Here is a 221950-nt window from a genome sequence, read left to right on the forward strand (position 1 = left end):
ACCCGGCGCGCTTCATGCTGGTCGCCGCCGCCAACCCCTGCAAATGCGGTTACCTGCCCGATCCGGAGCGCGCCTGCGCCAAGGTGCCAATGTGCGGCGAAGACTATCTTGGCCGCATTTCCGGCCCCTTGATGGACCGGTTCGACCTTCGCCTCGATATGCCACCCGTGCAGTTTCAAGACCTCGACCTGCCACCGTCCGGCGATGATTCCGCAACCGTCGCCGCGCGCGTCGCTGCCGCCCGGACGCTACAATCGCAACGCTATGACGGCACGGGGCAACGGGTGAATGCTCAAATCGAAGGGCGCCTTCTCGAAGAGGTCGCGACGCCCGATACTGAGGGGCGTGAGATTTTGCAAAAGGCCGCCGAACGGCTCGGCCTGTCCGCGCGCGGCTATCACCGCGTCCTGCGCGTGGCCCGCACCATCGCGGACCTTGCGGGCGATCCTGACATTCGCCGCCCCCATCTCACCGAAGCCTTGAGCTATCGTGTGGTATCCGGCCTGCTCAATTGAGCGCCGTAATAAAGCCCGCCGTCTCTTCAATCGCCTGGCGCGCCTCCGGAAACATCCCGTCGAACATTTGCCAGACATGCGGCGCGCCCGGTGTCAGGTGAAAAGTCACCTCTGCCCCTGCGCCCCGAAGATGATCCGCCATCCGTGCGCTGTCATCGCGCAGAATTTCGCAATCGGACGCCTGAAGCAGGACCGGAGGGCAGTCAGGAAAAGGCGCAAAAAGGGGCGAGACAGTGGGACACCGCGGATCACTGTCGCCCAGAATCATCTGCGTCAAATGCGGCGCGCGCTCTGCCGGGAAGAAATGATCCAGCTCAGCATTCTCCGTGATCGATGGGCTTGAGAGCGTCAGATCCGTGAAGGGCGACCAGCCGAAGGCACCTGCGGGCGGGGTTCCCCTTTGGCAAAGCTCCGACAACAGCGTGAGCGCCAGCCCGCCCCCGGCACTGTCGCCGCCAATCACGATGTCTTTCGGTGCAAATCCCGAATTCATCAGCGCCTGCCAGACGGATTGCGCATCTTCGAAGGCGGCGGGCAAAGGATGCTCCGGTGCCAACCTGTAGGCCGGAAGAAACACAGGACGGCCAGCGCATTTTGCCAAACGCCATGCGAGGCGCTTATGCGTTTGAGGGCTTCCGGCAATATAGCCGCCCCCGTGAAAAAACAGGATCACGCGCTGATCGTCACTTCCCGGTGGCTTGATCCACATCCCCGGCAAGCCCAGCGCATCGCGATGAACCTCCGTATCCGGCGGCACGAAAATGGCGGCTTTCGCCGCCAGATCGGCCCCTTCTCGCAGAGGCACAGGATTTTGCGCATGGGTGAATGCGGTTTTCACGATGGGACGCAGCGCACCCGCAAACAACCGCATTCTCAAACTCATGCTATCTCCTCAGGCGCGCTTCGCCTCGATCGCTTTCCAAATGATCTCTGCGGTGTTTGTTCCATCGAAGCGTTCAAGCTCCTGAATGCCGGTCGGCGAGGTCACGTTAATCTCGGTCAGATAATCACCGATCACGTCGATCCCCACGAAAATCTGGCCCTTTTCTTTGAGAAGCGGCCCGATCTTGGCACAAATCTCCAGATCGCGTTCGGTCAGCCCGACCTTCTCGGGACGCCCGCCGACATGCATATTCGAGCGGGTTTCCCCCGCCTGCGGCACACGGTTGATCGCGCCCACCGGTTCGCCATCCACGAGGATCACACGTTTGTCGCCATTGGACACATCCGGCAGGAATTTCTGCACGATCATCGGTTCGGTCGACATCGAGGTAAAGAGTTCGTGCAGCGAGGACAGGTTGCGGTCATTCGGGTCGAGCCGGAACACCCCGGCCCCGCCGTTGCCGTAAAGCGGCTTGAGAATGATGTCGCCATGCTTGGCCTTGAACACCTTGATCGTCTCCAGATCGCGAGCGATGGCCGTCGGCGGCGTCAGGTCCGGGAAGCGCAGAACGAGAAGTTTCTCAGGATAGTTGCGCACCCAGAACGGATCATTGACCACCAAAGTGCCCGGCGTCAGCAGCTCGAGCAAATGCGTTGTGGTGATGTACCCCATGTCAAATGGCGGATCTTGGCGCAGCCAAACCACGTCATAGTCGGACAGGTCCACCTCGATCATGTCACCGAGACTGTAGTGATCCCCCTCTACGCGGCGCACCTCGACCGGCCAACCGCGCGCGGTGACGCGGCCTTCCTGAAAGGCCAGATGCTCCGGCGTATAGTAGAAAAGCTCATGCCCACGTTTTTGGGCCTCTTCCATAATGCGAAAAGTGCTGTCGGCGTTGATATTGATCGGACCGATCGGGTCCATCTGGATCGCGACTTTCAAGGGCGCAACTGTCGAAGGCAAGGGCTCATCTCCCGGAACTGATTTCCCTTTAGATGGACCAGCCCGGCGTCGCATTCAATGACTATGTCCTGTGCGCAAGGTCACATACACCTCTCACATCAGCGCATTCTCGAGACATTCGACCTCACCAGCCCCGTTTACGAGAGCAACATCAATCCGCATCGGCGTCAGCAAACCTTTCGGCAAACGCCCGATATAATCTTCCGCGCTGGCGCAGAGCCGCGCGATTTGCCGCGCCCCAAGCGATGCCCCAGCACGCGCATGAGTTTTCGACGCTTTCACTTCGACAAAGACGATTTCATCATTTTTTCGAAAGATGAGGTCGATTTCGCCACCGGCACCGCGCCAGCGACGCTCAAGAAGGTAATGACCGCGACGATCATATTCACGCGCAACACTTTCCTCCGCAGAGAGACCAAACATATAGGCCAACTGGCCGCGCAGTTTGCGCGGGGCGTCGACCTCATCATGCATCAAATCAAACGGCATGTTCACTCCTTACCAAACGCGCTCAGTTCCTAACCCGACCACAAACATTTACCTACCAAGGCCTCACTTGCTGCCGGACATCACTTGCCGGACATCGCGAGTGCCATTTGGTACACATCGCGCTTTTTCAGCCCGTGCTTGGCCGCCACCTCATGCGCAGCATCCTTGAGCGACAGACGTTCCAGCGCCTCCGCCAACTCCGCCTCAAGATCCGCCTCGGACACCTCATGCGCCTCCGCCCGCCCAACGAGCATCACAATTTCCCCCTTCACAGGCGCGTCGCGCAGGCTTTCCTCCAACTCCCGAAGCGTGCCTTTGCGCACCTCCTCGAATTTCTTCGTCAACTCCCGACACATGGCCGCCGGACGCGTCTCTCCCAAGGTCTCGCACAATTCTCCTAACGTTCGGTGAATCCGTTTCGGGCTTTCATAAAAACCGAGTGTCGCAGGCACCTCTGCAAAGGAGGCAAAGAATTTTAGACGCGCGCCTTGGGACGACGGAGGAAATCCGGCGAACAGAAAGCGGTCGGACGGCAGGCCGGAAATCGTCAGCGCCGCGACCATGGCAGACGGCCCCGGCGCAGAGGTCACGGGGATGCCTTTCTCAAGGGCCTCACGGCACAGAGCAAAGCCCGGATCCGCCACCAGAGGCGTGCCGGCCTCGGAGGCATAGGCAACGGATTTCCCCTGCTCCATCAGAGAGATAATGCCGGGCCGGGCCTGCGCGCCATTGTGATCATGATAGGCGATGACATGGCGTCCATTCAAAGGAATGCCGTGAATTTCCATAAGTTTACGCAGGCTGCGCGTGTCCTCGGCCGCGAGAACATCGGCGGAGGCGAGAAGATCGAGCGCTCGCAGCGTGATATCGCGCGCGTTCCCGATGGGTGTGGCGAGAAAATAAAGTCCGGCGGGAAGCTGCTTGGCTTGGTAAATCAATGGTCTCTCGGGTCTTTGCGGCGTTTACTCTTTTGAACGTGTCGCATAGGCTGCCCACAAATTTGCGTGGCCCTCGTGTCGCGTTCGTGTTTGCCGTCAGGAGTGAGGTTTCCCCCATGTTCGCCGTTCTGCGCGCCGCCCGCAAGTCGCTCGCCACTTTTGCTGTTGGCCTGTCCCTTATTGGGCTTGCCGCCTGTGATCCGGGCGCTTTCCCGGTCGGTGGCGGACCAACGATCAACACTTCGAAGCCGGTGCCCGTTGCCCTCCTCGTGCCCTACGAATCGTCCAGCGCCGGGGATGTCGCTTTGGCAACCTCGCTCGAAAACGCCGCGCGTCTGGCGATGGCCGATCTTGATGGCGTGACGATTGATCTGCGCGTCTATCCGACCGCTGGTCAGGCGGAACGCGCGTCTGCGGCCGCGACGCAGGCCGTGAGAGACGGTGCGAAAATCATTCTCGGCCCGGTCTATGGCGGCTCCGCCAAGCTCGCGGGCATTCCGGCGGCCAATGCCGGGATCAACGTGCTGTCCTTCTCGAACAACCCCGACATTGCGGGCGGCAACGTCTTTATCCTCGGGCCGACCTTCCAGAACACGGCAAACCGTCTGGTGTCCTACGCCCGCGCCAATGGCAAAGGCCGGATCATGGTCGTGAACGGCAACAGCCCGGCGGAGAATGCGGGAGCCGCAGCGATCAAGACCGCGATTGCCCGCCAAGGCGCGACTTTGGCTGCCGAAGAAAGCTTTGAGCTCAGCCAGCAAGGCGTTATTCAGGCCATCCGCCCAATCGCCTCTGAGGCCCGCAGCTCCGGCGCAAATGCCGTGTTCTTCACCTCCGGCAATGATGGCGCGATGCCGCTTCTGGCGCAGATGCTGCCGGAAAACGGGCTGAAGTCACCTGATCCGCAATACATCGGCCTGCAACGCTGGAATGTGCCCACATCGGCTTTGAGCCTTCCGGGGCTGCAAGACAGCTGGTTCGCGATCCCGGACCAACAGCTGACCGCGAATTTCTCCGGCCATTACAGCGCGACCTATGGCCAGCCGCCCCATGCTCTGGCCGGGCTCGCCTATGACGGCATCGCCGCAATCGGCGCCCTGGTTCAGGCGGGTGATCAAAACGCGCTGACCGCTCAGGGCCTGACCCGTAGCTCCGGCTTTGTCGGCGTCAACGGCATCTTCCGCCTGCTCGCCAATGGCACCAACGAACGCGGCCTCTCCGTCGCGACCATTCAAAACAATCAGGTAATCGAGATTGACCCTGCACCAAGAGCCTTCGGCGGCGCCGGATCCTAAATCCACGGCGCTCGCCAGTTTTCTACCCAGCCCACCGGGCACATTGATCTGTGCCGAAGACGCAATTTTCAACGTGACCGACGTGGCCGCGCAGCTTGAGGCGGCGTGGCAGGAAGCGGCAGATCCCGCCGCCCTGCGCAAGGGCACAGTCAGCGTTCTGAACGATGCGCAACACCGTGGGCGCGACGCCATCGCAAGCGCCATGGCGGAAGCGCCGCGCAACGCCCGCCCGGCTCTGCGGGCCTATGCCTGGCTCACCGATTGCCTTGTCACCACGGTCTTGTTCACCGCGATGACCAAGCTGCATCCGAACCCGAACCCGTCCGAAGGCGAACGGATCGCTGTGCTGGCGGTCGGCGGGTATGGACGTGGAGAGATGTCGCCCCACTCGGACGTGGACCTTCTGTTCCTCGCCCCGCATAAGATCACCGGCTGGATCGAGAGCGTGGTGGAGAGCATGCTCTACATGTTCTGGGATTTGCACCTGAAGGTCGGCCATTCCACCCGGACGATCCGCGATTGTATCCGGCTGGGCAAAGACGATTTCACCATCCGCACGGCGATGCTTGAACTGCGGTTCTTGTCCGGAAACCGCAAGCTCGCCACAGAATTGCACCAGCACCTGCGCGACGAATTGTTCCGCAACACCGCCCGCGAATTTATCGAAGCCAAACTCGAAGAACGCGCAACGCGTCACCGCAAACAGGGCGGTCAACGCTACGTGGTGGAACCCAATATCAAAGAGGGCAAAGGCGGGCTGCGCGACCTGCACACGCTGTTTTGGATCGCGAAATACGTCCACGGGGTCCGCAATGCCGCCGATCTCGTAAAAGCCGGTGTCTTCACGCCTGAAGAGTTCCGCCAATTCGAAGAGGCGGAAACCTTCCTCCACGCTGCCCGCAACGCGCTGCACCTGATCGCCGGGCGCCCGATGGACCAGCTGACCTTTGATATGCAGGTCGAGGTGGCCGAGCGTCTGGGCTATATCGATCACTCGGGTCGCCCTGCCGTCGAACATTTCATGCAGGATTACTTCCGTCATGCCACCCGCGTGGGGGAGCTGACCCGGATTTTCCTGACCTCCCTGGAAGCCCAGCACGTCAAACAAGAACCGGCGCTGCAACGCCTGTTCAAACGCCGTCGCAAGATCAGCGATCAATACGAACTGGTACACAACCGGCTAAACGTGAACGACCGGAAGGCCTTCCTCTCCGACAAGCTCAACCTCCTGCGGATTTTCGAAGAAGCTCTGCGCACCGGCTATTTTCTTCATCCCGATGCGATGCGGCTGATCTCGGCCAATCTCAACATGTTCGACAATGAAATGCGCGAGTCGCCGGAAGCGCGCCGCATTTTCCTCGATCTTCTGCTCAAACACGGCAACCCAGAACGGGCTCTGCGCCGGATGAACGAACTTGGGGTGCTGGGCGCCTTCGTGCCGGAATTTCAGTACATCGTCGCGATGATGCAGTTCAACATGTACCACAGCTACACGGTGGACGAGCACACGATTCAGGTGATTTCCAACCTCGCGGAGATTGAGCGTGGCGAATTGGAAGACGCGCTTCCGGTCTCCACACGCATCCTGAAAAACGGCGTGAACCGCAAGGTACTCTATGTTGCGATGTTGCTCCACGACATCGGCAAAGGCCGCAAGGAAGACCATTCGGTCATTGGTGCGCAGATCGCGCGCAAGGTTGCGCCGCGCCTCGGCCTCAAGCCCGCAGAATGCGAAACCGTCGAATGGCTGGTGCGCTATCACCTTTTGATGTCCGACATTGCCCAGAAACGTGACATCGGTGATCCGCGCACGGTCCGCGATTTTGCCAAAGCGGTGAAGACCCGCGAGCGGCTCGATCTTCTGACGGTTCTGACGGTTTGCGACATACGCGGCGTGGGGCCGGGCGTCTGGAACAACTGGAAAGCCACCCTGATCCGCAACCTGCATTCGCAGACGGCCTATGCGCTTGAACATGGACTCGAAGAAATCAACCGCGATGCTCGCGAAGGCGAGGCCAAGAAAGAACTGCGCTCGCGCCTCACCGACTGGAGCGCCGCCGAGAAGCGCACGGAAACTCAGCGCCATTACAGCACCTATTGGCAAGGTCTGCCCTTTGCGGCGCACGAGATTTTCGCGCATCTGCTGCGGGACATTAAGCCGGACGAAATCCGCATCGACTTGCACCAAGACGAGGATCGCGATGCGACCCGTGCCTGTTTCGCACTTGCCGATCACCACGGTATTTTCTCTCGTCTCGCAGGGGCTTTGGCTCTGGTCGGGGCCAACGTCGTGGACGCGCGGACCTTCACCTCGAAAGACGGCTATGCCACCGCCGTGTTCTGGATTCAGGACAATGACGGCAATCCTTTCGAAACCGCCCGCCTCCCCCGTCTGCGCCAGATGATCGACAAGATCTTGCGCGGCGAGGTTCTCGCCCGTGAGGCCCTCAAATCCCGCGACAAGATCAAAAAGCGCGAAAGCAAATTCGATGTGCCGACCTCGATCACCTTCGACAACGAGGGCTCGGAAATTTTCACCATCATCGAGGTGGACACCCGCGATCGTCCGGGGCTGCTCTACGATCTGACGCGCGTGCTGGCCGAGAGCAACATTTCCATCGTCTCCGCCCAGATCGCCACCTACGGGGTGCAGGTCGTCGACTCCTTCTATGTGAAAGACATGTTCGGGATGAAACTCCATGCAGAGACCAAGCGTCAGGCGCTTGAGAAAAAACTGCGCGAGGCGATTGTGACCGGCGCGAAACGGGCGCATTCGGGATGAAACCGATCCGCCTCATTCGAGGTTTTGTCACAGTTGGCGGCTGGACTTTGATGAGCCGAATCCTCGGCTTTGTGCGCGACGCTTTGATCGCCGCCTATCTCGGGGCCGGGCCTGCGGCAGAAGCATTCGTTGTGGCTTTCTCGCTGCCGAACATGTTCCGCCGTTTCTTCGCCGAAGGCACGCTCAACGTCGCCTTCGTGCCGCTCTTCGCCAAGAAAGTCGAAGCCGAAGAGGATGCGAAACGCTTTGCCGAGGACACTCTGTCGGCCCTCGCCACGGCGTTGATCGCCCTCACGCTGATCGCAACGCTGTTCATGCCCGCTTTGGTGACCGCCATGGCCGCAGGGTTCATTGGCGACGCTCGGTTCGACATGGCTGTCGACTTCGGCCGCATTGCCTTCCCCTATGTGCTGTTCATCTCGCTGGGGGCTTTGTTCTCCGGCATTTTGAACGCCACCGGACGTTTCGCCGCCGCCGCCGCCGCCCCCGTGTTGCTCAACGTCATTCTGTCTGCGGCCATGATTGGTGCGGCGAAACTCGGGCTGCCGGTGGACCGCGCCCTGATCTGGGCCGTGCCCATCGCCGGGATCGCACAGCTCGCCGTGGTCTGGCGCGCTGCCGCGAAAATCGGCTTCAACCTGCGCCCCCGTCTGCCGCGCCTGACGCCGGAACTCAAACGCCTCCTGATCCTTGCCGGTCCCGCCGCGCTCGCAGGTGGCGTCGTTCAGATCAACCTTCTCGTCGGTCGTCAGGTCGCCTCTTTCTCGCAAGACGGTGCGCTTCAGTATCTCAACCTCGCCGACCGTCTGTATCAACTCCCGCTCGGTGTCGTCGCCATCGCCATAGGGATTGTGCTCCTGCCCGATCTCTCCCGGCGCTTGCAGGCCGGGGACCACGAGGGCGCACGCCACGCCTACAACCGTGCCTTTGAATTTGCGCTTCTCTTGACCGTGCCCGCCGCAGTCGCGCTGATCGTCATTCCAGAACCGCTGATTTCCTTCCTGTTCCAGCGTGGCGCCTTCACGCCTGAGGATGCCCACAAGACCGCACTCGCGGTCATGATCTATGGCCTCGGCCTGCCCGCCTTTGTGATGCAGAAAGTGTTGCAACCGCTGTATTTCGCCCGCGAGGACACTCGCAGCCCGTTCCGCTTTGCGCTCTATGCCATGGTGATCAACGCCGTGGCGGCCATCGGCCTGTCCTTCATCATCGGCTATCTCGCCGCCGCCGTCGCGACCACCGGCGCCGCATGGGGCATGGTCGCACTCTTGTGGTTCGGCAAAAAGTCGATGGGCGACGAGGTACATGCGGATGCCCGCCTTATCAAACGCGCGCCGCGCATTCTGATCGCCTCGCTCTTGATGGGCGCGGTGCTTTGGGCCGGAGAACTTGTGCTGTCACCAGTGTTCGAGCTGTCGCGCGGATTGGGCACGTTGATGCTCGTGGCGCTCGGCATCGTCGGTTATTTCGGCATCGCGCATGTGATCGGCGCGGTCCGGATTGCGGAGTTGAAAGGCTCTGTCCGACGCGGCGGTTAACCCAGAGTTCCGGCATTGCAGCCCCATCCCAAGCGCAAAAACGCGTTCAGGGCAATTCAATTCCCCTGAACACAAATCTCAACGCTGGCGCAACCGGGTCACGATGCGCCCGAACGCCCCCGGAACCAAAAGCGCGGCCATCGCAAACCCCGCAACAAAGCCGGCCAAGTCGGCGACCCAATCGGGCGAACCGCCGAACAACACCGCGAACACAAGTTGAATGCCCATCAGGAAACCGATCAGCGTGAAGGCCCGCACCCGGTTCTGCTGCATCGCGCCGAGGCCGAGCCAAAGAATGAACGTATACGCGCCGATGAAGCCGTAGGCCGCAGGATAGGCCCCGACCAGAGGCCGATCCACGGTCAGAAACAGCCCGTAGGCGAGAGAGCCAGCCAAGGTGGACACCACAAAGATCACCAGCACCGCAACATTGCCGAAGGTCTCCCCCACCATCTTGCCCAGCGCGAGGATGAACACGACGACCATCAGCGCATGGGTGATCGAGAAATGCACAAAGGCGTAGGTGAAGAACCGCGCCACATGTTCCAGCGGCCATGTGTTATAGGCCCGCATCTGTTCGAACACGGCGTCATAGAACCCGAAGTCCTGAATCGCATAGTTGCGCCAACCGATCGCGTCATGCCCGCCGATCAGGCCCAGCGCGCCGATCTGAAACACCAATTCGATACCGCCAAGCACCAAGGCAATCGCCACAACCATGGGCGGCAATGCGTTAAACGGCCCTTCCGGACGGGAATAATCATGATCATCAGACATTGAACGGGCCTTTCCTTGACGCTCTCGCCCCGCATAGGTAAGCCACGATCACCTATTATTCCAGTGACGGAGTTCCAGATGGACAAGCCTGCCTTCACCCCCCGCGTTTTCTCGGGGATCAAGCCTTCGGGCGGGCTCACCCTCGGCAATTACCTCGGCGCGATCAAACGCTTCGTGGATATGCAGGGCGGTGAGTTCGAAACCATCTATTGCGTGGCGGATATGCACGCGATCACCGTCTGGCAAGACCCCGAAGAACTGCGTCAGGCAACCCGTGAAGTAACCGCAGGCTTTCTGGCCGCCGGAATCAACCCCGAACGGTCCATTCTGTTCAACCAGTCCCGCGTTTCGGCCCATACGGAGCTCGGCTGGCTGTTCAACTGTGTCGCCCGTGTCGGCTGGATGAACCGCATGACCCAGTTTAAGGACAAAGCAGGCAAGAACGCCGAGAACGTCTCTCTCGGCCTCTACGCCTACCCGTCCCTGATGGCCGCAGACATCCTTCTGTACCATGCCACCCATGTCCCCGTGGGCGAGGACCAGAAGCAGCACGTCGAACTGACCCGCGACATCGCCAACAAGTTCAACCACGACTACAAGGTCGACTTCTTCCCGGAAACCATTCCGGTGATCGAAGGCCCGGCGATGCGCGTGATGAACCTTCGCGACGGCACGAAAAAAATGTCCAAATCGGGCGAAAGCGATATGGAACGCGTCAACATGACCGATGACGCCGACACCATCGCCAAAAAGTTCAAAAAGGCCAAAACCGACCCCGAGCCGCTGCCCGAGGAAATGGAAGGTCTCGCGGACCGTCCCGAAGCCCGCAACCTCGTCAACATCTACGCAGGTCTTGCCAACATGACCGGCGAAGAGGTGCTCGCGGAATATGGCGGTCAGGGCTGGGGCGCTTTCAAACCCGCGCTTGCCGAGCTGGCCGTTGAAAAACTCGCACCGATCTCATCGGAAATGGCCCGCCTGATGAACGATCCGGCCGAGATCGATCGCATCCTCGCCAAAGGCGCGGAGAAAGCGAAAGTGATCGCCGATCCGATCCTCGACAAGACCTTCGATATTATGGGCTTCGTGCGCTAAGCGCGAAACGCATTCGTATCAAACACAAAGGGCGCCCGATTGCGGCGCCCTTTCTCATGTCCTCTTTGTATGTCCTTTGTGCCGGAAATACTCAGATCAGCTTGACCTGCGTGCCCACGGCAACCCGGTCGTACAGGTCGATGATCTGTTCGTTGTAAAGACCAATACAGCCATCGGACGACCGCCGCCCGATCTTGCGCGTGTCATGGGTGCCGTGGATGCGGTAATACTGCCACGACAGGTACAGCGCCCTTACGCCCAGCGGGTTCTGCGGCCCGGCAGGCACTGTGACCGGAAGGCTCGGATCACGCTCGCGCATCGAGGGTGTCGGGGTCCAGGTCGGGTTCTTCACCTTCTTGATCACCGAAGTGTAGCCACGTTTCGTCAGCTCGCTCGAGATCGGCACAGAGGTCGGGTAAAGCTTGTAGTCTTCGTCCGCACTCCAATAATGCAGCGCCCGGCTCACCGTGTCGGCCACGATCGCGCCCTGCCCCAAGGCGTCGAAGTGATCGCGCCAGTTGATCGTGCGAAAGCTTGAGATGTTGTGCCGCGACAGCTCAGGATTTTTCATATCCTCCGGCAGGGTCAGACCGATTTCCTCGGCAGATGCGCCGCGCGCGAGAAAGGGCGTGGCGAGGGTCATGGCCGCGAAACGGCTCAGGAACTGGCGTCTCTTCAATGTCATACCGACAGGCTCCGTGTGCTTGATATGCAGATGCGTCGCGACAGGGCGCGCATTGATTGAGCGCATGAAACCGCGCCAGCGCGCTCAGCTCAAATCACGAACAGGTTAACGCCCCGGCCCCTCACCGAAACGCAGCAGCAATGTCACATAAGGGTTTCATTCCTCCCCTACCAAAGAGACACGGGACATCAGAATCAGGCTCGTCCCCGCCAAAGCGCTTGCCCTTACGCGCGCGATGTCCCCGGCTGATCGTTTGTCCCCAACGGATCAGAACCATTATGCCCCCGGCCCCCACGGCCGGGGGTTTTCTGATCGATGCCAGATGTTTCGCCGCAGGGCAGAAATGCGCGCACGCCTTGCGTCCGACGTCCGGCTCGGTCATCATCGCGACAGTCCGGCACGCACGTGTCCAATTCAGAGGCCAGAATGCGCAAGTTTCTCGTCATCCTTGATGACAGTCGCGAATGTCTCAACGCCATGCGTTTCGCCGCCATGCGCGCTGCAAAAACTGGTGCAGGCGTCACCATCCTGTCGATCATCCCTCCGGAAGAGTTCAACCACTGGATCGGTGTCGCCGATCTGATGCGCGAAGAGACCCGTGAACGAATCGTCGCCCATTACGAGGTTTTCGCCAAATGGATGCGTGATCGTCAGAACGTCGATCCGGAGCTTGTGATCCGCGAAGGCGAAGCCGTGCATGAAATTCTCGCCCAGATCAAAGAAGATCCCTCAATCGGAGTTCTTGTCCTTGGTGCGGGTACGGAAAAACACGGTCCGGGGCCGCTGGTCACAGCCATGTCGAAGCAAGCCGGCTTCCTGCCAATCCCGATGACCTTGGTCCCCGGCGAAATGTCCAAGGAACGGCTTGAGGCGGTCACCTGATGCCCATGCCCGAGAGCTATCACCATTCCGAGACAGAATTCCGGTCCTTTCTTGAGGATGCAAACGCCCGCATGGGGCATGTGATGGACAGTGACGACATGACCTACACTGCCGTGGACGGGGTGTTGCAATGTTTCCGCCGCCGCCTGACCCCGCCACAGGTGATTGCCTTCGGCGATGTTCTCCCCTCAACGCTTCGCGCCATGCTGGTCTACAACTGGCGGGTCGATGCGGTCCCTCTGCCCTTTGGCACACGCGCGGAGATGATCCGGGAAGTGCACGCGGTGCGCAAGAACCACAACATCACGCCCCTGAACGTGATCGAGGCCACGGCCTATGCGCTCTGGCGGCATTGCAATCACCACGATCTCGAACGCGTTCTGGCGCAGATCGGACCGGAGGCCGTCGCCTATTGGCTTGTCCCCGGCCTTTCTCCGGCAGAGCTTGAGCAGAAGATGATTTGAGGCGGTTACGCCTTGACATTTCACCTTAGAATGGTTCTAAATGTTGACTTTCGGCGCCGAAGGGCGCATATCCGACCTGTCCACTAAGGAATACGCGCCATGTTCATTCAGACCGAATCCACGCCGAACCCCGCCACGTTGAAGTTCCTGCCCGGCCAGAGTGTTCTGGAAACCGGCACCGCCGACTTCAAAACCGCCGAAGCTGCCGCAGGCTCGCCGCTTGCCTCCCGCATCTTCAAGGTCGGTAATGTCACCGGCGTTTTCTTCGGCTCTGACTTCGTGACCGTCACCAAGGACGAGTCGACGGACTGGGATCACGTCAAACCTGCGATCCTCGGCGCGATCATGGAGCATTTCCAATCCGGCGATCCGGTGATGGAAGGTGAAAACACCGCGCCTGCCGGTCACGCCGATCATGACGGCCCGGACAGCGACATCGTCACGCAGATCAAAGAGCTGCTCGATACCCGCGTGCGTCCGGCCGTGGCTCAGGATGGCGGCGACATCACCTTCCACGGGTTTGATCGCGGCATCGTCTACCTGCACATGCAGGGCGCCTGCGCAGGCTGCCCGTCCTCGACGCTCACGTTGAAAATGGGCATTGAGAACCTGCTGCGTCACTACATCCCCGAAGTGCTTGAAGTCCGCCCGGTCGCAGCCTAAGCGCTGCACAGGTGGCTGACACCTTGAGTTCCAATGAACTGGCCGCGCTCCACGCGGCCTGTTTCACCACGCCTCGCCCGTGGTCTGCGGCGGAATTCTCCGACTTGCTCGCTGCAAATAACGTCTTTCTGGTGACCGGCGAAGGCCCCTCCTTTGCTCTAGGGCGCGCACTTGCCGGAGAGGCCGAACTTCTCACCCTCGCGGTCGCCCCCGAGGCTCGTGGCCGCAAGTTCGGACGCCTTGCCCTTCAGACTTACGAAGCCGAAGCCCTCTCCCGCGGGGCAGAGGATGCCTTCCTAGAAGTCGCCAGCACCAACAATATCGCGATTTCACTCTATCTCTCGGAAGGCTATCGCGAATCCGGGCGCCGGAAAAACTATTACAGCGCCCCTGACGGAACCAAGATCGATGCTCTGGTGTTCACAAAGCGCATAAAACAGTCGTAACCCAACGTCACACTGTGCGCTCAGACGTAATCCCTCCCGGAACAACGACCGAATGGTCAAATTTGGTAAAATGTGTATTGACCCCCGGACGGGGACGCGCCCTAATCCGGTCCAAGGCGCGCGCTCGGTGCGCTCACATGGGGTGTGACGTGATCGCCAGCGCAATTGTGTTAAGCGCTGCACGGGACACCCCCAATACAAGTACCTTAACGGGAGATTACCATGACCCTGATGAAAAGCTTTCTCGGCGCAGCGGCGACTCTGGCGCTTACCTCCGGTGCCGCTCTCGCCGACCCGGCGATCATCTTCGACCTTGGCGGCAAATTCGACAAATCCTTCAACGAAAGCTCCTACAATGGTGCTGAACGCTGGAAAGAGGAAACCGGCGGTTCCTACCGCGATGTCGAATTGCAATCCGACGCCCAGCGTGAGCAGGCCCTGCGCCGCTTTGCTGAAAACGGCTTCAACCCGATCGTAATGGCTGGTTTCTCCTTCTCGACTGCCCTCGAAACCGTAGCGCCCGATTTCCCGGACACGAATTTCGTGATCATCGACGGCGTGGCCGACCAACCGAATGTGCGTTCCGTGGTGTTCAAGGAAGAGGAAGGCTCCTACCTCGTCGGCATCGCTGCTGCCTACGCCGCAAAAGGCGACACCGTCTCCTTCGTGGGCGGCATGGACATCCCGCTGATCTCCAAATTCGCCTGTGGCTACGCTCAGGGCTTCAAGTCCGTGAAACCCGAAGGCAACGTCATCGTCAACATGACCGGCACCACCCCGGCAGCTTGGAACGACCCGGTGAAAGGCGGCGAATTGACCCGCGCTCAGAAAGCGGCTGGTTCCGAAGTTGTGTTCGCAGCGGCTGGCGGCACCGGTCTCGGCGTTCTGCAAACTGCAGCCGACGAAGACATGCTCGCCATCGGCGTGGACAGCAACCAAAACTACCTGCAGCCGGGCCACGTTCTGACCTCCATGGTCAAACGCGTGGACAACGCAGTCTATGATGCCTTCACGCAGGGCGAAGACCTCGAAACCGGCCTCTTTGTGATGGGCCTCGCCAATGACGGCGTGGCCGCTGCCATCGACGAATACAACGAAGCTCTGATCACCCCGGAAATGAAAGCCGCGCTGGACGACGCCACTGCGAAAATCATCTCCGGCGAAGTCGTCGTGCACGACTACATGACCGACGAAACCTGCCCGGCTTACTAAGGCGGGCCTCGCATGAGCGTTCAGAACGAGGCGGGGCGGCAGGAGACTGTCGCCCCCACCGCATCCGCCCCCGCCATTGAATTGCGCGGGATTTCCAAAGCTTTTGGCCCAGTGCAGGCCAATAAGGACATTTCCATCTCTGTTGCCAAGGGCTCGATCCATGGCATCATCGGCGAGAATGGCGCCGGCAAATCCACGCTGATGTCGATCCTCTACGGCTTTTACAAAGCCGATGCGGGTCAGGTTCTCATCAACGGGAAAGAAGTCCAGATCACCGACAGTCAGGCCGCGATTGCTGCGGGTATCGGCATGGTCTTCCAGCATTTCAAGCTGGTGGAGAACTTCACCGTCCTTGAAAACGTAATCCTCGGCGCCGAAGACGGCGGGCTGTTGAAGCCGTCGCTCGCCAAGGCCCGCAAGCTGTTGAAACAGCTCTCTGACGAATATGAATTGTCCGTCGATCCGGACGCCTTGATCGAAGACCTCTCCGTGGGCCACCAGCAGCGGGTCGAGATTCTCAAGGCGCTCTACCGTCAGGCGGACATCCTGATCCTCGACGAGCCCACCGGCGTGCTGACGCCTGCGGAGGCCGATCACCTGTTCCGCATTCTGGAAGGGCTGAAGGAACAGGGCAAAACCATAATCATGATCACGCATAAACTGCGTGAAATCATGGAGATCACCGACACGGTGTCCGTCATGCGCCGCGGAGAGATGACCGCGACCGTGAAGACCGCGGAGACCTCCCCCGAAGACCTGGCCGAGTTGATGGTCGGACGCAAGGTCTTGCTGCGCGTCGACAAAAAACCAGCCACGCCCGGTGCGCCTGTCGTCGAAATCGAAAACCTCGAAGTCGTGGACGAACAAGGTGTTCGCCGCGTCAAAGGCATCGACTTGACGGTGCATCAAGGCGAAATTCTTGGCATTTGCGGCGTCGCGGGCAACGGCCAGACCGAACTTCTCGAAGTGCTCGGCGGCTATATGAACGGCACCGGCAAGATCCTGATGAACGGTCAGGAGATTGACCTGTCCGGCAAACACTCGAACGGCCAGACCCGACGCGCACGCGGCATCGCCCATGTGCCCGAAGATCGTCACGACGAAGGTCTGATCCTTGAGTTCCAAGCTTGGGAAAACATGGTGTTCGGCTATCACCACGCGCCGGAACACCAAAAGAACGCCCTGCTGATGGACAATGCCGGAATCAAGGCGATGACCCAGACCAGCATGGACAAGTTCGACGTGCGCCCGCCGAACCCGAAGCTGGAGGCGAAATCCTTCTCCGGCGGCAACCAGCAGAAAATCGTGCTGGCCCGCGAGATCGAGCGCAACCCGGACCTGTTGCTGGTCGGCCAACCGACCCGCGGCGTCGACATCGGCGCCATCGAATTCATTCACCAACAGATCGTGGCGCTCCGCGATCAGGGCAAAGCGATCCTTCTGGTTTCCGTGGAGCTTGATGAAATCCTGTCGCTCTCCGACCGGATCATCGTCATGTTCGACGGTCAGATCATGGGCGAGCGCATGCCCACAGACACGAACGAGGGTGAGCTTGGCCTGTTGATGGCCGGGATCACCGAGAAGACGGCGGAGGCAAAACAATGAGCAAAATGCCGAAATGGGCGGATGCCGTCCTCATTCCGCTGATCTCCATCCTGATCGCATTTTTCTTTTCCGGCGTCGTGATCTGGGCCATCGGCAAAGACCCGGTGGTCGCGATCAAGACCATGGTGCAGGGCGCATTCGGTTCGACCCAAGGGATCGGCTACACGCTGTACTACGCGACGAACTTTATCTTCACCGGCCTTGCCGTCGCCGTCGCCTACCACGCGCGGCTGTTCAACATCGGCGGCGAAGGTCAGGCCACTCTGGGCGGTCTGGGCGTCACACTGGTCTGTCTCGCCGTGCCGTGGCCGCATTGGGCGCTTGCCCTGCCTGCGGCCATGATCGGTGGCGCACTCTTCGGCGCAGCCTGGGCCTTTATCCCCGCCTGGCTACAAGCCAAACGCGGCAGTCATATCGTGATCACCACAATCATGTTCAACTATATCGGCGCGGCTCTGTTGGGCTATGTCCTGTTGAACATCCTGAAGGTTCCCGGCTCCATGCTGACGGAAAGCGCGCGTTTTCCGGCTGGCGCGCACCTGCCGACCTTCCATGAAATGCTGGCCCCCTTCGGCATCGAGTTCAACAAAAACGCGCCAGCGAACATGTCGTTCCTCGTCGCCATTCTCGCCTCCATCGCGTTCTATATCCTGATCTGGAAAACCCGGCTCGGCTATGAAATCCGCGCCTACGGGCAATCGGAAACCGCGGCGAAATACGCAGGGATCAACCCGGCGCGCATCGTGATAATCGCCATGCTGATCTCCGGCGCGCTCGCGGGCCTCATGGCGATCAACAACGTCATGGGCGAGGCTGAACGTCTCATCGACAACGCGGTCGAAGGCGCGGGCTTTATCGGGATCGCCGTGGCACTCATGGGCCGCAACCACCCGATCGGCATCTTCCTCGCCTCGATCCTGTTTGGCTTCCTGTACCAAGGCGGTGCGGAACTGGCCTTCTGGGAATCCATCCCGCGCGAGTTGGTCGTCGTCATTCAGGCGCTCGTGATCATGTTCACCGGGGCGCTCGACAATATGGTCCGGGTTCCGCTTGAAAAGCTGTTCCTGACCTTCAGCAAAAAGAAGGAGGCGTAAGATGGATTATCTCACAGTCATCCAGATTCTCGATAGCTCCGTCCGCCTCGCGACGCCTCTGCTTCTCACCTGTCTCGCAGGTCTGTTCTCCGAACGTGCGGGCGTCGTTGACATCGGCCTTGAGGGCAAGCTGCTCATTGCAGCCTTCCTCTCCGGTGCCGCCGCCGCCGTCACGGGGTCGATCTGGATCGGGCTTCTCGCCGGCGTTGCGGGTTCTCTGGCCTTCTCCATGATCCACGGGCTTGCCTCGATCACTTTCAAAGGCGACCAGCTGATCTCCGGCGTGGCGCTCAACTTCCTCGCTGCGGGCCTCACTGTCGTTGTGGGGCAAAGCTGGTTCCAGCTCGGCGGGCGCACGCCCTCTTTGTCCGGCAACGGACGGTTCGAGGGCTGGGATCTGCCCTTTGCCGATGCCATGGCGAAAATCCCGGTGATCGGCCCGGCCTATGACGAGCTCATCTCCGGCCATACCACGCTGACCTATCTGGCGCTTTTGGCCGTACCTTTGTCCTGGTGGGTGCTCTACCGCTCCCGCTTCGGGCTGCGTCTGCGCGCCGTGGGCGAGAACCCCAGCGCCGTCGACACTGCCGGGATTTCGGTCGTGCGCCTGCGCTACGCCGCGCTGGTGATCGCGGGTGTGCTTTGTGGCCTTGCGGGCACCTACCTCGCCTCTCTGGCGGCGGGTTTCGTCAAGGACATGTCTGCGGGCCGGGGCTACATCGCCCTCGCCGCGCTGATCTTCGCGAAATGGCGCCCTTGGTACGCGCTTTGGGCGACGCTGCTGTTCGGCCTTCTGGAGGCCATCGGCAACCGCTACCAGTCCATCGCTCTCGGCGACATCGTGATTCCGGTGCAGTTCATGCAAGCCCTGCCCTACATCCTGACCGTGATCATCCTCGCCGGTTTCGTCGGCAAGGCGATCCCGCCACGCGCCAGCGGCCAGTCCTATGTGAAAGAACGCTGAAACCACATTTCAGCACGTGTGAAAACGGGCCTTCGGGCCCGTTTTTTATACCCGCATCGTGGCTCAGTATTTGACCAAACTGGCAATTCATTGCATTGCTGAATAAAGACGACGCGAAAGCACAGCTCCATGCAGATTTTCCTCCCCATCGCAGAAGTCTCCGTCAATGCCTTCGCCCTCTTGGGGCTCGGTGGCATCGTCGGTGTCCTATCCGGCATGTTCGGTGTCGGTGGCGGATTTCTGATCACGCCTCTGCTGTTCTTCATCGGCATTCCGCCCGCTGTCGCCGTCGCCACCTCCGCCAATCAGATCGTCGCCTCCTCGGTCTCCGGCGTACTTGCGCATTTCAAACGCAAGACCGTTGATCTCAAGATGGGCTTCGTCCTTCTGATCGGAGGCCTCGTCGGCTCCGCCATCGGCATCCAGATCTTCAACATGCTCAAGGCCATGGGGCAGGTCGATCTGCTCGTGACGCTCTGTTACGTCGTCTTCCTCGGCATCATCGGCTTTCTCATGCTGATCGAGTCGCTCAAAGCGATGCAACGCGCCAAAGGGCGTCCCGGCGGACGGCCAATGCGCAAGAAACACCTTTGGGTTCACACCCTGCCCTTCAAGATGAAGTTCCGCGCCTCCGGCCTCTACATCTCCGCCATTCCCCCGATCGCCGTGGGCGTTATGGTCGGGATGCTTGGCGCTGTGATGGGCGTGGGCGGCGGTTTCATCATGGTGCCCGCGATGATCTACATCCTCGGCATGCCGACCAAGGTCGTGATCGGCACGTCGCTGTTCCAGATCATCTTCACAGCAGGCTTCACTACACTTTTGCACGCCTATACGAACCACACGGTCGATATTCTCCTGGCATTCCTGCTGTTGGTGGGCGGCGTCATCGGGGCGCAAATCGGCACCCAGATCGGGCTCAAACTCAAGGCGGAGCAGCTCCGTATTGCGCTCGCCCTACTGGTTCTCGCGGTCTGCCTCAAGCTCGGGATCGATCTGCTGATCACCCCCAAAGAACTCTACTCGCTGGGGGCATGATGAACCGGATTGTCGCCCTTCTTGGCCTTTGCCTCGCCTTCCTGCCCCTAAGCTTCATCGCAAGCCCCGCGCAGGCTGAAAAGGTCGTGGCCGCACTCAGTCAGACCCGCGTGTCGGTGAACGCCAATTTCGATGGTTCTGAGATTCTGGTGTTCGGCGCTGTCAAACGTGACAAGCCCATCCCCGAGGATAGCCCTTTAGACGTGGTCATCACCGTGTCCGGGCCGGAAAAAGTCGAAACCATCCGCCGCAAGGATCGCCGGTTCGGCATCTGGATCAATGTCGAGGCACAGGTGATCGGTCATACCCCGACCTTCTACACCGTCGCCTCCACCCGTCCGCTCGCAGATATTCTACCGCCGCTGACCGACAGCCTTTGGAAAATCACCGCCGACAAACGCATCCTACCCGCCCTGCGCGGCAACCCGTCGCGTGAAGCCCTGATCCGTCTTCGGGAGAAAGACGACCTCTATCGCACCCGCGAAGGCGAGGTCATGCTCACCGCAGATACGCTCTTCGACACGTCAATCGCTCTACCCTCGAACATCGTCGAAGGCGAATACACGACGCGGATTTTCCTCGTCCGGGATGGGGAAGTGATCGACAGTTACGGCACCTCAATTGATGTCCAAAAGGTCGGGATCGAGCGCTGGCTCTACAACCTCGCCTATTCGCAGGCCCTGATCTACGGCATCATGGCCTTGGCGATTGCCGCGATCTCCGGCTGGGGCGCGTCTGAGATTTTCCGTCTGATCCGCCGCTGAAGCGGCACGTCTTTAAAGCCTTTCCCCAAAGCCCATATCCGCTTGCGGCTCAAGCTTAAGCGGCGCGGCGGTTTTGGCCGTCAAATCGGCCACAGTCAGCGGCCCCGACGGTTTCGCCAACATGGAGCGCGTCACCCAAAGCAGACGCTTTTCCGCACGGGTGATCGCCACGTAAGCCAGACGTTTCCAAAGCGGGATGCCCGCCTCCATGCGCCCTGCCCGTGCCGCAGCATAGAGATCAGGCGCAAAAACCTGGACGTTTTCCCACTGGCTGCCCTGCGCCTTGTGGATCGTCACAGCCGCCCCGTGCAAGAAGGTCGCCCCCATACGCGCGGCGTAGGGAATGAACGGCTCTTCTTCATCCGGGAATTCAATCTTCACAATGGACGCGGCAGACATGTTCGGGTCTTCGGCCCCCATCACATGCAACCGCGAAAAGCCCGGCTTGCGCCCCGGTCCGAGATAGACCACCTGCGCGCCTTTGATCAGGCCGCGCGCCTCAAGATCAAGGCGCTTTTTGCGGTGCTTCATCGGCAGTTCGATACCATCGCAAATCAACGGCTCGCCGGGCAAAAGCGCGTCTTCCGGAGCGTCGAACACTTTGCGAAACGCCTGAATAAGCCGGATGCGGGTCGCATTGCGCCAGACAAGGACCGGCGAGCGCGCCATCAGATCGCTTTCCACACGCTGCGCATAGACCACGCGATCATCGCGCTGTGCGGCCTCTTGGATCATGCGTTCAAACTGCTCGAACCCAAGCTCTGGATCGGCCAGCGCATGGGCGAGATCAAGGATCGGGTTGTCCGCCTCTTGCCGGTGAATACGGTGCAACACGTGTTGCTGGCTCTCCGGAAGGGTCTCAAACACCATTTCCCCGGACTGGTTCACCGGCGCGAGCTGGGCCGGATCGCCAAAGAGCACGAGCGTCGGAAAAATCTCCTGAAGGTCGTCGAATTGCCGCTTGTCGAGCATTGAGCTTTCATCGACGAAGCCGATGTCGAGCGGGTCTTCGCGCCGCTTCCAGCCAGTGATGAAATCCGACCCGCGCAGACCCGCCGCCGCGAGCGCACCGGGAATGGATTTGTTGTTCTGGTAGAACGCATAGGCGCGGTCCAAGGCCTCATCCGTCAGACCCTCGATATTGAGCCCTTCGATATCCGGACGATTGCCATTGCCCGCCAGCCATTCCGCAATCGCCTCATATTCCGGGTCATAGACCGGCGTATAGAGTATGCGGTGAATTGTCGTGGCAGGGACGCCCCTGTTGCGCAGAACAGAGGCCGCCTTGTTCGTCGGCGCGAGAATGGCCAGCGTACGGCGATCCTTGCGCTTTTTCCCCTCCCAGTCGCCGGAGACAATATCGACCCCGGCGGCATCAAGAGCCTTGTATAGCTCCGACAACAAAAGTGTTTTGCCGGAACCCGCTTTGCCGATCACAGCGCAGGGCGGCGGTGTCGCCGTGCCCTGCGGCAGGACCATTCCATCCTCCAGATCAACCCCAACACGCGCGAGCATCGCGGCAATGGCGTCAAAGGCTTCGGCCTGATCTGTGGAGAAGGTAAGCGTCATGAAGGGGACCATACTGGTCCCCCGCATGGGACGCCAGAGCGATCAGGCGATCGCGCGCTGTTCCTCCACATAGGTGGGGGCGAAGGCGTCATGAAACCAGCGCTTCGAGGTCTCGCGGTCAATGCCTGCTTTGTCGAGCGTCGGCGCAAACACGTCTTCATGCATTTCCCAAAGACCAACGCCCACAGCTTCGCGGCCTTCGCCCGAACGACCGAGCACTTCAGGCTTGAGCCCCATCAGGCTATAGATTCGCTCCATCCGCGGGTCGAACACACCGACGAAATGTTTGAGATGGAACTCGTCCATGATCTCGCCAGCACCAAGCGTCAGCGCAGCGGTGACCTGACGATCCGCGCCCGGCGCGAGGCAGAAACGGGTGCATTCCCAGATAAACGGGCTTTCGATCCGCACACCTTCGGTGAGGAACAGGAAGTGATCGTTGACCATGGTATCACCCGTGGTCGGCAGGAAGCGCATCGACCCGCCGTGGGTGCCATCAGCCTTCTCCCAGATGACGTAAAGCGGGTTGATATCATCATACTCATCACGCTCTTCGCCAGCGGCGTTCACATGAACATCCCAGCCCAAGCGACGTTTGAACTGGTCGGCGCGGTCACGGAACATCGTGTCGCGGAGAAGCGGGAAATGGCAGAGGTCTTGACCGTAAATATAGCGCAGCATGGGAAACTTTCTCCTGTCTTAGTCAACTGAGTTGGACGATATTATCCAAGTGTTAACCATATCCTACCAATGCGTCGCGCAGAGTCCGCGCGCGCATTCAGACAGTCTTCAAGTGCAAATTTTATGCAAAAAAGTCGTGCAACCCTACGTCAAGGTGGGTCTAAACGATGATCAACCCAAGGGAGAGCGCCCTTGCCACCGCATGAGTCGTGTTCATCGCACCAAGTTTATGGCGCGCTGATTCGATATAGACCCGAAGCGTGTGCTCCGAGATTCCCATTTCCGACGCGGCCTGTGCCCGGTTAAGGCCCTTGGCGATCAAGCGGATCGCGGTCGTTTCGCGTGGCGACAAAGCAGGACCACTCGGCACTTCATCAGGCGCATCGAAGGACAGAGCCTTCTTGTTGAACTCATGCGCCACGATCATCAGGTCACGACCATAGCGCGCAATGAACCGTTCCCATTGTTCATCCGTGGCATTGTCATTGAGGTTCAACAGGGCGAACTGACCATTGGGCCCACGCAGAGGGACAGTGTAGCCCTGATTTCCAACCCCGTGCGCGATCGCATCCATAAAAAAGGATTTGGCAGCCTTTGAAGACCAATCGAGCTGTTTCCAATCGACGGGTGTGAAGCGTTGGAAACATCCGAACAAGACGGGATCCATGCGCAGGTAATCTTTTTCAAGATAACGATCGACCCATTCGGAAGAATACGTGCCCGCACCAAAGCGCTCCCCCACACTGTTTACCCAGTGGTAAACAACATGAGTGATCTTCAGAAGATCCCGCAACTTAACGGTTGCTTCCTGGAATCCTTCATACGTCTCAACTTGCTGGATAACCTCCAGAAAGTCTTGCAACTCCGTCGCCATGCACTCCAGCCTGTTCCGACACTTTGGCCGTATTCTTCTTGGACAGCTCAGCGGCAACAACAATAGAGGCATCAGCAAGCTGCTCCGCGCTTGCTTTTAGCCCGTTCTGCTCCGCGAACGCCCGCAGATCTGTGAGTACATCAAGTATCCAATCGTTGCGCATGTAAACCCTCTTTTGACGTTCGCGTGTTTGCATTTTCGACTTTATGCAGCGCTTTTGCATTCTGACATTCGCGGTTTCGCACTCCCCAAAAATAGTGAGGGTTAGAAATGTAAACGATTGAAACAAAATATATCATTGCTTTTCATAATATTAACACCAGAGGAACGACGTCCATATTCTTCAGAAGGTTCGATTCTCGCACCGCAAACCATAACAACCTAAAGTTGTGTCGATACAACACTCTTACAAAAAAAATCCCGCCCTTGGAAACCAAGGGCGGGAAGAAATCTCGATTTTGGTCTGCTTGGGCTTATGACCCGGCTTCGAGCACGTCCTGAAGCGTGTGAAGGCCGATTTTAGGGGCCTGAACAAGCACTGCCATGTTGCCGGGCTTATGCTGATTCTTGAGCATCTTCATATGCGCGGCCGGGATCTCCTCATAGGAGAAGACCTCCGACATGCACGGATCGATCTTTTCTTCGATCACCAAACGGTTCGCTGCAGCCGCTTGTTTCAGATGCGCGAAATGCGAGCCCTGCAAACGCTTCTGGTGCATCCAGATATAGCGCACATCAAAGGTACAGTTGAACCCGGTGGTCCCCGCACAGATCACGACCATGCCGCCCTTTTTACAAACGAAGGAAGACACCGGGAACGTCGCCTCGCCGGGGTGCTCGAACACCATATCGACATTGTTGCCCTTGCCGGTGATGTCCCAGATCGCCTTGCCGAACCGGCGCGCCTCTTTGAACCACGCGGCATATTCCGGCGTGTTCACTGTCGGCAATTGCCCCCAGCAATCGAAATCCTTGCGATTGATCACGCCTTTGGCCCCGAGGCTCATGACGAAATCGCGCTTATCCTCACCGGAAATCACCCCGATCGCATGCGCCCCTGCCGCTTTCGCAAGCTGGATGGCGAACGAGCCGAGACCACCCGAGGCCCCCCAGACCAGAACCGTCTGACCGGGTTTCAGATCATGCGGCGCGTGACCGAAAAGCATCCGGTAGGCCGTCGCCAGCGTCAGCGTGTAGCAGGCGCTTTCTTCCCAGCTCAGATGCTTCGGACGCGGTAGAAGCTGCTGCGCTTGAACACGGGTGAACTGCGCGAAGGAGCCATCCGGAGTCTCATAGCCCCAGATCCGTTGAGACGTGGAGAACATCGGGTCGCCGCCGTTGCACTCCTCATCATCGCCATCGTCCTGATTACAATGGATGACAACCTCGTCGCCGACCTTCCAATTCTTCACCCGGTCCCCGACCGCCCAGACGATACCCGAAGCGTCAGATCCGGCGATATGGTACTCGGCGCCGTGGCCGTCGAAAGGCGAGATCGGCACGCCAAGCCCGGCCCAGATACCGTTGTAGTTCACGCCCGCAGCCATCACGAGAACGAGCACTTCATGGCTATCGAGTTTCGGCGTATCCACGACCTCGTTCTTGAAAGAGGTTTCCGGCTCGCCATGACGTTCACGCCGGATCGCCCAAGCGTACATCTTTTTCGGCACATAGCCCATCGGCGGGATTTCCCCGATCTCGTAGAGCTCTTTCTCTTCGGCCTCGTAGGCCGGCTGGTTGGTATCGAGCGCCATGCGACTTCCTCCAATGCTTCTCCCAAGCCTCTCGGATCACACCTTTGATGGCCCGGAGACATCCTCCCGGTGCCGCGATGCAGAATCGCGGCTCTCTGTCATGGTGATACGCGCCATTGGGTAATTATGCAATGCCAGTACAATCATTTTTGTAATTATCTAACCGAGCAAATGCAGAATAATGCGATTAATGCTTATAAATCAACGAATTTAGGCAACACATGGGGAAGAAATATCCTTACGTCACGCCTAAAAATATGTAATTTTCATGCTCTGCCGCGTCGCGGCGAATTGACATTGGCACATTATTCCACACATAAAACACTCCGAGAAATATTGTTACTCTACGCAGATGGGAGGTTTGCGATGACCGACACGGCACAAGAGGTGAAAAAAGATCGCCCGTGGCTCTTTCGCACCTACGCGGGGCATTCCACGGCGAAGGCCTCCAATGCGCTCTACCGCACCAACCTGTCCAAGGGGCAGACCGGCCTCTCCGTGGCCTTCGACCTGCCGACGCAGACGGGCTATGACAGCGATCATGAGCTCTCAAAAGGCGAGGTCGGCAAGGTCGGCGTGCCCGTCGCGCATCTGGGCGACATGCGGATGCTGTTCAATGAGATCCCGCTGGAGCAAATGAACACGTCCATGACGATCAACGCCACCGCGCCTTGGCTCTTGGCGCTTTATATCGCGGTCGCGGAAGAACAAGGCGCGGATATTTCCAAGCTTCAGGGCACGGTTCAGAACGACATCATCAAAGAATACCTGTCGCGCGGCACCTATGTCTGCCCCCCGCGCCCGTCTTTGCGGATGATCACAGATGTGGCCGCCTACACGCGCGAGCATCTGCCGAAATGGAACCCGATGAACGTCTGTTCCTACCACCTGCAAGAGGCCGGTGCGACGCCGGAACAGGAATTGGCCTTTGCGCTCGCCACTGCCATCGCCGTGCTGGACGACCTAAAAGAGAAAGTGCCCGCCGAGGCCTTCCCCAATATGGTCGGGCGCATTTCGTTTTTCGTGAACGCGGGCATCCGTTTTGTCACCGAGATGTGCAAGATGCGCGCCTTTGTCGAGCTGTGGGACGAGATCACCCGCGAGCGTTATGGCGTCGAAGACCCGAAATTCCGTCGCTTCCGCTACGGGGTGCAGGTCAACTCGCTTGGCCTGACCGAGCAGCAGCCGGAGAACAATGTCTATCGTATCCTGATCGAAATGCTGGCCGTGACCCTGTCGAAAAACGCCCGCGCCCGTGCGGTGCAGTTGCCTGCCTGGAACGAGGCGCTTGGCCTCCCGCGCCCGTTCGATCAGCAATGGTCGCTCAGGATGCAACAGATTTTCGCCTATGAGACCGACCTTCTGGAATACGAAGACCTGTTCGACAACAACCCCGCCGTGGAGCGCAAGGTTGCAGCGTTGAAAGACGGCGCACGGGCCGAGCTTGAGACGCTCGACGGCATGGGCGGCGCGATCGAGGCGATCGAATACATGAAATCGCGTCTCGTGGAGGCCAATGCCGAACGTATCGCGAAGATTGAAGCGGGCGAGACCATCGTCGTGGGCGTTAACAAATGGACCACGGGAGAGCCCTCCCCGCTGACTGCGGGCGATGGCGGCATCATGAAGGCCGACCCAGAGGCCGAGGCCGATCAGATCGCGCGCCTCACCGCCTGGCGCGAAGCCCGCGATGAGCAGGCCGTACAGTCCGCGCTCAAAGAATTGCGCGAAGCAGCGGCCAGCGGCATCAACGTCATGCCCGCCTCGATCAAGGCCGCGAAAGCGGGTGCGACGACCGGCGAATGGGGCGACGTGGTACGGGCCGCTTTCGGGCAGTACCGCGGCCCCACGGGCGTTTCTGCCAATCCTTCGAACCGGACTGAGGGGCTGGATGAAATCCGCGAAGAGGTCGCCCGCGTGTCGGCCTCCCTCGGGCGCAAGCTCAAGTTCCTTGTCGGCAAGCCCGGCCTCGACGGCCATTCCAACGGCGCCGAACAGATCGCCGCCCGCGCGCGCGACTGCGGCATGGAAATCGCCTATGAAGGCATCCGCCTGACGCCCGCCGAGATCGTTGCTGCTGCCAAAGCGGATGATGCACATGTGGTAGGTCTCTCGATCCTTTCCGGCTCGCACATTCCACTGCTCGAAGACTTAATGCGCCAAATGAAGGACGCAGGGCTCAGCCACATCCCTGTCGTCGCAGGCGGCATCATCCCGGAAGAGGATGCAGAGCACCTGCGCGCCATCGGCGTGGCCCGTGTCTACACGCCGAAGGATTTCGAGCTGAACCGCATCATGTTCGACATCGTGGCGCTGGTCGATCCGGCGTCAAAAGCTGCAGAGTAGGGTTTTATCCGCCACAATCGCGGATATAGTCGGGGCAATCCATCATACACGAGGTGCCCCGATGCCAACCCCCCATATTGCAGCAGCCAAAGGCGATATTGCCGAAACCGTCTTGATGCCGGGCGATCCCTACCGCGCCAAATGGGCTGCGGAGACCTATCTCGAAGACATCAAACTGGTCAACGAAGTGCGCGGCATGCTCGGTTTCACGGGCTTTTACAAAGGCAACCGCGTCACCATCCACGGCTCCGGCATGGGCATGCCGTCGATCTCGATCTACGCCAATGAGCTGATCACCGAATATGGGGCCAAGACCCTGATCCGCATCGGCTCCTGCGGCGCGATGCAAGAGCACATCAAGGTGCGCGATGTCATCATCGCCATGACCGCCACCACCATGGGCTCGACCCCCTCCGCAGGCTTCTTCAAAGAGATCAACTACGCGCCCTGTGCCGACTATGGCCTTCTGGAAGCCGCCGTCGCCAGCGCGCGCAAGAAGGACACAGGCGTCCATGTCGGCAATATCTATTCGTCTGACGTGTTCTACGCGGAACGCCCCGACCTTGATGAGGCGATGATCCGTCACGGCATTTTGGGCGTCGAAATGGAAGCCGCAGAGCTTTACACCGTCGCCGCCCGTCACGGCGCACGCGCGCTTGGCGTTATGACCGTCTCTGACCACCTGCTGACCCATGAGGCCCTGCCCTCCGATCAGCGCGAAAAAAGCTTTGGCGATATGGTCGAGATTGCGCTTGAGGCGGCCTTCGCCTGAGGCTGGATTTTCTGCGTTTGCGACCTATCTGCAAAGGGCCGCGAGACTGCGGCCCTTTGCATGACATCACATAAATAAGGACAGTCGCCATGAGCATGCCCAAAAGACAGCTTGGCGCCAATGGCCCGATGGTCGGAGCAATCGGCTTTGGCTGTATGAGCTTCGCCGGGTTCTTCGGCGAAACCGATGACGAAACCTCGCTCGAAACCCTCGCAGCGGTCCAAGCCGCCGGGATCGACTTCTGGGACACCGCGAACCTTTATGGCCTCGGCCGTTCCGAGCGGATCGTCGGCCAATACCTCAAGGAAAGCGGAGCGGATGTGACGCTAGCCACCAAAGCGGGCATCGTCCCCGGCCCACCGCGCAGCTTCAACAATGAAGAAGATTACATTCGTTCCGAACTTGAAAGCTCCCTCAAGAAACTGAACCGCGACAAGGTGGAGCTGTATTACATCCACCGCCGCCAGCAGGAACTGCCTGTCGAGACGCTCGCCGAAACCATGGGCAAGCTCATCGAAGAGGGGCTGATCGACGCCTGGGGCCTGTCCGAAGTCGCCCCCTCGACGATCCGCCGCGCGCATAAGGTCGTCCCTGTGGGCGCGGTGCAGAACGAATATTCGCTCTGGACCCGGCAGCCGGAACTGGGCGTAATCCAGACCTGCGAAGAGTTGGGGATCGCCTTTATTCCCTTCTCTCCCGTTGCGCGTGGCGCTCTGGGTGTCTCCGATCTTGACCCGAGCCGTTTCGATGATGCGGATTTCCGCAAATCCAACCCGCGCTTCATGGGGCAGAACTGGCTTGAAAATATGGAGTACATCCGCGCCTTCCGTGCCTTTGCCGAGAAGAAGGGCGTTTCCACCCCGGCGCTCGCGCTCGCATGGGTTCTGCATCAGGGCGATCACCTGATCCCGATCCCCGGCACGCGCACCAAGGAACACCTGTCCGACTGGGCCGATGCGGGCGAGATCGGATTGTCCGAAGATGATCTCTGGGAAATCGAGCAAATCCTGCCCGCAGGTTGGGCGGCGGGCGATCGCTATTCCGACGTGCAGATGGTCGGTGTTGAACGCTACTGCTGAAAAAAACAAAAGCCCCGCGTCTTGCGGGGCTTTTCCTTTACGACATTGCGCTAAGGCTCATTCGTAATAGGCGTACATCTGGTCGAGAACGTCGAGTTTGCGCGGAGCAACCTGTTCGCCGGTGTTCACAGCCGGGGTGGACGGGGCGTAATATTCCAGCCATTCGGAGACTTTCATCGTGGTCTCTTTCGCAGCGGCGTTTTGCAGTTTCGCGTCATGCAGGGTCATGCGTATATCTCCATAAGGGGCACCGGACCCTTGGCGGGCCCTTTCTTGCCCCCTAACTAAGCTGCGCTCTGCCGTCTGAGACCCCCCAAATGTCTCATAGTTGTCATGCGCATGCTGCAATGCAGCACAAAACACATAACTTTCGCGACCTTAGCCCTCTCTTTTTGCGCCGCAATACCGTGGCTCGCCTGCATCTGTTTGCGTTTCAGCCCCACAAACGGGGCATTTCCACGCCACAGCCTGCTCCGTCCGCCCCACCTGACGCCACCGGCACGCGCCCGTTTTATCGCTCCGCATGAGATACATGCCGAGGTAAAGCGCGGCGATAATCAGAGGGATGAGGAAGAGCATATCACGTTCACAGTTTCAGGCTTTGCATAAGAAAAATGCCGCGCGTGCCCTCTATAATGTTAAGAGTGTCGCGCCGTGGCTTCGGCATTGTGCACGCCAAAATTCTCCATTGGCAGGGTGTAATCCTTCTGCATAAAAGCGACAAGCTTCTCGGGCTTATCCTCGGAAATGTGATATTCGCAAAACTTCGCCTCGGGGCGAGCTGCGAAGAAAGCACGCATCCGTTCCTCGAACTTCGGCTTATAGTCTTCCCAGTGACGCTCCAGAACGGCTTGCTCCTGCCCCATCGCGCGCAGCGCCCGGTCAATGAACGGCCCAAAGACATTCGATTGATGCCGCACGCGGGATTTGATCCAGCTTTCGGTCGATCGTGTATTCAAGATGAAATACGCATCGGGGTAAGCCTCATAAAGCTTATCGAAAAAGTAATTCGCCTCGAAAAAGTAGTCATCCCGCACATTCGAAAATTCGGAATAACAATCGAAATCCTCAAGCGTTTCCAATGGAGGGCGTCCACAGGTGACATTCGAGATCACCACATTGGCGAGATACCGTCCCGGAACTTTTTCCTTGGCAATGACACCCCAGTGAAAGGACCGATAGCCCGACAGCTTGAACCACTGATGCAGAGCTGTTGTGGCGGTTTTGTTGAAACCGAGGATAAAGACTTTGGGGCGGCGGGACGTTCGGGCCATGAGCGTTCGGAGAGTTCCTTAGTGAGAAAGCGACTGACAGGCGCGCCGCTGTTGCGCGCACTGGCCTGTACTTAATCGAGCGCTCCGCGGAGTACCAGTGCGCGCGAGCGGTCGCTCCCCCCCTTTCACAAAGTCCCAGCCTTAAACAGAACCCCCATGGCTGCCATCGTAGCCATTTTGCGAGGGGGACACCCAACCGCCGAGCGCACCCGGTTTCGGAGCAAAAATTTCGACCAGAAGCGGGTAGCATTTCGCCTCATCCGAAGAATGCACTGTCGAACAATCCCCTCCGGGACAGGCGGACAAAGCCCCTAGAAGGTCGATCTCAGCGAAGAATTCGAGATAGTCGCCGGGGCGAACGGGGCTTGCTTTCATGAAATACTGACCCGTGTCCCACGTGAACCCGGTGCACATGAACACGTTCAGCACATCATGGACATGAGGCTCGGCCTCAGCCGGGGACACGCCAAGCTCAGCAGCCAAAGCGCGTGTCAGATTCGAATGACAGCAGTGGTGATATTGCCCGCCGGATAGAAGCTGATGCGTGTAGGGATCGCAGCGCGTGCCGATCACATCATGCACCGAGCCGCCGAATTCGTCCTTCCCGTACCACGCAAGCGTATCATGGATGATGGTCGCCATTGGGCGCAGATGCGGGAAACTGCTCCACATCCGCATGCCGGAACTCAGATGCGTGCCATGAAGTGCGCGTGTCTTTCCGGAATAAAACCGCTCCGACAAATCCGCAGCGTTCCAAAGATTGAAATCCCCGACCTGCGGGCCCTCAATGCTTTTGATCCGGAAGAACTGCCCGGCCTCGACCCGAAACGTCGCGGCCTCGCGCGGCTCGACGATCACTGCGCCAATCTTCTCCGCGCCTTCCCGTGCTCGTTGATACAGTCCCAAATCGGGCTGCGGCAATGTCTCGACGGGGTAGCAAATGACGGGCTCAACGGCACGACGCGCCTGAGCATCCTCAGGCGCGTCGCAAAACTCTTGTCCAGACACTGTCGTGACGTCGCTACACATCAGTGCGCGCGTTCGAGCATCATTTTCTTGATATGCGCGATGGCGGCCGCCGGGTTCAGACCTTTCGGGCAGGTTTTCGCACAGTTCATGATGGTGTGGCAGCGGTAGAGCTTGAAGCTGTCTTCAAGGTAATCGAGACGCTCGCCCGTGGCTTCATCGCGCGAGTCGATGATCCAGCGGTAGGCGTGCAGCAGGGCTGCCGGTCCAAGATACTCATCGCCGTTCCACCAGTAGCTCGGGCAGGAGGTCGAGCAGCTGGCGCACATCACGCATTCATAGAGACCATCGAGTTTCTTCCGGTCTTCAATGGACTGACGCCATTCTTTTTCCGGACGGTTGGTCTTGGTCTCAAGCCACGGCATGATCGAGGCGTGCTGCGCATAGAAGTGGGTCAGATCGGGGATAAGATCCTTCACCACCGGCATGTGCGGCAGCGGGAAGATGCGCACATCGCCTTTGATCTCGTCGAGACCGTAGATACAGGCCAGCGTGTTGATCCCGTCGATGTTCATCGCACAAGAGCCACAGATGCCCTCACGGCAGGAACGGCGGAAGGTCAGCGTCGGATCGATCTCGTTCTTGATCTTGATCAGCGCGTCGAGAACCATCGGACCGCATTTGTCCATGTCGAGGAAATAGGTATCCACCGACGGGTTCTTCTCGTCATCGGGGCTCCAGCGATAAATCTGGAACTTGCGGACATTGGTCGCGCCCTCAGGCTTCGGCCAGGTCTTGCCCGTCACGATCTTGGAATTCTTGGGAAGGTTAAATTGAACCATCGTTTTTTCTCCTAACCGAGCAGGCCACTCAGACCGTTCTGAGCAATGCATTTGAGAGTTTCAGGCTCGCTGGCGATTTCCGTCACCGTGGCCACTGTGCTGGAATCGACCCCGACGACAGCCGCCTTGGCGAGGCTCACCAGCTGCGACGTGTCGGCATTGTCCATCACGCAATCCACGTAGAGATCGGCATCAACCCCAGGATATTTGGAGTTGATGACCGTTTTTACGACACCCTTTGCAGCCACGCGGGTCGTATCCTCCACCAAAGGAGAATTCTCCACGCAGCCGCTCAGGATCAAAGCGGCAAGGGTTGCAAAAGCGACCCCTCGCATCAGTACACCCGTTTCTTCGGCGCGATTTTCTTGAGCGGGATACCGCCCTCGGCTTCCGGCGTCAGAGGATCGATGTGAACCGGACGGAAGGTCAGGTCTACATTGTTCTCTTCAACGTGCATGATCGAGTGCTTGCGCCATTCCTTGTCGTCACGCTCCGGGTAATCCTCGTGAGCATGCGCACCGCGGCTTTCCTTACGTGCTTCTGCGCCGACGATGGTCGCCAGAGCATTCGGCATAAGGTTGGTCAGTTCCAGCGTCTCCATGAGATCGGAGTTCCAGACCAGCGAGCGGTCGGTCACGGCCACATCGCCCATTTTGCCAGCGATGGCTTTGACCTTCTCGACACCTTCGGCCAGCGTCTTGTCGGTGCGGAACACAGCGGCATCGGCCTGCATGGTTTTCTGCAGTTCGAGGCGCAGTTCCGCCGTGGCAACGCCGCCTTTGGCGTAACGCAGCTTGTCGAAACGATCGAACGCCTTGTCGATGGACGCTTGGTTGAGCACCGGGTTCGGCGCATCTGCATCCACAACCTGACCGGCACGAATGGCGGCCGCACGACCAAAGACCACAAGGTCGATGAGCGAGTTGGAACCGAGACGGTTTGCACCGTGCACGGAGGCGGAGCCAGCTTCACCAACAGCCATCAGGCCCGGCACGATTGCATCCGGGTTGTCGGCGGTCGGGTTGATGACCTCACCGTGGTAGTTGGTCGGAATACCGCCCATGTTGTAGTGCACCGTCGGCAGAACCGGAATCGGCTCTTTCGTGACGTCCACACCCGCGAAGATTTTCGCGGATTCGGAAATGCCCGGCAGACGCTCGGCCAGAGCTTCCGGCGGAAGGTGGCTGAGGTTGAGGTGGATGTGGTCACCCTCGGCGCCCACACCGCGACCTTCGCGGATTTCCATCGTCATGCAGCGCGAGACCACGTCACGGGACGCAAGGTCTTTATAGGTCGGCGCATAGCGTTCCATGAAGCGCTCGCCTTCGGAGTTGGTCAGATAACCACCCTCGCCGCGCGCCCCCTCGGTGATCAGACAGCCGGAGCCGTAGATACCGGTCGGGTGGAACTGAACGAATTCCATATCCTGAAGCGCCAGACCCGCACGGGCCACCATACCGCCACCATCACCGGTGCAGGTGTGAGCAGACGTCGCGGAGAAATAAGCGCGGCCATAACCGCCGGTCGCCAGAACAACCATCTTCGCGTTGAAGACATGCATGGTGCCGTCGTCGAGTTTCCAGCACACCACACCTTGGCACTGCCCGTCTTCGGACATGATCAGGTCGATCGCGAAATACTCGATGTAGAACTCGGCTTTCTCTTTCACGGACTGGCCGTAAAGCGTGTGCAGGATCGCGTGACCGGTCCGGTCAGCGGCGGCACAGGTCCGCTGCACGGGCGGGCCTTCACCGAATTCGGTGGTGTGGCCGCCGAACGGACGCTGGTAGATTTTACCTTCTTCGGTCCGGGAGAACGGCACACCGTAGTGTTCCAGTTCGTACACCGCCTTGGGCGCTTCGCGGGCGAGATATTCCATCGCGTCCGAATCGCCGAGCCAGTCGGAACCCTTCACGGTGTCGTACATGTGCCACTGCCAGTTGTCCGGGCCCATGTTGGAGAGCGAAGCCGCGATACCGCCTTGCGCAGCCACGGTGTGCGAACGGGTCGGGAAGACCTTGGTCACACAGGCCGTGCGCAGACCTTGCTCGGCCATGCCCAGCGTCGCGCGCAGACCAGAACCACCGGCGCCAACGACGACAACGTCGTATTCGTGGGTTTCATATTCATATGCTGCTGTCATTGTCTTTATTCCTTGCCGCACATCACTGAATGGCGAGTTTCAAAAGGGCGAAGAGGCCGGCGGCCATCAGCGCGTAGCAAAAGCCCGCCACGGCGATCAGCGTCAGCTTGCGCTTGATGCCCCCGATGTAATCCTCGACGGCCTCGTCAACCTCGGTTTTCAAGTGGATGATGCCACCCACGAGGCACAGCGCCGTGATGATCGCGATGCAGGGGCTGCTGTAGAAGTCCAGCACCTCTTCGAAAGAATGCCCCACGGCGTAGCCAAAGGTGAAGATGAACAGCGGCACGAGGATGACCAGAGAGATCGAGGTCGCAATGGTCAGCCAGTGATGCTCAGCGCCGGTCCCGCCGGAACCAAGCCCAGTTGCGCGTTTGCGGTCAGTCAGAAAATTCATGGCCTGCCCCTCAGAAAATCAGAAATACAAGAGCGGTCAGCACGGTCAGAGCGGTTGCACCGATGAACATGCCCCACCCCATTTTCTCGGACGTCGGCACGTCAAGGCAGTAACCGAAGTCCCAGATCACGTGACGAACACGGCCCAGCATGTGGTACCAGATCGCCCATGCTGCGGCGAGCATGACGATGTTACCAACCCAGCTGCCGTAGAGACCGTTGAAAAAGTTGAAGGCCGTCTCGGAGCTGGCAGCTGCGAGGAACCAGCAAATCACCAGGAAAACGGAGCCGAGAGATGCAATGCCAGTAATACGGACCATGATCGAGGAGATCGACGTCATCTGCGGTCGATAATACGGTCCGATCATGAAGGGAGAGAGCGGCCGATTGCCGCGGTTCACATCAGCCATGGTGGCGTCCTTTCACGAATGATGCTGTAAGCTGGCCCCGTAATACTCCTTTCTCGCCCTGAGTCACCACCCAGCCGCAAATTGATAGCGCTAACAAAAGCTCTTTTCGGTTAATATTTACACACAAATTAGATTTGTGATCACGTATTTCGTCGCGTGATCACAAATTTAGCGCTATCACTTTTTCTGAGGGTTTTCATAGGTTTTATGCAAAAAAATGACCGCTGATTGCAACAAAAAGGGCGCGCAAATACGGCACGCCCCAAATATGCGATCACAAATGCACAGGCTTGATCTCGATTACTGAGGAACCAGCGCCCAGTAATCGAGATCAAGCAAGACATCCGGGTGATACTTGCCTTCTTCTGTCTTATACGCGAACTCCGGCGCACCATGTTTATAGGCGACCAGCCGCAGCCGGAGCGCCCCGACGCCGGGCGCATCGGTCTCGGCCTTGTCCAGCACTTCGCTATAGGCTCGGACCGTATCCCCGGAGAAACACGGGTTCGCATGCGCGCCACCATTCAGCCCGACGATCATCTGCGCATTCGCCAAGCCATTGAAAGACAAAGCCCGCGCCAACGAAATCACATGGCCGCCGTAAATGAGCCGTTTGCCGTCCGGGCGATTGGTGGCATCGAAATGCACTTTGGCCGTGTTCTGCCAAAGCCGCGTCGCCATCATGTGCTCGGCTTCCTCAATGGTCACCCCATCAACATGGTCGATCTTCTCGCCGATCTCGTAATCGCCAAACCGATGCGGCTCCCCGGCCAGCGTGTCATTATACTGAAGGAAATCCAGCCCCTCAGGGACCACCAGATCCGCAGGCGCCACGACCTTTGCCAGATCCGGTATCACCGTCTCCGGCGCGGGCGCATCCAGATCGCCTTTGCGCACCATCACCCAACGCACATATTCCAACACCGGCTCATCCCATTGGTTGAGCCCCCGCGTGCGCACCCAGACAACGCCGGATTTGCCATTGGAGTTCTGCTTGAGCCCGATCACCTCGGAAACCGAGCGCAAGGTGTCGCCCGGATAGACCGGTTTGAGCCAGCGCCCCTCGGCATAGCCAAGGTTCGCGACCGCGTTGAGGGAAATATCCGGAACGGTTTTGCCAAAGACCATATGGAACGCGATCAAATCGTCGATCGGGCTTTTCTCAAGCCCGCAGCTTTCAGCAAACTCATCCGAGGAATAAAGCGCATGACGCGCCGGATAGAGCGCATGATACAGCGCCCGCTCGCCTCCCGACACGGTGCGCGGCACGGCGTGCTCAATCACTTGCCCGACTTTATAATCCTCGAAGAAACGTCCCCGATTGGTTTTCACCCTATAGTCCTCCCACTATAATTGCCCAAGCTTGACCTCAGGCGAATACTCCCCCTCGGCCTCTTTTGTGACCGCCTGTGCGCAGCGCATCTTTCCCGTCGCCGCGTCAAAGGCGTAGCTCGGCGATCCGTAAAGCGCCCAGCCCTTGTTCAAGGCCTCTGTCACCTTGTGACAAAAGGCCGATGTGTCTTCCTCGGTCAGCAGCCTGTAAGCTTTCATCTCTCAACTCCTCATCCCGGAAACGGGTTGTACCCCAGCCAGATGTGAATCCCCGCGATCAGCGCAAAGAACACCGGCGTGAGGATTACCATGCGAATGTCCCCCTTGCGCGTTCCCATTGAATAAGGCTCCGGCGTTGGCTCAGCCCGATTGATCAGCGCCATCTCGGCAAAAGCCCAGAGGATCATACCGCCGAACAACACCAGAGAGGCTGCGTCCGAGTTGACCAGCAAATGCGCCACGCCCCAGACAATCACGCTTGTCAGCATCGGATGCCGCAACCATCCCCGCGCCCGGCTTTTGGAATGTCCGAGACCGAAGAGAATGACCGCAATCAACATCAATAGATTGTTCACATGCCGCAGATAGGGCGGCAGTGCATAAAGATCGTAAGTCTCGCTTATCCGAAACCCCACCACCATCAAAACGAGCCCGATCAGATTGCCCGTCGCGACAAGCGCAGGCCCCTTTTTATCCCCGAGCGCAGCACGCGCCTCGGGGAAGAGGCGTTTGAAAAGGTGAGATCCGCACCAGATGAGCAGGCCGAGACCGAGGATGAGGAGAGGCATGATTTACTCCATGGCTAAAATCGCATCATGTTTCGCGAGCGTCGCCCGCGCCGTCACAATATGCAGATTCTCCACGATTTTCCCATCCACAACGGCGACACCTTCGCCCTTGGCCTCCGCCTCTTCAAAGGCCGCGATCTGGCGTTTGGCGAGGTCAATCTCCGCCTCAGAGGGCGCAAAGGATGCATTCGCGATCTCAAGCTGCGCCGGGTGGATCAGGGTTTTGCCGTCAAACCCCATATCACGCCCCTGCTCACATTCGGCCTTGAGACCCTCTTCATCCTTGAACGCATTATAGACACCATCAAGCGCGACGATCCCATAGGCCCGCGCCGCGATCAGACAGAGATGCAAGCCGCCCATCATCGGCAGACGGTCCGCGCGAAACCGCGTGTTCAACTCTTTCGCCAGATCGTTGGTGCCCATGACGAAGCCCGCCATCCGCGGATGCGCCGCGATCTCGGCGGCGTTCAGCATCCCTTTGGGCGTTTCCATCATGGCCCAGAGCGGCACATCGGGAATGGCGCGCGCCAAATCTTCGACCATCTCGGCGCTCTCGACCTTCGGCAACAGGATGCCGTCGATATCAACGCCCACAAAGGCCGCGACATCATCGCGCCCCCATTCGGTGTCGAACCCGTTCACCCGGATGATCTTCGCACGGTTGCCATAACCGCCCGCTTTCATCGCCTCGACCAGCATCCCCCGCGCCTTGACCTTTTCATCGGGCGCGACCGCATCTTCAAGATCGAACAGGATCGCGTCGCAGGCCAGCCCCTTGGCCTTTTCCAAGGCCCGCTCTTTCGAGCCGGGAATATAAAGGGCTGACCGATATGGACGCGTATTGGCCTCAGACATTGATTCTTCTCCTCCGCAATATTATTGCGCAAGAGGCCACAAAAACGCACCAATCCGCAAGGGTAAAATTTCCGCAGCGCAGAATTACGCGCCGTGACGCGGCATCAAGGCGCTTGCGCTTGCAGGAGAATAGAGCACCTACCCCGCCAAGGCGTCCCAGATCAACTTGCCGCCAGTGATCACCAAGAACACATAGGCCATCCCGAAAAACAGCTTTTCCGGCACTTTGCGATGCGCCCAGACCCCCAAGAGAACGCCGACCACAGCGACAGGCACCAAGGTGAGATCCGCCGTCAGGGACTCGCGGGTGAAAATGCCGACAAAAATATAAGGGATGACCTTCATCGCGTTCACCGCCCAGAAGGTCAGAACCGAGGTCGCCTGATAAGTCGTTTTGTCCATCCGCTTCGACAGCATATAAACGGCAGCGGGCGGACCGCCGGCGTGGCTGATGAAGCTCGTGAGCCCCGTCACAGCGCCCCAAAACAGCCCCGCGCCGCGCCCCAATTCCCGTTTCGGAGGCTTGATCAAACGGGCCGATTTGGCCAGCTGCCAAGCGACGAACCCCAGAGCGACGACACCTATCAAAAATTTGAATACGCGCGGATCGGCCACGCCGTAAACCAGCGCTCCGATCACCACACCGGGTACGGCCCCGAGGATCAGAACCCCCGCGATCCGCAGATCCCACTTGCCCCAAAACATCTTAACGGCGGTCACATCCATGACCATCAAAAGCGGCAACATCAGGCCAACTGCTTGCCCCGGAGTGAGAATCAAGGCCAGAACAGGCGTTGCCGCAAAGGCCGCTGCAGAGCCGAAACCGCCCTTGGACATACCTGCAAATATGACCGCCGGGACAGCAAACAGGAAAAAATGCAGGTCTAAAGTCATCGGTTGTCCTTACGTGAAGCGGCGAAGTTTCCCGCAGAAATACAAGGAGGTTAGCGATAACTCCAGCCCAACATGGTCAAGATGCCGCACCGCAGACTTGCGCGAGCCGCACCAAAGAGCTACCCATGCCGCAATCTCACAACCAACTGGAGACAGATCAATGGCCCGACCCAAGATTGCCCTTATCGGCGCTGGTCAAATCGGCGGCACGCTCGCTCACCTTGCAGCCCTGAAAGAACTCGGCGACGTCGTTCTCTTCGACATCGCAGAAGGCACCCCCCAAGGTAAAGCTCTCGACATCGCAGAATCCGGTCCGGCCGAAGGCTTCGACGCGACGCTGAAAGGCACCACGGATTACGCCGACATCGCTGGCGCAGACGTCTGCATCGTCACCGCCGGTGTTCCGCGCAAACCGGGCATGTCCCGTGACGATCTGCTGGGCATCAACCTCAAGGTCATGAAATCCGTCGGCGAAGGCATCAAGGAAAACGCTCCTGATGCCTTTGTTATTTGTATCACCAACCCGCTCGACGCGATGGTTTGGGCGCTGCAGCAATACTCCGGTCTCCCGGCCGAGAAAGTCTGCGGCATGGCTGGCGTGCTCGACTCCGCTCGCTTCCGTCACTTCCTCTCCGTCGAATTCGGCGTGTCCATGAAAGACGTCACCGCCTTCGTTCTCGGCGGCCACGGCGACACCATGGTTCCCTCCGTGCGTTACTCCACCGTTGGCGGCATCCCGCTCCCGGATCTGGTGGAAATGGGCTGGACCACGCAAGAGAAACTCGACGCGATCCTGCAACGCACCCGTGACGGCGGTGCCGAAATCGTTGGCCTGCTGAAAACCGGCTCCGCGTTCTACGCTCCGGCAACCTCCGCCATCGAGATGGCCGAAGCCTACCTGAAAGACCAAAAACGCGTTCTGCCCTGCGCCGCTTACTGCAACGGCGAGATCGGCGTGGACGGCATGTACGTTGGCGTTCCGACCGTGATCGGCGCTGGCGGCATCGAAAAAGTCATCGACATCAAGCTCAACAAAGAAGAGCAAGTGATGTTCGACAAATCCGTGGACGCTGTGAAAGGCCTCGTCGAAGCTTGTAAAGGCATCGACGGCAACCTCGCCTAATCCGATCCCGGTTTTAAGACATTCGAACCCGCGCTTTCGAGCGCGGGTTTTTCTTTGCCCGAAGCGCAACAGACCTAACCTTCAGACATGAAAAAACCGGGCCAAAGCCCGGTTTCTCCGCATCTCGCCTTCTGAAACCTCAGAAGTTGTAGCTCACACCAAAGTTCAGCGCGTTGGTGATGATGTCTGTTTTCAGATTGCCGCCGCCATCGAGATCGGCATCAACTTGGCTGTAGGTGCCTTTGTATTCGGTGAACAGATCCCAACGATCGTTCAGCTCATAGCTGGCACCGAGGACAAGTGCGACGCTCGGACCCGCAAGCTGATATTCGATCGTATCGGTGTTCGCGGTCACGACTTCAACGTGCGGGATCACAACACCGACCGACGCGCTCGCATAGGGGGTGAAGTTGTTCCACAGCCCCGGCCAGCGCCAGATCGGACCCACCGTCAGGTTGTTCAAACCGTCGGTGAATTCCAGCGTCGAGAAGCCGTTCGCCGCTTTGTCATCTTCATCGGCGTAAACCTTGGTGTGGTTAAAATCGGCGATCCAGCCGAAGTTGTCCCGCACCCAGTAGGTGCCGCGGATACCGTAATAGGGCGGCATCTCAAAGCTTTTGCCTTCCCAGCCGGTGGTGAAGTCAAACGTGTCGACCCCGTCGTTGCCCTTCACACTGCTGTGCGGTGCGGTCTGATAGCCGCCGTAAATCGACAGGCTGAATTCGCCTGCTTGCGCTGCGGAAGCCAGTGCGACACACGCGGCCCCTGCCAGCGCGACTTGTCCGAGAATCTTCATCATCTCACCTCAGTCATTAAATTCTATCTCTGCTCTACACCCGGAAGGCTTCCAAAAGCGAGCTTTTGAATTCTATTCGCCCGTAACTGTCACCGGCAAATCACATTCACATTTTGTTGAATGTTTTCATATAATCCCACCCAGCACCGAAAAGCTAGGCCCGCCTGGCCCGAGAGAAATACGTTCTGACAAAATGCCCGGCAGATTTTGGAGACAAACGAGAGGCCCCGAAACGCACACAGTTCCCATAGCAAACCCCACCCACTGGCACCTGACTTTCCAGAACATTCACAGACTGGCAATGGCGCGACGATGGGCGGCAACGGCAAATCCTTAAAAGACGACATAAACGAAAGCGACTCAGGGCATGGGGATTCGAAATTCAACATTTGTGATCACACTAAACTTTGCTGTGATCACAAACGCGCAAAACATCGGCCTTTTCCCGCCCGGCATTCAAAAAAACATTTATCTGGCCCGCGTCAGAATGTCATACACGGCACCAATAGAACCAGGGAGAGGACATCTCTAATGAACATCCACGAGTATCAGGCGAAAGCCCTTCTCAAGGAGTATGGCGCACCGGTTTCCGGCGGTCGCGCCATCACCCGTGCAGAAGACGCCAAATCCGCGGCTGGCGAACTTGACGGCCCGCTGTGGGTCGTCAAAGCCCAGATCCACGCAGGTGGCCGCGGCAAAGGCAAATTCAAAGAGGCCGAAGCCGGTGAAAAAGGCGGCGTGCGTCTGGCAAAATCCGTTGAGGAAGCAGCGGAAGAAGCCAAGAAGATGCTGGGCAAGACCCTTGTGACCCACCAGACCGGCCCGGCTGGTAAACAGGTTAACCGCATCTATTTCGAAGATGGCTCCGACATCGAAAAAGAGCTGTACCTCGCTCTGCTCGTGGATCGTCAGACCTCCCGCGTGTCCTTCGTTTCCTCCACCGAGGGCGGCATGGACATCGAGGAAGTGGCGGCAAGCACCCCCGAGAAAATCCTGTCCTTCTCCGTCGATCCGGCCACCGGCTACCAGCCGTACCACGGCCGCCGCATCGCCTTCTCCCTCGGCCTCGAAGGCGCGCAGGTGAAGCAATGCGTGAAGCTGATGGGCGATCTCTACCGTGCTTTCATCGAGAAAGACATGGAGATGCTGGAAATCAACCCGCTGATCGTGATGACCGACGGCAACCTCAAAGTGCTCGACGCCAAGCTCGGCTTTGACGGCAACGCTCTCTACCGTCACCCGGATATCGTCGAACTGCGCGACGAGACCGAAGAAGACAGCAAAGAGCTCGAAGCCTCCAAGTTCGACCTGAACTACATCGCGCTCGACGGTGAGATCGGCTGCATGGTGAACGGCGCGGGTCTCGCGATGGCCACCATGGACATCATCAAACTCTACGGCGCAGAACCGGCCAACTTCCTCGACGTGGGCGGCGGTGCGACCAAAGAGAAAGTGACCGAAGCGTTCAAAATCATCACCTCGGACGCCAACGTCAAAGGCATCCTCGTGAACATTTTCGGCGGCATCATGCGCTGTGACATCATCGCCGAAGGCGTGATCGCAGCCGTGAAAGAAGTGGGCCTGCAGGTTCCGCTCGTGGTTCGTCTCGAAGGCACCAACGTGGAACTCGGCAAAGAGATCATTCAGAACTCCGGTCTGAACGTGATCGCCGCCGACGACCTGAAAGATGGCGCCCAGAAAATCGTTAAGGCAGTGAAAGGCTAAGTCACATGGCAATTCTCGTTGATGAAAACACCAAGGTGATCTGCCAGGGCTTCACCGGCTCGCAAGGCACCTTCCACTCTGAACAAGCCATCGCTTACGGCACCAAAATGGTTGGCGGCGTGACTCCGGGTAAAGGTGGCAACACCCACCTCGACCTGCCGGTCTTCAACTCCGTGCACGAAGCCAAGCACGTCACCGAGGCCAACGCCTCCGTGATCTACGTGCCGCCGCCGTTCGCAGCCGACTCGATCCTCGAAGCGATCGACGCCGAGATGGAACTCATCATCTGCATCACCGAGGGCATTCCGGTGCTCGACATGATGAAGGTGAAGCGCGCGCTGATGGACTCCAAGTCCCGCCTGATCGGCCCGAACTGCCCGGGTGTCATCACCCCGGACGCCTGCAAGATCGGCATCATGCCGGGTCACATCCACAAACGTGGGTCCGTGGGCGTGGTTTCCCGCTCCGGTACGCTGACCTATGAAGCCGTGAAACAGACGTCTGATATGGGCCTCGGCCAGTCCACCGCTGTGGGCATCGGCGGCGACCCGATCAAAGGCACTGAACACATCGACGTGCTCGACATGTTCCTCGACGATCCGGAAACCCAATCTATCATCATGATTGGTGAAATTGGTGGCTCCGCTGAAGAGGAAGCCGCCGAGTTCCTCGCCGAGCAGAAGAAAAAAGGCCGCTGGAAGCCGGTCGCTGGCTTCATCGCCGGGCGCACCGCCCCTCCGGGCCGCCGCATGGGCCACGCTGGCGCGATCGTCGCTGGCGGTAAAGGCGACGCGGAATCCAAGATCGAAGCGATGAAATCCGCTGGGATCATTGTTGCTGACAGCCCCGCCACGCTCGGCGAGGCCGTACAGGCGGCGATTGCCAAGGGCTAAGCGCTCCCAGGCACCGCAAGGTGCCGCGATTTGACAACACCGCCTGCGCCCCTTGAAAAAAGGGCGCAGGCACACGCACTTAAAGGCGACGCGTCCCTGCCGTTAAACGGGCTCGCACCTCAGACAAGGTCAAGACGATGAACGACCAATCCCCGAATGACATCTTCCATGCCTCCTCCTTCATGCAGGGGCATAACGCGGAATACCTCGAGCAGGTTTACGCGAATTACGTCCAAGACCCCGCGTCCGTCGACGCGTCCTGGGCGGAATTCTTCCAATCCCTTGGAGATGCCGCAACTGATGTCACCGCGGAAGCCGCCGGCCCGTCTTGGGCCCGTATGGATTGGCCCCCGGTCCCGAACGACGACCTGACCCACGCACTGGACGGACAATGGGCCGAACCGGTCGCCGCTGAGAAAAAGATCAAAGAGAAAGCCGCCGAGAAAGGCGTTGCTGTCTCCGAGGATGCCGTGAAACGCGCCGTGCTCGACTCGGTTCGCGCGATCATGATCATTCGCGCCTACCGTATCCGCGGCCACCTCATCGCCGATCTCGACCCGCTGAAAATGCGCGACGAAGCTCCGCACCCGGAACTGGACCCGCGCACCTACGGCTTTACAGAAGCCGATATGGATCGCCCGATCTTTATCGACAACGTGCTCGGCATGACCCACGCGTCGATGCGCCAGATTCTCGACGTGCTCAAACGCACCTATTGCGGCACTTTCGCGCTGCAATACATGCACATCTCCAACCCGGAAGAAGCGGGCTGGCTGAAAGAGCGCATCGAAGGTTTCGGCAAGGAAATCCAGTTCACCAAGAACGGCCGCCGCGCCATTCTCAACAAACTGGTCGAGGCCGAGGGCTTCGAGAAATTCCTCCATGTGAAATACATGGGCACCAAGCGTTTCGGCCTCGATGGTGGTGAAGCGCTGATCCCCGCGATGGAACAGATCATCAAACGCGGCGGCAACCTTGGCGCGAAAGAAATCGTCATCGGCATGCCGCACCGTGGTCGTCTCTCGGTTTTGGCAAACGTGCTGTCGAAACCCTACCGCGCAATCTTCAACGAATTCCAGGGCGGCTCGTTCAAGCCCGATGACGTCGATGGTTCCGGCGATGTGAAATATCACCTCGGCGCCTCGTCTGATCGTGAATTCGATGGCAACAAAGTCCACCTGTCACTGACCGCCAACCCGTCCCACCTCGAAGCGGTGAACCCGGTCGTACTCGGCAAGGCCCGCGCCAAAACCGACCAGAACAACGACCCGTCCCGCACCACCGTCATCCCCGTGCTGCTGCACGGCGACGCGGCCTTTGCGGGTCAGGGTGTCGTGGCGGAATGTTTCGGCCTTTCGGGCCTTCGCGGTCACCGCACCGGCGGCACGATCCACATCGTGGTGAACAACCAGATCGGCTTCACCACCGCGCCGCACTTCTCGCGCTCGTCCCCGTATCCGACGGACATCGCGCTGATGGTCGAAGCCCCGATCTTCCACGTGAACGGCGACGATCCGGAAGCCGTGGTCCACGCCGCAAAAGTGGCCACCGAGTTCCGTCAGAAGTTCCACAAGGACGTGGTCATCGACATCTTCTGCTACCGTCGCTTCGGTCACAACGAAGGTGACGAGCCGATGTTCACCAACCCGCAGATGTACACCAACATCAAGCGCCACAAGACCACGTTGCAGCTCTACACCGAACGTCTCGTCGCTGACGGCCTCATCCCCGAGGGCGAGATCGAGGATATGAAAGCTGCGTTCCAAGCGCTGCTGAACGAAGAGTTCGAAGCCGGCAAAACCTTCAAACCGAACAAGGCCGACTGGCTCGACGGTCGTTGGTCGCATCTCGACAAAGAGGGCGAAGAGTACCAGCGTGGCCAGACCGCCATCTCGGAAGAGACCATGGCTCAGGTCGGTCGCTCCCTGACCTCCGCGCCGGACGACTTCAATCTCCACAAAACCGTGGGCCGTCAGCTTGAGAACAAAGCACAGATGTTCGAAACGGGCGAAGGCTTTGACTGGGCCACCGGCGAAGCGCTGGCCTTTGGCTCGCTGCTTGCAGAAGGCTACCCGGTGCGTCTGGCGGGTCAGGACAGCACCCGCGGCACCTTCTCCCAGCGTCACTCCGGCCTGATCGATCAGAAGTCTGAAGACCGCTACTACCCGCTCAACCACATCCGTGAGGGTCAGGCGCATTACGAGGTCATCGACTCGATGCTCTCTGAATACGCCGTGCTCGGGTTCGAATATGGCTACTCGCTGGCCGAACCGAACGCGCTGACGCTCTGGGAAGCCCAGTTCGGCGACTTCGCCAACGGCGCGCAGATCATGTTCGACCAGTTCATCTCCTCGGGTGAACGCAAATGGCTGCGGATGTCCGGCCTCGTGATGCTTCTGCCGCACGGGTTCGAAGGTCAGGGTCCGGAACACTCCTCCGCCCGTCTCGAACGCTTCCTGCAAATGTCCGCCGAGGACAACTGGATCGTTGCCAACTGTACGACGCCTGCGAACTACTTCCACATCCTGCGTCGCCAGCTGCACCGCTCCTATCGGAAACCGCTTGTTCTGATGACGCCGAAATCGCTTTTGCGTCACAAGCTGGCGACCTCTGTTGCGGCCGACTTCACCGAGGGATCCTCCTTCCACCGCATTCTTTGGGATGACGCCGACGCCAACTTTGGCACCGCGAAATCCGATCTGAAACTGAAAGCGGACAAGGATATCAAACGCGTCGTGATCTGCTCCGGTAAAGTCTACTACGACCTTCTCGAAGCCCGTGACGCCGCCGGTAAGGATGACACCTACATCCTGCGCCTCGAACAGTTCTATCCGTTCCCGGCGCTGTCGATGGTCAAAGAACTCGAGCGCTTCAAACAGGCGGAAATCGTCTGGTGTCAGGAAGAGCCCAAGAACCAAGGCGGCTGGACCTTCGTCGAGCCGAACATCGAGTGGGTTCTCACCCGCATCAAAGCGAAACACACACGCCCGGTCTACGCCGGACGCGCTGCATCGGCCTCGCCCGCCACGGGTCTGGCCTCTCAACACAAAGCACAACAGCAAGCGCTCGTGAATGATGCGCTCAATATCGAAGGGTAATCACATGTCCGTTGAAGTCCGCGTCCCAACCCTAGGTGAATCCGTCACCGAGGCCACCGTCGCCACCTGGTTCAAGAAACCGGGCGACACCGTGGCCGTTGACGAGATGCTCTGCGAGCTGGAAACCGACAAAGTCACCGTCGAAGTCCCCTCTCCCTCCGCTGGCGTGCTGGGTGAAATCGTTGCTGCCGAAGGCGAAACCGTTGGCGTTGATGCGCTGCTCGCCACCCTTTCTGAGGAAGGCAACGCTGGTCCGGAAGAAGTCGCTCCGCGTCATCATTCCGAGATGATGGAAGCCAAACCGGCCGCTGCTGGTGCCGCCTCCACCGTCGACGTGATGGTTCCGACCCTCGGCGAATCCGTGTCTGAAGCCACCGTCGCCACCTGGTTCAAAGCCGTGGGTGACACGGTGGCCGCCGACGAAATGCTTTGCGAGCTGGAAACCGACAAGGTCTCCGTCGAAGTGCCCGCCCCTGCCGCTGGCACCCTGACCGCGATCATCGCTGCCGAAGGCGACACCGTCTCCGCTGGCGGCAAACTGGCTGAACTGTCCTCCGGCGCAGGCGCTGTTGCCGCCGCTCCGGCTGCTGCTCCGGCCCCGGCTGCTGCCGCTGGTGGCAAAGACGTTGAAAACGCCCCCTCCGCCAACAAACTGATGGCAGAAAAAGGCATCGACCCGTCTGCTGTTTCCGGCACCGGCAAAGATGGCCGCATCATGAAAGAAGACGTGCTGAACGCGCTCAACAAACCGGCTGCCGCTCCGGCACCGGCCGCAGCTCCGGCTGCTCCGCGCGCCGCCGCTGATGTCGCCCGCGAAGAGCGCGTGAAAATGACGAAACTGCGTCAGACCATCGCGAAACGCCTCAAAGAATCGCAGAACACCGCCGCCATGCTCACCACCTACAACGAGGTGGACATGACCGAGGTGATGGCGCTCCGCAAAGAGTACAAAGACCTCTTCGAGAAGAAACACGGCGTGCGCCTCGGCTTCATGTCCTTCTTCACCAAGGCCTGTGTGCACGCTCTGAAAGAAGTGCCGGAAGTCAACGCTGAGATCGACGGCACGGACATCATCTACAAGAACTACGTCAACATGGGCGTCGCCGCTGGCACCCCGCAGGGCCTCGTCGTTCCGGTCATCCGTGACGCCGACAGCATGTCCTTCGCCGAGATCGAAAAAGCGATCTCTGAAAAAGGCCGCAAAGCCCGTGACGGCAAGCTCTCCATGGCGGAAATGCAGGGCGGCACCTTCACCATCTCCAACGGTGGTGTTTACGGCTCCCTGATGTCCTCCCCGATCCTGAACCCCCCGCAATCCGGTATCCTCGGCATGCACAAAATCCAGGATCGTCCGATGGCCATCAACGGTCAGGTCGTCATCCGTCCGATGATGTACCTCGCCCTGTCCTATGACCACCGGATCGTGGACGGCAAAGGCGCCGTGACCTTCCTCGTGCGCGTCAAAGAAGCGCTCGAAGATCCGCGCCGTCTGCTGATGGATCTGTAAGACAAAGTTTTATGCCTCGGGCAGATTGACCTTTGCCCGAGGCCATTTCCGAAGCAGCAATGGTACCTTGATGAGCTACAGCCCTGAACCAGATCCCCGCGAAGAGCTCCCGAAGCTCACAGCATTCGCAGATCGGGTAGCCGCGTTCTACAAGAACAAGCCCATCAAGTTTTGGGGATTATTGTGGCTCCTCAGTGTGATCGTTGTCTCTCTCAAGTTGATGATGGGCGGCCTCAATGGCCTCGACCATTTCATGGCATCTAGAAACAAAGCTCTGCTCGCCTATGCATTGGTTGGCTGGATATATCCGCTCTTTCTGTTCGTGAGAGCGAGATCAAAATGACTCCCCTCCTCACCCTCCCCGCCCTCGCAGGCCCCTTGCACATCACCCCACCCGTGATGCCGCATCCTGCTTGGCATCGTGAGGCCCCCACGCGATGACACTCATCCGACAAACACTTTGGGCCCAACTGGCCCTGCGCGGCATCTGGTTCCCGATGCTGGTCGGTTTCATCTCCATGGGACGCGCGCCTGTTCTTCCTCTTCTTCTGCTGCTGGTGGACACCGCCCTGCTGGCCGGGGTGCTCTTTGCGCTCCGCCGTCCGGCGATCTGGGCGATGCTGCTCACTGGTGCCCTCAGCCTCCTGCATTACATCCACGCAATCTCCGGCGGGCTTGCCCTGTCGAACGCGCTCGGCCTTTTCGACGGCGTTCTCGCCTGTGTCGTGATCGCCGCCCTCGCCCTGCGCCCCCGCCACCACGGAGCCACTGCATGACCCCGGAACTCGCCGCCCTTGCCGTCACCGCCTTCATCCACCTCGCCGCCGTGGCGTGGTCTCAAAAGGCGCTGGAAAAAGACATCGGGCGTAAGGGCAACACCGGCACGCGCGAAGGGCTGGATGAGAAGCTCTCCGAGCACACCAAACGCCTGCGCCGCGCCCTTGCGAACCATACCGAAAACATCGGCCTGTTCATCATCGCCGTGGTGCTGGTGCAGCTGACCGAGAGCAATTCGGTCTTCACCGCGATCTGCGCATGGCTCTACGTGGCGATGCGCGCGCTCTACCTGCCTGCCTATGCCTTTGGTTGGGTGCCGTGGCGCTCGCTGATTTTCACCGGCGGCCTCCTCTTCACCTTTGCCATGATCGTTGCGAGTTTCTTCTGATGACGTTTGAGTTGGCCCTCCTCGCCCTCGCAGGCCTTTTGCACATCGCGCAATTCGTGGTGGCCTCCTACATGGCGAATGTCGATCTGGGGCCGGGCTACACCACAAGCCCCCGCGATCACGCCCCCTCGCGCGATATGCGCCCCACGACGGGCCGGATGCTGCGCGCCTATGACAATCACATCGAGATGTTCCCCTTCTTCGCCGCGGGCGTGTTCCTGATCCACCTGACGGATCAGTCGAGTGCTGTGACCATAGCGGCATCCTCGCTCTATCTCATCGCACGGGTGCTTTACGTGCCCGCCTATGCCTTCGGCTGGAAACCGTGGAGGTCCTACATCTGGATGATCGCCATGGCGTGCTGCGCCGCCCTGTTTATCGCCGCGCTCGTATGAGCGCTTAACCAAAAATGCCCGACGGAAGTCCGACGCAAGTCCGACAGAAGTCCGACACCTGAAAACGACTATAAAGACCAAGGAGAAGACCATGGCATCTTATGACGTCATCATCATCGGCGCAGGCCCCGGCGGCTACGTGTCCGCCATCCGTTGCGCGCAACTCGGCCTGAAAACCGCCGTTGTCGAAGGCCGCGAAACGCTCGGCGGTACCTGCCTCAATGTCGGCTGTATCCCCTCGAAAGCACTGCTGCACGCCTCGCACCTGCTGCACGAAGCAGAACACAACTTCGCGGACATGGGCCTCAAAGGGAAATCCCCGTCCGTCGATTGGGATCAGATGAAGAAATACAAGGACGACGTCATCGGCCAAAACACCGGCGGCATCGAATTCCTGTTCAAAAAGAACAAGATCGACTGGATCAAAGGCTGGGCCTCCATCCCGGCGGCTGGCAAGGTGAAAGTCGGTGAAGAGGTCCATGAGGCCAAAAACATCATCGTCGCCTCCGGTTCCGTTCCGACCGCCCTTCCGGGTGTCGAAGTGGACAATGACAAAGGCATCGTCGTGGATTCCACGGGCGCTCTGGCCCTGCCGAAGATCCCGAAGAAAATGGTCGTCATTGGCGCAGGCGTGATCGGTCTGGAGCTTGGCTCCGTCTACGCCCGTCTCGGCGCGGAAGTGACCGTTGTCGAATACATGGACTTCATCACTCCGGGCATGGATGGCGAAGTGCAACGTCAGTTCCAGAAAATTCTCGGCAAACAAGGCTTTAACTTCATCCTCGGCGCCGCCGTTTCGGGTGTTGAAGCTGCGAAAACCAAGGCCAAAGTGAACTACAAACTGAAGAAAGACGACTCTGAGCACACGCTCGACGCGGACGTCGTTCTGGTCGCCACCGGCCGCAAACCCTTCACCGATGGTCTGGGTCTTGCCGAGCTGGGCGTCGAGTTCACCCCGCGCGGTCAGATCAAAACCGACGCGCATTGGGCCACCAACGTACCGGGCATCTATGCCATCGGCGACGCCATCGTCGGCCCGATGCTCGCGCACAAAGCCGAAGACGAGGGCATGGCCGTCGCAGAGGTGCTTGCGGGCAAACATGGCCACGTCAACTACGACGTGATCCCGGGCGTGATCTACACCACGCCGGAAGTCGCTTCTGTCGGCAAAACCGAGCAGCAGCTCAAGGAAGAAGGCCGTGCGTTCAAAGCCGGTAAATTCTCCTTCATGGGCAACGCCCGCGCGAAAGCCGTGCATCAGGGTGAAGGCTTCGTGAAACTGCTGGTCGACAAAGACACCGACCGCGTTCTCGGCTGCCACATCATCGGTCCGGGCGCTGGCGATCTGATCCACGAGATCTGTGTGGCGATGGAATTCGGCGCCTCCGCGCAAGACATCGCCCTGACCTGCCACGCCCACCCGACCTTCTCCGAAGCGGTGCGCGAAGCGGCCCTGGCCTGCGGCGACGGCGCAATCCACGCCTGATCGGGCGACTTATAAACGTTAGAAAAAGGCGTCTTCGGACGCCTTTTTTATTCTGAAACCCACATTTATCGTCACAGTCTCGCCGCAACCTAAGGCTAAGTTTCAAGGGTCTTTTATGTATAGCAACGAGTTATGAAACAGCATTTAACGATCTTTCTTTCGCTATTTTGCTTCTTGGTCGGCGCTCCCCGCGCCGCAGATGCACGTTATCACGACACGGACATATGGCGGATCGGCGACAGGTTGATCTATGTGCAGGAACTCCGCACAACCGCGCACGAATTTCAGGGAACCTCACTCTGTGTGCTCGCGGAATATGACGCCTTCGTCTTTGTGCCGATGTTCCTGACACCGAAAGCCTATGTGCTCAGCCAAAATCAGTGTGAAGGCGACACATACACAGCGCTGAGCAAAGAAAGCTTTGAGAGCTTCCAGACGTCCGGCTGGATTTCACCCGGATTGTCCGAGACTGCCAAACTGCCACTCAAAACCGCTTTGTGGGGTCACATGGGCCTCATCTGGATCGTTTTCGCGATCGCCGCTGCACTTATTGCGCAACAGGTCAACAAGCCGCGTCGAATGACCTTCAAGGCGGCTTCGACCCAATCCGAGCATCTGATCGTCAACATGCTGGCAGCCATGAGTGCTGTCGCGGTCAGCGATGGGAAAATTGATGATCGGGAGTCTTACAATATCTCCGCCTATATCAATTCGATCACGGGGCGATATGTCGACATCGAGCATGTACGCAAGCTGTTACAGGACACGCAGCAATGGGGCCCGGACATGGACACAATCGGTGTTGGCCTGCGCGGCAAAGAGAACATGCTGGTGCTGGACGCCGTGCTGAGCACGATGGTCATTGATCGAGACATCGACGAGCAAGAGCATGCCATTGCATTGCAGATCGCAGAAAAACTCGGGCTCTCGCGCGGAGACTTCATGCTCGCCCTAGAGCGCACGAAAAGAGATTACGCCCTGTCTTGAGGCAGCTTACCCCTTCGCCGCCTCTTCCAACCGCTTGGCGTGCTCTTTCCGCAGTTCCTTGCGCAGTTCCGCCGCGCGCCAACGCTGCTTGTCGGTCTCCGTTTCCGGCGTAAAGTGCGGCACGGTCGCGGATTTGCCTTCGTCGTCCACAGCCACCATCGTGAAGTAGCAGGAGTTGGTGTGACGCACGGTCTGGGTGCGGATGTTCTCCGCCTCGACGCGAATGCCGATCTCCATCGAGGTGCGGCCGACGTAATTCACCGTGGCGCGGCAATGGACCAACTCACCGACGTGGATCGGTTGTTTGAACATCACCTGATCGACGGAGAGCGTCACCGCGTACTGGCCCGAATAGCGAGACGCACAGGAAAACGCGACAAGGTCCAACAGGCGCAGCAGCGCGCCGCCGTGCACTTTCCCCGAAAAGTTCGCCAGATCCGGCGTCATCATTTCGGTCATTTCCAGATAGCGTGTCATCGCTGTCTCCTTGTCTGTTCCATGCGGCATAACACTCTGCAGTGCAGGAAAGTCAAGCCGATGAGGCACGCAAGGCTCTAAAGTGAGAAAGGATCACCATCGCTGGTGATCCTTTCTCTCCGGTCCTTCATCGGGGGGGGGGGGTGACTGGGACCGGATCACCCGAACAGAACGCAAAGCCTTCTGCCCGCCACATGTCAGTCGCTTCCCGAACCATCCGCAGCTTGCGAAAATCCGGCACGGCAAATCTCGGCGGCCGGTTAATCCGACCTCCGTTCATCCACTCTACTGTTGATGTAGATTGGGCATCTACGACCTCGTTACATGCGTTTCAAAAACACAAACGGCGCAGCGGAGAATTTCCGTCGCATCTTTTATTAAAAAATTCACTTTTTTCATTCGGGTCGAAAATCAGAGCTCAACAGGGCGAGAGCCGACCGGAAAGCCGCCCCTCAGACCGCCAGAAGCCGAAGCCCTTTCGTGACGTCAGAGCGCACAGCAAGCCGCAAGCCCGGCTCATCCCCGGCCCGCAAAGCCGCAACGATCAAACGGTGGTTCTGCGGCACTTCCGTCCGGTTCAACCGCGAATAAAGCGCCCGCATGGTCGGTCCGAGCTGTAGCCAGACGGTTTCCGTCAAAGCCAGCATCGCCGGAGCCTGTGCCCGTAGGTAGAGCGTGCGGTGAAACTCAAGATTGGTGCGGATGTAACCTACATCATCATGTTTCGCGACCGCCTCTGCAATCGCGCTGTTGATGGTCTGCAAACGATCGATCAACGCGATATGCGCGCGCGGCAGTGCGCGGGACGCCAGTTCCGGCTCGATCAACGCCCGGATCGATGCAAGCTCCTCAATACGCTCGTTCGACAGTTCCGGCGTGGTCACGCGCCCCGACGCCGACAGGTTCAACCCGCCATCCGCCACAAGCCGCCGTACCGCCTCTCGCGCCGGTGTCATCGACACATCGAACATCTTGCCAATCCCGCGCAGCGTCAGCGGTTCTCCGGGCCGAAATTCTCCATGCATGATACGGGTGCGCAAGGCGCGATAGACGCGATCATGGGCTGCGGAGGGGTGGTCGTTTTGGCGGGGTGATGGATGGATCATGCGCGCAATGTGATCACAGTTTGTCCCAAGGTCAATCCGTCTCGGACAGCCCCGGTTCAAAACGCCAAGCATGGAGCTTTTCGCCCTCCGTGCGGAGCCAACTGCGATAGGTCGCATGCTCCGGACAGACCCGCGCCACATGGGCCCAGAATCGGTCCGAATGGTTCATCTCCAACCGATGCGCCATCTCATGTGCCGCGACGTAATCCAACACAGCGGGCGGCGCCATGACGAGACGCCAAGAATACATCAGATTGCCCTCAGACGTGCAGGAGCCCCAGCGCGAACGCGGATCGCGCAATGTGATCCGGCCATAGCTGGTTCCCAGCGCCTTGGCATAGCGATCAGAGGCTTCGCGCAACCGCATCTGCGCCTCCAGCTTCAAAAAAGCCCGCACCCGCGCTGTCACCGTCTCCGCCTGTCCCGGCACTTCAAGTGCGTCACCATTGAGCAAGGCGCGGCGGCCCTTGCCCGGAACAATCTCGACCTCCCGACCAAGAAACGGGAAATATGCCCCGAAACCAGGCACCTGCTCCGGGCTGCGCTGATCAAGATGTTTTCGGATCCAAGCTTCCTTTTCATGAAGGAAGGCGAGCGCTTCCCGCTCGGGCAACCGGGTCGGCATAGACAGCGTCACCCGCCCATCCAGACGAGAGACTCGCAGCGACAGGCGGCGTGCACGGGTAGACCTGCGTAGGGTGACGCAGACCGTCGGCTCGCCTTGCAATCGGATCACGCTCATTCCTGCCCTTTCCCTGCTTTCCCCTGCCATACCCCGCGTCAGCGCCGCAGACCACCGTCTTTACGCGATTTTGAGGGAAAAGCCTTTGACACCTCTCTCCCGATATGGCATGGCCCGCAAAATCTCCACAATGGATCAGTGATTAACGAAAGGGATTCATCATGCCCAAAGAGGAATGGGGTATCAAACGCGTTTGCCCCACCACCGGCAAACGGTTCTATGACCTGAACCGCGACCCGATCGTGTCCCCCTACACCGGTGAAATCGTGACGTTCGACGCGAACAACAAATCCCGCGTCGCAATCGCCGAGAAACCGCAGCCGACGAACGAAGACGAAATCGACACCGATGACGATCTGCTGGTCGAAGACGACGCAGATATGGATATCGATGACGATCTGCTCGATGACGACGACGATGACGACAACGTCTCGCTCGACGACATCGCCGATGTCGCGGCTGACGACGACGACAATTAATCGTCGCAAAGACGGCCTGAAAATTTTCTAGCATTTTTTTCAGGCCCGTCATTTTTTCGCTTGCAACCCTGAGCGAGACAAAATAGGAAGCGCGGGCGGACGGGAAACGCCCACCCGCACAGTCGCTGGACCGGCGCAAAACTGGTCAACGGGGCCTTAGCTCAGCTGGGAGAGCGCCTGCATGGCATGCAGGAGGTCAGCGGTTCGATCCCGCTAGGCTCCACCAAATCTTCTCGTGAAAACACAGGTTTGGTTTGCATTTCTCGTAGAAGAAATTGCTCCTGCGGCCCATACTGGCGCTGCCATCTCTTCACAATCACACGCTTCCGTGATCCACGCCCATTTCGCGTTATCGCCCCCCGCCCTCAGCACGCGCACGGCCAGATAACGCTCGAAGGCGCTCCATTCCGCGCGCACAGAACACCAAGACAAAACCCTAAAGCGTTTCGACTTTAACTTGATCTATCACATAAAGTCGAAACGCCCGCTCCGCTTGGACGTTGCACCGCGTTTCTGCTCAAACCCTGATTCAGGTTTAAGTCGAAACGCTTTATCAAAGTGCTTACGGATTTGTGCCGCGAATCCTCCCTCGCCCTTCAAGGGCCTCTCCGGCAGCAAAGACACAAGCAACCGTGCTCCGACCAAGTTCCGAGCGAAACGAATTTCCACAGCAAACGACGTGATAAATGCCTCGCCACAGCAGAAGCTGGCACATCTCAGCGAATGCATCCCGGGAATCGCGGGGAGGTATTTGCCAAACCGTCAAATTGGGTCACAAACCTGACGATCAGGTCGTTTTCCATCTGACATTCAACGAGGAGGATAGTGGCGCGCTGGGGAGGATTCGAACCCCCGACCCCTTGATTCGTAGTCAAGTACTCTATCCAACTGAGCTACCAGCGCGCGGGGTAGGGGCGATTTACAGAGAGTCTTCGAGGGGCGCAAGAGGTCATCGTCATTTTTTTGAAAAACTTTTCTCTCTTACGTCTCGCGAGCAGTTTTCCCCTCATCAGAAGCCATCAAAGAGAAGCCTTTCGGCAAATGGATTTCAAAGGCCGTCCCGGCCTCATCCGTACGCTTCAGCAACAACCGACCGCCATGCCCTCGCACCAGCTCGGCGGAAATCGCCAACCCAAGACCAAAGCCGCCTTTGCGCGTGCCGCCCTGGAAGGGCTGGAACAGGTATTCCCGCGCCTTCGGCGGAAGGCCCGGCCCGGTGTCCGTGACAGAGAGCACCCATTCTTCTTCGTCTTCGCGCGCGGCCACAGAAATCTCGCCACAAGCGCCCGTGGCCATGATCGCCTGACGCGCGTTGCGCACGAGGTTGGACAGCACACGGTACATCTGTTCATGATCGGCACGGACAACCATGGTCGCGGGGATATCTTCGGAGAAGGAGAGGTCGAATTCGCCAATCGCAAGACGCTCGCCCTCAATCACCTCTCCCACCAGCTCCGCCAGACGCACACCGGTCAGGGTCGGCGCGGGCTCTTCGGCTTTCCCGAAGGCCAGAGTGGTTTCACAGAGGTTTACCGCGCGCTGGATCGAGTTCACCAGTTTCGGTGCCGAGCGCGTCACTGAGGGGTCTTGCGACATTTCAAGCCGGTCGGTGAAAAGCTGCGCCGTCGTCAGGATGTTGCGCAGGTCGTGGGACACTTTCGCGACCGCGCCGCCCAACTGCGCAAGACGCTCTTTCTGGCGCAGGGAGGCGGTGAGTTCGGTTTCCATAGCCTTAAGAGCCGCTTCCGCTTCGCGCAGTTCGGCGACTTTCGCATTCGGCTCGATGATCCGACGTGTGTCTTCCGGGGCCTGCGCATAGGAGGTCATCGCATCGACCACGCGTTTGATCGGCCGCACAAGCAAGGCGCGCACCGCGAGAAACAACAGACCCGCGGTCAGGAAAGAGATCACCGCAGAGAGCAACAGAATGCGCAGGCCATAGTCGAGCATCGCCACACGCAAAGGCGCGGTGGGCAAGGTCACCTCGATCAACAGGCCGGCCTGTTTCACCGGATCGCCGATCACGCGAATTACCCGCTCTTCGGGATCGAACAGGGTGACCATCGCATCGCGGATCAGCTCAAGCCCACCCGCATCGCGCAGATCATAGGTGGCGTGGATTTGTTCGGGGATGGGAGAGGACAACACCAATTGCCGGATCTCATTGCGGCGCAACACGACGTTGTAGACCCCGGCATTGGCCAGAAGCTCGTCTTCAAGGTCCATATCGAGACTGTCATTGGCCAAAAGCGCCAAGGAGGCGATCTGCGCCCGCTCCAGACGCGACAAAAGGAAGTCCTCACGGAAACGCGCCACGGAGGGCACGAAGATCATGATTTCTGCGGCCATCACGAAGATGATCGTCAGCATCAAGAAACGCCCTGTCAGCGTGTTGAGGAATCGGGGCAGTCTCATCGCACCTCTGTCTGGCCTATGGCACAAGCTTCTGAATCGCCTTCACGACCCATTTGACCTTTCGATTGTCGAAAAGTCTCGGGGTAAAATAGGCACTTACCGCGCGTTTGTTAAGCTCAGCCAGTGTGGGATATGGCGCAACCATCCCTGCAAGGGCGCTCATCTTAAGGTTTGCGGAGATCGCAAGCGACCAAAAGGCGATCAATTCCCCCGCATCCGGGCCAACAATCGTCGCCCCCACGGGACGGCCCTTGACCACCATCACCTTGATGAAACCATCGCCGGCACGTCCCGTCGCGATGGCCCGATCATTGCCAGCGACTTCGGCGCGGACGACTTCGAGCTTGTCGGCGTAAAGCGCGCGCGCGGCGGCTTCCGTCAGCCCAACCTGGGCCAATTCCGGATCGGTATAGGTCGCGTGTGGGATATGATCCTCGCGCAGCTTCGCTGGCAGACCAAACAGAAGCCCCCGAATGGCAACGCCCGCCTGATAGCCCGCCACATGGGTAAAACGGGGATGATCGGAGAGCACATCGCCCAGCGCATAAATTCGCCGGTTGGAAGTCCGCAGGGTCAGCTCGGTTCGGATACCGTCCTTGCCGCAGCCCACGCCCGCCTGTTCCAGCCCCAAGGCTTCGACATTGGCCCGCCGCCCCGTGGCAACAAGAAGATGCGTGCCATGAAGGGGTTGTCCATCGGACAAGGTTAGCATCAGATCGCCCCCCTGCCCCGACACCTGCGTCACCTTGGTCTCCTCAAGCAAGCGCACACCTTCTTTTTGCAACGCGCGCTTTACTTGCTCCGCCGCCCCGACATCCTCCCGCGCCAAACAGCGCGCCGCTTCGACAACCGTGACATCGGCCCCAAGTCGCCGGAAAGCCTGCGCCATTTCCATCCCGATGGGGCCACCGCCGAGAATCATCAGATGCTCTGGGCATTCCTTTAGCTCCCAAACCGTCTCGTTTGTCAGGAAGGGAACCTCTCCCAGCCCTTCAATTGGCGACACAAAGGGCCGCGAGCCGGTCGCGATCACAAAGCGGCGCGCTGTGATCCGATAGCCCCCGGCTTCGAGCCACTTGGGCGAGATAAAGCGCGCCTCCGCCCGGATCACCATGCAGCCGAGGCGCTCGAAACGCTCCTGACTGTCATGAGGGGCAATGGTTGCGATGGTTTCGCGCACATGGGCCATGGCCTCATCAAAGGACATCCCTCGCGCCGCGCCAGAAAGGAGAGCTTTGGAAGGCACACAGCCCGTATTCAGGCAATCGCCCCCCATTTCCCCCTTCTCGACAAGGACAACTCGCGCGCCCATCTGAACCGCACCAGCAGCCACGGACAATCCGCCGGAGCCCGCTCCGATGACGCAAATGTCGGTTCTGATCTTTTTCATATCGCCTCGTTGCCCGTCTGCTGTCGCCAAGCTTTCCACAGAACCGGCAAGAGTGCGAGCAGACAAAGCCCGAGAAGCGGCAAGAGAATATAGGGTTCGAAAATCACGCCAAGGTCCGGCGCCTCCCCGCGTTCGAACACATCCCCCAGTCCGGCACCGACAGAGGTATAGACCAAAGCACCGGGAATAATGCCCAGCGCGGTGGAGATCACGAACCGATAGAACGGCACGCCGAGCAGCGCGGGAATGAGGTTGCCGACAAAAAACGGCACCACGGGGAGAAACCGGATCAAAAAGAGCATCGACCACTGATTGTCGTCGATGCCTTGTTTGATGCGATGAATTTGTCCATCCGAACCATCGATCTTGGCCGCCAGCCAAGCCCCCAGCCCCCAACGCGCCGCAAGAAACAAAAGAGACGCGCCAAGTACAGCGGCGGTCATATTAAAGAGCACACCGGGGAACAGTCCGAAGAGAAAGCCTCCCGTCAGTGTCGAAATCGTTGCGCCCGGAAGGGAGAGAGAGACAATCGCCGTGTAAATCGTAATAAAGACCAACACGGAGAAGACGGGGTGACGCTCTGTGTAGGCCAGAAGATGCGCGCGATTCTCTGACAGGGCCTCAAAGCTCAGATGATCCCGGAACAGCATGGCCAAACACAGCGCCACGCCCGCAAGCAGACCCAGAGCGAGCACATGCCGCTTACCGCCTTGATCCCGCCGCCGTTCCAATGATCTGCCTTTCCCCGTTGATATGGTTGCAGAAGCATGCGCAATCGCGCATGACAGCACCAGCCCTTTGCCCTGCGCCTCACGCCTCAGTGATGATCTGTCAGAGCTTTCGGGTCATGAGCGGCAATTTGTTACAGAATCCCGCCTCATGAGAATTGACAACAGCCCAAGAGCCTCCTATTGGCAGGGCTTCGAACGATTACTCGCCTTCGAATCCCTTTGCCATGTCGCAAGACGGCTTTGAGATTTGGGCCCCAACGCAACCGATGGAGATGGCGCGATGAAACGCACCTATCAACCGAGCAACCTCGTCCGCAAGCGCCGCCACGGCTTCCGTGCGCGTATGGCCACCAAAGCCGGCCGCAAGGTTCTGAACGCTCGCCGCGCTCGCGGCCGCAAGTCCCTGTCCGCGTAATCCACGCTCAGGGACGGCCTTTTTAGGCAAAGCTGATGACACCGCCGGACGCACCCCAAGCAATGGCCAAGGCCGGAGCCCACGGGTCGCAACCGGCGGTTTTGTCATGCCCGGATGACGCCTCATCCGAAGCGGCCAGCATGGACACTCTGCGCAAGCGCAGTGATTTCCTGAAAGCCGCTCGCGCCCGCCGCCAAGGCACCGGCAGTTTCCTTTTGCAGGGCCGCAAACGCGGCGACGGTGAACCCGCAAGCGGGATTCGCGTCGGCTACACCTGCTCCAAGAAAGTCGGCAATGCCGTCGCCCGCAATCACGCCAAACGGCGCTTGCGCGAAGCCGCGCGTCTTTTGATCCCGGAACTGGGTCAGGATGGCTGGGACTATGTCCTTATCGGTAAGAAAAGCGACACAAGCGCGCGGCCCTTTGATCTCCTGCTGAAAGACCTCAGATATGCTCTGAGGAAAATTCATGGAGACAAATCATGACCCCGCTCGCCTTTGTCATTTCCCTGCCCGTGCGCGCCTATCGCAAGGTGTTTTCACCGATCGTCGGGCACAACTGCCGTTATCAGCCGACTTGCTCGGCCTATGCAATGGAAGCGCTGGAGAAACACGGCGCGTTGAAGGGCACATGGCTGGCGATCCGGCGCATCGGGCGCTGCCACCCGCTTGGCGGCATGGGCTATGATCCCGTGCCCGAGCCTAAATCCAAACATAAACACACCACCGGGGAATCGCCCGATGCTTGACGATCTCGACGACATCCACCCGCTGTTCCACGGCGCGCCCTCCACCACGGAGTTCAAGAAACTGCGCAAGCGGATCATCCGCAATGTGCGCGAGGCGATTGAGCAATACGGCATGGTGGAACGTGGCGCGAAATGGCTTGTCTGCCTGTCGGGCGGCAAGGACAGCTACACCATGCTCGCCGCTCTCTATGAGTTGAAATGGCGCGGCATGTTGCCGGTGGAACTGGTTGCCTGCAATCTCGATCAGGGCCAGCCGGGCTTTCCCGCGACCGTCCTGCCCGAGTTTCTGGAAAAGATGCAGGTGCCGCACCGGATCGAGTATCAGGACACCTATTCCATCGTGATGGACAAGGTTCCCCAAGGCCGTACCTTTTGCGCGCTCTGCTCGCGTCTGCGGCGCGGCAACCTGTACCGGATCGCCCGCGAGGAAGGCTGCTCCGCCGTCGTTCTCGGCCACCACCGCGATGACATTCTCGAAACTTTCTTCATGAACCTCTTCCACGGCGGACGCCTTGCGACCATGCCGCCGAAACTGGTGAATGAAGAAGGCGATTTGTTCCTCTACCGTCCCCTCGCACATGTTGCCGAAGAGGATTGCGAGAAATTCGCCCGCGCGATGAATTATCCGATCATCCCCTGCGATCTTTGCGGCTCGCAAGACGGATTACAGCGCCAGCAGGTCAAACAAATCCTAGACGGTTGGGAAAAGAACAGCCCCGGCCGCCGTCAGGTCATGTTCAAGGCCCTGACCAATATTCGCCCGTCGCATATGATGGACCCGAAACTCTTTGATTTCCTTGGGCTTGCCTTGTCGGAACGCGGCGAGACACCGGAAAACGAAGACAATTCGATGGAAATTCCGAAGCTGCGTTAACGAACCGGCCACTTTCTTGCTCCATCCTCCCGGAAGTCGCGGGCCCAGCGGGCCCATATCGCAACCAGGGGATGCAAAATGCCGAATGCCATCGCAGACAAGCTTCATCGCCTGCGTGATGCCCTGACGGGGCCACAGACACTCGCGTTTATTCCCGCGCTGAGCCTTGGGGCCTATTGGTTCGGAGGCGAAGAATTTCTGATCCTCTGCGCCCTGCTCCTCCCGGCCTTGGCCGCGATTTTGAGCATGGGTTCTGTGAGGCAACGCCACGCCTACCCCGGGCGCGATGGCGTAACAGGCCTGCCGTTGCGCAAAACCTTGATCGAAATGCTGGACAGTTTTCTGAACGAGAGAGAGGCCACCGGACGCACCACGGCCTGTCTCGTGGTGGAAATCGATGACTTCCAGAACCTGAGTAAGACGTTGGGGACCAACGCCAGCGAAGAAATTTTGATCAGCGCCGCACGCAGGGTTCAAAGCGCCCTTCGCGATCTCGATATCGTGGCCCGCCTCAATGGCGCACAATTCGCGATTGCCCTGGCGCCGATCCGAAACGCCGATCTGGAGACCCTCATTCAACTGTCGTCCCGCATTCAGGCAGCGCTGTCGGAACCTTTCTCGATCAACGCCCAGAAACTTTTCACGACGGCTTCCATCGGCTTCTGCCTCCCCTGCCGCGCCCCCGCCGCATCCGGTCAGGCTTTTCTGGACGCCGCTGAAATCGCCGTCGCCAATGCGCGCCATAGCGGGCCGGGGTCGATACGCTGCTATTCATCGACACTCACTCCGCACACCTTGGAACGCGGCGCGATCAATGCCGACGTCGGAGATGCGCTGGAGAACGGGCAAATTCTACCGTGGTTTCAGCCGCAGATTTCGACGGATACCGGCGAAGTCTCTGGCATGGAGGCCCTCTCCCGTTGGGAGCATCCTGAGAAGGGCGCGCTCGCGCCAGATCAGTTCATGTCGGACATCGAGGAGCTTGGCCTGCTTGAACGTCTCAGCGAGGTGATCCTCTATCATGCCTTGATGGCGCTCAAGTCCTGGGATCGCGCTGGATTTCACATTCCCGCCGTCTCGGTCAACTTCTCTCCCACCGATTTGGCGAATCCGAAATTCGTGGAGAGAATCCGCTGGGAGCTCGACCGCTTCGAAGTGCCCGCCTCCCGCCTCACGATCGAAATCCTCGAAAGCGTCATCTCGTCCTCAGACAATGATACGATCATCCGTAACATATCCGCTCTGAGGGAAATGGGCTGCGGGATTGATCTCGATGACTATGGGACAGGCCATGCCTCCATCGCCAACATCCGGCGCTTTGCGGTGAACCGGATCAAGATTGACCGTTCATATGTTTCACGCTGCGATCTGGACCGGGAGCAGCAAAACATGTTGGCCGCAATCCTGACGATGGCGGAGCGACTGGGGCTAAAGACCTTGGCCGAAGGCGTCGAAACGGGCGGGGAACATGCCATGCTCGCCCAACTCGGGTGTACAGATGTTCAGGGCTTCTCGATCTCGCGCCCACTTCCGGTCGAGCAGGCGCTCGAATGGATGGAAAAGCACAAATGCAAACTCGCAGAGACTCCACGGATCGGGCGACACGCCAGTTGATCACTTTCCGGCCTTTTCCAAGAGAAAAAGCCAAAACCGCTTGACCTCGGGCCTTCTGAGAGGTTGAACCTCCCGGGACTGAATTCCAAAATCGGGCGGCCCCATGGACGATCAAAACAAGAACCTGATTCTTGCCATTGTGCTGAGCGGCATTGTGCTGCTTGGCTGGACCATTCTTTTTCCGACACCGGAAACGACGACTGAGCCGACTGCGGCTGTGACCGAAACGACGGCCACGACGCAAGCTGATGCTTCCGGCGTCGCTGTGGCTCCACCCTCAGCAGCGAATACTGCGGCAAGCACCGGCAGCGAGACCATTGAAAAGGTCGAAGACGCGCCGCGCGTGACCATCGAGACCCCCCGCGTCTTGGGCTCGATTTCTTTGGTTGGCGGCCGGATCGATGATCTGTCGCTCAAAGACTACAAAGTCGAAATTGACAGCGACGAAGATGTCACCCTGCTTGAACCTGTTGGCGCAGAGGCCCCCTATTACGCCACCTATGGCTGGGCTCCGGGCGGCTCCCTGACCATCGACGACGTGCCGGGCGCCAACACGCTCTGGACCGTGGAAGATGGCTCTACCCTGACCCCGGAAACCCCGGTCACGCTGTCTTGGGACAATGGCAACGGTCTGATCTTCCATCGTAAAATTGAGATCGACGAGAACTACCTGTTCACCATCACCCAGTCGATTGAAAACACTTCTGACGCCACCGCGCGCCTCTTTGCCTATGGCGTTGTCGCGCGTCACGGCACGCCCGAGGTTTCCAAGTATTTCGTGCTTCACGAAGGACTCGTCCGCCTCTCCGACAAGGAGCTTGATGAAGAGAAATACAAGGACATCGCCGACTTCGATTTCGACGCCCGTGAATCCGGCCAAGCCTCGATCATTCAGGTTCAGGAAAACGGCTGGACTGGTTTCACCGATAAAAACTGGATGACCACGCTGGTGCCTGCACCGGGTCAGAGCTTTACCTCCGTCGCGAAATACGTTGGCAACGCCGACATCTATCAGGTCGAAACCCGCATGCCGACGGTAGATGTGGCCGCCGGTGCGACCTACGCCTCCACCTCCTACCTTTTCGCCGGTGCGAAAGAATGGGAGACGATCAAACACTATCAAGACGACATGGGCTTTTACCACTTCGTCGATTCGATTGACTGGGGCTGGTTCTGGTTCTTCACCAAGCCGATCTTCCGCATCCTGCACGCTCTGCACGGCCTGATTGGCAACATGGGTTGGTCGATCATCGTTCTGACGCTGATCATCAAGGGCATCATGTTCCCGCTGGCGTACAAATCCTACGTCTCCATGGCCCGGATGAAAGAGCTTCAGCCGGAAATGGAAAAACTCAAAGCTGCTGCTGGCGATGACCGTGAAAAGCTTCAGCGCGGCATGATGGAGCTCTACAAGACGAACAAGGTGAACCCGGCCTCCGGCTGTCTGCCGATCCTGCTGCAGATTCCCGTGTTCTTCTCGCTCTACAAGGTGATTTTCGTCACCATCGAACTGCGCCACGCGCCGTGGGTCGGTTGGATCCGCGACCTCTCCGCGCCGGACCCCAGCTCGATCCTGAACCTCTTCGGCCTTCTGCCCTATGCAGCTCCGGACCACACCTCGATGCTCGGCTTCCTCTCGCTCGGCATCCTGCCGATCCTGCTCGGGATTTCCATGTGGCTGCAACAGAAACTGAACCCGGCCCCGACCGACGCGTCCCAAGCCATGATCATGGCGTGGATGCCCTGGGTCTTCATGTTCATGCTCGGCAACTTCGCCTCGGGTCTGGTGCTTTACTGGATCGCGAACAACACGATCACTTTCACTCAGCAATACCTGATCATGTGGAGCCACGGTCACCGTCCCGATGTGTTCGGCAATGTCCTGCGCTCGCTGAGGATCAAGAAAAAGGACGCCTGATTAGGCGATAATCTCCGATGGATTTACACTTTCCCATCGCTGAACCAGATGCGGCGGCCCTCGAAAAGGGCCGCTTGCTGTTTGCGGGCGAGACAGAATTTCTCAAAGGCGTCGTCGCCATGGATGGCATGCCGCCCGATGACCGGCTTGAGGTCTGCTTTGCAGGCCGTTCCAACGTCGGCAAATCGAGCCTGATCAACGCCCTGACCGGACGCAAGGCACTGGCACGGGCCTCGAACACGCCGGGCCGGACGCAGGAGATCAACTTCTTCACCTGCGCGGACAGCCACTACCTCGTCGACCTTCCAGGCTACGGCTTCGCCAAAGCCCCGGTGAAAACCGTCGAGAAATGGCAACGCCTGCTCAAAGCCTACCTCTCTGGCCGCGCCACGTTGCGCCGGGCCTTCGTCCTGATCGACAGCCGCCACGGCGTCAAAGAGGTCGATGAGGAGATCATGACCCTCCTGGACAGATCCGCCGTCCCCTTTCAAGCTGTCCTGACCAAAGCCGACAAGGTGAAGGAAAAGGAACGGGAGAAAGTGATCGCGCAGGTCCGTGAGAAAGTTTCCAAACACCCCGCCGCCTACCCGGAGATGATCGTCACCTCCTCGGAAAAGGGTTGGGGCGTTGACGTCTTGCGCGCGGTGATCGCGACGCTCGTCTGAGCCCGCTTGGCCTGCACGCTGGAACCTTGTATTGAGGGACAAACCTCATCTGGAAATCCAAACATGAAGAAGCAAGACATGAACAGAGACTGGATCGCCACCGCCCGCACTCTTTCCGAAGCGCTGCCCTATTTGCAGCGATACGAGGGTGCCACCGTGGTGATCAAGCTCGGCGGTCACGCGATGGGTTCGGACGAAGCCATGGAAAGCTTTGCCCGTGACGTGGTGCTGATGCAGCAGGTCGGCGTGAAGCCCGTCATCGTTCATGGCGGCGGCCCGATGATCAACAAGCTGCTCGACCAGCTTGGGATTGAAAGCACTTTCGTGAACGGCAAGCGCGTGACCGACAAGGCAACGGTCGAGGTCGTCGAAATGGTGCTGTCGGGACTTGTGAACAAGCGCATCGTGCAAGCGATCAACGGCCAAGGCGGCCGCGCGGTCGGCATTTCTGGCAAGGACGCCAATCTCATGGTCTGCGAGCAGACCGATCCGGCCCTCGGCTTTGTCGGCACTCCGGTGTCGATGAACCCGGCGATTATTCAAGAACTCGGTGATGAAAACCTGATCCCGGTGATCGCCCCCGTCGGCGCGGGGCAGAATGGCGAGACGTTCAACGTCAATGGCGACACCGCCGCGGGTGCCATCGCCGGTGCGCTGCATGCCGACCGGCTTTTGCTTTTGACCGATGTGTCCGGTGTGAAGGATGAGACCGGTGCGGTTCTGACGTCCCTGAACTCCAAACAAATCAAAGACCTGACCAAATCCGGCGTGATCGCGGGGGGCATGATCCCGAAAACCCAGACCGCGCTCGATGCGCTCAAGGACGGGGTGCGGGCTGTGGTCATTCTGGATGGCCGCGCACCGAATGCTTGCCTGTTGGAGCTTTACACCGAACACGGCGCTGGCTCGCTGATCCGCGACACGCAACCGCGCATTAATCCGACCAAGAAAAAGGCCTGATGCCCCGTCGCCTCATCCTCATACGTCACGCGAAATCGAGCTGGGGCGATCCGCTCCAAGAGGATATCGACCGCCCTTTGAACGAACGCGGTCAGCGCAACGCGATGAGTATGGGGCATTGGCTGAAAGAGCACGGATATTTTCCTGATCAGGCCTTGGTCTCCGTCGCGGCGCGGACGCAGCAGACCTATGAGCGTGTCTGCCATGGTCTCGGCATGACGCCGGAAACACAGGTGCATGACGCACTTTATCTTGCATCAGATAGCTGCCTGCTGCGCGCATTGCATCGGGCAACGGGACAGACCGTGCTCCTGATCGCGCATAATCCGGGGATTGGAGAGTTCGCACATCGTTTTGCAAAAGTGGCGCCGGATCATCCGCAGTTCCTGCAATATCCGACCTGCGCCACGACCGTGTTTGAGCTTGGCTGCGCGGATTGGAAAGATGCCCGTTATGGCGACAACACGGTGCTCAATTTCGCTGTGCCGAGAGAGATCGAGGCGGGGCAACACTAAGCCCGCCGAGCTTCCAGATATGCAAAAGGGCGCCCGTGAAGGCGCCCTTTGTCGTCTTATAGAAACCGATCAGTGACCAAGAATCTGGCTCAGGAAGAGCTTCGTCCGTTCCGATTTCGGATTGTTGAAGAACTCTTCCGGTTCGTTCTGTTCCACGATCTGGCCCTGATCCATGAAGATCACGCGGTTCGCCACTTCGCGGGCAAAGCCCATCTCGTGGGTCACGCAGAGCATGGTCATGCCCTCTTCAGCCAGTTCGATCATGGTGTCGAGTACCTCTTTGATCATCTCCGGATCGAGCGCCGAGGTCGGTTCATCGAACAGCATGATGCGCGGCTTCATGCAGAGCGAGCGGGCGATGGCCACACGCTGTTGCTGGCCGCCCGAAAGCATACCGGGGTATTTGTGAGCCTGATCCGGGATTTTCACCTTTTCGAGGAAATGCATCGCCGTTTCTTCGGCTTCGCGTTTGGGGATCTTGCGGACCCACATCGGCGCGAGGGTACAGTTCTCAAGGATCGTGAGATGCGGGAAGAGGTTGAAGTGCTGGAAGCACATGCCCACTTCCGAGCGGATCTTGTCGATGTTCTTGAGATCAGAGGTCAGCTCGGTCCCATCGACTATGATCTTGCCCTGCTGGTGCTCTTCGAGACGGTTGATGCACCGGATCATGGTGGATTTCCCGGAGCCAGACGGCCCCGCGATGACGATCCGCTCGCCACGGTTCACGGTCAGGTTGATGTCACGGAGAACGTGAAATTCTCCGTACCATTTGTTCATATTCGTGATCTGAATGGCCACCTCGTCGGAGACGGTCATGTTGGAACGATCAATCGCACGTTCTACAGCTTGAGACATGAGTGGTCTCCTTTCTTAACGATGGTCGGTGCGGAGCTTACGCTCCAGCCACTGAGAGTAGCGGGACATGGCGAAACAGCAGATCCAGAAGACGCCGCCGATGAAGATGAACAACTCCCAATAGATGCCGTTCCATGCCGCGTTGGCGCGAATGGCGTTGGAGAGGCCCAGCATGTCATAGATGCCGATGAACATCACAAGGGTGGTGTCTTTGAACAGACCGATGAAGGTGTTGACGATGCCCGGAATAGAGATTTTCAGAGCCTGCGGCATGATGATCAGGCGCTGCGCCTTCCAGTAATCGAGACCGAGCGCGTCGGCTGCTTCATACTGGCCTTTCGGCAGAGCGGCGAGACCGCCACGGATCACCTCGGCCATGTAAGCCGACGAGAACAGCGTCACCATGATGATCACACGCAGCGTCAAATCGAACGTCGTGCCCGGGGGCAGGAAGTAGTTCAACAGAAGCGAAGCAGTGAACAGCAGGGTGATCAACGGCACGCCGCGGATGAACTCGATGAACCCCACACAGATGGTTTTCACGATAAACAGGTCCGACTGACGGCCAAGCGCGAGAACGATACCGATGGGCAGCGACAGAGCAATGCCGGAGATACCGATGATCACACAGATCATGAAGCCCCCGAGGTCACGGCTTTGTACCTCTTCGAGATGCCCAATCGGCATGACGGAGTTGAGGCCATCGACCACGGACGGGCCGATGAAGAGCCACCAGACAATCGCCACAACGACGGCCGCGATTGCGGACAGCGCCATGGAACCGAAACGGTCCACAAGTTTGAACGCCACGCCGCCAAGCACAAAGCCCAGAGCAACGGAGACAACGCCCCAGATCGTACCGCCCCAGACCAGCCAGACGAGCAGGAAGGGGAAGGCCATCGTGAGGTACAGCATCTTGCGCGGAACCTTGTCGAACAGCACCGGCGCCAGAGAGGCCAGCATCAGGACGAAAGCAAGATTGGCGCGCCAGTATTCCGTCTCCGGGTAGAACCCGTAGAGCAGTTGGTTCCAGCGCTCATGGATCACCGCCCAACAGGCGTGATGGGTGTTCCCATATGTCTCGTTCAGAATCGTCCGACACTGATCGAGCGAGTCTGCGTTCCAGACACCGCCGAACACCCATGGAAGGGTCGCGGCGAGCACTTTGTAGATCACGAAGATCGAAATCAGTGTCAGGATCGTGTTGAACCAGCCGGAAAACAGATTCTCGCGGAGCCAACGGGTGAAACCCACTTGAGAACGCGGGGCCGGTTGCTGGTCCAGCATTTTCTTGCGGACGTAAGCGAGGGATTTGGTCGTGCTCATCTCAACGCTCCTTCAGCTTCACGGATTTGTTGTAGAAATTCATGCCCGAAGAGATGAACAAGCTGACGATCAGATAGATCAGCATCATCAAGAGCATGCATTCCAACTCGCGCCCGGTGGTGTTGAGCGTGGTGCCGCCCAGCGTCGAGCGAAGGTCCATATAGCCCACGGCGAGCGCGAGCGAGGAGTTCTTCGTGAGGTTCAGGTATTGCGAGATCAGCGGCGGAATGATGACACGCAGCGCCTGCGGCAGGATCACGAGATTCATCGTCCAGGACGGGCGCAGACCCAGCGCAAACGCGGCCTCGGATTGGCCTTTGGAAATCGCGAGGATACCCGAACGGACGATCTCGGCGATGAAGGAACCCGTGTAGAAACTCAGCGCCAACCAAAGCGCAAGCATCGAGTTGCGCATGTGTAGACCGCCGGAGAAGTTGAAGCCTTTGAGTTCCGGGTAGGACAGGCTGATCGGACGCCCCATGATGAAATAGATCAGAACGGTCGGCACGATCAGAATGCCGAGCTTGATCCAGAAATTCGGAAGGTGCTGACCGGTTTCTTCAAAGTGACGGTTCGACCATTTGCCGAAAGCCCAGATGCCGAGAAGCGACAGCAGGAAGGCGATAATGACGACGCCGGAGCCATTGCCCCAGACCGGGCTCGGGATATAGGTGCCGCGGTTCGTGACGGCGACACTGTCCCAGAGCCACATCGACGCGTCCGGGGTTTCACCGCGGAACGCTTTCGGAGCCGGCAAAGCCTCGGACAGAACCGCCATGAAGGCGAGAATCCAGAGCAGGACCGGGATGTTGCGGAAGCTCTCGACATAAACCGTCATGATCTTGGCCGTCAGCCAGTTTTTGGAGAGGCGCAAAACCCCCGCGATGACGCCAATGATGGTCGCGAGGATACAGCCCAGAAAGGCAATCAAAAGCGTGTTGAGCAGCCCCACCAGCGTGGCCCGCCAGTGCGGGTCGTCTGAAGTGTAGGGAATGATTTGTTGATTGATGTCATAGGCCGCACGATTGAACAGGAACCCGAAGTCGATGTCCTTGCCCAGGGCCGAAAGGTTGATGATCGTGTTGCGAATGAGAAAGGCCGCGATCAACATGAACGCCAGCATCGCGATGACCTGAATGGTGATCGAACGATAGCGCGTGTCATAGATCAGCTGGCTGAGCCGAAAACCTTGGTCTTGCGGCGGATCTGATAGTGTCGTCATGAGAGACGGTCCCCTGTTTCGATATAGCCCTACCCTCGCCCGGGCGTTCCCCGTTCGTGGAAATGGTCTTCTTGAAATGAGCAGAGCTGAAAAGGCAAAGGGCGCGGATTAGACCGCGCCCTTCCCTTTAGATGGTCTTAGCGGAACGGCGGCGAGTAGATCAGGCCGCCTTCAGTCCACTGAGCGTTCAGGCCACGAGCCAGACCCACCGGAGTGTTCTCACCGATGTTTTTCTCGAAGCTTTCGCCATAGTTGCCAACTTGGGTCAGGATATTCAGAGCCCAGTCGTTTTCGAGGCCGAGCATCGCGCCCAGTTCGCCTTCAACACCCAGAAGACGGTTGATTTCCGGGTTGTCCGTGCCTTTCGCCAGTTCAGCGGCGTTGGCGGAGGTCACGCCGTATTCTTCGGCAGCGATCATCGCATTGAGCGACCAGCGCACAACGTCGCCCCAGTTATCATCGCCATGACGCACGAGCGGGCCGAGCGGCTCTTTGGAGATGATTTCCGGCAGGACCACGTAGCCTTCCGGGTTCTCGAAGGACGCGCGGGATGCGGCCAGAGCGGAGGCATCGGTGGTGTACACGTCACAGGCACCGGCAAGGAACTGCGTCTGAGCTTCGGTGAAGCTTTCAACCGGAACCGGTTCGTATTCCATGTTGTTCACACGGAAGTAGTCGGCAAGGTTGAGCTCGGTGGTGGTCCCGGTTTCGATACAGACGGTTGCGCCGCCCAGCTCTTTCGCGGAGGACACGCCGAGATCTTTCGGCACCATGAAGCCCTGACCGTCGTAGTAGTTCACGCCGACGAAGGTGTTTTTCAGGTCAACGTCACGGGAGAACGTCCAGGTGGTGTTGCGGGCCAGCATGTCGACTTCGCCAGAAGCGAGCGCGGTGAAGCGCACAGCCGACGTCAGCGGGGTGTATTCAACAGCTTCGGAGTCGCCGAAGACGGCGGCAGCGACAGCGCGGCACACGTCAACGTCGAAACCGACGAACTTGCCGCTGGCGTCCGGAGCAGCAAATCCCGGAGTGCCCGGGTTCACACCACATTTCAGCACACCGCGCTCTTTCACGGCGGCGAGCGTGGAGGAATCCTGAGCCATCGCAGTACCGGCAGCCAGACCTGCCAGCGTCAGCGCGCCAAGAAATACGGATTTTTTCATTTTTACCTCTTCCTGATATTGCGCCTTTGGCAGGCGCTTGTACCGGCCCTCCCTGTGGACCGGGGGCGATATCGAAATGAGCAAATGCCCTTTCAATGAGCTTAGTTTGGAAGGATTCATTCAAAAACGTCAAGACCGGGATCACAAATATGCATAACCCTTGCATATTTGATCAAATCAAGAGCAAGTTTGCGTGACGATTGTGCTTTGAGGCTTGCAAGCGCCGCTTAATTGACCACGCGGTAAAACAGCGCTGCCTGAAGGAAACTCTGACGTTTCACCTCATTGGCCTCCGCAGCCTCTTCATCCGCGCCCCATTGCTCAATTTGAAACACTTCATCGACGCGAGACAGCGCCCAAGCCTCGTCTGCCGTCAGGCGCCCTTCGATGACCGCAAAGCCAAGGATCAGCGACCCGGAAAGCGCTACGAGATCGTGGAACGCGGCCAATTCGAACGGCGTCAGCTCATGCGTTCTGCGACGCAATGCTTCAAGCGCTTCGGGCGTTTGTGGCGCGTGCATCACCCCTGCGCGCGGCTCAAGGCGCGCTGCGAGAGCAGTTTCGGCCCACTCAAGCAGAGGATCCCAGCCTTCTTCCTGACGTGTCACCAATTCGCGCGGATGCTCGGCACGGTAGCACAACAGATCGCTGTCGCCGTAATCGGCCAGCATGTCGGCCACTTCCGCCTTCTGAACGGCCACCTTGTCGAGCGCCGCATTGGCTCCGCGCGTGGCGGGCATGGTGTTCGGGTCGATCGCGCCCTCTTGCGCGTCCCATTCGGCGGCGATCAGCTCGGCGAGCGCACGGGTCGGCACGATCAGAGGCGCTTTCGCAGGCGTGCGCACGGGGCGTCCATCGAGATGAACCGTGAAGCCGCCCTCGGCCTCCGCCACGCTGGTGTCTTTCCAAAAGCGTTTTGCCGCCCATTCCGCCATGTTCAGTCCTTCCAAATCGTCTCAAGCGCGCCGGGCAATTGATCGAACCGGTCGAGCACAAGGCTTGCCCCCGCCCCGCTCAGCGCCGTGCGCCCATGGTAGCCCCAACTCACGCCGATCCCTTTGCAGCGCGCCGCGCGGGCCATTTCCATGTCATAAGTTGTATCCCCGATGACCACCGCATCTTCCGCAGATACGCCGGTTTCCATGAGACAGGTCATCACCATGGACGGGTGCGGTTTCGACGGGTGGTCGTCGGCGCTTTGCGTCGTGACGAAAAGATCGGAAAACCCCCATACCTCCATCAAGGCCGTCAGACCGCGACGGCTTTTGCCCGTTGCAATCGCCAGATAGATGTCATCCCGCGCCCCGAGAGCCCGCACAACCTCTTCCGCCCCCGGATAAAGAGGCGAGGCGGCGGCACCCTGTGCCAGCCGATGGGTCTGGAACGCACTTTTATAGGCGTCCATCATTTCACCGAGTACAGCGTCATCGACGGTCGGCGCAAGCTCCCGCATCGCAAGCGGCAAGGACAGCCCGACAATCGACAGGATCGTATCGCGGTGCGGCACAGTGAGACCTGCCGCCTCGAAAGCCGCCGTCATCGACAGGATGATATGCGCTTGGCTATCGACCAGCGTTCCGTCCACGTCGAAAATGACAAGCTTCATCCACGAAGCTCCTCAAACGGATCTTCCGCCGCAAGGTCTTCGGTCCAGCCGAAGGTGTCCCAGCTGTGTTTCATATGCTCCGGCAGAGGCGCGGTCACGGTGATGAGTTTCTTGGTCACCGGATGCTCGAACCGCAGCGTCCGCGCATGCAGGTGCAGTTTTTTCGAGATAATCCCGCCCAATTGCGCGCCCCAGCCATCGCCGAGGTTTTCCTGACCAGAGCCACCGTATTTGCCATCGCCAATGATCGGATGCCCGATCTCAGCCATATGCGCACGCAGCTGGTGGGTGCGTCCGGTGATCGGCTCCATCGCGACCCAACTTGCACGCGCGCCGACCCGGTACAGCGTTGCATAGAGCGTCTGCGCGCGTTTGGCGCCCGGCGTCGCATCGATGTCACGCGGATGGACGGCGATCATCTTTTCGCCTTCACCACTTTTCCCGCGACCCGGAGCTTTCACCAGACCGTATTTGATCTCGCCAAGGTAGGGCGTCGGCACACCGGCCACGAGCGCCCAGTAAATCTTGCGGGTGTTCTTATGGCGGAACGCTTCGGTCAGCTTGGAGGCAATCGCGGGTGTCCGCGCCAGCACCAAAACGCCCGAGGTGTCCTTGTCGAGCCGGTGCACGAGGCGCGGCTTTTCCGGGAACTCGCCCTGAAGTGCGACCGACAGACCATCCACATGGCGGGTTTGTTTCGAACCGCCCTGCGTCGGCAGACCAGCGGGCTTGTTGATCACGATAAGGTATTCGTCCTGATAGATCACCGCATCGCGCATCATCTGCGCATCGGCTTTCGAGACCTTATCTGTATCGCGCTGCGGCTTCGGTGCATTTTCATCGGGCAGCGGCGGCACGCGGACTTCCATCCCCGGTGCGACTCGCGTGTTCGATTTCACACGCGCGCCATCAACCCTGATCTCGCCTTTACGGCACATCTTCTCGATGTTGCCCTGCGTCACCTGCGGGAACATTTTGCGGAACCAACGATCAAGCCGCTGTTCCGGCTGATCGTCGCCAATGGTGATCATCTGTACCCGGCTCATGCGTAAAAACTCCGTGCGGCGTAGAGACCAATGGCGATGCCTCCCAAGGCAAGCACCAGTGTGCCAAAGACGTAAAACGCCCCCAGACCATAGTCCCCGCGTTCTATGATCGTCATCGCGTCCAGCGAGAAGGCCGAATAGGTAGTGAAACCGCCGAGCATGCCGGTCATCAAAAGCGGTGCAAAGCGGTTGCCGTTTTCATGGGCCAGCGTGACCACGATCACGCCCATCAGAAAAGAGCCGAGGAAGTTCACGAACATCGTGTTCCACGGAAAGCTCTTTCCCATAATGTGCGTCATCGCGAGGCCGGAGAGATACCGCCCCGACGCGCCGATTGCGCCGCCCAATGCGACCTGGATCAATGGTGCCATATCGTCCTCATGTGTTGACGGTGTTCCTGTGGCGACAGGGCCTGAATGTCAACCGTCGCGTTGTTTGCGCAGCTTGTCGAAATAGCTCACCCGCTTGGCCAAATCGCGTTCAAACCCGCGCTCAACAGGTTTGTAGAACTGGGTTCTCGGCAGCGTGTCGGGGAAATAGTTCTGGCCGGAGAAGGCATCTTCGGCGTCATGGTCATAGGCATAGCCGTCGCCATAGCCCTGCTCCGACATGAGCTTTGTCGGGGCGTTCAAGATGTGTTTCGGCGGCGGTTCTGAACCGGTTTTGCGCGCTGCGGCACGGGCGGCCTTGAACCCGGTGTAAACCGCGTTCGATTTCGGCGCGAGGGCGAGATAGACCACGCATTGCGCCAGAGCGAGTTCGCCCTCCGGGGAGCCAAGACGCTCGTAGGTTTCCCACGCATGAAGCGCGACGGTGTGCGACTGCGGATCGGCGAGCTGGATGTCCTCCACCGCCATGCGCAACATGCGGCGCGCCAGATAGCGCGGATCTTCGCCGCCTTCCAGCATCCGCGACAACCAATAGAGCGCCGCATCCGGGTCCGATCCTCGCACGGATTTGTGCAACGCGGAGATCAGGTTGTAATGCTCATCGCCCTTCTTGTCGTATTTCGATGCCCGGCGCATGAGACGCTTGCCAAGGCTTTCGGGATCAAGGTCGCCATCCACCTTCCAGGCAGCGATCTGTTCAATCAGGTTGAGCAGCGTGCGCCCGTCCCCGTCCGCCATCTCATAGAGCGCAAAGCGAGCCATCTCATTGAGCGGCAAAGTCTTTCCCAGCTCTCGTTCCGCTCGCTCCGTCAGTTGTGCCAAATCTTCATGCGTCAGTCGCGTCAGAACCATGACCTGCGAGCGCGAAAGAACAGCGGCATTGAGTTCGAAAGACGGGTTCTCCGTGGTCGCGCCCACGAGCAGGATCGTGCCGTCCTCCATATGAGGCAGAAAACTGTCCTGTTGCGCTTTGTTGAAACGGTGGATCTCGTCGACGAACAGAAGCGTCCCCTGCCCGTTGGTTCGACGCATCTTTGCCGCTTCAAAAACTTTGCGCAGTTCCGGCACGCCGGAGAAGATCGCCGAGATTTGCACGAAGTGCAGGTCCGTCTCATTCGCCAAGAGCCGCGCGATCGTGGTTTTCCCGACGCCCGGCGGCCCCCAGAAAATGATTGACGACAGCGCCCCCGATGCCAGCATGACACCCAGAGGAGCTTCCGGCCCGATCACCTGTTGCTGGCCAATAACCTCAGACAGCTTTTGCGGTCGCAGCCGGTCCGCGAGCGGGCGCGGCGCGGCGCTATGCGCTCCGGGGGTGTCTGACGAAGTGTCATCTGAGGAAAAGAGGTCTGCCATGCCCCGAGATTACGCTGCCGGATCGAGACGTGAAAGAGGGAACGAGACCAAAATGACTGCGTTCTGCCCCGTCATACGGCCTCTCGCTACGGGCAGATTATCTCGAATTGCATTTCGTCAGCATTCGCCCTGCAGCTCAAAGCAGCAGAAGTACAAGCATCATCACAGAAGCTTAATTTCTTTGGCTTTCTGAATCGCTTCCGAGGTCGTCCGCGCCATGAGACGTTCGCGCGCTGAAACGAGACGCGCCTTGAGCGCGCTTTCCGAAATCCCAAGCTTGGCCGCCGCAGCCGCATGACGATCACCGCTCGCGATGCATTTGAGCGCCTGAATTTGCGCAGTCGTCAGATCCGTCTGCGGCTCAGAGATTTCATGCAAGGTCCGCACGATCGTCCCGATCTTTGCGATTTCCTTATCCGTAAACTCTCGGTCACTTCTTGCACAGCCAACGATACTCCGTGACTGGACTGCACCACAGGATACGGCTACGCCATAGTTCAGGCCGCATTGGGCCGCCTGACGCCAAATGTTGAACGGGTCGGGGAGTTCGATCTCGCTCCACCGAGTTGTGCCTTCACGGCTCAACCCCCAAGCGATCATCGGGTCTCTCAGCGCATAAGCATTTGCGGAATAATGTTCGAGCCACTTCGGATCGTAGGTCGACTCAGTCACAAGAGGCGACGCGAAACGAATATGCAGCACGGCGGAATAGCCGGCTGGCGAAGCAAGGCGCAGCTGAGCAAATAATCTATTTAGTTCTGTTGTATCAGACATGAGCACAAAGACATTCTATTTACGACAAATAACGACAACAACCTTAAGGCGACTGCATTCTCAATAGCTAAACTAAAGAGTCATTTTTGCAAAGAAAAAATGGGGAAAACAGTAAATTCACGGATCACGAATGCATGAGAACCAATTGATGCTTTGGCAGGGGCGTTGCGACGACACAACAAAAAAAGCCCCACCATCCGGCGGGGCTTTAAAATTCAGCGCTTAGAAGATCTTAGTCTTCTTCGGCGTAAGCAGCTTCTTCAGCTTCGAGGCGGGCACGGTCAGCAGCACCTTTGGCGGCCGGATCGCGGTCCACGAGCTCGATGATCGCCATCGGAGCCATGTCGCCGTAACGGAAACCGGCTTTCAGAACGCGGGTGTAACCACCGGCGCGCTCAGCGTAGCGCGGGCCGAGAACTTCGAAAAGTTTCGCGACGTCTTTGTCTTGTTTCAGCTGAGCGGCAGCCTGACGACGGGCGTGAAGATCGCCACGTTTGCCCAGCGTGATCAGCTTGTCCATGATGCGCTTAAGCTCTTTGGCTTTCGGCAGCGTGGTTTTGATTTGTTCGTGCTCAATGAGCGAGCCAGCCATGTTGGAGAACATCGCTTTGCGGTGTTCGTGGGTCCGGTTCAGGCGGCGGTAACCTTTAGCATGACGCATTTTGTATCTCCTTTAGCGTGTTTTGCTTTGTCTGGCAGCCGATGCGTGTCAGCCGCTCTCCTTGGGGCACTTGCCCAGACTTTCCCCTCATAAGGAGGGCATTTGTGGGAGAGGCCCGAAAGCCCCTCCCGAAGCTCTTAGAACTGGTCTTCGAATTTCTTCGCCAGATCTTCGATGTTCTCAGGCGGCCACTCTTCGACATCCATGCCAAGGTGCAAGCCCATACCGGACAGAACCTCTTTGATCTCGTTGAGCGACTTGCGGCCGAAGTTCGGGGTGCGGAGCATCTCGGCTTCGGTTTTCTGGATCAGGTCGCCGATGTAAACGATGTTGTCGTTCTTCAGGCAGTTTGCCGAACGCACGGACAGTTCCAACTCGTCCACTTTCTTCAGCAGAAGCGGGTTGAACTCGAGGCCATCGTCTTCTTCTTGGCGACCAGCCGATTCCGGCTCGTCGAAGTTCACGAAGATCGACAGCTGATCCTGAAGGATGCGTGCAGCGAAGGCCACAGCGTCTTCCGGGGTCACGGAACCGTCGGTTTCGATTTTCATCGTCAGTTTGTCATAGTCGAGCACCTGACCTTCACGGGTCGGTTGCACGTCGTAGGACACTTTCTTGACCGGCGAGTAGATCGCATCGACCGGGATCAGGCCGATCGGCGCATCTTCCGGTTTGTTCTTGTCGGCAGAGACATAGCCTTTGCCGGTGTTGACCGTCAGCTCCATGAACAGATCGGCGCCATCGTCGAGGTGGCAGATCACGTGGTCCTTGTTCAGAACTTCAATGCCTGCAGACTCGGAAATGTCACCAGCGGTCACGACCATCGGACCTTTCGCGGAGATCGAGAGGCGCTTCGGCCCTTCGACTTCCATGCGCAGGGACACGCCTTTGAGGTTCAGGATGACGTCGGTGACGTCTTCACGCACGCCCGCGACCGAGGAGAACTCGTGCAGGACGTTGTCGATCTGAACGGAGGTGATGGCCGCGCCTTGCAGCGACGACATCAGCACGCGACGCAGCGCGTTACCCAGCGTCAGACCGAAGCCGCGCTCAAGCGGTTCGGCAACGATGGTCGCTTGACGTGCCGGTTCATTGCCCGGTTTCACTTCAAGCTGTTGCGGTTTAATGAGCTCGGCCCAATTCTTGTGGATCATGCTAGTGCCTCCATTCTTGTTCTCCCACCCATGTCCTTAAATGGAAGAACGCCCGAGGGGTCTCTCAAACGCATAAACGGACCGCGGGCAGGAAGCCCGCGATCCATAAATCGTGATGTCGATTACACGCGGCGGCGCTTCGGCGGGCGGCAGCCGTTGTGTGCGATCGGGGTCACGTCACGGATGGACGTGATGTTGAAGCCGATTGCGGCCAGCGCGCGGAGCGCGGACTCGCGGCCAGAGCCGGGGCCCTGAACTTCGACTTCGAGGGTTTTCACACCGTGATCCTGGGCTTTTTTGCCAGCATCTTCCGCAGCCATCTGAGCGGCGTACGGGGTGGATTTCCGGGAGCCTTTGAAGCCCATGGTGCCAGCAGACGACCAGGAGATCGCATTGCCTTGCACGTCGGAGATCAGGATTTTGGTGTTGTTGAAGGTGGAGTTCACGTGAGCAACGCCAGCGGCGATGTTCTTGGAAGCCTTCTTCTTAGTCGTACGACGGGTATCGCGTGCCATGATTCAGATCTCCCCTTACTTCTTCTTACCAGCGATGGCCTTTGCCGGGCCTTTGCGGGTGCGAGCGTTGGTGTGGGTGCGCTGACCGCGAACCGGAAGGTTACGGCGGTGACGCAGGCCGCGGTAGCAGCCGAGGTCCATGAGACGCTTGATGTTCATCTGCGTTTCACGACGAAGGTCACCTTCGACGGTGTAGTTCGCGTCGATATGTTCGCGGATGGCGAGCACTTCGGCGTCGGACAGCTCGTTCACACGACGTGTGAGGTCGATGCCAACGGCTTCGCAGATAGCTTTGGCGGAAGTGTCGCCAATGCCGGTGATGTAGGTGAGCGCGATCGGAACGCGCTTGGCGGTCGGGATGTTGACGCCGGCGATACGTGCCACGTTTCTTTTCCTTTCGTTGCGGTTCCGTAACCCCGGAACCTTTTTTCACAACGGAGGCTCGCTGGTCGAAAACCGGCGAGCCGCAGCTGAATTCGATGAGTGATTGTCATTGGGAGCGACCCGTTGACGAATCTTTTACCCGTTAGGGATGGGTTGCCATAGATGCGAATCGCCGGAGGGTCAAGACCTTCCGGCGCATCACCTGCCTTATGCCAGCGCTTTCGCGATATCGGCGGCCACTTCGTCCATGGACTGAAGGCCGTCGACAGACTTCAGCTCACCTTTGGCATAATAGTAGCCGATCAGCGGAGAGGTCTTTTTGTAGTATTCCATCAAGCGGATCTTGACGCTTTCCTCGTTATCGTCGGCGCGCACGGCCTCGCCAGCGGCGGCGGCTTCCTTGGCGCGATTAACGATACGGGCAACGAGGGTCTCGTCATCGACCTCAAGCTGCACCACGGCATCGAGCGTCGCACCCTTTTCCGCCAGCAGCGCTGCAAGTGCGTCCGCTTGGCCCAGAGTGCGCGGGAAACCGTCGAAGATGAAGCCCCCTTCGGAGCCTTTCTCCAATTGCTCGGCAATCAGACCAATTACGATTTCGTCGGTCACAAGCTGACCGGCGTCCATAATGGCCGCGACCTTCTTGCCCATGTCCGTGCCGGAAGTCCGTGCTGCGCGCAGCATGTCCCCGGTGGAAAGTTGCACCATGCCTCGCTCCTCCACGAGACGTTTGGCTTGAGTGCCTTTGCCCGCGCCCGGCGGTCCAAGCAGAATAATATTCATCGTCTTGCTGTCCCTCTTTTGCTGCGTTTCCTCCCGCGCAGCTGAGATTTCTCGATCAACCCCTCATACTGGTGCGCCAGAAGATGGGATTGGACTTGCTGGATCGTGTCCATCGTCACCGATACCACAATCAACACGGATGTGCCGCCAAAGTAAAAGGGAATGGCGAACTGGCTCCGCAGGATCTCCGGCAGCAAACAGACTGCGGCGAGATATGCGGACCCGATGACCAAGAGACGGGCCACGATGTAATCGAGGTGCTCCTCGGTCTTCTTCCCCGGACGGATGCCGGGAATGAACCCGTTCTGGTTCTTCAGGTTCTTGGCGACGTCTTCGGATTTGAACGCGACGTTGGCGGTGTAGAAGTAGGCGAAGAAAACGATCATCGCCGTGAAGAACAGAAGGTAAAGCGGTTGACCCGGGCCGAAGTAGGCCAAGATCGTGGACATCACCGGACCAACGTCGGACTGACCGGAGAAGGTGGCGATTGTTGTCGGCAGCAGCAAGAGGGACGAGGCGAAGATCGCCGGGATAACACCCGCCGGGTTCACCTTGATCGGGAGGTGGCTGGACTGCGCGTCATAGATTTTCATGCCTTGCTGGCGGCGCGGATACTGGATGTGCACTTTGCGCAGCGCACGTTCCATGAACACGACGAAAGCAATCACGGCCGCGACCATCACGATCACGATCAGTGTGGCGAACGGAGAGATCGCACCGGAACGACCGGACGCAAAGAACTGGGCCAGAGCACCCGGAATCTCGGCGACGATGCCGACGAAGATGATCAGGGAGATACCGTTGCCGATGCCGCGGTTGGTGATCTGCTCACCGAGCCACATCAGGAACATGGTGCCGCCCACGAGAGTGATCACAACGCCCGCACGGAAATACCAGCCCGGATCATGGGCGAGGTTCCCGGCCTCAAGAGAGGCGGCGAGACCGTAAGCCTGGAACAGCGCCAGAGCCACCGTGCCGAAACGGGTGTATTGGTTGATCTTCTTGCGGCCCGCTTCACCCTCTTTCTTGAGGTTTTCAAGCGAGGGAACCATCGAGGTCAGAAGCTGGACGATAATGGAGGCGGAGATGTAGGGCATGATGCCGAGGGCGAAAATACCCATCCGGCCAAGTGCACCACCGGTGAACATCGACAGGATGCCCCCGAGGCCAGAGGCCGCCTGTTCCATGAAGTCTTTAAGCGCGTTGCCGTCGATCCCCGGAACCGGGATGAAAGTCCCGAGACGGTAGACGATCAACAGACCGATGGTGAAAAGAATACGCTGGCGAAGCTCCTTGGCCTTCCCGAAGGTGCCCCAGTCGAGGTTCGCCGCCATTTGTTCTGCTGCGGATGCCATATGGTCTCTCTATTCACGTCAGCGCCGCCCGTCCGGCTTTCCGGGGGGCGGCGCTTGGAAAACTCAGGTCTTGATGTAAGGGTCTCAGGCCCTTGTCACAAGCCTTATTCGGCTGCCGCGTCGGCCTTCACGGCCACGGTGAGCGAACCGCCCGCTTTTTCGACAGCTTCGACAGCGGATTTGGAGGCGCCGGTCACGGTGATGGTGAGTTTGGATTTCACTTCACCTTTGGCCAGAACGCGGATGCCGTCGAGTTGACGACGCACCAGACCGGAGGCCACGAGGGTCTCTTCGGTGATGTTGGCCGCGTCAAGCTTGCCAGCTTCGATGAATTTCTCGATCAGGCCGAGGTTCACAACAGCGTATTTCTTCGCGTTCGGCTTGGTGAAGCCGCGTTTCGGAAGACGCTGGTAGAGGGGCATCTGGCCGCCTTCGTAGCCGTTGATGGCAACGCCGGAACGGGATTTCTGACCTTTGATACCACGGCCACCCATTTTACCTTTGCCGGAACCCGGACCACGGCCAACGCGGGTGCGGGATTTGGTTGCGCCGGGATTGTCGCGCAGTTCGTGCAGTTTCATGTCGCTTCTCCTTGCCGGATGTGCCCTCCAGCGACGGAGCGGGCAAACACGGCATACATGTGTTGATTCTGATGGACACGGTTGTCCACTGCGCGCGTATAGACGTTTGACGCCTGTGGATCAAGCGTTTGCGCCATATAGTTTCTCAGCTTTACGGCGTCCCGCGCTGGGGCAAAAACCAAAACACCCCGCAGTCTCCTGCGGGGTGTTTGTTTTGTCCAGAGATGTCACGACAGCGTCGCGCCTGCCTCAGTCTGCGGTGGCGCGCAGGTATTCTTTCCAAGTCGGAACAGGGCCGGCATGCCAATGCGCGCGCAAGGCGCACAGGGCGTTGGAAAAAAGACGGAGCGGGTTCAGGAAGGAGGCGGCGGATTGCATGTCGGTTCCTCTCATCGGACGTGGATATTTAGCTTAGAGACGAGCAGCGGTTTCGCGAGCGATGTCGAGAATGTCAGAGCGGCCGAGACCGATGTCGTTCAGTTCGTGATCGGAGAGCGCGTTCAGCTGGTTGTAGGTCTTGGTGAACGCACGGTGGCGCGCCTGAACGTCGCGAAGACGGGCGAAAAGGGAGCGCGGGGAGAAGCCGAAGCCCGTTGCGTTAGCGTCAGCAGTAAAGTGTGCCATTTGTTCTTGTCCTTTATTGAACAGGGCCGGAATGCCCCGGAATATTTGATCTCTTGTGGAGTGCCGCTCATGTAGGGGGAGTCCGGACACATGACATCCCCCTGTTTGTGCCTACCCGCTATGCACAGAATGCAAGCAGTTTTAAAACTGATCATTTTTCAGGCATGTCGATTAAAGGTCGTGGTAAGACGCACAGCATTTCAGCCGTTATGCCCGAAATGCGACTGCCTCCAACGCTCTCCCGTGGCTGAGACTTCGAACACGGCGAGATCATAGGCCGGGATTCCCGCCATAAAAACGGAAATCCAGTCCTGAAAGGCTTTGGTCAGCAGCGTCATGGGATGGTCCTTTCTCCTAAAGGGCCCCGATTCTCTCCACGAGGCAGAGGAAGGGGCGACAGAGAAAGGCTCGCGCGAAAGCTTTAACGCTCAGCAAAACCAATACGGCTTTAAATGAGCATTTCGCGCCATTTGTACCGCACAAAAGAAAACGCCCCACCAAAACGGCAGGGCGTTGAAATCTTAGCGTCGAGGCTTGCGCCCCGGAGGCACTTAGCCGCGCTCTTCGACGATCTCGACGAGGTGCGGGATGGATGCAACCATGCCACGGATGGAAGGGGTATCTTCCAGTTCGCGGGTTTTGTGCATCTTGTTCAGGCCGAGACCCACGAGGGTCTGACGCTGTTTGGCGGGACGACGGATCGGGGAACCGATCTGTTTCACAACGATGGTTTTAGCCATGGGTCAGTCTCCTTACGCGTCTGCTTCAGCAGTTTCAGCAGCCGGCGCTTCATCCTTGCGGAGAATGTCGGCGACTTTTTTGCCACGACGTTGAGCCACGGAACGCGGGGAGGCTTCTTTGGTGAGGCCGTTCAGCGTTGCACGGATCATGTTGTACGGGTTCTGGGAGCCAATGGATTTGGCAACCACATCCTGAACGCCGAGCATTTCGAACACGGCACGCATCGGACCACCGGCGATGATACCAGTACCTTGCGGTGCAGTGCGCATGACGACTTTACCAGCGCCGTGACGACCGTTCACGTCGTGGTGCAGGGTGCGGCCTTCTTTGAGCGGCACGCGGATCATTTGGCGCTTGGCTTGCTCGGTGGCTTTGCGGATGGCCTCAGGGACCTCTTTCGCTTTACCTTTGCCGAAGCCGACGCGGCCTTTTTGGTCACCAACAACCACGAGAGCAGCAAAGCCGAAACGCTTACCACCTTTCACGGTTTTGGACACACGGTTGATCGCAACAAGACGATCGGCGAATTCCGGAGTCTCATCGCGTTCGCGACGGTCCCGGCGGTTTTCACGTTCTGCCATAGAACTTTCCTTTGAACAGGTGGCGCGTTTTGGAAATGCGCCGTTTAACTCGATCCCGGTGGCAATCCCGACATGCGGGGCCCCGGATCATCGGGGGGGCGTTACCGCCCCCCGCAAGTCTTAGAACTTCAGACCACCTTCACGCGCAGCGTCGGCCAGAGCCTTCACTTTGCCGTGGAAGAGGAAGCCACCACGGTCGAAGTAGCACTCTTCGACACCGGCTTTCTTCGCGCGCTCTGCAATCGCAGCACCAACTTTGGCTGCGGCGTCGACGTTGTTCTTGCCAACTACGCCCAGATCCTTCTCGAGGGAGGATGCGGAGGCGAGGGTTTTGCCTTGAACGTCGTCGATCAGCTGAGCGCTGATGTTCTTGTTCGAACGATGGATCGACAGGCGAAGCTTGCCGACATTGTTCTTGCGAAGTTTGTTCCGAACGCGCAGGCGGCGTTTCAGAAACAGGGTCCGTTTGCTGTTTGCCATATCTAGCGTCCTTACTTCTTCTTGCCTTCCTTACGGAAGATATACTCGTCTTTGTACTTGATGCCTTTGCCTTTGTAGGGCTCCGGAGCACGCCATTCGCGGATATTGGCCGCGACTTGGCCGACGAGTTGCGGGTCGGTACCCTCGACGGTGATTTCGGTCGGTTTCGCAGCCGTCACGGTGATGCCGGCGGGAACCTCGAAGTTCACCTCGTGGGAGTAACCCAGGTTGAGTTTAAGCGTGTTGCCCTGCATTTGAGCACGATAACCAACACCGTTGATCTCCAGCTCTTTTTTGAAGCCGGTGGTCACGCCGGTCACGAGGTTCGCGACCATGGTGCGGGACATGCCCCATTGCTGGCGGGCACGCTTGGATTTACCACGGGGGGTGACGGTGACGGTGTTGTCTTCGACAGCGAGGGTCACATCGTCCGTGGCGGTGAAGGAGTGAGTGCCTTTCGGGCCCTTCACTTCGATGGTCTGGCCAGACACAGAGGCGGAAACGCCGCTGGGCAGGTCGACCGGTTTCTTACCAATACGAGACATCGAAAGACCTCCTTAGAAGACGGTGCAAAGCACTTCGCCACCAACATTGTTGGCACGAGCGTTTGCGTCCGACATCACACCCTTCGGGGTGGAGACAATCGACACACCGAGGCCCTGACGGACCGACGGGATGTCCTTGACACCGAGGTACACGCGACGGCCGGGGGTCGAAACCCGCTTCAGTTCGCGAATAACCGGGGTGCCTTCGAAGTATTTCAGGCTGATTTCGAGGGTCGGGTGACCGTTCGCATCAGTGCCTTTTTCGTAGCCGCGGATGTAACCCTCGTCGAGCAGCACGTCCAGGACCCAGCCGCGCAGCTTGGAAGCCGGGGTGGAGACGGTGGATTTGCCGCGCAGTTGCGAGTTGCGGATGCGGGTGAGCATATCGCCGATAGGATCGTTCATAATGTTCCCTCCTTACCAGCTCGATTTCACCAGACCGGGGATCTGGCCAAAGGAGCCCAGTTCCCGCAGCATGATCCGGGAGACCTTCAGCTTACGGTAGTAAGCGTGCGGACGGCCGGTCAGCTGACAACGGTTGTGCAGACGGGTAGCCGAGCTGTTGCGCGGCAGTTCAGCAAGCTTCAGGGAAGCGCGGAAACGCTCTTCCATCGGCTTATCCTGGTCATAGATGACCTCTTTGAGAGCAGCGCGCTTGGAGGCGTATTTCGCCACCAGCTTCTCGCGCTTGCGCTCGCGTGCGATCATGGATTTCTTTGCCATGTTCTCTAACTCCTCGCGCGATTAGCTGTTGAAGGGCATGTTGAAAGCTTTCAACAGGCTCTTTGCTTCTGCGTCCGTCGCCGCGGTGGTCGCGATGACGATGTCCATGCCCCAGACCTCATCGACTTTGTCGAAGTTGATCTCAGGGAACACGATGTGCTCTTTGATGCCCATGGCGTAGTTGCCACGGCCGTCGAAGGATTTGCCGGACACGCCGCGGAAGTCGCGGATGCGGGGCATAGCAATCGTGATCAGACGATCGAGGAATTCGTACATACGGTCGCCACGCAGGGTGACTTTCGCACCGAGCGGCATATCTTCACGAACGCGGAAACCAGCGATGGATTTCTTGGCTTTCGTGACGAGCGCTTTTTGACCGGCGATCGCGGAAAGATCTTCCTGAGCGGATTTCGCTTTTTTGGAGTCTTTCACAGCTTCCGCACCGCAGCCGATGTTCAGGACGATTTTGTCCAGACGCGGGATCTGCATGTCGTTTTTGTAGCCGAACTCTTCTTTCAGAGCTGCGCGGATGGACTCCTTGTACGCAGCCTTCAGACGCGGGGTGTAATCGGTGGTGTCGAGCATCAGATCACGTCTCCCGTGGTTTTGGCGTAACGCACCTTTTTGTCGCCTTCAAATTTGAAGCCGACGCGGGTGGCTTTGCCGTTGACGTCCAGAAGCGCGAGGTTGGACAGGTCGATCGGCATAGCAACCGGCTTGCGGCCGCCCTGATCACCTTGGGTCGCGCGGGTGTGACGGATGGCGACGTTCACGCCTTCCACGATGGCTTTGCCTTTGGCGGGCAGCACAGAGGAGATCTCACCCTGTTTGCCTTTGTCCTTACCGGCAAGCACGACGACCTTGTCGCCTTTTTTCAGCTTAGCAGCCATTACAGCACCTCCGGCGCGAGGGACACGATTTTCATCATGCCTTTGGCGCGCAACTCGCGAACCACCGGCCCGAAGATACGGGTGCCGACCGGCTCGTTGTTGTTGTTGAGGATGACGGCGGCGTTGCGATCAAAACGGATCGCGGTGCCGTCTTCGCGACGGACTTCCTTAGCGGTGCGAACGACGACGGCCTTACGGACGTCCCCTTTTTTCACACGGCCACGCGGAATCGCTTCCTTGACCGACACCACGATGATGTCGCCCACGGAGGCGTAACGACGGTGGGAACCGCCGAGGACCTTGATGCACTGAACACGGCGAGCGCCGGAGTTGTCAGCGACATCCAGATTGGTCTGCATCTGGATCATTTGGTTTCTCCCGACCTTTGGGGCGATCTGCAGTGATCGGTGCCCCCAGGGTTTCGATTAAGCTGGGAGGAGGCTTGTTCAATCAGAGATTAAACGAGCACTTCCCAACGCTTGGTTTTCGACTTCGGCGCACATTCCACGATGCGGACGGTATCACCGACGTTGAATTGGTTGTTCTCATCGTGAGCCCGGTATTTTTTGGACTTACGGATGGTCTTCTTCAGAACCGGGTGCTTGAAACGACGTTCAACGGACACGGTCACGGTCTGTTCGTTCTGGTTCGAGGTGACAACACCTTGCAGAATACGTTTGGGCATAGGTCTAGCTCCTCTTACTCAGCCGCTTTGGCTTTTTCGTTCAGAATGGTCTTCACAAGAGCGGCCGAGCGGCGCGCTTTGCGGATCTGAGCGGTGTTTTCGAGCTGACCCGTGGCCTGCTGGAAGCGCAGGTTGAAGGATTCTTTTTTCAGATTGGCAAGCTCAGTCTTGAGCTCATCCGGCGTTTTCGCACGCAATTCCTGGGCGTTCATAGTTCGCCTCTCCTTGGTTCCTGTTAGCACCGGAAAGCGCCCGATGAGGGGTAACTTTCGGTCCGGTGGGTTATGTCAAAACACACGAATCCCCTGAAAGGGAATCTGCGAGATGCCGCTCTATAAGGGTGTGGGGGCTTGGAGGCAAGGGAAAGCTCAGCATTTGCCCGAGTTTTTTGGGGAAACATCGCCCCGTCTCTCTGGTGCGCGATCAGGCCAGATATTGCTCCAGCCGCTCCGGGATTTCCCGCAGCACCGGATAGAGCCGCCGATCAAGTTCGCGCGCGGTCGCCTGATACTCCTCGCCGAGAGCTTCGTCTACAGCATCCAGCCGCTCGATCTCTTCATAGACCTCTATGAACGCCTCGATCTCGCGCGCCGCCTCGGATAGTCCGAGCGGCTTCAATGCCGGCAGCAGCTCGCGCAGCTTGTCAGGCTCCATATTCCCGATCCCCGCATCGATCCCGTCATTCACGAGATAGAGATACAGGGTATAGGCCTGAAAGCAGACACCCGCCCGCTCTGGCAGATCGGCATTCGGATCTTGGCGCAGGATTTCGTAGACCTGTTGATGGACCTGTACATGCAGCGGCGTCTTGTTGGCCTTGCGGACGAGCCTCCATGCGGCCCAAAGGACCATCAGGGCACCAAACGCAAAGAGCGCAGTATATAAGGCAAGGGTTAGGGTCATGACATCCGAACTGCTTCGACGGGAAACTTCAAGACACTGGCTGCCAGCGTCACTTTTTCTCAGGTTTACCCCCTGAGAGCGGGCTGCGGCAACGATGTTTCTGGTCTATAAGGGCGCAAATCAATGAACTCTCACAGTGAGTCTGGATCATGGCCGACATCGAATCCCTTTTCGTCACCCGTCTTTACAAAGCGAAACTCAACGAATTCTCCCCGGAGATTGATCAGGACGAGCTGTTCGACAGCTGCTACGCCATTGCCGAGGATGACGAGGCGGGCCAAGCTTGGTGCGATGAGAAGGGCTATCCGGGTTACACCTCCTACGCCTCTTTGACCGACCTGCCGTGGCGCTTCCCGATCTTCAAAGACATCGTCGAAAGCCTCGACAAACACGTCGCGAAATTTGCCGAAGATCTGCAATTCGATCTGGGCGAGCGTCCGCTGGTGCTTGAAGATCTGTGGATCAACATCCTGCCGGAAGGCGGATATCACTCCGCGCACATCCACCCGCATTCGGTGATTTCCGGCACGACCTATGTCGCCATGCCCGACGGCGCGTCCAGCCTGCGTCTCGAAGATCCGCGCCACGCGATGATGATGGCCTCCCCCGCCCGCAAGAAAGACGCGCGTCGCGAGATGCAGAACTTCATCTACATGGCGCCGGAAGCGGGCGACATCATGCTCTGGGAAAGCTGGCTGCGCCACGAGGTGATGATGAACCAAAGCGAGTTCGACCGGGTGTCGGTGAGCTTTAATTATAAGTGGGGTGAGTAACGGTTCGCGCCCCGGCGCGACAAACGCTCCGGGGGAGCGTTTGAGTTACGAACGGGCGGAGCCCTCAGCGCCGATCCAAAGCCCGCTCAATGCGTTCCAAACGTCCAAGCACGTCGTCTCGGTAACTGTCCGTGGCGGCGTGTTCTTCTTCGGCATGGGCGTCCTGCATCGTCGAGACGATGAGACCGACAACAAGGTTCATCACAGCAAAAGCCGTGATCAGGATAAACGGCACAAAGAAGAGCCAGGCCTGCGGATGCACCTCCATCACCGGGCGCACGACGCCCATCGACCAGCTCTCCAGCGTCATGACCTGAAACAGCGTGTAGAGCGAGCTGCCGAGCGTCCCGAACCATTCCGGGAAGGTCGGGCCATAGAGTTTCGTCGCGATCACCGAGCCGATGTAAAAGATGATCCCGGTGAGCAGGAATACAGAGGCCATGCCCGGCAGCGCCATGATAAAGGCCTCGACCACCCGCCGCAGGCTCGGCAGCACCGACACAACCCGCAGCAAACGCAGGATGCGCAACGCCCGGAGCACCGACAGCCCGGCCCCGACCGGCGACAGGGAAATTCCGACGATGGCGAAGTCAAAGAGGTTCCAGCCATTGCGGAAGAACCGCAGCCCCCGTGCGTAGATTTTGGCAACCAGTTCCACCACGAAGATGCTGAGACAGATCATGTCGAGTGTCTCGATCAGCGCACCGGCCCGCGCCATGATCCGGTCCGAGGTTTCGAACCCGAGAATGACCGCGTTGAACAGGATCACCCCCATGATCACATTTCGGACGATGGGACGGTCGAGTAGGTCGGAAATCTGTGCGCGCATTTGGGCCTCTATCGGTCTCTTTGTGCCTAGAGATAGGAAGCCCCCCTGCGCTGTTCCACCCCCTGCCCGCCACTCTTTGCATATGCAGCAAAGAAAGCGCTCGGCTTTCCGTTGGGCGCGAGGGAATTGAAGACAGCGACACCATAGCCACTTGATTTTGCAGATGCGGCATGGCCTCTTCGAAACAGGAGGCCCCCATGCGTTTCTCCGTGCGCCACGAAACCCTGTATCGGTATTCTTCTCACGTCCGTTTGGGCGACCAAACCCTGCGCCTCCGGCCCTATAACGTGCTGCTGCATGATCATCGCTACGAGGTCACGCCAGAGCCATCCGCCCGCGAAGATCATCTCTCTGATTTTGGCACCCCCGTCACGCGCCTGAGCTTTAACACGCCCACCGATGAGCTACGGATCATCAGCCGCTTCTGCTGCGACACGCGCCCACCACCCGAGGCCTCTGACTTGCCGCTCTTGCCGTGGAGCTTCCAGCGCATGGAACCCTATCTCGGAACAGGCGAAGAGGAGAGCGTGAGCGCCTTTGCGCGGCGACGTCTCTCAGAAAGCGGCGCGCCCCTGCCCTTTCTCTACCGCCTGACCGAAGACCTCTATGCCCGCACCCGGCGCCACATCCGCCCGGTGGGCTATGCGCAATCTGCCGGGGAAACGCTGGCAAGCGCCAGCGGGGCCTGCCGTGATCTCGCCGTGCTGTTCATCTCGGCTTGTCGCAGCCTCGGCATGCCCGCCCGTTTTGTGTCAGGCTATCAGGCCAAGGCGGAAAGCGTAGATGGAAAGCGCCATCTCCATGCCTGGCCGGAAGTCTATTTGCCCGGCGTGGGATGGAAGGGCTTTGACCCGACCCACGGGATTGCCGTGTCCGACGGCCACGTCGCCCTCTCCGCCGCGCCGGATCAGGCCGGCACCATGCCACTAGAGGGTGGGTTTTGGGGCGATGGGGTGACGTCTGAGCTGACGTTCAAGCTGGAGATCGAGGCTGGGTGATCCCCGCGACCAGCATCTCCTATGACATGAAAAAACCCCGCCGATTTCTCAGCGGGGATTTCTCTATTCTCAACCGGGGTGTGCTCTCATTGCTTTTCTGTGAAAAGCAACTGCCGCACACTGGTCAGAAAACGCATGCGCGTTTTCGACCTCTTACCAGTCTTCCTTCACAACCGTACGGGTTTTGATCGGGAGTTTCATCGCAGCGAGGCGCAGAGCTTCGCGAGCAACGTCTTCCGACACGCCGTCCAGTTCGAACATCATCCGACCCGGTTTGACTTTGCAGACCCAACGGTCCACGGAGCCTTTACCTTTACCCATACGAACTTCGACGGGTTTCGCGGTCACCGGGGTGTCCGGGAAGATGCGGATCCATACGCGACCCTGACGCTTCATGTGACGCGTCATGGCACGACGGGCAGCTTCGATCTGACGTGCGGTGATGCGCTCAGGCTCGACAGCTTTGAGGCCGAAGGTGCCGAAGCTCAGATCGGAACCGCCTTTTGCCTCGCCGTGAATCCGGCCTTTGTGCATTTTGCGGAATTTTGTACGCTTAGGCTGAAGCATTGATCAGACCCTCCTTAGCGACGGCCGCCGCGGTCACCGCGAGGTGCCGGACCGGCTTGGGCTTCTTCGGCGCGACGGTCACGAGCCTGCGGGTCGTGTTCCATGATCTCGCCTTTGAAGATCCAGGTTTTGATGCCGATGATGCCGTAGGCAGTCGACGCTTCAGCGTGTGCGTAGTCGATGTCCGCACGCAGGGTGTGAAGCGGCACGCGGCCTTCGCGGTACCATTCGGTACGAGCGATTTCAGCACCGCCGAGACGACCGGCAACGTTGACGCGGATGCCGAGGGCACCCATGCGCATCGCGTTTTGCACGGAGCGTTTCATAGCGCGACGGAAGGACACACGGCGCTCGAGCTGCTGAGCGATGGACTCGGCAACCAGTTGCGCGTCCAGCTCGGGCTTGCGCACTTCAACGATGTTGAGGTGCAGCTCGGAGTCGGTCATCGCGGCAACTTTTTTGCGGAGCGTCTCGATGTCCGCACCTTTTTTGCCGATGATCACGCCCGGACGAGCGGTGTGAATGGTCACACGGCATTTTTTGTGCGGGCGCTCGATGATGACGCGCGACACACCAGCCTGCTTGCATTCTTCCTTGATGAAATCACGGATTTTCAGGTCTTCGAGAAGAAGATCGCCGTAATCTTTCGTGTCAGCGTACCAGCGGCTATCCCAGGTGCGGTTGACCTGGAGACGCATGCCAATCGGGTTAACCTTATGACCCATTAGTTTTGCTCCTCAACTTGACGCACCTTGATGGTGATTTCCGCGAACGGCTTCATGATCTTGCCAAAACGACCACGGGCACGCGGGCGACCGCGTTTCATGGTGAGGTTTTTGCCAACCCATGCTTCAGCGACGATGAGCTCATCGACGTCGAGGCCGTGGTTGTTCTCGGCGTTGGCGATCGCGGACTGAAGGCATTTCTTCACGTCGATTGCGATACGCTTGTTGGAGAAAGTCAGGTCGGTGAGGGCCTTGTCGACTTTCTTGCCGCGGATCATCTGAGCCACGAGGTTCAGTTTTTGCGGGGAAACGCGAAGCATTTTGGTTTTTGCCATTGCTTCATTGTCAGCCACGCGACGGGGATTTGCTACCTTACCCATGACTTATTTCCGTTTCGCTTTTTTGTCAGCGGCGTGACCGTAATAGGTGCGAGTCGGTGCGTATTCACCGAACTTCTGACCGATCATGTCTTCCGAGACGTTGACGGGGATGTGCTTCTTGCCGTTGTAGACGCCGAACGTCAGACCAACGAACTGAGGCAGGATGGTGGAACGGCGGGACCAGATCTTGATGACCTCGTTGCGACCGCTCTCGCGAGCTTTTTCAGCCTTCTTGAGGACGTAAGCGTCCACAAACGGGCCTTTCCAGACAGAACGTGCCATATCTTAGCGACCCTTCTTCTTGGCGTGACGCGAACGAATGATAAGCTTGTCCGTGCCTTTGTTTTTACGCGTTTTCGCGCCTTTGGTCGGTTTGCCCCACGGGGTCACCGGGTGACGACCACCAGAGGTACGACCTTCACCACCACCGTGCGGGTGGTCGATCGGGTTCATGACAACACCGCGGACAGACGGACGAATGCCTTTATGGCGGTTACGACCGGCCTTACCGATGTTCTGGTTGGAGTTGTCGGGGTTCGACACGGCGCCAACGGTGCACATGCATTCCTGACGGACGAGACGCAGCTCGCCGGAAGAAAGGCGGATCTGTGCGTAGCCACCGTCACGACCAACGAACTGAGCGTAGGTGCCTGCAGCGCGGGCGATCTGGCCGCCTTTGCCCGGTTTCAGCTCGACGTTGTGCACGATGGTACCGATCGGCAGACCGGAGAACGGCATAGCGTTGCCCGGCTTCACGTCAGCCTTGGCAGAAGCGATAACTTTGTCGCCAACAGCCAGACGCTGCGGAGCCAGGATGTAAGCCTGTTCGCCGTCTTCGTATTTGATGAGCGCGATAAACGCGGTGCGGTTCGGGTCATATTCGATCCGTTCCACGGTTGCAGTGACGTCAAACTTGGTGCGTTTGAAGTCAACGATGCGATAGAGACGCTTTGCCCCGCCGCCTTTGCGGCGCATCGTGATCCGTCCGGTGTTGTTCCGGCCGCCATTCTTGGTCAAACCCTCGGTGAGAGATTTGACCGGGCGCCCTTTCCAAAGCTCCGAACGGTCGATCAGAACCAGCCCACGCTGGCCAGGCGTCGTCGGTTTATACGACTTGAGTGCCATAGTTTCTGTCTTCCGTTTGCTTTGGGTCATCTCATGTAGCCAGCTTGGCTACGACCCGTTTTCGTCTAAGGCCGGGGTCCTTACGGTCCTCGTCCCACACAAATCACGGGCCCCAAGAACGAATCCGGGGCCGTGAGATGGGCGGGGTATAGTGGGTGTTGGGGTGGGAGTCTAGTGCGGAGTGGAAATAATCCACTCTGGGTGGGATTTGAGCGCGAGCGCCTGCCCGTGGGGTGGCGCATTATGTTCTGATCGGCGCACTTTATCCCAGCCAAGCTACTCCATGATCTAAGTGTTGCACGAAGATGGCAAAAGCGCCAGCCCTCTGGGACGGGCAGGCGCTCGCGCGGCGGCTACGCCTTGATTCCGCGCGGTTGCGCACAGGAGATGGCTCGCACAAAAAGCCCCCCGGCTCTCACCGAGGGGCTTCTTCATTTCTTCCGACGTAAGCGGGTGCTTACAGACCGGTGGACACGTCGATCGAGTTACCCTCTTCGAGCGTCACATAGGCTTTTTTGACGTCTTTACGCTTGCCCGGCTGACCGCGGAAACGCTTGGTCTTACCTTTGGTGACAACCGTGTTGACCGCTTTCACCTTCACACCAAAAAGCTCTTCGATAGCTTTTTTGATCTGCGGTTTGTTGGAGTCGATGGCGACTTCAAAAACAACAGCACCGTTTTCAGAAGCCAGGGTGGCTTTCTCGGTGATGATCGGCTTGCGGATCACGTCGTAGAGTTCAGCTTTGTTGGTCATTTCAGGCGAGCCTCCAGAGCTTCGACACCTGCTTTCGTGATCACGAGCGTGTCACGTTTCAGGATGTCATAGACGTTGGCGCCAATGGTCGGCAGCACGTCGACGCCAGCGAGGTTCGCAGCCGCAGCCTTGAAGTTCGCATCAACGTCAGCACCGTCGATCACCAGAACGCGTTTCCAGCCCTGTTCCTTGACCGCTTTGGCGAGCAGAGCGGTTTTGGCTTCGGCGAGTTTGGCGTCTTCGATAATCACGAGGTTACCGGAGGCCGCTTTCGCGGACAGCGCGTGCTTCAGGCCGAGCTTACGGAATTTCTTCGTAAGATCGTGGCCGTGGGAACGCGGGGTCGGGCCTTTGTAGATACCACCTTTGCGGAAGATCGGTGCCTTGCGGGAACCGTGACGAGCGCCGCCGGTGCCTTTTTGGCGATAGATCTTTTTGGTGGAGTAGGACACTTCCGAGCGGGTCTTGACCTTGTGGGTGCCCTGCTGCGCGTTGTTACGCTGCCAGCGCACAACACGGTGCAGGATGTCCGCACGCGGTTCGAGACCGAAGAGAGCCTCGTCGAGGTCCAGTTTGATCACGTTAAAAGTCATGCTTCACCTCCTTCTGCGGGAGCTTCGGCAACGGGAGCCTCAGCGGCAGCGGATTTCAGAGCAGCCGGGAGCGGAAGATCAGCCGGAGCTGCTTTCTTCACGGCGTCTTTGATGGTGACCCAACCGCCTTTGGAGCCCGGAACGGCGCCTTTGACCATGATCAGGCCACGGTCGGCGTCGGTGCGAACGACTTGGAGGTTTTGGGTGGTGACACGGGCAGCACCCATGTGACCGGCCATCTTTTTCCCTTTGAACACGCGGCCCGGGTCTTGACACTGACCGGTGGAACCGTGGGAACGGTGGGAGATGGACACACCGTGGGAGGCGCGCAGACCGCCGAAGTTGTGGCGTTTCATGGCACCGGCAAAACCTTTACCGATGGAGGTGCCGGAAACGTCAACGAACTGACCTTCGAGGTAGTGGTCAGCGGAGATTTCCGCGCCCACTTCGATCAGCTTGTCTTCGTCCACGCGGAACTCAGCCACTTTGCGCTTCGGAGCGACATTGGCCGCCGCGAAGTGACCGCGCATGGCTTGCGAGGTGCGTTTTGCTTTTGCGGAGCCAGCGCCGAGCTGAACGGCGGTGTAGCCGTCTTTCTCGGTGGTGCGCTGTGCAACCACTTGCAGATTGTCGAGTTGGAGAACGGTGACAGGGATCTGTTTGCCGTCTTCCATGAAAAGGCGGGTCATGCCGACCTTTTTCGCGATAACGCCAGAGCGCAACATCTCTATTGCCCTCCTTAAACTTTGATCTCGACATCCACGCCAGCGGCGAGGTCGAGCTTCATCAGCGCGTCCACGGTCTGGGGGGTCGGATCAACGATGTCGAGAAGACGCTTGTGCGTGCGGATCTCGAACTGATCGCGGGATTTTTTGTCAACGTGAGGACCACGGAGAACCGTGAACTTCTCAATCTTGTTCGGCAGCGGGATCGGGCCACGGACTTGAGCGCCGGTGCGCTTCGCCGTGTTGACGATTTCCTGGGTCGACGCATCGAGCACGCGGAAATCAAATGCCTTCAGCCGAATACGGATGTTCTGGCCTTGCATAGCATTGCCTTTCTTAGGCTTATTGAGGTTGAGAGGAAGACGCCCGCTCATCGGGCACCCTCGTCGAACCTTATGAAGCGGGAACTCTGGTCCAGAGCGAATCCCTCTTCATGCGTTCTCTGGGCAGAGAACTCGCGCCCAATACAAGAGCGCGCATATCAAAGCAACAGAAAATACATTTTTTTCCATTATTCATGGGGATTTCTGTATTTTTTCGCCTCTACAAAAAAGCCTCTCCCGTCGGAAGCCCTTCCTATTCTCAGATCAGCGCGTCGGCCTCGGGTTCTCATTGCCTTTGCAAGCAAAGCCAACTGCCACCCGACGCTTGCACCGTCGCTTGGCTGCATCGACCTGATCACGCCTTTGCAAAAGAAAAGGCCCCGCCGAAGCGGAGCCTTCCCTTTTTCAACCATTCGCTAAAGCGAATTAGGCTTAAGCAAGGATCTTGGACACAACGCCCGAACCAACGGTGCGGCCGCCTTCGCGGATCGCGAAGCGGAGGCCTTCTTCCATGGCGATCGGAGCGATCAGCTCAGCGGAGAGCTTCAGGTTGTCGCCCGGCATCACCATCTCGGTGCCTTCCGGCAGGATGCAGGTCCCGGTCACGTCGGTGGTGCGGAAGTAGAACTGCGGACGGTAGTTCGCGAAGAACGGCGTGTGACGGCCACCTTCTTCTTTGGTGAGGATGTAGACCTCAGCCTCGAATTTGGTGTGCGGGTTCACAGAGCCCGGCTTACACAGAACCTGACCACGCTCAACGCCGTCACGGTCCACACCGCGCAGCAGCGCGCCGATGTTGTCGCCAGCTTCACCGCGATCAAGCAGCTTGCGGAACATTTCAACACCGGTACAGGTGGTTTTCTTGGTGTCGGTGATGCCAACGATTTCGATCTCGTCGCCCACGTTGATCACACCACGTTCCACACGGCCGGTCACAACCGTACCACGGCCGGAGATCGAGAACACGTCTTCGATCGGCATCAGGAACGGCTGGTCGATCGCACGCTCGGGTTCCGGGATGTACGCGTCAACAGCGGCCATCAGTTCTTTGATCTTGTTCTCGCCGATTTCCGGATCGCGGCCTTCCATAGCGGCCAGAGCCGAACCTGCGATGATCGGAATATCGTCGCCCGGGAAGTCGTATTCGGACAGAAGTTCGCGAACTTCCATTTCGACGAGTTCGAGAAGCTCTTCGTCGTCAACCTGATCAACTTTGTTCAGGAACACGACCAGAGCCGGAACGCCAACCTGACGGGCGAGCAGGATGTGCTCACGGGTCTGCGGCATCGGGCCGTCAGCCGCGTTCACAACCAGGATACCGCCGTCCATCTGCGCCGCACCGGTGATCATGTTTTTCACGTAGTCAGCGTGACCGGGGCAGTCAACGTGGGCGTAGTGACGGTTCTCGGTCTCGTACTCAACGTGTGCCGTCGAGATCGTGATACCGCGAGCTTTCTCTTCCGGCGCGCCGTCAATCTGGTCGTAGGCTTTGAAGTCACCAAAGTATTTGGTGATCGCTGCCGTCAGAGTGGTTTTACCGTGGTCGACGTGACCGATCGTACCGATGTTCACGTGCGGTTTGGAACGCTCAAACTTTTCCTTAGCCATTATGGCCTCCTGTGTAATTCAGTCCGGGGATCGGAGCACCCGATCCCCAAGTGTTGGGCTGAGGCGACGCTTACGCGTATTTCGCCTGGATTTCTTCCGAGATGTTGCTCGGCACCGGTTCGTAGTGGTCGAACTGCATCGTGAACTGCGCGCGGCCCGAGGACATGGAGCGCAGGGTGTTGATGTAGCCGAACATGTTGGCGAGCGGCACGAACGCGTTGATCGCCACGGCGACGCCACGCGGTTCCTGACCGGTCACCTGACCACGACGGGAGGTGAGGTCGCCAATGATACCACCGGTGTATTCTTCCGGGGTGATCACTTCGACTTTCATCATCGGCTCGAGCAGTTTCGCGCCGGCTTTCTTCATCCCTTCACGCATACACATACGGGAAGCGATTTCGAAGGCGAGGACGGAGGAGTCAACATCGTGGAACTTACCGTCGATGAGCGCGACTTTGAAGTCGATCACCGGGAAGCCCGCGAGCGGACCGGAGTCCATCACCGAGTTGATGCCTTTTTCGACACCCGGGATGTATTCCTTCGGAACAGCACCACCAACGATACGGGATTCGAAGGAGTAACCTTCGCCCGGCTCTGTCGGGGTGATGATGAGTTTGACCTCAGCGAACTGACCCGAACCACCCGACTGTTTCTTGTGGGTGTAGGTGTGCTCGACCTCGTGAGAAATGGTCTCACGATAAGCCACCTGCGGTGCACCGATGTTGGCTTCAACCTTGAATTCGCGCTTCAGACGATCGACGAGAATGTCGAGGTGAAGTTCGCCCATGCCCTTCATGATGGTCTGACCGGACTCGAGGTCGGTTTCGACGCGGAAGGACGGGTCTTCGGCTGCCAGACGGGCGAGACCTTGAGACATTTTCTCTTGGTCGCCTTTGGTTTTCGGCTCAACCGCGATCTCGATCACCGGATCCGGGAAGGTCATGGTTTCGAGAACCACCGGAGCTTTGACGTCGCAGAGCGTGTCACCCGTGGTGGTGTCTTTCAGACCGGCCAGAGCGATGATGTCGCCAGCGAACGCTTCTTCGATCTCCTCACGGTTGTTGGAGTGCATCATCATCATACGACCGATGCGCTCTTTCTTACCTTTGGTGGAGTTGAGAACCGTATCGCCTTTGTTCATCACGCCGGAGTAGATCCGGGTGAAGGTCAGCGAACCCACGAACGGGTCGTTCATGATTTTGAACGCGAGGCCGGAGAAGGGCATGTCGTCGTCCGCACGGCGGGCGATGTTACGCTCTTCGGTTTCGTCACCCGGTTTAAAGCCCATGTAATCGACAACGTCGAGCGGGCTCGGCAGGTAGTCGATCACAGCATTGAGCAGCGGCTGAACACCTTTGTTTTTGAACGCGGAACCACCCAGAACCGGAACGAAGTGAAGACCCAGAGTACCTTTGCGCAGAAGAGCGCGCAGGGTCGGAACGTCAGGCTCGTTGCCTTCGAGGTATTCCATCATGGCGTCGTCGTCTTGCTCGACGGCCGCTTCGACCATCTTGCCGCGCCATTCGTCAGCCATGTCCTTGAGGGAGTCACGGATGTCGGTCTGGATCCAGGACGCACCAAGGTCTTCACCCTGCCACAGCCATTCTTTCATGGTCACCAGGTCGACGAGGCCTTCGAGCTCGTTCTCGGCGCCGATCGGGATACCGACCGGAACAGCACGGGAACCGGTGCGGTCTTCAATCATGCGAACGCAGTTGAAGAAGTCAGCACCGATTTTGTCCATTTTGTTGACGAAAACGATACGCGGAACCTTGTAGCGGTCAGCCTGACGCCACACGGTTTCGGTTTGCGGCTCAACACCAGCGTTGGCGTCGAGAACAGCAACGGCGCCGTCGAGAACGGCGAGCGAACGTTCCACCTCGATGGTGAAGTCCACGTGACCGGGAGTGTCGATGATGTTCAGACGGTGCTTCGGCGTGTCAGCGGTCTCACCATCTTCAGTACGTTCCCAGAACGTGGTCGTTGCAGCGGACGTGATCGTGATGCCACGTTCCTGCTCCTGCTCCATCCAGTCCATGGTGGCTGCACCGTCGTGCACCTCACCGATGTTGTGGGATTTACCGGTGTAGAAGAGGATGCGCTCGGAACAGGTGGTTTTACCTGCATCGATGTGCGCCATGATACCAAAGTTGCGGTATCGGTCGAGGGGATATTCGCGTGCCATGGGGCTCGTGTCCTTCGGGTTTGATTACCAGCGGTAATGGCTGAACGCTTTGTTCGCGTCGGCCATTTTGTGGGTGTCTTCGCGCTTTTTCACAGCAGCGCCACGGCCATTTACCGCGTCGAGCAGCTCACCGGCAAGACGTTCTTCCATGGTGTTCTCGTTACGAGCACGGGAAGCGTTGATCAGCCAACGGATGGCGAGAGCTTCGCGGCGCTCGGTACGCACTTCGACGGGCACCTGATAGGTGGCACCACCGACGCGGCGGGAACGAACTTCGACAGCCGGTTTCACGTTGTCGAGGGCTTCGTGGAACACTTCCACCGGAGCTTTTTTGAGTTTCGACTCAACGCGATCCAGCGCGTTGTAGACGATTTTCTCTGCGACCGACTTTTTGCCGTCGATCATCAGGTTGTTCATGAATTTGGTCAGCACGCGATCGCCATACTTGGCGTCGGGCAGGACTTCGCGCTTCTCAGCGGCGTGACGACGAGACATTCTATGATCTCCTTACTTCGGACGCTTCGCGCCGTATTTGGAACGACGTTGCTTACGATCTTTCACACCTTGGGTATCCAGCACACCGCGGAGGATGTGGTAACGGACACCCGGAAGGTCTTTTACACGGCCGCCGCGGATCAGAACCACAGAGTGTTCCTGAAGGTTGTGGCTTTCACCGGGGATGTAAGAGATGACCTCGAAACCGTTGGTCAGGCGAACCTTCGCAACCTTACGCATAGCGGAGTTCGGTTTCTTCGGGGTGGTGGTGTAGACGCGCGTGCAAACGCCACGCTTCTGGGGGCATTGTTCCAAGTGCTGCGACTTGGAAACCTTACGTTTGGGCTGACGCGGCTTGCGGATCAGCTGCTGAATCGTCGGCATAGGGCTCTTTCCCGTTCCTAGATTTGTGTGAACCTCGGCTTTCACCGGGGCGATTACGATGTTGCTGTGTCACACGCGTCCGCATAACACGAAAACCCGCAATCGTTCCCATTCCGAGGCGAACGACGCGGTGAGTTCCCAGAGGATGAAGGCCTCAAAGTGGCCGACATCTTGATCACTACGATTTGAGATACGGCAAGACAGGGACGTCCCCTGAGCCGGATGGAGCGCGGTATAGGTAGAGTCGATCAGCTTGTCAACAGTTGCGGGCCGTCTCGCCCCTCTGGTGCGGCTTTCGCACTCAGGCCCTGCGACGTTTCAGGCGCGCCTCGCGCAGCACGGTGTAAATCCCCGTGGCCGCAATGGTCCCGGCCCCGGCAAGAGCAAGCAGATTCGGCCATTCTCCAAAGGCGAACAGCCCGATCACCAGCGCCCAGATCAGTGCGGTGTAGCGGAACGGCGAGATAAAGGACATCTCCCCCACACGCATCACGGCCACCGAGAGCACATAACCTGCAAGCACACAGGCTGCAGACCCGAAAAGTTGCACCGAGGTCTTGAGCGTCATCGGCACCCAGTCGATCCCAAGCGACAACAGCCCTGTTACAATACCCACCGCCACAACAGCGCCGAAGGTCACCGTCGAATTGGGTACGCTTTCATGCATCTTGCGCACAATGATATCGCGCAGGGTAACACACATCATCGCTGCGACTGCCCAAAGGCCATAGGCGCTAAAGCCCTCCGTCCCCGGTTGCACGATCATCAGCACGCCGAAGAACCCGATGAAAATCGCAACAAGTCGCCGCCAGCCCAAAGGATCACGAAACAACAGCCACCCCGCGATGGTAATGGACAGCGGCAAGGTCTGCATGATCGCCGTCGCATTCGCCAGCGGCACATGTTTGAGCGCCGTCAGGAAACACATCGCAGCCCCGACTTCCGCGAGGGAGCGCAGCAAGACCAGCCCCCAATCACGGCGCGACAGGTCAAACCGCACCGGCCCGATAATCGGCGTCAGCACCAGGTAGAGCATCGCAAGGTTCAGCACCGCCCGCAGGAACAGCGCTTGGAACAGCGGCACTTCGATGAGCACGCCCTTCATGAAGCTGTCATTGGTGGTGAAGGCCGCCATGGAGAGCGACATGAGCACGGCACCACGGGTATTGTCCGGCAAGCGTGAGAGCATCGTCATCATAGGGCGTCCTTTCCCATCCCCGCTATCATCGCGCGGGGGATCTGGGAAGAGGGCATGTGTCGGCTTACCCCTCAGGCAGGGCCATGCATCGTGAACCGGAGGTTCAGGGACAGATGAACAGAAATGGGCGAGCGTCTCGTCGTCACGACCATACGCCGGAGTTGCTGCAAGCCTTGGACACTGCGGGTGTCATTACGGCTGTTTCCTACACGCTCAAACTCATGTCCGAGCACCCCCGCATCCGAGCTGCGGATTGGGTGTTCAACATTGACGTGGATGAATTTCTCGTCGTGCATGTCGGCGACGGATCGCTTGATGCGCTTCTGGCGCAATTCAACATGAAAGAGCCCCATGCGATTGGCGTGCACTGGTGCTGCTTTGGGGATGGCGGGCAAGGATCGCGATGAGGTGGCTCGGTTCTCTACGAGCTAACCCGCCTGCCCGGCCCCATCCCAATGAGCCGGACAGATTAACAAAACAAAAGGCCCTGCGTTTCCGCAGGGCCTTTCGCATTTCTATCCGGTCGAATTACTCGTCGGAGCTTTCCGGGGTATCGACGAAGAGCGTGTCTTCCGCCTCGTCGCCCATCACATCCATGACCGGGGCCGCGAGTTGTGCAGCGGCTTCTGCCTCTGCACGGGCTTCCTCGATCACCACGTTGTCGCGCTCGGCGGCAATGCGGCGGACGCGCTGGGTGGCGCCACCGGTACCGGCCGGGATCAGGCGACCCACGATGATGTTCTCTTTGAGGCCGACAAGCTTGTCGCGTTTGCCCTGAACGGACGCCTCGGTGAGAACACGGGTGGTCTCTTGGAAGGACGCTGCGGAGATGAAGGAGCGCGTTTGCAGCGAGGCCTTGGTGATCCCGAGAAGGATCGGCTGACCTTTTGCAGAACGTCCGCCTTTGCTTTCCGCTTTCGCGTTGGCTTCGTCGAACTCGACCTTATCGACCGCTTCGCCTTTGAGCAGAGTGGTGTCCCCGGAGTCGAGGATTTCCCATTTCTGCAGCATCTGACGCACGATGACTTCGATGTGCTTATCGTTGATCTTCACGCCTTGCAGACGATAGACCTCCTGCACCTCGTTGATCATGTAGTCGGCGAGAGCCTCGACGCCCATGATGGCGAGAATGTCGTGCGGAGCCGGGTTACCGTCCATGATGTACTCACCCTTCTGGATGAAGTCGCCTTCAGCCACCGGGATGTGCTTGCCTTTCGGCACCATGTATTCAACGGCTTCCTTGGTCTCATCCGACGGTTCGATCGAGATGCGGCGCTTGTTCTTGTAGTCCTTGCCGAAGCGCACGTAACCATCGATTTCGGCGATGATCGCGTGGTCTTTCGGGCGACGGGCTTCGAACAGTTCGGCCACACGCGGCAGACCACCGGTGATGTCCTTGGTTTTCGCACCTTCACGCGGGATACGCGCAACAACGTCACCAGCCTGAATGTCCTGACCGTCCTCGATGGAGAGAATGGCGTCCACAGACATCAGGTATTTCACCGGGTTGCCCGCTTCGTTGCGCATCACTTCGCCGTCTTCGTCGAGGATCATGATCTCCGGTTTCAGATCGCCGCCGCGCGGCACAGAGCGCCAGTCGGACACGATCTTCTGGGTCATGCCGGTCGCATCGTCGGTCACGTCGCGGACCGAGAGGCCCGAGATGAGGTCGACGAATTTCGCTTTACCGGTTTTCTCCGCGATGATCGGCAGAGTGTACGGGTCCCATTCGAACAGTTTCTCGCCACGACCGATGGTCTGACCGTCGGTGACAAAGACCTTGGTGCCGTAGCCGAGCTTGTAGGAGGCACGCTCCACACCGTTCTCGTCAACGATCGCAAGTTTCATGTTGCGGCCCATGACGATCTGCTCGCCGTGCTTGTTCTCAAGCAGGTTCGCATCACGGAACTCGATTTTGCCTTCCTGGTTGGCTTCCTGGAAGGACTGTTGACCACCCTGAGCAACGCCGCCGATGTGGAAGGTCCGCATCGTCAGCTGCGTGCCCGGTTCACCGATGGACTGAGCCGCGATGATGCCGACGGCTTCACCTTGGTTCACCATGGTGCCGCGCGCAAGGTCACGACCATAACATGCCGCACAGACGCCCTCTTCGGCCTCACAGGTCAGCGGGCTGCGGATGCGCATGGACGCAACACCTGCCGCCTCGATGGCGTCGGCTTTGCGTTCGTCGATCAGCTCGTTCTTGGACACGAGCACCTCATCGGTGCCCGGACGCAGAACGTCATCGGCGGACACACGGCCAAGGATACGCTCTGCCAGCGTTGCCACGACCTCACCGTCGTTGACAGCGGCTTCCGCCGTCACCGCACGATCGGTGCCACAATCGACTTCACGCACGATGCAGTCCTGTGCCACGTCAACAAGACGACGGGTCAGGTAACCGGAGTTCGCCGTTTTAAGCGCCGTATCCGACAGACCTTTCCGCGCACCGTGGGTCGAGTTGAAGTACTCGAGCACCGACAGACCTTCTTTAAAGTTCGAGATAATCGGCGTTTCGATAATCTCGCCCGAAGGTTTCGCCATCAGGCCGCGCATACCGCCCAGCTGTTTCATCTGCGTCACGGAACCACGCGCACCGGAGTGAGCCATCATGTAAACCGAGTTCGGTTCCTGTTCGGCACCGGCCTCGTCGTACTTCGGCGCGGAGATGGTGTTCATCATCGCCTCGGTGACTTTGTCGTTACATTTGGCCCAGGCGTCGACGACTTTGTTGTACTTCTCGCCCTGAGTGATCAGGCCGTCCATGTACTGTTGTTCAAAGTCTTTCACCTGATCGCGGGTGCCATCGACGATGGTCCACTTGTTGTCCGGGATCACCATGTCGTCCTTGCCGAAGGAAATACCGGCTTTGAACGCTTCTTTGAAGCCGAGGGACATGATCTGGTCACAGAAGATCACCGACTCTTTCTGACCGCAGTAACGGTAGACGGTGTCGATGACGCGCTGCACGTCTTTCTTCCGCAGAAGGCGGTTCACGAGAGAGAACGGCGCTTTTGCGTTCAGCGGCAGCAGGGTACCGAGACGCAGACGACCCGGGGTCGTTTCGTGACGTTCCCAAACTTCCTGACCATGCTCGTCGATCTGCTTGATCCGCGCGGTGATTTTGGCGTGCAGGTGCACTTCGCCGGCGGTCAGGGCGTATTCGACTTCTTCGATGTCGGAGAAGACCATGCCTTCGCCCTTCATGCCATCACGCTGCATGGTGATGTAATAAAGGCCGAGGATCATATCCTGCGACGGCACGATGATCGGCGCGCCGTTGGCGGGCGACAGCACGTTGTTCGTGGACATCATCAGGACGCGGGCTTCGAGCTGAGCTTCGAGCGACAGCGGCACGTGAACAGCCATCTGGTCCCCGTCGAAGTCGGCGTTAAAGGCCGAACACACGAGCGGGTGCAGCTGGATCGCTTTACCTTCGATCAGCGTGGGTTCGAACGCTTGGATGCCGAGACGGTGAAGCGTCGGAGCGCGGTTGAGGAACACCGGGTGTTCGCGGATCACCTCATCGAGGATGTCCCAAACTTCCGGACGTTCTTTTTCAACCAGCTTCTTCGCCTGTTTCACGGTCGAAGACAGACCTTTAGCTTCAAGACGCGAGTAGATGAACGGCTTGAACAGTTCGAGCGCCATCTTCTTCGGCAGACCACATTGGTGCAGCTTCAGCTCCGGACCGGTCACGATGACCGAACGACCGGAGAAGTCGACGCGTTTACCCAAAAGGTTCTGACGGAAACGACCCTGTTTCCCTTTCAGCATGTCGGAGAGCGACTTCAGCGGGCGTTTGTTCGCACCGGTGATGACGCGGCCACGACGGCCGTTGTCGAACAGAGCATCGACGGATTCTTGCAGCATCCGCTTTTCGTTGCGGACGATGATGTCCGGCGCTCGCAGCTCGATCAGGCGTTTCAGACGGTTGTTCCGGTTGATCACGCGGCGATAGAGATCGTTGAGGTCAGAGGTCGCGAAACGGCCACCGTCCAGCGGCACCAGAGGGCGCAGCTCAGGCGGGATCACCGGGATCACGGTCATGATCATCCATTCCGGACGGTTGCCGGATTCGAGGAAGGACTCGACGATTTTCAGACGTTTGATGATTTTCTTCGGCTTCAGCTCGCCCGTCGCTTCCTTGAGGTCTTCACGCAGCTGTTCTGCGGTGGCCTCCAGATCGATGTTGGAGAGCATCTTACGGATCGCTTCGGCACCGATGTCGGCCTCGAATGCGTCCATACCGTAGAGGTCTTGCGCGTCCATGTACTCTTCTTCGGTCATCATCTGACCATAGGAGAGGTCCGTCAGACCCGGCTCGATCACCACGTAGTTTTCGAAATACAGCACGCGTTCCAGATCGCGCAGCGTCATGTCGAGCATGAGGCCGATCCGGCTCGGCAGCGATTTCAGGAACCAGATGTGCGCGACAGGAGCGGCCAGTTCGATGTGGCCCATGCGCTCGCGACGCACTTTCTGGAGGGTGACTTCAACACCACATTTTTCGCAGACAACGCCGCGATATTTCATGCGCTTATATTTGCCGCAGAGACATTCGTAGTCTTTGATCGGACCAAAGATCCGCGCACAGAACAGACCGTCACGCTCCGGCTTGAAAGTCCGGTAGTTGATGGTCTCGGGCTTTTTGATCTCACCGTAGGACCACGACAGGATACGTTCCGGGGACGCGAGGGAGACCTTGATCTCGTCAAACGTCGACGGCTGTGCCAGCGGGTTGAACGGGTTGGTTGTGAGTTCCTGGTTCATCTTGTGAGTTCCTCAGATTGTCTCGGAAAGGGAGGGAGGGTAAGGGCCGGAGCCCTTACTCCTCACCCTCCGAGTCCAGGAGTTCCATGTTGAGGCCGAGGCCGCGGACTTCTTTGACAAGCACGTTGAAGGATTCCGGCACGCCGGCTTCAAAGTTGTCTTCGCCCTTGACGATCGACTCGTAGACCTTGGCACGACCGGCCACGTCATCCGATTTGACGGTGAGCATCTCTTGCAGCGTGTAGGCGGCGCCATACGCTTCGAGAGCCCAGACTTCCATCTCCCCGAAACGCTGACCACCGAACTGCGCCTTACCACCGAGCGGCTGCTGGGTGACGAGGGAGTACGGCCCGGTCGAACGCGCGTGGATTTTGTCGTCGACGAGGTGGTGAAGTTTCAGCATGTACTTCTTACCAACCGTCACCTTACGAGCGAACTGCTCACCGGTACGACCGTCGAACAGGACGGACTGACCGGAGGTGTCGAAACCGGCACGGCGCAGAGCGTCGTTGATGTCGGCCTCTTTCGCACCGTCGAAGACCGGGGTCGCGATCGGCACACCGTTGACGATGTTCGACGCAGCTTCGATGAGAAGATCGTCGTCCATGCCAGCGATGCCTTCTTCGAAGACTTCTTCGCCATAGACGAATTTCATCGCATCGCGGACCGGGGTCATGTCGCCAGAACGACGGTATTCAGACAGCGCGTCATCCACCTGAATCCCGAGACCGCGTGCGGCCCAACCCATGTGAATTTCGAGAATCTGACCGACGTTCATCCGCGACGGCACGCCGAGCGGGTTGAGACAGAAGTCGACGGGGGTACCATCGGCGAGGAACGGCATGTCTTCCATCGGAACGACGCGCGACACCACACCTTTGTTCCCGTGACGACCGGCCATCTTGTCGCCCGGCTGAAGCTTGCGCTTCACGGCGATGAAGACTTTGACCATTTTCATCACGCCCGGCGGCAGGTCGTCGCCACGACGGACTTTCTCGACCTTGTCCTCGAAACGGTGCTCAAGCGCACGTTTCTGAGCCTCGTACTGAGCGTTCAGAGCCTCGACGATGGTGGCATCGTCCTCGTCTTCGAGCGCCAGCTGCCACCATTGACCTTTGCTCAGTTGGCCGAGCAGGTCTTCGTCCACGGTCACGCCGGTTTTGACGCCTTTCGGGCCTTTGGCGATGACTTTGCCCATGATCAGGTCTTTCAGACGCGCATAAATGTTGCGGTCCAGAATGGTCATCTCGTCGTCGCGGTCACGGGCCAGACGTTCGATTTCCTCACGTTCGATTTGCAGCGAACGCTCGTCTTTCTCAACGCCATGACGGTTGAAGACGCGAACTTCCACAACGGTCCCGAAGTCACCCGGTTTCACGCGCAGCGAGGTGTCGCGTACGTCGGAAGCTTTCTCACCGAAGATGGCGCGGAGAAGTTTTTCTTCCGGCGTCATCGGGCTTTCGCCCTTCGGTGTGATCTTACCGACGAGGATGTCGCCCGGCTCAACGTGAGCACCAATGTAGACGATACCGGCTTCGTCAAGGTTGCGCAGAGCTTCCTCACCGACGTTCGGGATGTCGCGGGTGATCTCTTCCGGCCCGAGCTTCGTGTCGCGAGCGGCGACTTCGAATTCCTCGATGTGAACCGAGGTAAAGACGTCGTCACGCGCAATGCGCTCGGAGATCAGGATGGAGTCTTCGTAGTTGTAACCGTTCCACGGCATGAAGGCGACGATGATGTTCTTACCGAGCGCCAGTTCACCCATATCTGTGGACGGACCATCAGCAATCACTTCGCCCTTCTCGACCCGTTGCCCCACGTTCACCAGCGGACGCTGGTTGATGCAGGTGTTCTGGTTCGAACGCTGGAATTTGCGCAGACGATAGATGTCCACGCCAGCGTCGCCGAGTTCAAGGTCGGACGTTGCGCGGATCACGATACGGGTTGCGTCAACCTGGTCGATGATACCGGCACGTTTCGCCTGAATAGCAGCGCCGGAGTCGATTGCGACTTTGCCTTCCATCCCGGTGCCGACGAGCGGCGCCTCGGCGCGCAGAAGCGGCACGGCCTGACGTTGCATGTTCGCGCCCATAAGTGCGCGGTTGGCGTCGTCGTTCTCCAAGAACGGGATGAGCGAGGCACCGACGGAGACCAGCTGTTTCGGCGACACGTCGATCAGGTCGACATTGAGCGGCGGGTTCAGCGCGTGTTCACCGGACTGACGGGTGGACACGAGGTCATTGGTGAAACGACCCTCTTCATCGAGATCGGCGTTGGCCTGAGCCACGGTGTGACGCATCTCTTCGGTCGCGGACATGTATTGAACATCATCCGTCACCTGACCCTCAATCACCTTGCGGTACGGGGTTTCGATGAAGCCGTATTTGTTCACGCGGGCGAAAGTGGCCAGCGAGTTGATCAGACCGATGTTCGGACCTTCCGGCGTTTCAATCGGGCACATACGACCGTAGTGGGTCACGTGAACGTCGCGGACCTCAAAGCCCGCACGTTCACGGGTCAGACCGCCCGGCCCAAGCGCCGAAAGACGACGCTTGTGCGTCACTTCGGAGAGCGGGTTGGTTTGGTCCATGAACTGCGACAGCTGCGAGGAGCCGAAGAATTCGCGCACTGCGGCGGCGGCCGGTTTCGCGTTGATCAGATCCTGCGGCATAACCGTGTCGATCTCGACGGAGGACATCCGCTCTTTGATCGCACGTTCCATACGCAGAAGGCCGACGCGGTATTGGTTTTCCATCAGCTCGCCAACGGAACGCACACGACGGTTGCCGAGGTGGTCGATGTCGTCCACGTCGCCATGGCCGTCACGCAGCTCCACGAGACCTTTGATACAGGAAATGATGTCGTCACGACGCAGGGTACGCTGGGTGTCCGGCGCATCCAGATCGAGACGCATGTTCATTTTCACGCGGCCCACGGCGGAGAGGTCGTAGCGCTCGCTGTCGAAGAACAGGCTATCGAACAGGGTCGAAGCGGCTTCAACGGTCGGCGGTTCACCCGGACGCATGACGCGGTAGATGTCCATGAGCGCGGTTTCGCGGTTCATGTTCTTGTCGGCTTCCATCGTGTTACGGATGTACGGGCCGACGTTCACGCCATCGATGTCGAGAACCGGAATGTCGGTGATGCCAGCATCCAGAAGCTCCTTGAGGGAGCCGCCGATGACGTCGCCATCTTTATCCATTTCGAGGGTCAGCTCATCGCCAGCCTCAACATAGATCGCACCGTTTTCTTCGTTGATGATGTCTTTCGCGACGAACTTGCCCACGATGTGATCGAACGGCACGAGAAGCTCGGTGATGGACCCTTCGTCGATGATCTTCTTCACCGCGCGCGGTGTCATCTTGTCGCCAGCTTTGCAGATCACTTCACCGGTGGCTGCGTCCACGAGGTCATAAGACGGGCGCGTGCCGCGGACACGCTCGGGGAAGAACTTGGTCACCCAACCTTTGTTCTTTTCGAGCTTGAAGTCGACGGTGTTGTAATAGGCGTCACAGATGCCTTCCTGATCGAGACCCAGCGCGTAGAGCAGCGTGGTCACCGGCAGTTTGCGGCGACGGTCGATACGGGCATAGACGATGTCCTTGGCGTCGAATTCGAAATCGAGCCAGGAGCCACGGTACGGAATGATCCGGCAAGCGAAGAGCAGCTTACCAGAGGAGTGGGTTTTGCCTTTGTCGTGGTCAAAGAACACACCCGGCGAACGGTGCATCTGGGACACGATCACGCGCTCGGTGCCGTTCACGACAAAGGTGCCGTTCGGCGTCATCAAGGGCATATCGCCCATGAACACGTCTTGTTCTTTGATGTCTTTGACGGATTTCGCGCCCGTGTCTTCGTCCACATCGAACACGATGAGGCGGAGCGTGACTTTCAGCGGAGCGCTGTAGGTCATGTCGCGCTGCATGCACTCTTCGACGTCGTACTTCGGCGCTTCAAGCTCGTAGCGCACGAATTCGAGCACGGAGGTCTCGTTGAAATCCTTGATCGGGAAGACCGACTGGAACACACCTTTGATACCTTCGCCGTCGAGCGGCTCGGTGGCGTCACCGGATTTCAGGAAGAGTTCGTAAGAAGATTTCTGAACCTCGATGAGGTTCGGCATTTCTAGGACTTCACGGATTTTGCCGTAAGAGCGGCGGAGCCGTTTCTGGCCGAGGAAGGACGATGCCATAAGCGTCTAAACCTTTCGAATTTTCGCAAGCGACAATCACCGTTGGGTGCCGGAGACTGTGCCCTGACGAAACAGAGGGGTTCGATCTATTCCTGCCCCCGACCCAAAGGGGGCTCCCGATCACTGAACCTCTCCTGAGAAAAAGCCCTTTCTGCGACAATGACGCAAAGGCCCTTTCTAAGACAGGTTAAGCTGGACCCGAGAAATCTCGGGTCCAGCTCATGATTTTCGTGGCCCGAGGGCCAGCGGCGATTAGGCCAGCTCGACGGTCGCGCCAGCTGCTTCCAGCTTGGACTTGACTTCTTCGGCTTCAGCTTTGTCGACGCCTTCTTTGATTTTGCCGCCAGCTTCAACGAGCTCTTTGGCTTCTTTGAGGCCCAGGCCGGTGATGCCGCGGACTTCTTTGATGACGTTGATTTTGGAAGCGCCAGCGTCTTTGAGAACGACGTCAAATTCGGTCTTCTCTTCAGCAGCCGCACCAGCGTCGCCAGCCGGGCCAGCAACCATCACAGCGCCGCCAGCAGCGGGCTCGATGCCGTATTCGTCTTTGAGGATTTCTTTCAGCTCTTGAGCTTCGAGAAGGGTGAGACCAACGATCTCTTCTGCAAGTTTCTTCAGATCAGCCATTGTACTGTTTCCGTTCGTTTAAGTGTGTTCCAACATGGTGCTTATGCAGCCCACGCAGGTTCATTAGGATGCTCAGGCAGCCTTTTCCTCGATGGTGGAAAGGATGCCCGCGATGTTCGAAGCGGGTGCGCCAATTGCGCCGGCGATGTTGGAAGCCGGTGCGCCAATGCAGCTTGCGATCTGAGCCAGAAGCTCTTCGCGCGAGGGCATTTTGGACACACGGGTCACACCGTCGGTGTCAAGACCTTCACCACCCATTGCGCCGCCGAGAATCTGCAGTTTCTCGTTGTCTTTGGCGTAATCGACGACCACTTTCGCAGCTGCGACAGGGTCCTCGGAATAGGCGAGAACAGTCATGCCATTGAGAAGATCGCTGATCGGTTCGTTCGGCGTTCCTTCAAGGGCGATTTTGGCGAGCCGGTTCTTGGCAACGCGAACTGCACCACCTGCATCACGCATTTTCGCGCGCAGGTCCTGCATTTCAGCAACCGTAAGACCTGCGTAGTGTGCAACGACGACCACGCCAGAGCTTTCAAAGATCTGACCGAGTTCCTCGATCACCTTTTCTTTTTGTGCTCTATCCACAGTTTTACTCCAAGTATGGGAGGGTCACCCCTCCCGGCTCAATTCTACCTCAGCCATATGGCGTCGGCTCGAAGTCCGTATACGGGGCTGCGCCAAAGTCGCCCGAGGAAGCCTCGGGGAACTTATCGTCTTTCCCGTCTCAGGCAGGAATTATGTGAAACAGATTTCCCACACCCACCGTCTTGGACGAAACGCAAAACAGCGCACGACGAATCGCACGCTGGGATGCAAGATGGTGTTTAGAGGGGATTAATGGATAGCGCAAGGGTTTGCGTTCTCCGCAAACAAACACCTAGAGCATTCTCTCCGCAAACAACCGCTTTGCCGGAGCGTCAAGGGCGTCTTCGATCATGATCAAAGCGCCCTGCTCTTTCAAACGCGCCAGTTTCGCCGCATCCGCACGAAAGAATGCGTCATAGATTTCAGTCAGAGCCGCATCGCGCTCAGACGTCTCCAAGGCTGCCTGTATGTGCTCCTTAATCGCGGGCGCAAAGCCCCAGCTGTCCATCCGCCAAGCGATTTTGTCTTTCCAGACGGCCTCATCCTCCCCCAAAAGATGGATCAGCATCGCATCCTTGCTGGCAGGCACGAGGCGTTCGCGGAAGGCCTCACCATCCCGAGGCTTCGGCCAATGCTGACGGAGCTTCTGAACATCAAGCCCCGCTCGAATGATGGATTTGCCCTCTGGATGCCCGACCATTCCACGCCGAAACCGGGCAAAATATTTCGCCTCTTCGCCATGCACCGTTTCCAGTGCATCTTTATCCATACGCGCCCGCAGACAGAGACTGTCTTCATCCTCTTGCAGAACCTTTTCAACCGGCCCAATGCGAACATAATCGACATCTTCAGGCTGTGCGGCCAAAAAGCCATCCATACCCTGATCTATATAAAGCAGCTCGTCCGCATCGACATTGAGCAACCAATCTTGCTCAGTGTTGCGATAGATATGTGTGAGGGCGGCGTTCTGTCTACGTGTAAAACGGGCTCCGGGACGCACCCCGATCCGCTCCTTCCAAAACGCCTCCGTGCATGGCAAGCACTCAACGCGTGGCAAATCTTGCAGGAGCTCTATCGCGGGATCATTCGGGTCATCGAACAAAAGCGTGACGCGATCCGCCCCCATATCGAGATACCAAGCCACGAACCGAAGCGTAACCTTGAGATCTTCTTTCAAGATACAGGCGACCTGCCACGTCTCTCGCATTGTGTTCCGCCTCGCATGACTTTTCCGCGACAGTAGCATAGCCGCCCCGGCTGTAAAGTTTTGTCAATCGCCTCACCGCCACATCCGTCAGCGCATAGCAAAAGGCGCCCCAAACGGAGCGCCTTTCAAATCTTAACCTAAGTGTGAAACTTAGTTGCCGGTCGCGGAGTCCAGCGAGATGGTCACGCCCGGGCCCATGGTGGAGGACACGGAGACCTTCTGCATGTAAGCGCCTTTGGCACCGGTCGGCTTGGCTTTTTGAACGGCATCCACGAAAGCGCGGATGTTTTCAGCCAGCTTGTCAGCGTCAAAAGAAGCTTTGCCAACACCAGCGTGCACAACACCGGCTTTTTCAGCCTTGAACTGCACTTCGCCGCCTTTGGCAGCTTCAACAGCCGCTTTGACGTCCATGGTCACGGTGCCAACCTTCGGGTTCGGCATCAGGTTGCGCGGGCCGAGGATTTTACCGAGACGGCCAACGATCGGCATCATGTCCGGGGTCGCAATGCAGCGATCGAACTCGATGGTGCCGCCCTGAATGGTTTCCATCAGGTCTTCTGCGCCCACGATGTCAGCGCCAGCAGCGGTTGCTTCGTCAGCTTTCGGGCCACGAGCAAACACGGCAACGCGGACGGTTTTACCCGTGCCGTTCGGCAGGGACACAACGCCGCGGACCATCTGGTCAGCGTGGCGCGGGTCAACACCGAGGTTCAGCGCGATTTCGATGGTCTCGTCGAATTTGGCGGTCGCGTTGGCTTTGATCAGCGCAACAGCTTCCTCAACGGAGACGTTATCTTTGCCTGCGAAAGCTTCACGGGCAGCAGCGGTACGTTTGCCAAGTTTCGCCATCACTTCACCTCGATGCCCATGGATTTCGCGGAGCCGACGATGATCTGCATTGCGCCTTCGATGTCGTTGGCGTTCAGATCTTTCATCTTCGCTTCAGCAATCTCGCGCACTTGTGCGAGAGTCACGGTTGCAACGACCTCACGGCCCGGGAGGGTCGCGCCTTTCGGACGGTTACGCTTACCAACCGGCTTCAAGCCAGCAGCCTTCTTGAGGTAGTAAGAAGCCGGCGGCGTCTTGATGTCCATCGAGAAGGATTTGTCGGAGTAGTAGGTGATCACGGTCGGGCACGGCGCACCGGCTTCCATATCCTGCGTCTTGGCGTTGAACGCCTTACAGAATTCCATGATGTTGATACCACGCTGACCGAGCGCCGGACCCACGGGCGGGGACGGGTTCGCTTGACCGGCGGGCACTTGCAGTTTCATCGTGCCTGCGAGTTTCTTAGCCATTGGCTTTCCTTTCAACTGCCGCAAAACGCGTTTTGCGGCGACTAAGTTGCGTGGTCGGGCTCAAGACGCGCGCGCCTCTTACCTCCCACGAGTGATGTCCAAGCCTGAAAGCTCAGACGCTCTCTCAGACCGTCTTGTTGACCTGAGTGAATTCCAGTTCGACCGGGGTGGCCCGGCCAAAGATCGAGACGGAAACCTTGAGGCGCTGATTGGTCTCGTCGACTTCCTCGACCATGCCGTCGAAGCCCTCGAAAGCGCCCTCGGCAACAGAAACCTGCTCGCCGACCTCAAAGGTGATCGTGGAGCGCGGCGCTTCCGCATTTTCCTCGACGCGACCGAGGATCGCCTCGACTTCGCTGTCACGCATCGGCATCGGCTTGCCGAAAGAACCGAGGAAACCCGTCACGCGGTTGATCGAGTTGATCAGGTGATAGCCCTGATCGGTCATGTCCATGCGGACAAGCACATAGCCCGGCATGAAACGACGCTCGGTCGTCACCTTTTTGCCCCGGCGCACTTCGATGACCTCTTCGGTCGGCACCAGCACTTCTTCGATCTGATCCTCAAGGCCCTTTTCTTCCACGGCCGTTTTGATCGCTTCGGCGACTTTTTTCTCGAAGTTCGAGAGAACGCTCACCGAATACCAACGCTTCGCCATGGTGCCTTTGCCTTTTCCTTTGCCCCGGCTTTCGCCAGGTCTTGTTAATTCCCTATCGCGCCCCAGAAGCGCGGCTCCCCGAAACAATAAAGCGGCGCGCAACTCGAATCGCTGCACGCCCGTCCCACAAGAGTGCGCTCGCTCTATACGTTCACGGACATAAGTTCAACCCTTTAGGGCTTCGGCAACCGCCCCGAACCCCGTCGGCAAGCCATCCTGCGATTCGAGATTTTTCGTTGCGAGATATTCCGCAATCCCCACATCCCCTTTCCGCTCGCTCCAGTCTCGCAGCGTACTGCGCTCGCCGGTATATTCGAAGAACGGCACACCATAGCCGCAGGAGCTTTGCGTCTCCTCAATCGACATCACGACAATCTGCCGGCTGCCGGGCAAATCCTTGCCGTTAAAATAGTTCTTCAAAAACGTATCGAACTCTTCCGTGCCCTTCAGGATCGAACGCCCTGTGCCGAAAAAGCGGATGATCATGGGTTGCTCTTCAAAAGAGCAGAACATCATGGTCATACGTCCATCCGCCAGCAAATGCGCTGCCGTCTCTGCGCCCGAGCCGGTCATGTCGAGATACATCGCCTCGTTAGGCCCGGTGATCCGCAGCGTGTCGGCGGTCGGGCGTGGAGACACGTTCACACGCGCTCCTTCTGCGGCGGTTGCCACAAAGAAAATCCTCTGACGCTCGACGATGCGGCGCAGAGGATCGGTGATGGTTTTGAAAAATTTTGCCATGGCGGGTCTCCTCTGAGACCCGCTTATACCGCAAAAGAGGTCAGCCGAACATGTTCAGGAAGTTGGTCAAACCGGTGCGGATCAGCAGATCGACAAGGAAAAAGAAGGTCGCGGTCAGCGCGGCCATGATGAACACCATCAAGGTGGTCAGCATCACTTCGCGACGCGTCGGCCAGACAATCTTCGACGCCTCGGCGCGCACCTGCTGGATGAACTGAAGCGGATTGGTTTTCGTGGCCATCTTTTCGTCCTGAACCTCTGATTACCCGGCGCAGATACGCGAGCGGAACGGCAATTTCAAGCCTGCTGGCCTGACCTTCTCACTTATTCGCGCAAATGCCGGTGGAAAATGGCAGGGGCAGCAGGGTTCGAACCCGCGACCTACGGTTTTGGAGACCGTCGCTCTACCAGCTGAGCTATACCCCTAAGGCCGAGGCACGAGATAGACAAGCCGTGCGCGCTTTGCAAGCCCGTTTTGTGGCTTTTCCTCTCTACCTCACCCGCCTCAGAACAAAAGCACCAGCGTCAGCCCCAGCGTCGAGACGAAAATCCAAGCCACAGCGCCCAAGAGCAGCGGGCGTCCGCCTTTCTGGCGCAGCTTGGCGACATGGGTTTCCAAGCCCATACCGGCCAGCGCCATCGTCAGAAAGAAAGCCGTAACATGGGACAGCGCATGGGTGGCTGCCTGAGGCACATCGATCAAGGAATTGAGGATCACCACCGCGATGAAGCCGAAAACAAACCACGGCATCGGTGCCCGGCCACCCGAAACGCCCTCGCGGCGCTGTGCCAAAGCACCGAGCGAGAGAATCAGTGGCGCCAGCATCAGCACCCGGCTCAGCTTCGCAATGGTCCCGGCCTGCCCTGCCGCATCGCCATGGGTAAAGGCCGCGCCCATCACCTGCGCCACCTCATGCACCGTCGCCCCGACCCAAAGGCCATAGCTTTCGGGCGCCAAGGCCAGAGCCCCACCCAAAACCGGCATGATCAACATCGACAACGTCCCGAACACGGTCACACAGGCGATGGCATAGGCGACATCCTCGTCCTCGCCGCGCGTCACCGTATTGACCGCAATCACAGCGGAGGCCCCGCAAACCGATGTCCCTGCGGCGATCAACTCTCCAAGTTTGCGATCCACTCCCAATACGCGCGCCATCGTCTTCGTGAAAATGAAGGTCGAGGTCAGAACCGCGGCCACGATCAGAATGCCATGCAAACCGATGCCTTCCAGCTGCCCCAGTGTGAGCTGGAACCCCATGAGCACGATGCCCGTGCGCAGCACTTTTTTGACCGACAGGCTCACCCCCGGCCCGAGCGCCGGTGCAAATCCCAAAGCATTCCGCAAGATGATCCCAGCCACCATCGCCAGCACCATCGGGCTGAGATAGGGCACACCGATCCAACGCCGCGCCAACATCGCAAGAGCGGCCAGTGCGCCGGTGGCGATCAGCCCCGGAGCATAGTGCCGCAGCGGCTCGATCCAATTGGATGTTGCGACAATCTCGCTCGCGTCTGTCATCGGCTTGCTCCTGAAAACAATTTCTTGCCGCTGGTATGCGCCGACGCTTTTCACAAATCTAAATGATTATTCTTGTCATTTTGTTCGATTTTATAAATGTATTATCCATGACCCTCGAACAGCTCCGCATTTTCCTCGCCGTCGCCGAACGATGCCATGTGACACAGGCCGCCGCCGCGCTGAGCCTGACGCAATCGGCCGTCTCTGCCGCGATCTCCGCGTTGGAGTCCCAACATGGCGTGAAGCTCTTTGACCGCGTTGGGCGTGGGATTGTGCTGACCGAAGAAGGTCGGCTGTTCATGCCCATGGCCCGCCGCGTGCTGACCGAGGCGCAAAGCGCGCAGACCGCGCTGGATGATCTCGCCGCAGAGCCACGCGGCACATTGCGGGTCTTCGCCAGCCAAACCGTCGCGAGCTATTGGCTCCCGCCACGGCTGATGGCGCTCCATGCGCGCCACGCCGGACTGGAGATCGCGCTCACCGTCGGCAACACGGCGCAGGCCGCAAAAGCTGTAAGCGAAGGCGCGGCGGATGTGGGTTTTGTTGAGGGCACTCTGCCCCCAAGCGCGTTGCACCATCAGGTCGTCGCCCGCGATGAACTGCTCCTCGCGATGCGAGACACCCATCCTCTGGCGGGGCGGGCCACCTACACCCCAGCGGATTACAAAGGGTTTATCTGGGTGCTCCGTGAGGAAGGCTCGGGGACGCGTTCAGAGAGTGAGGCGCACCTGCGCAATATGCACCTCACGCCCGCTGATCTCGATATCGCTTTGGAGCTGCCCTCGAATGAAGCAGTTCTCGCCGCGATCTCCGCCAGTGATGCGGTGAGCCTCGTCTCCCGCCGCGCCCTTCGGCAATCCGCGCTCACGCATATCATCGGCAAGGACATCACTTGGGCGCCCGCTCCGCTCCGCCCTTTTGCCTTGATCACGCACCCTGAACGTCACCGCACCCGCGCAACCGCCGCGCTTTTGGCCGTCATTGCGGATATGCGCAGCGAGGCCGAGTAAGCCACTCCTCACGTCGCAAGGATGCGCGACACCATAAAACGGATATCATCAAAGACGCTACCCTTGGCCCCAAGTCGGTTGATGCCGTCCGCACAGGCGATCACAAGCCCGGCAAGGTGATCCGCATCTTCGGCCCTGTCCTTTGCAAGGATATCAGCGAATTGCGCACGCAAATCCCGCTCGAATCGTTCGAATGCATCATTCGCGAGGTGCTTGGGCGCGGTGATCAGATCCGCCGCATGGGGTGAGTCGCCGAGCATCTCCTCAAGCACGCGGTATTTACCGTTGAGCCCAGCCGCGATTTTTTCCGCAGCAGTGCCCTCTGTCGCAAGCCCCGAAGAGACCGCCTCACGAAGCTTGCCCACAGCGTCACTTACGACACCCGCAAAAACCTCGTCCTTGCTTTTAAAGCGTCCGTAAAGCGTTGGCTTTGCAACAGAAGCCGCTTTCGCGATCGCCTCCATCGACGTGCCGCGCAACCCCTTTTCCAAAAACAGCGCGATGGCGGCCGCCAGAATACGGGCCGTGGTCGGATCGTCCTGCACTGTGCTCTGCGACTGTTGCGTCATCCCATGCTCCGTCACAGTCAAACCATCTCGGCTTGACTTTACGATATGAACGATTATCGTTCATATCGTTCACTTCACTTTCTTCTCAAGCGAGACCCAAATGACCGATACCGTCCTTCTCACCGGCGTCACCGGCTTCCTCGGAGGCCACTTGGCGCTCGATTTGCTCAATTCGGGCTATCATGTTCGCGGAAGCCTCCGCAATCCCGCCCGCGCCGACAAGACCCGCGCCGCTCTGGCACGCGCGGGAGCCGACACCTCACGCCTCAGCTTCGTTCAGCTTGATCTGATGGACGACAGCGGATGGGCAGAGGCCGCGAAAGGCGCACGCTTCATGATCCATTCCGCATCGCCCTTCGTGACAACCATGCCGAAAGACCCCCAAGAGCTTATCCGCCCTGCCGTCGCCGGCACCGAACGCGCGCTGCGCGCAGCCCTAGGCGCAGGGCTTGAACGTGTTGTTCTCACCTCGTCGATCATCACGATGAATTACGGGCTCAACAAAGATCGCCCGAACTTCATCACCGAGGGCCAATGGTCCAACCCCGAGGGCGGGCGGCTCACCGCCTACGGGCAATCCAAGGTCTATGCCGAGCGCCGCGCTTGGGAGATTGCCAAGGCCGAGACCCTGTCGCTCGCGACGGTGCAGCCGGGGTTCATCACAGGGCCTCTGATCGACGATGATCCGGGTGTCTCCGGCGCAGTGCTGTTGCGGATGCTCAAGGGGGGCTTCCCGATGTCCCCCAACCTGCACCTCAACATCGCCGACGCCCGCGATCTGGCGCGCATCCATGTCGCAGCACTGACCGCGCCGGGGTCCGATGGCAAACGTCATCCGGCAGGGTTTGATCCAATGTCCATCCGTGAGATCGCCGAAACCGTCGCCCGCGCCCACCCTGAACTGCGTTCCAAACTGCCGCTGCGGAATGCGCCGGATTGGTTGGTCCGGGTCATGGGGTTATTCGACGGCGACATCCGCGCCAATCTCAATGAGCTGAGCTATCGCCCGCGCTTCGATACCATTCGGGCCGAAGCATTGATGGGACGCAAGGCAATCGCGTCGCCACAATCGATCCTCGACATGTCTCAGTCGCTCATTGAACGCGGCCTCGTCGCCTCTGCCGGCACACGAGCCGCAGCTTGAGTGCAGCACCCTCGTCCGAAAAAGGGCCGCACTTTCGTGAGGTCCTTTCCATTCTCAGATCAGCGCGTCGGCCTCGGGTTCTCATTGCCTTTGCAAGCAAAGCCAACTGCCACCCGACGCTTGCACCGTCGCTTGGCTGCATCGACCTGATCACGCCTTTGCAAAAGAAAAGGCCCCGCCGAAGCGGAGCCTTCCCTTTTCCAACCATTCGCTAAAGCGAATTAGGCTTAAGCAAGGATCTTGGACACAACGCCCGAACCAACGGTGCGGCCGCCTTCGCGGATCGCGAAGCGGAGGCCTTCTTCCATGGCGATCGGAGCGATCAGCTCAGCGGAGAGCTTCAGGTTGTCGCCCGGCATCACCATCTCGGTGCCTTCCGGCAGGATGCAGGTCCCGGTCACGTCGGTGGTGCGGAAGTAGAACTGCGGACGGTAGTTCGCGAAGAACGGCGTGTGACGGCCACCTTCTTCTTTGGTGAGGATGTAGACCTCAGCCTCGAATTTGGTGTGCGGGTTCACAGAGCCCGGCTTACACAGAACCTGACCACGCTCAACGCCGTCACGGTCCACACCGCGCAGCAGCGCGCCGATGTTGTCGCCAGCTTCACCGCGATCAAGCAGCTTGCGGAACATTTCAACACCGGTACAGGTGGTTTTCTTGGTGTCGGTGATGCCAACGATTTCGATCTCGTCGCCCACGTTGATCACACCACGTTCCACACGGCCGGTCACAACCGTACCACGGCCGGAGATCGAGAACACGTCTTCGATCGGCATCAGGAACGGCTGGTCGATCGCACGCTCGGGTTCCGGGATGTACGCGTCAACAGCGGCCATCAGTTCTTTGATCTTGTTCTCGCCGATTTCCGGATCGCGGCCTTCCATAGCGGCCAGAGCCGAACCTGCGATGATCGGAATATCGTCGCCCGGGAAGTCGTATTCGGACAGAAGTTCGCGAACTTCCATTTCGACGAGTTCGAGAAGCTCTTCGTCGTCAACCTGATCAACTTTGTTCAGGAACACGACCAGAGCCGGAACGCCAACCTGACGGGCGAGCAGGATGTGCTCACGGGTCTGCGGCATCGGGCCGTCAGCCGCGTTCACAACCAGGATACCGCCGTCCATCTGCGCCGCACCGGTGATCATGTTTTTCACGTAGTCAGCGTGACCGGGGCAGTCAACGTGGGCGTAGTGACGGTTCTCGGTCTCGTACTCAACGTGTGCCGTCGAGATCGTGATACCGCGAGCTTTCTCTTCCGGCGCGCCGTCAATCTGGTCGTAGGCTTTGAAGTCACCAAAGTATTTGGTGATCGCTGCCGTCAGAGTGGTTTTACCGTGGTCGACGTGACCGATCGTACCGATGTTCACGTGCGGTTTGGAACGCTCAAACTTTTCCTTAGCCATATCGAGGCGCCTCTTGGTTGGAAGGGCCGGTCATCTGGCCCGAAATTAACATCGCGGGCTAGGTAGTGGCTTCGGACGGGAAAATCAAGCGTCAGTTGCTATTTGCGGCCTCTGCAGCAGCATCTGGTGCAAGAACGTCAAGCGCCGCCTGCGCCTCCTCCGCATCCGAGCTTTCCGCCTCGATGGGTTCGATGCCGAACCACTGGCCGTTTTCCTGCAACCAGCGCTCGACTTTAAGTGCCGCATTTCGGCTCAAAATCTCGAGTTGTTCCTCTTTCGTCCGCGTCAGACCAGAGCCGATCACGGTCTCTCCCGACAGGCTTTCAAACACAGTCAAAAGCTTGGGTTTTTCGGTCAGTTTCTGAGCCTGCGAATCGTCCCAGACGTTGACAGACAGCACCAGAACGGACTTCGGCGTGAAAAGAACCGGAATGCCCGGCGCCGCAAGCCCGTAGGCATCGACCTTGATTCCGATGTGATAGAGTTTATCGCCATCATAGCGGCCAAGGCGGGCCTGCATCGCCGCTTTCAACGCTGTTTCGATTTCCTCCTCCGACTCGGTCCGAGAGAACGGCGCTTTCGTAGCGTCTTTCGCGATCACGACGTTATGGCCGAAGGAAAAATCACCGAGGTTCACCAAAGGCGTCTCTTCCGTCACCTCCTTGGCATCCCCGCAAGCGGTCAGGGCAAGAAGCGTGAGGCCAAGAAAAGCACGACGGGCGATGTGAAACACGGGACAGATCCTCCAGATGGTCGAAGCAAAGTGGTAACGGCAAAGCCGTCAGGGCGCAATGTTGTTGCTTTTGCGCTTGGTATCCTTGGCCGTGTCGCCGCAGATCGTCTGGAGCGCATGCCAAGCAAGAGGCGACAAAAACGGCTTGTCGCTGGCTGCGAACCCTTCGGCAGCCTCTTCGGCGCGAGCCACCCGGTCACCAAGTTTCGGGTGAGACGCCAGATGCGACGCGAGCCCTTCGCTGTCGCCATATTCTTCCTTGAGACGCTCGAACAACGGGGCAAGCGCCCCCGGAGAGACTCCCGCCTTGGGCAAAAGCGCATGGGCATAGGCATCGGCGGCACTTTCCGCGCCTTGGGAATATTGCGCGTTGACCAGTTGATTGACGCCCAAAAGCACCACCGTGCCGCCCGCAAAATCGCCGAACACCAGTGAAAGCACCCCGAAGGTGCCGACAGAGCGCAGCGCATGGCGGGTCGGGTCACGATGGGCGACATGGCCCATCTCATGGGCGATGACGGCGGCGACCTCTTCCGGTGTCTCGGCCGCGTCAATCAGGCCGCGCATGACGACGATACGCCCGCCGGGCAGAGCAAAGGCGTTGATCATGTCGTGATCGAGCACCGTCAGCTCCACAGCCGCGCGGTCGAGATCAGACACCGCAAGCAATTTGCGCTCCATCTGCTCAAGCGCCATGACACCGTTCGGCTCGGAACATTCATTCACCGGCAGAACCGCGCCGAGACTGTCACGTACCTGCTGATAGGTCTTATCGCCCAGCGCACGTTCGCCCTCCACCGGAAGGCCCGCCGCAAGCTGATCTGCGATCAAAGGGATCAACATGAACACGATCACCCCGACAGAGGCCACCGCGCCAGCGATCAACGCCGCCAACCGCCCCTTGCCGCTCACCGGCGCTTTCCGGGTGAGGTTCGGAGCCAGTTCCTCAAGCGCGGCGCACAGATGGGCGTCGCGGACATAAAGCCGCGCGGTCGGGGTCAGCACGTTGGTATAGACGCCGAAAGGCACCTTGCCCCATTTCAACCCGCTTTGCCCCTCGACATGGCGCAGATGCGACAAGGGCCAGTTCCAGCGCTGCTCGACGCCGTCCTCGTTCGTGTAAGACAGATCAAGCGCCGCATCCCCGTCGCGCAAGAGTGCATAGACCTCATGCCGGGCCGCCGTCTTGCCGTCGACCAGTTCACAACGCACGCCTTCCGGGGTCGGTGCCCAGGGACCGGAAACACTCATATCGCCGCCCCCAGATCAAAGGCCTCTGCAATGCCTTCCGCTTGCGAGGCCTCATCGCGATCTCGTTGACGGATCTGCGCGAGATGCTCGCCGCCCGTCAGGGAGAGGGTGTTCGCATAATGACGCCAGGTCGGGAAAACGACGAAGCATTGACGGAAGACGGAAAAGAACAGGAAGGTCACCATGTAGAGAAAGAGGGCGAAAAAGACGGTGATCTCGGCGGAGGGCATCCCCTCTTCGCCAATGGCGGTCCCCTCGCTCACCGCGCCCGATGCGAAGATGCCGAAATCCGCGAGACCGGGATAGATCAGCACCAAGAGTAGCGACGCCAAAGCCCCGACCGCAAAGGTCGCTGCCGCCGTCGCGAGGTTGGTCAGCAGATAGCCACCGAAATTGATCCCGAGCACGCGCGTGAAAGACAGGTTCGAGATCAACCCGACCTCCCCGGCCGTTTTGTGATTGGCCAGATAGCGCAACGCAACGACCCGGTAGCGGGTGTAGAAGAACAGCGCGACAAGAAGGCTCAGCACAATGATCAGAGGCACCAGCCCGATCAGAATCGCGGTATCCTCAGACAGTTCAGAGAACCGCCACGCCATGATCCCGCCAGCAATCGCGGGCACCCAGAGGATGATCAAAACCGGCAGAAAGGGCTTTAGAAGCCCTGTCCACTTGCCGCCCTGATACAGTCTTTGAGACCCGAAGAAGGTGCGATCCGTGCGGAATTTCTCAAGCTTGAAGGTCATGCGCGGCCAGAGCAGACCGAGGGTGACCAAAGCCAGAAAGAGATGCCCCATCGCCGTCAGAGCATATTTCCCCGCCGCAGGTTCCAGCCCAAAGCGGATACCGCGCCAGCGGGTGCGGGCATAGACATAGCGCTTGGCCCGATAAGAGGCGAAATAGATCAGCGGCAGGGCGATCAGCGCCGCCGCCAGATAGGCCTCGAAATCTTCGTTGAAGAGGACGTAGGAGGCATAAACCAGAAGCAGCGCCAGCACGCCGATCAACAGCGCGAGAAACACGAGGGCGATCAGAAACCCGGTGAACTTCTCAATCCCCTTGCCGACATATTCGAGCGGCGTTCCTCCGGGGCGCACGGCGGACCAAAAATGCCGCCGCAGCCGGGTTTTCATCCAGAAGCGGTAAAAGCCCAGGGTGAGCACGGTGAGGATCGCGGTCCACAGCGAGAGCCGCAAAAGCGGACCGACCCGTCCTTCAAATTCCGTGTTTACCAACTGCGCCATTTACCCCACCCCGAAACACACTCAGGAAAACTTGTTATCCCTCGGGAAGCCATGCGGTGGCGCCTTGCCGACACCGGCGCGTTTGCCGAGCCACTGGGTCATGTCTTTCTCCGTGCGGGTATTGCCCCCACCCATGGTCCAGCTCAGACCCTGCTCCCAGTCAAAGGTCGTCAGATCGCAAAGCCCGCCATCGAGTTCGAGCATCCCCTGCGCGCCGCGCGCCTGATTGTATTTCTGCAAGCGGACACCTTTGCCCCGTCCAAGTTCCGGCACATCGGCCAACGGGAAGACGAGGAAGCGGCGATTCTCGGAACAGACAGCGACGTGATCGCCTTTGATCCGGTGCACCACCGTCGCCTTTTCGTCATCCTTGACGTTGAGCACCTGCTTGCCGCTGCGGGTTTGAGCAATCACGTCTTTTTCCGCGATCTGGAAGCCATTGCCCGCGTTCGAGGCGACGAGCAGCTTGCCCTCTGGATCGTGTTTGAAGATATCGATGATCTCCACCTCGTTCGGCAAATCGACCATCAAGCGCACAGGCTCGCCCATACCGCGCCCACCGGGAAGGTTGGCGGCAGAGAGCGTGTAGAACCGTCCCGCAGTGCCCATGATGATCAACCGATCCGTGGTCTCCGCGTGGAAGATGAACCGCGGGCCGTCACCGTCCTTGAACTTCAGCTCGCGATTGAGATCGATATGACCGGACATGGCCCGAATCCACCCCATTTGCGACAGGACGACGGTGATCGGCTCGCGCTCGATCATCGCTTCCAAAGGCACGTCCTCGACCTCGGCGGCTTCCGCGAATTGCGACAGGCGCGCGCCGCGCGGACCGTAATCCTTGCCGAATTGCTTCTTGGTCTCTTTCAGCTCTTCAGAAATACGCTGCCATTGCAGGTCTTCGGAGCCAAGCAATTCCACCAGCCCGGCCTTCTCCGCCAGAAGCGCGTCGCGTTCCTTGACCAGTTCGATCTCTTCGAGGCGGCGCAAAGACCGCAGGCGCATATTGAGGATCGCCTCGGCCTGCACCTCGGTCAACTCGCCCTGACCTTCCGGCGCCGGGAGCGGCGATTTGTAATCGCGCTCCGACATGGCGCGCGGGAAGTCCTGCCCCCAGACCTCGGCCATCAAGGCCGCTTTGGGGTCATCATCATAGCGGATGATGTCGATCACGCGGTCGAGGTTCAGGAAGGCGATGATGAAGCCTTCGAGCACTTCGAGACGGTGGTCGATCTTTTCCAGACGGTGCTGCGAGCGGCGTTGCAACACGACGCGGCGGTGATCGAGCCAGGCGCGCAGCACTTCCTTGAGCGAGCAGACCTTCGGCGTCCGCCCGTCGATCAGCACGTTCATGTTGAGCGAGAATCGCGTCTCAAGATCGGAGTTGCGGAACAGCGTGTTCATCAGCACGTCCGGGTCGACGTTCTTCGACTTCGGCTCGAGAATGACGCGAATGTCTTCGGCGCTCTCGTCGCGCACATCGGCGAGGATCGGGACTTTCTTGGTTTGGATCAGTTCCGCGAGTTTCTCGATCAGCTTGGATTTTTGAACCTGATAGGGGATTTCGGTGACGACGATCTGCCAGACGCCGCGCCCCAAATCCTCGACCTCCCATTTCGCCCGAAGCCGGAAGGACCCTCGCCCGGTCGCATAGGTTTTCGCCATGCTTTCGCGCGGTTCGACGATAACGCCGCCGGTCGGGAAATCCGGGCCTTTGACGTAGTTGAGCAATGTATCGTCGCGCACATCCGGGGTCTTGATCATATGAAGGGAAGCGTCGATCAACTCGCCGATGTTATGCGGCGGGATGTTCGTCGCCATACCGACCGCGATCCCCGACGAGCCATTGGCCAAGAGGTTCGGGAAAGCGGCGGGCAGCACCTCAGGCTCGCGCAGCGTGCCGTCGTAGTTGTCCCGATAATCGACCGCATCCTCGTTGAGCCCCTCAAGCAGAGCTTCCGCAGCGATGGTCATCCGCGCCTCGGTGTAACGCGAGGCCGCCGGGTTGTCGCCGTCGATGTTGCCGAAGTTCCCCTGCCCGTCCACAAGCGGATAACGGACGTTAAAATCCTGCGCCAAACGCGCCATCGCGTCGTAAATCGCGGCGTCGCCATGCGGGTGATAGTTACCCATCACGTCACCGGAGATTTTCGCGGATTTACGGAAGCCCCCCGTCGCGGACAGTCGCAGCTCACGCATGGCGTAGAGAATGCGCCGGTGTACGGGTTTCAAACCATCACGCGCATCGGGCAGCGCACGGTGCATGATCGTCGAGAGCGCATACTGAAGGTAACGCTCGCCGATCGCACGGCGCAGGGGCTCGAAGCTTTCGCCCAGCGGCGCGTCTTCGTTGTCGGGATCTTGGGTCAAATCACTGCTCATGAAAAAGATGAATACCCGCCCGCCACGGGCCGGGCAAGCGCATCTGAACCCCGCCTCGCAGTTGAAATCAAGTTAGGTGGAATATCGCGGAACTTTTCCCCATTCGAAGCGTTAGTTCATCAGGTACAATGAGGTCAACAAGCTGGGGGGCTTGGTTATGCTGCGATTGACTTTGATTACTCTGTGCGGTCTCTGGGCTGCTTTTATGACACTCGGTCGAGACCTGTCTGCTCAAGAGCAGGCGGCCTATGATGCACGTCAGGCGGCGAAGACCTCGCTCATGGCGCAGCTTTCGACGACGTTTTCCGATGCTTTCGGCACGACGAGCCAACGACGGGGCGCGTATGTTCCGACATTGGCAGAGCTGGCTGAGAAGGCACCACAACCTACGACGAATGAGACGTTCGTCCAGAAGGCCAGCCTGACGACAGCCTCTGGTCTGAGCGCTCAACCCGCAGTTTTTAAGCCCCAAATCGCCACCACTACCGTCTCAGACCCCCAGAAAATGGCCGCCGTTCTGAATGGCACAGCGGAAAACGAGATTGTGCTCAAAAAAGTCACCGCAAACCGCGTCAACGTGCGCTCCGGCCCCTCCACATCCCATGAGGTTCTTGGTCAGGTCGTTCATGCCGATATCGTTCAGATCATTTCGTCCGCTGAAAACGGCTGGATCAAAATCTCGGTCGAGGGCGACGGGGTAGAAGGCTACATGGCTGCAAAATTTCTGACCGAACTGACAGACTGAAATATCAGGTGAAAGACGTTCCCTCGACGTCTTTCATAAGCTAAGCCTTTCCCGATTTCCTCGGGAAAGGCTTTTTTCATGCGCACCATTCTGATCACCGGCTGCTCCAGCGGCATCGGCTATCACGCGGCACATCATCTGAAATCTCTGGGCTGGCGCGTCTTTGCGACCTGCCGTTCCGAGGAAGATGTCGCGCGCTTAAACGAAGAAGGGCTTGAAAGCCTGCAACTCGATTACGAAGACCCGGCGTCCATCGAGGCCGCATGGGCCGAGGTCATGACCCGCACCGGCGGCTCCCTGGATGCGCTGTTCAACAACGGGGCCTACGCGATCCCCGCGCTGATCGAAGACCTGCCAGTCGCCGCTCTGCGCCAGCATTTCGAGGCGAATCTCTTTGGCTGGCACGATCTGACCCAACGCGCAGCGAAAGTGATGCGCGAGCAAGGCCATGGGCGCATCGTGCAATGTTCCTCCGTTCTGGGCTTCATCACCACGAAATTCCGAGGCTCTTATTCCGCCACGAAACATGCGCTTGAGGCCCTGAGCACGGCGCTGCGTCTCGAAATGCGCGGCACGGGCGTTCATGTCTCGATTATTCAGCCCGGCCCGATCCGTACCGACTTCCGCCTCAATTCGCGCAAACAGTTTGACCGCTGGATCGACTGGAAAAACAGCCCACAATCGTCGCGCTACGCGACCCTCACCAAACGGCTCTACGCCGACACCACCAAGCCGGATGCCTTCGAGCTTGGACCAGAAGCGGTGACGGACAAACTGCTCCGTGCGCTTGAGGACAAGACCCCGAAAGCCCGCTATCAAGTGACGAAAGTCACAGTCTTCACCTCCCTCGCGCTCCGCTTCCTGCCCGCCCGTGTCAGCGAATGGATGATGTCCAAAGGCTAGGCTCCGCTCCGCAAACGCGCTATGGCTGGTCAAACGCCCAGAAAAGCGCACCGGAAATCAGCGAGGAGGAGCCGCTCATGTCCGATACATTTCTCTATGTCATCGGGGCCGCCTGCCTTCTTGTGCTGGTCATTCTTGCGCTCGGCATCGGCCAGTTCGGACGCGGCGGCGTCGAGGGGGCGAAACGATCCAACAAACTCATGCAGGCCCGTATTCTCGCGCAGCTCGGCGCGGTGATCCTTGTGGTGATCTACGTGGCGCTGCGCAAATCTGGAAACTGACATGGTTGTTTTGAACAAGATCTACACCCGCACCGGCGACAAGGGCGACACCTCTTTGGGCGATATGTCCCGCGCGCCGAAACATGCAACGCGCGTGTCCTCTTACGGCACGGTTGATGAAACCAACGCGATCCTCGGACTTGCCCGTTTGCATGCCGAGGGCGACACAGACGCCGCCCTGTCCCGCATCCAGAACGACCTTTTCGATTTGGGCGCTGATCTGGCCCGCCCAAACATGGCCGCCGATTCTGAGGCCGGATACCCGGTGCTTCGTATCATCGACGCGCAGGTCGAACGCCTTGAAACCGAGATCGATGCCATGACCGCCGTGCTCGAACCGCTGAAAAGCTTCATCTTGCCGGCGGGCTCTCCCCTCTCCGCGCATCTGCACCACGCCCGCACCGTCGCCCGCCGAGCCGAGCGGATCGCGACCGAGCTGGCCGCAGAGGAAAACGGCGATGTGAACCCCGCTGCGGTCAAATATCTCAACCGCCTGTCCGACTGGCTGTTCTGTGCTGCCCGGATGGCCAATGACGATGGCAAGAACGATGTTCTCTGGGTTCCCGGTGCAAATCGGTAAGACGTTTCGCCAAAATGACGCTGCGACACAAAATGTCCCGAACGTGACGTTCGGGCTGCGTCTTTTTGCCGTTTGGGGCTATTTTCTGCATGAGCAAACGGCTAACAAGAGTGCCGGAGAGCTTTAAGAGCGCCCTGCGGGGCAGACTGCTATAGGGAGTTTACGCAAATGAAGGTGCTTGTGCCTGTCAAACGCGTGATCGACTACAACGTGAAGGTCAAAGTGAAGACCGATGGCACGGGTGTCGATCTTGCAAACGTGAAAATGTCGATGAACCCGTTCGACGAGATTTCTGTCGAAGAGGCGATCCGCCTCAAGGAAGCCGGGATCGCGAGTGAAGTGGTCATCGTTTCCATCGGCGAGAAAAAAGCGACGGATACGATCCGCAACGCGCTCGCCATGGGGGCCGACCGCGGCATCCTCGTGACCGAGGACCAAGGCGTCGACATCGAACCGCTCGCCGTCGCGAAAATTCTCGCGAAGATTGTCGAAGAAGAAGCACCGGAACTGGTGATCCTCGGCAAACAGGCGATCGACAACGATATGAACGCGACGGGCCAGATGCTCGCAGCACTTCTGGGCTGGGGTCAGGCGACCTTCGCCTCCGAAGTGCTGATTTCCGAGGGCAAAGCGGTCGTGACCCGCGAGGTGGATGGCGGTCTTCAGACCATTTCCGTCGCCCTCCCGGCCATCGTCACCACCGACCTGCGCCTCAACGAGCCGCGCTATGCCTCTCTGCCGAACATCATGAAGGCAAAGAAAAAGCCACTCGAAGAGAAAACCGCTGCGGATTACGGCGTCGACACCAGCCCGCGCCTCACGGTCGTCACGACCGAAGAGCCCGCTGGCCGCGAAGCCGGGATCAAGGTTGGCTCCGTCGATGAGCTTATTGCGAAACTCAAAGAGGGAGGTCTCGTCTGATGGCTGTTCTCTGTCTTGCTGAAGTGGCGGGCGGCGCGGTTGCGCTCGACGCCACCGCGAAAGCCGTTTCCGCCTCCGCGAAACTGGGCGACGTGACCCTTTTGGTCTGCGGCGCGCCGGGCGATGAGGCCGCGAAGCTTGAAGGCGTGTCCAAGGTGCTGGTCGCCGATGACGCCGCCTACTCCCATGGTCTCGCTGAAAACCTTGCCGCTCTGATCGTGTCTCTGGCGGGCGACTATTCCCACATCACCGCCCCTGCGACCACCACCGGCAAAAACGTCCTGCCGCGCGTGGCCGCGCTTCTCGACGTGATGGTGATTTCTGATGTGATCGAGGTTGTGGACGCCGACACGTTCAAACGTCCGGTCTATGCGGGCAACGCGGTCCAGACCGTGAAATCCGGTGATGCAGTGAAGGTCATCTCCTTCCGCACCTCCACCTTCGACGCAGCGGGCGCTACCGGCTCCGCAGCTGTCGAAGCGGCTGCAAGCGCGGGCGACAAGGGTCTCTCGTCCTTTGTCGAGGACAAGGTTGTCGAAAGCGATCGCCCGGAACTCACCTCCGCAAAAATCGTCGTCTCCGGCGGCCGTGGCGTGGGCTCCGAGGAAAGCTTTGCGATCATCGAAGCTCTGGCCGACAAGCTCGGCGCTGCGGTCGGCGCATCGCGCGCTGCGGTCGACAGCGGCTTTGCTCCGAACGATCAGCAAGTGGGCCAGACCGGCAAGGTCGTCGCCCCCGAGCTGTACATCGCCTGCGGCATCTCCGGTGCGATCCAGCACCTTGCCGGGATGAAGGACTCGAAAGTCATCGTCGCGATCAACAAGGACGAAGAAGCCCCGATCTTCCAGGTCGCCGACTTCGGCCTCGTCGCAGACCTTTTTGACGCCGTTCCGGAACTGACCGAGAAGCTTTGATAAATCTCTAAAAGAATGGACAAAAGGCCCGCCAAATTGGTGGGCCTTTTTGCTTGAGATGGGTCACAAAATGCGGGCAAGCGACTCTCTGAGCGCGTCTGCCGCCTTGGCATGGGCGACGGGACCGAGCATCTCCCGCGCGGCGGGCGCGTCGAGATCGGAATAGGTCATAAGACCGTAGCCCTGTTCGATTTCTTCTGGTGTGACGACGACCTCCACGACGTCTTTGACCAGCGGTCGGATGTCCTCGATCATCTCTCGTGTGACGAACAACGGGTCCGCACCAATCGCCTCACAGGCCGCCTCGTCCTCCGGCGCATGATCCGACACCCAAAGCAAAATCAGCTCGCCATGTAGTTTCTGCGCCATCGTCCGCATCCGCGCCCCCCAGGCATCGCGCAACTCTTGGCGCACCATCGAGAACTTCTCTTCCGAGACCTGCTCCAAGGTCTGAAGCAAATGCCGCGTGAAATTGAAGTCAGTGAAATCTACCTCGCGATAGATTGTCCGGAGCAGTGTTGAGGCGCGCAGGAAGCGGTCGTTGCGGCGTTGATGCACCGCGTAGAACCGGTTCGACATATTCTGGGCGCCGGAAATTTGCAGCACGGTCATCTTCGCCTTGGCGCAAATGTCGAGAATGCTGTCGTCGCCGAGGAAGACATCGAGCCCTGCGTTGACACAGCCAAGGTTCACGGTCTCGATCCCCGTACCCGCCTCCACCAGATCGGCGAAGGGCGCCTCGATATATTTGCCATAGGTTTCCGTGCCACCAAGGAAGACCACGTAAGGCACATCCAAGTCCTTTTGCGGCCCGCGGAAAAGCAGTTTCGATGTGCCATACCGGCACGGATTGTAGGTCAGGGCGCCGTCGCCCATGTTCTGATAAGCCATGTGTCCACCCACTGGTTCGTATTTCACCCGCAGAGCAGAGTCGCAGAGACAGGTTGCGAAATCGCTAAGCCGACAATTCATCATAGATTTTACAGGTCAGCTTCCCTGCCTTACCCCTTGAACCGAATGCAGCGTGGGGCGTAAGCTCCTGCGAAACCGAGCCAAGGAGTGAGCGGCATGGGCATCGAAAAAGTGGGCGTCGTCGGCGCCGGTCAGATGGGCAACGGGATCGCGCATGTCTTCGCGCTCGGGGGCTATCACGTCCTGCTGAACGACATCTCCCAAGACGCGCTGAACAAGGCCGTCGAAACCATCACAAAGAACCTCGATCGACAAGTGTCGCGCGAGAAAATCACGCAAGAAGAACGGGATAGCGCACTTTCCCGCATCACCACGACGCTCAAGCTCGAAGACCTCGGCGCGACTGATCTGGTGATCGAAGCGGCGACCGAGCGCGAGGACGTCAAGAACGCCATTTTTGAGCGCCTGCTGCCGCATCTGAAGCCCGAGACGATCCTGACTTCGAACACCTCTTCGATCTCGATCACCCGCCTCGCGTCCCGCACCGACCGACCGGAAAAATTCATGGGGTTCCATTTCATGAACCCGGTGCCGGTGATGAAACTGGTCGAACTTATTCGCGGCATCGCCACCGATGAAGAAACCTACCAGATGCTTCTGGGCGTGGTCGAATCGCTCGGCAAAACCGCAGCCTCCGCCGAAGATTTCCCGGCCTTCATCGTGAACCGCATTCTGATGCCGATGATCAACGAAGCCGTTTACACGCTTTACGAAGGCGTCGGGTCGGTGAAGTCCATCGACGAGTCGATGAAGCTTGGTGCGAACCATCCGATGGGACCGCTGGAACTTGCGGATTTCATCGGATTGGACACCTGTCTGGCGATCATGAATGTGCTGCACGACGGGTTGGCGGACACCAAATATCGGCCCTGCCCGCTGTTGACGAAATATGTTGAGGCCGGGTGGCTGGGCCGCAAAACCCAGCGCGGGTTCTACGATTACCGCGGGGAAACACCCGTTCCGACGCGGTAAAATCCCGGTCGATAGAGACAAAACAAAGGGGCCACTCAGGCCCCTTTTTCAATGTCGGCAAAGCGTCGGACTTTTGTCGGACTTTTGTCGGACCCTAAGCGTCGCTCAAAAGGCGTTACTGATCCCCCAAAGCCAAAGTGTGCTCACGCATCCAGTCCATGAACTCGCGGGTCTTGCTCTGCCACGGCTCAAGATCGGCCGGGCTCAACGGATCGCCGATGATCGGGGCCTGCGGCTTGTCCAACGCCTTGGCGATTTCATGCAGCAAGAGGCCCTGACGGACGCTCGCCGAAAGCTTGTCGGCCATATGATAGAGCCGCGTATTGTGTCCGGTGAAATGGATCGGCAACACGGTTGCGCCGGATTTCAGAACCATCTTCGCCGTGAACGGGTTCCACGGCTTTTCCTGCACCGGGCCCCACCAGGTCTCGGAGGTCGCCACGGCACCCGCCGGGAACAGGATGATCACCCCACCCTCTTTGAGAGTCGCCATCGCCTCATTGCGCATTTTGATCGACGCGCGGTGGCTGTCGGGCTCATGCGGGAAGGGCACAGGCAGCATGAAGTGATCGATCTCGCGAATGCCTGTGAGAAGCGAACGGGTGAGAATCTTGTAATCGGTACGGACCTGACCGATCAGTTCGGCCATCACCAGACCGTCCACCAGCCCGTGCGGGTGGTTTGCGACCACGACGAGCGGTCCCTCTGCCGGGATCTTGGCGATTTGCTCTGCGGGGGTCTTCACCTCGATCCCCATGACCTCAAGCGCCTGACGGAAGAACGGCTGGCCCATCGGCGTTCCCATCCGCTCGAAGCGGCGGATGCGGCGCAGAAGCGGCAGTTTGCCCGTAACCCATTCGATCGACCGAATGATCGCGACTTTCGACGGGTCGGAAAAGGTTCCGGCATAGGACAGCTTGCGGCCATCATAGCGGACGAAATCGGGATCGCCGGGTTTCGGCGCGTGGTCTGGAGTGTAGTCCGGGGCGTGGATCTCCGTCCCTTGGTCTTCGGGGTGAGACACTTTACATATCCTCGCCAAATCTGTCCTTGATCAGGGCTTCAAGCGCATCGGCCAAAGCGTCCGCGTCAGCCCCCTTTGTGGTGACGTCAATAGTCGTTCCTTTGGAAGCTGCCAACATCAAAAGCCCCATGATGCTGTCGCCGCCCGTACTCAGACCGTCTTTCGACACCTCCGCCTGCGCGTCGAACTCCTCGACCGTTTCCACGAATTTCGCCGACGCCCGCGCGTGGAGCCCCTTCACATTCACGATCTCATGTGTGCGCGTAACAGACGCCATCTCTCCTCCTAAAACCCTGTTCTTTATTATTTACTTATCCGGTCAGCGGCCCTGAACGTCGAAACTGTCGATATATTTGCGCCCGGCATCCAATGCGTTGCCAACCGCCTCCGCAACGGTTTTGTGGCGCGACTTGGCGAGCTTGATCAGCATCGGCAAATTCGCGCCATAAATGATTTTCCTGTCATCATGATGACACGCCATCAACGAAAGATTGGACGGGCTTCCGCCGAACATATCCGTCACGACGACGACGCCGTCGCCAGCATCAACCTCGTCCGCCGCGTCGCAGATTTCGCGCTGCTTCAAAGAGCGGTCATGGTCCGGCTCGATGGAAATCGCTTCGATTCCCGTCTGCTTGCCCACGACATGCTCCACGGCGGCCAGATATTCCTTGGCCAGCCCACCATGCGCGACGATGACGATTCCGATCACGCCAGATACCCCGATCAGGTGCCGCCCATGCGGCGTTCAAGTTCTCTGTGTCTTATTGACACCGGCCAATTATGTTCCGCAAGGGCTTTGGACAGAATTTCGGCGAGCGTCACCGATCTGTGTTGCCCCCCGGTACATCCGAAAGCGATGGAAAGGTGTTTCTTGCCCTCTTCCTTATAGGCGGGCAGCAAAAGGAGGGTCAGCTCAAGCACCTTAGTGAAGAACGCCGCAAAGCGCGGGTCATTTTGGACATAGGCCTGCACCTTCTCATCCGTGCCGTTGAGGCTGCGCAGAGATGCATCCCAATAGGGGTTCGCGAGGAAGCGAACATCGAACACCATATCGACGCCCCGCGGCATGCCGCGTTTGTAGGAGAAGCTGTGCACCGAAACGGCCATTTCCGCCTCGCGCCCTTCGGCGAACCAGCGTTCGATCTCGTCGCGAAGCTGATGCGGCGTCATCTCGGATGTGTCGATCAAGATGTCGGCGCGGGTGCGGATCGGCACCAAAAGGTCGGTCTCGCGCGTCACCCCATCCTGAACGGTTTCGGCGGGAGCCAACGGGTGACGGCGGCGGGTTTCCGAATAGCGGCGGATCAGCACTTCCGCCGAGCTATCGAGGAACAGCACCTCGGCGTCATAGCCGGGATTGCGCCGCAGCTCGTCGATCAGCTCATAGAGGCCCGTCACGGAAAAATCGCGGTTGCGCACGTCGAGACCGAGCGCCAGCGGGCGACTGAGCCGCTCCCCCTCAAGAAGACGCGGCAGGAGCGACATCGGCAGGTTGTCGATCACCTCATAGCCGAGGTCTTCGAGCGCGTTGATGGCCGTCGAACGCCCGGCCCCCGAAGGGCCAGTGACCAGCACGATGCGCTGGGGGGCGTTGATCTGAGGGCTCTGTCCGTCCTCGGGACTGCTCACGCGCACCGGCCTCCTTTGAGCCATTGGATCAGGGCCGGGGCGAACTGCGGCCCCTCGACCTTGAAAAACAGGGGAATCGAGACTCCCAACAGAACCTTTTCCCGCAGGGGAGGCAAGCGGTCGGTTTCGCTTTGCGACAGATCGACGACCGCCCTGATGCGCACATGTGACAGCGGCGCGGCACGGAGCAGCCCAAGTCCGCGGGCTTCGATCATGCCGGACAGGGTCGCGGGCGCGGAACCATAGAGCCCATCAGCCTCTCGGCGCAACTCCGTGCGGTCATCGGAGACCAGATGCGCCCCAAACGCCATGAGCGTCAGGGCGAGCGTCGATTTTCCGCTACCAGAAGGCCCGAGGATCAGAAGACCGCTATCCGCGTCCAGTGCAACGCAGGAGGCATGAAGGTTCAGAGGCTGCGCGCCGTCCTCGCCCATGGCTCAGACCGGCAAGCCCACGACAAAACGCGCGCCCAGCGGATCGGAGGTGACATCGGCATCGGTCGGACGGATGTTTTCCGCCCAGATCACGCCGCCATGCGCCTCAATAATCTGCTTCGAGATCGCAAGCCCGAGACCGGAGTTGTTGCCGAACTGACCTTCCGGGCGTTCCGAATAGAAGCGTTTGAAGATCTTGGTCAGCGCCTCTTCAGGTATGCCGGGACCGGTATCCTCAACCACAACAAGCACGCGGTGATCACGCTTGCGGACCCAGACCCGGATTGCATCGCCATCTTCGCAGAAGGAAATTGCGTTGGTGATCAGGTTCACGAAGACCTGCGCCAGCCGCGCTTCGAGACCCGAGATGACAATCGGTTTCTCCGGCATGTCGGCAATGAATTCGACGCCTTTTTCCTGCGCTTCCTGCGACAGGTAGTCGATCAGGTTGCCCAGCATCTGGAGCAGGTTGAACTCTTCCTCATCCTCTTTCACCAGTTCACTGTCGAGACGCGAGGCGTTGGAGATGTCAGACACGAGACGGTCGAGGCGGCGCACATCATGCTCGATCACATCGAGCAGTTTGTTGCGGTGCTCTTCTTTCTTAATCATCCGCAGCGAGCCAACAGCAGAGCGCAGCGAAGCCAGCGGGTTCTTGATCTCATGGGCGACGTCGGCGGCAAATTGTTCGTTCGCGTCAATCCGGTCATAGAGCGCGGAGACCATGCCCCGCAGCGCCGAAGACAAACGGCCGATCTCGTCGGGGCGACCAGAGAGATCGGGAATACGCACGCGGCCCGGCGCCACCGTGCGGCTGTTCTTGTCGCGGCCGATCTCAGCCGCCGCAGCCAGATCGGCAAGCGGGTTGGCGATGGTGGAGGCCAGAACGAGGCTCAAACCGACGGAAACGAGAATGGCGATAACAAAGACCTGCAAGATTTGCTCGCGCTCGACGCGGACCAAATCGTCGATCTCCCCCTCGCCGGACGTCAGACCAATCGCGCCGATGGTCATCGGCCCGTCAGCGGTCTGCACCGTGATCGGCGCGGCGACGGTGAAGACCGTGGAACCTGCGGCATTGACACTGGTGTTAACCTGCAACTCGTTGTTCAGCGCCGGAGCAATGAGCCTGGCGACATGCTCGGCTGAGTTGGTGGGATGCTCTTCCTGCGGTCCCTTGGCGAGATTAACCGCGGACCACACTTTGTTCAGAAAGTCTGAGATGACGGTCGAACGCTCATTATGCTCGATACCCACACCTCTGACCAATTCGCTGCGCGGCAAACCTTCGGTCGAGGCGATCAGTGCGCCTTCGGTGTCATAGACATAGACCTGTTCGCGCAGCGGCAATTCCAGCCTCGCGAGCACAGCGGCAATTTTTTCGCCGCCCTCCCCCGCGTCGAGCTTGCCCTCCGCCCCCGCAGACAGTTCCAGCATATCGGCGACCAAAGCGGCCTCCGTGATCATCGCCATCTCACGTTGCGTGACGAGACTGTCACGGAACGGGTTGAGATAGAGAATACCCGCGACCATGAGAATGATCGCGACGAGGTTGAAGGTGATGATCTTCTGCGCCAGAGGCGAGCGGTTTACGGCGATGAAGCGGCGATGTTCCCGCTTCGCACGCAGCTCCGCATCGGAGGTGCGCGGCGCAATCCAATCGTCCCCGAGCACGACATCGGTCTCATCCTTGCCATGCGTCTTGGTGCGGCTCATGCCGGAAGAACGGAACATTACTCTTCGTTGTACCTGTAGCCGATGCCGTAAAGGGTTTCGATCGCCGAGAAGTCAGGATCGGCCGAGCGCATTTTCTTGCGCAGGCGTTTGATGTGGCTGTCGATCGTACGGTCATCGACATAGACCTGATCGTCGTAAGCGACATCCATCAACTGATCGCGGGATTTCACAAAACCGGGGCGTTGCGCGAGGGCCTGAAGCAGAAGGAATTCGGTGACGGTCAAGGTCACGTCACGGCCCTTCCAGGTCACCGCATGACGCAGCGGATCCATTTCCAATTCGCCGCGCACCAGAATTTTGGTTTCTTCGGTTTCCACCACATCGACGCCATCAATCGCTTCTTGGCGGCGCAGGAGCGCGCGAATGCGCTCCACGAGCAGACGTTGGGAAAACGGTTTCTTGACGTAATCGTCGGCGCCCATGCGCAGGCCGAGTACCTCGTCGATCTCATCATCCTTGGAAGTCAGGAAAATCACCGGCATGTTGGTTTTCTGTCGCACGCGCTGCAACAGGTCCATGCCATCCATGCGCGGCATCTTGATGTCAAAAACGGCCATATCCGGGAGACGTTTGTTGAACGCGTCCAGGGCCGACTGGCCATCATTGTAGGTTTCCACTTCGAAGCCCTCGGCTTCGAGGGTCATGGAAACGGAAGTCAGGATATTCCGGTCGTCATCAACCAAGGCGATACGCGACATGCACTGTTCCCTTCAACTGCTCAACACATTTTGTTTTTTTCGGACATAATCGGCATTTCAGCACTTCAAATCAAGCGAAACCACGAATCAGTCGTGATACTCAGAGCCATGAAACTCAAAAAATGACAAGGAATGACTAATATATCTCACTCGCTATCGCGACAAAATGCCATTTATGCTCATGATTCTGGCCACTTATGATATGTTTAAGCTTGTTTGCGCTACCTCGTGCATGGTTGCGCTAACCTTGACCTGTGTCCTATTTACCGCAGGGACAACCGTGATATAGCACAAGCGTCGGGCGCGCTGCCGCCCCGGGCGCGAAGGGCCCTTTTCGCGTCAGAGATTGATATCCACAAACGCCGTCAAGGACACGGCGAGGGAGCTTTGCATATGACGACCGGACGCGTGAACCCGGCTTTCACTCTTGAGGACCAAGGCATTACCGGGCTTGGTAACGTCTATTACAACCTGCTTGAGCCCGCCCTGATCCAAGAAGCGATCAAACGCGGCGAAGGCGAGCTTGGCCAAGGGGGCTCTTTCCTCGTAAGCACCGGCAAACACACCGGTCGTTCCCCCAAAGACAAATTCGTCGTTCGCACCCCGGACGTGGAAGACACGATCTGGTGGGAAAACAACAAACCGATGGATCCGGCGAAATTCGACGTTCTTCACGCCGATATGCTGGAGCACATGAAGGGCCGCGAGTTCTTCGTCGAAGATCTTTACGGCGGTGCCGATCCGGCCAACCGTCTCGACGTGCGTATGATCACCGAGCTGGCTTGGCATGGTCTGTTCTGCCGCACGATGCTGCGCCGCCCGGAACTTTCCGAACTGGACGACTTCACGGCGGACTTCACGGTCATCAACGTACCGTCCTTCAAGGCCGACCCGGAACGTCACGGCTGCCGCTCGGAAACCGTTGTCGCGCTGAACTTCGAGAAAAAGCTGATCCTGATCGGCAACACCGAATACGCAGGCGAGAACAAGAAAGGTGTCTTCACCCTTCTCAACTACATCCTGCCGGGCAAGGGCATCATGGCGATGCACTGCTCCGCCAACCACGCGCCCGACAATCCTGTCGACACCGCGATCTTCTTCGGCCTGTCCGGCACCGGCAAAACCACGCTGTCTGCTGATCCGTCCCGCGTTCTGATCGGCGATGACGAGCATGGCTGGTCCGACAAAGGCACCTTCAACTTCGAAGGCGGCTGTTACGCGAAAACGATCAACCTTTCGCCGACCGCCGAGCCGGAAATCTATGCGACAACGTTCAAATTCGGCACCGTGATCGAGAACATGGTCTACGACGAGCACACCAAAGTGCTTGATTTCGAAGACAGCTCTCTGACCGAGAACATGCGCTGTGCTTACCCGCTGCACTACATTTCCAACGCCTCGGAAACGGCGATGGGCGGTCATCCGAAGAACATCATTCTTCTGACCTGTGACGCCTTTGGCGTTCTGCCCCCGATCGCCCGTCTGACCCCGGCGCAGGCCATGTATCACTTCCTCTCCGGCTTCACCTCGAAGACCCCGGGCACCGAAGTGGGCGTGACCGAACCGATCCCGACCTTCTCCACCTGCTTCGGCGCACCGTTCATGCCGCGTCGTCCGGAAGCCTACGGCAACCTGCTGCGCGAAAAGATCGCGAAGCATGGTGCGACCTGCTGGCTGGTGAACACCGGCTGGACCGGCGGCGCTTTCGGCACCGGTTCCCGGATGCCGATCAAAGCGACCCGCAACCTGCTGCACGCCGCTCTCGAAGGCTCGCTGCATGACGTCGAGTTCCGTGAAGACGAGAACTTCGGTTTCGAGGTTCCGGTGTCCGTGCCGGGTGTGGCCGATGTGCTGCTCGACCCGCGTCGCACCTGGGCTGACAAAGATGCCTTCGACGCGCAGGCGCAGAAACTGGTTTCCATGTTCAAAGAGAACTTCGAACAGTACCTGCCCTACATTGACGACGACGTGAAAGCCGCCGCGATCAAGTAAGGCTCTCTTGTTTGAGACATATGACGCCCCGGACCATAGGTTCGGGGCGTTTTTCTTTGTACCCTCCGAGCCCTGTCGTCACCGAAGTGTCACGCCGCCCTGTCAGAACAGGGCCATGAAATATGCGCCTCTTTTCCTTCTCATCGCCGCCCCCGCTCTGGCACAGGAGACGGATTTCACCGACCCGGCGCTGATCGCAGCCGGGGCCACGGCGTTCACAGATTATTGTTCGTCCTGCCACGGTGAGGAAGCGCTCGGAGAGAATGGCCCCGACATTCAGGGATCGATTCTCAAAGACGTCACAGAAGCCGTACGCGGCATCGACCAGATGCCGGAAATTTGGCTCGATGACGGGGAACCCGAAGCCATCGCCGCTTTTCTTATGTCGCTGAACCCGAAAGTGGCGGAGATCAAACTGCGCCTTGAAGCCGCCAAGCTGAATTAAAACAGCCCGCGCCGGATCAGGTTCGCGCCCGCAACCAGCAGGACGAGTAGCGTCGCGCGTTTGAATTTCTTCTGATCCAGACGGTCCTGCACCCATTGCCCAAGCGCCATGCCCAAGAGAGCAGGCACCAACAACATCGCGGACAGCGGGATCGTCTGGGCGTTCAGAACACCGGACCGCAGATGCGCGATCAAAAGCGTGAGCGCGCCAGCGCCGAAAATCACGCCGGTGATCTTGATTTGCAATTTCTTCGGCGTGTTCACAGCGGTCAGGTAGGCGACCGTCAACGGCCCCCAGACCCCGGCAATCCCGCCGATCACGCCGGAGATCGCACCAAGGCCGAGATCGTAGAAGCTACGGTGATGTTCGGGAATGGTGAGCGCACGCCCGACGAGCAGGTAGCTGGCCAGAACCACGACGGCGATCCCGAGCGACAGGAACACCACGGATTGCGGCAAGATCACCACAAGCTGCGCCGACAGCATGATCATCACCAAGAGCGCCGCAATATAGAGCTTGTAGCGCACGGCCGCCTCGATGGCCTCCGCCACACCGCCACGCAGCGCCTGCCAGACGTTGGACACCACGGTCGAAAAGATCAGCCCTGCCAGCGCCAGTTCCGGCGACAGGAAAGACCCCAAGCCAGAGATCATGATCATTGGCATGGCAAAGCCCGTGGCGCCTTTGACGAAGCCCGCCAGAAGCGCGATGGCGATGGCCGCGATGACCTGCGGAAAGGTGAGAAGGGTCAGGAGACTGTCAATCATGCCCCCTGATAAGGGCGGAAGGCCGCCTGTGTATAGGGGAAACCCTGTGCCCCGATGCAGCCAGTGGTTTGCTTTGATTGGTCCAGAATCGCAGCAGCATCCACAAGGTCATTTTAAATCTCCAGAAAACCATTGTGTAAAATATTATTGCGCTGCGACTGCGAAGTGATTAGACAATCAGAAGACCCTGAGGAGGAGAGATTCCCATGGCCCTTGATCAACAGGAGCTGACCATGACGAACCCGATTTTGCCCGATCTTCTGTCCTTGACCGCCGCCGCAGTCGGTCCTGCCGAGGCGCTTCTGGACCGTGCCCGCGCGGCTCTGCGCATGGAGTTCATGGACGGCGACCGGATTTCCAGCCGCAAAATCGAGGCCAACCAAACCGCCGCCCACGGGCTTGCTTGGCTTGCGACCTATGTCGAGAGTCTGCGCCAGATGCAGAAATGGGCCGAAGCCTTGTCGGAGGAGGACAAGTTCGGCGAGATGGAGCAACTCATCCACCAGATCGCGTTTGGGGAATATCTGAATCAGATTTACGGCGGCATCCCGATGAATCAGGGCGAGATTTGTCGGCTTTCCGATCTGGGACTTGGCATCGTGCAGCCGAGCCATAACGAGGTCGTCAAACTCATGCTCTCCGGCAATTCCATCGCTGCGCGCACGCGGCTGGTTGAGCTAATGCGCGACAACTCCGGTCACGCGACCTTTGGCGCGTCCGGGCTTGATGACGAGCTGGAAATGATCCGCGACCAATTCCGCCGCTTTGCCGAGGAAAAGGTCACGCCCTATTGCCACGAATGGCACCTCAAGGACGAGTTCATCCCGATGGAGATCATCGAGGAGCTGGCGGAACTCGGTGTGTTCGGTCTGACGATCCCGGAAGAATACGGCGGCTTCGGATTTCCGAAAGCTGCGATGGTTGTGGTGTCTGAGGAGCTGTCTCGCGGCTATATCGGCGTTGGCTCACTCGGCACCCGCTCCGAAATTGCGGCGGAGTTGATCCTTGGCGGCGGCACCGAAGAGCAGAAACAGAACTGGCTGCCGAAACTGTCCTCCGCAGAAATTCTGCCGACTGCCGTGTTCACAGAACCGAACACCGGATCGGACCTCGGGAGCCTGCGCACCCGCGCGGTGAAAGAGGGCGAAACCTACACGGTCACCGGCAACAAAACATGGATCACCCACGCCGCGCGCACCCATGTGATGACGCTTCTGGCCCGCACCGATCCGAACACGACGGATTACAAAGGCCTGTCGATGTTCCTGGCGGAGAAAACGCCGGGCGACGATGAGAATCCCTTCCCCACCCCCGGCATGACCGGCGGGGAGATCGAGGTTCTGGGCTATCGCGGGATGAAGGAATACGAGTTGGGCTTTGACGGCTTCAAAGTCGATGCGAAGAACCTTCTCGGTGGCGAAGAGGGCAAAGGCTTTAAGCAGCTCATGGAAACCTTCGAGAGCGCCCGCATCCAGACCGCCGCCCGCGCCATCGGCGTGGCACAGAACGCGCTTGAGGTCGGGATGCAATACGCAGAAGACCGCAAGCAATTCGACAAATCCCTGATCGAATTCCCGCGCGTGTCCGGCAAGCTGGCGATGATGGCGGTCGAGATCATGGTGGCGCGTCAGCTCACCTATTTCTCCGCTTGGGAGAAAGATCACGGCCATCGCTGTGACCTGGAAGCGGGCATGGCAAAGCTCTTGGGCGCGCGTGTGGCTTGGGCGGCGGCAGACAATGCGCTGCAAATCCACGGCGGCAACGGCTTTGCGCTTGAGTATCAGATTTCCCGCATCCTCTGTGATGCGCGTATTCTGAACATCTTCGAAGGCGCAGGAGAAATTCAGGCTCAGGTGATCGCGCGGCGTTTGCTGTCCTGATCCTTCTCTGAAGACCAATTAGAAAGGCGGTGCGTCCTGCGCCGCCTTTTTTGCGAGCCGATCGAGAAATCGCTCCCGCGCGGCAGGGAGGCGGCGGTCGGACAGTTCTGCGGCGATTTTCGTCAAAAAATGTCCGGTGGTCAAAAGCCCCTGACCAATCTCCGTGAAATCGAGCGAAGATTGCCCCAAGAGACATTGCGGCAGGGGCAACAACCGATCCGCCCAGTCCCCTGCGCCCTGCCGCGACACGGCACGACCGGTTTTCGGGGAGACATAGATCAGATCATCTGGCGAGCCGCTGACCGCGCAAGAGGAGAGATCGAGGCCAAAGCCAAGTTCTTCCAACAGAGACACTTCCCAATGCAGATAGGCCAAGGGCCACATCGGATCCGTGCCGATCTTATCAAAAAGCGACAGGCTATCTGCGTAAAGATATCCGTGCGCCTCGCGCTCCGGGAGCAGAAAGGACAACATCGCCGCCGTCGCCGACATGCCCGCCAGCGCCAATGGATCGCCAAGCACATGAGCACGGCTTTTCACCGGCTCGAATGTAAAAGTGCCGAGATGATCTTCGATCCGGGCTTTCCACGTCACCGCGACTTGCCCGCCGGGTTGCAGATGCGGCGTCATCTTGCGCGAGATGCCGCCCCGCACGACGCCCGCATGACGACCGTGATCGGGGGTGAACACCTCGACAATCACCGAGGTTTCGCCATGTTTGCGGACGGCCAAAACCACCCCTTCATCGCGCCACTCGATCATGCGCCTGCTTCATTGTCGTTGCAAATACTCACATGACCCTGCCCCTCCAAGCGCGGAAGGTCAATCAAGGAGGATCAGTCGGAAAGACCCGCTTCGTCCAAAAGCGTGCGGCCCTGACGGTCCTCGACTTCGATGATCCAGAGGTCCGGGTCAAAAGAGCGCTGTTTGGCGAGGGAGGCATCCACTGTGCGCTCCTCGCCTTCGGCCAGAACCCTCCATTCGCGGCGATCTTCCATCAGGTTGAATTCGCGTTGAAAGGCTTTCGCCTGCCCGTCGAGCGTATTGAGTTTGATCATCACCGCCCCCGCCGTGGCGTCGCCTTTTTTCACGACGAAAGCGGGAATATCGGCAAGGCGCAGCCGCGTCAGATAGGCCGAGACCCAGACATCTGCGGTCAGTCGCGCCATCAGTTGCCGTCTTTGAAATCGAGACCCATCTCGCCGTAACGCTCCGCCTCTTCCAACCAGTTCGGACGCACTTTCACCTGTAGGAACAGGTGGACCTTGCGGTCGAGGAACTCGGAGAGTTCTTCACGGGCGGCACGGGAAATGCGTTTGATCGTCTCGCCGCGTTTGCCGAGGATGATGCCCTTGTGACCGTCGCGGGCGACATAGATCACCTGATCGACCTTGGCGGAGCCGTCCTTGCGCTCTTCCCAGTTCTCGGTCTCGACCGTGAGCTGATAGGGCAATTCTTGGTGCAGGTTCAGCGTCAGTTTCTCACGGGTGATCTCCGCGGCGATCATGCGCATCGGCAGATCGGCGATCTGATCTTCCGGGTAGAGCCACGGGCTTTGAGGCAGCTCGCGCGCCAGCCATTTGCGCAGATCTTCGACACCCCGGCCTTTTTCGGCGGAGATCATGAAGGTCTCCACGAATTGGCGACGCTCGTTCATCTTCTCGGCCAAACCGAGGAGCTTCTCCACGTCAACCATATCGATCTTGTTGATCGCGAGGGCGATTTTCTGTTTCGGGTTCGAATGTTCATCCAGAGCGTCCAGAATGGCTTCAACGCCTTCGGTGATGCCTTTGTGCGCTTCGATCAGAAGCACGACGATATCGGCGTCAGCAGCACCGCCCCAAGCAGCAGAAACCATCGCGCGGTCAAGACGGCGACGGGGTTTGAAGATACCGGGCGTGTCCACGAAGACGATCTGGCTGTCGCCTTCCATCGCGACGCCGCGAATGCGGGCGCGGGTGGTTTGCACCTTATGGGTCACGATGGAGACCTTGGCCCCCACCATGCGGTTCAAAAGCGTGGATTTGCCAGCGTTCGGCTCGCCAATCAGGGCAACAAAGCCCGCGCGGGAGGTCTGGTCTTCAGCCATGTTTGGCCTCCAGTTTTTGCAAAAGCGCCTTGGCGGCGGCCTGTTCGGCATGTCGTTTCGAACTTGCCTCAGAGCGTTCAGCTTCGCCACTCTCAAGCGTCACTTCAATGGTAAAGACCGGTGCATGATCCGGCCCTTTGCGGGCCACTTCGGAATACTTGGGCGGTTTTTGCCCACGGGCCTGCGCCCATTCCTGAAGCGAGGTTTTGGCATCGCGCGCATCGTCTTCGACACGGTCGATCCGTTTGCCCCAGAGTTTGCGAACAAGCGCTTTCGCCACTTCGAAACCGGCATCGCGATAGACGGCCGCAATCACGGCTTCCATGGCGTCGGCCAAAAGGGCTTCCTTGCGGCGCCCACCGGACATCATTTCAGAGCGACCCAGTTTCAGCACAGCACCGAGATCGATCTGGCGGGCCACGTCGGCACAGGTTTCCTTGCGCACCAGGGCGTTGAACCGCGGGGCAAGCTGGCCTTCTGAGGCAGATTTGTCTTTCTCGAACAGAGCCTCCGCCATCGTCAGGCCGAGCACGCGGTCGCCGAGGAACTCAAGGCGCTGGTTGTCGGGACGGGTGGGCGAGGAAATCGAGCTGTGGGTCAGGGCGCGCACAAGCAGGTCGGGCTGAGAGAACTCATGCCCGAGCCGCGTTTGGAACGCTTGGATATCGGCGGAAATCTTCACTGTAGAGCCTTAAAGAAACGATCTTTGCGCCAGTCCCAGAAGTAGACGAGACGAGTCCCGGCCGAGGAGAACATAACACGGCTGACTTTGCCCAGAAGATATTCTTCGGGAACAAAGCCGACACCGCCCGCAGATTGCGCCAGACGGCTGTCGGCGGAATTGTCGCGGTTGTCGCCCATGAAGAAGTAATTGCCTTCGGGCACGGTATAGACCGGCGTGTTGTCGAGAGAGATGTTGCGGATGTTGAGGATCGAGTGCTGACGGCCACCCGGCAGGGTCTCGATATATTTTTCTTTGAGACAGTCGCCGCCCTCGCCCGGCGTGTTGGTGCAAGCGGGATGACGTCCAGCCGCGCCTTGTTTTTCGAAGGTTTCGACAAAGTCACCATCGCGCGTCTGCGGCACTTCTTCACCGTTCAGGAAGATCACGCCATCCTTGATCTGCACCTGATCGCCCGGCAGGCCGATCAGACGTTTGACAAAGGTGCGGTGCTGGGTCGGGTGTTCGAAAACAACAATGTCGCCGCGCTCGGGCTCATGGCCGAGAATACGGTTGGTGACCGGGCAGAGGAAGTTGACCAGTTTCGGGCAGGACCATTTCGAGTAGCCGTAGCTCATCTTGTTGACGAACAGGAAGTCGCCGATGAGCAGCGTGTCTTTCATCGAAGACGACGGGATGTAGAAAGGCTGGAGGAAAAACGTGCGGAAGACCCCGGCGATCAGCAGGGCATAGACCACTGTTTTGACGGTTTCGACCAGACTGTCCTTGGTGCTGCTCATGGTTTTGTCCTTTTGAAGGCTGCCACCGCGATATGAAAGGCCCGGGTTGGGGTGTCAAGGCACACGCCTGTGATGGCGAGGGTTTCCCCGGAAAATACCGGCGTTTTAGGCACCTTCAGCCAGAGGACGGGCTTCGATCACCACAAATGCCTGTGCCCAGGGGTGATCATCGGTCAACGTGACATGGATAATGGCCTCATGTCCCGGCGGCGTCATTTCATCAAGACGCTCTTTCGCCCAGCCCGTGACCTCCATCACAGGCTGGCCGGTGCGCAGGTTCTTCACCGCCATGTCTTTCCAGGAAATGCCCATCGCAAGGCCGGTGCCAAGCGCCTTGGAACAAGCCTCTTTGGCAGCCCAGCGCTTGGCATAGGTTCCGGCGACATCGCGGCGACGCTCGGCCTTGGCCTGTTCGGTCTCGGTGAAGACACGAGTCTTGAACCGCTCCCCGAAACGCTCAAGCGTGCCGGAGATACGGTCGATATTCGCGAGATCAGAGCCGATGCCGAGGATCATGCGCGTCCCTTTCCGTTACGCCCGAACCTCGTCCATCAGGCGGCGCATTTCATGAATGGCCGGGATGATACCGCGGAAAATCGCTTCGCCAATGAGGAAATGGCCAATGTTCAACTCGGTAACCTCCGGCAGGGCAGCGATGGGTTTTACCGTTTCATAGGTCAGGCCGTGTCCCGCGTGGACCTCAAGCCCAAGCGAATGCGCGAAAGCCGCCATGTCGGTCAGGCGTTTGAGTTCGTCGTCACGCTCGGCAAATTTGCCTTCGGCATGCAAATCACAATAAGCGCCGGTGTGCAGCTCGACCACAGCAGCCCCGATGCGGTGAGCGGCCTCAATCTGGGGCTGGTCGGCGGCGATGAAGATCGACACGCGCGAGCCGGCTTCACGCAAGGGCGCAATGAAATGGGCGAGACGGTTTTCCTCACGCGCGACTTCCAGCCCGCCCTCGGTGGTCCGCTCCTCGCGCTTCTCCGGCACAAGGCAGATCGCATGCGGTTTGTGGCGCAGGGCGATTTTCTGCATCTCGTCGGTCGCGGCCATTTCAAGGTTCAACGGCACGGAGAGATTCGACACCAGCGCTTCGATATCGGCGTCGGTGATGTGGCGTCGATCTTCCCGCAAGTGCGCGGTGATGCCATCGGCCCCGGCCTCTTCCGCCAGTTTCGCCGCCCGGACCGGGTCCGGATAAGCCGAGCCGCGCGCGTTGCGCACGGTGGCGACGTGGTCGATGTTCATACCAAGGCGGAGTTTCGCACTCATGATCCTATTCCCAGACGGTTCGCATTTGCCCGGACAATACTGCGCAGAACGGGAAAGGAAACCGACAATCTATGATACCGCCGATCAAGGCTTGTGCGCGGCTTTCTTCGCCTGTTTCTTGCGGCGCAGCTCTTCGAGCTTGGCTTTGAGCCGACCGCGACGGCGGGACTGATAGGCAGAGATCATCGGCAGCGCGACGTAATAGGCGACCATACCCGCGATGAGGCCCGGAATGATGCCCCCGACAAGATAGGGAAAGAAGATCTCGTGCCAGAACCGGATGAGCGCGTCCCAATTGCTGTCCTTATCCGTGAACAGGGCCTGAAAATTGCGCCAGAAGTCATCGGCGGCGTCAAAAAACTTGCCGATAAAACTGCGCTCGTGGTGATGGTCGAACCGGGTGCCAAGCAAAAAGTGACCCATCTTGAGCGAGATCACCCCAATCGGCACATAGGTCAACGGATTGCCCACAAAGGTGGCCAGAAGTGCCGCGATCACATTGCCTCGCATCAGCTTGGCCAGAAGGGCGGCGATGATGAAATGCAAACCAAAGAACGGGGTGAAGACGGTAAAGACACCGACGAACACGCCGCGGGCGATCTTGTGGGGCGTGTCAGGCAAACGGTGCAGGCGGTGCTGCATATAGCGCACAGCCCGCCCCCAGCCGCGTTTCGGCCAGATCCATTGCGCCAGCCACTGCAGCGGCGTCAATTTATCCCGGCGTTTGAAAACCACGTTGTCCCCCGCAAACCCGTTCAGGGCCGCCTGTCCAAGTTCCTGTACCGGCGCACCCGTGCCACTTCGCTTTCCGCTTCGAGCGCGAGCATAACGGCATGCAGATGCTCCACGTCTCTCAGATCGACGTCCACAATCAGGCGATAGAAGTCCGGCTTGCGCTCCTGAAAGCGCAGGTCGGCGATATTGGCCTTCTGCTCACCGATCAACGTACAGATCCGGCCCAGCACCCCGGTGTCGTTCGAAATCGTGATGTCGAGCGACACGGTATATTCCGGCGCGTGCGGCCCCGCATGCCATTGCAGATCGATCCAGCGGTTCGTCTCGGCCTCAAGCTCTTCGAGCGCCGGGCAATCGATGGCATGGATCACCACACCTTTGCCACGATAAGTGATGCCGACGATCCGCTCGCCCGGCACCGGCTGACAGCAGGAAGCGCGGTTATAGCTTTCGCCTTCCGACAGACCGAGCACGGCACGGTTCGAATCTACCGCAGCGCTTTCGCGCACCAGTTCCGGGTAGACCGTGCGCACGACGTCGGAGGCGGCAAGTTCAGCAGAGCCCAAACGCGCCAAAAGCTCCACGGAATTGGTCAGCGACATTTGTTTCGCGGCCGTCGCGAGCGCTTTCTCAGAGGCCTTCTTGCCGACATGCTCAAACGCCACGCGCGCCAGTTCGCGGCCCAGCTTGACGAAACGCTCGCGGTCCTCTTCGCGCAGGGACTTGCGGATCGCCGCCTTGGCGCGCCCGGTGACAACGATGTCGAGCCATGTGCCCTGCGGGCGTTGGCCTTCTGCGGTGAGAATCTCCACCGACTGACCGTTTTTCAGCCGGGTCCAGAGCGGCACGCGAATGCCGTCCACCTTGGCCCCGACACAGCTATCGCCGATCCGCGTGTGGATCGAATAGGCATAGTCCAGCGGCGTTGCGCCTTTCGGCAGGGACACCACCTCGCCCTTAGGGGTGAAGGTGAAGACCTTGTCGGAATACATCTCCAGCTTGACGTGTTCGAGGAATTCGGAGTGATCTTCCGCATTCTCAAACCGTTCCGTGAGCTGGGCGAGCCATTTCGCCGGATCGACCGCAAAGGGGTTTTGCGCCCGCACACCATCTCGATAGGACCAGTGCGCCGCCACGCCGCTTTCGGCCACTTCGTGCATCTGGCGGGTGCGAATCTGCACCTCCACCCGCTTGCCGTCGCGGCCCGAAACCGTGGTGTGGATCGAGCGGTAACCGTTGGATTTCGGCTGGCTGATGTAATCCTTGAATCGGGTCATCACAGAGCGCCAACGCTGGTGGATCACACCAAGGACACGGTAGCAATCCATCTCGCTATGGGTGATCACGCGGAAGCCGTAGATATCCGACAGGCGGGAGAAGCTTTGCTGTTTCTCCTCCATCTTGCGCCAGATCGAATAGGGTTTCTTGGCACGCCCGAACACATCGGCCTCAATGCCTTCGCGTTCCAGCTCGGCGCGAATGTCATTGGTGATCTTGTGGATCACATCGCCGGTTTCGCGTTGCAGCGTGATGAAGCGGCGGATGATCGAATTGCGCGCTTCCGGGTTGATGACACGGAAGGAAAGGTCTTCCAACTCTTCGCGCATCCACTGCATCCCCATGCGGCCCGCGAGCGGCGCAAAGATGTCCATGGTCTCGCGCGCTTTCTGGAGCTGTTTCTCCGGGCGCATCGACTTGATCGTTCGCATGTTGTGCAGACGGTCAGCAAGCTTGACGAGAATGACGCGCAAGTCTTTCGACATGGCCATGAACAGTTTGCGGAAGTTTTCCGCCTGTTTGGTCTCTGTCGAGGAGAGCTGCAGGTTGGTGAGCTTCGTCACCCCGTCCACCAGCTCGGCGATCTCTTCGCCAAACTTGCGCGCGACCTCTTGATACGAGGCGCGAGTGTCCTCGATCGTGTCGTGCAACAGCGCGGTGATGATCGTCGCATCATCCAGCGATTGCTCGGTCAGGATTGCGGCGACGGCGACGGGATGGGTAAAATAGGGTTCCCCGGAGCGGCGGAACTGCCCCTCATGCATATCTCGACCGTAGGCATAAGCCTCGCGGATCAGATCGGCATTTGTCTTGGGGTTGTAGTTGCGGACCAGCGCGATCAGGTCTTCGACATCGATCATTTTGGTCCGCGAACTCCGTAGATTGGGGCGCGATCGCCCCGCATCTTAATTCTGACCCTGCGCTTCCATAAGGGCGCGCAGCAGTTTCTCTTCGGACATATCGTCCTCGGCCGGTTTGTCAGATTCCTGGCCCATGAGAAGCGCCATTTGATCGTCTTCCGGCTCATCGACCTCAATCTGGGTCTGATGGCTCTCGATCATCCGCTCGCGCAGGCTGTCGGCGGACTGGGTTTCCTCGGCAATCTCGCGCAGGGCGACAACCGGGTTTTTGTCATTGTCGCGATCGACAGTCAGGGACGAGCCAGATGCGATCTCGCGGGCGCGGTGGGCAGCGAGCATCACAAGCTCGAAGCGGTTCGGAACCTTGTCGACGCAATCTTCAACGGTCACGCGGGCCATGGGATCTCCAATCGTTCGGACGGGGGTGCAATTCAAAGGCTCTATTTAGGCGCTCACTCCGCCCTTGACAAGCGCCCTTTCAGATCATTCTAACCCTATTTTTACAGGATTTCGACCTCTGCGAGACGTTTCACCTCGCTTTTCTCCTCCTCAGGACGGGCCGCGAGCATCTCTTCAACGGTTTTCCCGAGGATCGGGTGCACCCAGTCGGGCGCGAGATCAGCAAAGGGAATCAGCACAAAAGCGCGATCCTGAATGCGTGGGTGCGGCAAGATAAGCTGATCCGGGGCCTGTACGCTTTGCTGCTCCAGCGGCAATTCGATCCAGCTCTTCACCAACGTCTCATTCGGAAGAATGGCGCTTTCGCAAGCAATCAAATCGAGATCAATCGGCCGTCCAGCCCAACGCGTCTTGCGCACGCGGCCATATTGATGCTCCACCTCATGCAGGATCGTCAGGACAGATTCGGGAGACAACGACGTTTCGATCTCAGCGACGAAATTGATGTAGTCCGGCCCCGCGCCTTTCGGAAAGCAGGGCGTCTCGTATATTTGACTGACGGACTTGATCTTGAGCCCCTTGCTCATTAATTCGCGCACAGCTGCTCGCAAGGTCTCAAACGGCGCTCCAACGATTGAAGGCAGATTGGCGCCGAAGGCTATCCATACGCGTTTTTTCGCCCACTCTTCGATGTGATTTTCCAACGCCCTCAACCGCCCTATATATTTAGACAAGTTTTGATTTGGCTGATTTCATACTATCTCACTGTGCAGAAAGCCAAGAACAACCGACGTTCCAATTTGTGGATGTCCAAAAAACAAGACAAAAAGGACCCTTAGATGTTTTATAAAGATGAACGACTTGCCTTGTTCATTGATGGATCGAATCTTTACGCGGCCGCCAAATCGCTCGGCTTCGATATCGATTACAAACTTCTTCGTCAGGAATTCATGCGCCGCGGCAAGCTCCTTCGCGCATTTTATTACACTGCCCTGCTCGAAAATGATGACTATTCGCCGATCCGCCCACTGGTGGATTGGTTGAATTACAACGGCTTCAGCATGGTCACCAAGCCGGCCAAGGAGTTCACCGACTCCATGGGCCGCCGCAAGATCAAGGGCAACATGGACATCGAGCTTGCCGTCAACGCGATGGAACTGGCACCGCATGTGGATCACATCGTGCTGTTCTCCGGCGACGGCGATTTCCGCCCTCTGATCGAAAGCCTGCAACGTCAAGGCGTGCGCGTTTCCGTGGTTTCCACGATCAAATCGCAACCGCCGATGATCGCCGATGAGCTGCGCCGTCAGGCCGACAACTTCATCGAGTTGAACGATCTGAAAGACGTCATCGGCCGCCCACCGCGCGAGCCGCGCGAAGACGAAGTGTACGAAAACTGATTGAAAGCCCCCTCGCCGGGGGCTTTTCTTTTCCCGGTCGTTGCACTCACCGGCGTTCGCCGCTACCTCTGAAAAAGATCAGGAGCGCGACATGACCAAGACCCCACTCACTCTCTATCTCGCCGCCCCGCGCGGTTTCTGCGCCGGTGTCGATCGAGCCATCAAGATTGTTGAAATGGCGATCGAGAAATGGGGGCCGCCCGTCTATGTGCGCCACGAGATCGTCCACAACAAATTCGTGGTCGACGGTCTCAAGGCCAAAGGTGCGGTTTTCGTCGAAGAGTTGAGCGATTGCCCAGATGACCGCCCGGTGATCTTCTCCGCCCATGGCGTGCCGAAAGCCGTCCCCGCCGAAGCCGCCAAGCGCGAGATGGTCTATGTCGATGCCACCTGCCCCTTGGTTTCCAAGGTACATATCGAGGCGGAGCGCCATCACGCCGAAGGGCTTCAGATGATCATGATCGGCCACGCGGGTCACCCGGAAACCATCGGCACCATGGGCCAATTGCCGGAGGGCGAGGTGCTTTTGGTTGAGCAACCGGAGGATGTCGCCGGGCTGGAAGTTCGTGATCCTGAGCGGCTGGCGTTCATCACCCAGACCACCCTGTCGGTCGATGACACGGTGGATGTGATCGCGGCACTCCGCGCCCGCTTCCCGCATATCGTCGGCCCGCACAAGGAAGACATCTGTTACGCCACCACCAACCGCCAAGCGGCGGTGAAAGCCATCGCATCAAATATCGATGCTCTTTTGGTAATTGGAGCGCCGAATAGTTCAAATAGCAAACGTCTGGTCGAAGTTGGCAAAGCCAATGGCTGCGCCTATTCACAGCTTGTGCAACGCGCCCCGGACATCGACTGGCGCGCGCTTGAGGGCATCACTTCTGTCGGCATCACCGCCGGAGCCTCTGCCCCGGAAGTGCTGGTCAACGAGGTGATCGACGCCTTCCGCGCGCGTTACGACGTGACCGTGGAACTGGTCGAGACCGCACAGGAAAATGTCGAATTCAAAGTGCCGCGTGTGTTGAGAGTGCCCGCATGAGCGGGGACGATCCGACCCTCTCTATCTATGACGCGCAAGCCGAGGCCTATGCCGCGCGCAATGTGCAGCTCTTTGAGCTTCCCCAAGCCCAAGCTTTTGCGGACGAACTCCCAGAAAACGGATGCATTCTCGATCTCGGGTGCGGTCCCGGGCAATATGCTGCTTGGTTCGCGCAGCAAGGATTTCAGGTCGAGGCCTGGGACGGCTCCAATGAGATGTGCGCTCTGGCAGCGCAGCATGAAGGCGTTTCGACACGACAAGCTCTATTCCATGAATTGGACGCGAAGCAGGCCTATGACGGCATCTGGGCCAATTTCAGCCTGCTCCACGCTGAGCGAGATGCCCTCCCCGACTTGCTTTCTCGCATTCACCGCGCCCTGAAAACCGGCGGCATGTTTCATATCGCCATGAAACTCGGAGAAGGCGCCGGACCGGACCAATTGCAGCGGTATTATACCTATTACAGCGAGACCGAGCTTGAGGGGCTTATGCAAAGCGCAGGCTTCACAATCACGGATCGCCGCCTGTTCGAAGGTGTAGGGCTTGACGGCACCGCCGGGCACTATATCACCCTGCTCTGTCATGGCTGAATTTTACGCATATACCGACGGAGCCTGCTCCGGAAATCCCGGCCCGGGCGGCTGGGGCGCTTTGCTTGTCGCGAAAGACGGCGAGACCGTGCTCAAAGAGCGCGAACTTAAGGGCGGCGAAGCAGAGACCACCAACAACCGGATGGAGCTTTTGGCGGCGATCACGGCGCTTGAAACGCTCGAACGCCCGTCTCGCATCACGGTCGTCACCGACAGCGCCTATGTGAAAAATGGCGTCACAGGATGGATCCACGGCTGGAAACGCAACGGCTGGAAGACCGCAGCGAAAAAGCCCGTGAAGAATGTCGATCTTTGGCAACGTATTGATGAGGCGCAAAAGCGCCACGATGTGACATGGGAATGGGTCAAAGGCCACGCGGGGCACCCCGAAAATGAACGCGCCGATGAACTGGCCCGTGCCGGTATGGCCCCGTTCAAAAAGGCCGCGACATGACACCTCTGGCGGCGCTCGATTACGCCTCGGTGATCGTTTTCGCGATCTCCGGCGCATTGACCGCCTCCCGCGCCCAGCTCGACATTGTCGGCTTTGCCTTCATCGCCTGCCTCACAGCTGTCGGTGGCGGGACGTTGCGCGATGTGCTGCTCAATCGCGATGCGGTGTTCTGGATCGCCGACCCGACCTACATCCTAATCGCCTGCCTCGTCGCAATCGTCGTCTTTTTCACCGCGCACCGGTTTGAAAGCCGCCTGAAAGCGATCATGTGGGCCGATGCTGTCGCGCTCTCCGTTGCCGTCGCAGCGGGCGCAGGTGTCGCCCAGACACTCGGACAGCCTCCCGTGATCATCGCCTTGATGGGCGTGGCAACCGGATGTTTTGGCGGGATGATGCGGGATGTGGTCTGTAACGAGGTGCCTTTGGTGCTCAAGCAGGGAGAGCTTTACGTCTCCGCCGCTTTGGCTGGCGCAATCGCACTTCTGATTGCGTCTTATTTCGAGGCCCCAAGGGAAATTGAATTTATTGCCTGTGGTATTTTGACATTCGTGCTGCGCGGGGGAAGCCTGCTTTGGGGCTGGTCTTTGCCGGTCTACAAATCGCGCCCACCGCGCTCTTAAGGCTCAAACCTTAATATACCACGTCGCCGCCACGGCAAGGCAGCAGGCGACGAACCAGCCACCCGGCCGGAACATGAGCCAGAGCGCGAGGCTGAACAAGATACGCGCGATCATGCCGGGAACTGAGAGAAGCCAGATCATTTGCGTCCCTTACTTTCGACCCGAGATCGCTTTCCACGCCCAGATCAGGACCATCGCGCCAAGGATCGCCCCGACGAAGCCCGCCGCCACACCCGACAGCATCAACAGAAACCGCAGGACAAGCCCGCCGATCAAAGCGCCGAGCATGCCGATGACGACGGTGGTGATCAGGTCGGTTTTCAGATCCATGATCCGCGTGGCGATAAAGCCTGCGGCGGCCCCGTGATGATGAGAAACAGAACGGGCATGACGCCCTCCTATCGCTTGCGCCAATGGGTCGGCACGATGATCAGCGCGCCGATCGAGGAGACAATCGCATTCAATCCCGGAGAGCCGAACCCGACGCCAAACATCAGCTTCACGAAATAGGCCAGAAATGCGCCACCGACACAGATGATGATCGAGGGCAGATAACCGTTGCGGGTGAAGCCGGTCTTTTCACAAATATACCCGACGATCCCCGCAATCACCACCGTGCCGATCAGAACTGGAAACATCGGTTTTCCCTCACGCGAAATGGCTGCCTTTGGGGAGGTCCAGCCCTTTCAGAATATCTTCCACAGCCATAGCACGTTTACCTTCGCGCTGCGCGGTGAGAATTTCGACGGCGCCGTCACCGCATGCGATGGTAAATGCGCCGATGACCTCACCCGGTGCGCCGGATGCGTCCACTGCACGCGACATATGGAACTTGATCCGCTCCCCGTTCAACGTGGCCCATGCGCCGGGAAAAGGCGAGAGGCCACGGATTTGCCGGTCGATTTCGACCGCCGGGCGGGTCCAATCGATTTTCGCCTCGGCCTTGTCGATCTTTTTGGCGTAGGTCACGCCCTCTTCCGCCTGAGGCTCGGGAACAAGCCGGGGCAACGCGTCGAGCGCGACGGTGATCGCATCGGCGCCCATCTCGGACAGGCGATCATGCAAGAGCGCGGTCGTGTCCTCTGCGGTGATCTCGGTTTCTTGGCGCAGCAGAACAGGACCGGTGTCGAGCCCGGCTTCCATCTGCATGACGCAGACGCCAGTCATTCCATCCCCTGCAAGGATCGCGCGATGGATCGGCGCCGCCCCGCGCCAGCGCGGCAAGAGCGAGGCGTGGATGTTCAGGCAGCCGTGTTTCGGCGCATCGAGAATGCTCTGCGGCAAGAGAAGCCCATAGGCCACCACCACAGCGACATCAGCGTTCAGCGCCTCAAACTCCGCCACATCCGACGAGCCTTTGAAATTCAGCGGATGACGGACGGGCAGGCCCAGCTCCTCAGCACGCGCCTGCACAGGTGTCGGGCGATCTTTCTTGCCCCGTCCCGCCGGGCGCGGCGGCTGACAATAGACGCAGGCGATCTCATGGCCTGCATCGACCAAGGCCTCCAGAACCGGAACGGAGAAATCCGGGCTACCCATGAAGATCACTCTCATTTCATGGCTCCCATCTTCTTCGCCTTTTTCAGAAACATCTGACGTTTCACCGGCTTGAGATTGTCGAAATACATTTTGCCGTTCAGGTGGTCGATCTGGTGCTGCACAGAGGTCGCCCAGAGCCCAACGAAATCGCGCTCTTCCATCTCGCCCGCCTCATTCAGAAACCGCACGGTCACGGCGCGCGGGCGGGAGATCACGGCGGACATGCCCGGGAGGTTCGGAGAGGCTTCCTCATGCTCGCGCGATTGCACAGACGCGTGCAGGATTTCCGGGTTCGCCAGCTTGATCGCCTTGCCGCGCTCGTCAGAGCAATCGACCACGGCGAGCTGTTGCATCACCCCGATCTGCGGCCCGGCCAGACCATAGCCCGGCATCGCGTCCATGGTCTCAACCATATCCGCCCAGATCGTGCGAATCTCATCAGTGATCTCCGCAACCGGCGGCACGGCGATCTTGAGCCGTTTGTCGGGATAGGGCAGGAAAGCGCGTTGGGTCATGTATAAGCCTCTTCAAGACGGGCGCGGGCCTTGGCGTCGAGCCGGTCGAAATGCACAAGACCATCGAGATGGTCATATTCGTGCTGGGCGATGCGGGCCTCGGCCCCGTCCATCTCCCGCGTGTGGGTCACGCCATCAAGGTCGGTCCACCTGAGCATAATACGCGTGGGCCGCCGCACCGTTGCGGTGATGCCGGGGATCGAGAGACAGCCCTCATCCATCTCGCAGGTGTCATCCGACAAGAACGTGATCTCAGGGTTGATCGCAACGAGGGGCGATTTCTCCCCCTCTTTCCATGTCGCATCCATCACGAAAAGCCGTAGCATCGCGCCAACCTGGGGTCCGGCAAGGCCCCGGCCCGGCGCGGCATACATGGTCTCGAACATGTCGGCGACCAGCGTGTGAATCTCGTCAGAGATTGCCCCCACCGGCACACATGGAGTGCTCAGGCGGGCATCCGGCCAGAGCAGGATTTCCCGCACCGCCATCAGGGCCGCGTCCGCTCGCGTTTGAGCTTTTGCATCTTACGGGTGATCATCTGGCGCTTGAGCGGTTTCAGGTAGTCGATGAACAACACACCATCGAGGTGGTCGATCTCATGCTGCACACAGGTCGCCCACAGCTCATCGAACTCCTGTTCATGTGGTTTGCCTTCGACATCCTGCCAGCTCACGCGCACCATCTTCGGGCGCTCCACCTCGGCATATTGGCCGGGAATGGACAGACAGCCCTCCTCATAGACGTTGCGTTCGTCGCTTGTCCACGTCACCTCGGGATTCACCAAAACCATCGGCTCGGGTTTGCCATCCGACTCCTTGGCGCAGTCCATTACGAGAAAGCGCTTGGTCAGACCGATCTGCGGCGCAGCGAGGCCGATCCCCGGCGCATCGTACATGGTCTCAAGCATGTCATCGGCAACCCGCGCGAGTTCTTTGTCGAACTCGGTCACAGGGTCACAGACCTTTTTCAAACGCGGGTCGGGGTGGATGAGGATCGGTTTCAATGTCATGAGATGCATGTAGTCAATGCGCCCGCTGCACGCAATATCGCTCCCGCGAAAACGCGCAGCCCCTCTCGCGGGATTTTCGGTTTTCTTCGGACCAAGAGCCTGTTTAGGCTCACCCAACCATCCCAATGGAGCATTTCATGACAAATCCGCTGTTCGACCCGATCATCAACCGCTTCGGCACCCATTGCGCAAAATGGGACAAGATGGAGGACATCTATGGCGTGCCTTCTGAGGACGGGATCGCGATGTGGGTGGCCGACATGGATTTCCGCCCGCCCGCAAGCGTGCAACGCGCACTTGAGAAAATGACTGCGCATGGCGTCTACGGCTATTTCGGCGACGAGAGCGATTACCTCGCTGCGATCCAATGGTGGATGAAGACCCGTCACGGTTGGGATGTGGAACCCGAATGGATTTTCACCACGCACGGTCTGGTCAATGGCACGGCGATGTGTGTCGATGCCTTCACGCAACCGGGTGACGGTGTGCTTCTGATGACACCGGTTTATCACGCATTCCACCGCGTGATCAAAGCCGCCGGGCGTGAGATCGTCGAATGTCCTCTGGCGATGGAGGGTGGCAAATACGTCATGGACTTCGAGACTTGGGACGGGCTGATGACCGGCAAGGAGAAGATGCTTGTGCTCTGCTCGCCGCACAATCCGGGCGGGCGCGTCTGGACGCGTGCAGAACTCGAAGGCGTTGCGGCCTTCTGCAAACGCCACGAGCTCATTCTGGTGTCCGACGAAATTCACCACGATCTGGTGATGCCCGGACACAGCCACACGCCGATGGCACTGATCGACGGGATCGCGGATCGGCTGATCATGATGTCCGCCACGACGAAGACCTTCAATATCGCGGGCACACATTCCGGCAACGTGATCATCGCGGATGAAAAACTGCGCGCGAAATTCGCGAGCCGCATGGCAGCCCTTGGGATTTCACCGAACTCCTTCGGCCTCGAAATGGCCACCGCCGCCTATAGCCCGGAAGGGGCCGCTTGGGTCGATGAGCTTGTCGCTTATCTCGACGGCAATCGCCAGCTTTTCGATGCCGCCATCGCAGAGATCCCCGGTCTGACCTCCATGCCTTTGGAAGCCACCTATCTCGCTTGGGTCGACTTCTCCGGCACCGGCATGTCGCGCGAGGAGTTTACCGCCCGCGTCGAAAAAACCGCCCGGATTGCGCCGAACCACGGCCCGGCTTTCGGGACCGGAGGCGAGCTGTTCCTGCGGTTCAACCTCGCAACGCCGCGCAGCATTGTGGAGACGGCCTGTACCCGTCTCAAAGAAGCATTCAGCGATCTTCAGTGATCACAGGCGCGGCAAAAGCGCGACCGGCGCGTCATCGGGCCGGTCGTAATCGAGCGGCGGCTTGTCCGAAGCGCAAGTCGCCCGCTTGAATTCAAAACTCATCTCGTGATCTTCCTCTGTCGAGGCAACGATCAGCGCCTGATAGAGATGTTTCGACCCGTCATAGACATCGACAAGCCCGCGCAGATGGTCGGCATTGTCGCGATCCAGCGCAAAGCCGTTCTCCCACGTCCGCAGAATCGGATAGGTCTCATCCCCGACCTTCACTCGAAGGCGCGACCGCTTTTTCAGGTCACGTTTGCGTGCCAGTTCAAGACCTTCCAGCACCTCTTTCGGCAAAACATCCGTCATGGCATCCCCCAGGCAGTCAATCTGTCTCCCTTATAAGATGGCATGAGAAGGATTTCGGTCAAGTTAACCCTAATGGCGGCTGGCCAAGCAAAAGCGCAGAGTCACCCTATTGCCGCACCTTGGGTCGCAACACATGGGGCATGCTGGGATCATAAAGCGCACTGTCCTTGAAATCCGCCACCTCCCCCAAGGCCGGGCCGACAAGGATCAGAGCCGTGCGCGTAATCTTTTCCGCCCGGACCTTTTCGTGAATGTCACTGAGTGTCCCACGGATCAGACGTTGATCCGGCCAGCCCACCCGATAGGCCACCGCCACAGGACAATCCGCGCCGTAATAGGGGGAAAGCTGCCGTTCGATCTCACGCAGATTGCGAATACCCAGATGAATGGCTAAAGTGGCACCGGTCTTTGCGAAATTCTCAAGCGTCTCTCCCTCCGGCATCGAGGTCGATTTCATCGACACACGCGTCAAAACGATGCTCTGCGCGATCTCCGGGATGGTCAATTCCTGCCCCAGAGCCGCAGCCGCAGCCGCATAGGCAGGAACCCCCGGAATGATCTCGTACGGGATACCATCAGCACGCAAACGACGAATTTGCTCGGCAATCGCGCCATAGAGAGATGGATCGCCACTATGCACACGTGCGACATCAAAGCCATATTCATGTGCTTTTTTGATTTCGAGGTGGGTTTGATCCAAGGTCATCGATGCCGTATCCAAAACGATCGCCCCTTCCGGCGCACCGGCGACAACCTCTGGCGGAACAAGCGAACCTGCGTAAAGGCAAACCGGACATTGCCCGATGATGCGTTCCGCTTTTTTCGTGAGGAGTTCCGGATCGCCCGGCCCCGCCCCGATGAAATAAACCGTCATTGCATGTCCTCCAGATGGCGGTTTCCGACGTCCTGCAAATCTCCATCAATCCGGCGGGCGTAGCCGCGCGGCGTGAACATACGCGGCCCTTCGCCAAGTTGTGCAAGCCGTGTGTTCGACGACCCGATCAGTACAACGGTCAACATATCGACCTCATCGACTTCCAGTTCATCCAGTCGACGATAGCGCACATGCTCAGTCGGACGACCAAGGTTCGAAGCCAGCATAACCGGCGTATCCGCCGGGCGATGCTGCAGCAAAATCTCCCGCGCCTCGGCCAAAAGTGTGCGGCGTTTCTTGGACACGGGATTGTAGAAGGCAATCACGAAATCTCCTTCTGCGGCGGCCTTCAACCGGCGGACGATGTCACCGCGCGGGGTCAGCAAATCCGACAAAGAAATTGCACAGAAGTCATGTCCCAAAGGCGCACCGGCCCGCGCCGCAGCGCCTTGAAGCGCAGAAACACCCGGCGAACAGATCACCTCAACTCGGCGCGCGGCATCGGACACGCCTTGCTCGTCCGGCCCACGATCCAAAAGTTCGAACACCAGCGCGCCCATGGCGTAGATGCCCGCGTCGCCCGAACAGACCAGAGCGACATTCTTGCCTTTCGCAGCCTGCTCCAAGGCATAGCGACAGCGATCCTCTTCGCCACCCAGCGGAAAGTCACTGCGGATTTTGCCAGCAGCGAGCGGACCGAGAAGATCAATATAGAGGCCATAACCGACAAGTTCCTCGGCTTCAGAGATCAATTTAGATACTTCCGGCGTCCGCCAGCTTGCCTGCCCCGGCCCGATGCCAACGACTGACAAACGACCTCGGGCCCTGCCTTTCAAGGCGATGAACGGTTCTTCCGAGCGGGTCAGCGCGCAGGTTGTAGCAGCGGTTTTGCGCTTCTCCGAAACCAAGACACCGCCCGCCGCCAAGGCCGCGCCCTCCGCGACGCCGTGGCATCCGACCTCGGCGAACACCACCTCAGAGGGGTTCGCAAGGCGCGCCGCCTGTGCTTCCAATTCTTCCGCTGTGAACAACCTCAATGGCACGTCGAGACGATTGGCCAAAGCGATCACTGCCGGCTCATCCGCTTTCAAATCAATGGTGTTCACCGAGGCAATCGCCCCCGGAGCAATCCCTTGATCCACAAGCATATCAGAGACGTTTTGCCAAAGCTCCTCCGGGTCCGCATTACGCGCGCAGCCGACGCCGAGGGCATAGCGCTGTGGATGATAGACGAGACGTTTGGGGCCCGATTCAGTGGGGGCATCCGTCACGGACAGCGTCACCGCGCCGTCTTCGTCGGTCAGGTCGAAAATGTTCTCGCCTTCCATCGACACACCTTCTCCGGCGAGCAAAGCAGCCATGGCGGATTTGGCGTTTTCAGGATTGGCGAGGCGATAACCCACAGGAGGTTCGTCCAGTGCGATGCCGAGCGCGACGTCCCCTGCGGTGGTGATAGCGGCTTTCGCGGCAAGGACTTGCGCGATCTCTTGCGCCAGACGGTTCGCCCCGCGATGACCGCCAAGAAGCGGCACAACAACGGAGCCGTCATCCGACACGGAGATCACCGGCGGTTCGCTGGTTTTGTCGTTCAACAGGGGCGCGACGGCGCGGATCAGGATACCGGAAGCGCAGACACCAATAACCGGAATCCCCGCCGCAAAAAGATCGCGCACATGATCTAAAGCGTTGGGAAAGCTGATCTTTGCGCTGGTCCGACCTTCCCGACCATGTAGTTCCGCGCCGAGGGCGACAGCGATCTTGGTGGCGATTTTCTCGCCGGAGGCGCTAAGCGCAACAACAACAGGGGTCACAGCCATGGATCGGCCCCTTTCACGATGAGGATCATGGAAAAATACGGTGCCTTTTCAGGCGCTTGTCCGAGCGGCATGACACGTTCCTCTGGGGTGGAGGCCCGTTCGATATAAATCGCCTTGCCGGTCAGATCCGCCGCCTCAATGGCCGCCCGTACCGCCGCAAAATGACGCCCGAGTTTCATCACCACAAGCGTGTCACAGGGCGGTAGGATTTGCGTCGGCTTTGCGTCGGACAAACGTCGGGCAAGTTCGGGGGCGGGGAGGATGGTCACCACCTCATTGCGCGCGGCGAGCGGCAAGCCCGCGACGGCAGCACAGCTCATGACGGAGCTGACGCCGGGCACGACTTCGACCGGATAATCGACGCGCAGACGGGCATAGAGATACATGAAGGAGCCGTAGAAAAACGGATCGCCCTCGCACAGCACCACGACGTCATGACCGGCGTCCAATTCGGCGCGAATGGCGGCGGCCCCGAGATCGTAGGCTGCCTGTGCAGGGGCACGGTTGACGGTCATTGGGATGTCCATGACGATCTCGCGCGTGCCCGGCGTGATGTGATCCGCCGCAATGGACCGCGCGAAAGACGTGCCACCCGCGAGCGTTGGATAGGCGATGACTTTGGCCCCCGCAATCAGCCGCGCCGCCTTGAGGGTCATCAACTCGGGATCGCCCGGGCCGAGACCGATGCCGTAGAGTTTTCCGGTCATTTCGTGAGGCTCCATTGCGTGACGGGCATGAAGGGTTTCCAGCCCGACAGGCTGCCGACGGGTTTGGCGCGGGACACCGACAGACGGGTGAGATCGCCACCAAACTCGCTGCGCAGCGACAGGAGCGTGGCCTCACCCTCCAGCGTCACGGCATTGGCCACAAGACGACCGTGGGGTTTGAGCGCGGAGAGGGCGGTATCGACCACCTCGCGCGTGAGACCGCCGCCGATGAACACCGCGTCCGGGGCAGGCAAATTGGCGAGACTGTCGGGCGCTTTCGCGTCGATGAGCTTGAGGGCAGGCGCGCCGAGCGCCAAAGCGTTCTGCGCCGCCAAGGCTCGGCGATCGGCACGATGCTCGACACCAATGGCGCGGGCATCGCGGGCGGCGCGCATCCATTCGATGGCGACAGATCCGGAGCCGCAGCCGATGTCCCAAAGCAGACCTCCGCGCACCGGGCCGAGCTTGGCGAGGGTCACGGCGCGAACCTCTTGCTTGGTCATATTGCCATCCGAGACAAAAGCATCGTCGGGCAGACCGAAGCGCGGCAGGATCGTCGCGCCCGCTTCTGCGATAAGATCGACGGCAAGCGTGTGGAACTCCGGCACCTCATGCGACCAGTCGCCAGCGGTGCCCTCAAAGCGGACTTCTTCAGCCCCGCCCATGTGCCCGAGCACTGTCAAACGTGAAGGTGAGAAACTACGATCCCGCAAAATTTGCGCAACTTCTGACGGGCTATTTGAGCTATTTGTCAAAATGAGCAGTTTTTGTGATGCGGCAAGAAACGGGATGATCTGCTCTGCCGGACGCCCGTGAATGGTCAGGGCTTCACAATCGGCGAGCGACCAGCCCATGCGGCAGGCGGCAAGTTGAAAGGCGGAAAGCTGCGGGTGGTAGAGGATTTCCGACGGGGCGATCTCCCGTCCTATCCGCGCACCAACGGAGTACCAAAGCGGATCGCCGGTGGCGAGTACGACAACGCGCCGACCGCGCAGAGCCTGTAGTTCGGAAATCAGTGCGTTGAAAGGCGAGGGCCATGCTCGGCGCTCGGCTTTGAGCGTCGCGGTCAGCGTGTGATGTCGCTCCGCGCCGAAGATCACTTCGGCATCGCCGAGCACGGCGCGGGTGGCCGGGGCGAGGCTGGCGAGACCGTTGTCTCCAATGCCGATGATATGAAGCCAAGGCGCGCTCATTCGCCGATCTCCGGCAAACCGACCGCAAGCGCGTTGACTGCGGCGGAGGCGATGGCTGATCCACCGCGACGCCCGCGCAGAGCGATGAAGTCGCAGCCGAGTGGATTGGCGGCAAGCTCAGCTTTGGATTCGGCGGCACCAACGAAACCGACAGGAAAACCGAGGATCAGGGCGGGTTTAGGAAAACCCTGCTCGATCCGCTCCAAAAGGTGGAACAGCGCGGTGGGGGCATTGCCGATGGCCACCACGGCACCGTCGAGATGCGGTTCCCAGAGGTCTACGGCGGCGGCGGAGCGGGTGGTGCCGAGTTCCTTGGCACGCTCGGGCACGGTGGGATGATTGAGCGTGACGATCACCTCATTGCCCGCCGGGAGATAGCGGCGGATGATCCCGGCCCCAGCCATTTCACAATCGCAAAGGATTGGCGCGCCGGATTGGAGCGCTGCGTGACCGGCACCATAGGCACCGGAGGAATAGGCGAGACGATCCGCCACTTCGACCATGCCGCAGGCGTGGATCAAGCGGATCGCGAGGCGTTCCATCCCCACGTCGAACCGATCCAACCGGGCCTCTTTGCGGACGGTGGCGAAACTCTGGGCATAGATCGCCTGCGGATCCTTTTCATAGGGGCGCATGGCTTAGCCTTTGGTTTTGCGCGCCGACTCGGGGCCGAGCGGGTGGTTGGCGTGCGGGTAGACCGGATGGTGGTGATCGTGGCCATGATGGTGGTCATGGTGATGATCATGCCCGTGACTGTGATCATGATCATGATCATGGTGGTCATGCCCCGTCGCCTCAAGCCGACACAGGCCGGTGCAGAAGCTATCGCAAAGCGTGCAATCGGCGACGTTCGAGCCGGGCGCGGAGGCCCCCTGCCCTTCAACGTGGTGGTGATGGCTTTCCTGCACCGCGCCGACTTCGCCCTCGAAACCGATCACTTCCGTGCGGTATTTGCAGAGCACACAGGTCGGCGGCGGCGTGTGGGAGAAGGCCGGATGCTGGCGATCCTCGGGGCGGATGTGATGGTGATGGCCGCTCTCAAGGGCCAGAACCTGTTCACGATAGCCACAGATGCCGCAATTCGGGATCGGCATATCACCGTCCTGTTCGAGCACCCGTTCCGCGAAGGTTTCCAGCACCTTCGGATGATCGTTGAGATAGCCCGCTTTGACGAATTGGATGTCAGGGTGTTCGGCAGCGACCTGATCTGTAAAACCATAGATGCGGTCGATCAGGATACCGGTGAACAGGAAATAGGGGAAGACGATGACCCGTTTGTAGCCAAGTTTGGCGACCTGTTGCAGGCAGGGTTCGACCAGCGGGAAGGTGACGCCGGAATAGCCGATCTCGCACCACCCAAACCCCATACCTTCCCAGAGAAACCGGGCGATCTTTGCGACATTGGCATTGGCGTCCGGATCAGAAGCGCCGCGCCCGATGACCACGAGACAGGTGTCGTGCATCGGCATCTCACCTAGTTCAGCATTGGCGCGCTCGACGGCTTCCTGCACGCGGCCTGCTGCGGCGGCGATCATTTTCGGATCGACACCCAGTTCCCGGCCGTAGGAGACCTCGATCCCGTGCTTGGCGGCATAGGTATTGAGCACCGTTGGAATGTCGTTCTTCGCATGCATCGCGGCAAAGAGCATCCCCGGCACGGCAAGGATACGGTCGCAGCCAGCCTCGCGCAGACGATCAAGACCATCCCGCAGCACAGGGTTGGCGAATTCGAGATAGCCGTAATCGACAAGCCAGTCGGACGGCAGCAAAGCAGGGAGCTTGTCCGCCAAAACGGCGAACTCCTCCACTGCGGCCTGACTGCGGGAGCCATGGCCACAAATCATAACACCGGTTTTCATGGGATCAGGCCTCTTGGGGCTCAGCCTCGATCTCGGCCTCAGATTCAGCCTCTGCGGCTTCGTCCTCTTTCTTCCCTTTGATCGCGCCCCAGACCGCGATTGCGATCGCGGCTCCGATGGCGGCACCAGCGAGCCAATGGTTGTGGCCGGCCATTTCACCGATATGGCCCGGATGCGCGAGCGCCGGGGCGGCGAAAAGGGTGAAGATAAGTGCAAGACTACGTGTCATGGCATTTCCTTGTCTGTGGCCCCCCAATTCCGGGTGTTTGGACCGTCTTGAATTCAAGGAGGCTGGGACGTCTGACGATGCTGCGCGTGATCCCCGAATTGGGTCGATCCGCTACCGCCAACCTCTCTGGTCCCCTATCGGGACGTCGTCATGAACTTATCTATAGGCAGGGTCCTGACAGCACGCAAATGCTTTCGCAGTTGCAGCGCAAACATGTGCAAATGCGCACCATCAATGCGCTCGCAGTCCTGTTTGCACAGAAAGCCAAAGCCTTTAGGGTCTGCTGATCACAAAGGAGGCCCCGATGGGATATCTGCAAAACGGCACCTGGCATGACCAGTGGTACGACACCAAATCCTCTGGTGGCCGCTTTCAGCGGACCACCACCGGATATCGCCACTGGATTACCCCGGACGGCGCGCCCGGCCCCTCAGGCGAGGGCGGTTTTGCGGCAGAAAGCGGGCGCTATCACCTTTATGTCTCCTATGCCTGCCCATGGGCGCACCGGACCCTAATCTTCCGCGCCCTCAAAGGCTTGGAGGGCCACATCAGCATCTCGGTCGTGCATCCAGACATGCTTGGCGACGGCTGGACCTTTGCCACGGACTTCCCGGAAACGACCGGCGACACGCTTCTTGGAAACACCTTCCTGCGTGACGTCTACATCACAGCGGACCCGCAGGCCTCGGGACGTGTGACTGTGCCGATCCTTTGGGACAAGAAGCTGAACACCATCGTGTCCAACGAATCGGCAGAGATCATCCGCATGCTCAACTCCGCCTTCGACGGGATCACCGGCAACACGCTGGATTTCTGGCCGGAAGAGCTGCGCGACCAGATCGAAGCGGTGAACAGCCGTATCTATGACACGGTGAACAACGGCGTTTACAAAGCAGGCTTTGCCACCACGCAAGCGGCCTATGATGAGGCCGTCGATCCGCTGTTCGAAAGCCTCGACTGGTTGGAAGAGCTTCTGTCGAAAAACCGCTATCTCGTTGGCGACCGTCTGACTGAGGCCGATTGGCGGCTGTTCACCACATTGGTGCGCTTCGACAAGGTCTATCACACGCATTTCAAATGCAATCGTCGGATGGTCAAGGATTACCCGAACCTCTGGGCCTATACGCGCGAACTGTACCAGATGCCGGGCATCCGGGAGACCACCCATTTCGACCATATCGTGCGGCACTATTACTACAGCCACGATACGATCAATCCGAACCGGATCGTGCCTGTCACGCCGGAGTTGGATTTCGACGCACCGCATGGGCGCGACCAAACGGAAGCAAAGACCTTGGCGCTCTAAGAGGCCACCTTACCATAATGCTCCACCATCGCGGCCAGATCGCCGGGATCGACCTCTTTCGGTAAGAAAGCACAAGCATTCGCGACATGTTGAAAGATCGATCCGTCGGAGAAAAAGGTCGAATTCGTGGTGAAGATGACGCGTGTCTGCGGCGCACGGTAGCTGGCGTAATCCGCGATGGCAAAAGCAGAACCGCCATCCAGAACCAGATCGAGCACGATCAAATCCGGAGGCACGTCCTTTTGCAGCTCCTTGATCGCGGCGCTCTGACCGGACACCAGAGTCACAGACATGCCCTGACGCTCCAAAAAGCGCTGCCAAAGACGCCCGATCTCCGGGCTGTTTTCAACAATCAGAATCTGCATAGGTGTTCCATCGGGGCCTGAAACGACATGGCATGACCCAAGGCACAACGCGTTCAATGGGGTGTTTATTAAGCTTATTTTAACGAAGATTGAGCCATCGGACAATTGACCGAAAGAACAGGTCGTCGCGGTTGAAGCTGAGATTTTGTCTTGCATAAGCCCCCCGCTGGGGCAAAACACATGCCATGACCGATCAAACATCACCTTCCACCCCGACATGGATCACCCTTTGCGAAGGGTGCAAACGCTCCGATTGGGCCGAGCGCGGCGATCCACAGACCGACGGCGCGCATCTGGCCGACGCCGTCGAACGTCGGGCCGCGCCAGCGGGCATTCACACGCGCCGGGTGAGCTGCACCATGGGCTGTGAGCGGGCCTGCAACGTGGTCATTCAGGCCCCCGGCAAGATCGGCTATTCCCTTGGAAAGTTTGACGGCACCGAAGCCGATGCGGAGGCCATCGTGGCCTATGCCCGACTCCATGCCAGTTCCTCATCCGGACAGGTGCCGTTCCGCGATTGGCCGCAGGGGGTGAAAGGGCATTTCATCTCGCGCCAATTGCCGGTCCCGATCGAGACTTCGGAAAAATCATGAGCCATCGTCGCGATCATGGCGGCGGGTTGGACGCCGCGGTGGCCCGTTGGGGCGGAGAGAAATCCGATTGGATCGATCTCTCGACCGGCATCAACCCGGAGCCTTACCCGATCGGCGAGCTTTCCGAAAGCGGCTGGAACGCGCTTCCCGATGCCGCCGCGCAGGATGCTTTGATACAGGCCGCGCGCAGCTTTTGGGATGTGCCGCATGGTGCCGCCATTCTGGCCGCGCCCGGCGCTTCCAGCCTGATCGCGCGTCTCCCCGCGCTCTGGCCCAAAGGCAAGGTCGAGATTCAACCGCCGACCTACAACGAACATGCAGGGGCGTTCGAGGCACAGGGTTGGGAGGTGATGACCAGCGATCCCGCGCGCAAGGCCGATGTGCAAGTGGCCGTGCATCCGAACAACCCCGACGGGCGACTTTGGCGTGACGAGGCCTTCACCGCCCCGTTCACCATCATCGACGAGAGTTTCGGCGACGTGGTGCCGGAAGAGAGCCATATCGCCCGCGTCCGAGAGGAACGCACCATCGTGCTCAAGAGCTTTGGCAAGTTCTGGGGGCTGGCCGGAGTGCGACTTGGCTTTGCCATTGGCGCGCCCGAGTTGATCGACCGTTTGGCTACGCTGATCGGCCCTTGGGCCGTGTCCGGACCGGCGCTTGAGATTGGCACGGCGGCGCTCAGCGATCCGGAATGGGCGATGCGCACACGGATCAAATTGGCACAAGATTCTGCACGTTTAGACAATCTTATGGAAAATAAGGGCGCAAAACTTGTTGGCGGCACCACCCTGTTCCGGCTGTATGACGTGGGCGACGCGCATGCGGTTCAGGCCCGGCTGTCCGAGGCGCGGATCTGGTCGCGTATTTTCCCCTACTCAAAGCGTTGGCTGCGGTTGGGCCTGCCGCCATCGGATCGTTGGACGCAACTGGAAGCCGCCGTGGAGGCCGCACTTTGAGCACGGCGCTTGCCCTCACCATGGCCCTGTTGCTTGACGCCGTTTTTGGCGAACCGAAATGGCTTTGGAACCGTGTGCCGCACCCGGCGGTGCTGATGGGGCGGCTGATTGGATGGGCTGATGCGCGGTTCAATACGGGGACAGGGCGGAAGGTCAAGGGCACCGTGCTCGTCGCCGGATTGGTGATCGGCGCGGCAGCGCTTGGGCTGCTGCTCGGGCAAATCCCGTTTCTGGAAATCCTGCTCGGCGCGGTGCTTTTGGCACAGAAATCCTTGGTCGATCATGTAAAGGCCGTGGCGCGCGCGCTTGAGCGCTCTCTCGCAGAGGGACGCCACGCCGTGTCGATGATTGTCGGACGAGACACGACCCAGATGAACGCGCCTGCGGTCGCACGCGGGGCCATCGAATCGGCGGCGGAGAACTTTTCTGACGGGGTGATCGCCCCCGCTTTCTGGTTTCTCATCGCCGGGCTGCCGGGGATCTTGGTCTACAAGGTGGTGAACACCGGCGACAGCATGATCGGCTATCGCACGGAGCGGCATCGCGACTTCGGCTGGGCGGCGGCCCGGCTCGATGATGTGTTGAACCTGATCCCCGCGCGCCTCACTGCCGTGCTTCTGTTTCCGTGGGGCAAGCCCCTCAGCCTGTGGCGCGAGATCATCACGGAAGCCCGGCGGCATCGTTCCCCGAATGCTGGTTGGCCGGAAGCCGCCCTTTCGCGCTCCCTCGGTGTCGCGCTGTCTGGCCCGCGCGCCTATCACGGCGAAATGCGCGATTATCCTTGGGTCAATCCAGAGGGGCGCGAGGCCACGATCCGCGATATAGACGCCGCCTGCGCGCGGCTTTGGACGGCATGGGCCTTCGTCCTGATCTGCGTCGCCATTCTGTCATTTGCCTGACCGCCCCAGCCTCGTTATCGTGCCTCTCAATCTGACTTTAAAAGGTAACCCCATGCGTTCTCTCGGCCTCGTGCTCGCCCTCTCCCTTGCCTCCCCTGCTTTTGCGGATGTTCCCTGTGGCGGAAATTTCTCAAGCTTTGTCAGCAAGATGAAGCAATCAGCCCTCCAGCAAGGGCATTCCAAAGCCGCTGCGGATCAATTCTTTGCCTCCGTCCGCCAAGACCAAGCGGTACTCACAGCCGACCGCGCACAGGGCTTCTTCCAGAAGAATTTTCTCGACTTCTCGCGCGCAGTAATCAGCCAAAATCGGATGCAAAACGGTGCGGCCAACGCGGCGAAATACAAAAGCGTCTTCGACCGCATCGAGCGGGACTATGGCGTCTCGCGCGGCGTGCTTTTGGCCTTTTGGGCGTTGGAAACCGACTTCGGACAGGTGCAGGGCGATTTCAACACGCTGAACGCGCTGATGACCCTCTCGCATGACTGCCGCCGCCCGGAACTTTTCCAACCGCAGGTCTTCGCGGCGTTGACGCTATACGAGCATGGCGATTTCGACCCGACGACTACGAAAGGCGCTTGGGCCGGTGAGATTGGTATGGTGCAAATGCTGCCAAAAGACATCCTTGAAAACGGTGTCGACGGCGACGGCGATGGGCATGTCCGCCTCAAAACCTCTGCGCCAGATGCGCTGATGTCGGGGGCGAAAATGCTGCGGCATCTCGGCTGGCGCGCGAATGAGCCGTGGCTGCAGGAAGTCAAACTGCCCTCCGGTCTCGACTGGTCGAAAACCGGACTGAACCACAAGATGAGCGTGCGCGACTGGGAGCGGCTTGGCGTCAAAGCTCGCAGCGGCTCTCTGGGTGCGGGCAATCTGCAAGCCTCCGTGCTTTTGCCGATGGGCCGCAACGGTCCGGCCTTCCTCGCCTATCCGAATTTCGAGGTCTATTTCGAGTGGAACAAAAGCTTTGTTTATGTGACCTCCGCTGCCTATTTCGCCACCCGCCTCGAAGGCGCGCCGGTCTATAATGCGGGCAACCCCGATGCCGGGCTGACCGCAGCGCAGATGAAACAGTTGCAGCAGAAGCTTGTGAACATGGGCTACGACGTTGGCGGTGTGGACGGCATTCTCGGCGAGAAAACGCGCGAGGCGGTGCAGAGCGTTCAGGAGAAACTGGGCCTGCCGGCCGATGCCTGGCCGACACCCGCGCTGCTGTCACGTTTGTGAGTGCACAGGGGGTGTGGAGGCCTGAGGCTTGCTTGTTCCTGATGATTTTACTTAGGTATCAAGCGCCGAGCAACAAACCCGCCGCGTGCCGTAAGCGTTAACGTCAATCAACGCACAGATATAAAACCGCAATTTGCGGGGCGACATCTGTGCGCCCTGAGACTTTAGGACATGATTGATATGACCGATACCTTGCAACCCCCGACGATCCGCCGCATGCGGCATGAATTGAAATTTCGCGAGCTGACGGTGGCCCGCACCGAACGGCTCACGCCGCACATGATCCGCATCACCTTAAACGGCGAGGACTTGGCAGATTTCGCCAGCGGCTCTTTTGACGACCACCTCAAGGTCTTCGTCCCAAGTGCGGGCGAGCCTGCGAAACGCGACTACACCCCGCGCCGCTTTGACACTGACGCCCGTGAATTGACCATCGATTTCGCCGATCACGGCGAGGGGCCAGCGGCCAGTTGGGCGCGAACGGCAGAGCCCGGAAGTGCGCTTCAAATCGGCGGGCCGCGCGGCTCGCGGGTGATCGAAGGCGATATTGCCCATTGGGTTCTGATCGGCGACGAAACGGCGCTTCCGGCGATGGGGCGCAAACTCGAAGAGCTTCCCGCAGGCGTCAAGGTCACCATGATCGCCGCCGTTACTGGGCCGGAAGACGAACAAGTGATTGAAAGCCAAGCCGATGTGACAACTCACTGGCTTCACCGCCCAATGTCGGAGGCCACGGAGGCCAAGCCTTTCCTCGACGTCCTGCCGCAGTTGGTGCTGACGCCGGGCACCTTTGTCTGGATTGCGACCGAGGCCGGGATTGCCAAGCAACTCCGCGAAGCTGTGCTTGCGATGGGACATTCGTTGCAGTGGCTCAAAGCTGCCGGCTACTGGATCAATGGCGAGGCCGAAGCCTCGATCAAGGATCTGGATGCCGAGTAACGGCAGCGATTGGATTAACCACGATCTGTGCAGATAACCGCGCGGACTTTACGGTTTGGTAAGGAATCTGTTAGAGTCTGTAACAACGAAATGGGACCTCCAGTGTCATCATCAAATGCCCCGGCGAAGCGGCTACTTCGCCGGGGCTCTCTTTTTCAGGTCAAAGCCCGATCCAGAGCCGGATGATTGCCACGGCGAGCGTCGCCGCCGCGAGGATCACCATCCATTTTCGAAATGGTTTCTCTTCCAGCCTCATCACCTCCTGACACCGCAATGGGTTGCGGCATGATCAGGACTAAAGAGGAAAGCTTGGGAAAGTCTTAACCAAGTTTATGCGACAAGCGCCTCGGCCTTTTTGAGATCGACCGACACGAGTTGGCTCACGCCCTGTTCCTGCATGGTCACGCCGAACAAACGATCCATGCGGGCCATGGTCACGGCGTGGTGGGTGATCACCAGGAACCGCGTATCGGTGCGCTGGGTCATCTCGTCTAGCATGTCACAAAAACGGGTCACGTTCGCGTCGTCCAAAGGCGCGTCCACCTCGTCGAGCACACAGATCGGCGCCGGGTTCGCCATGAAAACCGCGAAGATCAGCGCCAGCGCGGTGAGTGTCTGTTCACCACCCGACAGGAGAGACAGGGTCGAGAGTTTTTTGCCCGGCGGCTGGCACATGATCTCAAGGCCAGCTTCCAGAGGGTCGTCACTTTCGACCATCATCAACTTGGCCTCACCGCCCCCAAAGAGGTGGGTAAAGAGCATGGAGAAGTTACTGTTCACCTGCTCAAATGCGGTCAAAAGACGTTCCCGCCCTTCGCGGTTCAGCGAGGCGATACCTGAGCGCAGCGTCTTGATCGCCTCTTCCAAGTCTTCTTTTTCTTTCAAGAGGGTATCGTGTTCCTCACGCACCTCTTTCGCGTCTTCCTCGGCTCGAAGGTTCACCGCGCCGAGACTGTCGCGCAGGCGTTTGAGGCGGTTCACATCCACCTCAATCTCGGCATGGGCCGGAATTTTCTCCGGATCGACATCCAGCTCTTCCAACAGCTTCGCCGGGGTCGTTTCCAACTCTTCCCGGATGCGCTCGATCGCCGCTTCGACAGTCTCTTTTGCGGCATCCCGGCGGGCCTCAGCGGCGGCGCGGGTTTCGCGGGCCTCGGAGGCCAAACGCTCCGCCTCACGCTCCGCATGCACCGCTTCGCGCAAGCTTTCCTCCGCAACAGCGAGCGCGTCAGAAGCGCGTTTGCGGCGATGCTCGGCATCCTCGATTTGCGCCATCAGGGCTTCGCGTTTTTCCGCGATCTCCTCGGGCTGAGCGGCCGCCTCGTAAAGCTCTTCCTCGGTCGCTTCCTTGCGATCCTGCAATTCCGCAACGCGCCTGCCCGCCGTATCAAGGCGGTGCCGCCAGCCGGACAGCTCCTTGGTCACCTCTTGCGACCGGCGGGTCCGCGCCTCGCCTTCGCGGCGGATTTCATCATGGGACGAGCGCTTGGTCATCATGGTGATCCGCGCGGCCTCGACGGCGAGTTTCACCTCTTCGATATCCGAACGTGCTGCGTCGAGATCGGGCAGGTCTTTCACCGCCTTCTCCGCCTCGCGCAGACGTTGGTCGGCTCCGCGCGCCTCTTCCTCATGGCGGGCCACGGCGAGACCGAGATTCTCGACCTTGCCTTCCGCCAACGTCTTTTCATTTTCCACCCGCGACAGGGTCCGTGCGGCCTCCGACATGGCGCGGTCTGCATCGCGGCGCGCTTCGCGAGCCAGACGGTCGGCTTCGGTCAGGCGGGCGAGGTCGGCCTTCAGATGTTCGTGGGCCTGCGCTGCACCGTCCGCCTTGGCTTCCGCCGCGACGAGTTCCTGCTTCAGGTCTTCAAGCCGGTTGAGTTGTTGCAACCGCAGCGCGGCCGCCGAAGGCGCATCCTCGGCCCCGGCGCGATAGCCGTCCCAACGCCAGAGATCGCCCTCAACAGAGACCAGCCGCTGACCGGGTTCGAGATCGGCTTGCAACCGCGCGCCATCCTCGGCACGGACAAGACCGATCTGCGCCAGACGACGCGACAGAACCGGCGGCGCGGTGACATAGCCCTCAAGCGGCTCAACACCGTTGGGCAAATCTTGATCATCCGGGTATTCCGGCAAAGTGACCCAGCCAGAAGCCTGATAGCTCTCAATCGCAGGCTGTCTCAAATCATCAGAAAGCGCCGCACCGAGCGCTTTTTCATATCCTGATTTGACTTTCACCAAATCCAAAAGCTGTTTGCCGCCGATCTGATCGCGGTCGAGCATTTTAGCCAGAGCCGACACTTCGGCCTTGAGCGCACCGACCTCGCCCTCGGCCTCTGAGCGCGCCGCACGGGCCAGCGCCTCACGCGATTGCGCTTCTGTTCGAGCCTCGTCGGCCTCGATCAGCATCGCCTCGGCTTCTTCGGTGCGCGCGACAGCTTCTTCCTGCTGCGCTTCCGCCTCTTCCAGCGCCTCGGAAGAATGCGCCAGCGTTTCGCGCGCCGCGTCCACAGCCCCACGAGCCCGGTCGGCCTCGCCACGGGCGCGGTCCAGCGTCTTGCGGTTGTCCTCGACCAAACGGTTGGCAGATTGGTGCCGCGCCGCGAGACGAGCAACATCTTCGGTCATTTGCGACAGGGCCGTTTCGCGATCGGCCAAAATTTGGCTCGCCTCGGATGCTTCCGCAGCCGCTTCCAAGAGCTTCGGCTCATGACCGTCTGCGGCTTTGATAAGTTCCTTCTGCTCCCATTCCAGACGCGAAATGGTCTCTCCCGCATCCTTGTTGAGCTGTTCCTCGCGGGCCATGTCGGCGACCAGTTGATCGATCCTACGCGACAGGGTTTCAATCATCTCGCGCGCGCGGCGTTCCTCGTCGGACAGCTGATCGCGGGACACAGTCAAACGCTGCAACACAGCCGCCGCGATGGCTTCTTCCTCGCGCAGCGGCGGCAGCGCCTCTTCAAAGCTTTCGCGCTGTTTTGCGGCATCGCGGGCGAGGCGCTCTGCTTCCGAGGCCTGCGTCAACCGGGTGCGCAAAATGTCTTCGGCCTCAGACCGGGCCAAATCGGCATCGCGCCAGCGGCGGTAATGCAGAAGGCCTTCGGCATGGCGCAGCTCGGTCCCGATCTCGCGATAGCGCGCGGCCTGACGTGCCTGACGCGCAAGCGAGGCGAGTTGGCTGGCGAGCTGCTCGATTACATCATCAACGCGGGCAAGGTTGGTTTCCGCCCCCTTGAGTTTCAGCTCAGCCTCATGGCGTCGCTGATACAGGCCTGAAATCCCAGCGGCCTCTTCCAAGATGCGCCGCCGCGCCTTCGGCTTGGCGTTGATCAGCTCGGAGATTTGCCCCTGGCGCACCAGAGCCGGGGAATGCGCCCCCGTCGAGGCATCGGCAAAGAGCATCGAGACGTCGCGGGCCCGGACATCTTTCGCGTTCACCTTATAGGCAGAACCGGCATCGCGCGTGATCCGGCGGATGATCTCGACCGAGTCGCTGTCGTTGAACCCGGCGGGCGCGAGGCGCTCCGAGTTGTCGATCATCAGGCACACTTCGGCAAAGTTGCGCGCTGGACGGGTCGAGGCCCCGGCAAAAATCACGTCTTCCATTCCCGCGCCGCGCATCGCCTTGGGGCGGTTTTCGCCCATCACCCAACGCAGCGCTTCCAGCAGGTTCGATTTGCCGCAACCGTTCGGTCCCACAACGCCCGTCAGCCCATCCGCGATCACGAGATCGGTGGGGTCTACAAAGCTTTTGAAGCCGTTGAGACGCAGACGGGTGAAATGCAAGAAGGGCCTCTCTGTGATTCCTTTTGGATAAAAACTGTTCGGGAGGCTGCGCGCCGAGTCAACGGGGTAGCCGCGAGATATGGAGAAAACGGCATAGTTATCCACAAAATATTGCACATCGTTAGGATTTCGCCGAATTTCCCTTCGAACAAGCCGTGTCAAATCGCTTGACCCCGCCATGCTGCAACCGCCAAATAGACGCGTCATGGTTCCCCGAGACAGGTACAAAAGCCTTCGGGGAGAAATGGGAATGTGGTGCGTGTGATCCACCCCGGAACACAAAGCCACAGCCGCCCCCGCGACTGTAAGCGGTGAGTGCCCGTCGGCATACCACTGAGGGAAACCTTGGGAAGGTGACGAGAGCGCTTCGACCCGCGAGCCAGGAGACCAGCCCTGACCACATAACTCAACCCGCCGACGGGGATGTCGGCAATGGAGGATCATTCGATGCATATCGAACCCGGTATTGTCACCGGTGCGAAGATCGCACTGTCTTATGCCACCGCTGCTGGCGCTGGTCTTTACACACTCAAAGAAAGCATTGGCGCATTGCGCGAGACGGGCGCGGGATCGTTCCTAGCGCGGACCATCATCTCGACCGCCGCCGTTTTCGTCTTTTTTCAGGTTCTGCCGCATTACCCCGTGGGCGTTTCAGAGGTGCACCTGATCCTCGGCTCAACCTTGTTCCTGCTCTTCGGAGCCGCGCCCGCCGCGCTGGGTCTGGCACTCGGACTATTGGCGCAGGGCGTGTTGTTCGCACCCTTCGACCTGCCGCAATACGGCATGAACGTCACCACGCTTTTGGTGCCCCTGTTCGGGATTAAAGTGGTCGCGGGTCGCATCATCGCGCCGGACACGGCCTATGCCGATGTGTCCTACAAACAAGCCTTGGCACTATCGACGACCTATCAAGCGGGGATCGTGCTCTGGGTCGCATTCTGGGCCTTTTACGGGCAGGGCATTTCCGCCGAGAGCCTTGCCGCCGTCGGCATGTTTGGCGGCGCCTATATGACCGTCATCCTGCTTGAGCCGCTGGTCGATCTGGCTGTTCTGGCGGGGGCGAAAGCGATCAAAGGGCTCGGCAAAACCGGTCTCGTATCCACGCGCACGCTGTCGGCCTGAGCCGGTGCCGGGGCTTCGGTCCCGGCGAATTCTTTAAAGGATACTGATATGGCAGCGAAAATTCCTGCAACGGTCGTGACCGGTTTTCTCGGCGCGGGCAAAACGACCCTGATCCGGCATATGCTCTCGCATGCGGAGGGCAAACGGATCGCGTTGATCATCAACGAGTTTGGCGATCTTGGCGTCGATGGCGACATCCTCAAGGGCTGCGGCGATGCGACCTGTTCGGATGATGATGTGATGGAGCTGTCGAACGGCTGCATCTGCTGTACCGTCGCCGATGAATTCATCCCGACAATGAAAAAGCTTCTGGAGCGCGAGGACAAGCCGGATCACATCGTGATCGAAACCTCGGGGCTGGCTTTGCCACAACCTTTGGTCCGCGCCTTCAACTGGCCGGAGATATCGACGCAAGTCACCGTCGACGGCGTCGTGACCGTGGTCGATGGCAAGGCAGTGGAAGAAGGCCGCTTCGCCCATAACATCGCCGCCGTGGATGCGCAGCGCAAGCTGGACGAGAACCTCGACCACGAGGCGCCACTCTCAGAATTGTTCGAGGACCAGATCGCCTGCGCCGACATGATCGTGGTGAACAAGGCCGATCTTCTGGGGCTTTATGAGGCGGAAGCGCTGGTGCGCAAGCTCAAGGCTGAGGCCCGTCCGGGCGTGCATGTGCTGCGCGCGACGAATGGGGCATTGCCGGTAGATGTCTTGCTTGGTCAGGGGATCGGGGCCGAGGGCGATCTTGAGGCGCGCGGTGAGGTACATCACCACCATCACGACGACGATCATGATCATGACGACAATGATCACCACCATGACCATCACGAACACGGCCACGACGAGTTCGAAAGCTTCGTGGTGATCCGCCCGGAAATCAACGATCCGAAAGCCTTTTCCGAAACACTCGCCGATGTGATCCGTGAACACGACATTCTGCGACTAAAGGGATTTGTCGCGGTGAAGGGCAAGCCGATGCGTTTGGCGGTGCAGGCCGTCGGCCCGCGCGTCGACAGCTATTTCGATCAGCCCTTCGGAACCGCCCCGCGCCTGTCGCAGCTTGTTGTCATCGGCGAGGCCGGATTGGATCGCGCTGCGATCGAAGCCGCGCTGAAAGCGTGAAGGCCGTCACTCGGCCTTCTTCTTCTCCGCAGCGGCCTTCATCCGGGCAAGCAATTCGGCTTTGGGGGCCAGTTTGCCCTTCGGCTGCTGACGCTTGTGTTCACCATGTTTCGGCGCGCCGGAAACTTTCTTCGGCCCGCCCATTTTCGAATAATCCATCTCAGACCTCATTTGGGGTTTGTCGAGCAATGCCCTGAAACGTCGGGCGTGACAAGGAGAAGCGATGCATCTGCTCGCCGCCACCCCCGGTTCCATTGATGACGGCAGCGAGGCCGTCGACCTTGGCCAGACACCGGCCGATCTCGTGGTGATCTCGGCTGCGGACACAGAATTGGCGCTTTTGTCGGAAGCGCGGGCGGCCATGACGAAGGCGCCGTCTCTCCGTCTCGCCTCGCTTCTGCATCTGCGCCACCCGATGTCCGTGGACCTGCATCTCGACACCTGCGCCACCAAATCCCGCATGGTGATCGCCCGTGTGCTGGGCGGCACCGGGTATTGGAAATATGGCCTCGAACAATATGCCGCGCGGCTGCATGAGGCGGGCGTTCCTTTCGTGGCGCTTCCGGGCGACGACAAACCGGACGCAGAACTCGCCGCGCTTTCGACGGTCTCGACGGAAGATTACCACCGTCTCTGGTCCTATCTGACCGAGGGCGGGGCTGAGAATGCTGTGGCCTTCCTGTCCTACGCCCGCGCCATGCTCGATGGTGGCGAGGCACCCGCGCCCGCGAAACCGTTGTTGCGGGCGGGCGTGTATTGGCCGGGCAAAGGCGGTGTGGATATTGATCAGCTCTCGGCAAACTGGATTGAGGGCGCACCCATCGTTCCCTTGGTATTCTACCGGGCTTTGGTCCAAGGCACGGGGCTTGGTCCGATCAACGGACTGATCACAGCCCTTCAAGCGCGGAGCCTCAATTCACTGCCCGTCTTTGTCGCCTCGCTGAAAGACCCCGTGTCGGCGGCGACCTTGGAACGACTGTTCCAAGACGCACCGCCTGACGTCATCCTCAACTGCACCGCTTTTGCCGTCGGCACGCCAGAAAGCGGCGGGACGGAAACGCCTCTGACCAACGCAGCCGCCAATGGCGCGCCGGTGTTTCAGGTCGTGCTGGCAGGCTCCTCGCATGACGCATGGGAGGCGGGGACCAGCGGGCTGTCTGCACGGGACATCGCGATGAACGTCGCCTTGCCGGAAGTGGACGGTCGGGTGATGACCCGCGCGGTGTCGTTCAAGGGCGAAGCCTATCGCGACGCCGCCACGGAATGCACCATTGCCACCTATCGCGCCGAAGAAAGTCGCATCGCCTTTGTCGCGGAACTCGCCGCCAATTGGGCGGACCTGCGCCGCTCCCCGTGCGATGCGCGCAAGGTCGCGCTGGTGTTGGCGAATTATCCGAACAAGGACGGACGGCTCGCGAACGGGGTCGGGCTCGACACACCCGCAGCGACGGTGAGCGTATTGCATCGTTTGTCCGATGAGGGTTACCGGATCGACAGCCCCCCGGAGGACAGCGACGATCTGATGCAACAGATCATGTCCGGTCCGACCAACTGGCTCACCGACCGCGCGGCGCGAAACGGTGGCGTGCGGCTGTCGCTTGCCGCGTACAGGGAGCACTACGCCGCCCTGCCCGAACCGGTCCGCACGCAAATTGAGGACCGATGGGGCAAGCCCGAAGACGACCCTTTCGCCACCGAGGATGGTTTTGCCCTCTCGGTCCTGACCTTCGGAAATGCGGCTGTCGGCGTACAACCCGCGCGTGGCTATAATATCGACCCGACGGAGACCTATCACTCCCCGGACCTCGTCCCGCCGCACAACTACCTCGCTTTCTATTTCTACCTACGCCACAGCTTTGGTGCACAGGCGGTGGTGCATATGGGGAAGCACGGCAATATGGAATGGCTGCCGGGCAAGGCGGTGGCGCTGTCTGAGACCTGTCTGCCCGAAGCCGTGTTCGGCCCAACGCCAAATCTCTATCCGTTCATCGTCAACGATCCGGGCGAAGGCACACAAGCCAAGCGCCGGGCGCAGGCCGTGATTATTGACCATCTGACGCCGCCACTGACGCGTGCGGAGACCTATGGTCCGCTCCGTGATCTGGAAGCCTTGGTGGACGAATATTTCGAAGCCGCCGGGGTCGATCCGCGCCGGATCAAAACGCTGCGGCGAGAGATTTTGAGCCTGAGTTCCATGTCAGGGCTGGACCATGATGTCGGGATGAGTGGAACAGATGAAGACGGCGATCTGGCGAAGCTCGACGCCTATCTCTGCGAACTCAAGGAAGCGCAAATTCGCGACGGCTTGCACATCTTTGGAACCGCGCCAGAAGGACGGTTGGCCCGTGATCTCGCGCTGGCCTTGGCGCGTGTCCCGCGCGGAGATGGCAAAGGACGCAATGCCTCCTTCATTCGCGCAATTGCGCTGGATTTGGGTCTAAATTTCGACCCGCTCGATTGCGATATGGCGCAGAGATTTGATCAGTTCCGCCCCGAATGTCTGGCCGAAATCACCGCACAGAAATGGCGGACCTATGGTGACACTGTCGAGCGGCTGGAACTGTATTCCGCTCAGCTTCTGGACGAGGGCATGAAAGCCCCCGGCCCCGCCTCGCAAGCCGTGCTCGACACGTTGCGCGAGGAAATTTTGCCCACGGTTCAAGCCAGCGGCCCCGCCGAAATGCATGCGCTTCTGACCGGGCTAGATGGACGTTTCGTCCCGCCCGGCCCCTCCGGCGCCCCCACGCGCGGGCGGCTGGATGTGCTGCCCACAGGCAAGAATTTCTATTCCGTCGATGCGCGCGCCGTGCCGACACAGACCGCGTGGCAGCTCGGCTGGAAATCCGCGAACCTTCTGATCGAGCGCCATTTGCAAGAGCATGGCGACTGGCCGCGCGCGATGCTGATCACCGCATGGGGCACGGCGAACATGCGGACCGGCGGCGATGACATTGCGCAGGCTCTCGCGCTCATGGGTGTCAAACCGAAGTGGGATTCTATGTCCCGCCGCGTGACAGGGTTCGAGATTTTGCCCGCCTCCGTTCTGGGCCGTCCGCGCGTCGATGTCACGCTGCGCATCTCCGGCTTTTTCCGCGACGCCTTCCCGCAACTCATCGCGCTCGTTGACAGTGCCGCGCGGGCTGTTCAAGCGCTTGACGAGCCGGAAGAGGACAACCCGGCAGCGGCGCGCGCGCGCCGCGGAGAGGGAAATTCCCGCGTGTTCGGGTCTAAACCCGGCGCTTACGGCGCGGGACTTCAGGCCATGATCGACGAACGTCTTTGGACCGACAAAGCGGATTTGGCGGAAGCCTATCTCGAATGGGGTGGCTATGCCTATGGCGCGGCGCAGGAGGGGGTCGCGGATCGCAGAGGCTTCGAGGCACGGCTGTCTCAGGTCGAGGCCATCGTGCAAAATCAGGACAACCGCGAACACGATCTCTTGGACAGTGACGATTATTACCAGTTCGAGGGCGGTGCGGCGGCGGCGGTTGCGACGCTTCAGGGCGCAGATCGCCCGATCTATCACAATGACCATTCCCGGCCCGAACGTCCGGTGATCCGCACATTGGATGAAGAAATCGGGCGGGTGGTGCGTTCACGCGTTGTGAACCCGAAATGGATCGAAGGCGTCAAACGACATGGCTACAAGGGCGCGTTCGAGATTGCTGCTACAGTGGATTACATGTTCGCCTTCGCCGCCACGACGCATGCCGTGAAGGACCATCATTTCGATCTGGTGCATGCGGCCTTTATCGAGGACGATGACACGCGGGACTTCATTGCCGAGCACAATGCACCAGCGCTGCGCGAGATCGCGGAGCGGCTGATTGAGGCGATGGAGCGCGGATTGTGGCGCCCCCGCTCGAACTCGGCGCGGGGGCTTTTGGAGAGGCTCAGGTGACACCCGAACGGATCGGCCCGGACGATGCGCGCGTGGCAGAGGCGCTTGAGCTGATCCGCACGGCATTTGCCGGGATGGAGGGGCGGATCGATCCTCCGTCCTCGATGCACCGCATGACGCTTGAGAGCCTGCGCGACGATGTGCGAGACAAGGAGCTTTGGGGCATCGGTGCGCCACTCGTCGCCTGCGTGATCCTGACAGAGAAACCCGGCCGACTGTATATCGGCAAGCTTGCCGTCGCCGAGATCGCACGCGGCAAAGGCTTGGCGCGCCTTTTGATCGGGGTGGCCGAAGAGCGTGCGCGGGAAATGAGGCTGGACCGGTTGGAATTGGAGACCCGCGTCGAGTTGACGGAGAACCATGCCGCCTTCACGAAACTCGGGTTTGTGGAAACCACGCGCAACGCCCATGCGGGATATGACCGCCCCACCTCGATCACCTTTCAGAAGGCTCTGTAAGGCTCAGCCCCAAGGCCGCGTCTCGCAGGTGCCGGGTACCCAATCCTTCGCACCGGGCCCTGCCGAGCAATCGAGCTGACCTTTCGACATCGCCTGATCCCCGATGAAAGTGCCGCTCTTGATTTTGCAGCCCGTCGCCTGAATCGCGGCAGTTTCCATCTGCATCAGGATGAGCCTGCGCGAGGGGGGCGGAAAGACCATATTGACGCGGTGCACCTCGACACAATTGCGGGTGTCTTCTGTGTAGACACGATAGCTGTTGCCGCCAACGTCGACCGGGTAGAACCCCGCGCGAGAATAGCCCAAGGCCGGGCTGTCAGCGACACATGCGGGCAGCATGATGAGGAAAGAAAGAGTCGGTGCCAATTTCATGACACCAGCTACACGCAACAGGGTTAACCAGAGATTAACACACGCGATGTTCGGACCGGATACTTATGCCCCGGTTTCAGCTAAAACGACTGGTCGACACCGTGTTTTGGGTCGAGCAGATTCGAGGGGCCGGTTTCCAGCACCTCCACCTCATCGCCAAGCACGATATTGCCCTCTTCTTCGACAACCATGTTTTGCCCGAAGATGATCTTGCCCGTCATGGCGCGGTGAATACGGCCCAAGGTGGCAAGCGGTTCGCGCGGATGCATTTGTTCACCGGTCTGCGGATCCTGAGTGACCATGACACAGCGATCACAGGGCTTCACGATGCGGAACACGGTCGAGCCAATACGAATCACCCGCCATGTGTCCTCACTCCAGGGCTCGATGTCCCCAGCGATCACCACATTCGGACGGAAGCGGAGCATTGAGACAGGTTCGGCCAACTCCGCGTTCAGCTCGGCAAGAGAGGCCTGAGTGGTCAAAAGAAGCGGGAAGCCATCGGAGAATGCCGTGAAGTGACCCTCACCTGCGTAAACGCGCGACACCGGACGCTGCGCCGTCTCCGGAAACCAAACAAGGCGCACCTCGCGTTCGAGCGCAGAGGATAGGAAGTGAGACGCATAATTGCCAGCGTCCTCAACCCCTTCGATCAGATTTGAGAAGACTTTTGCAGAGGTCGGAGCACCGCTTGGAAAAGGCACGTCGATGCGCGCGCCTTCAAATGAAATCGAAATACCATAGGGGGTGCACACCGCACTCAAGAGGGACATGCGTGGCAATTCGCGGCGCGTCGCAACCGTGCCGTTCGTATAGACAACAGCCCAGCGACGGTCGCCCTCAACGCCGAGCGACTGAACTTTGATCGCGGCATGATCTGTGCCGCCCAAGCTCTTGACCGGATAGGTTGTGATCCGCGCCAGCTTCATCCTGCCCCCGAGCACCATTGTACAAACTGAATCAACACCTAACGCGCTGTTTCAAAAAGAACCAGTTGCCTCAAAAGACAGGCCGGGCATGCCCTTACGGCACCCTTGAATGCACGTTAAAAGTGTCCTTCCTCATAACAATACACCACAAAGCTTCGCAGGCACAGCCAACAGTCGGATGCCCATCAAGCGCATATAGGACGAAATCGGACAATTATTCCTAACGCCGTTCCATCGGAGTTGACAGGGCATGTATCATCACCAGACATAAACCCTCATATCCGCAGACGTGCGTCTCTTTCATGCCCGCTATGCCTGTCCTGCGAAGTTTGTTTGTGCGCTTGCAGCGCAGTTTCAAGAGCGTAAAACTGCCGTGGCGTCACTCAAAGCGCGAAAGACAGGCATAGGCACGCACATGATCCTACATTTCGGCATTCTTCTGGGATTTCAGCTGATTGGTGAAATCCTAGCTCGCTATTTCGCACTCCCACTCCCGGGGCCGGTCATCGGGATGGTCCTTCTCGCAATCCTGCTTTTGACGCGCCCCCGTGTCGGCAAGGAGATCGAGAAAACCGCAAGCGGATTGTTGTCCCACCTCTCCCTGCTGTTCGTACCTGCCGGGGTAGGCATCGTGCAATATCTCGATCAAGTGTCAACGATCGGTTTGCCTTTGGCGGCAGCCGTTATGGGCTCCACAGTTTTGTCCATTGCTGTCGGCGCACTGACCTTCAAATATGTCAATCAAGCGCGTGGATATAATGACGAGAGAAGCCATGACTGAATTTCTCGACATCTGGAGCTACCTCTCCGCCAGCCCGCTGCTTTGGTTGACACTGACACTTTTGGCGTATCTCATCGGGCTTGCTGGCTTTCATCTCTCGGGGCATCGCCCCTTCGTGAACCCTGTGCTGATCTCGATGATCCTGCTCTCGACGCTTCTGGTGGTCACCGACACCAGCTACCAAACCTATTTCGAAGGCGCACAATTCGTCCACTTCCTGCTCGGTCCGGCCACGGTCGCCCTCGCCGTCCCGCTCTGGCAGAACTGGGAGCGCGTCAAGAAAAGCGCCGTCCCCATGACCGCCGCGCTTGTCGCTGGCGGGCTGGTCGCAATGGCGTCGGCCACGGCGATTGGCTATGCCTGCGGTCTTCGCGGCGAGGTGCTGTTGTCGCTTGTACCCAAAGCGGTGACCTCCCCGGTCGCAATCGGCGTCTCAGAAACCATCGGCGGGCTTTCCACACTGACCGTCGCACTGGTCCTGATCACCGGTGTCTTCGGCGCTATCGTTACGACCCCCCTTCTCAATGCGATCGGAGTGCGCGACTATCGGGCCCGAGGTTTCGCAACCGGCGTGGCCTCGCACGGGATCGGGACTGCCCGCGCGTTTCAGGTGGATGGCACCGCAGGCGCTTTTGCCGGGATCGGTATGGTTTTGAATGCGATTTTCACCTCACTCGTCGCGCCGATTTTTGTACAACTTTTTTTCTGACCGGGAGGATATATGTCAGACCAGAACGACCTTGAACGCCACGCCGCAAAAATGGCCAAGAAAAAGGCCGCCCGCGACAAGATCATGGCCACCAAGACCGATCAGAAAGGCCTGATCATCGTCCATACCGGCAAGGGCAAGGGCAAAAGCTCGGCGGCTTTCGGAATGATTTTCCGCTGCATTTCGCATCAGATGCCCTCTGCCGTGGTGCAGTTCATCAAGGGCGGCATGGACTGCGGCGAACGTGATCTGATCACAGAACATTTCTCGGACATCTGCCAGTTCTACACGATGGGCGAGGGTTTTACCTGGGAGACACAGGACAAGGCCCGCGACATCGAAATGGCACAGGCCGCATGGGAAAAGGCCAAGGAGCTGATCCGCGATCCGGAAAACCGCATGGTGCTTCTGGACGAGATCAATATCGCGCTGCGCTATGACTATATCGACGTGAAAGACGTGGTGACCTTCCTGACCACCGAGAAACCGCCGCTGACCCATGTGGTGCTCACCGGGCGGAACGCGAAAGACGAAATCATCGAAATCGCCGATCTGGTGACAGAAATGGAATTGGTGAAACATCCCTTCCGCTCCGGCGTGAAGGCGCAGCAAGGGGTGGAATTCTGATGACGCTCAAGCTTCTCGGCATGTCCGGTGCGCTGCGTGCCGCCTCCACCAATACGAAACTCATGCATGAAGCCGTGCGGCTCTTTGGTCCCTGCGACTTCACCGAGGCCAATCTGCGCCTGCCGCTCTACGACGCCGATCTCGAAGCGGAGGGCATTCCGGCCGAAGTCATGACCTTGGCGGAGCAAATCCGCGACGCCGATGCGGTGGTGATCTCCACGCCCGAATATAACAAGATGATTCCGGGGCTTCTTAAAAACGCGCTGGACTGGATCAGCCGGACAGGCGTGAAACCATGGGAGCACAAACCTGTCGCGATCATGTCAGCCGCTGCGGGGCGCGCCGGCGGCGAGCGCTCGCAATACTCGCTGCGTTGGGCGATGACGCCATTCAACGCGCATCTGTTGCAAGCGCCGGAGGTTCTGGTCGCGGATAGTTCCAATGCTTTCGACGATCAGGGGCGGCTGATCAACGAGCGCACTGTGGCCGGGCTTGAAAAGCTGATGACCTCCTTGCGGGACGTGGCCTCAAAGCCGGTTTGAAACTTCGACCAAATTGCCGTCTGGATCACGCAGATAGATCGACAGCAAAGGCCCGGTTGCGCCCGTGCGGCTGACTGGGCCTTCTTCGACCGCGATGCCCTTGTCCGCAAGATGACGCATCCAGTCGGCAATGGGCATATCGGTCAGAAAGCACAGATCGCCGGACCCGGCCTGTACATGAGCAGCTTTCGGTTCGAATTCCATGCCCGCCTGATGCAGATTGATCTTCTGCACACCAAAGCGCAACGCATGGCGCGTGGTGCCGTCGGACGGGTGAAACTCTTCGGCCACCATGCCCAAGGCCTCGGAGTAAAACGCCACCGTCGCCGGGATGTCGGCCACGGTCAGCACGAGGTGATCGAGAGAGGTCACTTTCATAGACTCGCCTCCACGCGGAACTCTTCCGGGACAGCGTCGCGCGCCTCAAGCACCAGATCAACCAAAACTTTCGCCGCCAGCGGCGCCATGCCGTAGCCGATCTTGAACCCGCCGTTCGCGATGAAATGCCCGGCACGATCCGGCCAAGCGCCCAGCATCGGCGCACGGGATTTGGCGCGCGGACGCACCCCGGCCCAGCGGCGTATCTCTTTCGCTTCGCGTAGGGCAGGCACGGCCTCGCGAGCCCGCGCCAGAAGCGCGTCGGCCTGCTCATCCGTGGTGTCGGGACTGTCGAACTCGCGCTCAGACGTCGAGCCAATCGCCGTGGTGCCATCGGCATGTGGGATAACGTGCAGGCTCTCACCATAAAGCTGCGGTGCTTCAGGAAGGGAGAGATCAAGCAAGATCGCCTGTCCCTTCACGCCATTTCCAACCTCTTTGCCAAAGGCCGCGTTGAGGGACTTCAGCCCCCACCAACCAGAGGCGTGGATCACCGCGCCCTCTTCTGCCCCTTCACTCACAACCTCACCGCCCAGCGCCTCGATCGCGGCAGCAAGCGACTGGCAAGCGCGCCACGGGTTGAGCCGCGCCGACAAAGTGTCGTGGATCAGATAGCCCGTCGGGCTGATCGGCGCCCAATAGCCGGTTTCGCCTTGCGTCACCACACGCCACTCGGCCTTGCCTTGCCATAACTCTTTCGCTTGCCCTTCGCGCTCGCGGGCGAGCTGCAATTGGCGTTCATCTTTGACGGCCTGCACGCGCCCCAGATTGCCGTACCCAGAAGAGACACCTCCGGTCGCCTCGACTTCCGGCCAATGGGTGCGGGCCATGATCAGGCTTTGAAACTGGAACTCCTTCTTGGAGTTCCACCGCTCAGGAGTGTGCGGGGCCAGCGCCCCAACCACGCCTCCAGACGAGCCATGCCCAACGCCGTAAGGATCGATCACCCGCACTTTCGCACCGCGCTTTGCAGCTTCATAGCCACAAGACAGGCCAAAAGCCCCGGCGCCATAGATCGTAATTTCCGCTCTGCCCATCTGCGATTTTACCCGTTGCAAGAGACCAACGCCCAAAGCATTGTCTGCCAAACTCGCCCTCTCTTAAGACATCTCATGACCAACGACCAGACAACCGCCCGGATCGAATGGCGCGACGGGAAAATCCCCGTGTCCAGCCAGTTTGACGATCCCTATTTCTCGCTCGGCAACGGGCTGGAGGAAACGCGACATGTTTTCCTTTCGGGGAATGATCTTCCCGCGCGGCTCCATGACGGGTTTCATGTGGCCGAACTGGGCTTTGGCACCGGATTGAACATGCTCGCTTTGGCTCTGATCTGGCAGGGACCGGGCATCGTCCGGTTCACCTCTTTCGAGGCTTTCCCGATGCAGACCGCCGACATTGCCACCGCACTCGAAGCCTTCCCCGAAGCGGCAGCCATTGCTGAGCCGTTTCTCAAGGCATGGGCAGAGGGCAAACGCGCCTTCCGCCTTGGGCAGATCGAGGTCGAGGTCAAAATCGGCGACGCGCGCGAAACGCTTGCGGCTTGGGACGGTGAGGCTGATGCGTGGTTCCTCGACGGGTTCTCTCCCGCGAAAAACCCCGAGCTTTGGGGCGAAGACCTGATGCTTGAGGTTGGCCGCCATACCGCACAGAGCGGCACTTTCGCGACCTATACCGCCGCAGGCCATGTGCGTCAGAAACTCACCGATGCGGGTTTCTCGGTCGAACGCATCCCCGGATTTGGCCGCAAGCGCCACATGAGCCGAGGCCTCAAAACATGACAAAACAAAACCCCGCGCTCGGCATCTGGCTGATGATCGCCACGACGTTCATCTTCTCGATGCAAGATGGCATTTCCCGGCATCTCGCCGGCGCTTACAATGTCTTTATGATCGTCATGATCCGCTATTGGGTCTTTGCGCTGTTTGTCTTAATCCTCGCCATACGCAAAGGAAAATTGTCCTCGGTGCTGCGCTCCGCCCGGCCGCGCCTCCAGTTCTTTCGGGGGGCACTTTTGGCAGTTGAAGTGCTCATTATGGTGACCGGTTTCGTCTATATGGGGCTTGTCGATGCACCCGCAATTTTCGCCGCCTATCCGCTTCTGATCACCGCCCTGTCCGGGCCTGTGCTGGGCGAGCGGATCGGCTGGCGGCGTTGGCTGTCCGTGGCGGTCGGCTTTGTCGGCGTGATGATCATTATTCAACCGGGAAGCGGCATATTCTCTCTCAACGCGATTTTCCCGCTCGCCGCAGCGACCTGCTTCGCGCTTTATGGGTTGCTCAACCGATATGTCGCCCGTTTCGACAGTGCAGATGTCACCTTTGTCTATACCGGCCTCGCCGGCGCAGTCCTCACGACACTTATCGGCATTTGGTACTGGGAGCCCATGCTGCCCACAGACTGGCTCTGGATGGGATTGCTCTGCATCACCTCAATCACGTCGCATTATCTGCTGATCAAGGCCTACGAGATTTCGGAAGCTTCGGCGATCCAACCTTTCGCCTATCTTCAACTGCCGTTTTCCGCAGTGCTCGGCCTGCTCGTCTTTGGTGACGTCATCAGAAGCAATGTCGTCATCGGCGCCGCCATCGTGGTGACGGCAGGGGTGTTCACCTTCTTGCGCGCACGTCAGGTAAAAGCCGGTTAACGGGCAGCAAGTTCCTTCGACAGATGAACCGGACCGGTATCGCCATGCAAACGGGCGCGGTAGACCGGGAGGCTTTCAGCGACGCGCATCACGTAGTTGCGCGTCTCGCGAAACGGCAGGTGCTCGACCCAATCGACCGGATCGACCTTGCCGGACCGCGGATCACCGTATCGGGTGATCCAATCGCGGGCCCGGCTCGGCCCGGCGTTATATCCCACAGCGATCAGCATGACATTGTTGCCGAACTCTTCCTCAAGCTGCGCGAGGTAGGCCGAACCAAGACGTGCATTGGTGATCGGGTCGAAAAGCTGGCTGTCCGAATAACCGCTGATCCCGAGTTTTTCCGCCATCGCCGCTCCGGTCCGCGGCATAAGCTGCATCAGGCCACGCGCACCGACATGCGACTGCGCCATCGGGTAGAATTCGCTTTCGCGGCGGGCAATCGACATCGCCAACTCCGCCTCGACCGGAAGGTCCGCCTTGGCGAGATCATGCAACGGGTAATAGGCCCGGTTCAAAACGATGCCCTGATCGGCAGCGAATTTCGCAACCAGCACCGCCAGATAGGGATCGAGATCAAGCGCCAGATCGCCGAGCTGGCCAAGCTCTTGCGGCGTCAGGCTTTCGCCCAAATGGCGCAGAAAACGTGCCGCCAACGGTTTCTCTCCGGCCTCATTAAGCAGCAAGGCAGCTTTAAGCACGGAGGAGCCCATGAACCCGGCCTGTTTGTAATCGGCAAAGCGCAATTCCCCGGTCAGCGCGGGATCGAGATCGCGTCCGATTTTTTCGGCCGACAGCAGCCCGTAGAACGAGGTCTGGAACTGCGCGCCGAACGCATAAGCCGCCGCTGCGTCGTCACGTGCGCCCAAGGATTCAAGCGCCCGACCTTCCCAGTAGCCAGCCCGTCCCAAGGAGATCGGCGTGCTCACGGCCATGCGGAAACGATTGAAATGGTCCAGCGCCTTACCCGGTTGATCGAGATAGCGCAGCGCGACATAGCCCGCGATCCATTCGAGATCGGCGTAGTGATCCTGATCCGGGGTCAATCCGTGACGAGAGGCAATCGCATAGGCAATCTGCTCCTTGCCGTCGCGCATCATTTGGCGCGCCAGCATGCGGCGGCGATCACCCCATGCTTCCGGTTGTCCAAGCCCCTCTGCCGTAGACTGTTGCAACAACAAGGTAATGGCGTCGTCATTGCGCCCGCGCCGCACGCGCCATTCGAAACGGGCATGGGCCAGAACCGGATGATCCGCGAGCGCCTCCGGCACGGCGGCAATGGCCGTGTCCACACCGTTTTCATCACGGACAAGCGCTGCGGTCGCCGCGATCAGCTTGTCCCACCCTGAGGGCAGATAGGGCAGCAACCGCTCGGCATCGTTGAACCGATCGCGCCACATCAGCATCTCGGCGCGTGCAACATGGGAGGAGTTCAGGATCTTGCTGTAGCGGCCCAGAAGCGTTTGCTCCTCTGCCGGCGTCAGCGCCAAAGTGTTCCACGTCAGAACGGCTTCCGCCTGCGCATCACCCGAAAGACCTTTCGCTTCATAAGCAGCAATGAGGTGCAGAGCCCCTTCGCCGGTCTGCGGCGGATAGGCTGTGAGATAGTCGATCACCACGTTCGGATCGGCGTTATCGGGGAGCGCCGCTTCGCCCTTCTCAGCCAAAAGGGGCAGCCCCGGCCAATCCGGATTGCGTTTGAGAAAATCGCGATACTCCGCAAAAGAGCCGCGCCCCGCGCGCAAGTAATGCCAATCGATAATGTCACGCCCCAGCCCCCGCGCTTCTTGGCGCGCCAAGGACCAGTCTCCCTGCGCTCTCGCATCATAGGCGCGCTCCAAGGCCTCCGAGTCCGGAGAGGCGCTTGCGGAAAATGCGGAAAACGCTGCAAGCAGAACTGCATAGGCCGTCTTCATGGCGGACTTTTGGAACATGATCGGAGCTGAACCTTCGGGAGTTTATGCTGTGATTTGAAGTCTGTCGGCTCGGGTTTTACCCAAAGATGAACGGCTGCGCAAAAGACAACAACACAGATTCTTGTGAACCGCCGCGAAGGCGGCTAGTTTCCGCCGGAACTTTCACGGGCGACTCGGGCAAGGATGTCTCGGGCCCCTCACATGCGAAAAAGGAGCGTACGATGTTCAAAGGATCCATTCCTGCACTGGTGACGCCGTTTAAGAACGGCGAACTGGATGTCGATACGCTCAAACACCTTGTCGAATGGCATATCGAGCAGGGCTCCAGCGGCATCGTCCCCGTCGGCACCACCGGCGAATCCCCGACCCTGTCGCATGCCGAGCACCAAAAGGTGATCGAGATCGTCGTCGAAACCGCCGCAGGCCGTGTGCCGGTGATCGCGGGCGCTGGTTCGAACAACACCGCCGAAGGTCTTGGCCTGATCAAACATGCCGCCAAAGTCGGCGCGGACGCCGCTCTCGTGGTGACGCCCTATTACAACAAACCGACTCAGAAAGGTCTCGTCGCGCATTTCACTGCGATGCATGACGCCGCTGAGCTGCCGATCGTGATCTACAACATTCCGGGCCGTTCCGTGATCGACATGTCGGTCGCGACCATGGCGGAGCTTTCGAAACTGCCGCGCATCGTCGGCGTCAAAGACGCAACGGGCGACCTGTCCCGCGTGCCGAAAACCCGGATCGCTTGCGGGCCGGAGTTCTGCCAACTGTCCGGCGAAGACGCGACGGCTCTGGGCTTCAACGCGCATGGCGGGGTGGGCTGCATTTCTGTGACCGCCAACGTCGCACCGAAACTCTGCGCCGAGATGCAGGCAGCCACGCAAGCGGGCGATTATGCGAAAGCGCTTGAGATCACCGACAAGCTGATGCCCCTGCATATCGCGATCTTCCTTGAACCGGGCGTTTGCGGCGCGAAATACGCGATGTCGCTTCTGGGGCTGTGCTCCGACGAGGTACGCCTGCCGCTCACCCCGCTCTCCGATGAGACCAAGGCGGCGATCAAAGCTGCGATGGAACACGCCGGGCTGCTCTGAGCCTAAACACATGACCATATGGAAAGGGGCCTCGCAGGCCCCTTTTTTTCATGCGTTTCACGGCACGCCATTATCGATTCCGACTTTCCAACTGATTGCGGCGCACATGACGAAGCACTTCCATCAGAAGCGCGGTCATCATGCCAATGTTGAGCAGCCCGTTGGTCGCAGCAAAACCGCCCAAAAGCCGCCACGCCTCTGGCAACAAGAGATCGCCAAAGCCCAGCGTGGTGAATGCGACGAGGGCGAAATACAGAGATTCTTCAAAGCTGGTAAACAAGTCCAGAAGTCGAAAGGCGATGGCCCAAATCCAGACGCCCGCCGTAATCATCCAGAGCACCGCGATCACCGCTCCGAACAGCACAAAGGCCAGTTTTGGCGTATGGGGCTCCCGGATCAGCCAGTTATGCGCTTTTTGCAGGAGCAGTTCGAGCACCAGAAATCCCAGAGCGGCCACGAAGACCGACAACAGGATGACGACCGATCCGACGAAAATCTGCAAAAACATAGGGGCTCCGGATAAGTTCGAATGCGTTTTGGCAGATTTCACACGCCCCGACCAGTGGACAGATCGTCTTCGAACGCCTATCTGACTGTCCACTATGGCCAAGAAAAAACAGACGCCCGAAGAAAAGAACTACAAGGTGATCGCCGAGAACAGGCGCGCCCGTTATGACTATGCCATCGAGGATGACATAGAATGCGGGATCGTGCTTTCCGGCTCCGAGGTCAAATCCCTGCGCACCGGGCAATCGAATATCGCGGAAAGCTACGCCTCCGTCGATGACGGCGAATTGTGGCTGACGAACGCCTATATCGCGCCCTATGAGCAAGCGATGTTCCCGCATGAAGAGCGGCGCAAACGCAAGCTTTTGGTCTCCCGGCGCGAACTGGCGCGGCTTTGGCAGGCGACCGGTCGTCAGGGCATGACGCTTGTCCCGCTGGTGATGTATTTCAACCATAAGGGCCGCGTGAAGATCAAACTCGGCATCGCCAAGGGTAAGAAAAACGTCGACAAACGCGAGACCGAGGCGAAACGCGATTGGGGCCGCCAGAAACAGCGGCTTCTGCGCCACGGCGGCTGAACCCGCGCAAATTGCGGCCCCGCACGCAGTTTTTGTTTCGCCGCAACCCGCCTGTGCCCACCGGATCGCTTGCACGCCTGCGCCAGTGCGGCTAAGGCAGGAACGACTGTCTTCAGGACCGAAAGAGGTCACATGCCCGAGAGCGATCCGAAAACACTGGTGTCCACCGCCTGGCTTGCCGAGAATCTCAAGGCGCCGGAGCTTCGTCTTATTGATGCCAGCTGGTACATGCCCGCCGACAATCGCGATTGCCGTGCGGAATATGAACGCGAACATATCCCCGGCGCCCGTTTCGTCGATATCGACGAAGTGGCCGATCTGCGCAGCGATCTGCCCCATATGTTGCCGCCCGTCGAAAAATTCATGTCCCGCATGCGTGCGCTTGGCATTGGCGACGGACATCAGGTGGTGGTCTATGACTCCGCCGGCATCTTCTCCGCGCCCCGTGTCTGGTGGATGTTCAAATATTTCGGTCAGGAAAATGTTGCCGTTCTCGACGGCGGCCTGCCGAAATGGAAGTCCGAGGGCCGTCCCGTCACCGACATTCCGGCGGTTATCCGTGACCGTCACATGGTCGTCGAAACCCGCCCCGAGCTTGTGCGCGACGTGACACAGGTCGCCGCCTCTTCAAAGCTGGGCGACTATGTGATCATCGACGCTCGGTCGTCAGCCCGGTTCAAAGGCGAGGTTCCCGAACCGCGTCCGGGTCTGGCCTCAGGTCATATTCCGAATTCCCGCAACGTGCCCTTCGGCGAGGTCTTGCACCCCGATGGCACTTTGAAATCCAACGACGAGCTGCGCCGCGTTTTCGAAGGCGCAGGCGTCGATCTCACGAAACCGGCGATCACCACCTGCGGGTCGGGGGCGACCGCCGCCATTCTGGGCCTCGCGCTCACCCGTCTTGGCGTGCCTTTCTCGCTCTATGACGGTTCCTGGGCGGAATGGGGCATGTACGGTGACCTGAAGGTCGCAACTGGAGACGCGTAATGCTGAGCACTCTCAAACCGCAACCCGCGGATAAAATCCTTCAACTGATGCAGTTCTACCGCGAAGATCCGCGCGAGACCAAGATCGACCTCGGCGTCGGCATCTACAAGAATGCCGATGGCGAAACCCCCGTGATGCGGGCGATCAAAGCCGCCGAAAAGCAGCTGTGGGAAGAAGAGACCACCAAGAAATACACCGCCCTCTCCGGCGATCCGGCCTTTGGTGCGGCGATCAAAACGCTCGTCCTCGGCGATTCTGTCGATCACGCCCGCGTCGGTGCGATTGCAACGCCGGGCGGCACCGGCGCCGTACGTCAGGCGCTTGAGCTTGCCAAGCTTGTCGATCCGGAAACGACCGTCTGGACCTCTGATCCGACCTGGCCGAACCACGTGTCGATCATCAAGTTCATGGGCCTGAACCACGCCGAATACCGTTATTTCGACGCTGAAACCTGCACCGTCGATTTCGACGCGATGATGGAAAGCCTCAAGGCCGTGAAAGCGGGCGATGTGGTGTTGTTGCACGGCTGCTGCCACAACCCGACCGGCGCGAACCTGACGCTGGAGCAATACGGTCTCGTGGCCGATCTCATCGCTGAGAAAGGCGCGACCGCACTTGTGGACATCGCCTATCAGGGCTTTGGCGACGGGCTTGAAGAAGACGCGGCAGCAACGCGCCTTCTCGCGTCCAAACTGCCGGAACTGCTGATTGCATCTTCCTGCTCGAAAAACTTCGGCATTTACCGTGAGCGCACCGGCTGCCTCATGGCGATCTCCGAGAAAGCCGAGCAGACCCCGGTGACGCAAGGCACGCTCAACTACCTGAACCGCCAGAACTACTCCTTCCCGCCGGATCACGGCGCACGTCTGGTCACGATGATCCTGACCGACGAAGCGCTCAAAGCCGACTGGATGGCAGAACTGGAAGAAGTGCGTCTCGGCATGTTGAGCCTGCGCCAGCAACTGGCCGATGAGCTGAAACGCCAAACCAACTCCGACCGGTTCGACTTCGTCGCCCGCCACCGCGGCATGTTCTCCCGCATCGGCGCGACCCCGGAAGAGGTTCTGAAAATGCGCGAGGACTTCGGCATCTACATGGTCGGCGATTCCCGCATGAACATCGCGGGCCTGAACGCTGAGACCGTGCCGCTTCTGGCAGAGGCGATTGCGAAAACCTGCAAATAAGCCTCAAGGGCTTTCACAGCATCAAAAGCGCGCTTCGGCGCGCTTTTTTTATTATTTTACATAATAATTTGAATATGTCGCATCGTGTCATACAGAGATGCGTTTTAAATACATATCGCTCGCCTATATCTGATCGATAGAGATCGAAACCGCTCAAAAGGAAACGCCATGAAAACCGAAACTGTAGATGGCCTGAATTTCGAAACCTGGACCGTTGATGAGGTCGAGAAAGCCTTCAACACCAATGAAATTGCTCTGATCGATGTCCGCACCCCACAAGAATATGCGTTCGAGCATATCGAGGGCGCGCTTCTTTTGCCGTTGTCGTTCTTCTCCGCCGCGAAGCTGCCGTCGCAAGAAGGCAAACGGATCATCTTCCATTGCGGCTCCGGCGTTCGCTCCGGCAAGGTCGCGCTGGCCTGTGCCGCCGCAGGGATCAACCCGGTCGGACATATGGAAGGCGGCTTTGGCGCTTGGAAAGCTGCTGGCAAAGCCTACACCGGCACCGACATGGCGACCGGCGCCCCGAAAAAAGTGGCCGCCCAGTAAGCTTGCCGTTTGGAGACCGAGACACGAAGAACGGGCGCACCTTCTGCGCCCGTTTTGTTTTATCCGGGCCGCAGTTCCGGCATGGCCCGCTCAAACTCGGCCCAAGTCAGCGTCGCCTTATTCCCCGCATAGCCGTGGTAATGCGACTTGCCCGACGGCATGGGCAGTCCGGCCCAGATTTTCGCGAGATTGGCCATGAAGGCCCGTTGCGACATCTCCCCTCGCCGCCATTCGAAAATCCCAGCATCCGCCAGCAAGAGATTGGCCAGCTGATCCTGAACGGCAGGCGTGAAGATCACCTGCGGCCCCAATTCCAATTCATTCACCAAGCGCGCCAAAGTCGATGGGATGAACTGATAATAACCGATGGCATGGGGCTGGCCGGGAGAGGCCTCAATCCATGCGAAAATCTCTCCCAAGGACATTTGCGACGGCTTTTTCGCAGGACGTCGTGTCGCGCCATGTTGAACCGCATCATACCCATCGCGTGGACTTTCCGCGCGACCGATGATCTCTCGGATCCGCAGAATATACTCCGGCGTGCCTTTGAGCGCCCTAAGCGCACGGCGACCCTCTGGTCGGGGTGGTAGCGGCTCGAAGAAACTCCCCTCGGCCTGCCCTGCAAACAGGCTCGGCCCACGGCTCTCTGCCCCGTTCAGTGCCCCCGTCAAAGGCTTTGGTAAATGCAGCACAAGCGGCTGCCGCTCGAAATCCCACGCCTGCCCGCTGGGGCGCAACAGGGAGGCAGGCTCAGACAGGGCCGTAAGGGGCCAGAGCAGGCAAATCAGCGTCCCCCATGTCACCCATGTCGCGCATCGCATCCCGTCTCCTCACAAATCGTTAGGGGGCAGGACAGGGGTAACTCATCTTGGTTGAGAAAAGGTTAGGCATAAAAAAACCCGGGCGTTCGCACGCCCGGGCCTGTTTTCAGACTGAGGAAGGGATCAGCCTTTGTAGAACTCCGGATAGGCTTCCATGCCGAGCTCGGCTTTGTCGAGGCCCATGATCTCTTCTTCTTCCGAGACGCGGATGCCCATGATCGCTTTCAGGATGAACCAGACGATCGCGGAAACCACGAAGGTGAAGACACCAACAACGACGATGCCGTAGAGCTGAGCGCCGATGGTGGCGTCAGAGTTGGTGAAGACAACAGCGATGGTGCCCCAGATGCCGCAGATCAGGTGGACCGGGATCGCGCCAACAACGTCATCGATTTTCAGCTTGTCGAGGAACGGCACAGCGAAGACCACGATCACGCCACCGACCATACCGATGAGGGTAGCCGCACCCAGCGTCGGGGTGAGCGGTTCAGCAGTGATGGAGACGAGGCCAGCCAGAGCGCCGTTGAGCACCATGGTGAGGTCCACTTTGCCGTAAACCAGCTGGGTCACGATCAGAGCAGCGATCGCACCACCGGCAGCAGCGGTGTTGGTGTTGGAGAAGATACGGGACACGTCAGCCACGTCACCCACGGAGCCCATAGCAAGCTGAGAACCGCCGTTGAAGCCGAACCAACCGAGCCACAGGATGAACGTACCAAGCGTTGCGAGCGGCAGGTTGGAGCCCGGGAAAGCGGTGACTTTGCCGTCTTTGTACTTGCCGATACGCGGGCCGAGGATGAGAGCGCCAGCCAGAGCAGCCCAGCCGCCCACGGAGTGCACAACGGTGGAACCAGCGAAGTCAAGGAACCCAGCTTCGTCGAGGAAACCGCCGCCCCATTTCCAAGATGCGGAGATCGGGTAGATGATGGAGGTCAGGACGATCGTGAAGATCAGGAACGGCCACAGTTTGATACGCTCAGCAAGCGTACCGGACACGATGGATGCCGTTGCAGCACAGAACATCAACTGGAAGAAGAAGTCCGAACCGGTGGAGGCATAGCCATAGTCGTCGACTGCGTCCGGGGTCACGCCAACAGCTTCAAGCACGCCCGGGCCGAACACGCCAGAGAGGATGCCGTCCACCGACCAAGTGCCGAGCGGATACATCAGATTGTAGCCGATCAGGTAGTAGAAGATGGAAGCGAGGCCGAAGAGAGCCACGTTTTTGGTCAGCTGCATCGCAACGTTCTTGGAACGCACGAGGCCAGCTTCGAGCATGGCAAAACCAGCAGCCATGAAGAACACGAGGAAGCCGCCCACGAGGAACAGCAGGGTGTTCAAAATAAAGACGGAATCCGTCGGAACGGCGGCAGCGACGACTTCGGCGTCTTGCGCAAAGGCCATAAGCGGCATCGCGGTGGCGAGCGCAGTGGCCGGAATGAGCTTGGTGAGTTTCATCTGTCTCAAGTCCCTTTCGTTTCGGGTAAGCGCGATTAGATCGCGTCGTCGTTGGTCTCGCCGGTGCGGACGCGCGTTGCGCCTTCCACGTCGAGGACAAAAATCTTGCCGTCGCCGATCTTGTCGGTCTTGGCGGTGGTGGCGATGGTCTCAACGACCTGATCAGCCATCGCATCGGCGACAACGATCTCAAGCTTCACCTTCGGCACGAAGTTCACGGCATATTCTGCGCCGCGGTAGATTTCGGTGTGGCCGGACTGAGAGCCAAAGCCCTTGATCTCCGTCACCATCATGCCGCGCACACCGATGCCGGTGAGTGCTTCGCGGACTTCTTCAAGCTTGAACGGCTTGATTGCAGCAATAATGAGTTTCACGTTTTTCCCCTTCCGTTTGAGCGGGCGGTCATCGCACGCTGAGCGCGTGGACAACCACGGGGTCAGCAAAACGATGTTAAGAGTTGCTTCACAAGGAAGCCGCACATGGGCCATGCGGTATTTGCGGGCAGCGCTGCTCAAAAAATATACATTTTGTGCATGAAGCCTAAAAAACAGGCTAAAAATAAAGCGACTGGGGCGACTCGTCTCCCCGCAACTTTCCCCTCAACATCCAACACCCAAATCACTACACTCCCCTCCACAATAACGGACAAAGATCGAGCAATAGAGATGACCGGAGACAACGGGGGAAAGCGTCGGCTGGTGGCCGATCGCCGCTATCCCACAACTCAGAAGCCCCAGAAAAAAAAGGCAAAGCCTAAGGCGAAAACGCCAAAGAAGGTCTCTGCCGCGCGGTCCTCGCGTAAAACGCGAACAGCGCGGTCACGCAAGCGGTCTTCGAACGTGGTGGTACGGACCATCGGGGCTCTCCTGCGCTGGATCGGGCGATTGCTCTGGATCACATTTTCGCGTGCGGGTTTGGCGCTTGCCCTCATCATAGGCATCGCGGTCTTCTATCTTTACTCGACGCTGCCCCCCTATGACTCGCTTCTTGACGGGCGGGCACGCGGTTCCGTGACGCTTTTGGATCGCGACGGATCGGTGTTTGCCTGGCGCGGAGAACAGTTCGGCGGACAGATCACCGCGGATACGGTTTCGCCCTATCTCAAAGAAGCGATCGTCGCGACCGAGGACAAACGGTTCTACCGTCACTTCGGGGTCTCTCCACGCGGCATCGCGTCCGCGATTAAGATCAACCTGTCCGAAGGACGCGGCCCCCTGTCCGGTCACGGCGGCTCGACGCTCACGCAGCAAACCGCGAAACTCTTGTGCCTCGGCGTGCCCTATGATCCGAAGAAATGGAAAAACCAGACGGAATACGAGGCCGACTGCCGCGAGACCACGATTGCGCGCAAGCTCAAGGAAATGGTCTTCGCCATGGCGATGGAGGCCCGATATTCCAAGAACGAGATTCTCTCCATCTACATGAACCGCGCCTATCTCGGTGCCGGGGCAAACGGGTTCGAGGCCGCAGCTCAGCGCTATTTCGGCAAATCCGCCGCAGAGGTGAACATTCCCGAAGCCGCCATGCTTGCAGGGCTGCTTCAGGCCCCCACACGCTACGCACCGACCAACAATCTGCAACGCTCGCAGGAACGGGCGGGGATCGTGCTCATGTTGATGAACCAGCAAGGCTACATCACCGACGATGAGCGCAACTACGCCAAGGCCCATCCCGCCGAGCTGTCCGAAACCGCCGAGAAGGAAGCCGGTGGCTATTTCGCCGACTGGGTGATGGGTGCAGGACCGGACTTCCTGACCCGCGACACGACCGAAGACGTGGTGATCGACACCACCTTCGATCCACGCATCCAAGCAGCGGCGGAAGAGGCGCTGACATGGATCTTCGAGAATAAGGTCAAAGAAGGTTCCAAAGCGCAGGCCGCCATCGTGGTCATGTCCGCAGACGGCGCTGTGCGCGCCATGGTCGGCGGACGCAAGCTCAAGGTCTCCGGCGCGTTCAACCGCGCGACACAGGCGAAACGCCAACCGGGATCGAGCTTCAAACCCTTCGTCTACGCCACAGCCTTGGATATGGGCTGGTCCTATGACGACACCATCATGGATGAGCCGATCACAATCGACATTCCCGGCTCCGGCCCGTGGTCTCCACAGAACTATGACCGTAAATTTCACGGTCCTGTAACACTGACCGACGCGCTCAAGCACAGCTACAACATCCCCGCCGTTGAACTGGCGCGCGATGCAGGCCTTGAAAACGTGCGCACGGTCGCTTCCATGTTCGGCATCCAATCCGATCTGGCACAGGGGCCGGCGCTGGCGCTCGGGGTTTCCGAAACGACGCTTCTGGAAATGACCGGGGCCTATGCCGGCATCCTGAACGGCGGCTCATCGGTGTCACCCTATGGTTTGAAATCCCTGCGTCTCAAAGGCGACACCACCCCACTCATGGGTCAGGAAGGGGGGCTTGGCGAACGGGTCATCACCCCAGACAGCGCTCAACAGCTGATCTACATGATGTATAATGCCGTGCAATCCGGGACCGGCGGACGGGCCAAAATCCCCGGCTATGAAGTCGCGGGCAAGACCGGCACCACACAGGCCGCACGCGATGCGTGGTTCATGGGCTTCACCGCCGATTACGTCGCGGGCGTCTGGATGGGGTATGATGACAACTCGCCGCTCTCCGGCGTTACGGGTGGCGGCCTTCCGGCAGAAATCTGGCAACGGACGATGGCGCAGGTTCAAGACGGGCTTGAAGCCAAACCGCTGCCGATGATCCGCCCGGCCAACCCGCCGACGGTGAATGGGCAGATGGCCAACGGCAACGGGCAGCGCGGCAGCAATAAAGCCGACAACGTGTTGCTCGACCTGCTCGGCGCGATTTTCGGAAACGGGAACTGAACAGCAAAAACGCGCCTCATGGGCGCGTTTTTTCAATTCATAATGTAGGTGAAGATCAACTCAGCGCAGCCGCCAGCTTGTCGATCGACCCACCAGCCTTATCCAGCATCGCCCCGATTTCCGAGCGCTCGGATTTCAGCAAGGAAATCCCCTCGATCTGAAGATCAATAAACTTGCCCGCCTTGTCGTGGACAATGAAGGAAATATCGAAAGGCGCTTCGCCCTTTAGGATCGCCGTGCAGCGCACCTCATAGATCGAATTGATCTGCTGCGTGCTGTTGACTTGAATTCTGCCGCCAATGAACTCGCGGAAACGCGAACCGTATTTGCGCGCGACATAGGTCTGGAACGCCTTGGTGAACGCACCGAGTTGCGCCGGAGAGGCCGAGCGCGCTGGCGGGCCAAGGACCGAGCGCGCGATATTCGGCATATCCGCATAGCGCACCAGCACCTTCTCGAAATCCGCATACATCGCAGCCTCGGACTTGCCCGAGTTGATGATACCGTTGATATCCGCCACGGCTTTGTCGATCAGCGCCTCAGCCTGTGCCGAGGAGAAGGCCAGAGCCGCTTGCGGCAGCACCAAAGCCGTCCCGAGAGCGGTCAAAACCGTGCGACGTGTAAGTCCAAAGTCACTCATAGAAATCCTCGTAGATGTCATAGGTTGCCGAGTCAGACGCACCTTCTTCGCTCGCAACGATCGGCGTGCCGAGCGTGTAGCGGCGATTGTCGAGATAGGTGAGACGCGCCTGAGCATAGCTGTCTGCGCTGTCATACATGACAGATTCGTAGAGGTCCGAATAACGATACCGTGTGTCAGCCAGTTCGGCGACCTGCAAGCCCGTATTGTAGCTCTTCTCCGGATTCCCAAGCAGGTTACCGACCGGATCAAGCGCCATATCGACAAACAGTCCAAGCGCATCACGCTCGGTCGAGGGTCCGTAGAGAGGCACCACCACATAAGCGCCCTCGCCCACGCCCCACGTATAAAGCGTCTCGCCGAAATCCGAATCGCGTTCCTCAAGCCCCATCTCCGTCGCCGGGTCGAACAACCCGCCAATCCCAACGGTCGCATTCACCGCGAAACGGGCTGTATTGTGCAAAGCATCGCCCAAGCGCAGTTGCAGCACATCGTTTACGACCGTGCCCGGAATGCCCAACGTATCGGAGACGTTCGTCAGCCCTTTGCGCACCGGATTGGGCACCACAGTACCATAGGCCGTCGACACAGGCTTAATCACCGTGCGATCCAAGGCGATATTGGTGTCATGCCAGCCCCGGTTCACCTCCTCATAAGGATCGTTGATGCCACCGGCTTGCGGGGCAGCCGTACAGCCCACCAAGGTGCCAGCCAGCGCGAGTGCAGCCATCATGGGAAGGAAGCGGGATTTTGAAACAAGCGTCATGGCGAGGAACTTTCGGTCAGTGCGGGACGGGGGCCAGATCGGAACTGTGTACTCAGATAATGTTACACGAATGAAAGCCCAATATTAACGCCTTGGGTGTTATGAGGCTGTGACAAAGTTTCAACAGGTCGCGCCTCACACAATGCTCCTTTCCGAGACACATGGGAGCGCGGCCCTAGCCGGACACGCTGCCCATGGCTGACCAATACCGCATAGGACATGATGACCTATCCCGCGCCCGGCGCGACAACCGGGCCCTGTTCTGGATTGTCGGTCTGTTTTCCTTCTGCATCAACCTTTTAATGCTCACCGGGCCGCTGTTCATGCTACAGGTTTACGACCGCGTTCTGGGTTCAGGTTCCGACGCAACCTTGCTCGCTTTGTGCATGATCGTCGGGTTCCTGTACCTCATGATGGGCCTCTTGGACGGCACGCGCGCACGCCTGATGTCACGGATCGGGGCCCGGTTTCAAAGCCGTCTCGAAGACCGAATTTTTCGCGCCTCACTCCGCCACGCCGTGCAAAAGCCACAGACTGCGAACAAAATTCCAGCCTATGAGCAGCTCTCCGCGATCAGGCGATTCTTCGCCTCACCCGCTTGCACCGCGCTCTACGATCTGCCGTTTACCTTGGTCTTTCTCGCCGGGATCGCCTTGTTCCATCCTATCCTCGGCCTGCTCGCCGTCACCGGCGGCGCGGGATTAATCACCGCCGCCCTCTTGCACCGATATGTCGTGACCTCCGTACAAAACGCCCAGAACCGCACAGATGCCAAAGCGAGCGCAATGGCCCATCGTGTAACCTCTGCGGCAGAGGTTCTCACCGCTTTGGGCATGCGAGAGAACGCCTATCGTCGATGGTTAAAGCTTCGGGAAGAGGCCCTATCACAAACCGTTCAGCGAGAAGATCTGACCCACGGCTTTTCTGCGGCCTCAAGAATGCTTCGCCTTCTCCTGCAATCGGCCATGCTCGCCTTCGGCGCATGGCTTGTACTCGGGGGCGAAATTTCCCCCGGTGCCATGATCGCGAGTTCCATCCTGTTGGGCCGTGCGCTGCACCCCGTCGATCTCTTGATCGGACATTGGGCCACCGTGCAACAGGCCAGATCTGGCTGGCGCGATTTAGCGCATCTTTTGCACGAGACTCCGCCCGAAGCCCGCCGAACGGCATTACCGCTTCCCCGTGCGCGATTGGATGTCGATCGACTTTCCGTCAGACCGCCCGGCCAACAACGAGCCTCCTTGCGCATGATCAGTTTCGATTTGTCCCCCGGCGAGGCGATGGGCGTCATTGGCCCAACGGGAGCCGGAAAATCGACACTGGCCCGCGCTTTAACCGGCGTCTGGCCACCCGCCAATGGTGCGATCCGTCTCGATGGGGCAAAGCTCTCAGACTACGGCGAAGACAGGCTTGGCGCGTACATCGGTTATCTGCCGCAGCAGGTCCCGATGTTTGACGGCACGATTGCGGAAAACATCGCAAAACTGTCCCCTATGCCCGATGCGGACACCGTGATTGCCGCCGCACAAAAGGCCGGAGCCCACGAATTGATCCTGTCTCTGCCCGAGGGCTATGACACAGCACTCACCTCAACGGGCACGAGCTTGTCAGGAGGGCAGCTCCAGCGCATCGGTTTGGCGCGCGCCTTCTACGGCAATCCGGCTCTGGTGATCCTTGATGAACCCAATGCGAATCTCGACGCCACGGGGTCCGAGGCGCTCAACAAAGCGATCCGACGCCATAAGAAAGACGGCGGCGCTGTGTTGATCATGGCGCATCGGCCTTCGGCGCTTCAGGAATGCGAAAAGCTTCTGGTGCTGGACGGAGGCCTCCAACGTGCTTTCGGACCGCGCGAACAGGTGCTCGCCGAAATGGTCAGAAATTCCAGTGATCTCCTGAAAATTCGCCCCGTCATGACACCCCGTCCCTCGGTGCATAGGGCGACTGGTCTCGGAGGCGTGCAATGACACCCACTCAGGTCTGGCCCGCGCATCGCATCGTCTGGTTCGGGGTCATTTGTGTTGCACTCTTGATCGGAGGTTTCGGGACTTGGTCCCTCTTCGCCCGGATCGAAAGCGCGGTGATCGCGCCCGGTCAGGTTCAAATCGCACAAAACCGACAAGTCGTCGCCCATAGTGATGGCGGCGACGTAGCAGGAGTTTTTGTGTCCGAAGGCGATCACGTCAGGGCTGGAGATATTCTGATCTCCCTCTCCAAAGAGGAGCTTCATAGCGACCTCACCCTCATAGACAACCAACTGCTCGACAACCGCGCCCGCGCTGCGCGGCTAGAGGCCGAACGCGACGGGGCGGCGGACATCGACTGGGGCAAAGACCTTTCGGCACAGATGGCGCATGCTCAGACAGGGCAGCGCGACCTGTTTGCGGCACGTCTCCAAACCGCCAAGGCGGAGATAGACCAACTTGGCAAAACACGACATCAGATCGAAGTGCAACTTGTCGGGCTTTCCCATCAGAAAGCCGCTCTCTCTGAACAGCTCACCCTGCTCCGAAAAGACCTTGCCACCGAAAGCGCCTTACACGACCGGGGCCTGACCCCGCACAGCAGGGTCAGCGCCCTCCGTCGCGACCTGCTTGGGTTAACCGCCGAAATCGCCCGGATCGAAACCGCCGAAGCGCAGGCACAGGTCAAGATTTCCGAGATTGATCAGCAAATTCTCAAAGTAGAGAGCGACCGACGCGAACGCGCCATTACGGAGCTGCGCGACATTCAGCCCCGCATCACAAACCTGCGCGAACAACAACGCGCGCTACGGTCCCAGATTGATCGCCTCGACATCCGCGCCCCGGTTTCCGGCGTCGTGTATGAGCTGACCGTTTTCGGGCCCGGCGCGGTGGTGCAACCGGCTGCACCCCTGCTCTACATTGTTCCCCAAGACCGCCCCCTGACCATCACGGCGCAAATCAGCCCGGCGCAGGTTGATCAGGTCTTTCCCGGCCAAGCCGTGCGGCTCCGTTTTCCCGCCTTTGATCGTCGCACCACGCCGGAACTTGAGGGCAAAGTGACGAAAGTGTCGCCTGACATTTTCATCAATGCGCAGACAGGCGTGGGATTTTACAGGGCTGACATAGATATCAGGGAAAACCAGCAGGTGCGCCTGCCGGAAGGCGCAGTTCTTATTCCCGGCATGCCCGTAGAGGCCTATATGACAACGGGAGCGCGGTCGCCTCTTGCCTATCTGGCAAAACCGCTTACCGATTACTTCACCCGCGCCTTCCGAGAGGACTGATGCGGGACACGATAAGAAAAGGATACACCATGGATCTCTCCGCCAAGCTTTCCGAACTGGGCCACGTTCTGCCCGACGCCCCGGCCCCTGCGGCCAATTACGTGCCCTTCGTGCAAAGCGGCCAGCAGCTTTTCATCTCCGGTCAGATTTCCGCCGGACCGGATGGCCTGATCTGCGGCAAACTCGGCGCTGATCTCGACACGGACGCGGGCGCGAAAGCCGCCGAACGCTGTGCCCTCGCGCTTTTGGCGCAGGCGAACGCAGCCGTGGGCGGAGATTTCAGCAAGGTGAAGCGCCTTGTCAAACTTGTCGGCTTCGTCAATTCGACCGCCGAGTTCACCGAACAACCGAAAGTGGTCAACGGGGCCTCCGATCTGATGGTCGCCGTGCTGGGAGACGCGGGTCGCCACGCGCGGTCTGCCGTGTCCGCCGCCAGCCTGCCGCTGGGCGTTGCTGTCGAGATCGAAGCGATTTTCGAGTTGGTCTGATGCCTCAACTGGATCCGGCTTTTCTCAAGGCCCCGATTGCGCACCGGGCTTTGCACGATGGCAATCATCACTGCGCCGAAAACAATCTCAAAGCCATTGAAAGCGCTATCGCCGCCGGGTTCGGGATCGAGATCGACCTACAACTCTCCGCCGATGGCGAAGCGATGGTGTTTCACGATTACGCTCTCGACCGCCTGACCGAAGGCTCCGGCCCCTTTGCGCAGCGCAACGCAACCGAACTCTCAGAGCTGCGGTTTAAAACCGGTGAGGTCGGTGTGCCGCGCTTGACCGAAGTGCTCAAAGCCGTCGCGGGCCGCGTGCCGCTTTTGATCGAGGTGAAGGATCAGGACGGCGCAATGGGGCCAAAGGTCGGCCTGTTGGAAGAAGCGGCGGCACGCGCATTGCAAGGGTATGACGGCCCCGTGGCACTCATGTCCTTCAACCCGCATTCCATCGCGCGGCTGGCGGAGCTTTGCCCCGATATCCCGCGCGGATTGACGACCAGCGCTTGGGCAGATCGCGCGGACGCCCTCGTTCCTGCCGCGCGGCGGGCCGAGTTGCGCGACATTCCGGATTATGACCGGGTCGGGGCCTGTTTCATTTCCCATCAATGGGACGATCTGGCCTCCCCGCGCGTCGCGGAATTGAAATCGGCGGGCGCTCATATCCTGTGCTGGACGATCAAATCGGCAGAGGCAGAGCGGCAGGCCCGCGAGATCGCGGAGAATATCACCTTCGAAGGCTATCTCCCGACTTGACGCCTCAAACCTGCGTGCCAGTTTCTAACCGAACGCGGCGCGCAGGACCTTTATGACCGATCAGATTGAAATCAGCCTGTTGAACAGCCTCAGTGCGATTGCACCGGAGGACTGGGACGCCTGCGCCGCGCCCGGCGACGGGTTGCCGGAGGATCCCTTCGTCACCCATCGGTTTTTGATGGCTCTGGAGCGCTCCGGCTCGGTTGGGCCGGGCACCGGCTGGCAGCCCAGCTATCTTGTGGCGCGGGCAGGAGACACCGTGATCGCCACCGCGCCCATGTATGCCAAGAGCCACAGTCAGGGCGAATATGTATTCGATCACAACTGGGCCCATGCCTATGAGCAGGCGGGCGGGCGCTACTACCCGAAACTGCAGATCGCGGTGCCTTTCACCCCTGTGACAGGGCGGCGGCTTTTGACCCGTCCCGGTTTCGAGGACATCGGCATGGCCGCACTGATCCAAGGCGCGGTCGAAGTGGCGGATCAGAACCGGCTTTCCTCCCTGCACCTGACCTTCTGCACCGAAGAGGAGGTCGCCGCCGGGAAGGCGATGGGATTGTTGCACCGCACCGGGCAACAATTTCATTGGGACAATCATGACTACACCGACTTCGACGCATTTCTGTCGGAACTTTCGTCCCGCAAGCGTAAGAACATCCGCAAAGAACGCGCACAGGCGCAAGGCTTTGGCGGGGAGATCGTCCAACTCACGGGCGATGAGATCATGCCGGAGCATTGGGATGCGTTCTGGGCGTTTTATCAGGACACCGGGAGCCGGAAATGGGGCACGCCCTATCTGACCCGCGGGTTCTTTGACGAAATCCACGACACGATGCGCGACGAGGTGCTCTTGGTCCTCGCGTACCGAGCCGGACATCCCATCGCCGGGGCACTCAATTTCATCGGTGCGGACAAGCTCTATGGCCGCTATTGGGGCTGCACCGAATATCACCCGTCGCTGCATTTCGAAATTTGCTATTATCAAGCCATCGACTACGCGATTGCGCAGGGTCTCAGCCGTGTCGAAGCGGGCGCGCAGGGCGAGCACAAGCTGGCCCGTGGCTATCTGCCGAACACGACGCATTCGCTGCATTGGATCGCCGATCCGGGCTTTGCCCGCGCGGTTGGCGATTATCTTGAGGCCGAACGCAGCGCCGTCGCCGAGGAGGTCGAGGTGCTCACATCCTATGGCCCGTTCAAATCCACCGCACAGGAGGAAGATCATGACTGAACTCTTGAAAGGCCCGGCCCGCACAGAGGCTCTCGCCCCGTTATTGGCAAATGGATGGACAGAAACCTCCGACGGAACTGGGATCGAAAAGCGTTTCACCTTTCGTAATTTCGTCGAGGCCTTCGGGTTTATGACCCGGGTTGCGCTCATCGCGGAAAAGAGGGATCACCACCCCGACTGGCGCAATGTCTACCGTACGGTCGAGGTGACCCTCTCGACCCATGACGCAGGCGGGTTGACGGAAAAAGACATCGAATTGGCACTACAAATGGACGAGGCAACCGCACATGCTTGAAAATCTACTGAGTTACGAAATTTATAATGGTCATACTGTTGGCGATTACCTGTCCCTCGAATATCTGGCCGGGATCGCCGGATCGATCATCGGCGCTCTGATCCTTTTGATCGCCGGGATGATGATCTCCGGCTGGATCGGCCGCCGCATTCGCGCAATTGGCGCGCGGTACGAACGCCTTGATGACACGCTGTTCAATTTCCTTGCCAATATCGCACGCTACGCGGTTCTGGCCTTCACCGTTCTGATCATTCTCAACACCTTTGGCATCCAGACCACCTCCATCGTCGCCGTCATCGGTGCCGCCGGTCTCGCCATCGGTCTGGCCTTGCAAGGCACGCTGTCGAATGTCGCGGCAGGTGTGATGATCATCCTGTTCCGCCCGTTCAAGAATGGCGATTTCGTCGAGGTCGCGGGCAAATCCGGCACGGTGAAAGACATTTCGCTCAACTTCACCGAGCTTGCGGATTTGTCGAACGTGCAGGTGATCGTGCCGAACTCACAAGTTTGGGGCAACATTATCACCAACTACTCCACCAACGGCACCCGCCGCGCCGAATGGACCTTTGGTGTCGGCTATGGGGCCAACCTGAAAACCGCAGAAGACGTGATCCGCAACACGATCATGTCCGACCCGCGCGCCATGACCGATCCGGCGCCCTTCATTCAGGTCAACAACCTCGGCGATTTCTCGGTCGATTTCCTTGTCCGTGTTTGGGTGAAATCTCCGGATTTCTTCGCCTTCTCCACCGACATGAAACGCGCGGTGAAAGAAGCGCTGGACGAGGCCGAGGTGGACATCCCCTTCCCGACCCGGACGGTCATCAACGCCGCCGACTAAAAAAACGCCCGGAGCCATGCTCCGGGCGTTTTCATTTAGATCGCGTCCAGAAGGGACTCGCCCGCCGAAATCGTGCATTCGCCGGGGCTGGTTTCAACCTCAAGAACCTTCACAACCCCATCCTCAGCATAGAGCGCAAAGCGTTTCGAGCGATTGATGAGCCCCGCAGGAGGTGCGGTAAAATCGAGCCCGAGCGCTTTGATGAACCCCGCGTCCGCATCGCCCAGCATGCTGATCCCCGCAACATCCGCACCCGTGTCTTTGGCCCATGCCCCCATCACAAAGGGATCGTTAACGGAAACGCAAATCACCTCATCCACGCCTTTGTCCTTAAACTTGGGCATGGTGCGAATGAAGCTCGGCACATGAGCCGTTGTGCAAACACCAGTGTACGCCCCCGGCAGACCGAAAAGCACAACCTTGCGCCCCTTGAACTTCTCCGCCAGATCAACCGCAGCGGGGCCGTCCGCCGTCATTTCGAGCACGCTGCCACCGGGCAGGCTGTCTCCAACCGAAATCGTCATATTATCATCCTCAGTGCGTTGTCATTCTATTCCTCGACGATATAGGGTCAGGGCGTTTCGCGACCAGAGGAAAAATCATGAGCCACTTCATCGTCATTGGTGCCGGGCAAGCCGGGCAAAGCATCGTCACCACGCTGCGCGGTCAGGGCTTTGAAGGGGACATCACTCTAATCGGCGATGAAGCTGTACCGCCCTATCAGCGCCCGCCACTGTCCAAGGCCTATCTTCTGGGCGAGATGGAGCTGGAGCGATTGTTCCTGCGGCCCGAAAGCTATTACGCGGACGAAAACATCACGCTGCGCACAGACGCCAAAGTGACGGCGATTGACCCGGTGGCAAAAACCGTCTCGCTCGGCGAAGAGGTTCTCTCCTACGACAAGCTTGCTCTGGCGACCGGCTCCGCCCCACGCCTCTTGCCCACCTCGATCGGTGGCGCGCTGGACGGCGTCTACACGATGCGCACGCTCGCGGATGCCGATGCGATTGAACCGGAGTTCCGCGAAGGCGCTTCCGTGCTGATCGTTGGCGGCGGGTATATCGGGCTTGAAGCCGCAGCAGTCGCTGCCAAGAAGGGTCTCAAGGTCACGCTGGTGGAAATGGCCGACCGCATTTTGCAGCGGGTCGCCTCGAAAGAGACCTCCGACTATTTCCGCGCCCTGCACCTGTCGCATGGTGTTGACCTGAAAGAAGGTGTGGGAATCGTGACCCTCACCGGAGACACCCGGGTGAAAGCCGCCGAACTGACCGATGGCAGCACGATTGACGTGGATTTCGTCATCGTCGGCGTCGGCATCATCCCCGGCGTGGAACTCGCCGAGATGGCGGGACTGACGCTTGAGAACGGCATCAAAACCGACGCGCATGGGGCAACCTCCGATCCGGATATTTTCTCGGCGGGCGACTGTGCCTCCTTCCCCTATCAGGGCGCACAAATCCGTCTCGAATCCGTGGGCAATGCCATTGATCAGGGCGAAGTCGTCGCCAAGAACATGCTGGGCCAAGATGTGAGCTACACACCGAAACCGTGGTTCTGGTCCGATCAATACGACGTCAAACTCCAGATCGCGGGCCTCTCCGGCGGCCATGATCAAGTGGTCGTCCGTGAGGGCGAGGGCACGCATTCACATTGGTATTACAAGGACGGGCAACTCATCGCCATCGACGCGATGAACGATCCGCGCGGCTACATGGTCGCCAAGCGCCTCATCGAGAGCGGCAAGACCGCCGATCCGGCCAAGGTGGCCGACCCGGCAACCGATCTCAAAGCCCTGATGCGCGGCTGATGCGGATCATCGCGGGAGAATTTCGCGGGCTGGCTTTGGCCTCAGTTGGCAAGGGTGACGCCGGAGCGCATCTGCGTCCCACGACAGATCGGGTGCGCGAAAGCCTGTTCTCCGTCCTGACAGCCGGGAAATATGGTGATGCGGTCGAAGATGCCCGCGTCCTGGACCTGTTTGCCGGGACTGGCGCCTTAGGGCTGGAAGCCCTGTCGCGCGGCGCGGAATGCGTGACTTTCGTGGATGACGGGCGCAAGGCCCAGAGCCTGATCTCGGAAAACATCCAGAAATGTCGCGCCGGGGATCGCTGCACCCTGATGCGCACGGATGCGACCCGGCTGCCCGTGAACCCGTCCGAACCCTATGACCTGATCTTTCTCGATCCACCCTATGCCAAAGGCTTGGGAGAGGTCGCTATCGCCGCCGCGCTCGCCGGGAACTGGTTGACCAAACGCGCGCTTGTTGTCTGGGAAGACAGCGCCCCGATCACGCCCCCGGAGGGGCTGACATTGTTGGACACGCGCAAGTACGGCGACACCAAAATCAATTTTCTGGAGCCCGCATGACACCGAAAGCCGTAATCTTCGACTGTGACGGGGTGATCGTGGACAGCGAACCTCCGCTCTTGGAATTCCTGCAAAAAGACTTCGCGCGCTTCGGCCTCGACATTTCTCTGCATGAGCTGGAAACGAAATATGTCGGCGGCACCATGGCGCTTGTGGGCGAACGTGCCCGCGCGTCTGGGGCAGCCCTGCCCGACGATTGGCAGGTCGAAGTCTACCCCCGCGTGTTCGAAATGCTGCGTTCCGGCGTGCCTCTGATCCCCGGCGTTGTGGCGGCTTTTGATGCGCTGGACGCGGCGGGCATTCCCTATGCCGTCGGCTCGAACGGCCCGATGGAAAAGATGGACGTGACGCTCGGCGCGCACCCGGATGTATTCGCCCGTCTCAAGGGCCGCATCCATTCGGCCCATACCTATGGCGTGGCGAAACCCGATCCTGACCTGTTTCTCATCGCCGCCGAACAGCTTGGCGCAGCCCCCGAGGACTGTGTTGTCATCGATGACAGCCCCTCCGGCTGTATCGCGGCGCGGCGGGCGGGCATGCGTTGTTTCGGGTTTGATCCGCACGGCGATGGCGCGCGTTTGATCTCTGAGGGGGCCGAACACCTTTCAAATATGTTCGATCTGCCCGCCCGTATCGGTCTTTAAGACCTTCATCCCAGCCAAATATTCATACAAAAAAGCCGCCCCAAGGCGGCTTTTTCTCAAACTGTGTCGCAAATCATTCCGTTGTGATTTTGTAGGCTGCACCGTTAGCATCGATCCAGGGCGCAGCGTCATAAGCATGTTCCATGGCGGCTTTCACATCGGCGACAAGCTGTTCGCCGTCATAGCCTTTTTCATCCATCTCTGCGATCCAGTCGGCCACGACCTCATCGCCCAGCTCATAAATCTTCGCGGTTTCTTCTTCGTTCAACACGTTCACCGTATTGTCGCTCCCCGCGATGACTTTCACGCCATCTTCGTCGCCCATGTCATAAGCGACACCCGACCAGCGGGACGCCATGAGACCGGAGTTGCGATCAATCACCTCTTTCAGATCATCCGGAAGGCTGTCGTATTTCGACTTGTTCATCGCCCAGAGGAAATAGAGGTTGTAGAAGGACCGATCCCCGGAGACATCGGTTTCCGCATCGGTCAGCTCGTCAAGCTTGAGCGACGGAGACATGGCGAAGGTGATGATCCCGCCATCCAACACGCCTTTGGACAGAGCCTCGGGGAAGGCCGGAACCGGCAGCCCCACCGGGGTCGCACCCAGCTTTTCCAGCAGCAAGGTCGAGGTCCGCGTCGGCGCGCGCAGTTTCAGCCCTTCGAAATCCTCGACTTTGCGGATCGGCGCACCTTTCTTGTGGACGAGGCCCTCGCCGTGCGTGTGCGCCGCGATGATGTGAATGTCCGAGAAGTCATCCAGAAGATGTTCCTGCGTAAATTCCCATGCCGCCATCGAGGACAGTTCCGCCGATTTCAGCGAGAGGAACGGAAGTTCGATCGCCTCGGTTTCCGGGAAACGGCCCGGTTGATAGCCCGGAATGATCCAGCCGCCGTCGATGGCCCCATCACGGATCAGGTCGTATTGGTCCGGAGCTTTGCCGCCGAGTTGCATCAAGGGATAAATCTCGACCTTGATCCGACCGCCGCTGTCTTTCTCAACCTTCCGCGCCCAAGGCTCCATGAAATAGGTGGCAGAGCCAGCTTTCGGTGACACGAAATGCTGGAACCGAAGCGTCACCTCTTGCGCTGCAGCTGACAGCGGTCCGGTGATGGATGCTGTGACCGAGACAAGGGCCGCAAGCGCGGCAGATTTCAAAACGGGGTTCATGGGCAAGCCTCCTCCGGGCTGTGATTGCGGCCCGTAACGGCCGCAGCCTTCATAACGTGGAGGGTAGCTAGTCCAGTTGTTACATACTCCGCAACCGTTCCGGACGAACTTTTATCTGACCAAGCGGTCAGCCCATTGAAATATATAAACAAAGGAAAAGGCGGGAAAATCCCCGCCTTTTGGTATGCCATCGCTTTAGGGTGTTCAGGCCTTGTAGGTCGGGTGGAACAGCCCCCCCGGAGAGACCGTAAACACCTCACAGCCGGTCGCGGTCACGCCCACACAATGCTCGTATTGCGCCGAGAGTTTCTTGTCGCGCGTCACAGCCGTCCAGTCGTCGGACAGCACTTTGGTTTCAGGACGGCCCAGATTGACCATCGGTTCAATGGTGAAGATCATGCCTTCTTCCAGCACAGCGCCGGTGCCGGGGCGACCGTAGTGCAGCACGTTCGGCGGCGCGTGGAAGACGCGGCCAACGCCGTGACCACAGAAGTCGCGCACGACGGACATGCCCTGATGCTCCACGTAATTCTGGATCGCATGACCGATGTCGCCGAACGTATTTCCCGGTTTCACCGCCTCGATGCCGAGCATCAGGCTGTCGTAGGTCACTTGGATCAGACGCTCGGCCTGACGGCTCGGCGTGCCCGCGACATACATGCGGGAGCTATCCCCGAACCAGCCATCCTTGACCACCGTCACGTCGATATTGAGAATATCACCCTCTTGCAGGATATCGTCGCTGCGGCGTTTCTCGGGGTCTTTCGAAATCGTTTCATCACGGCTTTTCGGGATCGGAGCGCCCGGAATGCCGTGGCAGACGACATGGTTCACAGAGATACAGGACGCGTGTTGGTAACCATTATAGCCGATGGTCGCCGAGGTCGTGCCAAGCTCGATCACGCGGCGATTGATGAAGTCATCCAATTCGCCCGTCGTGACACCCGGCTTCACCAGCGGCGCAACTTCGTCCAGAATCTGCGCCGTCACCTGACAGGCCGCACGAATCCCCGGAAAATCCGCGTCCTCATAGATGCGAATTCCGTCTTTTGTGATGCGGCCGCGATGCGTCTCGTCCAAGGGTCCAACTCCTTAATCTTTCAAGGCCCATATAAGCCTTTCGTCGCGAAAGGGCCAGTGCCCGGTGGTTAAAGACTTTGCACAGGGGTTGGCTCAAAGATCACCGCCTCAGGCGTCGCTTTGACCGGAAAGATCATGATCTCGACCCCAGCGGCACGTGCCGCCCGTTCCGCCTCGGCGTAATACGGGTCAATATCGCACGCCGGGGCGAAACGGTCGCAATCATCGCGGGACACGAGATAAAGCATCACAGCGCGATCGCCCTCCGCCACACGCGCCGACAGCTCGCCAAGGTGCTTTGCGCCCCGAGCGGTCTTCGCGTCCGGAAATTCGGCGAGACCAGGCTCCCGCGACAAGGTTACGGATTTCACCTCGACCCAGATTTTCGCATCCCCTTGCGTGACAAGAAAATCGGCGCGCGAGTTCTCGCCATATTTCACCTCGGCGCGCACATCGCCTTCAAGGCCCGGAACCAGTCCCGCCTCCAGCGCCTCTTTCACCACACGGTTGGCAATCCCGGTATCGACGACCACCATCGCCCCCGGCAGCGCCACCAAACGCAGCCCGTATTTGAGCTTTTTCTTCGGATCATCATTCGGTTCGACCCAAACGCGCGTCCCGGCCTCAGCCAGCCCCAGCATGGAGCCGGGGTTCGGACAATGCGCCGTCACCTCGCGCCCGTCTTCGAGACGAATATCGGCGAGGAAGCGTTTGTAACGACGCAAAAGCGTTGCGGGGATCAGGTCTGATTGAAAGCGCATGGTCAGAGGCCTATACCGTTTGAGAAACAGTCTCAAGGAGACCCAAATGCCCCATACCGACAACCCCACCGCAGCCATCCTGATCATCGGAGACGAGATTCTCTCCGGTCGCACCCGCGATGCGAATATGTACCACCTCTCGGGAGAGTTGACGCGTGCCGGGATTGATCTGAAGGAGGCCCGTGTCGTGCCGGACGACCGCGAGGTCATCGTCGCCACGGTGCGCGAATTGTCGGCGAAATACGCCCATGTCTTCACCTCCGGCGGCATTGGGCCGACCCATGACGACATCACCGCCGATTGCATCGCCGAAGCCTTTGGCCTGCACATCGACGTCCGCGACGACGCCCGCGCGCTTTTGACGGCGCATTACGAAGGGCGCGGCGTCGAGTTCAACGAGGCCCGCATGCGTATGGCCCGCATCCCGGACGGTGCAACCCTGATCGAAAACCCGGTGTCCATCGCGCCCGGTTTCTCGGTTGAGAACGTGCATGTCATGGCCGGTGTGCCGAATATTTTCGAGGCCATGGTGGCCGGGCTTCTCCCCACCATCACCGGGGGCAAACCGCTTTTGTCGCAGACCTATCGCGTTGATCGTCCGGAAAGCGCCGTCGCGGAGCCTTTGGGCATGCTGGCGCAGAAATATCCGAACCTGTCGATGGGCTCCTATCCGTTCACCCGCAACGGCGCCTATGGCACCAATCTGGTGATCCGCGGACAGGACGGGGCGGAGATCGAAGCCGCCCTTCTGGAACTTGCCGCGCTGTTCCCTACCAATGAAAACAGCTGATCAAACAGCCGTTTTCGCAGCATTCGAGGCCACTTGGCCTCCGCTCAGCCGCGATCCACTTGGCCCGTTCACATACCGGAACGGGGCGGGCGGCGGCAGTCGGGTCTCTGCCGCCACTTTGGACGGGACGTTTAGCCCTGAGGCGCTTGCCGAGACCGAGGCCCGTTTCATTACGGACAAACGCGATCCGCTTTTCCAAGTTCGCAGCGGAGAAGATGCGTTCGACGCGGAACTGGAAGCGCGCGGATATCGGCTTTTCGACCCGGTCGCCTGCCTGATTGCGCCGCTTGATCTGTTCCCACCTTCTGATCCCAAGAGCGGCTACGTCACATGGCCCTCGATTGAGATCCAGCATGAGATTTGGGCCAAGGGCGGCATCGGACCGGCCCGTTTGCAGGTCATGCAACGCGCAGAGGGCCCGAAATGCACCCTGTTGGGACGGCTCGGGGACACCCCGGCGGGAACGGGGTTTGTTGCCCTTCACGACGGGATCGCGACCGTTCACGCGCTTGAAGTTGCAAAAGAAAACCGCCGCAAAGGCCTCGCCCGCGCCATGATGGCATTGGCTGCGGACTGGGCGCGCGATCAGGGCGCACAGCATCTGGCGCTTCAAGTCACCCGCGCCAACACCGGCGCTCTGGCGCTTTATTCTTCGCTTGGAATGGTGGAAATGGGGCAGTACCACTATCGCACCAAAGCTCTGACCGAGGTCCAATGATCCGCGCCTTTTCCATCGTCACTCTGATCGCTCTCTCGGGCGCGGCCTCTGCCCTCGACATGCCCGGTGCGGCGAATGAGACAGAGCGACGCGAGGAATTGTCCTCCGCCGAACCGTTTCCGACCGGGCCCTTTCAGGGGGCCAACACCCCCCGGATGATGGCGGAAGGCGATATCACGCAGGTGGCTTACAAGCTCATGGGGACATCGCTCACCAGTTACCAGATGATCGAACCTCTGCGCGCGCAGCTTGAAGAGGACGGGTTCACAACCCGATTTGCCTGTGCTGACCGGGACTGCGGCGGGTTTGATTTTCGGTATCTGCTCGATCTGCTGCCGGAACCGTCGATGCATGTCGATCTTGGCGATTTCCAGTATCTTTTGGCGGAGCACAAGGACGGTCGGACCGTCTCGGTCCTGTGCAGCAAGGCCCGCGACGCCGGCTATATCCAGATCAGCACGGTGATCCCGTCCGACACACCGGAAGTGACGCTGCAAGCGCCGTCCCAACCAGAGACGCCCCTCACCACATCCGCCAACACCGAGGATTTGATCTCCCGGCTGGAGACGCGCGGGCGTGTGGTTCTTGACGATCTGACCTTTGAAACCGGTGCCTCGAACCTTGGCGAGGGTCCGTTTGCCTCGCTCCGCAAACTGGCTGAGTTCTTGAAAACGCACCCGGAAATCAGCATCGCTCTTGTCGGCCACACCGACAACACCGGCGGGTTGGAGAGCAACACGACGCTGTCACGCAAACGCGCAGAAGCGGTGCGGCAACGTCTGATCCAAAACTATGAGATCGCTCCGGCGCAGATCACAGCGCAGGGAATCGGCTATCTCGCCCCGCGCACGTCGAATGCGACGGCGGAAGGGCGCGAGAAAAACAGAAGGGTCGAAGCGGTCATCGCCTCGGCCCCATAAATCTCTAAATTCAGAATTCCCCGTTCAGAAAACTCAGATCACCACTTGTCCGGGCCTTTTTCCGCAAAGGCATGAACGAGGAAGTCGATGAACGCGCGCACTTTCGGCTGAGTAAAGCGGCCCGGCGGGTAAACCGCGTAAATGCCCTGCGTTTCCGGCGGCAGATCTGGGATCGCCTCTTCGATCAGACCTTGCTCCATCGCATCCGCGTAGAGGAAGGACGGCAGGTAAGCGATGCCGAGCCCGGAGATACAGGCGTTGAGCAGAGACTGGCCATCATTGACCGTCAGCCAGCCAGCGGTGCGCACCTGGCGCTTTTCACCGGAGGGCGCGGTGAGTTTCCACACGGCACCGTTCGACTGGTTCGAATAATGCAGCAGCTTGTGCTCATTGAGGTCGTCGATTTTCTGCGGACGGCCGTATTTTTCGAAATAGGCAGGTGAGCCGACCATCCGTTTCGTCG

General features: G+C 59.3%; 242 protein-coding genes, 3 tRNA genes, 2 pseudogenes and 1 riboswitch (2 of these 248 only partly in view). Of the genes and pseudogenes, 96 read left to right on the top strand and 151 right to left on the bottom strand.

Annotation, left to right across the window (positions count from 1 at the left end; all coding sequences use genetic code 11):
- Window positions 1–515 (top strand): annotated as a pseudogene (locus ACYBHZ_RS01885) (YifB family Mg chelatase-like AAA ATPase); its annotated part reaches 370 nt to the left of the window's first position; the annotation flags it as partial.
- Here the strand turns inward: ACYBHZ_RS01885 and ACYBHZ_RS01890 are convergent.
- The 4 genes from ACYBHZ_RS01890 to rsmI all read right to left on the bottom strand — a co-directional run bounded on the left by ACYBHZ_RS01890 (window position 508) and on the right by rsmI (window position 3791).
- Window positions 508–1398: an alpha/beta hydrolase gene (locus ACYBHZ_RS01890; RefSeq protein WP_460272485.1), complete on the bottom strand. Its 891-nt coding sequence runs from the start codon at window positions 1396–1398 to the stop codon at window positions 508–510. The pseudogene ACYBHZ_RS01885 and the gene ACYBHZ_RS01890 overlap by 8 nt on opposite strands.
- Window positions 1399–1407: 9 nt before the next feature.
- Window positions 1408–2343 (bottom strand): glutathione synthase, encoded by a 936-nt coding sequence (gene gshB, locus ACYBHZ_RS01895; protein WP_460273175.1) that lies wholly within the window; start codon window positions 2341–2343, stop codon window positions 1408–1410.
- A 114-nt stretch (window positions 2344–2457) separates the two neighbouring features.
- A complete protein-coding gene (locus ACYBHZ_RS01900) occupies window positions 2458–2853 on the bottom strand; it encodes a YraN family protein (RefSeq protein ID WP_460272486.1) in 396 nt (131 codons plus the stop codon).
- Between the two features lie 80 nt (window positions 2854–2933).
- The gene (gene rsmI, locus ACYBHZ_RS01905; protein ID WP_460272487.1) at window positions 2934–3791 is read right to left on the bottom strand and encodes a 16S rRNA (cytidine(1402)-2'-O)-methyltransferase; all 858 of its coding nucleotides are present in this window, start codon (window positions 3789–3791) and stop codon (window positions 2934–2936) included.
- Between the two features lie 116 nt (window positions 3792–3907).
- Here rsmI and ACYBHZ_RS01910 point away from each other — a divergent pair, with 116 nt between their 5' ends.
- Genes ACYBHZ_RS01910 through murJ form a run of 3 tightly spaced genes read left to right on the top strand, consistent with a single transcriptional unit; the run spans window position 3908 to window position 9406 of the window.
- Window positions 3908–5086, top strand: a complete 1179-nt coding sequence (locus tag ACYBHZ_RS01910; RefSeq protein WP_460272488.1) for a penicillin-binding protein activator — start codon at window positions 3908–3910, stop codon at window positions 5084–5086.
- A complete protein-coding gene (locus ACYBHZ_RS01915) occupies window positions 5046–7868 on the top strand; it encodes a [protein-PII] uridylyltransferase (protein WP_460272489.1) in 2823 nt (940 codons plus the stop codon). Before ACYBHZ_RS01910 ends, ACYBHZ_RS01915 begins: the two co-directional genes overlap by 41 nt.
- Window positions 7865–9406 carry a murein biosynthesis integral membrane protein MurJ gene (gene murJ, locus ACYBHZ_RS01920; protein ID WP_460272490.1) on the top strand — a complete coding sequence of 514 codons (1542 nt, stop codon included), beginning with the start codon at window positions 7865–7867 and terminating at the stop codon, window positions 9404–9406. The genes ACYBHZ_RS01915 and murJ overlap by 4 nt, the downstream gene beginning before the upstream one ends.
- A gap of 78 nt (window positions 9407–9484) precedes the next feature.
- On the opposite strand, the gene ACYBHZ_RS01925 is transcribed toward murJ, so the two are convergent.
- Window positions 9485–10183 (bottom strand): rhomboid family intramembrane serine protease, encoded by a 699-nt coding sequence (locus tag ACYBHZ_RS01925; protein ID WP_460272491.1) that lies wholly within the window; start codon window positions 10181–10183, stop codon window positions 9485–9487.
- 78 nt (window positions 10184–10261) lie between these two features.
- On the opposite strand from ACYBHZ_RS01925, the gene trpS reads away from it, so the two are divergent.
- Complete coding sequence (trpS, locus tag ACYBHZ_RS01930; protein ID WP_460272492.1) at window positions 10262–11278, top strand: tryptophan--tRNA ligase; 1017 nt, start codon at window positions 10262–10264, stop codon at window positions 11276–11278.
- Between the two features lie 91 nt (window positions 11279–11369).
- Here trpS and ACYBHZ_RS01935 read toward each other — a convergent pair whose 3' ends face one another.
- On the bottom strand, window positions 11370–11963 hold the full coding sequence (locus tag ACYBHZ_RS01935; protein ID WP_460272493.1) for a L,D-transpeptidase: 594 nt from the start codon (window positions 11961–11963) through the stop codon (window positions 11370–11372).
- Window positions 11964–12389: 426 nt separating this feature from the next.
- Between ACYBHZ_RS01935 and ACYBHZ_RS01940 the strand changes: the two genes are divergently transcribed.
- The 10 genes from ACYBHZ_RS01940 (at window position 12390) to ACYBHZ_RS01985 (ending at window position 21095) form a co-directional block, all read left to right on the top strand.
- On the top strand, window positions 12390–12845 hold the full coding sequence (locus ACYBHZ_RS01940; RefSeq protein ID WP_460272494.1) for a universal stress protein: 456 nt from the start codon (window positions 12390–12392) through the stop codon (window positions 12843–12845).
- Entirely contained in the window at window positions 12845–13309 is a 465-nt protein-coding gene (locus ACYBHZ_RS01945) for a DUF2267 domain-containing protein (RefSeq protein WP_460272495.1), read from the top strand. Before ACYBHZ_RS01940 ends, ACYBHZ_RS01945 begins: the two co-directional genes overlap by 1 nt.
- Window positions 13310–13408: 99 nt before the next feature.
- Complete coding sequence (locus tag ACYBHZ_RS01950) at window positions 13409–13972, top strand: NifU family protein (RefSeq protein ID WP_460272496.1); 564 nt, start codon at window positions 13409–13411, stop codon at window positions 13970–13972.
- A gap of 11 nt (window positions 13973–13983) precedes the next feature.
- Window positions 13984–14418: a GNAT family N-acetyltransferase gene (locus ACYBHZ_RS01955; protein ID WP_460272497.1), complete on the top strand. Its 435-nt coding sequence runs from the start codon at window positions 13984–13986 to the stop codon at window positions 14416–14418.
- Window positions 14419–14640: 222 nt separating this feature from the next.
- A complete protein-coding gene (locus tag ACYBHZ_RS01960) occupies window positions 14641–15630 on the top strand; it encodes a BMP family lipoprotein (protein WP_460272498.1) in 990 nt (329 codons plus the stop codon).
- A gap of 12 nt (window positions 15631–15642) precedes the next feature.
- Window positions 15643–17235 carry an ABC transporter ATP-binding protein gene (locus tag ACYBHZ_RS01965; RefSeq protein ID WP_460272499.1) on the top strand — a complete coding sequence of 531 codons (1593 nt, stop codon included), beginning with the start codon at window positions 15643–15645 and terminating at the stop codon, window positions 17233–17235.
- Window positions 17232–18329 carry an ABC transporter permease gene (locus tag ACYBHZ_RS01970; protein WP_460272500.1) on the top strand — a complete coding sequence of 366 codons (1098 nt, stop codon included), beginning with the start codon at window positions 17232–17234 and terminating at the stop codon, window positions 18327–18329. The genes ACYBHZ_RS01965 and ACYBHZ_RS01970 overlap by 4 nt, the downstream gene beginning before the upstream one ends.
- Window position 18330: 1 nt before the next feature.
- Window positions 18331–19293: an ABC transporter permease gene (locus tag ACYBHZ_RS01975; protein ID WP_460272501.1), complete on the top strand. Its 963-nt coding sequence runs from the start codon at window positions 18331–18333 to the stop codon at window positions 19291–19293.
- A gap of 129 nt (window positions 19294–19422) precedes the next feature.
- Complete coding sequence (locus ACYBHZ_RS01980; RefSeq protein WP_460272502.1) at window positions 19423–20331, top strand: sulfite exporter TauE/SafE family protein; 909 nt, start codon at window positions 19423–19425, stop codon at window positions 20329–20331.
- Entirely contained in the window at window positions 20328–21095 is a 768-nt protein-coding gene (locus tag ACYBHZ_RS01985) for a TIGR02186 family protein (RefSeq protein WP_460272503.1), read from the top strand. Before ACYBHZ_RS01980 ends, ACYBHZ_RS01985 begins: the two co-directional genes overlap by 4 nt.
- Before the next feature lie 12 nt (window positions 21096–21107).
- Here ACYBHZ_RS01985 and ACYBHZ_RS01990 read toward each other — a convergent pair whose 3' ends face one another.
- The 5 genes from ACYBHZ_RS01990 to ccrA all read right to left on the bottom strand — a co-directional run bounded on the left by ACYBHZ_RS01990 (window position 21108) and on the right by ccrA (window position 25973).
- A complete protein-coding gene (locus ACYBHZ_RS01990) occupies window positions 21108–22664 on the bottom strand; it encodes an ATP-dependent DNA helicase (protein ID WP_460272504.1) in 1557 nt (518 codons plus the stop codon).
- Window positions 22665–22706: 42 nt separating this feature from the next.
- The gene (locus ACYBHZ_RS01995) at window positions 22707–23345 is read right to left on the bottom strand and encodes an acyl-homoserine-lactone synthase (RefSeq protein ID WP_460272505.1); all 639 of its coding nucleotides are present in this window, start codon (window positions 23343–23345) and stop codon (window positions 22707–22709) included.
- Between the two features lie 160 nt (window positions 23346–23505).
- Window positions 23506–24219 carry a helix-turn-helix transcriptional regulator gene (locus tag ACYBHZ_RS02000; protein WP_460272506.1) on the bottom strand — a complete coding sequence of 238 codons (714 nt, stop codon included), beginning with the start codon at window positions 24217–24219 and terminating at the stop codon, window positions 23506–23508.
- Entirely contained in the window at window positions 24173–24382 is a 210-nt protein-coding gene (locus ACYBHZ_RS02005; protein ID WP_460272507.1) for a hypothetical protein, read from the bottom strand. The genes ACYBHZ_RS02000 and ACYBHZ_RS02005 overlap by 47 nt, the downstream gene beginning before the upstream one ends.
- Window positions 24383–24692: 310 nt before the next feature.
- Complete coding sequence (gene ccrA / locus ACYBHZ_RS02010; RefSeq protein WP_460272508.1) at window positions 24693–25973, bottom strand: crotonyl-CoA carboxylase/reductase; 1281 nt, start codon at window positions 25971–25973, stop codon at window positions 24693–24695.
- A 366-nt stretch (window positions 25974–26339) separates the two neighbouring features.
- On the opposite strand from ccrA, the gene ACYBHZ_RS02015 reads away from it, so the two are divergent.
- The 3 genes from ACYBHZ_RS02015 (at window position 26340) to ACYBHZ_RS02025 (ending at window position 30170) form a co-directional block, all read left to right on the top strand.
- Entirely contained in the window at window positions 26340–28319 is a 1980-nt protein-coding gene (locus ACYBHZ_RS02015) for a methylmalonyl-CoA mutase family protein (protein WP_460272509.1), read from the top strand.
- 61 nt (window positions 28320–28380) lie between these two features.
- Window positions 28381–29091: a purine-nucleoside phosphorylase gene (gene deoD, locus ACYBHZ_RS02020; protein WP_460272510.1), complete on the top strand. Its 711-nt coding sequence runs from the start codon at window positions 28381–28383 to the stop codon at window positions 29089–29091.
- Window positions 29092–29180: 89 nt separating this feature from the next.
- A complete protein-coding gene (locus tag ACYBHZ_RS02025) occupies window positions 29181–30170 on the top strand; it encodes an aldo/keto reductase (RefSeq protein WP_460272511.1) in 990 nt (329 codons plus the stop codon).
- Between the two features lie 57 nt (window positions 30171–30227).
- Here the strand turns inward: ACYBHZ_RS02025 and ACYBHZ_RS02030 are convergent, their stop codons facing one another.
- From ACYBHZ_RS02030 to ACYBHZ_RS02090, 13 genes are all read right to left on the bottom strand, one after another.
- Entirely contained in the window at window positions 30228–30398 is a 171-nt protein-coding gene (locus tag ACYBHZ_RS02030) for a hypothetical protein (protein ID WP_460272512.1), read from the bottom strand.
- Window positions 30399–30808: 410 nt separating this feature from the next.
- Window positions 30809–31444 (bottom strand): sulfotransferase, encoded by a 636-nt coding sequence (locus ACYBHZ_RS02035; RefSeq protein WP_460272513.1) that lies wholly within the window; start codon window positions 31442–31444, stop codon window positions 30809–30811.
- Window positions 31445–31585: 141 nt separating this feature from the next.
- Complete coding sequence (locus tag ACYBHZ_RS02040; RefSeq protein WP_460272514.1) at window positions 31586–32473, bottom strand: urea carboxylase-associated family protein; 888 nt, start codon at window positions 32471–32473, stop codon at window positions 31586–31588.
- Complete coding sequence (locus tag ACYBHZ_RS02045) at window positions 32473–33252, bottom strand: succinate dehydrogenase iron-sulfur subunit (RefSeq protein WP_460272515.1); 780 nt, start codon at window positions 33250–33252, stop codon at window positions 32473–32475. Before ACYBHZ_RS02045 ends, ACYBHZ_RS02040 begins: the two co-directional genes overlap by 1 nt.
- Before the next feature lie 11 nt (window positions 33253–33263).
- A complete protein-coding gene (locus ACYBHZ_RS02050; RefSeq protein ID WP_460272516.1) occupies window positions 33264–33587 on the bottom strand; it encodes a succinate dehydrogenase in 324 nt (107 codons plus the stop codon).
- The gene (gene sdhA, locus ACYBHZ_RS02055) at window positions 33587–35395 is read right to left on the bottom strand and encodes a succinate dehydrogenase flavoprotein subunit (protein WP_460272517.1); all 1809 of its coding nucleotides are present in this window, start codon (window positions 35393–35395) and stop codon (window positions 33587–33589) included. Before sdhA ends, ACYBHZ_RS02050 begins: the two co-directional genes overlap by 1 nt.
- Window positions 35396–35417: 22 nt before the next feature.
- Window positions 35418–35792: a succinate dehydrogenase, hydrophobic membrane anchor protein gene (gene sdhD, locus ACYBHZ_RS02060; protein WP_460272518.1), complete on the bottom strand. Its 375-nt coding sequence runs from the start codon at window positions 35790–35792 to the stop codon at window positions 35418–35420.
- A 10-nt stretch (window positions 35793–35802) separates the two neighbouring features.
- Window positions 35803–36201: a succinate dehydrogenase, cytochrome b556 subunit gene (gene sdhC, locus ACYBHZ_RS02065; protein ID WP_460272519.1), complete on the bottom strand. Its 399-nt coding sequence runs from the start codon at window positions 36199–36201 to the stop codon at window positions 35803–35805.
- A gap of 300 nt (window positions 36202–36501) precedes the next feature.
- Window positions 36502–37533 carry a MaoC family dehydratase gene (locus ACYBHZ_RS02070; RefSeq protein WP_460272520.1) on the bottom strand — a complete coding sequence of 344 codons (1032 nt, stop codon included), beginning with the start codon at window positions 37531–37533 and terminating at the stop codon, window positions 36502–36504.
- A 15-nt stretch (window positions 37534–37548) separates the two neighbouring features.
- Window positions 37549–37752, bottom strand: coding sequence for a DUF1737 domain-containing protein (locus ACYBHZ_RS02075; RefSeq protein ID WP_460272521.1), 204 nt, complete (start codon window positions 37750–37752; stop codon window positions 37549–37551).
- A gap of 11 nt (window positions 37753–37763) precedes the next feature.
- Window positions 37764–38321: an NnrU family protein gene (locus tag ACYBHZ_RS02080; RefSeq protein ID WP_460272522.1), complete on the bottom strand. Its 558-nt coding sequence runs from the start codon at window positions 38319–38321 to the stop codon at window positions 37764–37766.
- Window positions 38322–38324: 3 nt separating this feature from the next.
- Window positions 38325–39179: an HpcH/HpaI aldolase/citrate lyase family protein gene (locus ACYBHZ_RS02085; RefSeq protein WP_460272523.1), complete on the bottom strand. Its 855-nt coding sequence runs from the start codon at window positions 39177–39179 to the stop codon at window positions 38325–38327.
- A gap of 138 nt (window positions 39180–39317) precedes the next feature.
- Window positions 39318–40073, bottom strand: coding sequence for a sulfite exporter TauE/SafE family protein (locus tag ACYBHZ_RS02090; RefSeq protein WP_460272524.1), 756 nt, complete (start codon window positions 40071–40073; stop codon window positions 39318–39320).
- 160 nt (window positions 40074–40233) lie between these two features.
- On the opposite strand from ACYBHZ_RS02090, the gene mdh reads away from it, so the two are divergent.
- Window positions 40234–41196 carry a malate dehydrogenase gene (gene mdh, locus ACYBHZ_RS02095; protein ID WP_460272525.1) on the top strand — a complete coding sequence of 321 codons (963 nt, stop codon included), beginning with the start codon at window positions 40234–40236 and terminating at the stop codon, window positions 41194–41196.
- Between the two features lie 139 nt (window positions 41197–41335).
- Here the strand turns inward: mdh and ACYBHZ_RS02100 are convergent, their stop codons facing one another.
- Window positions 41336–41995 carry an outer membrane protein gene (locus ACYBHZ_RS02100; RefSeq protein ID WP_460272526.1) on the bottom strand — a complete coding sequence of 220 codons (660 nt, stop codon included), beginning with the start codon at window positions 41993–41995 and terminating at the stop codon, window positions 41336–41338.
- 528 nt (window positions 41996–42523) lie between these two features.
- On the opposite strand from ACYBHZ_RS02100, the gene sucC reads away from it, so the two are divergent.
- The 10 genes from sucC to ACYBHZ_RS02150 all read left to right on the top strand — a co-directional run bounded on the left by sucC (window position 42524) and on the right by ACYBHZ_RS02150 (window position 53248).
- On the top strand, window positions 42524–43717 hold the full coding sequence (sucC, locus tag ACYBHZ_RS02105; RefSeq protein ID WP_460272527.1) for an ADP-forming succinate--CoA ligase subunit beta: 1194 nt from the start codon (window positions 42524–42526) through the stop codon (window positions 43715–43717).
- Between the two features lie 5 nt (window positions 43718–43722).
- The gene (gene sucD / locus ACYBHZ_RS02110; RefSeq protein WP_460272528.1) at window positions 43723–44610 is read left to right on the top strand and encodes a succinate--CoA ligase subunit alpha; all 888 of its coding nucleotides are present in this window, start codon (window positions 43723–43725) and stop codon (window positions 44608–44610) included.
- Between the two features lie 137 nt (window positions 44611–44747).
- On the top strand, window positions 44748–47708 hold the full coding sequence (locus ACYBHZ_RS02115; RefSeq protein ID WP_460272529.1) for a 2-oxoglutarate dehydrogenase E1 component: 2961 nt from the start codon (window positions 44748–44750) through the stop codon (window positions 47706–47708).
- A gap of 4 nt (window positions 47709–47712) precedes the next feature.
- Entirely contained in the window at window positions 47713–49215 is a 1503-nt protein-coding gene (odhB, locus tag ACYBHZ_RS02120) for a 2-oxoglutarate dehydrogenase complex dihydrolipoyllysine-residue succinyltransferase (protein ID WP_460272530.1), read from the top strand.
- Between the two features lie 70 nt (window positions 49216–49285).
- A complete protein-coding gene (locus ACYBHZ_RS02125) occupies window positions 49286–49558 on the top strand; it encodes a hypothetical protein (RefSeq protein ID WP_460272531.1) in 273 nt (90 codons plus the stop codon).
- Between the two features lie 94 nt (window positions 49559–49652).
- The gene (locus ACYBHZ_RS02130; protein ID WP_460272532.1) at window positions 49653–49991 is read left to right on the top strand and encodes a hypothetical protein; all 339 of its coding nucleotides are present in this window, start codon (window positions 49653–49655) and stop codon (window positions 49989–49991) included.
- Window positions 49988–50380, top strand: coding sequence for an MAPEG family protein (locus tag ACYBHZ_RS02135; protein ID WP_460272533.1), 393 nt, complete (start codon window positions 49988–49990; stop codon window positions 50378–50380). The genes ACYBHZ_RS02130 and ACYBHZ_RS02135 overlap by 4 nt, the downstream gene beginning before the upstream one ends.
- Complete coding sequence (locus ACYBHZ_RS02140) at window positions 50380–50775, top strand: MAPEG family protein (protein ID WP_460272534.1); 396 nt, start codon at window positions 50380–50382, stop codon at window positions 50773–50775. The genes ACYBHZ_RS02135 and ACYBHZ_RS02140 overlap by 1 nt, the downstream gene beginning before the upstream one ends.
- Window positions 50776–50866: 91 nt before the next feature.
- Window positions 50867–52261 carry a dihydrolipoyl dehydrogenase gene (lpdA, locus tag ACYBHZ_RS02145; RefSeq protein ID WP_460272535.1) on the top strand — a complete coding sequence of 465 codons (1395 nt, stop codon included), beginning with the start codon at window positions 50867–50869 and terminating at the stop codon, window positions 52259–52261.
- A 132-nt stretch (window positions 52262–52393) separates the two neighbouring features.
- Window positions 52394–53248, top strand: coding sequence for a hypothetical protein (locus tag ACYBHZ_RS02150; protein WP_460272536.1), 855 nt, complete (start codon window positions 52394–52396; stop codon window positions 53246–53248).
- Window positions 53249–53254: 6 nt separating this feature from the next.
- On the opposite strand, the gene ACYBHZ_RS02155 is transcribed toward ACYBHZ_RS02150, so the two are convergent.
- From ACYBHZ_RS02155 to ACYBHZ_RS02165, 3 genes are all read right to left on the bottom strand, one after another.
- Entirely contained in the window at window positions 53255–53725 is a 471-nt protein-coding gene (locus ACYBHZ_RS02155) for an acyl-CoA thioesterase (protein ID WP_460272537.1), read from the bottom strand.
- Between the two features lie 452 nt (window positions 53726–54177).
- Complete coding sequence (locus ACYBHZ_RS02160; RefSeq protein ID WP_460272538.1) at window positions 54178–54831, bottom strand: GntR family transcriptional regulator; 654 nt, start codon at window positions 54829–54831, stop codon at window positions 54178–54180.
- Between the two features lie 31 nt (window positions 54832–54862).
- Window positions 54863–55573: a M48 family metallopeptidase gene (locus ACYBHZ_RS02165; RefSeq protein ID WP_460272539.1), complete on the bottom strand. Its 711-nt coding sequence runs from the start codon at window positions 55571–55573 to the stop codon at window positions 54863–54865.
- Window positions 55574–55734: 161 nt separating this feature from the next.
- On the opposite strand from ACYBHZ_RS02165, the gene ACYBHZ_RS02170 reads away from it, so the two are divergent.
- On the top strand, window positions 55735–56052 hold the full coding sequence (locus ACYBHZ_RS02170) for a TIGR02300 family protein (protein WP_460272540.1): 318 nt from the start codon (window positions 55735–55737) through the stop codon (window positions 56050–56052).
- A gap of 150 nt (window positions 56053–56202) precedes the next feature.
- Window positions 56203–56278, top strand: a tRNA-Ala gene (locus ACYBHZ_RS02175).
- Between the two features lie 600 nt (window positions 56279–56878).
- Here the strand turns inward: ACYBHZ_RS02175 and ACYBHZ_RS02180 are convergent.
- The 4 genes from ACYBHZ_RS02180 to ACYBHZ_RS02195 form a co-directional block, all read right to left on the bottom strand.
- A tRNA-Arg gene (locus ACYBHZ_RS02180) sits at window positions 56879–56955 on the bottom strand.
- Window positions 56956–57033: 78 nt separating this feature from the next.
- Window positions 57034–58467: a sensor histidine kinase gene (locus ACYBHZ_RS02185; RefSeq protein WP_460272541.1), complete on the bottom strand. Its 1434-nt coding sequence runs from the start codon at window positions 58465–58467 to the stop codon at window positions 57034–57036.
- Between the two features lie 16 nt (window positions 58468–58483).
- Window positions 58484–59857 (bottom strand): dihydrolipoyl dehydrogenase family protein, encoded by a 1374-nt coding sequence (locus tag ACYBHZ_RS02190; protein ID WP_460272542.1) that lies wholly within the window; start codon window positions 59855–59857, stop codon window positions 58484–58486.
- Window positions 59854–60588: a TVP38/TMEM64 family protein gene (locus ACYBHZ_RS02195; protein ID WP_460272543.1), complete on the bottom strand. Its 735-nt coding sequence runs from the start codon at window positions 60586–60588 to the stop codon at window positions 59854–59856. The genes ACYBHZ_RS02190 and ACYBHZ_RS02195 overlap by 4 nt, the downstream gene beginning before the upstream one ends.
- Before the next feature lie 280 nt (window positions 60589–60868).
- Between ACYBHZ_RS02195 and rpmH the strand changes: the two genes are divergently transcribed.
- The 9 genes from rpmH (at window position 60869) to ACYBHZ_RS02240 (ending at window position 68297) form a co-directional block, all read left to right on the top strand.
- Complete coding sequence (gene rpmH, locus ACYBHZ_RS02200) at window positions 60869–61003, top strand: 50S ribosomal protein L34 (protein WP_043868490.1); 135 nt, start codon at window positions 60869–60871, stop codon at window positions 61001–61003.
- 35 nt (window positions 61004–61038) lie between these two features.
- On the top strand, window positions 61039–61488 hold the full coding sequence (gene rnpA, locus ACYBHZ_RS02205) for a ribonuclease P protein component (RefSeq protein WP_460272544.1): 450 nt from the start codon (window positions 61039–61041) through the stop codon (window positions 61486–61488).
- Window positions 61485–61751: a membrane protein insertion efficiency factor YidD gene (yidD, locus tag ACYBHZ_RS02210; RefSeq protein ID WP_460272545.1), complete on the top strand. Its 267-nt coding sequence runs from the start codon at window positions 61485–61487 to the stop codon at window positions 61749–61751. The genes rnpA and yidD overlap by 4 nt, the downstream gene beginning before the upstream one ends.
- Entirely contained in the window at window positions 61744–62625 is an 882-nt protein-coding gene (gene ttcA / locus ACYBHZ_RS02215; RefSeq protein ID WP_460272546.1) for a tRNA 2-thiocytidine(32) synthetase TtcA, read from the top strand. Before yidD ends, ttcA begins: the two co-directional genes overlap by 8 nt.
- A gap of 78 nt (window positions 62626–62703) precedes the next feature.
- Window positions 62704–64239 carry a putative bifunctional diguanylate cyclase/phosphodiesterase gene (locus tag ACYBHZ_RS02220; RefSeq protein ID WP_460272547.1) on the top strand — a complete coding sequence of 512 codons (1536 nt, stop codon included), beginning with the start codon at window positions 62704–62706 and terminating at the stop codon, window positions 64237–64239.
- A gap of 103 nt (window positions 64240–64342) precedes the next feature.
- Complete coding sequence (yidC, locus tag ACYBHZ_RS02225) at window positions 64343–66157, top strand: membrane protein insertase YidC (protein ID WP_460272548.1); 1815 nt, start codon at window positions 64343–64345, stop codon at window positions 66155–66157.
- A gap of 17 nt (window positions 66158–66174) precedes the next feature.
- On the top strand, window positions 66175–66822 hold the full coding sequence (gene yihA, locus ACYBHZ_RS02230) for a ribosome biogenesis GTP-binding protein YihA/YsxC (protein ID WP_460272549.1): 648 nt from the start codon (window positions 66175–66177) through the stop codon (window positions 66820–66822).
- 63 nt (window positions 66823–66885) lie between these two features.
- On the top strand, window positions 66886–67782 hold the full coding sequence (gene argB / locus ACYBHZ_RS02235; protein WP_460272550.1) for an acetylglutamate kinase: 897 nt from the start codon (window positions 66886–66888) through the stop codon (window positions 67780–67782).
- Entirely contained in the window at window positions 67782–68297 is a 516-nt protein-coding gene (locus ACYBHZ_RS02240; RefSeq protein WP_460272551.1) for a SixA phosphatase family protein, read from the top strand. The genes argB and ACYBHZ_RS02240 overlap by 1 nt, the downstream gene beginning before the upstream one ends.
- A 69-nt stretch (window positions 68298–68366) precedes the next feature.
- On the opposite strand, the gene ACYBHZ_RS02245 is transcribed toward ACYBHZ_RS02240, so the two are convergent.
- From ACYBHZ_RS02245 to ACYBHZ_RS02400, 32 genes are all read right to left on the bottom strand, one after another.
- Window positions 68367–69155 (bottom strand): amino acid ABC transporter ATP-binding protein, encoded by a 789-nt coding sequence (locus tag ACYBHZ_RS02245; protein WP_460272552.1) that lies wholly within the window; start codon window positions 69153–69155, stop codon window positions 68367–68369.
- 15 nt (window positions 69156–69170) lie between these two features.
- On the bottom strand, window positions 69171–70481 hold the full coding sequence (locus tag ACYBHZ_RS02250) for an amino acid ABC transporter permease (RefSeq protein ID WP_460272553.1): 1311 nt from the start codon (window positions 70479–70481) through the stop codon (window positions 69171–69173).
- A 1-nt stretch (window position 70482) separates the two neighbouring features.
- Window positions 70483–71703, bottom strand: a complete 1221-nt coding sequence (locus ACYBHZ_RS02255) for an amino acid ABC transporter permease (protein ID WP_460272554.1) — start codon at window positions 71701–71703, stop codon at window positions 70483–70485.
- A 137-nt stretch (window positions 71704–71840) separates the two neighbouring features.
- Window positions 71841–72866 carry an amino acid ABC transporter substrate-binding protein gene (locus ACYBHZ_RS02260; RefSeq protein ID WP_460272555.1) on the bottom strand — a complete coding sequence of 342 codons (1026 nt, stop codon included), beginning with the start codon at window positions 72864–72866 and terminating at the stop codon, window positions 71841–71843.
- Window positions 72867–73093: 227 nt separating this feature from the next.
- Complete coding sequence (locus tag ACYBHZ_RS02265) at window positions 73094–73801, bottom strand: ATP12 family chaperone protein (protein ID WP_460272556.1); 708 nt, start codon at window positions 73799–73801, stop codon at window positions 73094–73096.
- Window positions 73802–73803: 2 nt separating this feature from the next.
- Window positions 73804–74472 carry an HAD-IA family hydrolase gene (locus ACYBHZ_RS02270; protein ID WP_460272557.1) on the bottom strand — a complete coding sequence of 223 codons (669 nt, stop codon included), beginning with the start codon at window positions 74470–74472 and terminating at the stop codon, window positions 73804–73806.
- Complete coding sequence (locus ACYBHZ_RS02275) at window positions 74469–75518, bottom strand: RluA family pseudouridine synthase (protein ID WP_460272558.1); 1050 nt, start codon at window positions 75516–75518, stop codon at window positions 74469–74471. Before ACYBHZ_RS02275 ends, ACYBHZ_RS02270 begins: the two co-directional genes overlap by 4 nt.
- Entirely contained in the window at window positions 75515–75889 is a 375-nt protein-coding gene (gene crcB / locus ACYBHZ_RS02280) for a fluoride efflux transporter CrcB (protein ID WP_460272559.1), read from the bottom strand. The genes ACYBHZ_RS02275 and crcB overlap by 4 nt, the downstream gene beginning before the upstream one ends.
- A 48-nt stretch (window positions 75890–75937) precedes the next feature.
- Window positions 75938–77263, bottom strand: a complete 1326-nt coding sequence (locus tag ACYBHZ_RS02285; RefSeq protein WP_460272560.1) for a replication-associated recombination protein A — start codon at window positions 77261–77263, stop codon at window positions 75938–75940.
- Between the two features lie 162 nt (window positions 77264–77425).
- Window positions 77426–78037 carry an autoinducer binding domain-containing protein gene (locus tag ACYBHZ_RS02290; protein ID WP_460272561.1) on the bottom strand — a complete coding sequence of 204 codons (612 nt, stop codon included), beginning with the start codon at window positions 78035–78037 and terminating at the stop codon, window positions 77426–77428.
- Between the two features lie 232 nt (window positions 78038–78269).
- Entirely contained in the window at window positions 78270–78698 is a 429-nt protein-coding gene (gene rplQ, locus ACYBHZ_RS02295) for a 50S ribosomal protein L17 (protein ID WP_460272562.1), read from the bottom strand.
- A 137-nt stretch (window positions 78699–78835) separates the two neighbouring features.
- The gene (locus ACYBHZ_RS02300; protein WP_460272563.1) at window positions 78836–79852 is read right to left on the bottom strand and encodes a DNA-directed RNA polymerase subunit alpha; all 1017 of its coding nucleotides are present in this window, start codon (window positions 79850–79852) and stop codon (window positions 78836–78838) included.
- Window positions 79853–79974: 122 nt separating this feature from the next.
- A complete protein-coding gene (gene rpsK, locus ACYBHZ_RS02305) occupies window positions 79975–80367 on the bottom strand; it encodes a 30S ribosomal protein S11 (RefSeq protein ID WP_167601452.1) in 393 nt (130 codons plus the stop codon).
- Between the two features lie 15 nt (window positions 80368–80382).
- On the bottom strand, window positions 80383–80751 hold the full coding sequence (rpsM, locus tag ACYBHZ_RS02310) for a 30S ribosomal protein S13 (protein ID WP_460272564.1): 369 nt from the start codon (window positions 80749–80751) through the stop codon (window positions 80383–80385).
- A gap of 207 nt (window positions 80752–80958) precedes the next feature.
- The gene (locus ACYBHZ_RS02315) at window positions 80959–81534 is read right to left on the bottom strand and encodes an adenylate kinase (protein WP_460272565.1); all 576 of its coding nucleotides are present in this window, start codon (window positions 81532–81534) and stop codon (window positions 80959–80961) included.
- A complete protein-coding gene (gene secY, locus ACYBHZ_RS02320) occupies window positions 81531–82889 on the bottom strand; it encodes a preprotein translocase subunit SecY (RefSeq protein ID WP_460272566.1) in 1359 nt (452 codons plus the stop codon). Before secY ends, ACYBHZ_RS02315 begins: the two co-directional genes overlap by 4 nt.
- 104 nt (window positions 82890–82993) lie before the next feature.
- On the bottom strand, window positions 82994–83470 hold the full coding sequence (rplO, locus tag ACYBHZ_RS02325; RefSeq protein ID WP_460272567.1) for a 50S ribosomal protein L15: 477 nt from the start codon (window positions 83468–83470) through the stop codon (window positions 82994–82996).
- Between the two features lie 249 nt (window positions 83471–83719).
- The gene (locus ACYBHZ_RS02330) at window positions 83720–83848 is read right to left on the bottom strand and encodes a hypothetical protein (protein ID WP_460272568.1); all 129 of its coding nucleotides are present in this window, start codon (window positions 83846–83848) and stop codon (window positions 83720–83722) included.
- Window positions 83849–83881: 33 nt separating this feature from the next.
- Entirely contained in the window at window positions 83882–84094 is a 213-nt protein-coding gene (locus ACYBHZ_RS02335; RefSeq protein WP_460272569.1) for a DUF1127 domain-containing protein, read from the bottom strand.
- Window positions 84095–84294: 200 nt separating this feature from the next.
- Complete coding sequence (locus ACYBHZ_RS02340) at window positions 84295–84432, bottom strand: hypothetical protein (protein ID WP_460272570.1); 138 nt, start codon at window positions 84430–84432, stop codon at window positions 84295–84297.
- 213 nt (window positions 84433–84645) lie between these two features.
- Window positions 84646–84834, bottom strand: coding sequence for a 50S ribosomal protein L30 (gene rpmD, locus ACYBHZ_RS02345; RefSeq protein ID WP_066707085.1), 189 nt, complete (start codon window positions 84832–84834; stop codon window positions 84646–84648).
- Window positions 84835–84846: 12 nt separating this feature from the next.
- Complete coding sequence (gene rpsE, locus ACYBHZ_RS02350) at window positions 84847–85416, bottom strand: 30S ribosomal protein S5 (protein ID WP_460272571.1); 570 nt, start codon at window positions 85414–85416, stop codon at window positions 84847–84849.
- 120 nt (window positions 85417–85536) lie between these two features.
- Window positions 85537–85896, bottom strand: coding sequence for a 50S ribosomal protein L18 (gene rplR, locus ACYBHZ_RS02355; RefSeq protein WP_460272572.1), 360 nt, complete (start codon window positions 85894–85896; stop codon window positions 85537–85539).
- A gap of 11 nt (window positions 85897–85907) precedes the next feature.
- Complete coding sequence (gene rplF, locus ACYBHZ_RS02360; protein WP_460272573.1) at window positions 85908–86441, bottom strand: 50S ribosomal protein L6; 534 nt, start codon at window positions 86439–86441, stop codon at window positions 85908–85910.
- A gap of 12 nt (window positions 86442–86453) precedes the next feature.
- Window positions 86454–86846: a 30S ribosomal protein S8 gene (gene rpsH, locus ACYBHZ_RS02365; RefSeq protein ID WP_460272574.1), complete on the bottom strand. Its 393-nt coding sequence runs from the start codon at window positions 86844–86846 to the stop codon at window positions 86454–86456.
- Window positions 86847–86858: 12 nt separating this feature from the next.
- Window positions 86859–87164, bottom strand: coding sequence for a 30S ribosomal protein S14 (gene rpsN, locus ACYBHZ_RS02370; RefSeq protein WP_460272575.1), 306 nt, complete (start codon window positions 87162–87164; stop codon window positions 86859–86861).
- 21 nt (window positions 87165–87185) lie between these two features.
- On the bottom strand, window positions 87186–87749 hold the full coding sequence (gene rplE, locus ACYBHZ_RS02375) for a 50S ribosomal protein L5 (protein ID WP_460272576.1): 564 nt from the start codon (window positions 87747–87749) through the stop codon (window positions 87186–87188).
- Window positions 87749–88054, bottom strand: a complete 306-nt coding sequence (gene rplX / locus ACYBHZ_RS02380; RefSeq protein ID WP_460272577.1) for a 50S ribosomal protein L24 — start codon at window positions 88052–88054, stop codon at window positions 87749–87751. Before rplX ends, rplE begins: the two co-directional genes overlap by 1 nt.
- Window positions 88054–88422, bottom strand: a complete 369-nt coding sequence (rplN, locus tag ACYBHZ_RS02385; RefSeq protein ID WP_090060723.1) for a 50S ribosomal protein L14 — start codon at window positions 88420–88422, stop codon at window positions 88054–88056. Before rplN ends, rplX begins: the two co-directional genes overlap by 1 nt.
- 89 nt (window positions 88423–88511) lie before the next feature.
- Window positions 88512–88739 (bottom strand): 30S ribosomal protein S17, encoded by a 228-nt coding sequence (gene rpsQ, locus ACYBHZ_RS02390; protein WP_167601434.1) that lies wholly within the window; start codon window positions 88737–88739, stop codon window positions 88512–88514.
- Window positions 88740–88753: 14 nt separating this feature from the next.
- Window positions 88754–88951 (bottom strand): 50S ribosomal protein L29, encoded by a 198-nt coding sequence (gene rpmC / locus ACYBHZ_RS02395; RefSeq protein ID WP_107815016.1) that lies wholly within the window; start codon window positions 88949–88951, stop codon window positions 88754–88756.
- Between the two features lie 211 nt (window positions 88952–89162).
- On the bottom strand, window positions 89163–89642 hold the full coding sequence (locus ACYBHZ_RS02400) for a hypothetical protein (protein WP_460272578.1): 480 nt from the start codon (window positions 89640–89642) through the stop codon (window positions 89163–89165).
- 149 nt (window positions 89643–89791) lie between these two features.
- Between ACYBHZ_RS02400 and ACYBHZ_RS02405 the strand changes: the two genes are divergently transcribed.
- Complete coding sequence (locus tag ACYBHZ_RS02405) at window positions 89792–90415, top strand: TIGR02466 family protein (RefSeq protein ID WP_460272579.1); 624 nt, start codon at window positions 89792–89794, stop codon at window positions 90413–90415.
- A 64-nt stretch (window positions 90416–90479) separates the two neighbouring features.
- On the opposite strand, the gene ACYBHZ_RS02410 is transcribed toward ACYBHZ_RS02405, so the two are convergent.
- Window positions 90480–91244, bottom strand: coding sequence for an ion transporter (locus ACYBHZ_RS02410; protein WP_460272580.1), 765 nt, complete (start codon window positions 91242–91244; stop codon window positions 90480–90482).
- 197 nt (window positions 91245–91441) lie between these two features.
- Between ACYBHZ_RS02410 and ACYBHZ_RS02415 the strand changes: the two genes are divergently transcribed.
- Window positions 91442–92242 carry a transglutaminase family protein gene (locus ACYBHZ_RS02415; protein ID WP_460272581.1) on the top strand — a complete coding sequence of 267 codons (801 nt, stop codon included), beginning with the start codon at window positions 91442–91444 and terminating at the stop codon, window positions 92240–92242.
- A gap of 153 nt (window positions 92243–92395) precedes the next feature.
- Here ACYBHZ_RS02415 and rplP read toward each other — a convergent pair whose 3' ends face one another.
- From rplP to ACYBHZ_RS02485, 14 genes are all read right to left on the bottom strand, one after another.
- Window positions 92396–92809, bottom strand: coding sequence for a 50S ribosomal protein L16 (gene rplP, locus ACYBHZ_RS02420; RefSeq protein ID WP_460272582.1), 414 nt, complete (start codon window positions 92807–92809; stop codon window positions 92396–92398).
- 14 nt (window positions 92810–92823) lie between these two features.
- On the bottom strand, window positions 92824–93534 hold the full coding sequence (gene rpsC, locus ACYBHZ_RS02425) for a 30S ribosomal protein S3 (protein ID WP_460272583.1): 711 nt from the start codon (window positions 93532–93534) through the stop codon (window positions 92824–92826).
- Entirely contained in the window at window positions 93534–93914 is a 381-nt protein-coding gene (rplV, locus tag ACYBHZ_RS02430; RefSeq protein WP_460272584.1) for a 50S ribosomal protein L22, read from the bottom strand. Before rplV ends, rpsC begins: the two co-directional genes overlap by 1 nt.
- A gap of 3 nt (window positions 93915–93917) precedes the next feature.
- A complete protein-coding gene (gene rpsS, locus ACYBHZ_RS02435; protein WP_319248060.1) occupies window positions 93918–94196 on the bottom strand; it encodes a 30S ribosomal protein S19 in 279 nt (92 codons plus the stop codon).
- 3 nt (window positions 94197–94199) lie between these two features.
- Window positions 94200–95039, bottom strand: a complete 840-nt coding sequence (gene rplB / locus ACYBHZ_RS02440; protein ID WP_460272585.1) for a 50S ribosomal protein L2 — start codon at window positions 95037–95039, stop codon at window positions 94200–94202.
- 457 nt (window positions 95040–95496) lie between these two features.
- Window positions 95497–95793, bottom strand: coding sequence for a 50S ribosomal protein L23 (locus ACYBHZ_RS02445; protein ID WP_460272586.1), 297 nt, complete (start codon window positions 95791–95793; stop codon window positions 95497–95499).
- Window positions 95790–96386 (bottom strand): 50S ribosomal protein L4, encoded by a 597-nt coding sequence (rplD, locus tag ACYBHZ_RS02450; RefSeq protein ID WP_319248066.1) that lies wholly within the window; start codon window positions 96384–96386, stop codon window positions 95790–95792. The genes ACYBHZ_RS02445 and rplD overlap by 4 nt, the downstream gene beginning before the upstream one ends.
- A complete protein-coding gene (gene rplC, locus ACYBHZ_RS02455; protein WP_460273176.1) occupies window positions 96383–97108 on the bottom strand; it encodes a 50S ribosomal protein L3 in 726 nt (241 codons plus the stop codon). Before rplC ends, rplD begins: the two co-directional genes overlap by 4 nt.
- 17 nt (window positions 97109–97125) lie before the next feature.
- Window positions 97126–97434 carry a 30S ribosomal protein S10 gene (gene rpsJ / locus ACYBHZ_RS02460; RefSeq protein ID WP_460272587.1) on the bottom strand — a complete coding sequence of 103 codons (309 nt, stop codon included), beginning with the start codon at window positions 97432–97434 and terminating at the stop codon, window positions 97126–97128.
- Window positions 97435–97866: 432 nt separating this feature from the next.
- On the bottom strand, window positions 97867–99042 hold the full coding sequence (gene tuf / locus ACYBHZ_RS02465; RefSeq protein ID WP_460272588.1) for an elongation factor Tu: 1176 nt from the start codon (window positions 99040–99042) through the stop codon (window positions 97867–97869).
- Between the two features lie 70 nt (window positions 99043–99112).
- Entirely contained in the window at window positions 99113–101230 is a 2118-nt protein-coding gene (gene fusA, locus ACYBHZ_RS02470; protein WP_460272589.1) for an elongation factor G, read from the bottom strand.
- A 24-nt stretch (window positions 101231–101254) separates the two neighbouring features.
- Window positions 101255–101725, bottom strand: coding sequence for a 30S ribosomal protein S7 (gene rpsG / locus ACYBHZ_RS02475; RefSeq protein WP_460272590.1), 471 nt, complete (start codon window positions 101723–101725; stop codon window positions 101255–101257).
- A gap of 12 nt (window positions 101726–101737) precedes the next feature.
- On the bottom strand, window positions 101738–102109 hold the full coding sequence (rpsL, locus tag ACYBHZ_RS02480) for a 30S ribosomal protein S12 (protein WP_008204009.1): 372 nt from the start codon (window positions 102107–102109) through the stop codon (window positions 101738–101740).
- 301 nt (window positions 102110–102410) lie between these two features.
- Complete coding sequence (locus ACYBHZ_RS02485; protein WP_460272591.1) at window positions 102411–103307, bottom strand: DMT family transporter; 897 nt, start codon at window positions 103305–103307, stop codon at window positions 102411–102413.
- Window positions 103308–103390: 83 nt separating this feature from the next.
- Between ACYBHZ_RS02485 and ACYBHZ_RS02490 the strand changes: the two genes are divergently transcribed.
- Window positions 103391–103714, top strand: coding sequence for a hypothetical protein (locus tag ACYBHZ_RS02490; RefSeq protein WP_460272592.1), 324 nt, complete (start codon window positions 103391–103393; stop codon window positions 103712–103714).
- A 121-nt stretch (window positions 103715–103835) separates the two neighbouring features.
- On the opposite strand, the gene rpoC is transcribed toward ACYBHZ_RS02490, so the two are convergent.
- The 12 genes from rpoC to ACYBHZ_RS02550 all read right to left on the bottom strand — a co-directional run bounded on the left by rpoC (window position 103836) and on the right by ACYBHZ_RS02550 (window position 118910).
- Window positions 103836–108080: a DNA-directed RNA polymerase subunit beta' gene (gene rpoC, locus ACYBHZ_RS02495; protein ID WP_460272593.1), complete on the bottom strand. Its 4245-nt coding sequence runs from the start codon at window positions 108078–108080 to the stop codon at window positions 103836–103838.
- A gap of 55 nt (window positions 108081–108135) precedes the next feature.
- The gene (gene rpoB / locus ACYBHZ_RS02500; RefSeq protein ID WP_460272594.1) at window positions 108136–112272 is read right to left on the bottom strand and encodes a DNA-directed RNA polymerase subunit beta; all 4137 of its coding nucleotides are present in this window, start codon (window positions 112270–112272) and stop codon (window positions 108136–108138) included.
- A 252-nt stretch (window positions 112273–112524) separates the two neighbouring features.
- Window positions 112525–112899 (bottom strand): 50S ribosomal protein L7/L12, encoded by a 375-nt coding sequence (gene rplL / locus ACYBHZ_RS02505; RefSeq protein ID WP_460272595.1) that lies wholly within the window; start codon window positions 112897–112899, stop codon window positions 112525–112527.
- 72 nt (window positions 112900–112971) lie between these two features.
- Complete coding sequence (gene rplJ / locus ACYBHZ_RS02510; RefSeq protein ID WP_460272596.1) at window positions 112972–113484, bottom strand: 50S ribosomal protein L10; 513 nt, start codon at window positions 113482–113484, stop codon at window positions 112972–112974.
- Between the two features lie 292 nt (window positions 113485–113776).
- A complete protein-coding gene (locus tag ACYBHZ_RS02515) occupies window positions 113777–114691 on the bottom strand; it encodes a glycosyltransferase family 2 protein (RefSeq protein ID WP_460272597.1) in 915 nt (304 codons plus the stop codon).
- A gap of 150 nt (window positions 114692–114841) precedes the next feature.
- Window positions 114842–115540, bottom strand: a complete 699-nt coding sequence (rplA, locus tag ACYBHZ_RS02520; RefSeq protein ID WP_460272598.1) for a 50S ribosomal protein L1 — start codon at window positions 115538–115540, stop codon at window positions 114842–114844.
- Window positions 115540–115989: a 50S ribosomal protein L11 gene (rplK, locus tag ACYBHZ_RS02525; RefSeq protein WP_460272599.1), complete on the bottom strand. Its 450-nt coding sequence runs from the start codon at window positions 115987–115989 to the stop codon at window positions 115540–115542. The genes rplA and rplK overlap by 1 nt, the downstream gene beginning before the upstream one ends.
- Before the next feature lie 124 nt (window positions 115990–116113).
- On the bottom strand, window positions 116114–116647 hold the full coding sequence (gene nusG / locus ACYBHZ_RS02530) for a transcription termination/antitermination protein NusG (protein ID WP_460272600.1): 534 nt from the start codon (window positions 116645–116647) through the stop codon (window positions 116114–116116).
- Window positions 116648–116812: 165 nt separating this feature from the next.
- A complete protein-coding gene (locus tag ACYBHZ_RS02535; protein WP_460272601.1) occupies window positions 116813–117388 on the bottom strand; it encodes a pyridoxamine 5'-phosphate oxidase family protein in 576 nt (191 codons plus the stop codon).
- Between the two features lie 40 nt (window positions 117389–117428).
- The gene (gene secE / locus ACYBHZ_RS02540; RefSeq protein WP_460272602.1) at window positions 117429–117629 is read right to left on the bottom strand and encodes a preprotein translocase subunit SecE; all 201 of its coding nucleotides are present in this window, start codon (window positions 117627–117629) and stop codon (window positions 117429–117431) included.
- A 109-nt stretch (window positions 117630–117738) separates the two neighbouring features.
- Window positions 117739–117814, bottom strand: a tRNA-Trp gene (locus tag ACYBHZ_RS02545).
- 79 nt (window positions 117815–117893) lie between these two features.
- A complete protein-coding gene (locus ACYBHZ_RS02550) occupies window positions 117894–118910 on the bottom strand; it encodes a YeiH family protein (RefSeq protein ID WP_460272603.1) in 1017 nt (338 codons plus the stop codon).
- A gap of 107 nt (window positions 118911–119017) precedes the next feature.
- On the opposite strand from ACYBHZ_RS02550, the gene ACYBHZ_RS02555 reads away from it, so the two are divergent.
- Window positions 119018–119920: a LysR family transcriptional regulator gene (locus tag ACYBHZ_RS02555; protein ID WP_460272604.1), complete on the top strand. Its 903-nt coding sequence runs from the start codon at window positions 119018–119020 to the stop codon at window positions 119918–119920.
- 8 nt (window positions 119921–119928) lie between these two features.
- On the opposite strand, the gene ACYBHZ_RS02560 is transcribed toward ACYBHZ_RS02555, so the two are convergent.
- On the bottom strand, window positions 119929–120489 hold the full coding sequence (locus ACYBHZ_RS02560; RefSeq protein ID WP_460272605.1) for a TetR/AcrR family transcriptional regulator: 561 nt from the start codon (window positions 120487–120489) through the stop codon (window positions 119929–119931).
- A gap of 100 nt (window positions 120490–120589) precedes the next feature.
- On the opposite strand from ACYBHZ_RS02560, the gene ACYBHZ_RS02565 reads away from it, so the two are divergent.
- Entirely contained in the window at window positions 120590–121633 is a 1044-nt protein-coding gene (locus ACYBHZ_RS02565) for an NAD-dependent epimerase/dehydratase family protein (RefSeq protein WP_460272606.1), read from the top strand.
- Between the two features lie 227 nt (window positions 121634–121860).
- Here ACYBHZ_RS02565 and tuf (ACYBHZ_RS02570) read toward each other — a convergent pair whose 3' ends face one another.
- From tuf (ACYBHZ_RS02570) to ACYBHZ_RS02590, 5 genes are all read right to left on the bottom strand, one after another.
- The gene (gene tuf / locus ACYBHZ_RS02570; RefSeq protein ID WP_460272588.1) at window positions 121861–123036 is read right to left on the bottom strand and encodes an elongation factor Tu; all 1176 of its coding nucleotides are present in this window, start codon (window positions 123034–123036) and stop codon (window positions 121861–121863) included.
- A 91-nt stretch (window positions 123037–123127) separates the two neighbouring features.
- On the bottom strand, window positions 123128–123769 hold the full coding sequence (locus tag ACYBHZ_RS02575) for a hypothetical protein (protein ID WP_460272607.1): 642 nt from the start codon (window positions 123767–123769) through the stop codon (window positions 123128–123130).
- A 48-nt stretch (window positions 123770–123817) separates the two neighbouring features.
- The gene (locus ACYBHZ_RS02580) at window positions 123818–125020 is read right to left on the bottom strand and encodes a M48 family metallopeptidase (protein ID WP_460272608.1); all 1203 of its coding nucleotides are present in this window, start codon (window positions 125018–125020) and stop codon (window positions 123818–123820) included.
- The gene (locus ACYBHZ_RS02585; protein ID WP_460272609.1) at window positions 125017–126264 is read right to left on the bottom strand and encodes a DUF898 family protein; all 1248 of its coding nucleotides are present in this window, start codon (window positions 126262–126264) and stop codon (window positions 125017–125019) included. Before ACYBHZ_RS02585 ends, ACYBHZ_RS02580 begins: the two co-directional genes overlap by 4 nt.
- A 21-nt stretch (window positions 126265–126285) precedes the next feature.
- Complete coding sequence (locus tag ACYBHZ_RS02590) at window positions 126286–128646, bottom strand: DNA topoisomerase IV subunit A (RefSeq protein ID WP_460272610.1); 2361 nt, start codon at window positions 128644–128646, stop codon at window positions 126286–126288.
- Between the two features lie 205 nt (window positions 128647–128851).
- On the opposite strand from ACYBHZ_RS02590, the gene ACYBHZ_RS02595 reads away from it, so the two are divergent.
- The 6 genes from ACYBHZ_RS02595 to ACYBHZ_RS02620 all read left to right on the top strand — a co-directional run bounded on the left by ACYBHZ_RS02595 (window position 128852) and on the right by ACYBHZ_RS02620 (window position 132990).
- Window positions 128852–129391 carry an SH3 domain-containing protein gene (locus ACYBHZ_RS02595; protein WP_460272611.1) on the top strand — a complete coding sequence of 180 codons (540 nt, stop codon included), beginning with the start codon at window positions 128852–128854 and terminating at the stop codon, window positions 129389–129391.
- A gap of 78 nt (window positions 129392–129469) precedes the next feature.
- Complete coding sequence (locus tag ACYBHZ_RS02600) at window positions 129470–130294, top strand: SDR family NAD(P)-dependent oxidoreductase (protein WP_460272612.1); 825 nt, start codon at window positions 129470–129472, stop codon at window positions 130292–130294.
- Between the two features lie 77 nt (window positions 130295–130371).
- A complete protein-coding gene (locus ACYBHZ_RS02605) occupies window positions 130372–130575 on the top strand; it encodes a twin transmembrane helix small protein (RefSeq protein ID WP_460272613.1) in 204 nt (67 codons plus the stop codon).
- Window position 130576: 1 nt separating this feature from the next.
- On the top strand, window positions 130577–131155 hold the full coding sequence (locus ACYBHZ_RS02610) for a cob(I)yrinic acid a,c-diamide adenosyltransferase (RefSeq protein ID WP_460272614.1): 579 nt from the start codon (window positions 130577–130579) through the stop codon (window positions 131153–131155).
- A 168-nt stretch (window positions 131156–131323) separates the two neighbouring features.
- Entirely contained in the window at window positions 131324–132076 is a 753-nt protein-coding gene (locus ACYBHZ_RS02615) for an electron transfer flavoprotein subunit beta/FixA family protein (RefSeq protein WP_460272615.1), read from the top strand.
- The gene (locus ACYBHZ_RS02620) at window positions 132076–132990 is read left to right on the top strand and encodes an electron transfer flavoprotein subunit alpha/FixB family protein (protein WP_460272616.1); all 915 of its coding nucleotides are present in this window, start codon (window positions 132076–132078) and stop codon (window positions 132988–132990) included. The genes ACYBHZ_RS02615 and ACYBHZ_RS02620 overlap by 1 nt, the downstream gene beginning before the upstream one ends.
- A gap of 63 nt (window positions 132991–133053) precedes the next feature.
- Here the strand turns inward: ACYBHZ_RS02620 and ACYBHZ_RS02625 are convergent, their stop codons facing one another.
- Window positions 133054–133881 (bottom strand): DUF6473 family protein, encoded by an 828-nt coding sequence (locus ACYBHZ_RS02625; protein WP_460272617.1) that lies wholly within the window; start codon window positions 133879–133881, stop codon window positions 133054–133056.
- 177 nt (window positions 133882–134058) lie between these two features.
- Here ACYBHZ_RS02625 and ACYBHZ_RS02630 point away from each other — a divergent pair, with 177 nt between their 5' ends.
- Window positions 134059–134934, top strand: coding sequence for a 3-hydroxybutyryl-CoA dehydrogenase (locus ACYBHZ_RS02630; protein WP_460272618.1), 876 nt, complete (start codon window positions 134059–134061; stop codon window positions 134932–134934).
- Between the two features lie 115 nt (window positions 134935–135049).
- Here the strand turns inward: ACYBHZ_RS02630 and ACYBHZ_RS02635 are convergent, their stop codons facing one another.
- The 7 genes from ACYBHZ_RS02635 to ACYBHZ_RS02665 are packed head-to-tail and all read right to left on the bottom strand — an operon-like array spanning window position 135050 to window position 140459.
- On the bottom strand, window positions 135050–135958 hold the full coding sequence (locus ACYBHZ_RS02635; RefSeq protein WP_460272619.1) for a lysophospholipid acyltransferase family protein: 909 nt from the start codon (window positions 135956–135958) through the stop codon (window positions 135050–135052).
- A 1-nt stretch (window position 135959) separates the two neighbouring features.
- Complete coding sequence (locus ACYBHZ_RS02640; RefSeq protein WP_460272620.1) at window positions 135960–136235, bottom strand: HPr family phosphocarrier protein; 276 nt, start codon at window positions 136233–136235, stop codon at window positions 135960–135962.
- Between the two features lie 42 nt (window positions 136236–136277).
- Entirely contained in the window at window positions 136278–136670 is a 393-nt protein-coding gene (locus ACYBHZ_RS02645; RefSeq protein ID WP_460272621.1) for a PTS sugar transporter subunit IIA, read from the bottom strand.
- Window positions 136671–136684: 14 nt separating this feature from the next.
- On the bottom strand, window positions 136685–137590 hold the full coding sequence (gene rapZ / locus ACYBHZ_RS02650; RefSeq protein ID WP_460272622.1) for an RNase adapter RapZ: 906 nt from the start codon (window positions 137588–137590) through the stop codon (window positions 136685–136687).
- On the bottom strand, window positions 137587–138024 hold the full coding sequence (locus tag ACYBHZ_RS02655; RefSeq protein WP_460272623.1) for an HPr kinase/phosphorylase: 438 nt from the start codon (window positions 138022–138024) through the stop codon (window positions 137587–137589). The genes rapZ and ACYBHZ_RS02655 overlap by 4 nt, the downstream gene beginning before the upstream one ends.
- Before the next feature lie 3 nt (window positions 138025–138027).
- Window positions 138028–139758 (bottom strand): sensor histidine kinase, encoded by a 1731-nt coding sequence (locus ACYBHZ_RS02660; protein ID WP_460272624.1) that lies wholly within the window; start codon window positions 139756–139758, stop codon window positions 138028–138030.
- On the bottom strand, window positions 139758–140459 hold the full coding sequence (locus tag ACYBHZ_RS02665; protein ID WP_460272625.1) for a response regulator transcription factor: 702 nt from the start codon (window positions 140457–140459) through the stop codon (window positions 139758–139760). Before ACYBHZ_RS02665 ends, ACYBHZ_RS02660 begins: the two co-directional genes overlap by 1 nt.
- Before the next feature lie 393 nt (window positions 140460–140852).
- On the opposite strand from ACYBHZ_RS02665, the gene ACYBHZ_RS02670 reads away from it, so the two are divergent.
- A complete protein-coding gene (locus tag ACYBHZ_RS02670; protein ID WP_460272626.1) occupies window positions 140853–142451 on the top strand; it encodes a phosphoenolpyruvate carboxykinase in 1599 nt (532 codons plus the stop codon).
- A gap of 115 nt (window positions 142452–142566) precedes the next feature.
- Window positions 142567–142896, top strand: coding sequence for a c-type cytochrome (locus ACYBHZ_RS02675; protein ID WP_460272627.1), 330 nt, complete (start codon window positions 142567–142569; stop codon window positions 142894–142896).
- Here ACYBHZ_RS02675 and ACYBHZ_RS02680 read toward each other — a convergent pair.
- Window positions 142893–143663 carry a sulfite exporter TauE/SafE family protein gene (locus ACYBHZ_RS02680; protein WP_460272628.1) on the bottom strand — a complete coding sequence of 257 codons (771 nt, stop codon included), beginning with the start codon at window positions 143661–143663 and terminating at the stop codon, window positions 142893–142895. The two genes, ACYBHZ_RS02675 and ACYBHZ_RS02680, sit on opposite strands and share 4 nt — an antisense overlap.
- A 206-nt stretch (window positions 143664–143869) precedes the next feature.
- On the opposite strand from ACYBHZ_RS02680, the gene ACYBHZ_RS02685 reads away from it, so the two are divergent.
- Complete coding sequence (locus ACYBHZ_RS02685) at window positions 143870–145543, top strand: acyl-CoA dehydrogenase family protein (protein ID WP_460272629.1); 1674 nt, start codon at window positions 143870–143872, stop codon at window positions 145541–145543.
- Window positions 145544–145561: 18 nt separating this feature from the next.
- On the opposite strand, the gene recO is transcribed toward ACYBHZ_RS02685, so the two are convergent.
- The 11 genes from recO to folK all read right to left on the bottom strand — a co-directional run bounded on the left by recO (window position 145562) and on the right by folK (window position 154374).
- A complete protein-coding gene (gene recO, locus ACYBHZ_RS02690; RefSeq protein WP_460272630.1) occupies window positions 145562–146305 on the bottom strand; it encodes a DNA repair protein RecO in 744 nt (247 codons plus the stop codon).
- Between the two features lie 74 nt (window positions 146306–146379).
- Window positions 146380–146712, bottom strand: coding sequence for a DUF1491 family protein (locus ACYBHZ_RS02695; RefSeq protein ID WP_460272631.1), 333 nt, complete (start codon window positions 146710–146712; stop codon window positions 146380–146382).
- Window positions 146712–147632, bottom strand: a complete 921-nt coding sequence (gene era, locus ACYBHZ_RS02700) for a GTPase Era (protein WP_460272632.1) — start codon at window positions 147630–147632, stop codon at window positions 146712–146714. The genes ACYBHZ_RS02695 and era overlap by 1 nt, the downstream gene beginning before the upstream one ends.
- Entirely contained in the window at window positions 147625–148314 is a 690-nt protein-coding gene (rnc, locus tag ACYBHZ_RS02705; RefSeq protein WP_460272633.1) for a ribonuclease III, read from the bottom strand. Before rnc ends, era begins: the two co-directional genes overlap by 8 nt.
- Window positions 148311–149093, bottom strand: a complete 783-nt coding sequence (lepB, locus tag ACYBHZ_RS02710) for a signal peptidase I (protein WP_460272634.1) — start codon at window positions 149091–149093, stop codon at window positions 148311–148313. Before lepB ends, rnc begins: the two co-directional genes overlap by 4 nt.
- A 105-nt stretch (window positions 149094–149198) precedes the next feature.
- Window positions 149199–149609, bottom strand: coding sequence for a holo-ACP synthase (gene acpS / locus ACYBHZ_RS02715; protein WP_460272635.1), 411 nt, complete (start codon window positions 149607–149609; stop codon window positions 149199–149201).
- Window positions 149610–149624: 15 nt separating this feature from the next.
- The gene (locus ACYBHZ_RS02720; RefSeq protein ID WP_460272636.1) at window positions 149625–150368 is read right to left on the bottom strand and encodes a pyridoxine 5'-phosphate synthase; all 744 of its coding nucleotides are present in this window, start codon (window positions 150366–150368) and stop codon (window positions 149625–149627) included.
- 84 nt (window positions 150369–150452) lie between these two features.
- The gene (locus tag ACYBHZ_RS02725) at window positions 150453–151079 is read right to left on the bottom strand and encodes a DUF2062 domain-containing protein (protein WP_460272637.1); all 627 of its coding nucleotides are present in this window, start codon (window positions 151077–151079) and stop codon (window positions 150453–150455) included.
- Between the two features lie 44 nt (window positions 151080–151123).
- Window positions 151124–153241 (bottom strand): RelA/SpoT family protein, encoded by a 2118-nt coding sequence (locus ACYBHZ_RS02730; RefSeq protein ID WP_460272638.1) that lies wholly within the window; start codon window positions 153239–153241, stop codon window positions 151124–151126.
- Between the two features lie 45 nt (window positions 153242–153286).
- The gene (rpoZ, locus tag ACYBHZ_RS02735; protein ID WP_460272639.1) at window positions 153287–153640 is read right to left on the bottom strand and encodes a DNA-directed RNA polymerase subunit omega; all 354 of its coding nucleotides are present in this window, start codon (window positions 153638–153640) and stop codon (window positions 153287–153289) included.
- Window positions 153641–153741: 101 nt separating this feature from the next.
- Window positions 153742–154374, bottom strand: a complete 633-nt coding sequence (gene folK, locus ACYBHZ_RS02740) for a 2-amino-4-hydroxy-6-hydroxymethyldihydropteridine diphosphokinase (RefSeq protein ID WP_460272640.1) — start codon at window positions 154372–154374, stop codon at window positions 153742–153744.
- A 105-nt stretch (window positions 154375–154479) separates the two neighbouring features.
- Between folK and ACYBHZ_RS02745 the strand changes: the two genes are divergently transcribed.
- The 5 genes from ACYBHZ_RS02745 (at window position 154480) to ACYBHZ_RS02765 (ending at window position 157746) form a co-directional block, all read left to right on the top strand.
- Window positions 154480–155040 (top strand): LabA-like NYN domain-containing protein, encoded by a 561-nt coding sequence (locus ACYBHZ_RS02745; protein ID WP_460272641.1) that lies wholly within the window; start codon window positions 154480–154482, stop codon window positions 155038–155040.
- A 91-nt stretch (window positions 155041–155131) separates the two neighbouring features.
- Window positions 155132–156082: a 4-hydroxy-3-methylbut-2-enyl diphosphate reductase gene (gene ispH / locus ACYBHZ_RS02750; RefSeq protein ID WP_460272642.1), complete on the top strand. Its 951-nt coding sequence runs from the start codon at window positions 155132–155134 to the stop codon at window positions 156080–156082.
- Complete coding sequence (locus ACYBHZ_RS02755; RefSeq protein WP_460272643.1) at window positions 156079–156672, top strand: class I SAM-dependent methyltransferase; 594 nt, start codon at window positions 156079–156081, stop codon at window positions 156670–156672. Before ispH ends, ACYBHZ_RS02755 begins: the two co-directional genes overlap by 4 nt.
- Entirely contained in the window at window positions 156665–157126 is a 462-nt protein-coding gene (gene rnhA / locus ACYBHZ_RS02760) for a ribonuclease HI (protein ID WP_460272644.1), read from the top strand. The genes ACYBHZ_RS02755 and rnhA overlap by 8 nt, the downstream gene beginning before the upstream one ends.
- Window positions 157123–157746, top strand: a complete 624-nt coding sequence (locus tag ACYBHZ_RS02765; protein ID WP_460272645.1) for a trimeric intracellular cation channel family protein — start codon at window positions 157123–157125, stop codon at window positions 157744–157746. Before rnhA ends, ACYBHZ_RS02765 begins: the two co-directional genes overlap by 4 nt.
- Window positions 157747–157749: 3 nt before the next feature.
- On the opposite strand, the gene ACYBHZ_RS02770 is transcribed toward ACYBHZ_RS02765, so the two are convergent.
- The 7 genes and pseudogenes from ACYBHZ_RS02770 to def (ACYBHZ_RS02800) form a co-directional block, all read right to left on the bottom strand.
- Window positions 157750–157887, bottom strand: a complete 138-nt coding sequence (locus ACYBHZ_RS02770; protein WP_460272646.1) for a hypothetical protein — start codon at window positions 157885–157887, stop codon at window positions 157750–157752.
- 9 nt (window positions 157888–157896) lie between these two features.
- A pseudogene (locus ACYBHZ_RS02775) lies at window positions 157897–158135 on the bottom strand (GlsB/YeaQ/YmgE family stress response membrane protein).
- A gap of 9 nt (window positions 158136–158144) precedes the next feature.
- Entirely contained in the window at window positions 158145–158384 is a 240-nt protein-coding gene (locus tag ACYBHZ_RS02780) for a hypothetical protein (RefSeq protein ID WP_460272647.1), read from the bottom strand.
- Between the two features lie 10 nt (window positions 158385–158394).
- Window positions 158395–159300, bottom strand: a complete 906-nt coding sequence (fmt, locus tag ACYBHZ_RS02785) for a methionyl-tRNA formyltransferase (protein ID WP_460272648.1) — start codon at window positions 159298–159300, stop codon at window positions 158395–158397.
- Entirely contained in the window at window positions 159297–159800 is a 504-nt protein-coding gene (def, locus tag ACYBHZ_RS02790) for a peptide deformylase (protein ID WP_460272649.1), read from the bottom strand. Before def (ACYBHZ_RS02790) ends, fmt begins: the two co-directional genes overlap by 4 nt.
- Entirely contained in the window at window positions 159797–160288 is a 492-nt protein-coding gene (gene def / locus ACYBHZ_RS02795; RefSeq protein WP_460272650.1) for a peptide deformylase, read from the bottom strand. Before def (ACYBHZ_RS02795) ends, def (ACYBHZ_RS02790) begins: the two co-directional genes overlap by 4 nt.
- A complete protein-coding gene (gene def / locus ACYBHZ_RS02800; RefSeq protein ID WP_460273177.1) occupies window positions 160288–160809 on the bottom strand; it encodes a peptide deformylase in 522 nt (173 codons plus the stop codon). Before def (ACYBHZ_RS02800) ends, def (ACYBHZ_RS02795) begins: the two co-directional genes overlap by 1 nt.
- A 137-nt stretch (window positions 160810–160946) precedes the next feature.
- On the opposite strand from def (ACYBHZ_RS02800), the gene ACYBHZ_RS02805 reads away from it, so the two are divergent.
- Window positions 160947–162125, top strand: coding sequence for a MalY/PatB family protein (locus ACYBHZ_RS02805; protein ID WP_460272651.1), 1179 nt, complete (start codon window positions 160947–160949; stop codon window positions 162123–162125).
- Here the strand turns inward: ACYBHZ_RS02805 and ACYBHZ_RS02810 are convergent, their stop codons facing one another.
- From ACYBHZ_RS02810 to ACYBHZ_RS02845, 8 genes are all read right to left on the bottom strand, one after another.
- Window positions 162126–162476 (bottom strand): hypothetical protein, encoded by a 351-nt coding sequence (locus ACYBHZ_RS02810; RefSeq protein WP_460272652.1) that lies wholly within the window; start codon window positions 162474–162476, stop codon window positions 162126–162128.
- Between the two features lie 106 nt (window positions 162477–162582).
- The gene (gene cobM / locus ACYBHZ_RS02815) at window positions 162583–163350 is read right to left on the bottom strand and encodes a precorrin-4 C(11)-methyltransferase (protein ID WP_460272653.1); all 768 of its coding nucleotides are present in this window, start codon (window positions 163348–163350) and stop codon (window positions 162583–162585) included.
- Window positions 163347–165167 (bottom strand): precorrin-3B C(17)-methyltransferase, encoded by a 1821-nt coding sequence (gene cobJ, locus ACYBHZ_RS02820; protein WP_460272654.1) that lies wholly within the window; start codon window positions 165165–165167, stop codon window positions 163347–163349. The genes cobM and cobJ overlap by 4 nt, the downstream gene beginning before the upstream one ends.
- Window positions 165158–165874, bottom strand: coding sequence for a precorrin-2 C(20)-methyltransferase (gene cobI / locus ACYBHZ_RS02825; protein WP_460272655.1), 717 nt, complete (start codon window positions 165872–165874; stop codon window positions 165158–165160). The genes cobJ and cobI overlap by 10 nt, the downstream gene beginning before the upstream one ends.
- Entirely contained in the window at window positions 165871–167067 is a 1197-nt protein-coding gene (gene cbiE, locus ACYBHZ_RS02830) for a precorrin-6y C5,15-methyltransferase (decarboxylating) subunit CbiE (protein ID WP_460272656.1), read from the bottom strand. The genes cobI and cbiE overlap by 4 nt, the downstream gene beginning before the upstream one ends.
- Entirely contained in the window at window positions 167064–167702 is a 639-nt protein-coding gene (locus tag ACYBHZ_RS02835) for a precorrin-8X methylmutase (RefSeq protein WP_460272657.1), read from the bottom strand. The genes cbiE and ACYBHZ_RS02835 overlap by 4 nt, the downstream gene beginning before the upstream one ends.
- Window positions 167703–167705: 3 nt before the next feature.
- Window positions 167706–168926, bottom strand: coding sequence for a sirohydrochlorin chelatase (locus tag ACYBHZ_RS02840; protein ID WP_460272658.1), 1221 nt, complete (start codon window positions 168924–168926; stop codon window positions 167706–167708).
- Window positions 168927–168930: 4 nt separating this feature from the next.
- Window positions 168931–169155, bottom strand: a complete 225-nt coding sequence (locus ACYBHZ_RS02845) for a DUF6732 family protein (RefSeq protein WP_460272659.1) — start codon at window positions 169153–169155, stop codon at window positions 168931–168933.
- Window positions 169156–169459: 304 nt separating this feature from the next.
- On the opposite strand from ACYBHZ_RS02845, the gene ACYBHZ_RS02850 reads away from it, so the two are divergent.
- A complete protein-coding gene (locus ACYBHZ_RS02850) occupies window positions 169460–170461 on the top strand; it encodes a glutathione S-transferase family protein (protein ID WP_460272660.1) in 1002 nt (333 codons plus the stop codon).
- On the opposite strand, the gene ACYBHZ_RS02855 is transcribed toward ACYBHZ_RS02850, so the two are convergent.
- On the bottom strand, window positions 170458–170826 hold the full coding sequence (locus ACYBHZ_RS02855; RefSeq protein ID WP_460272661.1) for a response regulator transcription factor: 369 nt from the start codon (window positions 170824–170826) through the stop codon (window positions 170458–170460). The genes ACYBHZ_RS02850 and ACYBHZ_RS02855 overlap by 4 nt on opposite strands.
- Before the next feature lie 185 nt (window positions 170827–171011).
- Here ACYBHZ_RS02855 and ACYBHZ_RS02860 point away from each other — a divergent pair, with 185 nt between their 5' ends.
- The 5 genes from ACYBHZ_RS02860 to ACYBHZ_RS02880 all read left to right on the top strand — a co-directional run bounded on the left by ACYBHZ_RS02860 (window position 171012) and on the right by ACYBHZ_RS02880 (window position 175438).
- Window positions 171012–171419, top strand: coding sequence for a DUF1636 family protein (locus ACYBHZ_RS02860; protein ID WP_460272662.1), 408 nt, complete (start codon window positions 171012–171014; stop codon window positions 171417–171419).
- Window positions 171416–172375 carry a threonine-phosphate decarboxylase gene (locus tag ACYBHZ_RS02865; RefSeq protein ID WP_460272663.1) on the top strand — a complete coding sequence of 320 codons (960 nt, stop codon included), beginning with the start codon at window positions 171416–171418 and terminating at the stop codon, window positions 172373–172375. The genes ACYBHZ_RS02860 and ACYBHZ_RS02865 overlap by 4 nt, the downstream gene beginning before the upstream one ends.
- Window positions 172372–173274, top strand: a complete 903-nt coding sequence (gene cbiB / locus ACYBHZ_RS02870; protein WP_460272664.1) for an adenosylcobinamide-phosphate synthase CbiB — start codon at window positions 172372–172374, stop codon at window positions 173272–173274. The genes ACYBHZ_RS02865 and cbiB overlap by 4 nt, the downstream gene beginning before the upstream one ends.
- A gap of 52 nt (window positions 173275–173326) precedes the next feature.
- Complete coding sequence (locus ACYBHZ_RS02875) at window positions 173327–174499, top strand: lytic murein transglycosylase (RefSeq protein WP_460272665.1); 1173 nt, start codon at window positions 173327–173329, stop codon at window positions 174497–174499.
- A 180-nt stretch (window positions 174500–174679) separates the two neighbouring features.
- Window positions 174680–175438 carry a siderophore-interacting protein gene (locus ACYBHZ_RS02880; protein ID WP_460272666.1) on the top strand — a complete coding sequence of 253 codons (759 nt, stop codon included), beginning with the start codon at window positions 174680–174682 and terminating at the stop codon, window positions 175436–175438.
- A gap of 330 nt (window positions 175439–175768) precedes the next feature.
- Here ACYBHZ_RS02880 and smc read toward each other — a convergent pair whose 3' ends face one another.
- Window positions 175769–179224 carry a chromosome segregation protein SMC gene (smc, locus tag ACYBHZ_RS02885; RefSeq protein WP_460272667.1) on the bottom strand — a complete coding sequence of 1152 codons (3456 nt, stop codon included), beginning with the start codon at window positions 179222–179224 and terminating at the stop codon, window positions 175769–175771.
- Window positions 179225–179413: 189 nt separating this feature from the next.
- Window positions 179414–179634: riboswitch (cobalamin riboswitch) on the top strand.
- Window positions 179635–179671: 37 nt separating this feature from the next.
- Here smc and ACYBHZ_RS02890 point away from each other — a divergent pair.
- Complete coding sequence (locus tag ACYBHZ_RS02890) at window positions 179672–180346, top strand: energy-coupling factor ABC transporter permease (RefSeq protein ID WP_460272668.1); 675 nt, start codon at window positions 179672–179674, stop codon at window positions 180344–180346.
- Between the two features lie 48 nt (window positions 180347–180394).
- The gene (cobW, locus tag ACYBHZ_RS02895) at window positions 180395–181468 is read left to right on the top strand and encodes a cobalamin biosynthesis protein CobW (RefSeq protein WP_460272669.1); all 1074 of its coding nucleotides are present in this window, start codon (window positions 180395–180397) and stop codon (window positions 181466–181468) included.
- Between the two features lie 6 nt (window positions 181469–181474).
- Here cobW and ACYBHZ_RS02900 read toward each other — a convergent pair whose 3' ends face one another.
- Window positions 181475–181627, bottom strand: a complete 153-nt coding sequence (locus ACYBHZ_RS02900) for a hypothetical protein (protein WP_460272670.1) — start codon at window positions 181625–181627, stop codon at window positions 181475–181477.
- Between the two features lie 64 nt (window positions 181628–181691).
- On the opposite strand from ACYBHZ_RS02900, the gene cobN reads away from it, so the two are divergent.
- Both cobN and ACYBHZ_RS02910 read left to right on the top strand, forming a co-directional pair.
- Window positions 181692–185369: a cobaltochelatase subunit CobN gene (cobN, locus tag ACYBHZ_RS02905; RefSeq protein ID WP_460272671.1), complete on the top strand. Its 3678-nt coding sequence runs from the start codon at window positions 181692–181694 to the stop codon at window positions 185367–185369.
- Window positions 185318–185827 carry a GNAT family N-acetyltransferase gene (locus ACYBHZ_RS02910; protein ID WP_460272672.1) on the top strand — a complete coding sequence of 170 codons (510 nt, stop codon included), beginning with the start codon at window positions 185318–185320 and terminating at the stop codon, window positions 185825–185827. Before cobN ends, ACYBHZ_RS02910 begins: the two co-directional genes overlap by 52 nt.
- 3 nt (window positions 185828–185830) lie before the next feature.
- Here the strand turns inward: ACYBHZ_RS02910 and ACYBHZ_RS02915 are convergent, their stop codons facing one another.
- Window positions 185831–186193 carry a hypothetical protein gene (locus ACYBHZ_RS02915; protein WP_460272673.1) on the bottom strand — a complete coding sequence of 121 codons (363 nt, stop codon included), beginning with the start codon at window positions 186191–186193 and terminating at the stop codon, window positions 185831–185833.
- An 86-nt stretch (window positions 186194–186279) separates the two neighbouring features.
- The gene (locus tag ACYBHZ_RS02920; RefSeq protein ID WP_460272674.1) at window positions 186280–187146 is read right to left on the bottom strand and encodes an MOSC domain-containing protein; all 867 of its coding nucleotides are present in this window, start codon (window positions 187144–187146) and stop codon (window positions 186280–186282) included.
- Between the two features lie 397 nt (window positions 187147–187543).
- Between ACYBHZ_RS02920 and ACYBHZ_RS02925 the strand changes: the two genes are divergently transcribed.
- Genes ACYBHZ_RS02925 through ACYBHZ_RS02940 form a run of 4 tightly spaced genes read left to right on the top strand, consistent with a single transcriptional unit; the run spans window position 187544 to window position 189787 of the window.
- A complete protein-coding gene (locus ACYBHZ_RS02925) occupies window positions 187544–187909 on the top strand; it encodes a CidA/LrgA family protein (RefSeq protein WP_460272675.1) in 366 nt (121 codons plus the stop codon).
- Complete coding sequence (locus ACYBHZ_RS02930) at window positions 187902–188618, top strand: LrgB family protein (RefSeq protein ID WP_460272676.1); 717 nt, start codon at window positions 187902–187904, stop codon at window positions 188616–188618. Before ACYBHZ_RS02925 ends, ACYBHZ_RS02930 begins: the two co-directional genes overlap by 8 nt.
- Window positions 188619–188630: 12 nt before the next feature.
- Window positions 188631–189245: a cob(I)yrinic acid a,c-diamide adenosyltransferase gene (cobO, locus tag ACYBHZ_RS02935; RefSeq protein WP_460272677.1), complete on the top strand. Its 615-nt coding sequence runs from the start codon at window positions 188631–188633 to the stop codon at window positions 189243–189245.
- Complete coding sequence (locus tag ACYBHZ_RS02940) at window positions 189245–189787, top strand: NADPH-dependent FMN reductase (RefSeq protein WP_460272678.1); 543 nt, start codon at window positions 189245–189247, stop codon at window positions 189785–189787. Before cobO ends, ACYBHZ_RS02940 begins: the two co-directional genes overlap by 1 nt.
- On the opposite strand, the gene ACYBHZ_RS02945 is transcribed toward ACYBHZ_RS02940, so the two are convergent.
- Together ACYBHZ_RS02945 and ACYBHZ_RS02950 are read right to left on the bottom strand one after the other, a co-directional pair.
- On the bottom strand, window positions 189773–190165 hold the full coding sequence (locus tag ACYBHZ_RS02945) for a VOC family protein (protein WP_460272679.1): 393 nt from the start codon (window positions 190163–190165) through the stop codon (window positions 189773–189775). The genes ACYBHZ_RS02940 and ACYBHZ_RS02945 overlap by 15 nt on opposite strands.
- On the bottom strand, window positions 190162–191202 hold the full coding sequence (locus tag ACYBHZ_RS02950; protein ID WP_460273178.1) for an NAD(P)/FAD-dependent oxidoreductase: 1041 nt from the start codon (window positions 191200–191202) through the stop codon (window positions 190162–190164). The genes ACYBHZ_RS02945 and ACYBHZ_RS02950 overlap by 4 nt, the downstream gene beginning before the upstream one ends.
- Before the next feature lie 75 nt (window positions 191203–191277).
- Between ACYBHZ_RS02950 and mnmC2 the strand changes: the two genes are divergently transcribed.
- Both mnmC2 and ACYBHZ_RS02960 read left to right on the top strand, forming a co-directional pair.
- Window positions 191278–191946, top strand: a complete 669-nt coding sequence (mnmC2, locus tag ACYBHZ_RS02955) for a tRNA (5-methylaminomethyl-2-thiouridine)(34)-methyltransferase MnmC2 (RefSeq protein ID WP_460272680.1) — start codon at window positions 191278–191280, stop codon at window positions 191944–191946.
- A complete protein-coding gene (locus ACYBHZ_RS02960) occupies window positions 191943–192812 on the top strand; it encodes a DMT family transporter (protein ID WP_460272681.1) in 870 nt (289 codons plus the stop codon). Before mnmC2 ends, ACYBHZ_RS02960 begins: the two co-directional genes overlap by 4 nt.
- Here the strand turns inward: ACYBHZ_RS02960 and ACYBHZ_RS02965 are convergent.
- A complete protein-coding gene (locus ACYBHZ_RS02965; RefSeq protein WP_460272682.1) occupies window positions 192809–194728 on the bottom strand; it encodes a lytic transglycosylase domain-containing protein in 1920 nt (639 codons plus the stop codon). The genes ACYBHZ_RS02960 and ACYBHZ_RS02965 overlap by 4 nt on opposite strands.
- A gap of 221 nt (window positions 194729–194949) precedes the next feature.
- Here ACYBHZ_RS02965 and dapA point away from each other — a divergent pair, with 221 nt between their 5' ends.
- On the top strand, window positions 194950–195822 hold the full coding sequence (gene dapA, locus ACYBHZ_RS02970; protein WP_460272683.1) for a 4-hydroxy-tetrahydrodipicolinate synthase: 873 nt from the start codon (window positions 194950–194952) through the stop codon (window positions 195820–195822).
- A gap of 70 nt (window positions 195823–195892) precedes the next feature.
- Here dapA and ACYBHZ_RS02975 read toward each other — a convergent pair whose 3' ends face one another.
- Window positions 195893–196330 (bottom strand): ion channel, encoded by a 438-nt coding sequence (locus ACYBHZ_RS02975; protein ID WP_460272684.1) that lies wholly within the window; start codon window positions 196328–196330, stop codon window positions 195893–195895.
- Window positions 196331–196424: 94 nt separating this feature from the next.
- On the opposite strand from ACYBHZ_RS02975, the gene smpB reads away from it, so the two are divergent.
- The 4 genes from smpB to ACYBHZ_RS02995 all read left to right on the top strand — a co-directional run bounded on the left by smpB (window position 196425) and on the right by ACYBHZ_RS02995 (window position 199627).
- Entirely contained in the window at window positions 196425–196907 is a 483-nt protein-coding gene (smpB, locus tag ACYBHZ_RS02980) for an SsrA-binding protein SmpB (RefSeq protein WP_460272685.1), read from the top strand.
- A gap of 132 nt (window positions 196908–197039) precedes the next feature.
- Window positions 197040–197894, top strand: coding sequence for a 3-mercaptopyruvate sulfurtransferase (sseA, locus tag ACYBHZ_RS02985; protein ID WP_460272686.1), 855 nt, complete (start codon window positions 197040–197042; stop codon window positions 197892–197894).
- Window positions 197894–199078: an amino acid aminotransferase gene (locus ACYBHZ_RS02990; RefSeq protein WP_460272687.1), complete on the top strand. Its 1185-nt coding sequence runs from the start codon at window positions 197894–197896 to the stop codon at window positions 199076–199078. Before sseA ends, ACYBHZ_RS02990 begins: the two co-directional genes overlap by 1 nt.
- Window positions 199079–199246: 168 nt before the next feature.
- Window positions 199247–199627, top strand: coding sequence for a rhodanese-like domain-containing protein (locus tag ACYBHZ_RS02995; RefSeq protein WP_460272688.1), 381 nt, complete (start codon window positions 199247–199249; stop codon window positions 199625–199627).
- A gap of 59 nt (window positions 199628–199686) precedes the next feature.
- Here the strand turns inward: ACYBHZ_RS02995 and ACYBHZ_RS03000 are convergent, their stop codons facing one another.
- The 3 genes from ACYBHZ_RS03000 to ACYBHZ_RS03010 form a co-directional block, all read right to left on the bottom strand.
- On the bottom strand, window positions 199687–200448 hold the full coding sequence (locus ACYBHZ_RS03000; protein WP_460272689.1) for a hypothetical protein: 762 nt from the start codon (window positions 200446–200448) through the stop codon (window positions 199687–199689).
- Window positions 200449–200571: 123 nt separating this feature from the next.
- Complete coding sequence (locus ACYBHZ_RS03005; protein WP_460272690.1) at window positions 200572–201906, bottom strand: ammonium transporter; 1335 nt, start codon at window positions 201904–201906, stop codon at window positions 200572–200574.
- A 35-nt stretch (window positions 201907–201941) separates the two neighbouring features.
- Window positions 201942–202280 carry a P-II family nitrogen regulator gene (locus ACYBHZ_RS03010; RefSeq protein ID WP_066708050.1) on the bottom strand — a complete coding sequence of 113 codons (339 nt, stop codon included), beginning with the start codon at window positions 202278–202280 and terminating at the stop codon, window positions 201942–201944.
- Between the two features lie 291 nt (window positions 202281–202571).
- On the opposite strand from ACYBHZ_RS03010, the gene ACYBHZ_RS03015 reads away from it, so the two are divergent.
- The gene (locus ACYBHZ_RS03015; RefSeq protein ID WP_460272692.1) at window positions 202572–204767 is read left to right on the top strand and encodes a transglycosylase domain-containing protein; all 2196 of its coding nucleotides are present in this window, start codon (window positions 202572–202574) and stop codon (window positions 204765–204767) included.
- Window positions 204768–204822: 55 nt separating this feature from the next.
- Here the strand turns inward: ACYBHZ_RS03015 and ACYBHZ_RS03020 are convergent, their stop codons facing one another.
- Both ACYBHZ_RS03020 and ACYBHZ_RS03025 read right to left on the bottom strand, forming a co-directional pair.
- Window positions 204823–205407, bottom strand: coding sequence for an MlaC/ttg2D family ABC transporter substrate-binding protein (locus ACYBHZ_RS03020; protein ID WP_460272693.1), 585 nt, complete (start codon window positions 205405–205407; stop codon window positions 204823–204825).
- Window positions 205400–206173, bottom strand: a complete 774-nt coding sequence (locus ACYBHZ_RS03025) for an MlaA family lipoprotein (RefSeq protein ID WP_460272695.1) — start codon at window positions 206171–206173, stop codon at window positions 205400–205402. Before ACYBHZ_RS03025 ends, ACYBHZ_RS03020 begins: the two co-directional genes overlap by 8 nt.
- A 194-nt stretch (window positions 206174–206367) precedes the next feature.
- On the opposite strand from ACYBHZ_RS03025, the gene ACYBHZ_RS03030 reads away from it, so the two are divergent.
- Genes ACYBHZ_RS03030 through ACYBHZ_RS03060 form a run of 7 tightly spaced genes read left to right on the top strand, consistent with a single transcriptional unit; the run spans window position 206368 to window position 213036 of the window.
- Window positions 206368–208140, top strand: a complete 1773-nt coding sequence (locus ACYBHZ_RS03030; RefSeq protein WP_460272696.1) for a type I secretion system permease/ATPase — start codon at window positions 206368–206370, stop codon at window positions 208138–208140.
- Window positions 208137–209423 carry an HlyD family type I secretion periplasmic adaptor subunit gene (locus tag ACYBHZ_RS03035; RefSeq protein WP_460272698.1) on the top strand — a complete coding sequence of 429 codons (1287 nt, stop codon included), beginning with the start codon at window positions 208137–208139 and terminating at the stop codon, window positions 209421–209423. Before ACYBHZ_RS03030 ends, ACYBHZ_RS03035 begins: the two co-directional genes overlap by 4 nt.
- A 29-nt stretch (window positions 209424–209452) precedes the next feature.
- Complete coding sequence (locus ACYBHZ_RS03040; RefSeq protein WP_460272700.1) at window positions 209453–209911, top strand: RidA family protein; 459 nt, start codon at window positions 209453–209455, stop codon at window positions 209909–209911.
- Window positions 209911–210669, top strand: coding sequence for a glycerophosphodiester phosphodiesterase family protein (locus ACYBHZ_RS03045; RefSeq protein ID WP_460272701.1), 759 nt, complete (start codon window positions 209911–209913; stop codon window positions 210667–210669). The genes ACYBHZ_RS03040 and ACYBHZ_RS03045 overlap by 1 nt, the downstream gene beginning before the upstream one ends.
- 52 nt (window positions 210670–210721) lie before the next feature.
- Window positions 210722–211900 (top strand): GNAT family N-acetyltransferase, encoded by a 1179-nt coding sequence (locus ACYBHZ_RS03050; RefSeq protein ID WP_460272702.1) that lies wholly within the window; start codon window positions 210722–210724, stop codon window positions 211898–211900.
- Window positions 211893–212195 carry a 4a-hydroxytetrahydrobiopterin dehydratase gene (locus ACYBHZ_RS03055; RefSeq protein WP_460272704.1) on the top strand — a complete coding sequence of 101 codons (303 nt, stop codon included), beginning with the start codon at window positions 211893–211895 and terminating at the stop codon, window positions 212193–212195. The genes ACYBHZ_RS03050 and ACYBHZ_RS03055 overlap by 8 nt, the downstream gene beginning before the upstream one ends.
- Window positions 212188–213036, top strand: coding sequence for a mechanosensitive ion channel family protein (locus tag ACYBHZ_RS03060; RefSeq protein ID WP_460272705.1), 849 nt, complete (start codon window positions 212188–212190; stop codon window positions 213034–213036). The genes ACYBHZ_RS03055 and ACYBHZ_RS03060 overlap by 8 nt, the downstream gene beginning before the upstream one ends.
- A gap of 35 nt (window positions 213037–213071) precedes the next feature.
- On the opposite strand, the gene ACYBHZ_RS03065 is transcribed toward ACYBHZ_RS03060, so the two are convergent.
- Window positions 213072–213560 carry a redoxin family protein gene (locus ACYBHZ_RS03065; RefSeq protein ID WP_460272706.1) on the bottom strand — a complete coding sequence of 163 codons (489 nt, stop codon included), beginning with the start codon at window positions 213558–213560 and terminating at the stop codon, window positions 213072–213074.
- Window positions 213561–213637: 77 nt separating this feature from the next.
- Between ACYBHZ_RS03065 and ACYBHZ_RS03070 the strand changes: the two genes are divergently transcribed.
- From ACYBHZ_RS03070 to ACYBHZ_RS03080, 3 genes are read left to right on the top strand one after another with little or no spacing between them, the layout of a single operon-like run.
- Window positions 213638–214843, top strand: coding sequence for an NAD(P)/FAD-dependent oxidoreductase (locus ACYBHZ_RS03070; protein WP_460272707.1), 1206 nt, complete (start codon window positions 213638–213640; stop codon window positions 214841–214843).
- Entirely contained in the window at window positions 214843–215403 is a 561-nt protein-coding gene (gene rsmD, locus ACYBHZ_RS03075) for a 16S rRNA (guanine(966)-N(2))-methyltransferase RsmD (RefSeq protein ID WP_460272708.1), read from the top strand. Before ACYBHZ_RS03070 ends, rsmD begins: the two co-directional genes overlap by 1 nt.
- Window positions 215400–216047 carry an HAD family hydrolase gene (locus ACYBHZ_RS03080; RefSeq protein ID WP_460272710.1) on the top strand — a complete coding sequence of 216 codons (648 nt, stop codon included), beginning with the start codon at window positions 215400–215402 and terminating at the stop codon, window positions 216045–216047. Before rsmD ends, ACYBHZ_RS03080 begins: the two co-directional genes overlap by 4 nt.
- A gap of 73 nt (window positions 216048–216120) precedes the next feature.
- Here the strand turns inward: ACYBHZ_RS03080 and ACYBHZ_RS03085 are convergent, their stop codons facing one another.
- The 3 genes from ACYBHZ_RS03085 to sfsA all read right to left on the bottom strand — a co-directional run bounded on the left by ACYBHZ_RS03085 (window position 216121) and on the right by sfsA (window position 219059).
- Window positions 216121–217218 carry a TRAP transporter substrate-binding protein gene (locus ACYBHZ_RS03085; protein ID WP_460272711.1) on the bottom strand — a complete coding sequence of 366 codons (1098 nt, stop codon included), beginning with the start codon at window positions 217216–217218 and terminating at the stop codon, window positions 216121–216123.
- 204 nt (window positions 217219–217422) lie between these two features.
- Window positions 217423–218298 carry a type I methionyl aminopeptidase gene (gene map / locus ACYBHZ_RS03090; RefSeq protein WP_460272712.1) on the bottom strand — a complete coding sequence of 292 codons (876 nt, stop codon included), beginning with the start codon at window positions 218296–218298 and terminating at the stop codon, window positions 217423–217425.
- A gap of 68 nt (window positions 218299–218366) precedes the next feature.
- Window positions 218367–219059: a DNA/RNA nuclease SfsA gene (sfsA, locus tag ACYBHZ_RS03095; RefSeq protein ID WP_460272713.1), complete on the bottom strand. Its 693-nt coding sequence runs from the start codon at window positions 219057–219059 to the stop codon at window positions 218367–218369.
- 46 nt (window positions 219060–219105) lie between these two features.
- Between sfsA and ACYBHZ_RS03100 the strand changes: the two genes are divergently transcribed.
- Genes ACYBHZ_RS03100 through ACYBHZ_RS03110 form a run of 3 tightly spaced genes read left to right on the top strand, consistent with a single transcriptional unit; the run spans window position 219106 to window position 221487 of the window.
- Window positions 219106–219849, top strand: coding sequence for a competence/damage-inducible protein A (locus ACYBHZ_RS03100; RefSeq protein ID WP_460272714.1), 744 nt, complete (start codon window positions 219106–219108; stop codon window positions 219847–219849).
- Complete coding sequence (locus ACYBHZ_RS03105; RefSeq protein WP_460272715.1) at window positions 219836–220567, top strand: GNAT family N-acetyltransferase; 732 nt, start codon at window positions 219836–219838, stop codon at window positions 220565–220567. Before ACYBHZ_RS03100 ends, ACYBHZ_RS03105 begins: the two co-directional genes overlap by 14 nt.
- Complete coding sequence (locus ACYBHZ_RS03110; RefSeq protein ID WP_460272716.1) at window positions 220564–221487, top strand: OmpA family protein; 924 nt, start codon at window positions 220564–220566, stop codon at window positions 221485–221487. Before ACYBHZ_RS03105 ends, ACYBHZ_RS03110 begins: the two co-directional genes overlap by 4 nt.
- A gap of 38 nt (window positions 221488–221525) precedes the next feature.
- Here ACYBHZ_RS03110 and ACYBHZ_RS03115 read toward each other — a convergent pair whose 3' ends face one another.
- Window positions 221526–221950: the 3' portion of a LysR family transcriptional regulator gene (locus ACYBHZ_RS03115; protein ID WP_460272717.1), read on the bottom strand. Its footprint extends 481 nt past the window's final position; the window shows 425 of its 906 coding nt (coding positions 482–906); the start codon falls outside the window, past its right edge; the stop codon is at window positions 221526–221528.

The organism is Celeribacter sp. ULVN23_4, from assembly GCF_054788345.1.

Coding starts and splice junctions, on each gene's coding strand:
- ACYBHZ_RS03105 (WP_460272715.1), top strand. CDS start 219,836: ATGAAAACAGCTGATCAAACAGCCGTTTTCGCAGCATTCGAGGCCACT.
- tuf (WP_460272588.1), bottom strand. CDS start 99,042: ATGGCTAAGGAAAAGTTTGAGCGTTCCAAACCGCACGTGAACATCGGT.
- ACYBHZ_RS02335 (WP_460272569.1), bottom strand. CDS start 84,094: ATGGCACACTTTACTGCTGACGCTAACGCAACGGGCTTCGGCTTCTCC.
- ACYBHZ_RS02410 (WP_460272580.1), bottom strand. CDS start 91,244: ATGCGCGCACAGATTTCCGACCTACTCGACCGTCCCATCGTCCGAAAT.
- cobM (WP_460272653.1), bottom strand. CDS start 163,350: ATGACGGTTTATTTCATCGGGGCGGGGCCGGGCGATCCGGAACTCCTC.
- ACYBHZ_RS02670 (WP_460272626.1), top strand. CDS start 140,853: ATGACGACCGGACGCGTGAACCCGGCTTTCACTCTTGAGGACCAAGGC.
- ACYBHZ_RS02875 (WP_460272665.1), top strand. CDS start 173,327: ATGCGTTCTCTCGGCCTCGTGCTCGCCCTCTCCCTTGCCTCCCCTGCT.
- ACYBHZ_RS02920 (WP_460272674.1), bottom strand. CDS start 187,146: ATGGTGCTCGGGGGCAGGATGAAGCTGGCGCGGATCACAACCTATCCG.
- ACYBHZ_RS02000 (WP_460272506.1), bottom strand. CDS start 24,219: ATGGCGACGGAGTTGCAAGACTTTCTGGAGGTTATCCAGCAAGTTGAG.
- ACYBHZ_RS01910 (WP_460272488.1), top strand. CDS start 3,908: ATGTTCGCCGTTCTGCGCGCCGCCCGCAAGTCGCTCGCCACTTTTGCT.
- fmt (WP_460272648.1), bottom strand. CDS start 159,300: ATGAGAGTGATCTTCATGGGTAGCCCGGATTTCTCCGTTCCGGTTCTG.
- ACYBHZ_RS01965 (WP_460272499.1), top strand. CDS start 15,643: ATGAGCGTTCAGAACGAGGCGGGGCGGCAGGAGACTGTCGCCCCCACC.
- ACYBHZ_RS02170 (WP_460272540.1), top strand. CDS start 55,735: ATGCCCAAAGAGGAATGGGGTATCAAACGCGTTTGCCCCACCACCGGC.
- rplO (WP_460272567.1), bottom strand. CDS start 83,470: ATGAAACTGCACGAACTGCGCGACAATCCCGGCGCAACCAAATCCCGC.
- ACYBHZ_RS02995 (WP_460272688.1), top strand. CDS start 199,247: ATGAAAACCGAAACTGTAGATGGCCTGAATTTCGAAACCTGGACCGTT.
- sdhC (WP_460272519.1), bottom strand. CDS start 36,201: ATGGCTGATGTGAACCGCGGCAATCGGCCGCTCTCTCCCTTCATGATC.
- yidC (WP_460272548.1), top strand. CDS start 64,343: ATGGACGATCAAAACAAGAACCTGATTCTTGCCATTGTGCTGAGCGGC.
- ACYBHZ_RS02190 (WP_460272542.1), bottom strand. CDS start 59,857: ATGAAAAAGATCAGAACCGACATTTGCGTCATCGGAGCGGGCTCCGGC.
- ACYBHZ_RS02805 (WP_460272651.1), top strand. CDS start 160,947: ATGACAAATCCGCTGTTCGACCCGATCATCAACCGCTTCGGCACCCAT.
- ACYBHZ_RS02250 (WP_460272553.1), bottom strand. CDS start 70,481: ATGAGCACGACCAAATCCCTCGCTTACGTCCGCAAGAAAATGCTGGAC.
- rpoC (WP_460272593.1), bottom strand. CDS start 108,080: ATGAACCAGGAACTCACAACCAACCCGTTCAACCCGCTGGCACAGCCG.
- ACYBHZ_RS02640 (WP_460272620.1), bottom strand. CDS start 136,235: ATGGCGTCTGTTACGCGCACACATGAGATCGTGAATGTGAAGGGGCTC.
- ACYBHZ_RS02330 (WP_460272568.1), bottom strand. CDS start 83,848: ATGCAATCCGCCGCCTCCTTCCTGAACCCGCTCCGTCTTTTTTCCAAC.
- ACYBHZ_RS02720 (WP_460272636.1), bottom strand. CDS start 150,368: ATGAGTGCGAAACTCCGCCTTGGTATGAACATCGACCACGTCGCCACC.
- ACYBHZ_RS02015 (WP_460272509.1), top strand. CDS start 26,340: ATGACCGACACGGCACAAGAGGTGAAAAAAGATCGCCCGTGGCTCTTT.
- ACYBHZ_RS03070 (WP_460272707.1), top strand. CDS start 213,638: ATGAGCCACTTCATCGTCATTGGTGCCGGGCAAGCCGGGCAAAGCATC.
- ACYBHZ_RS02030 (WP_460272512.1), bottom strand. CDS start 30,398: ATGACCCTGCATGACGCGAAACTGCAAAACGCCGCTGCGAAAGAGACC.
- recO (WP_460272630.1), bottom strand. CDS start 146,305: ATGATCGAGTGGCGCGATGAAGGGGTGGTTTTGGCCGTCCGCAAACAT.
- rpoB (WP_460272594.1), bottom strand. CDS start 112,272: ATGGCATCGTCCTTCCTCGGCCAGAAACGGCTCCGCCGCTCTTACGGC.
- ACYBHZ_RS02270 (WP_460272557.1), bottom strand. CDS start 74,472: ATGAAGCTTGTCATTTTCGACGTGGACGGAACGCTGGTCGATAGCCAA.
- rsmD (WP_460272708.1), top strand. CDS start 214,843: ATGCGGATCATCGCGGGAGAATTTCGCGGGCTGGCTTTGGCCTCAGTT.
- ccrA (WP_460272508.1), bottom strand. CDS start 25,973: ATGGCGCTCGATACCAACCAGCCGGCCTACGAGGCCGAAGAGAAAGAG.
- rpsH (WP_460272574.1), bottom strand. CDS start 86,846: ATGAACGATCCTATCGGCGATATGCTCACCCGCATCCGCAACTCGCAA.
- rpsJ (WP_460272587.1), bottom strand. CDS start 97,434: ATGCAAGGCCAGAACATCCGTATTCGGCTGAAGGCATTTGATTTCCGC.
- ACYBHZ_RS01935 (WP_460272493.1), bottom strand. CDS start 11,963: ATGACATTGAAGAGACGCCAGTTCCTGAGCCGTTTCGCGGCCATGACC.
- ACYBHZ_RS02315 (WP_460272565.1), bottom strand. CDS start 81,534: ATGAATATTATTCTGCTTGGACCGCCGGGCGCGGGCAAAGGCACTCAA.
- crcB (WP_460272559.1), bottom strand. CDS start 75,889: ATGGCACCATTGATCCAGGTCGCATTGGGCGGCGCAATCGGCGCGTCG.
- rnpA (WP_460272544.1), top strand. CDS start 61,039: ATGACACCGCCGGACGCACCCCAAGCAATGGCCAAGGCCGGAGCCCAC.
- ACYBHZ_RS02240 (WP_460272551.1), top strand. CDS start 67,782: ATGCCCCGTCGCCTCATCCTCATACGTCACGCGAAATCGAGCTGGGGC.
- ACYBHZ_RS02675 (WP_460272627.1), top strand. CDS start 142,567: ATGAAATATGCGCCTCTTTTCCTTCTCATCGCCGCCCCCGCTCTGGCA.
- rplB (WP_460272585.1), bottom strand. CDS start 95,039: ATGGCACTCAAGTCGTATAAACCGACGACGCCTGGCCAGCGTGGGCTG.
- def (WP_460272650.1), bottom strand. CDS start 160,288: ATGGCGGTGCGGGAAATCCTGCTCTGGCCGGATGCCCGCCTGAGCACT.
- ACYBHZ_RS02745 (WP_460272641.1), top strand. CDS start 154,480: ATGTTTTATAAAGATGAACGACTTGCCTTGTTCATTGATGGATCGAAT.
- ACYBHZ_RS01890 (WP_460272485.1), bottom strand. CDS start 1,398: ATGAGTTTGAGAATGCGGTTGTTTGCGGGTGCGCTGCGTCCCATCGTG.
- yihA (WP_460272549.1), top strand. CDS start 66,175: ATGGATTTACACTTTCCCATCGCTGAACCAGATGCGGCGGCCCTCGAA.
- ACYBHZ_RS01945 (WP_460272495.1), top strand. CDS start 12,845: ATGCCCATGCCCGAGAGCTATCACCATTCCGAGACAGAATTCCGGTCC.
- rplA (WP_460272598.1), bottom strand. CDS start 115,540: ATGGCGAAACTTGGCAAACGTACCGCTGCTGCCCGTGAAGCTTTCGCA.
- rpsS (WP_319248060.1), bottom strand. CDS start 94,196: ATGGCACGTTCTGTCTGGAAAGGCCCGTTTGTGGACGCTTACGTCCTC.
- ACYBHZ_RS01940 (WP_460272494.1), top strand. CDS start 12,390: ATGCGCAAGTTTCTCGTCATCCTTGATGACAGTCGCGAATGTCTCAAC.
- ACYBHZ_RS02100 (WP_460272526.1), bottom strand. CDS start 41,995: ATGATGAAGATTCTCGGACAAGTCGCGCTGGCAGGGGCCGCGTGTGTC.
- ACYBHZ_RS02605 (WP_460272613.1), top strand. CDS start 130,372: ATGTCCGATACATTTCTCTATGTCATCGGGGCCGCCTGCCTTCTTGTG.
- ACYBHZ_RS01980 (WP_460272502.1), top strand. CDS start 19,423: ATGCAGATTTTCCTCCCCATCGCAGAAGTCTCCGTCAATGCCTTCGCC.
- rpmH (WP_043868490.1), top strand. CDS start 60,869: ATGAAACGCACCTATCAACCGAGCAACCTCGTCCGCAAGCGCCGCCAC.
- rplQ (WP_460272562.1), bottom strand. CDS start 78,698: ATGCGTCATGCTAAAGGTTACCGCCGCCTGAACCGGACCCACGAACAC.
- rplF (WP_460272573.1), bottom strand. CDS start 86,441: ATGTCTCGTATTGGTAAGAAACCGGTCGACCTGCCCAGCGGCGTTTCC.
- cobW (WP_460272669.1), top strand. CDS start 180,395: ATGGCAGCGAAAATTCCTGCAACGGTCGTGACCGGTTTTCTCGGCGCG.
- ACYBHZ_RS02130 (WP_460272532.1), top strand. CDS start 49,653: ATGACACTCATCCGACAAACACTTTGGGCCCAACTGGCCCTGCGCGGC.
- ACYBHZ_RS02160 (WP_460272538.1), bottom strand. CDS start 54,831: ATGATCCATCCATCACCCCGCCAAAACGACCACCCCTCCGCAGCCCAT.
- ACYBHZ_RS02125 (WP_460272531.1), top strand. CDS start 49,286: ATGAGCTACAGCCCTGAACCAGATCCCCGCGAAGAGCTCCCGAAGCTC.
- ACYBHZ_RS01990 (WP_460272504.1), bottom strand. CDS start 22,664: ATGACGCTTACCTTCTCCACAGATCAGGCCGAAGCCTTTGACGCCATT.
- def (WP_460273177.1), bottom strand. CDS start 160,809: ATGACATTGAAACCGATCCTCATCCACCCCGACCCGCGTTTGAAAAAG.
- ACYBHZ_RS02135 (WP_460272533.1), top strand. CDS start 49,988: ATGACCCCGGAACTCGCCGCCCTTGCCGTCACCGCCTTCATCCACCTC.
- ACYBHZ_RS03045 (WP_460272701.1), top strand. CDS start 209,911: ATGCCTCAACTGGATCCGGCTTTTCTCAAGGCCCCGATTGCGCACCGG.
- rplD (WP_319248066.1), bottom strand. CDS start 96,386: ATGACTTTTAACGTGATCAAACTGGACCTCGACGAGGCTCTCTTCGGT.
- ACYBHZ_RS02930 (WP_460272676.1), top strand. CDS start 187,902: ATGACTGAATTTCTCGACATCTGGAGCTACCTCTCCGCCAGCCCGCTG.
- sucC (WP_460272527.1), top strand. CDS start 42,524: ATGAACATCCACGAGTATCAGGCGAAAGCCCTTCTCAAGGAGTATGGC.
- ispH (WP_460272642.1), top strand. CDS start 155,132: ATGACCAAGACCCCACTCACTCTCTATCTCGCCGCCCCGCGCGGTTTC.
- ACYBHZ_RS03025 (WP_460272695.1), bottom strand. CDS start 206,173: ATGACGCTTGTTTCAAAATCCCGCTTCCTTCCCATGATGGCTGCACTC.
- ACYBHZ_RS02045 (WP_460272515.1), bottom strand. CDS start 33,252: ATGGTTCAATTTAACCTTCCCAAGAATTCCAAGATCGTGACGGGCAAG.
- ACYBHZ_RS02950 (WP_460273178.1), bottom strand. CDS start 191,202: ATGGGCAGAGCGGAAATTACGATCTATGGCGCCGGGGCTTTTGGCCTG.
- ACYBHZ_RS02185 (WP_460272541.1), bottom strand. CDS start 58,467: ATGAGACTGCCCCGATTCCTCAACACGCTGACAGGGCGTTTCTTGATG.
- ACYBHZ_RS02945 (WP_460272679.1), bottom strand. CDS start 190,165: ATGAAAGTGACCTCTCTCGATCACCTCGTGCTGACCGTGGCCGACATC.
- rnhA (WP_460272644.1), top strand. CDS start 156,665: ATGGCTGAATTTTACGCATATACCGACGGAGCCTGCTCCGGAAATCCC.
- ACYBHZ_RS03015 (WP_460272692.1), top strand. CDS start 202,572: ATGACCGGAGACAACGGGGGAAAGCGTCGGCTGGTGGCCGATCGCCGC.
- yidD (WP_460272545.1), top strand. CDS start 61,485: ATGACCCCGCTCGCCTTTGTCATTTCCCTGCCCGTGCGCGCCTATCGC.
- rplE (WP_460272576.1), bottom strand. CDS start 87,749: ATGCTCGACACCACCGATTACACCCCGCGTCTGAAGGCTGCGTACAAG.
- ACYBHZ_RS03085 (WP_460272711.1), bottom strand. CDS start 217,218: ATGAACCCCGTTTTGAAATCTGCCGCGCTTGCGGCCCTTGTCTCGGTC.
- rpsC (WP_460272583.1), bottom strand. CDS start 93,534: ATGGGTCATAAGGTTAACCCGATTGGCATGCGTCTCCAGGTCAACCGC.
- rpsL (WP_008204009.1), bottom strand. CDS start 102,109: ATGCCGACGATTCAGCAGCTGATCCGCAAGCCGCGTCAGCCCAAACGT.
- argB (WP_460272550.1), top strand. CDS start 66,886: ATGAAGAAGCAAGACATGAACAGAGACTGGATCGCCACCGCCCGCACT.
- ACYBHZ_RS03110 (WP_460272716.1), top strand. CDS start 220,564: ATGATCCGCGCCTTTTCCATCGTCACTCTGATCGCTCTCTCGGGCGCG.
- ACYBHZ_RS03060 (WP_460272705.1), top strand. CDS start 212,188: ATGCTTGAAAATCTACTGAGTTACGAAATTTATAATGGTCATACTGTT.
- rplN (WP_090060723.1), bottom strand. CDS start 88,422: ATGATCCAGATGCAGACCAATCTGGATGTCGCTGACAACTCCGGCGCT.
- ACYBHZ_RS02050 (WP_460272516.1), bottom strand. CDS start 33,587: ATGCGAGGGGTCGCTTTTGCAACCCTTGCCGCTTTGATCCTGAGCGGC.
- ACYBHZ_RS02580 (WP_460272608.1), bottom strand. CDS start 125,020: ATGAGTGTTTCCGGTCCCTGGGCACCGACCCCGGAAGGCGTGCGTTGT.
- ACYBHZ_RS01925 (WP_460272491.1), bottom strand. CDS start 10,183: ATGTCTGATGATCATGATTATTCCCGTCCGGAAGGGCCGTTTAACGCA.
- ACYBHZ_RS02290 (WP_460272561.1), bottom strand. CDS start 78,037: ATGTCTGATACAACAGAACTAAATAGATTATTTGCTCAGCTGCGCCTT.
- fusA (WP_460272589.1), bottom strand. CDS start 101,230: ATGGCACGCGAATATCCCCTCGACCGATACCGCAACTTTGGTATCATG.
- ACYBHZ_RS02245 (WP_460272552.1), bottom strand. CDS start 69,155: ATGTCTCAAGCTGTAGAACGTGCGATTGATCGTTCCAACATGACCGTC.
- odhB (WP_460272530.1), top strand. CDS start 47,713: ATGTCCGTTGAAGTCCGCGTCCCAACCCTAGGTGAATCCGTCACCGAG.
- sdhA (WP_460272517.1), bottom strand. CDS start 35,395: ATGACAGCAGCATATGAATATGAAACCCACGAATACGACGTTGTCGTC.
- ACYBHZ_RS02155 (WP_460272537.1), bottom strand. CDS start 53,725: ATGACACGCTATCTGGAAATGACCGAAATGATGACGCCGGATCTGGCG.
- ACYBHZ_RS02655 (WP_460272623.1), bottom strand. CDS start 138,024: ATGGGCGAGGACGGCGCGCAGCCTCTGAACCTTCATGCCTCCTGCGTT.
- ACYBHZ_RS02860 (WP_460272662.1), top strand. CDS start 171,012: ATGACCGATCAAACATCACCTTCCACCCCGACATGGATCACCCTTTGC.
- ACYBHZ_RS03030 (WP_460272696.1), top strand. CDS start 206,368: ATGGCTGACCAATACCGCATAGGACATGATGACCTATCCCGCGCCCGG.
- ACYBHZ_RS02140 (WP_460272534.1), top strand. CDS start 50,380: ATGACGTTTGAGTTGGCCCTCCTCGCCCTCGCAGGCCTTTTGCACATC.
- ACYBHZ_RS03000 (WP_460272689.1), bottom strand. CDS start 200,448: ATGCGATGCGCGACATGGGTGACATGGGGGACGCTGATTTGCCTGCTC.
- rplX (WP_460272577.1), bottom strand. CDS start 88,054: ATGGCTGCTAAGCTGAAAAAAGGCGACAAGGTCGTCGTGCTTGCCGGT.
- ACYBHZ_RS02665 (WP_460272625.1), bottom strand. CDS start 140,459: ATGTCGCGTATCGCCTTGGTTGATGACGACCGGAATATCCTGACTTCC.
- ACYBHZ_RS02840 (WP_460272658.1), bottom strand. CDS start 168,926: ATGAAAACCGGTGTTATGATTTGTGGCCATGGCTCCCGCAGTCAGGCC.
- ACYBHZ_RS02630 (WP_460272618.1), top strand. CDS start 134,059: ATGGGCATCGAAAAAGTGGGCGTCGTCGGCGCCGGTCAGATGGGCAAC.
- ACYBHZ_RS02400 (WP_460272578.1), bottom strand. CDS start 89,642: ATGACCCTAACCCTTGCCTTATATACTGCGCTCTTTGCGTTTGGTGCC.
- ACYBHZ_RS02275 (WP_460272558.1), bottom strand. CDS start 75,518: ATGAGCCGGGTACAGATGATCACCATTGGCGACGATCAGCCGGAACAG.
- ACYBHZ_RS02660 (WP_460272624.1), bottom strand. CDS start 139,758: ATGTTCCGTTCTTCCGGCATGAGCCGCACCAAGACGCATGGCAAGGAT.
- ACYBHZ_RS02695 (WP_460272631.1), bottom strand. CDS start 146,712: ATGGCGCGACTGACCGCAGATGTCTGGGTCTCGGCCTATCTGACGCGG.
- ACYBHZ_RS02150 (WP_460272536.1), top strand. CDS start 52,394: ATGAAACAGCATTTAACGATCTTTCTTTCGCTATTTTGCTTCTTGGTC.
- trpS (WP_460272492.1), top strand. CDS start 10,262: ATGGACAAGCCTGCCTTCACCCCCCGCGTTTTCTCGGGGATCAAGCCT.
- ACYBHZ_RS03080 (WP_460272710.1), top strand. CDS start 215,400: ATGACACCGAAAGCCGTAATCTTCGACTGTGACGGGGTGATCGTGGAC.
- ACYBHZ_RS01995 (WP_460272505.1), bottom strand. CDS start 23,345: ATGCTGCGCTATATTTACGGTCAAGACCTCTGCCATTTCCCGCTTCTC.
- ACYBHZ_RS02850 (WP_460272660.1), top strand. CDS start 169,460: ATGGGATATCTGCAAAACGGCACCTGGCATGACCAGTGGTACGACACC.
- rplK (WP_460272599.1), bottom strand. CDS start 115,989: ATGGCTAAGAAACTCGCAGGCACGATGAAACTGCAAGTGCCCGCCGGT.
- ACYBHZ_RS02220 (WP_460272547.1), top strand. CDS start 62,704: ATGCCGAATGCCATCGCAGACAAGCTTCATCGCCTGCGTGATGCCCTG.
- ACYBHZ_RS02755 (WP_460272643.1), top strand. CDS start 156,079: ATGAGCGGGGACGATCCGACCCTCTCTATCTATGACGCGCAAGCCGAG.
- ACYBHZ_RS02900 (WP_460272670.1), bottom strand. CDS start 181,627: ATGGATTATTCGAAAATGGGCGGGCCGAAGAAAGTTTCCGGCGCGCCG.
- ACYBHZ_RS02680 (WP_460272628.1), bottom strand. CDS start 143,663: ATGATTGACAGTCTCCTGACCCTTCTCACCTTTCCGCAGGTCATCGCG.
- ACYBHZ_RS02260 (WP_460272555.1), bottom strand. CDS start 72,866: ATGAAAAAATCCGTATTTCTTGGCGCGCTGACGCTGGCAGGTCTGGCT.
- sseA (WP_460272686.1), top strand. CDS start 197,040: ATGCCCGAGAGCGATCCGAAAACACTGGTGTCCACCGCCTGGCTTGCC.
- ACYBHZ_RS02565 (WP_460272606.1), top strand. CDS start 120,590: ATGACCGATACCGTCCTTCTCACCGGCGTCACCGGCTTCCTCGGAGGC.
- ACYBHZ_RS02835 (WP_460272657.1), bottom strand. CDS start 167,702: ATGCGCCCCTATGAAAAGGATCCGCAGGCGATCTATGCCCAGAGTTTC.
- ACYBHZ_RS02585 (WP_460272609.1), bottom strand. CDS start 126,264: ATGGCGCAGTTGGTAAACACGGAATTTGAAGGACGGGTCGGTCCGCTT.
- ACYBHZ_RS03065 (WP_460272706.1), bottom strand. CDS start 213,560: ATGACGATTTCGGTTGGAGACAGCCTGCCCGGTGGCAGCGTGCTCGAA.
- ACYBHZ_RS02515 (WP_460272597.1), bottom strand. CDS start 114,691: ATGCGAGAGACGTGGCAGGTCGCCTGTATCTTGAAAGAAGATCTCAAG.
- rplR (WP_460272572.1), bottom strand. CDS start 85,896: ATGGCAAACAGCAAACGGACCCTGTTTCTGAAACGCCGCCTGCGCGTT.
- ACYBHZ_RS02285 (WP_460272560.1), bottom strand. CDS start 77,263: ATGGCAGACCTCTTTTCCTCAGATGACACTTCGTCAGACACCCCCGGA.
- ACYBHZ_RS02550 (WP_460272603.1), bottom strand. CDS start 118,910: ATGACAGACGCGAGCGAGATTGTCGCAACATCCAATTGGATCGAGCCG.
- rpoZ (WP_460272639.1), bottom strand. CDS start 153,640: ATGGCCCGCGTGACCGTTGAAGATTGCGTCGACAAGGTTCCGAACCGC.
- ACYBHZ_RS02255 (WP_460272554.1), bottom strand. CDS start 71,703: ATGACGACACTATCAGATCCGCCGCAAGACCAAGGTTTTCGGCTCAGC.
- cobN (WP_460272671.1), top strand. CDS start 181,692: ATGCATCTGCTCGCCGCCACCCCCGGTTCCATTGATGACGGCAGCGAG.
- ACYBHZ_RS03100 (WP_460272714.1), top strand. CDS start 219,106: ATGCCCCATACCGACAACCCCACCGCAGCCATCCTGATCATCGGAGAC.
- ACYBHZ_RS03020 (WP_460272693.1), bottom strand. CDS start 205,407: ATGAGTGACTTTGGACTTACACGTCGCACGGTTTTGACCGCTCTCGGG.
- acpS (WP_460272635.1), bottom strand. CDS start 149,609: ATGATCCTCGGCATCGGCTCTGATCTCGCGAATATCGACCGTATCTCC.
- ACYBHZ_RS02080 (WP_460272522.1), bottom strand. CDS start 38,321: ATGCCTCTCCTCATCCTCGGTCTCGGCCTGCTCATCTGGTGCGGATCT.
- ACYBHZ_RS03050 (WP_460272702.1), top strand. CDS start 210,722: ATGACCGATCAGATTGAAATCAGCCTGTTGAACAGCCTCAGTGCGATT.
- ACYBHZ_RS01960 (WP_460272498.1), top strand. CDS start 14,641: ATGACCCTGATGAAAAGCTTTCTCGGCGCAGCGGCGACTCTGGCGCTT.
- ACYBHZ_RS02960 (WP_460272681.1), top strand. CDS start 191,943: ATGACAAAACAAAACCCCGCGCTCGGCATCTGGCTGATGATCGCCACG.
- rplP (WP_460272582.1), bottom strand. CDS start 92,809: ATGCTTCAGCCTAAGCGTACAAAATTCCGCAAAATGCACAAAGGCCGG.
- rpsN (WP_460272575.1), bottom strand. CDS start 87,164: ATGGCAAAGAAATCCATGATCGCACGCGAGCGCAAGCGCGAGAAGCTG.
- ACYBHZ_RS02845 (WP_460272659.1), bottom strand. CDS start 169,155: ATGACACGTAGTCTTGCACTTATCTTCACCCTTTTCGCCGCCCCGGCG.
- ACYBHZ_RS02405 (WP_460272579.1), top strand. CDS start 89,792: ATGGCCGACATCGAATCCCTTTTCGTCACCCGTCTTTACAAAGCGAAA.
- ACYBHZ_RS02035 (WP_460272513.1), bottom strand. CDS start 31,444: ATGGCCCGAACGTCCCGCCGCCCCAAAGTCTTTATCCTCGGTTTCAAC.
- ACYBHZ_RS02890 (WP_460272668.1), top strand. CDS start 179,672: ATGCATATCGAACCCGGTATTGTCACCGGTGCGAAGATCGCACTGTCT.
- ACYBHZ_RS02300 (WP_460272563.1), bottom strand. CDS start 79,852: ATGATCCACAAGAATTGGGCCGAGCTCATTAAACCGCAACAGCTTGAA.
- ACYBHZ_RS02625 (WP_460272617.1), bottom strand. CDS start 133,881: ATGGCTTATCAGAACATGGGCGACGGCGCCCTGACCTACAATCCGTGC.
- nusG (WP_460272600.1), bottom strand. CDS start 116,647: ATGGCGAAGCGTTGGTATTCGGTGAGCGTTCTCTCGAACTTCGAGAAA.
- rplV (WP_460272584.1), bottom strand. CDS start 93,914: ATGGGTAAGGTAGCAAATCCCCGTCGCGTGGCTGACAATGAAGCAATG.
- ACYBHZ_RS02265 (WP_460272556.1), bottom strand. CDS start 73,801: ATGGCGGAATGGGCGGCAAAACGCTTTTGGAAAGACACCAGCGTGGCG.
- ACYBHZ_RS02615 (WP_460272615.1), top strand. CDS start 131,324: ATGAAGGTGCTTGTGCCTGTCAAACGCGTGATCGACTACAACGTGAAG.
- lepB (WP_460272634.1), bottom strand. CDS start 149,093: ATGAGCAGCACCAAGGACAGTCTGGTCGAAACCGTCAAAACAGTGGTC.
- cobO (WP_460272677.1), top strand. CDS start 188,631: ATGTCAGACCAGAACGACCTTGAACGCCACGCCGCAAAAATGGCCAAG.
- ACYBHZ_RS02810 (WP_460272652.1), bottom strand. CDS start 162,476: ATGACGGATGTTTTGCCGAAAGAGGTGCTGGAAGGTCTTGAACTGGCA.
- ACYBHZ_RS02925 (WP_460272675.1), top strand. CDS start 187,544: ATGATCCTACATTTCGGCATTCTTCTGGGATTTCAGCTGATTGGTGAA.
- ACYBHZ_RS02005 (WP_460272507.1), bottom strand. CDS start 24,382: ATGCGCAACGATTGGATACTTGATGTACTCACAGATCTGCGGGCGTTC.
- ACYBHZ_RS02485 (WP_460272591.1), bottom strand. CDS start 103,307: ATGATGACGATGCTCTCACGCTTGCCGGACAATACCCGTGGTGCCGTG.
- ACYBHZ_RS01985 (WP_460272503.1), top strand. CDS start 20,328: ATGATGAACCGGATTGTCGCCCTTCTTGGCCTTTGCCTCGCCTTCCTG.
- ACYBHZ_RS02560 (WP_460272605.1), bottom strand. CDS start 120,489: ATGACGCAACAGTCGCAGAGCACAGTGCAGGACGATCCGACCACGGCC.
- ACYBHZ_RS02685 (WP_460272629.1), top strand. CDS start 143,870: ATGGCCCTTGATCAACAGGAGCTGACCATGACGAACCCGATTTTGCCC.
- mnmC2 (WP_460272680.1), top strand. CDS start 191,278: ATGACCAACGACCAGACAACCGCCCGGATCGAATGGCGCGACGGGAAA.
- ACYBHZ_RS02765 (WP_460272645.1), top strand. CDS start 157,123: ATGACACCTCTGGCGGCGCTCGATTACGCCTCGGTGATCGTTTTCGCG.
- ACYBHZ_RS02040 (WP_460272514.1), bottom strand. CDS start 32,473: ATGTGTAGCGACGTCACGACAGTGTCTGGACAAGAGTTTTGCGACGCG.
- rpsK (WP_167601452.1), bottom strand. CDS start 80,367: ATGGCACGCGATACCCGTCGTACGACTAAGAAGAAGGCTTCCAAGAAC.
- ACYBHZ_RS03005 (WP_460272690.1), bottom strand. CDS start 201,906: ATGAAACTCACCAAGCTCATTCCGGCCACTGCGCTCGCCACCGCGATG.
- rpsG (WP_460272590.1), bottom strand. CDS start 101,725: ATGTCTCGTCGTCACGCCGCTGAGAAGCGCGAAGTCCTGCCCGACGCC.
- ACYBHZ_RS01970 (WP_460272500.1), top strand. CDS start 17,232: ATGAGCAAAATGCCGAAATGGGCGGATGCCGTCCTCATTCCGCTGATC.
- rpsQ (WP_167601434.1), bottom strand. CDS start 88,739: ATGCCCAAACGTATTCTGCAAGGTGTTGTCACCTCGAACCAGAACGAA.
- ACYBHZ_RS02880 (WP_460272666.1), top strand. CDS start 174,680: ATGACCGATACCTTGCAACCCCCGACGATCCGCCGCATGCGGCATGAA.
- ACYBHZ_RS01900 (WP_460272486.1), bottom strand. CDS start 2,853: ATGCCGTTTGATTTGATGCATGATGAGGTCGACGCCCCGCGCAAACTG.
- rpsE (WP_460272571.1), bottom strand. CDS start 85,416: ATGGCAGAACGTGAAAACCGCCGGGACCGTCGCGAACGCGATGAGACT.
- dapA (WP_460272683.1), top strand. CDS start 194,950: ATGTTCAAAGGATCCATTCCTGCACTGGTGACGCCGTTTAAGAACGGC.
- sdhD (WP_460272518.1), bottom strand. CDS start 35,792: ATGAATTTTCTGACTGACCGCAAACGCGCAACTGGGCTTGGTTCCGGC.
- ACYBHZ_RS02620 (WP_460272616.1), top strand. CDS start 132,076: ATGGCTGTTCTCTGTCTTGCTGAAGTGGCGGGCGGCGCGGTTGCGCTC.
- ACYBHZ_RS03035 (WP_460272698.1), top strand. CDS start 208,137: ATGACACCCACTCAGGTCTGGCCCGCGCATCGCATCGTCTGGTTCGGG.
- ACYBHZ_RS02990 (WP_460272687.1), top strand. CDS start 197,894: ATGCTGAGCACTCTCAAACCGCAACCCGCGGATAAAATCCTTCAACTG.
- ACYBHZ_RS02595 (WP_460272611.1), top strand. CDS start 128,852: ATGACACTCGGTCGAGACCTGTCTGCTCAAGAGCAGGCGGCCTATGAT.
- ACYBHZ_RS02975 (WP_460272684.1), bottom strand. CDS start 196,330: ATGTTTTTGCAGATTTTCGTCGGATCGGTCGTCATCCTGTTGTCGGTC.
- ACYBHZ_RS02025 (WP_460272511.1), top strand. CDS start 29,181: ATGAGCATGCCCAAAAGACAGCTTGGCGCCAATGGCCCGATGGTCGGA.
- ACYBHZ_RS03055 (WP_460272704.1), top strand. CDS start 211,893: ATGACTGAACTCTTGAAAGGCCCGGCCCGCACAGAGGCTCTCGCCCCG.
- ACYBHZ_RS02090 (WP_460272524.1), bottom strand. CDS start 40,073: ATGACTTTAGACCTGCATTTTTTCCTGTTTGCTGTCCCGGCGGTCATA.
- ACYBHZ_RS02940 (WP_460272678.1), top strand. CDS start 189,245: ATGACGCTCAAGCTTCTCGGCATGTCCGGTGCGCTGCGTGCCGCCTCC.
- ACYBHZ_RS02555 (WP_460272604.1), top strand. CDS start 119,018: ATGACCCTCGAACAGCTCCGCATTTTCCTCGCCGTCGCCGAACGATGC.
- deoD (WP_460272510.1), top strand. CDS start 28,381: ATGCCAACCCCCCATATTGCAGCAGCCAAAGGCGATATTGCCGAAACC.
- ACYBHZ_RS01975 (WP_460272501.1), top strand. CDS start 18,331: ATGGATTATCTCACAGTCATCCAGATTCTCGATAGCTCCGTCCGCCTC.
- tuf (WP_460272588.1), bottom strand. CDS start 123,036: ATGGCTAAGGAAAAGTTTGAGCGTTCCAAACCGCACGTGAACATCGGT.
- ACYBHZ_RS02115 (WP_460272529.1), top strand. CDS start 44,748: ATGAACGACCAATCCCCGAATGACATCTTCCATGCCTCCTCCTTCATG.
- cbiE (WP_460272656.1), bottom strand. CDS start 167,067: ATGAGCGCGCCTTGGCTTCATATCATCGGCATTGGAGACAACGGTCTC.
- ACYBHZ_RS02590 (WP_460272610.1), bottom strand. CDS start 128,646: ATGAGCAGTGATTTGACCCAAGATCCCGACAACGAAGACGCGCCGCTG.
- def (WP_460272649.1), bottom strand. CDS start 159,800: ATGACCCAACGCGCTTTCCTGCCCTATCCCGACAAACGGCTCAAGATC.
- ACYBHZ_RS02165 (WP_460272539.1), bottom strand. CDS start 55,573: ATGAGCGTGATCCGATTGCAAGGCGAGCCGACGGTCTGCGTCACCCTA.
- smpB (WP_460272685.1), top strand. CDS start 196,425: ATGGCCAAGAAAAAACAGACGCCCGAAGAAAAGAACTACAAGGTGATC.
- era (WP_460272632.1), bottom strand. CDS start 147,632: ATGGCTGAAGACCAGACCTCCCGCGCGGGCTTTGTTGCCCTGATTGGC.
- secY (WP_460272566.1), bottom strand. CDS start 82,889: ATGGCATCCGCAGCAGAACAAATGGCGGCGAACCTCGACTGGGGCACC.
- mdh (WP_460272525.1), top strand. CDS start 40,234: ATGGCCCGACCCAAGATTGCCCTTATCGGCGCTGGTCAAATCGGCGGC.
- ACYBHZ_RS02855 (WP_460272661.1), bottom strand. CDS start 170,826: ATGCAGATTCTGATTGTTGAAAACAGCCCGGAGATCGGGCGTCTTTGG.
- ACYBHZ_RS02415 (WP_460272581.1), top strand. CDS start 91,442: ATGCGTTTCTCCGTGCGCCACGAAACCCTGTATCGGTATTCTTCTCAC.
- ACYBHZ_RS03040 (WP_460272700.1), top strand. CDS start 209,453: ATGGATCTCTCCGCCAAGCTTTCCGAACTGGGCCACGTTCTGCCCGAC.
- sfsA (WP_460272713.1), bottom strand. CDS start 219,059: ATGCGCTTTCAATCAGACCTGATCCCCGCAACGCTTTTGCGTCGTTAC.
- murJ (WP_460272490.1), top strand. CDS start 7,865: ATGAAACCGATCCGCCTCATTCGAGGTTTTGTCACAGTTGGCGGCTGG.
- ACYBHZ_RS01950 (WP_460272496.1), top strand. CDS start 13,409: ATGTTCATTCAGACCGAATCCACGCCGAACCCCGCCACGTTGAAGTTC.
- ACYBHZ_RS02445 (WP_460272586.1), bottom strand. CDS start 95,793: ATGACCAACAAAGCTGAACTCTACGACGTGATCCGCAAGCCGATCATC.
- rpmC (WP_107815016.1), bottom strand. CDS start 88,951: ATGAACGCCCAGGAATTGCGTGCGAAAACGCCGGATGAGCTCAAGACT.
- ttcA (WP_460272546.1), top strand. CDS start 61,744: ATGCTTGACGATCTCGACGACATCCACCCGCTGTTCCACGGCGCGCCC.
- ACYBHZ_RS02075 (WP_460272521.1), bottom strand. CDS start 37,752: ATGAAAGCTTACAGGCTGCTGACCGAGGAAGACACATCGGCCTTTTGT.
- lpdA (WP_460272535.1), top strand. CDS start 50,867: ATGGCATCTTATGACGTCATCATCATCGGCGCAGGCCCCGGCGGCTAC.
- sucD (WP_460272528.1), top strand. CDS start 43,723: ATGGCAATTCTCGTTGATGAAAACACCAAGGTGATCTGCCAGGGCTTC.
- ACYBHZ_RS02610 (WP_460272614.1), top strand. CDS start 130,577: ATGGTTGTTTTGAACAAGATCTACACCCGCACCGGCGACAAGGGCGAC.
- cobJ (WP_460272654.1), bottom strand. CDS start 165,167: ATGGCTGTGACCCCTGTTGTTGTTGCGCTTAGCGCCTCCGGCGAGAAA.
- ACYBHZ_RS02865 (WP_460272663.1), top strand. CDS start 171,416: ATGAGCCATCGTCGCGATCATGGCGGCGGGTTGGACGCCGCGGTGGCC.
- ACYBHZ_RS02780 (WP_460272647.1), bottom strand. CDS start 158,384: ATGTTTCCAGTTCTGATCGGCACGGTGGTGATTGCGGGGATCGTCGGG.
- ACYBHZ_RS02085 (WP_460272523.1), bottom strand. CDS start 39,179: ATGTCTGAGGCCAATACGCGTCCATATCGGTCAGCCCTTTATATTCCC.
- ACYBHZ_RS02490 (WP_460272592.1), top strand. CDS start 103,391: ATGCATCGTGAACCGGAGGTTCAGGGACAGATGAACAGAAATGGGCGA.
- rplL (WP_460272595.1), bottom strand. CDS start 112,899: ATGGCTGATCTGAAGAAACTTGCAGAAGAGATCGTTGGTCTCACCCTT.
- ACYBHZ_RS02965 (WP_460272682.1), bottom strand. CDS start 194,728: ATGAAGACGGCCTATGCAGTTCTGCTTGCAGCGTTTTCCGCATTTTCC.
- ACYBHZ_RS02730 (WP_460272638.1), bottom strand. CDS start 153,241: ATGATCGATGTCGAAGACCTGATCGCGCTGGTCCGCAACTACAACCCC.
- ACYBHZ_RS02340 (WP_460272570.1), bottom strand. CDS start 84,432: ATGACGCTGCTGACCAAAGCCTTTCAGGACTGGATTTCCGTTTTTATG.
- ACYBHZ_RS02770 (WP_460272646.1), bottom strand. CDS start 157,887: ATGATCTGGCTTCTCTCAGTTCCCGGCATGATCGCGCGTATCTTGTTC.
- rpmD (WP_066707085.1), bottom strand. CDS start 84,834: ATGGCTAAAACCATCGTTGTGAAACAGATCGGTTCCCCGATCCGTCGT.
- cobI (WP_460272655.1), bottom strand. CDS start 165,874: ATGACCGGAAAACTCTACGGCATCGGTCTCGGCCCGGGCGATCCCGAG.
- secE (WP_460272602.1), bottom strand. CDS start 117,629: ATGGCCACGAAAACCAATCCGCTTCAGTTCATCCAGCAGGTGCGCGCC.
- ACYBHZ_RS02600 (WP_460272612.1), top strand. CDS start 129,470: ATGCGCACCATTCTGATCACCGGCTGCTCCAGCGGCATCGGCTATCAC.
- ACYBHZ_RS02535 (WP_460272601.1), bottom strand. CDS start 117,388: ATGGCAAAATTTTTCAAAACCATCACCGATCCTCTGCGCCGCATCGTC.